The organism is Xanthomonas albilineans, assembly GCF_002939705.1.
Classification (GTDB): Bacteria; Pseudomonadota; Gammaproteobacteria; order Xanthomonadales; family Xanthomonadaceae; genus Xanthomonas_A; species Xanthomonas_A albilineans.
Genome location: NZ_MDCB01000008.1, coordinates 1 through 162369, shown reverse-complemented (window position 1 = coordinate 162369; position 162369 = coordinate 1). Strand labels below are relative to the sequence as shown.

Sequence of the window (162369 nt, the reverse complement as noted above, 5' to 3'; positions counted from 1 at the left end):
GACAACGTCAAGATGACGGTGACGCTGATCAATCCGGTGGCGATGGACGAAGGCCTGCGTTTCGCGATCCGCGAAGGCGGCCGGACGGTCGGCGCCGGCGTGGTGGCCAAGATCATCAAGTAATGCCCTCCGGCAGCCTGGGCTGCGGGATGCGGTAGAGATAGCCGGCGACAGATGTCGCCGCGAACGCAAAGGGCCGGCGCAAGTCGGCCCTTTGTCGTTCGTGGTCATGCCATGCACCGGTCTAAATTTCTCGCCACAGAAGTGTTGCGATCAGGTCAAACCCCCCCTATAATGCGCGGCTCGGCGTTCCTGGGTAGGGCGCCGACAAGACAGCGAAAAGAGGGGCAGGAAGTCGCTCGTGTTCGCAAGACCGGGAAGGTCGCGTTGCATTGAGGGCGCACAACCTTAGGTTGTTGACGTTGCTCTAGCATCGCATTATACTTTTCCGTTCTAGGCAGGCCGGGTCGACTGGTCTGCCTCAGTTTTTGGGGTGCAGGAGTGCCCTCGCCGAGTCGGAAGACTTGACGCATACGACATCAGGACATCACCGGGGCAGGTATCCCAGAGGCCTTGCCCGTCGCTCTTTTAACGAAGGAACCACCGTCATGGCGGACCAAAAGATCCGGATTCGGTTGAAGGCGTTCGATCATCGTTTGATCGACCGTTCGGCCAGCGAGATCGTTGAGACGGCCAAGCGGACCGGCGCGCAAGTGCGTGGCCCGATCCCGTTGCCGACCAAGATCGAACGCTACACCATCCTCGTTTCTCCGCACGTCGATAAAGACGCGCGCGACCAGTACGAGACCCGCACGCACAAGCGCGTGCTCGACATCGTCGACCCCAACGACAAGACCGTGGACGCGCTGATGAAGCTCGAACTCGCGGCTGGCGTCGATGTCCAGATCAAGTTGACCTGAGGGCTGCGACCATGACGAAGAAATATTCGTTGGGCTTCGTGGGCCGCAAGGCCGGCATGAGCCGCGTCTTCACCGAAGATGGCCGCTCCATTCCGGTGACCCTGATCGAAGCGACCCCGAACCGTATCACCCAGCTCAAGACGGTCGAGAACGACGGCTACAGCGCTGTGCAGATCACTGTGGGCACCCGTCGTGTCGCGCTGGTCAACAAGCCGGCGGCTGGCCACTTTGCCAAGGCGAAGGTGGAAGCGGGTCGCGGCCTGTGGGAATTCCGCGTCGAAGACGCGCAGCTGGGCGACTTCGCCATCGGCGGCGAGATCAAGGTGGACATCTTCGCGGTCGGCCAGAAGGTCGACGTCCAGGGTGTTACCAAGGGTAAGGGCTTCCAGGGCACCATCAAGCGGCATAACTTCCGCATGGGCGATGCCACCCACGGTAACTCGCTGTCGCATCGCGTGGGCGGGTCGCTGGGTCAGCGCCAGACCCCAGGTCGCGTTTTCCTGGGCAAGAAGATGTCCGGGCACATGGGCGCGGTGCAGCAGAGCACGCAGAATCTGGAAGTGGTCAAGGTCGACGTCGAGCGTGGCCTGATCGCCATTCGCGGCGCGGTGCCTGGCGCTGCCGGTGGCGACGTGATCGTGCGTCCGGCTAGCAAGGCATAAGGAGAGATGACGATGGAACTCGTTATCACGGGTAGCAATAACAAGGTCTCGGTTTCCGACGCCGTGTTCGGTCGCGATTTCAGCGAGGATCTGGTGCACCAGGTCGTCGTTGCTTATCGCAACGCCGGTCGCGCCGGCACCAAGGCGCAGAAGACACGTTCGGAAGTTAACGGCACCACCAAGAAGTCGAAGAAGCAGAAGGGGGGTGGCGCTCGCCACGGCGCGCTGACCGCTCCGATCTTCGTCGGTGGCGGCGTGACCTTTGCGGCCAAGCCGCGCAGCTTCGAGCAGAAAGTGAACCGCAAAATGTACCGTGCGGCGATCTGCGCGATCTTCTCGGAACTCAATCGTCAGGGCCGTCTCAAGGTTGTCGACGCGTTCGATCTCGAAGCCAGCAAGACCAAGGGTCTGATCGAGAAGCTGAAGGGTCTGGACGTGGGCAAGCGCCCACTGATCGTGACCGAAGAGGCGTCCGAGCATCTGTACCTGTCCGCTCGCAACATCCCTTATGTGGAAGTGCGCGACGTGCAGGGCCTGGATCCGGTGTCGCTGGTCGGGGCCGATACGGTCGTGATCACCGCCGATGCGGTCAAGAAGGTCGAGGAGTGGCTGGCATGAGCAGCAACGAAAAAATCTTCAGCGTGCTGCGTGCCCCGCGTGTCTCGGAAAAGACCGCGCGCCTGCAGGAACTCTCCAATCAATACGTCTTCGAGATCTCGAGCGAAGCCACCAAGGCCGATGTCAAGGCTGCGGTCGAGCAGCTGTTCGACGTCAAGGTCGAGTCGGTCAACGTGTTGAACGTCAAGGGCAAGAATAAGTCCTTCCGTTCGCGCAGCGGTCGCCGCGGCGATTGGCGCAAGGCGTACGTGCGTCTGGCCGAAGGCCAGTCCATCGACGTAACGGCCAAGGCCTGAGGTACATCCCATGCCATTGATGAAATTCAAACCCACCTCCGCAGGCCGTCGTTCGGCCGTGCGTGTGGTCACGCCCGATCTGCACAAAGGCGCCCCGCACGCTGCACTGGTGGAAAAGCAGAGCAAGTCCGGTGGTCGTAACCACCACGGCCGCATCACTACCCGTCACGTGGGTGGTGGTCACAAGCAGCACTACCGCATCATCGACTTCAAGCGCAACAAGGAAGGTATCCCGGCGCGTGTGGAGCGGATCGAATACGATCCCAACCGCACCGCCCATATCGCCCTGCTGTGCTACGCCGATGGCGAGCGTCGCTACATCATCGCCCCGAAGGGCTTGAAGGCTGGCGATCAGGTGATCGCCGGTTCCGATGCGCCGATCAAGACCGGCAACACCCTGCCATTGCGCAATATTCCGGTCGGTACGACGGTGCATGGCATCGAGTTGAAGCCAGGCAAGGGCGCGCAGATTGCACGTGCCGCCGGTGCGGCGGTGCAGTTGGTCGCGCGCGAAGGCATCTATGCCACCCTGCGCCTGCGTTCCGGCGAAATGCGCAAGGTGCCGTCCGAGTGCCGTGCGACCATCGGCGAAGTCGGCAACGACGAGCACAATCTCGAGAAGCTGGGCAAGGCTGGCGCCAAGCGTTGGCGCGGCGTGCGCCCGACCGTGCGCGGTGCGGCCATGAACCCGGTCGATCACCCGCACGGTGGTGGCGAAGCGAAAGCCGGTCAGGGTAATCCGCATCCGGTTACCCCGTGGGGTGTGCCGACCAAGGGTTACAAGACGCGCCATAACAAGCGCACCGAACAATTCATCGTCCGCGATCGTAGGGGCTAATCGACCATGGCACGTTCACTCAAGAAGGGCCCGTTCGTCGATCACCACCTCATCAAGAAGGTGGAGGCCGCGGCCGGCAGCAAGCGTCCGATCAAGACTTGGTCGCGGCGTTCCATGATCCTGCCGGAAATGGTGGGTTTCACCATCGCCGTGCATAACGGCAAGAACCACGTTCCGGTGCTGGTCAACGAGAACATGGTCGGCCACAAACTCGGCGAATTTGCCGTCACCCGGACCTTCAAGGGTCACGGTGGCGACAAGAAGTCGAGCCGCTAAGGAGAGATGACGATGGAAGCGAAAGCAATCCTGCGCACCGCGCGCATCTCCCCGCAGAAAGCCCGACTGGTCGCTGACCAGGTGCGTGGTCTTTCCGCCGAGCGGGCAGTCAACCTGCTGAAGTTCTCGGACAAAAAAGCCGCGCACCTGATTAAGAAGGTCGTGGAGTCGGCGATTGCCAATGCCGAGAATAATCAAGGCGCGGATGTCGACGAGTTGAAGGTCAAGACCATCATGGTTGATGAAGGTCCGAGCCTGAAGCGTTTCATGGCGCGGGCGAAAGGCCGCGGTACCCGCATCCTCAAACGCACCAGCCACATCACTGTGGTTGTGGGCGCTGCCAAGTAAGCGGAAAGGAAAAGACGATGGGTCATAAAGTTAATCCGGTCGGAATCCGCCTCGGTATCTCCAAGGACTGGAATTCTAAGTGGTACGCCAACAAAGGCGAGTTTGCCGGGTACCTGGCAGCCGACCTCAAGGTGCGTGAAATGCTGCGCAAGAAGTTGGCGCAGGCTGGCATCAGCAAGATCTTGATCGAGCGTCCGGCCAAGACCGCGCGCGTGACGATCTACACCGCCCGTCCGGGCGTGGTGATCGGCAAGCGTGGCGAGGACATCGAGAAGTTACGCAAGGAAGTGAGCGAGATGATGGGCGTTCCCGCCCACATCAACGTGACCGAAGTGCGCAAGCCGGAGCTGGATGCGCAGTTGGTCGCCGAGTCGATCGCGCAGCAGCTGGAGCGCCGCATCATGTTCCGCCGCGCGATGAAGCGCTCGGTCGGTAACGCGATGCGCCTGGGCGCCCTGGGGATTAAGGTCAGCGTTTCCGGTCGCTTGAACGGTGCGGAAATCGCCCGTTCCGAATGGTACCGCGAGGGCCGTGTGCCGTTGCATACGCTCCGTGCCGACATCGGCTATGGCTTCGCCGAAGCCAATACGACCTACGGCACCATTGGCGTCCAGGTGACGATAAACAATGGCGAGATCTTCGATTTCTCCCAGGTTGGCCAGGAAAAGCAGGACGACTCCCCGCGCAACGATCGTAATGATCGTGGCGACCGTCCGTCGCGTCCGGCCCGTGAAGCGAGGTAACGGCAATGTTGCAACCTAAGCGAACCAAATACCGCAAGATGCACAAGGGCCGTAACGATGGCCTGGCGTGGAGCGGCAACGCCGTCAGCTTCGGCGAGTACGGCTTGAAAGCCACCGCGCACGGTCAGCTGACCGCGCGCCAGATCGAAGCGGCGCGCCGCTCGATCAGCCGCTACGTCAAGCGCGGCGGCAAGATGTGGATCCGCGTGTTCCCGGACAAGCCGATCACCAAGAAGCCGATCGAAGTGCGAATGGGCTCCGGCAAGGGTAACGTCGAGTACTGGGTCGCGCAGATCCAGCCCGGTCGCATGATCTATGAAATCGAAGGTGTTGGCGAAGATATCGCGCGCGAGGCGTTCCGTCTGGCCGCTGCCAAGCTTTCGGTGACCACCACCTTCGTGACCCGGACGGTACGCTGATGGACATCAAACAACTCCGCGAGAAGTCGGCCGACGATCTGAAGGCCCATCTGACCGATCTGCGCAAGGAGCAGTTCGCTCTGCGCATGCAGCGGGTCACCGGGCAGCTGCCGAAGACTCACGAAACCCGCCGGGTGCGCCGCGAGATCGCTCGCGTCAAGCACCTGCTCGGCAGCACGAAGTAAGGATGGCCGTGATGAGCGATAATAACGAAAACAAAACACTGCGCACGGTCGAAGGCCGTGTGGTCAGCAATAAGATGGACAAGACCGTCACCGTGCTGGTGGAGCGTCAGGTCAAGCATGCGCTGTACGGCAAGTACATCAAGCGCTCGACCAAGCTCCATGCCCACGATGCCGACAACGCCTGCAACGAAGGCGATGTCGTGCGCGTGACCGAGATTGCGCCGCTGTCCAAGACCAAGAACTGGCGGGTGGTGGCAATCGTCACCCGCGCGGTCGAATAAGGGAGATCTGAATCATGATCCAGATGCAGAGCTACCTCGACGTCGCCGACAACTCAGGTGCCAAGGAAGTGATGTGCATCAAGGTGCTCGGCGGCTCCAAGCGCCGTTATGCGCACATTGGCGACATCATCAAGGTCACCGTCAAGGACGCGATCCCGCGTGGCAAGGTCAAGAAGGGCGAAGTCTACGATGCCGTCGTGGTGCGTACCCGCAAGGGGGTGCGTCGTCATGACGGTTCGTTGATCCGCTTCGATGGCAACGCCGCCGTGTTGCTCAACAACAAGCAGGAGCCGATCGGTACGCGTATCTTCGGGCCTGTGACCCGCGAGCTGCGTTCCGAGAAGTTCATGAAGATCGTCTCGCTCGCTCCCGAAGTGCTGTGAGCGGAGGACATACACATGGCTAACCGTATCAAGAAGGGCGACCAGGTCGTCGTCACCACCGGCAAGGACAAGGGCAAGCAGGGCGAAATCGTCCGCGTCGATGGCGATCGCGTGATCGTCTCCAACGCGAACATCGTCAAGCGCCATACCAAGCCGAACCCGCAGGCAGGTGTCGCTGGCGGCGTGGTCGAGCGCGAAGCGTCGATCCATATTTCCAACGTGGCCATCCTCAACCCGGCGACGGGCAAGGGCGAGCGCGTTGGCTTCAAGGTGCTGGAGGATGGACGCAAACTGCGTGTGTTCCGCTCCAGCGGTGAGGCGCTTGACGCCTGAGGAATGACACAATGACTTCCCGTCTCGAAAAGATCTACAAGGACGAAGTGGCACCGGCTCTGATGAAGAAGTTCGGTTACACCAATCCGATGGAAGTGCCGAAGCTGGTCAAGATCACGCTGAACATGGGCGTGGGCGAGGCGGCGACGAACAAGAAAATCCTGGAAAACGCTGTTGCCGACATGGCCAAGGTCTCCGGCCAGAAACCGGTCGTGACCAAGTCCCGCATCTCGGTGGCATCGTTCAAGATCCGCGATGGCTGGCCGATCGGCTGCAAGACCACGCTGCGTCGCGCCAAGATGTACGAGTTCCTGGATCGCTTGATCCACATCTCCCTGCCGCGCGTGCGCGACTTCCGTGGTGTGTCCGGCCGCTCGTTCGATGGCCGTGGCAACTTCAACATGGGCGTGAAGGAACAGATCATCTTCCCGGAAATCGATTTCGACGCTGTCGACGCGATCCGCGGGATGGATATCGCCATCACCACCACCGCTAAGACCGACGCCGAAGCCAAGGCGCTGCTCGAAGCGTTCAAGTTCCCGTTCCGCAATTAACGATCGTCCGTGATCAAGAGTTCGGCCATCCATGGCCGGACTTTCTAATCGAAAAGGTCATACATATGGCAAAGACCTCCATGGTCAACCGCGACATCAAGCGGAAAAAGCTGGCGAAGAAGTTCGCCGACAAGCGCGAAGCGCTGAAGAAGATCATCGCCTCCGGCACTGCGTCCTATGACGAGAAGGCGGAGGCGGTGACCAAGCTGCAGAAACTTCCGCGGGATTCTTCGCCGAGCCGCCAGCGCAACCGCTGCGTACTGTCCGGTCGTCCGCGTGGCGTCTATAGCAAGTTCGGCTTGGGTCGCAACATGCTGCGCAAGGCGACCATGAACGGCGACGTGCCCGGCCTGCGCAAGGCCAGCTGGTAAAACGCCAGTCGGCTCCCCACTTCCGCTTGGGGAGTGGGTTCAGCAACCTCGGCGTTCGCCTGCGATTGGGTCAACACGTCCGATGCAAATCGGACGTTTTGTCGTATACTCCCGCTCCTTGCAGCACGGCAAGGGCGGGGCTGCTGTGGTAAACGCACATGATCTTCTCCAAGACCTTGCGCGGTTACCTCCCGTGCGTCATTCCACACGTTTCACCACACAAGATTTTCGCGAAAGCGGATATCGGTGCACTCAAAGGTAGATACCATGAGCATGACTGATCCCATCGCCGACCTGCTGGTCCGCATCAAGAATGCGGCCGCGGTCGGTAAGCCGACGGTAAAGATGCCGTCCTCCAAGATCAAGGTTGCGATCGCGCAAGTGCTGAAGGCCGAAGGCTACATCAGTGATCTGCGGGTCAACGCAATCGAGAACAATAAGTCCGAGCTGGAAATCGTGCTGAAGTATTTCGAAGGCCGTCCGGTCATCGATACGCTCAAGCGCGTGTCGCGTTCGGGTCTGCGTCAATATCGCGGCAAGACCGAGCTGCCGAAGGTTCTCGGCGGCCTGGGTGTTGCCATCATTTCCACGTCCAAGGGCATCATGACCGATGCGCAGGCCCGTCAGGCCGGCGTCGGTGGCGAAGTCCTGTGCTTCGTGGCCTAAGGGAAGGAGTACTCACATGTCCCGTGTAGCCAAGAAGCCGATTTCCCTCCCGAAGGGCGTCGAACTGACCGTTCAGCCCGATCAGGTGAGTGTCAAGGGCCCGAAGGGGACCTTGTCGCTGCCGAAGCCGGCTGGTGTCGAAATCAAGCAGGAAAACGGTGTCGCCACCCTGTCGGCGAATGCCGACTCGCACATTGCCATCACCGGTACCGTGCGTGCCATCCTGGCGAACATGGTGCACGGCGTCTCCGCCGGTTTCGAGCGCAAGCTTGAACTGGTGGGCGTCGGTTACCGTGCCACGATGCAGGGCAAGGATCTGAGCCTGGCGCTCGGTTTCTCGCACCCGATTGTGTTCCAGGCACCTGAAGGCATTACCCTTGCGGCCCCGACCCAGACCGAAATTCTGGTGCAAGGCGCCGACAAGCAACTTGTTGGCGAAGTCGCCGCCAAGATCCGCGGTTTCCGTCCGCCAGAGCCCTACAAGGGTAAAGGTGTGAAGTACGCCGGTGAAGCCATCATTCGCAAGGAAGCCAAGAAGGCATAAGGCAGGTTTTCTTCTGCTCGGAATTGCGGTCTGCCATGACCGGGTTCCGACAGATGCCTCGCCCAATGTCGATCCGCTTCCGTAGGACACATAACCATGAGCATCAACAAGAACATTGCCCGCCTGCGTCGTGCCAAGTCGACCCGCGCCCATATCCGCGATCTCGGCGTTGCCCGCCTGTCGGTGCTGCGCACTGGGCAACATTTGTACGCGCAGGTCTTTACTGCCGATGGCGCGAAGGTACTCGCTGCGGCGAATACCTTGCAGGCCGACGTCAAGGATGGCCTGAAGAACGGTAAGAACAGCGACGCCGCAGCAAAGGTCGGCAAGCTGATCGCCGAACGTGCCAAGGCCGCAGGCATCGAGAAGGTCGCCTTCGACCGCTCGGGCTACCGTTATCACGGCCGTATCAAGGCATTGGCTGAAGCGGCACGCGAAGGCGGCCTGCAATTCTGATCCTTGTGGGTGCGGCGTTGCCGCGCCCGTCCTGCCGATGCGGGTTGCATCGGATCCAGGTGCGTCTTCTGCACGCACCTGGGGCGTTCCGTTCCATACCACAACGATAAGCGGCATGCGAGCCGTCAATTTTTCCATCATCAAGGGCATCACAATGGCTGAAGAACAGCGTGCACCGCGGGGTCGTGAACGCGACCGCAACCGCGAAGAAAAAGTCGACGATGGCATGATCGAGAAGCTGGTCGCGGTCAATCGCGTCAGTAAGACGGTCAAGGGCGGTCGTCAGTTCACCTTCACCGCGCTGACCGTGGTCGGCGATGGCAATGGCAAGATCGGGTTCGGTTACGGCAAGGCGCGCGAAGTGCCGGTCGCGATCCAGAAGTCGATGGAATATGCGCGGAAGGGTATGCTCAACATCGATCTGAACAATGGTACCCTGTGGCACACGGTGAAGTCTGGCCACGGTGCGGCGCGCGTGTTCATGATGCCGGCCTCCGAAGGTACCGGCGTGATCGCCGGCGGCGCTATGCGCGCGGTGCTCGAAGCGGTTGGTGTGAAGAACGTGCTGGCCAAGGCGGTCGGTTCGCGTAACCCGATCAACCTGGTGCGCGCCACCCTGCGCGGCCTGGAAGATATGCAGTCGCCGGCCCGTATCGCGGCCAAGCGCGGCAAGAAGGTGGAGGATCTCACCCATGGCTGATGCGTCCAGCAAAACAGTGAAGGTGCGCTTGGTGCGCGGCTTGCGTGGGACTCAGTCGCGTCACCGTTTGTCGGTGCGTGCGCTGGGCCTGAATAAACTCAACGATGTGCGTGAACTGAAGGACAGCCCGCAAGTGCGCGGCCTGATCAACAAGGTTCAGTACCTCGTTCAGGTTGAGGAGTAATCGACCATGACGTTGCATCTGAATGATCTGAAGCCCGCCGACGGCGCCCGGACCGAGCGCACCCGCGTCGGTCGTGGCATTGGTTCGGGCTTGGGTAAGACCTGCGGTCGTGGCCACAAGGGCTCGTTCGCGCGCAAGGGTGGCGGCAAGATCAAGGCCGGTTTCGAAGGCGGGCAGACTCCCATGCAGCGCCGTCTGCCGAAGATCGGCTTCCGCTCCAAGCTGGCCAAGGACACGGCCGAAGTGCTGTCCTACCAGCTCGATAACCTGCAGGAAGGCGAGATCGATTTCGCCGCGCTGCGCGCCGCCAAGCTGGTTCCGAGCACTGCGAAGAAGGCCAAGGTGGTGCTGAAGGGCGAGCTGACCAAGAAGTTCGTACTGAAGGGCGTTGCGGCGACTGCCGGTGCCAAAGCGGCAATCGAAGCTGCCGGCGGCAGCGTGCAGGAGTAACACGCAAATGGCGCAAGCGGGCATGGGGCAACTCGGCGGCGGGCTTGGCAAGTTCACTGAACTTCGCCAGCGCCTGTTGTTCGTCATCGGCGCATTGATCGTCTACCGCATCGGTTGCTATGTGCCGGTGCCGGGGGTCAATCCCGAAGCCATGCTGGCGCTGATGCAGGCGCAGGGCGGCGGTATCGTGGACATGTTCAACATGTTCTCGGGCGGCGCCTTGCACCGTTTCAGTATCTTTGCGTTGAACGTGATGCCGTACATCTCGGCATCGATCGTGATCCAGCTGGCCACGCACATCTTCCCGTCGTTCAAGGCGATGCAGAAGGAAGGTGAGTCCGGGCGGCGCAAGATCACCCAGTATTCGCGCATCGGTGCAGTATTGCTGGCTGTCGTGCAGGGCGGCAGCATTGCCCTGGCGCTGCAACATCAGACGGCGCCAGGTGGCGCGCCGGTGGTCTACGCGCCCGGCATAGGCTTCGTACTCACGGCCGTGATCGCGTTGACCGCAGGTACCATTTTCCTGATGTGGGTTGGCGAACAGGTGACCGAGCGTGGCATCGGCAATGGCGTGTCGCTGATTATCTTCGCTGGCATCGTCGCCGGCTTGCCGGCGGCGGCGATCCATACCTTGGAAGCCTATCGCGACGGCAACATGAGCTTTATCTCGCTGTTGCTGATCGTGCTGACTATTCTGGCTTTCACCTTGTTCGTGGTGTTCGTCGAGCGCGGGCAGCGTCGGATCACGGTCAATTACGCACGGCGCCAAGGCGGTCGCAATGCGTACATGAACCAGACTTCGTTCCTGCCGCTCAAGTTGAATATGGCCGGCGTTATCCCGCCGATCTTCGCCTCCAGCATTCTTGCCTTCCCCGCGACGTTATCGATGTGGTCGGGTCAGGCGGCCTCCAATACCACCTTCGGCAGTATGTTGCAGCGTATCGCCAATGCGCTTGGCCCAGGCGAGCCGGTACACATGATGGTGTTCGCTGCGTTGATCATCGGTTTTGCGTTCTTTTACACGGCACTGGTGTTCAACTCGCAGGAAACGGCGGACAACCTGAAGAAGTCCGGTGCGCTGATTCCGGGCATCCGTCCGGGCAAGGCCACCGCCGACTACGTCGATTCCGTTTTGACTCGATTGACTGCGGCCGGCTCGCTGTACTTGGTGATCGTGTGTCTGCTGCCTGAGGTGATGCGTGCCCAATTCGGTACCACTTTCCACTTCGGCGGCACCTCGCTACTGATTGCGGTGGTGGTGGTGATGGACTTCATCGCGCAGATCCAGGCGCACTTGATGTCGCACCAATACGAAAGCCTTTTGAAGAAGGCCAACTTAAAGGGTGGCGCACGCGGTGGCGGTTTTGCCCGCGGGTGATTGTTATACTGTATGAATCCTTCCGCGAAGACGCTCCATTTCTTGGAGCGCTCTTGCGACTTGAAGGGCGGCCCGTGCAGCGGTCTCGTGCGCGGGTGAGATGTCGTTGTCCTGCGCTGGAGTCGCGCGGGCGGCGGGGCGCAAATTGCGCGCTCGTCAACGATGTCCGGCGCCGGAGCATGGGCACACTCCCCATGCCGGGCTTGCGGAACCAAAACGTTCCGCAGGCTTCCATGTAACCCGAGACCTTGCTAGACTTACAAGTTCACTTTTTGATCCATCCTGCCGGGTAGTGCCATGCTGCACTGTCGGGCCATCACTCAGTTGGAGAACCGCGTCATGGCGCGTATTGCAGGCGTCAACCTGCCAGCCCAGAAGCACGTCTGGGTCGGGTTGCAAAGCATCTACGGCATCGGCCGTACCCGTTCGAAGAAGGTCTGCGAAGCAGCAGGCGTGACCTCGACCACCAAGATCCGCGATCTGTCCGAGCCGGAAATCGAGCGCCTGCGTCTCGAAGTCGGCAAGTACATCGTCGAGGGCGATCTGCGTCGTGAAATCGGCATCGCTATCAAACGATTGATGGACCTGGGCTGCTACCGCGGCCTGCGTCATCGTCGTGGCCTGCCCCTGCGCGGTCAGCGCACCCGGACCAACGCCCGCACCCGCAAGGGTCCGCGCAAGGCGATCAAGAAGTAAGGGACAGACATGGCTAAGCCCGCAGCAGCAAAGACCAAAAAGAAGATCAAGCGCGTCGTCACCGATGGCGTCGCCCACGTCCACGCCTCGTTCAACAACACCATCGTGACCATCACCGATCGGCAGGGCAATGCATTGTCCTGGGCGACCTCCGGTGGTGCCGGTTTCCGCGGTTCGCGCAAGTCCACGCCGTTCGCGGCGCAGGTGGCCGCCGAGAAGGCCGGGCGTGCCGCGCTCGACTACGGCGTGAAGTCGCTGGAAGTGCGCATCAAGGGCCCGGGTCCGGGTCGCGAGTCCGCCGTCCGTTCGTTGAACAACGTCGGATACAAGATCACCAACATCATCGACGTGACGCCAATCCCGCATAACGGGTGCCGTCCGCCGAAGAAACGTCGCGTCTAAAGGAGCGATAAGAAATGGCTCGTTATATCGGTCCTACCTGTAAGCTCGCGCGCCGCGAAGGCGCCGATCTTTCCCTCAAGAGCCCGGCGCGTGCGCTGGATTCCAAGTGCAAGCTCGAGCAGAAGCCCGGCCAGCACGGCGCGACTGCGCGCAAGGGCAAGCTGTCCGACTACGCCACTCAGCTGCGTGAAAAGCAGAAGGTCAAGCGTATCTATTGTCTGTTGGAGCGTCAGTTCCGCAACTACTACAAGAAGGCCTCGACCAAGAAGGGCAACACCGGCGAGAACCTGCTGCAGTTGTTGGAAACCCGTCTGGACAACGTTGTCTACCGCATGGGTTTTGCTGTCACTCGTCCTGCGGCGCGTCAGTTAGTGTCGCACCGCGGGGTGCTGGTCAACGGCAAGTCGGTGAATCTGGCGTCTTACCAGGTCAAGGCCGGCGACGCGATCGCGCTGTCGGAAAAAGCACAGAAGCAGCTGCGTGTGCAGGAAGCGCTGAGCGTTGCCGACACGCACGATCTGACCCCTTCTTGGGTCGAGGTCGATTCGAAGAAGTTCAGCGGCATCTTCAAGGCCGTACCGGATCGTGCGGATTTGCCTGCCGACATCAACGAAGCGCTGATCGTCGAGTTGTATTCGAAGTAATCACATTGGAGAGCTTCCCGTGCGGAAGCTCGTCAGGAGAACCCGCAACATGACGGTTACCGCCAACCAGGTCTTGCGTCCGCGTGGGCCGCAGATCGAACGCCTTACCGACAACCGCGCCAAGGTCGTGATCGAGCCTTTGGAACGTGGTTACGGACACACGCTGGGCAACGCCCTGCGTCGCGTGCTGCTGTCCTCGATTCCCGGCTTCGCGATCACCGAAGTCGAAATCGACAACGTTTTGCACGAGTACACCACGGTCGAAGGGCTGCAGGAGGACGTGTTGGAAGTCCTGCTCAACCTCAAGGACGTTGCCATCCGGATGCATACCGGTGACAGCGCCACCTTGTCGCTGTCCAAGCAGGGGCCGGGCACGGTCACTGCCACCGACATCAAGACCGACCATAACGTCGAGATCCTCAACAGCGATCATGTGATCTGCCACCTGACCAAGGACACGGCACTCAACATGCGTCTGAAGATCGAGCGTGGCTTCGGTTACCAGCCTGCCGCCGCGCGTCGCCGTCCGGACGAAGAAACCCGCACTATCGGCCGTCTGGTCCTGGATGCGTCGTTCTCGCCCGTGCGTCGCGTCGCCTATGCCGTCGAGTCCGCACGTGTGGAACAGCGTACCGACTTGGACAAGCTGGTTCTGGACATCGAAACCAACGGCACGATCGATGCCGAGGAAGCCGTGCGGACCGCCGCCGACATCCTCAGCGATCAGTTGTCGGTATTCGGCGACTTTACTCATCGCGATCGTGGTGCGGTCAAGCCGGCGAGCAACGGTGTCGACCCGGTGCTGCTGCGTCCGATCGACGATCTGGAGCTCACGGTGCGTTCGGCCAACTGCTTGAAGGCCGAGAGCATCTACTACATCGGCGATCTGATCCAGAAAACCGAAGTGGAGTTGCTCAAGACCCCGAATCTTGGCAAGAAGTCGCTCACCGAGATCAAGGAAGTTCTGGCGCAACGCGGCCTGTCGCTGGGGATGAAGCTGGAGAACTGGCCGCCGGCTGGTGTCGCCCAGCACGGGATGCTCGGCTAAGTCCCTCGGATCCGATCGTTGTCGTAAGACAACGGTCGTGATCCAGGTGTGGACGTGGCGATGGAGCGCCGGTAAAGATTCTGTCGCGTGATGCCGCAGCGTCAGGTAATCCCTGAGCTGCTGCATGCATACCACGGCCTGTACCACTGCATCATTCCGCCGACGGGTCGCCATGCCTGCGGCGTCGCCCGGTCAAGGACGGCCGGCTCGGACCATCCGCAGTCCATTGTTCAACGCCAGGACGGCGACAGCGATCTCCAACAGCTCCAATCTTTCATAGGAATCCAAACCCATGCGTCACCAGAAATCCGGTCGCAAGTTCAGCCGCACCAGTGCGCATCGTCAGGCGATGTTCTCCAACATGGCGGCGTCGTTGTTCAAGCACGAGTTGATCAAGACCACCCTGCCGAAGGCCAAGGAGCTGCGCCGTGTCGCAGAGCCGTTGATCACCATCGCCAAGGTCGATGGCGTCGCCAACCGCCGTCTGGCCTTCGCCCGTCTGCGCGACAAGGAAGCGGTGGGCAAGCTGTTCGTCGAACTTGGCCCGCGTTACCAATCGCGTCCGGGCGGCTACCTACGCATCCTCAAGTGCGGTTTCCGCGCCGGCGATAATGCGCCGATGGCGTATGTCGAGCTGGTCGATCGCCCGCTCGTGGCCGAGGCCGTCGCCGAGTAAGAGTGGCTGACAAAACGTCGCGAGTGGCTGTCGGGTGGCCGCGGAAAGCGCGCAGCAACTGCAGTGTACACAGTTACATGAGGATTCCGAGCACTGCCCGCGCCCATCCGGCGGCGACACAGTCGTTTCGTTAGCTACTCTAAGTCTGTTTCCAACGGAAGTAGCAAAAAGCCCGGAATATCCGGGCTTTTTTGCGTTTGTGCGTGTGAGTCTCTTCTGCCGGAACGTGTCGTGAGTCGTCACGACCTGAATTCCCACCGATGGGTGGTGCATGGTAAGCGAGTGGATGGGGGATAATGATTGGATTGTCGCTGCGAGTCCGATTCCAATGAACCTGTTCCGCTGGCGTTTCCGAGCACAGTTTTTGCTGGGTTTCCTAAGCTGCGCCGCATTGCTTGGTTATGCGATTTTTGTGCAGTTGCAATTGGGGATCGAGCCGTGTCCGCTGTGCATCTTCCAAAGGATCGCATTCGCTGCGCTGGGCTTGCTGTTTCTGATCGGTGCATTGCACGGACCGGTGCGCAGCGGAGGTCGTAAGGTCTACGGTGTACTGGCATTCCTGGCGGCGGGCGTAGGGGCGGGTATCGCCGCTAAACATGTCTACGTGCAGGTGTTTCCCGATCCGATGGCATCTTGTGGTCCGCCGCTGAGCTTTCTGCGGCAGACGCTGGGGCCGTTCGAGGTGATGCGGCGGGTGCTGACCGGCACCGGCGATTGCGGCAACATCGATTGGCGTTTTCTGGGCCTGTCGATGCCGATGTGGTGCCTGATCTGTTTCGTGTTGTTGGGTGTGTTCGCGTTGTATGCAGGTTTCAAGGCCAGGCGGCGCTCGCTGCACTGAGTTTGCAGATGGGCATTGGACTGCGCTTGCCCGCGTAGGAGCTATCTGAGGTCATTCCTCGCCGATGTCGTCGGTCACAGTCAGCGCGGGAGCCGATCTCGCTCCCGGCGCTGTAGCGGCAGGTACCTGGAGCTGCCTGCCGCCGTTTCTCCCTCTTCCCGCTAGGCCGGCCCGACTCGGGCGCGGCCTAGTGGGTATTCGGCCTGTTTAGAAATCCTGCTGCAGGCTCAGGTAGATGCCGCGGCGCGGCGCCCATTGGGGGGCGAAGACGCCGATGCCGCCGCCATCGCGTAGCTGATAGTGGCGGTCGAGCACATTGAGCACAGCCAACTGCGCATGCAGTGGGTGGCCGCTGCCGAGGCCGAAGTCGTGCCCGGCGCTGAGGTTCAACTGGAAGTAGGACGCGACCGTGCCGCCGTTGGGGACGCCGTTGGCGTCGGTGCGTAGGCCACTGCCGAACAGATAGTTTGCGCCGATCCGGCTATCGTCGGCCAGGGCGTAGGTGAGGCCGCCGGAAGACGTCAGCTTCTGGTCGTGGTCGAGATGGATCCAGTGGTCGTAGACATAGGCCAGCGCATCCGGGTCGAAGTTGTACAGGCTGGTCATCACCCGCTTGCCCATCGCCTTGCTGTAGGCCGCGTTGAAGTAGGCGTTGACCGGGCCATTGGTGTAGTCGGCGCTGAATTCGGCGCCGCGGATACGGCCGTAGCGGTAGTTGAAGGTGGAGTAGACGTAGGCGGCACCGAACTGGCCTTCGTCTTGCAAGCGATCGGCCTTGCGGTAGTAGGTGTCCAGGCCCAGTGTGAGGTGGTCGCCAACGGCCTGCGAGATCCCGAGGTCGAAGTAGTTGCTGCGTTCGCTCAGTGGCGTGGTCGGGCCGCCTGCGGCCGATTGCTGATTGGTGGTGCCGTCGTACAAGGCGATGTCGCTGGTGGAGATCAGCTCGCTGGCCGGCGGGGTGAAGTAGCGGGCATAGCCGGCATGCAAGGTGGTGGTGTCGCTGGCATGCCAGACCACGCCCAGGCGTGGGCTGAGCTGGCCCTCGGTGATGCCGAAGGCTTTGTAACGATCGCCACGCACGCCGTAGTTGATGGTCCAGGCGTCGCTGGGCTGCCACTCGTCCTGCAGGTAGACCGCGTAGGTACTGGCGTGGAAGCGGCTGGCATCGGGAATGAACAGTGGCACATCGCTGCTCTGGCTGCCGTCGTCGTTGGCCGGGAAGACGTAAGCGTTGTTGCTGGCGATGACGTGTTCGAAACTGCCATACACGCCGTAGCGCAGGGTGTGCGATCCGCCCCACGGGGTGGAGAAATCGGCCTGCACGGTGTTGGCGCGGTTGCTGCGCTGGACCTGCGAGGCGACGCCGTTGAAGATCAGGTCGCCGGCGATATCGGGGGAGAACGCGACGCTGCTGTAGCGTTGACCGGCCGACAACTGGTAGCTGGTGGTACCTAGCTCACCTTGCAGTATCAAGTTGCCGAAGCGGGTGTTCTCGCGCTGGTTCTCGTTGAGTTGCGAGGAATCGAAGTCGCTGTTGCCCAGATAGGTGAACGCGGGCGTCTGCCCTGGGTTATTGGGGATCTGGAAGCGGTTGTTGGCATAGCCGACCATCAGGCTGAGCCGGGTGCTTTCGTTGATCAGGTAGTTGAGATCGGCGAAGGCTTTGCCCTGGTGGGTTTTATCGTGGTATGGATTGCTGCTGTTGGTCGGGTTTTCCAGGCCGATCCGGTTTTGCAGGTAGTTGCCGCTGCCGAACCAGCTGAGGCGGCCTTCGCTGCCCCACCAGGAGGCATTCGGGTTGAGCGTGCCGTACGAGCCGGCGGTGATGCCGACGCTGCCGCCGTTACCCAATTCCACGCCGTTCTTGGTGGTGATGTCGATGACCGCGGCGGTGCGGTCGCCGAACTGCGCCGGCAGCGCGCCGTCGAGCAGGCGGATGTTCTTGATCGTGCGTGGGTCCAGGCTCTGGCCGAAGCCGGAGATGGATTCGGGAATCATCACGCCATTGATGCGGTATTGCAGATTGGCGTGGTCGCCGCGCACGTGGATGCCGCCATAAGAGTCTTGGACCACGCCCGGCGCCTGCAGCAGCACCTGGTTGAGCGGCGTGGAGGCACCCAGCGGCAGACGATCGATGTCTGCGGCGGTGATCGCGTACTGGCTGCTGCCGATGTCCGGCGATAGCGCGTTGCGCGCGGCTTCGAGTTTGGCGGTGACGGTGACCGGGTCGAGGTCGATAGCCCTGTTGGAGGCGTCGGCAGCGAGGGTGAGTCCCGGGGACGCCAGTAGGACCAGAGCAACAGCAGTGGAGAGAGCGTGTGGTGTCATGACAAGGCTGACCAGAGGGATAAGTAAAGGAGATGTTACTAGATAACATTCAATGTTCGGCGCGGCGCTCGCGTCAGTCGGAAGTCATGGTGGTGACCGTCGTGTTACGTATTGTTCATGTCAGTGGTGCTTTTGTCGTACTCAGGCGCGCGTCGCGCTATGCGTCGCGCCCTGGCTCTGCGAACATCATATGCTTCCAAGGAGCCTTTTCATGACGCTGTCCGCCTCCGCCGCCTTGTCCGAATCCGTCACATCGCCCTGGTCACCCGTGAGTTGGCGTGGCAAGCCTGCGCTGCAGATGCCGGTCTATCCGGACCCGCAGGCACTGGAGGAGACGCTCGGGGAACTGCGCGAATTGCCGCCGCTGGTCACGTCGTGGGAGATCTTCTCGTTGAAGAAGCAGTTGGCCGAGGCGCAGGAAGGCAAGCGCTTCCTGCTGCAGGGGGGCGATTGCGCGGAGAACTTCAGCGACTGCGAGTCCAGTACCATCTCCAACCGGCTCAAGGTGCTGTTGCAGATGAGTCTGGTGCTGGTGCACGGTCTGCGTCTGCCGGTGGTGCGTGTGGGTCGTTACGCTGGTCAGTACGCCAAGCCACGTTCGGCCGACACGGAGACCCGCGATGGCGTGAGCTTGCCCAGTTACCGCGGCGATGTGGTCAATGCACCGGAGTTCACCGCGCAGGCGCGCGTGCCGGATCCGCGACGCATGATCACCGCGCACTCGCGCTCGGCGATGACGATGAACTTCGTGCGTGCGCTCATCGATGGCGGTTTCGCCGACCTGCACCATCCCGAGTACTGGAACCTGAGTTGGGTCGGTTGCTCGCCGCTGGCCGATGAGTACCAAAAGATGGTGGCCTCGATTGGCGATGCGGTGCGTTTCATGGAGACGCTGTCCGGTGCGCAGCTGTACAACCTCAACCGGGTTGATTTCTACACCTCGCACGAGGCGTTGCTGCTGCCCTACGAAGAGGCTTTGACCCGCGAAGTGCCGCGGCAATGGGGTTGGTTCAACCTGAGTACGCATTATCCCTGGATCGGCATGCGCACCGCGGCGCTGGATGGCGCGCATGTGGAGTATTTTCGTGGCATCCGCAATCCGATCGCGATCAAGGTTGGTCCGTCGGCGCAGCCGGATCAGTTGCTGCGCCTGATCGACGTGCTCAACCCGGAGGACGAGCCGGGCCGGCTGACCTTCATCCATCGCATGGGCGCGGCGCAGATCGCCGAAAAGCTGCCGTCACTGCTGGAGGCGGTCCGTCGCGATGGACGCCGCGTGCTGTGGGTATGCGATGCGATGCACGGCAATACCGAAAGCACCAGTAACGGCTACAAGACCCGGCGCTATCAGAACGTGCTGGACGAGGTGGAACAGTCGTTCGACATCCATGCCGCGGCGGGAACCCGTCTGGGGGGCGTGCACCTGGAACTGACCGGCGAAGATGTCACCGAGTGCATCGGCGGCGCACGCGAACTGACCGAGCGCGACCTGGAGCGTGCGTACCGCTCCAGCGTGGACCCGCGCCTGAACTACGAGCAGTCGCTGGAGATCGCGCTGGCGATCGTACGCAAGCAGAACGGACGTAGCATGCCGTCGCTGTCGGTCTGACAGTGACGCAGTGGCACGGCAAGCGCGCCACGCGATTCATCTCAGGCTTTGCGCCGCAGCGTGGATCTGAGCGTGGTACAGCGATGTTTGACTGGTGTGCTGTGGAGCAGGCGGAGCCTTCGCCCGCAGATGCGTGCATCGCCCATGCCATGTAGCGCATTTCGGCGATACACCAGACCAGGCGCCGGCGCGGCGCTGGGGATCATGTCGTGGGGCGCCGCCGCCGCCGGACCAGATCGCGCGCCAGGATGCCGACCACAGCGAGGTTGATCGCAAGCACCGCCCACGAGGCCCAGCCGGGATGCCGCACGATTGCGTAGACGTCGAACGGCAGGTAGATGGCGGCGGAGATGCAGCCCAACAAGGAGGCCCAGGCCTTGGCGCGCCACAGACCCCAGGCTTCGATGATGTGCAGCGCGCCGTAGGCGAGCATGCCGGCGGCGGCCAGATGCACCGCGCCGGGGCTGATCATGTTCAGCAGCGACGGCAGTGCGCCGTGCTCCGGGTCCAAGCTGAAGCGCACGATCAGCCGGTCCACCCCCGCGCGCAGGGGGAGTGGGCCCAGTAGTTCCAGCCCCGTGGCCGCGAGTACCGCGAGCAGACCTTTGCCGGCCTCCAGCAGTGCGATCACGTGCAGGCCCGGGTGCGCGTGTGGATCCGGGTTGTACGCTTTATTGGCGGCCATGGGAGCGGGGTGGTCAGCCAGCGCGACCGGCGCGCTTGCGCTCGTTCTCGGTCAGGTGCTTCTTGCGTAGGCGGATCTCCTTTGGCGTGACTTCGACCAGTTCGTCGTCTTCGATGAAGTCCAGCGCCTGTTCCAATGTGTACTTGATCGCCGGCGTCAGTTTGATCGCGTCGTCTTTGCCCGAGGCGCGCATGTTGGTCAGCGGTTTGGTTTTGATCGCGTTGACCGTCAGGTCGTTGTCTTTGGAGTGGATGCCGACCAGCTGGCCTTCGTACACGTTGTCGCCTTCGGCAGCGAACAGGCGGCCGCGTTCTTCCAGCGGTCCCAGCGCGTAGGCGGGAGTGGCGCCGGGGGCGTTGGCGATCATCACACCGTTCTGGCGCTTGGCGATTGCGCCCTGTTCCTTCGGGCCGTAATGGTCGAACACGTGGAACAACAGGCCCGAGCCCTGGGTTAGGGTGCGGAACTCGTTCTGGAAGCCGATCAGGCCGCGCGCCGGAATCATGTAATCCAGGCGCACGCGGCCCTTGCCGTCGGGCTCCATATTCTTCAGCTGGCCCTTGCGGATACCCAGCTTCTCCATCACACCGCCCTGGTGCTGTTCTTCGATATCGACCACCAACTGTTCGACCGGCTCCATCAGCTTGCCATCGATCTCCTTGATGATGACTTCCGGGCGCGACACCGCCAGTTCGAATCCTTCGCGGCGCATGTTCTCGATCAGCACCGACAGATGCAGTTCGCCACGACCGGACACCAGGAATTTATCGGCGTCTTCGAGCTGTTGCACCTTCAGTGCTACGTTGTGCACGGTTTCGCGTTCCAGACGGTCCTTGAGCTGGCGGCTGGTGAGGAACTTGCCACCGGACAGATCCTTGTTGCCGGCGAATGGCGAATTATTGACCTGGAAGGTCATCGAGATGGTCGGCTCGTCCACGGTTAGCGGCGGCAGCGCTTCTGGGGTATCGAGCGCGCACACGGTGTCGGAGATGGTCAGCTCCTGGATGCCGGAGATGGCGACGATGTCGCCGGCTTGCGCGCTGTCTTGTTCGATGCGCTCCAGGCCCAGGAAGCCCAGCACCTGCAGCACCTTGCCCTGGCGCTTTTTGCCTTCGCGGTCGATCACCGCCACCGGCATGTTTTTCTTCAGCACGCCGCGCTGAATGCGGCCGATGCCGATCACGCCGACGAAATTGTTGTAATCCAATTGGCTGATGCGCATCTGGAACGGGCCGTCCGGGTCCACTTCCGGCTTGGGCGCATGGCGCATGATCGCTTCGTACAGAGGGGTCATGTCGCCGTCGCGCACGCTGTCTTCCAGGCCGGCATAACCGTTCAGTGCCGAGGTATAGACGATTGGGAAGTCCAACTGCTCGTTGGTCGCGCCGAGCTTGTCGAACAGGTCGAACACCTGGTCGATCACCCAGTCCGGGCGTGCGCCGGGGCGGTCGATCTTGTTGACCACTACGATGGGCTTGAAGCCCATCGCGAATGCTTTTTGGGTCACGAAGCGGGTCTGTGGCATTGGCCCGTCCATCGCATCGACCAGGATCAGCACCGTGTCCACCATCGACAGCACGCGTTCTACCTCGCCGCCGAAGTCGGCGTGTCCCGGAGTGTCGACGATGTTGATGCGATTGCCACGCCAGGTGATGGCGGTGTTCTTGGCCAGGATGGTAATGCCGCGTTCCTTTTCCTGGTCGTTGCTGTCCATCACCCGCTCGGCGAGCACCGTGCGCTCGGACAGGGTGCCGGACTGTTTCAGCAGGCAGTCGACGAGGGTGGTCTTGCCGTGGTCGACGTGGGCGACGATGGCGATATTGCGGAGATTTTCGATGGACATGCGGAAGGGGGCCAGCCGGCGCCAGAATAGGGAGGAGAGGAAGTTGGCTAGTATACCTGCATCCCGTCGCGGCTGCCGGTGCGCTGCGGCGGTGGGCCGGGCGGGTGCGTTCGCGCGGCGGTCGCACCCGCGGGGCAGAGCCCTAACGGACTGCGTGTATCCTATGCCTCCTTCATGACGTCCCCGTTTCCTAAAAGGAACCCCATGTCTCTGATTGCCCATTTCGACACCGCCCGCGGCACGATCAAGATCGAGTTGTATCCCGACAAGGCGCCGCTGACCGTGGCTAACTTCGTCAACCTCGCCAAGCGCGGCTTCTACAACGGGCTGAATTTCCATCGCGTGATCGCCGACTTCATGATCCAGGGCGGTTGCCCGGAGGGTTCCGGTCGCGGCGGCCCTGGCTACCGTTTCGAGGACGAGACCGACAACGGTGTGCGTCACGAGCGTGGCGTGTTGTCGATGGCCAACGCTGGTCCCAGCACCAACGGCAGCCAGTTCTTCATCACCCATGTCGCCACTCCGTGGCTGGATGGTAAGCACACCGTGTTCGGTAAGGTGCTTGAGGGTCTGGAAGTGGTGGACAGCGTCGCCCAGGGCGACGTGATCAACACGATCACCATTGAAGGCGATGCCGAGGCGGTGCTGGCGGCCAAGGCCGATCGTGTTGCCGAGTGGAACCGCCTGCTCAGCGCCTGATCCGTCGCGGCCCGCGCGGCCGGCTCTGTGGCCGGTCGCATCGGGCCTGCGTGTTACCATTTATCGGTTGACCCGCCCCCTACTGCCGATGACGATGCGTCCCTTAGTGTTGTGCTTGTCGCTGCTGTCTATCGGCAATGGTGCGCACTCCGGGGCGGATGGTACGTCGGCCCCGCAGGCGCCAGTGCCGGTGGTTGTCGAGACATATCATCAACTGACAAGCGTCGCCGGCATCGGCATGTTTGCAGCCCACTGGTGCGGGGATTGCCGCTGCCAGCAGACGGCGCGCACGCGCGCTCAGGTCCGTCACGCGAACCCAGGCATGGAATATGAGGTCGGGCGCCGCATCCTCGCTGCGCTCGGCCGCGAAGGCGTACCGATCACAGAGGTCGCTCAGCACACGGTCGAAGATGGTGCCGTCGCGGCCCTGAGCCTGCGGCTGTCGTCGTTGCGTTACCCGCGTCTCGTGCTCCTATCTCCCCTGACCCCATCACTATTACTTTCTTAGCAGAGGACCCCACATGAAAGCACCCGTCCGTGTTGCCGTGACCGGCGCTGCCGGCCAAATCGGCTATGCCCTGTTGTTCCGCATTGCTTCCGGTGAAATGCTCGGTAAGGACCAGCCGGTGATCTTGCAGTTGCTCGAATTGCCGATGGAGAAGGCCCAGGCCGCGCTGAAGGGCGTGATGATGGAGCTGGAAGATTGCGCGTTCCCGCTGTTGGCCGGCATGGTCGGTACCGATGACGCCGAAGTTGCGTTCAAGGATGCCGACATCGCCCTGCTGGTGGGCGCGCGTCCGCGTGGTCCGGGCATGGAGCGAAAGGATCTGTTGCTGGAGAACGCGAAGATATTCACCGCGCAGGGCGCCGCGCTGAACAAGGTCGCCAAGCGCAACGTCAAGGTGCTGGTGGTCGGCAACCCGGCCAACACCAACGCCTACATCGCCATGAAGTCGGCCCCCGATCTGAATCCGAAGAACTTCACCGCCATGCTGCGCCTGGACCACAACCGCGCGTTGAGCCAACTCTCGGCCAAGCTCGGCAAGCCGGTCGGTGGCATCGAGAAGCTGGTGGTGTGGGGCAACCATAGTCCAACCATGTACCCGGACTACCGTTTCGCCACCGCCGACGGCGCTTCGATTGCGGAGGCGATCAACGATCAAGAATGGAATGCTGGGACCTTCATCCCCACCGTGGGCAAGCGCGGCGCGGCGATCATCGAAGCACGCGGCTCGTCCTCGGCGGCCTCGGCGGCCAATGCTGCCATCGATCATGTGCGCGATTGGGTGCTGGGCAGCCACGGCAAGTGGGTGACCATGGGGGTGCCGTCCGATGGGTCTTATGGCATCCCGGAAGGGGTGATGTTTGGCTTCCCGGTCACCACCGTCAATGGCGAGTACACCTTGGTCAAGGATCTGCCGATCGATGCATTCAGTCGCACCTACATCGACAAGACGCTGGCCGAGCTGGAAGAAGAGCGCAGCGGCGTGGCCCACCTGTTGGGCTGATCGCTGTCGCGATGGTGGTGGCACTGAACGCCGGGCATTGCCCGGCGTTGCGCGTTTTGGGACAACGTGCAGCGCGGGGATGTCGTTGGTGCGTATCGCGGTTGCGAATTGATGTGCTACGTTGCCGGCGCCATTTCTGAGGGGAATCGGATCATGCTCATGCCGTTGCGTTGGATCGGTGTGTTGGCGCTTGCCAGTGCGTTGCCTGCCGTCGTCGCCCATGCCGCCGATGGCGGCTATCGACAACCGCCCGAGCCGCTGTTGAGCGTGATGCGCGCGCCGCTCAATCCCTCGCCGCGGTTGGACCCGACCGGCACGACGCTGTTGCTCGTACAGCGCCAGGCGTATCCGCCGATCGCCCGCGTTGCCGAGCCGTATCTCAAACTGGCCGGGGTACGCGTGGAGCCGCGTACCCACAGTCGTCACGACATGTCCAGTGGCTACGGGATCCGCGCATGCTTGGATGGCTTTAGTCTGGTCGACGTGGCCACTGGTCGCCAGACCGCGGTCAACTTGCCTGCCGGTGCCTGCCCGGCGCAACCGGTGTGGTCGCCGGATGGCCGCCGCTTCGCTTTCAACAACACCGCCGCTGATCGTGTCGAACTGTGGGTGGGCGAGGTTGCCACCGGCGCGGTGCATCGCATCGACGGCGTGCAGCTCAATCCAGTGCTGGGTGGCGAGATCCAGTGGCTCGGTGGCAGCCAGACGTTGCTGGTGCTGACGGTGCCGCAGGATCTGGGGCCGGCGCCGGTCAAGGCGATGGTGCCGCCGGGGCCGGAGGTGAAGGAGACGATCCGTGGCAAGGGCGAGAGCAGCACCTACGAGGCGCGCGACACGCTCTCCAGTCCCGAGGACGAAGCACAGTTCACCTATTACGCCACCTCGCAATTGATGACCGTCGATGTGGCCAGCGGGCGTCAGCGCAAGGTCGCTGTGCCGGCGTTGTATTCGGCGGTCGATGGCGCGCCGGACGGTCGCCACGTCCTCGTGGCGCGCCTGCAGCGGCCCTACTCCTACGTCACCACCTATGGCCGTTTTGCCCACGACGTGGCGGTCCTGGACCTAAGCGACGGCAGTGAGCGGGTGCTGGCGCAATTGCCGGTGGCCGATCGGGTGCCGGTGCAAGGCGTACCGACCGGGCCGCGCGCTTATTCCTGGCGTGCCAACCAGCCGGCCACCCTGATCTGGGCCGAGGCCCTGGATGGCGGCGACTGGAAGGCCAATGTCCCAGCGCGCGACAAGCTGTTGACCCTGGCGGCACCGTTCACCGGCAAGCCACGCGAATGGGTGCGTGTGACCCAGCGCTATGCCGGTTTGAGCTGGTTCGCGCAGGGCGGGCAGGCGCTGCTGGACGAATACGATCAGAACCGCCACTGGCGCCGCACCACGCTGCTGGATGCCGACCATCCCGGCAGCCCCGGGCGTGTGTTGTTCGACCTGTCCACAGACGATCTGTACGCCGATCCCGGTAGCCCGGTCATGCGTCTGTTGGCCAACGGCGAGCCGGTGTTGCACGAAGACCACGGCGCCCTGTTTTTGAGCGGCAATGGTGCCACGCCGTCCGGTGATCGCCCATTCCTGGACCGCTACGACCTGGCGACCGGCAAGACCCAGCGTCTGTTCCGCAGCGATGCGAACGTGGACGAGATATTCGCCGGCTTTGCCGGTGACGACACCACTCGACTGCTGACCTGGCGGCAGTCGCCGGTGGATCCGCCGAATGTATATCTGCGCACGCTGGGTCAGGCGCAACCGACTGCGGCGGTGGGCGAGATGGCGTACGCCTCCCGCCTCGTGCCCGTCACCCATTTCCCCGACCCCACGCCGTTGGTACGGCAGATCAAGAAGCGATTGGTGACGTATACCCGCAAAGATGGCGTGGAACTGTCCTTCACTCTGTATACGCCGCCCGGCTACAAAGAGGGCACGCGGGTGCCGGCGATCCTATATGCCTATCCGCTGGACTACGCCGATGCCTCCAAGGCTGGCCAGGTCAGTGGTGCCGAGGCGCGCGATTTCACCCGCCTGCATTCCTACCAACTGTTGTTGCTGGCTGGTTACGCGATCATCGACGATGCCGCGTTCCCGATCGTCGGCGACCCCAAGAACGCCTATGACACTTATCTGCAGCAATTGGTGGAAAACGCCCAGGCAGCGGTGGACAAGGCGGTGGCGCTGGGAGTGGTGGACCGCGACCGGATCGGGGTGACCGGCCACAGCCATGGTGCGCTGATGACGGTCAATCTGCTGGCGCATACCGATCTGTTCCGTGCCGGCGTGGCCACCAGCGGCAGCTACAACAAGACTCTGACGCCGTTCGGTTTCCAGAACGAGCGCCGTTCGTTCTGGGCCGCGCCGCAGGTCTATGCGCAGGCCTCGGCATTTTTCCATGCCGACAAGATCGATGAGCCGCTGTTGATCGTGCATGGCATGGACGATGCGAACCCCGGTACCGAGACCACCCAGGCGCCACGCCTGTTCCAGGCGATCCGCGGCAACGGCGGTACCGCGCGGCTGGTGCTGTTGCCGTTCGAGCCGCACTGGTACACCGCGCGCGAGTCGAACGAGGACGTGGTGGCGGAAATGCTGGCGTGGTTCGACCGTTACGTGAAGCATGCGCCGCCGCGTGCGGCGGCGGTCAAGGCCAAGTAATCATCCATCTGCACAGGACGGGCGGTGTTGTTGCGCCGCCCGGTACCGTTTCGTTCCCGCACTGGCTTGTCGGTGGCCTGATTCACGTGTGCGACAACGCAATCCACCCGCCTCTGCCCGCGCACCGCGCGCTTGTTCCTGACCCTGACACGATACGACCCTGCCGCGCTGGAGAAGATCCGCCGCGCGCTGGACGGCTGATGCGCAGCGGCGTCGCCGGGCCGTGGGCTCAGCTCAGGCCTTCGGCTTGCAGTGCAGCCTGCACCTGCGGATCGGCGGACATACGCTCGAAATGCAGTTGCAGGTTGGCGCCGAGCGGAATCTGCTGCGCACGCGCCCAACGCATGGTGACGAACAGGTAGGCGTCGGCAATCGAGCGCCGCATGCTGCCCAGCCAGGTTTTTTGCTCCAGTGCCGCGTCCACGCGCGCGTACAGCGTGCGCACGCGCTCGCGCGCATGCTCCTGAGTACGTGCGATCGCTGCCGGGTCGTCCAGGTAACGCGTGCTACCGAACAGAGGAGGGAAGGCCATATGCAGATCGGTATTGAGGAAAGCCAGCCAGCGTTGCACTTCGGCGCGTCCGCGCGGGCTGCCGTCGCCGGCCAAGTGTGCGTCGGGAGCTAAATCGGCGATGTAGTTGAGGATCGCCGAATTCTGGGTGAGCACCCAGTCGTCCATCTGCAGCGCCGGCACCGCACCTGCGGGATTGATGGCCAGATAGGCGGGTGCCTTCATCGCGGCGGCATCGAGCAGTTGCAGTTCGAACGGCAATCCCGCCCAGCGCAGGACGATGTGATCGGCCAGCGAACAGGCACCGGGCTTGGCATACAGTTTCATTGCAGAACTCCGCAAAGTTATCGGGAGGCAAGAGCCTACCCGCAGCGCGGGGTACTTGGCGATGGCCGCAAGCACATCCTGTCAGGACGCAGAACCTGCGATCTACGGCGTGTAACCATGCTGAAGACTAGGACGCGTTGCGCCGTCGTAACTTTTGAACGCGGTAGAACGTATGGTCGCCGATGGTCGCGACCTGATAGGCATTGCGCCAACTCGGGCTAGCAATCGCATTCGCGGCGAAATGGCTGGCGCCGGGCACGATTTCCTTGCGCTGGCCTTGCGGCAGTGCCCAGTTGCGCTCTGCGGCGAAAGCGATCTTGACCGCGTCGGCCCAGGCGTCGGTGTTCTTTAGTTCGGTGCCTGGCTTCACCAGCGTCGGCGCGAACTGCTTGCGTGCAGTCACCACCTGGCACATCGAATCGCCCCATAGGCCACTGTCCAAGCGGCGCAGCGCGACTTCGGCGACGGCTTGCTGCCCGCGCAAGGTCTGATCACGCGCTTCCAGATACACGGTGGTACTCAGGCACAACGAGTCGGCGGCAGTTTGCGGTAACAATTGCGACAGCCAGAGAATCCAGGCCAGTTTCATATTACTCCTTGCTCCGTATGGGTCGTCGCATTGCTGCGCCGGTTGGCACAGCAAGAGCGATGACTTGGCGTCATGGGGAGGCGGCCTGTCACGGGCCGCCCGGGTGCCGGCGTCATTCGAAGTATTCGAAGTCCGGCGGATCCGCCACAGCGGGCGGATCGGAAGTGGCGCGCACAATAGGGGGCAGCTCCCCAATCGCAACTGAACTTTGGTGCTTGACAGGAGTTGGGTTTTCTGGAGCGAAGCCGCCGCCGCGCCGGGCGGCGGTGGGCGTTAGCGCCACGATGCGGCGCGATGGGCTCAGGGAAATTGCCGACGTTGCATCAGCATGGCGTACACCTTGACCACTGGATCGGCGTGTTCGACCAGTTGCGCGAGCCGCTGATCGCGATCCGGCCAGCGCTGCAGTTGGTCGGCGACCATGCGCAGGTCGCCGAACCAGCTGTCGTGGTCGCGCGCGTAGTAAGGGCCCGACAGTAGCGGCGCGAGAATGCCCATGCCACGGTCGCGCGCGGCGCTGGCGGGCGCGTACTCGAGATAGCGCAGTAACTCGCGCAGGCGCGCGCGCTGCACGCGACCGCTATCGTCGTTGCTCGCAGTTTGCTGAAGTACGCCGTGGTCGAGCTGGTCGAGGAATTCCATCGATGCCTTTTCCACATCGGCATCGTTCCCGTGGACAGAGGGATCCAGTAGTTGCGTGCGGATGTTGTGGCCTGCCTGGCGGATCAGCGAGACCGCTTGATCGTCGAGCGACGGCGCGGCGGCCGGCGGTGCGTCCACGATGCGCTCGTCGGGCAGTTCGGCGACGTAGAGTTGCTCCAGCATCCAGTGGTTGCCCTGCACGCTGGTCGGGCAACGGGTCTGCGCCAGATGTGCCGCAACATAGCCACGGTAGGCACGCTGCAGTCGCTCGCGCAATGCTGGGTCTTGCAGTTGTTGCAGCAGCAGCGGTACGTCGCCGGCGATGCTCAGTTCGGTGGCGGTGAAGCCTGGATCGTCGTTGCGAATGCGGTCGAACATGCGCGCCAGATTGTCGGCGAGTTGCGCTTGTCCGGCTTTCTCCAGTACCGCGCTTGCGAGGACCATCTTCAGTGCTGGAGCCACGTCGGTTTCGTGTTGCGCTGCGTCCACGCGCTTGGCCAGTGCTGCCGCGCGCGCCGCGGCCTGCGCCGGTAGTAATGCGCTGGCCAGCGCATAGGTCGGACTGGGATCGTCCAGGTAGGGCGCATCGCAGCTACCGGCCTGTGGTGTTGGCAGGGCGACGAACAGCGCTTCTGGTTGCGCGGGCGGTGCCAGTTGTGCTGCTCGCGTTTGCAGCGACAAGCGGTCCAGACCAGCGGTAAACGGTGCGTGCAGTTCATCGGCGTGCTCTTCCCTGATGTAGCCGACGCTGGCCAAGCCGGGCAGACGCCGTTGCGCGCGTTCGGCCAGGGTCGAGGCTTGTTGTGTCAGCCGCTGTACGGCCGCAGCGCGGTTGTCGCTGGCGTTTAGTGGTATATCTGGTGACGCGGCGATGCGCAGCAGCACGTCGGCCTGGAAGTCGGCTGGCAGTGCTTGCGCCGCGGCGAGGACGTCGCGCGCCGCAGGCCCGGGCACGCTGCCGCTGGCGTCGGACGATACGGGTGCTGGCGTGGGTATCTGCATTTTTTCGGCGCTGGTGCGCTGACGTGTTGCGGCTGTGCTCTGCGTGCTGCGTGCGGTTGCCGCGCGTTGCAGCAACGGCACGCTGACGCCAGCAATCAGCAGCGTCAGCACCAGATAACGGGGACGGAGAACGGAACGCATCGGGGGATGCTCCTGTAAGGAATAGGATGGCTGCACGGCGCGGGCGCGCCGTGCAGTGTCGGGAAGCGACGCTCCCCGACGCGACCATGCAACGGTCAGTCGTACAGTGAGGGGTAGCGATGCACGTCGGAGTTGATCACGCTGAGCGGATCGTCGGTGATGATGCTGGTGAAGCCGGCGGCTGCCTGCGCCCGGAAGTTGGGCCGGTCGTCCGCGATCTCATTGCCGAAGTACTTGGTGGTCGACAGGTAGTCGTTCAGCGACGCGCAGCAGGTGCCGTTGCTGCGAACGTAGTGCCGACCATCGTGGTTGCGGAAGCGGTATTCCGGCACCGGCGAGAACGCGCCGAGCGCGCGTTTTAGTGACTGTTGATCCGCTAGCATTTCGGCGGTCGGGTCGCCACGGCGCGGCTGCTTGTTGCCGATTTCCAGCCAGGCGAAGCCGACGTTGCTGTTTCTCGCTTCGGTAATCCAGGCTTCGACGCGGCACAAAGGAGTATCGGGAGTTCCGAGCCCGCCGCATAGGCCGTTGTAATTGTCGGCGAGCTTATCCATGTCGGGAGCGTAGATGGTCGGCGCGAACGGCACGCCTTTGGTGTAGAGCTTGATGTCGTCGGGATTTTTCGCCAATAGCGAGGCGCTGAACTTCAGCACCACCTGATTCTCCATCCTGTAGTTAAGGACGATGTCTGCCGCGCGCGAAACCGCGTCCAAGGTCTTCAGGTCAAGCACCACCACCATGTGATTGGCGTTGCTGTACACGGTGTTCAACGCGACGGCCAGCGTCGCCGGGCGGTAGCGGGTCCTGACGAAAAATCTGTCGCGCAGGAACGAGTTGTCCAAGTCTGCGGTGGTCATGGTGCGGATGTCAGGATCCCAGCCGGCTGGATTGGTTGGCGGCTGGAAGATATTGAAGTTTGGATTGTGATCGATCACGCGACCGGCATTCTGATCGTGGAACAGCCAGAGTTGGCCGTCGGCGGCCTGCTTGATGTCCAGTTCGATCGCTTCGACGTCGTGCCTGTAGGTATTGATGATCGAGCAGACGGAGTTCTCCGGGCAGCCCCTGCCGATCATGCCGCGATGCGAGATCACGGCGACGTTGACTGTGTTGCCGATATAGGGGTCCTTCATCGTGTTGAGGATGTGCTGCGGATTCCAATTGTTCGCCGCCGAGGCGACACCGGACAGCGCCGCGCAGACTAGCGCCAAGCTGAGAGTTTTCAAGAACTTTCTTTGCAGTTTCATGGATTCTCTTCCGTTCATGGGTTGATGGAATGAAGTGAAACAAGCACAACGCCGCCGCAATTGTTCGTGCGTCATCGTTTGCGGCGGATTGTTCGAAGCGACGAGTCTCGTCCTGGTGTTGCATGCCACCCGTCTGATAAGACGTTGTGCGCGGCTATCGCGCGGTGTCGTCAGTATTGGGGCAGATGCTGACGACAGTTACGTGTCAGTTAGGCGCAGTTGGCGCACCGTTCGTCGTTTGGATCATATATGCGCCACGCATGCGCGATGCGCGCGCAGTGTGTTCAACACGTTGCCGGTATCGGGCAGCGCGCGCTGGCAGGTGTCGTGTGTAGACATATGCGTTGGCCTGCCGTTGGCGATGTCATTGCCAGCGTGTTGATTTACAGGCGCGTACGTTGCGCAAGTTCGCGTCGGGCGATGTCCAACAGGATGGAATCGCCGGCATTGCCGCAGGTTGCAGCGGCGCGGTGTTTGCTGTGGTAATAGTGCCCAATTCCTGGCAGCGCCGTGCGTGAGTGCTACACGGGCATCGCCAGGATGTGGGCCGATTGACTACCGTGTGGTGTCTGTTGCGTGCAGGTAGTGTTGGAGTGCCAGGACTTCGTCGGTCTGGATCATGCTGACACCGTAGTTGCGCAGTGCACCCCAGACGCTGGCCGGATCGCGCAGCGCGCCTTGGTCGGTGTAGTGGGCCGACAAGCGCATTGGCCGACCGCTGGCGATGTCGCTGGTCATCGTGTTGACGAACAGACGCGCGTGTTGCGCCAGTTCGCGCTGAGCGATGCCCAGCACTGAGGGGTCGTCGAACATCAGCTGTACCACTGCTGGTCGCAGTGCCGAGGCATGGCGCAACGCCTGCTGTGGCGACAATGCCGAGTCGCGCTGCGAGTACAGCGCCTGCACCGCGATGTCGGCTTTGTGTGCGCGTTGCAGGACGGCCTCTGGTACGTCCAGCGGCACGTTCAACAACACATCGCGCTGCGCTCCTGCGGCCTCGACTTCATCCATGATCTGGTCCAGCGACGCGGCTTTGACGTCCAGGTTCACCAGTACGTGTCCGTGCGCCAGTGCCAGCGCCTGGGTCAGCGTCGGTGGATGCCGTTCGGTCAGGGTGCTGGCGCTACCGCCGCCCTGGCTGCGCACGTGCAGCGCGGCAATCTGTGCCGCGTCCAGGTCGGCTATCGCGCCGTGGCCGTCGGTGGTGCGGTCCACGGTCTCGTCGTGCATCAGCACCAGTGCGCCGTCGCGGGTGGTGCGGACATCGATCTCGACCATGTCCACGCCATGCGCGATGCACGCGGCGATGCCGTCCAGCGTGTTCTCCGAGGCGAACTTCCAGCACGCGCGGTGCGACACCACCAAAGCTTCGCCATGTGGATCGCGCAGGCGATCGGACAGGCTCGGCGTCGCTGCGAGGGCCATCATCGGTAGCGAAATCGCCGCGCTCATCAGGAGTTTTCGATAGTGCATGTTCACCATCTCCAGGTCACTGAAGCGTTGTAGTTGCGGCCGAAGATCGGTCGCGCGTAGATCGCATCGGCGGTGCCTTGTCCGGACAGCGTGTCCACGCGTGCGTTGCCTTCGGTCAGGCCGAGGTCGTTACCGACGTTGGCCGCGTGCAGTTGCAGTTCCAGATGGTCGCTCAGCTGCGCGAACACGCCCAGGTCGTAGGTGGTGTAGGCGGGCAGGGCGGTGGCATTGGTGTAGTCGACGTAGCGTTGGCCCATGCGGTACGCGGTGGCAGACACTTGCAGTGGACGACCGGCGATGTCGAAGTACAGCGTCGGGCTGAGCGAGGCCATGAACTTGGGAATACGCGAGATCTGCTTGCCGTCCAAATTGCCGTAGCTGATGCCGGTGGTGGCATTGCTCAGGCCGCGGGTCTGCGGGTCTTGTAGCGTGACCGACCCGGTGATGCCGAACAGGGGTAACGGACGCCAGGTGAACTCCGATTCCAGACCGACGGTGCGGGTCTTGCCGACCAGGGCCAGGTTCTGTACCGCGCCTGCATCGTTGAGCACGATCGCGCTGATCGACAGCGCGTTGAAGCGGCTCCAGAAGCCCACTGTCGAGAACGAGAAGGTATCGCCGAAACTGCCGCGCAGGCCGGCCTCGGCCTGGTCGATGTCGGTAACTGCCGCGTTTTGAGTCTGATAGACGTTCTGCAGCCGTGGCAGGCGTTGCGATTCGGTATAACGTGCGAACGTTTGCAATTGCGGGGTCAGCGCGAATTCGGCGCCGAGCGTCCACTGCGTGGCATGGCGGTGGTCTGTGCGCGCGTTGAACGCACCGCTGAGGCCACCGACATTGTCATCAGCCAAGGTGGTCGGATCGCCCAGGTTACGGGTGGTATTGGCGTATACGCCGCCGCCGGCGTTGTAGCGGGTGTAGCGCACGCCGGCATCCAGGCCGAGGCGGCCAAGGCGGACCGAGTCCCACAGGTACGGCGACAGGTAGGTGCCGTTGGCGAAGCCGCGGGTGACGCCGTTGCCGTAGCGCACGAAGCCGTTCTGGGTGACCGAGCCGACCACGTTGCCCGCCGCGTCGTAGGCCAGCACATCCAGCCGCTGTGCGTTGTTCTGCAATGTGGTGAGCACGATATTCTGGAGCCGGTCCTGGGCGTACTCGAAGTGCTGTACGTTGATGCCGGCAGTGAGGGTGTGCTTGCCCAGTGCCGACTCGTCGAACGCTTTGCTCAAGCGCAGATCGTCGGACAGCGTGCGCAGATGGGTGCGTGCGTTCCACAGTCCGCTTTCCAGCACCAGACCGTCGGCTGTGGCGGGATCGTAGGGGGCATCGTTGCGGTCGAGCACATAGCCGGCCTGGGCGACGCGATTGCCGAAGCCGTTGCGCGCGCGACCGAGTTGGGTGCCCAGATAGGCGTTCGCATCGTAAGGTGCCGCACCGGAAAACAGTGAGGTGTAGTCCACTTGCGCATCGACGAAGCGCATCCGGTTATTCAACGTCACGCTATCGGTCAGGTTCCACTCCAGGTGCGTGCCGAGTTGTTTGACCTTGTTATGGATGCCGTCTGCCAGATCTAGGTTGCGTGCCAGGGTGTTGTTGCCGTTGAAGGTCAGCGCGGTGGTGTGGCGTAGGTCGTTCGACAGCAGGGTGCCGTCCAGCGGATCGATTAGGGTGGACAGCGACTGCGAGGGGTTGCGTGGGTCGGCGAGCGGGATCGGGTTATAGAACGCGGTGTGGTCGTTGAGGTATTTGGCATCGACGTCGAGGACCGCATCGTCCATCAAGAAGGTTAGGTTGCCGCGCAACTGGCCGCCCTGGTCGGCGGTGTAGCCGGTGCGGCGCAGGCCGTCGTCGCTGCGGTGGTAGCCGCCGATGCTGTACAGCACGTTCTCGCTGAGTGGGCCGGAGCTGTAGGCATCCTCGCGGCGCAGGCCGTCGCTGCCGACGGTCATGCGCACCGCGCCTTCGGGCGTGGCGGTACCGTGGCGGGTGATGGCGTTGACCGTGCCGCCCGGTGCGTTGGTCGCGAACAGCGGCGAGGTGCCGCCGCGGACTACTTCCAGGCGCTCGGTCATCATGTCCAGCGCGAACAGCGTGTCGACGTTGAAGAAGCTTTCCTGTGGCTCGTCGAACAGGGTCATGCCGTCTTCTTGGTATTGCACGTAATACCAGCCACCGGCAGGCAGGCCGCGCACGTACAGGTTCTGCCCACCCCCCTGCCCACCAGAGGGTTCGGCCGAGAAGCCGGGCACCGCGCGCAGCATGTCCACGCTGCTGGCCGGCGTGCTGCGGTCCAGTCGCTCCTTGGACAGCACGCTGATCGCGAACGGCGCGTCTTTCTGCGACTGGCCTTGCGGCGTACCGGTGACCACGATCTGGTCCAGTGTGGTGGTGCTGTCGGTTGGTGGTGCCGCCGACACTTCGGCATGCACGGCAGGAGCGGCGGAAAGAATGGATGCGAGCGCCAGGGCCAGCAGGCTCGGGTGCAGAAGAGTGGAACGCATGAAACCCCCATTGGATATATATGGGGGTAATACTATTTACCATGTATTAAAATTGTATGTCGACATGCTAGCGTGGTTCGATTCGCGCACGCGCCGTTCTGTCTGGTCTGTCCATGCTGCATCCCGATTTCCCGCCGCGCGTCAGCGCTGGCGGCCGCCAGTTGCTCAATCGTGTGTTCAAGACCGGGGTGCAGACGCAAGCGGCGTTGAGCCGGGAGCTGGATTTGTCGCAGCCCACTGTGGCGCGCCTGCTGCAGGGCTTCGTCCAGGAGCGCATGGTCCTGCTCAGCCCCCGCGTTGCTGGCGGGCCCGGCAATCCCAGCGTGGACGTGCGTCTGGCGCCGGATTACGCCTACGCGTTCGGCATCGGCCTGATGGGCGACGTGGTGGCGCTGGCGCTGGTCGATTTCGCTGGTGGCGTGCGCAGCCAACGGCGGATCGCTCTGGCGGACATGCGTCGCGGATCGGTGCTGGCGCACTTGCTGCGGTTCCGCGCGGAACTTCTGGCCGAGACCGGGGTGGACCCGAGGCGGATCGTCGGTGCGGGCATGGCGATTTCGGCATTCTTCACCGGGCGGGGCCAGCAGATGGTCGGACCGCCGACCCTGGAGGATTGGACCCAGGTGGAACTGGCCCCCATTCTGGAAGAGGCGTTGGGTTACGCGGTCATCGTCGAGAACGATGGCGCGGCGGCGGCGGTGGCCGAGAGCCTGTACGGGGTCGGCCGGGACTGCCGCGATTTCGTCTATCTGCACCTGACGAACGGTTTTGGTGGCGGGATCATCGCTGATGGCCGTCTGTTCCGTGGTCATCGCGGCAATGCCGGCGAGTTCGGTGGCATCTGGACTGTTGGCGGCATGGCCTATCCGAACCTGGACGCGTTGTTGGCGCTGGTGCGCGCGGCGGGTCAGGACTACATCGGGGTGGAGCAGATGCTGGGCGCGATCGATGCGCATACGCCGGGCGTGGACGCCTGGCTGGACATGGCCGAGGCGCCGTTCGCGCAACTGTGCGCTTATCTCGCCTATACCTTGGATCCGCAGGCCATCGTCATTGGAGGACGGCTACCGGCGGCGATTGGCACGCGCCTGATCGAGCGCATCCGCATCCCGCGCGCACCCAATCGGCATGGTCTGTCGCCACCGCTGCCGCAGGTGTGCATTGCGCGCACGGTCGGCGATGCGGTCACCCTGGGCGCGGCACTGATGCCACTGCAGCGTGCCTTTTTTGCTTGAGTAGCTGGCCCGGCGCGCCCTGCATCAATAGGGCCGCCGCCATCGTCCGGCATAGCAACAGGCCTCACGGCCATTGCGACAGGTGCGTGCCTACAGGCGCGCCGCCAACCAACTGCCCTGGGCGATGGCGCGCTTGGCGTCCAGTTCCGTTGCAAGGTCGGCGCCGCCGATCAGGTGCGGGGTGCATCCGGCGGCTAGCAGCGGTGTCTGCAGCTCGCGGCGCGGCTCCTGGCCGGCGCAGACCACGACGGTGCCGACCGGCAGCAGCTGTTCGGTGCCGTTCACCCGGATCCGCAGGCCGGTGTCGTCCATGCTCAGATACTCGACCCCACCGAGCATGGTCACGCCCTTGGCCTTCAATGCGGCGCGATGGATCCAGCCAGTGGTCTTGCTCAGCCGCGCACCGGGACGGCCTGGGCTGCGTTGCAACAGCCACACCTTGCGCACCGGCGGTTCCGGGCGCGGCTGGCACAGTGCGCCGCGTCCCTCGAAGTGCGGATCCACGCCCCATTCGGCCATCCAGCGTGATGGGTCCAGTGCAGTCGATGCACCGGCATGCACGAGGAATGCGCCGACATCGAAACCGATGCCGCCGGCCCCGATGATCGCGACGTTGTCTGCCACCTGCACCCGTCCCAGCAGCACATCCAGATAGCCCACCACATTGGGATGGTCGGCGCCGGGGAAATCCACCTTGCGCGGCACGATGCCGGTGGCCAGTACCACGTCGTCGAAGCCAGCCAACCGCGCGGCATCGGCGGTGGTATGCAGACGCAGTTCTACCTCGGTGGTGTCCAGTTTGTGGCGGAAGTAACGCAGGGTCTCATGGAATTCTTCCTTGCCGGGGATCCGCTTGGCCAGGTTGAACTGGCCGCCGATCTCGGCGGCGCTGTCGAACAGGGTGACGCGGTGCCCGCGCTCGGCGGCCACGGTGGCACAGGCCAGGCCGGCCGGGCCAGCGCCGACCACGGCGATGCGCTTGGGCGTGCGTGTCGGCACGTAGTTCAGTTCGGTTTCGGCGGCCGCGCGCGGATTGACCAGGCAACTGGCGGTCTTGTTCTCGAACACGTGATCCAGGCAAGCCTGGTTGCAGGCGATGCAGGTGTTGATCGCCTGCGCCTGACCATGCCGCGCCTTGTTGACCCATTCCGGGTCGGCCAGCAATGGACGCGCCAGCGAGACCATATCGGCGCCGCCGCTGGCGAGGATGCGTTCGGCCACGTCGGGCATATTGATGCGGTTGGTCGCGATCAGCGGCACCCGCAGGTGCGGCTTGAGCTTGGCCGTGGCCGCGGCGAAGGCGGCGCGCGGCACGGAGGTGGCGATGGTCGGTATGCGTGCCTCGTGCCAGCCGATACCGGAGTTGATCAGCGTCGCGCCAGCCGCTTCAATGGCCTTGGCTTGCGACACGATCTCCTGCCAATCGCTGCCGTCCTCGACCAGGTCCACCAGCGACAGTCGGTAGATGATGATGAAGTCCGGTCCGCAGGCGGCGCGGATGCGGCGCACGATGTCCACCGCGAAGCGCATGCGCCGGGCCGCGTCGCCGCCCCAGGCATCGTGGCGACGGTTGCCGCGCGGTGCGAGGAATGCGTTGATCAGATAGCCTTCCGAGCCCATCACTTCGACGCCGTCGTAGCCGGCTTCGCGCGCCAGCCGCGCTGCGTGCGCATAGGCGTCGATCTGGCGCTCGACCCCGCGTGCGGACAGGGCGCGGGGAGTGAATGGCGTGATCGGCGCCTTCAGTCTCGATGGCGCCACCGACAGCGGGTGATAGGCGTAGCGCCCAGCATGCAGCAATTGCAGGCAAATCTTGGCCCCGTGCGCATGCACCGCAGTCGTTACCTGCCGATGCGGACGCACCTCCCAGGACCAGGACAGCTTGCCGCCAAAGGGCTTCAGCCAGCCGACGATGTTCGGTGCGAAACCGCCGGTGACGATCAGCCCGACACCGCCGGCGGCGCGTTCGGCGAAGTAGGCGGCCAGCTTGGGGAAGTCGCGGGCCCGGTCCTCCAGGCCGGTATGCATCGAACCCATCAGCACCCGGTTGCGCAACTGCGTGAAGCCCAGATCGAGCGGGGCGAACAGATGCGGATAGGCGGCGGGGGAGTTGGGCTGACCGGAGGTCGATGACATGGCGGAGATACGCTTGCGTATGGTGCGCAGGGTGCCTCGAAACCCTCGCCGCGGCAAGGGGGCTAGGCAAGGCGGATGGCGCGGCGGCGCTGTGTCTGCCGGCAGCCCCTATGCGTAGAGCCGGATCATCGACCGCGACGGTTCCCTGCTGCTGCCACCGCCGCGCCTACCGGGCTGCTCTAGTTCACCCCCAGCCGGCCAGTGCCAGTTTGCCGATGGTGCTGCCCGATTCCAGACGCCGGTGCGCCTGGCGCAAGTTGGCCGCGTTGATTGGGGTCAGCGTCTCGGTCAGTGTGGTGCGCAACGCGCCGGCGTCGACCAGACTGGCTGTACGCGCCAGGATGCGATGTTGTTCGATCATATCGGCAGTGCGGAAGCGCGGGCGCGCGAACATCATTTCCCAGTGGATGCCGATGCACTTGGCTTTGTACGGATCGCCGATGTGCAGCGGTCCGGTCGGCTCGACAATCAGCCCGACGTGGCCTTGTGGCGCGATCAGTTCGCCCAGTATCTGCCAATAGCGGTCGGTGTCGGCCAGGTTCAGCGCCGCGTCCACCTGCGCGATACCCAGCGCCTGCAACTGCGGTGCAAGCGGTTGGCGATGGTCGATCACGTGGTGTGCGCCTAGTTGCAGGCACCAGTCGCGTGTCTGGGGGCGCGAGGCGGTGGCGATCACGTCGAAGCCGGCGTGCCGCGCCAACTGGATCGCGATCGAGCCGACTCCGCCAGCGCCGCCGATCACTAGCAGGCACAGGCCGCGGTTGCGTGCGTCGTCGAAGTCGAACGGCATGCGTTGGAACAGCAGTTCCCAGACGGTCAGCGTGGTCAGCGGCAGTGCCGCGGCCTGGGCGAAATCCAACGTAGCCGGCTTGCGCGCGACGATGCGCGCATCGACCAACTGGTACTGCGCATTGCTGCCGGCGCGGGTGATGTCGCCAGCGTAGTACACCTCGTCGCCGGGTTCGAAACCTTCCGCATGGGGGCCGACTGCTTCGACCACACCGGCAGCATCGTAGCCCAGTACCTTCGGCTGGGTTTCCAGCGACGCTTTGGGTGCGCGCACCTTCGTGTCTACCGGGTTGACCGACACCGCCTCCACCCGGATCAGCAGGTCGAAGCCGGTAGGGGGTGGTGGCATGGGCAGGTCCATGTCTTGCAGTGACTGCGGATCGTCGATCGGCAGGTATCGGGTGAGAGCGACCGCTTTCATTGATGACTCCTGGGTATTGGAGAATTGGGGAAAGGAGGCGATGCCATGGTTCGGAGTGGTCGCAGAGTGCGCGTGGAGACGCAAGCTAGGAAACCGACGCCACCACGGACACACGGGGCTGGTCGTCTCTGATCGCTGCATGTGGGCTGGTTGACGGGAGGGGCCGACTGACTGGTGTAGATTTTGCCTCAACTGTTGAGCCGTGCTTGCGCCCAAGATCAGGCCTCCAACCGGTGCGACACCGGCTCCTCGCGATCATCGGCCGCATTGCAGTGCAAAGGGGGCGCCTGCCCACGACCAGTCGCGCTGACGGCCCTATTGCCGCTTCCGTCGAAGACCGAGCTGGCCAGGCCACTGCTGTGGCGCGGTCCAGAATGGGATCTGCATCGTTGTGCAGGCTGCTGTCTACCAGGGCAAACGCAAATGTGAAAGTTGCGTTGCATGATTTCATCAAGCTGTATAGGGTGTATCCGGTGCCATGCAGCAGGTGGCGTCGACGTCCACATGTTATGCGCTCGTTAACGCCATCTTCACTATGCCGAGCATAATGTGCCCGGCGATGGCATGAGGAAACGGCCGTCTGGATGTGATGAGACATCTGTTACTTAACCATGCCTCTATCGTTTTATCTCCCCGAAACAAGGAGCTGTATTAATGAACAAAAAAATTCTCACCGCCGCGTTGTTGGGCGGTCTGGCCGTCGCCCAGGCAGCATCCGCTCAGGAATTCGACGACCGCTGGTACCTGACCGGTGCGGCTGGTTTCAATTTCCAGGACGTGCACCGTCATACCAACGACGCCCCGTTCGTTACCCTCGGTCTGGGCAAGTTCATCAACCCGAACTGGTCGTTGGACGGTGAACTGAACTATCAGAACCCGAACTTCAAGGCCAACGAAGATCTGAATTGGAGCCAGTACGGCGTCTCGGTCGACCTGCGCCGTCACTTCATCCAGGAAGGCCGTGGCTGGAACCCGTACGTGCTGTTCGGCGCTGGCTACCAGCGCGCTGAAGAGTCGTTCTCTAGCTTCCCCGTCTCCCCCCTCAAGCGCAAGGACGGCAATTTCGCCGCCAAGGTCGGCGCCGGTCTGCAGACCACTTTCGACAAGCACATCGCTGTGCGCGCCGAAGTGGCCTACCGCGCTGACTTCGACGACAAGAGCGTCGCGGCTCCGTCCAGGAACTGGTTCGGCGACGCGCTGGCCTCGGTTGGCGTTGTGATCCCGCTTGGCCCTGCCCCGTCCGCTCCGGTTCCGCCGCCGCCGCCGCCGCCGGTTGCGCCGAGCTGTGCGGATAAGGACGACGACGGTGACGGCGTCAACAACTGCGACGACAAGTGCCCTGACTCCAAGCCGGGTCAGACCGTTGGTCCGGACGGTTGCCCGGTGCCGGTGTCGATCGACCTGAAGGGTGTCAACTTCGACTTCAACAAGTCGACCCTGCGTCCGGATGCGATTGGGCTCCTGAACGAGGCTGTCGGCATCTTGAACAGCTATCCCGACCTGAAGGTCCAGGTGGCCGGTCACACCGACTCCATCGGTAGCGACAAGTACAACCAGAAGCTGTCCGAGCGTCGCGCCCGCGTCGTGTACGACTATCTGGTCAAGCACGGTGTGGACGCTTCGCGTCTGGACGGACCGATCGGTTACGGCAAGACCCGCCCGATCGCGCCGAACACCAATCCGGATGGTTCGGACAATCCGGAAGGCCGCGCCAAGAACCGTCGTACCGAGCTGAACGTCGAGAACAAGTGATCGGACGTTTCTAGTCTCAAGCAAAGCCCGGCCTCGTGCCGGGCTTTGTGTTTGTGTGTGCTCGTCTGATAGACGAACTCGCCTCTGCGCTATTCGCACAGGTCAGCGGTACATACGCCGCCGGGATGTTGTGATCGGTGCCTTTTGTGCGTTGAATTTTTTATCCTTCCCAATTATTTAGCGGATGTAGTGCCGGTATCGGTTGAAACCATGCCGTGGCCTGCCTACACTCGCTGCGTCGTCTCGCCCGAATGGAAAAAAACGATGCTGCGTATCGTGACGGTCGGCCTGCTTGGTCTGGCCCTGGCTCCTGTTGCTCATGCTGTACCGGATTGCTCCGGTGACCTCCTGCCCAAGCCCTTGGCGTTACCGGCCACGGTTGCCGCGCCGGTTGCCGCCGAGCTGTCCAGCCGTACGATGCAACTGGGCATGCCCAGCGGTGTGCTGACCCAGTCCTACAGCAGCGATCAGTCGCTGGATCGCGTGCTGCTGCGCCTACGTGCGGAGGGGTGTCAGAGCCTGGCCAAGGCCATTGCGCCCGGTGGTGCGGTCAATCCGAACGATCCGGCGGCCTACAAGCCGACGACCGAGTTCGATAACACGCCGTGGCGTTTTGATATGACTCAAAACGGAAAGCGCATGACCGCCGCGGAATTCGATGCATGGATGAAGGCGCGTGGCGTGCATGTGGTCAAGGCCCGTCCGGCCGCCGTCCCGGCCGCTGCGACCGATGCACCGGCGCCTGTCGAAGCCAAGTAAACGCGGCGCGCGTTCGTCTGCGGTCCGGTCGCTGTCTGCGTCCAGATGGTGCGAGAGCTGAAAACGCCGCGTTCAGGCCGGTCGCGTTCGCTGACGTCGAAGGTGGCTTTGCCTGCCGTTGCGGTGGGCGGGCCACGGCATGGTCTGGCGCGCACGCTGTCCAAGCTGGGGCTGTGCTCGCGGACCGAGGCGGTGCGCTGGATTGCCGCCGGTCGCGTTGCGGTCGATGGACGGATTGTCACCGACCCCGAATTCCCGATCCTGCGTGGCCGGCATCGCCTTGCCTTGGACGGTGCGCCGCTATCGGCGAGCGAACGCCTGTATCTGATGCTCAACAAGCCGCGTGGGCTTGTGACCACGGCGCAAGACGAGCGTGGTCGCGAGACGGTCTACCGCTGTTTCGATGGTGCCGGCTTGCCGTGGCTGGCGCCGGTCGGGCGCTTGGACAAGGCCAGCGAAGGCTTATTGCTGTTCACCAACGATCCGCAATGGGCGGCGCGCGTCACCGATCCGGGCAGTGGCCCGGACAAGACGTACCACGTGCAGGTGGATGTACTGCCGGATGCGGCACTGTTGCAGCGCATGCGTGCGGGCGTTATGGCCGATGGCGAAGCGCTATGCGCCAAGCAGGTGCGTTTGCTACGCCAGGGTGAGCGTCATGCCTGGCTGGAGGTCGTGCTGGACGAGGGGCGTAACCGGCAGATCCGGCGTCTGCTCGCCGCGCTTGGCGTGGACGTCGTGCGTCTGGTGCGGGTGGCGATCGGCACGCTGGCGCTGGGCGAACTGGGCAAGGGCGCTTGGCGGACACTCAGTGCGGCCGAAGTCAGCGCGTTGGCAGTGGCAACTGACGTCAGCGCGCAAGCCGCGCGCTGAATCGCAGCGACTAGATTGCCGAAGTCGGAGTGCGTCGTGGTCGGGCTCTTGAATGGGGCGACGTAGGTTCTACATATTGTTGCCTGCCTGCCTGCCTGCCTGCGTCGTCCCCTTGGCCATCACATCCATGCAGTCCTCTGCCGAGGTGTCGCCAGAATATCTGGCCTGCGCGGCGAGCAAGCATGCTTGGCCTGGAGGCGAACGCATCTCAGGTGCCGATGATGTTCAACTCGCGGCCGATCCGAGTGAACGCATCGATGGCTTGGTCCAGGTGCGCGCGGGTGTGAGCGGCGCTGATTTGGGTGCGGATGCGTGCCTGCCCCTTGGGCACCACCGGGAAGAAAAAACCGATTGCGTAGATGCCTTCTTCGAGCAGTCGCTCGGCAAAGCGCTGTGCCAGCGGTGCGTCGTACAGCATCACCGGGCAGATCGGGTGAGTGCCGGGCTTGATGTCGAAACCGGCCGAGCTCATGCGTGCACGGAAGTAGGTGGTGTTCTCGACCAGACGTTCGCGCAGATCGCCAGCGGCGTCCAGCATCTCGAATGCTTTGATGCCGGCGGCCACCACGTGCGGCGGCAGCGAGTTGGAGAACAAATATGGCCGCGAGCGTTGGCGCAATAATTCGATCACCTCGCCTCGGCCGGTAGTGAACCCGCCCAGCGCGCCGCCCATGGCCTTGCCCAGGGTGCCGGTGAACAGATCGATCCTGTCCAGCACGCCCTTGACCTCGGCCGAGCCGCGGCCGCTGCGGCCGAGAAAGCCGGTCGCGTGGCACTCGTCGATGTGGACCAGCGCGTTGTATCGCTTCGCCAGTGCGGTGATTTCGTCCAGCGGGGCGATGAAGCCGTCCATCGAGAACACCCCGTCGCTGGTGATCAGCTTGGTCTTGCAGCCGGCCGCATCGGCGGCCTGCAATTGCGCTTCCAGGTCGGCCATGTCGCAGTTGGCGTAGCGGAAGCGTTTTGCTTTGCACAGGCGCACGCCGTCGATGATCGAAGCATGGTTGAGCGCGTCGGAGATGATCGCGTCGTGTTCGCCCAGCAGTGGTTCGAACAGGCCGCCGTTGGCGTCGAAGCAAGCGGCGTAGAGGAGCGTATCCTCGGTGCCGAAGAACGCGGCGATCTGCGCCTCCAGCCGCTTATGCAGGTCCTGGGTGCCGCAGATGAAGCGCACCGAGGCCATGCCGAAGCCGTGCGTGTCCAGCGCGTCCTTGGCTGCCGCGATCAGTGCAGGATGATCGGCCAGACCGAGATAATTATTGGCGCAGAAGTTCAGCACGCGACGGTTGTCGGCCAGGGTAATTTCGGCCGCTTGCGGGCCGACGATGATGCGCTCGGACTTGAACAGGCCCTGCGCGCGGATTGCGTCCAGTTCGTCGGCGTAGTGCTGGGTGAGACGGGAGTCGGTCATGACGGGCACGCACGGCGGAAAAGGGTCGTCGATCTTACCGTGGCGGCGCTTTCGCCGAGAGACTGTTGGACCGACGTCATTGTGGTTCGTGCGACGATCTGGTTCTGAGCGAGCACCGACACGATGAATGGTGTCTCGTTGCGCCCCGCGCCTTTGGAGATTCAGCGCCGCACGCTCGCGGCCGATCCGTTACCAGCTCAGGACCACTTTGCCGGCCTTGCCTTCTTCCATCAGGTCGAAGCCTTTTTGGAATTCGTCGATGGTCAATTGGTGGGTGAGGACTTTTCCCAGCGGAAAACCGGATAGGACCAACTGGGTCATTTTGTACCAAGTCTCGTACATCTTGCGACCGTAAATGCCTTGCACGGTCAGGCCCTTGAAGATGATCTTGTCCCAGTCGGCGCCAGCGCCACGCGGCATGATGCCGAGCATGGCGATCTTGCCGCCGTGGTACATGCAGTCGAGCATGTCATTGAAGGCGCGCGGGTTGCCGCTCATTTCCAGGCCCACGTCGAAGCCCTCCATGTGCAGGTCGGCCATCACGTCCTTGAGCGAGGTATCGGCGACGTTGACCACGCGTGTGGCCCCCATGTCCGCCGCCAGCTTGAGGCGAAAGTCGTTGACGTCGGTGACCACCACGTTGCGCGCACCGATGTGCTTGCAAATGCCGGCGGCGATGATGCCGATCGGGCCGGCGCCGGTGATCAGCACATCCTCGCCGATCACGTTGAATTCCAGCGCACAGTGCGCGGCGTTGCCATAGGGGTCGAAGAACGCTGCCAACTCCGAGGGAATCGGGTCGGGAATCGGCCACAGGTTGGACACCGGCATCACCATGTACTCGGCGAAGGCTCCGTTGACGTTGACGCCGATGCCGAGGGTGTTCGGACACAGATGCGGGCGCCCGCCGCGGCAGTTGCGACAGTGGCCGCAGACAATATGGCCTTCCGCGGAAACGCGCTGGCCGAGCTGGTAGCCGCTGACCGCCGCACCCAACTCGGCGATGCGGCCGACGAACTCGTGGCCGATGGTCAGGCCGGGCTTGATCGTGCGCTGGCTCCACTCGTCCCACAGATAGATGTGCAGGTCGGTGCCGCAGATCGCGGTTTTTTCCAGTTTGATGAGGACTTCGTTGGGACCAGGCGTCGGTACCGGCACTTGTTCCAGCCAGATGCCCTTGGCTGCGTCGCGCTTGACCAGCGCCTTCATTGTCTGCGCCATGGCGGTGCAAGGCTCGGTTGGAGAAGGACGAAGTATAAGCCGCGCGTCCGCCCGGCTATACGGTGCGGCGTACGGGGTGCCATTGGTCACGGTCGGGAAGCGCCGGTGAGGCCGTTAGACTGTCGCATCTTTCTTCGAGGAACCGCTCTATGCGTCCGACTCCATGGGCTATCGCTGCTGCTGTCGTCGCCGTCCTGGCCAGTGTCTCTTCCGTCCATGCGGGTGAGGGCATGTGGGTTCCGCAGCAGTTGCCGGATATCGCTGGCCCGCTGCAGCAGGCCGGGTTGAAACTGCCGCCGCAACAACTGGCCGACCTGACCGGCGATCCAATGGGGGCTGTGGTTTCGCTGGGTGGCTGCACCGCCAGCTTCGTCTCGCCGCAAGGCTTGGTGGTGACCAACCACCATTGCGCCTACGGTGCGATCCAGCTCAATTCCACCCCGCAGAAGAATCTGATCCGCGATGGTTTCAACGCCGCCATCGGCAGCGCGGAGTTGAGTGCTGGGCCGAACGAACGCATCTACGTACTCGATCGCATCACCGACGTCACCACGCAGGCCAAGGCCGCCATGGACGTCGCTGGCAAGGATGCGCTCAAGCGCACGCAGGCGCTGGAAGACTTCGACAAGGCCCAGGTCGCCGCGTGCGAGGCGGAGGCCGGTTACCGCTGTACGCTGTACAGCTTCTCCGGTGGCAACACCTATCGTCTGTTCCGTAATTTGGAAATCCGCGATGTGCGCCTGGTGTACGCGCCGCCGTCGGGAATCGGCAAGTTCGGCGGCGACATCGACAACTGGATGTGGCCGCGCCATACCGGCGATTTCTCGTTCTTCCGCGCTTATGTCGGCAAGGACGGCAAGCCTGCGGCCTATGCCAAGGACAACGTGCCCTACCAGCCCAAGCACTTCCTGACCTTCGCCGACCAGGCGCTGGGTGCTGGCGATTTCGTGATGGTGGCCGGCTACCCTGGGCGGACCAATCGTTATGCGCTGGCCGCCGAATTCGACGCTGTCGCCGACTGGGGCTATCCCACCGCCGCGCGCCATTATCGCGACCTGATCGCGTTGGTGGAGCGGGCAGGTAAACAGGATCCGGAAATTCAGGTGAAGTACGCGGCCACGATGGCCAGTTGGAACAACGTCGCCAAGAATTACGAAGGCCAGTTGGAAGGCTTCAAACGCATTGACGCCACCGCCAAGAAACGCGAACAGGAGCGTGCGGTGCTGGAGTGGTTGAAACATCAAGGGCGCGACGGCAGCGCGGCCCTGCAGGCGCATGCGCAACTGCTGGCGCTGAGCGAGCAGGCCAAGGCCACCCGCGACCGCGATCTGGTGCTGGGGCAGTTGCGTCGCACTGGCGTGCTGGGGAGTGCGGTGTCGCTGTATCGTCTGGCGATCGAACGCGCCAAGCCGGATGCCGAGCGCGAGCCTGGTTATCAAACACGTGATCTGCCCGAGACCGAGGGCGCGATGAAGCAGATGGAGCATCGCTATGTTCCGGCGATGGATAGCCAGTTGCAGCGCTACTGGTTTGCGCAATACCTGAAACTGCCCAAGGCGCAGCATCTGCCGGCGCTGGATCAGTGGCTGGCTGGCGCTGACGCGCAAGCCGCCGCCACGCGCTTGGCCGGCACCCGCTTGGGCAGCACCGAGGAGCGCCTGAAGTGGTTGCATGCCGATCGCGCCGCGTTCGAGGCCAGCGACGATCCGGCGCTGCGCTACGCAGTGGCGTTGATGCCGGCGTTGCTGCAGATCGAGCGCGACCAGAAGCGCCGTAAAGGCGAGGAACTGTTGGCGCGTCCACGCTATCTGCAGGCCGTGGCCGACTACAAGAAGAGCCAGGGCGAATCCGTGTACCCGGACGCCAACTCCTCGCTGCGCATCACCTTCGGCAACGTCAAGGGCTATGCGCCGAAGGATGGTGTGTTCTACACCCCGTTCACCACACTCGACGGCGTGGTCGCCAAGGATACCGGGGTCGAACCATTCGATTCGCCGAAGGCGTTGCTGCAAGCGGCCAAGGCCAAGCGCTATGGTGGCCTGGAAGACAAGCAACTGGGCACGGTGCCGGTGGACTTCCTGTCCGACCTGGACATCACCGGCGGCAACTCCGGTTCGCCGGTGATGGACGCACACGGCAAACTGGTCGGTCTGGCGTTCGACGGCAACTGGGAGTCGGTGAGTTCGAATTGGGTGTTCGACCCGGCGATGACCCGGATGATCGCGGTCGATGCGCGCTACGTGCACTGGATCATGCAGGAAGTGGCGCCGGCACCGCGACTGTTGAAAGAGTTGAAACTGGCCAAGTGATGCAGGCGGCGCGACGGCGGCGCTCTGGTTGCCGCCGTCATTGCCGGCAGTGGTGACGATAAAGCCGCGCCGCGCAGGTTTTCACGAACGGAGCGAGTATCATGCCGCTCCGTTTTCGTTTGCGAAACGGTTTTTCCCCCAACGGAATCTCAGCGCATGCGCATTTTGCTCGCCCGTCACGGTGAAACCCCGTGGAACGCCGAAGGTCGCTACCAGGGCCAGATCGACATCCCGCTTTCCCCGGTAGGCGAGGCCCAGGCCCAGGCGTTGGGTACGCGTCTGCGCGAGGTGCCGCTGTCACGTGCGGTGGCCTCGCCACTTTCGCGTGCGCAGCGCACCGCCTGTTTGGCCCTGGGCGCCGAGCGCGAAGCGATGTTGCAGACCGAGCCGGACTTGCAGGAAATCGCCCACGGTGAGTGGGAGGGTTTGTTGGCCAGCGAGATTCACGACAAGGATCCGGCGCGCTTGCGCGCCTGGCGGGAAGAGCCGGACACCGTGCTGATGCCGGGCGGGGAGTCGCTACGGCAGGTGCTGGAACGCTCCTGGCGTGGTCTGGCGCGTGCCACCGAGGGGCTGGGCGAACACGACACCCTGCTGGTGGTGGCACACGATGCGGTCAACCGGGTGATCCTGTGCCGAGTGCTGGGTTTACCGATCGCACGGCTGTGGAGTTTTCGTCAGGCGCCGACCACTTTGAATCTACTGGAAGGGCCGGATCTTGACCAGTTGGAGGTGGTGCGCTTGAACGATTGCGCACACCACACGCCGTTCTTTGGCGAGGCAAAGCACCGAGCGCTGTAATCGCTCGCTATTCGTTCGCGTTGCGATGGTGTGCGCAGTGATGCGAAAGCACAAAGCGCGGCCTTGGCGGTTCAAGTATTTTCGGTGCATCAATAATCGAGTCCTGTCGGTCCTATGAACACGAGTCCTGTTACCCTCTCCGATTGGCTGACCTACATCGAGCAGCAACATCCGTTAGCCATCGCCATGCGCCTGGAGCGGCTGCGTGCGGTGGCTGCGCGCATGGGCCTGACCCGGCCGGCCAAGCGGGTCATCACCGTCGGTGGCACCAACGGTAAAGGGTCGACGGTGGCCTTCATCGAGTCGATCGCGCGCGCCGGCGGTTGGGCGGTGGGTAGCTACACCTCCCCGCATCTGCTGCGTTACAACGAGCGGGTGCGCATCGGTGGCGAGGAGGCCAGCGATGCGCAATTGATCGCCGGCTTCGTGGCAGTGGAAGCGGCGCGCGGCGATACGCCGCTGACCTATTTCGAATACAGCACCCTGGTCGCACTCTGGCTCTTCGAGCAGTCAGGGTTGGATCTGGCGGTGTTGGAAGTGGGCCTGGGCGGCCGGCTAGATGCGGTGAACGTGGTCGATGCCGATGTGGCGGTCATCACCACCGTGGACATCGACCACACGGAATGGCTCGGTAGCGACCGCGAAGCGATCGGCACGGAGAAGGTCGGCATCGCACGGCCGTGGAAGCCCTTGGTGCTCGGCGAGATTGACCCGCCCTCCAGTGTGCTGCGTCACGCCTATGCGATCGGCGCTAGTGTGCTCCGCGCCGGCAGCGATTTTTTCCACGAACCGCTCGACGCCGAACGTTGGCGTTGGCGCGATGTCGGCACCGAACTGTCGTTGCCGTTGCCGCAGTTGCGTGCGTCGGTACAGCTGGCCAATGCCGCCACCGCCATCGCCGCGCTGCGCGCGTTGCGCAAGTCCCTGCCGCGTAGTGCCTACGCCGAGGGCATTGCGGCGGCGCGTCTGGGTGGACGGCTGCAGTCGTGCATGCGCGATGGCGTGGAGGTGCTGGTCGACGTCGGCCACAATCCGCAGGCGGCGCGGGTACTGGCCGCATCGCTGCAAGCGCAGCCGGTGGTCGGCGCGACCCGGGTCGTGTTCGCGGCATTGGGCGACAAGGACGCCGTCGGTGTGGTGAAGGCGCTGGAAGGGCAGGTCGATGCCTGGCATCTGGCCGGCTTGTCCGGAGTGCGCGGTCAGAGCGGTGTGCAATTGCGGGAGCGGCTTGCAGGCACAGCCGCCGCCGTTGCTGTCGTCGCCGAGAACGTCGTGCAGGCGTTGCAGCAGGCGTTGCAGCAGGCGCGTCCCGGCGACCGGGTGCTGGTGTTCGGTTCGTTCCACACGGCGGCCGACGCGCTGCATTGGCTGCATTCAGCCGGTTGATCCCGTCCCATGCCAGGGGCACCTTATAATCGCCATGGCACTCCGCCATGCCGCTCCCCCAATTTTTCCGTGGATACCGTCCTGAAACAGCGATTGATTGGCGCCCTGATCCTGGTGGCGCTTGCCGTGATTTTCCTGCCGATGTTGGTCAAGGGGCCTGCGCCCGATAGCGGGGTCGCCAACGTACCGCTGAAGGCGCCCGCCGCGCCCGCCGATGGCCAGTTCGAGACCCGAGAGTTGCCCTTGGTGACTCCGGGTGACACCCCCAGCGGCGGTGCGGTGGGCATGACCCAGACGCCCGCTACCCCTGCGGCGGCGCCTGCCGCCGCGCCCGCGCCGGTGCAGGACAATCCCGATGCCGCCGATCTGGCCACTCCGGCCACCGGCAGTGCCGCGCAACCGCTGCCGCCGAGCGTGGCTGCGGGCAATTACGCGGTCAATTTCGGCGCTTACGCCACCCCGGCCGATGCCGATGCGGTGGTCGCGCGGCTCAAACAGGCGCATTTGCCGGGTTTCCGCGAGGCGACCATGCTTGGCGGGCGCCAGGCATGGCGGGTACGGATCGGCCCCTATGCCGACCGCGCCCAGGCCGAATCGGTACGCTTGCAGGCGGTCAAGGTGCGTAACGATGTCAATGCCCAGGTGGTGACCCTGGACGCTGCACCCAGTCAGGCCGTGCCGCCGTCGGCGGCCAGCAGCGTTGCCGTTGCCGCGCCGAGCGCGCCGGCCAAGACCGAGGCGTTGCCGGCGCCGCAGTCCAAGCCGGTTGTCGCAGCCAAGCCGGCGTCGCCCAAGCCCGAGCCTGCCAAGCCCGAAGCACCCAAGCCCGAAGCACCCAAGTCCGAAGCACCCAAGTCCGAGCCGACCAAGCCGGCCGTTGCTGTTGCGGCGAAACCGGCACCTAGCGCGCCGGCGGCGCCGGCCGCTTCCGGCACCGGTTTCGCCGTCCAACTGGGCGCGTTTGCCAAGAGCGAAGACGCCGATGCCCTGCGCGATAAGGTGCGCGCGGCCGGCTTCAGCGCCTTCGTCGAGCAGGTCCGCACCGACAAGGGCACCTTGAGCCGGGTCCGGGTCGGGCCGGTCGCCAACCGTGCCGATGCCGAGCAGTTGCGCGTGCAGGTCGCGGCAAAGGTCGGTATCAGCGGTATGGTACGTCCACATCCTTGATCGGGCTGCGGCCCATGGAGTTGCCTGCATGTTCCAGGGAAGGCAAACGTGGTACGCGATCGGTGCGATCAAGCTGCCTGGCCTCAGGAGGCACGCATGATCGACATCGTGTTGTTGGCCGTGATCCTGGTCTCGGCCTTGCTCGGTGCCTTGCGCGGTTTCGTCGGCATCGTGGTCGGGACCTTGTCCTGGCTGCTGGCGGGTTGGGCCAGCTTCCGGTTCGGCGGCGATGTCGGGCGTTGGCTGGCCGACAGCCCGCATCCGAGCATGAGCTACTATCTCGGCGGCTATGCGCTGACCTTCGTGACGGTGATGGCGGTGGTTGGCATCACAGGCATGGTGATCCGTACCGTGGTGCGTTCCACCATGCTTTCGGGTACCGACCGCGCACTTGGGTTTGGCCTGGGTGCGCTGCGCGGTGGCTTCTTCGCTGCCGTGCTGATCTTGCTGATGAGCTTCACCCCGCTGACCCGCGAACCGCAGTGGCGTCAATCGATCCTGCTGCCGGTGCTGAGCCCCGGCGTGAGCTGGATGCGCGCGCAATTGCCGGACTGGCGCATGCCGCAGTTGAACATGTCGCAATTACCGCAACTCAACATGTCGAAGATGGATTTGGGCAACATGCCTGCGGCGGGCGATAATGCCACCGTGCACAATGCCCTGCAGGCGAGTGCGATGCAGGACATGATGTCCAAGGCCTTGGGTCGTTCCGGGGCGCGGTCCGCCCCGGCTGGGAGCGATTCGTCGCGGCTGATGCCTGCGAACATCGACCCGGCGCAGGCGCGTCCGGCAGTGCGCGACCCGGCATGGGTCCAATCCAACGGCCAGGCACGGCCACCTTCCCAATAGCGGCATTCGTGCTGCGGAGAGTGTTCAAATGTGTGGCATCGTCGGAATCGTCGGCAACCAGAATGTGGCCGGGCAACTCTATGACGGCTTGGCCGTGTTGCAGCATCGTGGTCAGGACGCGGCGGGCATCGCCACTGCCGATGGTACTCGGCTGCGCGTGCAGAAGGCCAACGGCCTGGTGCGCGATGTCTTCGACGAGAAACGCATGGCGGTGCTGGAAGGACGTGTCGGCATCGCCCACTGTCGCTATCCCACCGCCGGCTCGGAAGGGATGGACGAGGCACAGCCGTTCTACGTCAACTCGCCCTACGGTATCGCGTTGGCCCACAACGGCAATCTGATCAACACCGAGGCGTTGCGCCAGCAGGTGTTCGAAGCCGACCGTCGCAACATCAACACCGACTCGGACAGCGAAGTGCTGTTGAACGTGTTCGCCTACGAGCTGGACGCGCAGCGCATGTTGACCCCGGAAGCGGCGATCCGCGCGGTGGCCGGCGTGCATCGTCGCTGCAAGGGCGGCTATGCGGTGGTCAGTGTGGTGCTGGGCCTGGGGTTGGTCGCGTTCCGCGATCCGCACGGCATCCGCCCGCTGGTGTTGGGCAAGCGCGCGGGCGTGGAGGGCGATGAGTATATCGTCGCGTCAGAATCCTCGGCACTGGACATTCTTGGCTTTGCCCGCGTGCGCGATGTGCGGCCCGGCGAGGCCCTGGTCATTACCGGTCGCGGCGAACTGTTCTCCGAAGTCTGTGCCTTGCCCACCCAGCACACGCCCTGCATCTTCGAATACGTGTACTTCGCCCGCCCGGACTCGATGATCGATAACGTCTCGGTGCACAAGGCGCGCATGCGCATGGGCATGAAGTTGGGCGAGAAGATCCTGCGCCTGCGGCCGGACCACGACATCGACACCATCATCCCGATCCCGGACACCTCGCGCGATGCCGCACTGGAAATGTCCAACGTGCTCGGAGTGAAGTACCGCGAGGGCTTCGTCAAGAATCGCTATATCGGCCGCACGTTCATCATGCCGGGGCAGGGCGAGCGGGTGAAGTCGGTGCGCCGCAAACTCAACCCGATCCATCTGGAGTTCCGCAACCGTGTGGTGCTGCTGGTGGACGATTCGATCGTGCGCGGCACCACCAGCCGGCAGATCGTGCAGATGGCGCGCGAAGCCGGCGCACGCAAGGTCTACCTGGCCAGCGCCGCACCGCCGGTGCGCTATCCCAACATCTACGGCATTGACATGCCGGCCGCCGACGAACTGGTCGCGCATGGTCGCAGCGAAGAGGAAGTGCAGGAGTTTCTGGGGTGCGACTGGTTGATCTACCAGGATCTGGAGGATCTGGAGACGGCCGTGCGCGAGGGGAATCCAGAACTGAAAACGTTCGATTCCTCCTGTTTCAACGGCCACTACACGACGGGTATTGAACCGGACTATTTCGAGCGCATCATGCAGTTGCGCTCGGATGAGGCCAAGCGCAAGCGCCGTGCCTGAGCGCCATGACGCTGCCGCTGCGGTGGATCGTGCGGTGGTGCCTGTCGGTCTGCTCGCGCCGTATGGCGAGGGTGTGGTATGCACCTGCGATGCCGTGACCGGCGATCTATACCGCGCCGCCCGCGTTTGCCTGGATGCGGCCGATCCGGCCGAGAAAGTGGCTTTGACCCAGCGTTATGCAGCGGCCTGGCGCAACGGTGAACTGGCGATATCGGCCACAACGCCGACGCCCGAACCGATGCGTATGCCAGGGCGGCCGGAGCGCCCGTTGCTGGTGCATCCGCGTGCGTTGCCGCGGCGTGGGCTCGGTAGTCCCGAGGGCCGCGCTGCCTTCGTTCATGCCATCGCGCATATCGAACTCAACGCGATCGATCTGGCCTGGGATGCGGTGTATCGTTTCCGCGGCCTGCCGACGGCGTTCTATGCCGATTGGGTGGCGGTAGCGGATGACGAGTCGCGCCACTTCGTACTGTTGCGCGACCGCCTGCACGCGCTGGGGCATGCCTATGGCGATTTCCCCGCGCATAACGGTCTGTGGGAGATGTGCGAGAAGACCGCACATGATGGTCTGGCGCGGATGGCGCTGGTGCCGCGGGTGCTGGAGGCGCGCGGGTTGGATGTGACCCCAGGCATGATCGCCAAATTGCGCGCGCTCGGCGATGAGGCCACTGCGCAGATTCTGGAACTGATCCTGCGCGAGGAAGTGGCGCATGTCGCTGCTGGTTCGCGCTGGTACCGCTGGTATTGCGAACGCGCGGGGATCGAGCCTCGCGCACGCTTCGCCGGGCTGCTGCGCGAATACGCTGGCGGTTACCTGCACGGTCCGTTCAATCTGCAGGCGCGCCTGCTGGCCGGTTTTGACGAAGACGAACTGCTGGCATTGCAGCATCAGGCCGATTGAGTCGGTCACAGACATGGTCGGTGCTGGGTGCACACTGTGCGTGCGAGAACATCGAGCGCGATGTCGCTTCTGATCAGGTGGTGGAGAGCCTGTCGCCGTCGAACCTGCCGCGAACCATATTGCCGTGTGCCACGCGCACGGCGGTGGCTGTCCAGGCGATCCCGCAGGCCGTGTCAGTCAGTGGCTGTTTTCGGTACTAGCGCGGGTACGCCCATTTGCTACGACGTGGTCGATGGCCTCGGCGATGCGCGACACCAGCGCGCCCTCGGGCAAACGCTGTGTTACAGGTGTTGCAACCGACATCCTTGCGCATCCGCGTGCAGGACCGAACCCTGTTCGTACCAATCGCCGAGCACGATGCGGGTACAGGCACGGCCATCGACGTCCAGCGCATGCACGGCGGGCCGGTGGGTGTGGCCGTGGATCATGCGCGCGACGCCGTAGCGCGCGAAGGTCGCTGCCACCTCAGCCGGGGTCACGTCGGTGATGGTCTCGAATTGCGCGTGATCGTCTTGCTTCAGTTCGGTCTGGCGCGCCTGGCTAGCGGCGCGCGCCTGTTGCGCGTAGGCGATGCGTGCTTGCAGCGGTTGCGCCAGGAACTGCTGCTGGAATGCCGGGTCCCGGGTCTGCGTGCGGAACGCCTGGTAAGCGGTGTCGTCGGTGCACAGCAGGTCGCCATGCAGCAGCAGTGTGGGCTCGCCGTACAAATCGATCACGCAGGGCTCGGGCAGCAGGCGGATGCCGGCACGCTGCGCGTAGTCGGCGCCGAGCAGGAAATCGCGGTTGCCATGCATGAAGAACACCGGCACGCCAGCGTCGTGCAGTGCGCGTAGTTCCACCGCCACCGCATCGGCGGCAGCCGATGGCGTGTCGTCGCCGATCCATGCCTCGAACAGGTCGCCGAGGATGTACAACGCCTCGGCCTGGCGCGCCTCGCTGCGCAGGAAGCCCAGGCACAGGTCGGTGATGGCCGGTCGTGCCGGATCCAGATGTAGGTCGGAGATGAACAACGTGGTCATTGCGGCATTGTAATACCCGCACTTGGGACCGGGAATTGGCAACAGCGCGTCATGACGTTGCGCAGTTCCGTAGACCTGTTGCTGCGGATGCCAGTGTGCGGCGGATCATCTGCTATCGCGGTCGAGCGCAGCCTTGCTTTTCGGGTCGCAGGTCACGTGGTCCCGGCGCTTGCTCATCCCACCATCCATAGTGACAGCCCGGCCAACAGCGTACCGATGCCGGTGGCGGCAAGCACGTCGCTGGGGTAATGCAGGCCCAGCACCACGCGCGACAACGCCACGCAGGCGATGAACGGCACCAACAGCGGCGCCAGCCAAGGGTAGTAGGCCAGGGCGACGATGCCGAAGGACACCGCATGCAAGGTGTGACCGGAGGGGAAACTGAACTCGTCCAGCGGCGCCACCCAGGCGCGGATGCGCAAGTCGGCGGCATAGGGGCGCGGGCGCCGCGTCCAGCGTTTCAGACCTTTGTACAGGCTCAATGCGACCACGCCGGTGGCGGCCATGTGTGCGGAGGCGAAGACGCCGTTCATGCCGTCGCAGCACACCAGCAAGGTCATCAGTGCATACCAGAACACGCCATCGCCGAGCCGGCTGATCAGCGAGAAGAAGTGCCGCACCGAGCGCCGTCGGCACCAATGGTTGGCGCGTCGGCACCAGCGTGTCTCGTGCCCGCGCAGGGTGTCAAGCCGCGTCGACATGGAGCCTCCGGGTGTCTGCCAGTTCGCCGAGAAGTGCATCGAAATCGGCGACGACCCGCTCCGGACGCAGCGGTCGCATCGTCGCGCAGGCCGCTTCCCCCAGGCGTCGGCGCAGGGCATCGTCGCTACCCAGGCGCAGCGTTGCGGCGACGAACGCGGTGTCGTCGGCCACGGCCGCGCCGTTGCTGCCGTCGCGCAGGTATTCGCGTGCCGCACCGTAGTCGAAGGCGACGGTGGCCACGCCGCTGGCCATGGCTTCCAGGGTCACGTTGCCGAAAGTTTCGCTGCGGCTCGGGAACAGGAACAGGTCGCCGCTGGCGAAGTGGCGGGCCAGTGCGTCGCCACGCTGCACGCCGCAGAAGATGAAGTCGGGATTCTCCTGCGCCAGGCGCTCGCGCAGCGGGCCGTCGCCCACCCACACGAAGCGTGCACTCGGGCGGATTTTCTGCAACTGGCGGAACGCCTGCACCGCCAGCGGCAGATTCTTCTCCGAGGCGATGCGGCCGACGTACAGCACCGCGCAGTCATCGTCCTGCAGTCCCCATTGCCGACGCAGTTGTGCGTCGCGGCGTTGCGGTTCGAAGTGTTTGCTGTCTACCGCGCGCGCCAGCAGTCGGACTCGCTCGAAGCCCTGCTTGGTGAGGAATTCCAACAGTTCGCGGGTTGGCACCAGGGTCGCTTGGGCCTGGTTGTGGAAGCGCCGCATCCAGCGCAGCGCGGTCGATTGCAGCCAGGCTGCGCCGTATTGGGGCAGGTACTCATCGAAGCGGGTATGGAAGCCGGTGGCCACCGGAATGCCCAGGCGCCGCGCGCTACGCAGCGCCGACCAGCCGAGTGGACCTTCGGTGGCGATGTAGACCGCGTCCGGTCGCGCCGCTTGCCACAGCTGGGTCAGCCGTCGCGGCGCGGGCAGCCCGAACTTCAGCCCGGGATAACGCGGCAACGCCGCGCCGCGCACCAGGCGCAGATCCGCCATATCCGTGTCGCCGGCCTGACGTGGGCGTATCACCTCGACCGTATGGCCGCGTGCGCGTAGTCCTAATTCCAAGCCATGCACGGTCAGGGCGACGCCGTTGACCTCGGGGGGGTACGTCTCGGTGACGATCGCGTAGCGCATGCATAGGCTCCGGTTTGCCTAAGCTTCGCGTCGTGGAATGAAGCAAACATGTCCGACGTATGTAGAAATGATGACGCTCTGCCAGGGAGTTCGCTGGATCCGAATGCGTCGATGTGTCGATGCGTGGCCGTTGCTGTAGACAGAGGACGTGGCCGAGCGCCTCGCCGCAGCGCCCGCCACGGCGCTCGCGGCAACACGCTTACGCCACAAACGGCTGGAAGCTGATGCCGAGCCCGGCCATGCCCTCGACCTCGCCGATCAAATCGGCGCGTTGCAGTGGCCGCGATTCGAGCCAGGGTTGCGAGAGGATCAAGTGCAGCGTGTTGTCGTTGGCCTTCAGTTCCAACGACGGGATTGGATCGGCCTCGTGCGCGCGATGCAGCAGCACGGCCAGGCGTAGCAGGGCGGTCTTACGCTTGGCGCTGAGCAGCAGGCGGTCGGGTAGCGCGTCGAACGCGGTCTTGGGGACATTGCGTCGGTGCGCGCGCACCAGCGTGGCCAGCACTTGTTGCTCCTGGCGCGAGAATCCGGCGATGTCCGAATGCTCTAGCACATAGGCACCGTGCACATGGTATTGGCTGTGCGCGATGGCCTGGCCGAGTTCGTGCAAGCGCGCTGCCCAGCCGAGCATGCGTCCGTCGTCGGCATCCAGCGCCCAGTCGCCAGCGACCTGCGCGAACAGTGCCATCGCGGTATTTTCCACCCGCGCGGCCTGCGCTTCGTCGATGCCATAGCGCTGGGTGAGTGCGGCGATCGCGGTCTCGCGCGGGTCGTTTTCGCCCCCGCGGCCGAGCATGTCGTAGAGGATGCCCTCGCGCATGGCCGCCTTGCTCACCATGAGGTGTTGCAGGCCGAGTGCCTGGAAGGCGGCTTCCAGGATCAGCACGCCGCCAGCGATGATCGGGCGGCGGTCGGCGGACAAACCGGGTAGGTCGATGTCTTCGATACGCTTGGCCAGCAGGAGGCGGTCGCGCAGTTGCGGCAATGCCTCGGCGCTGATCCCGCCCTTGGTCAGTTTCATCGCCGCGCAGATCTCGCCGATCGCCTTGTGCGTGCCCGAGGACCCCATCGCTTCGTCCCAGCCCAGTGCGCGGTACTGCACTGCGAACTGCTGGAACTCGGCGCCGATGTCGGTCAGCGCGTCCTTCCACTTCTTTCTGGACAGCTTGCCGCCGGGAAAGAAACGCCGTGTGCTGGCGATGCAACCGGCCTGCAGGCTTTCCCGTTCCAGGGTCTGCAAGCCACGGCCGATGATGAATTCGGTGGAACCGCCGCCGATGTCGATCACCAGCCGGCGTTGGTCGGACTTGGGCGGCTGCGCGTGTGCCACGCCGAGGTAGATCAGGCGCGCTTCCTCGCGGCCGCTGACGACCTCGATGGGATGCCCGAGCGCGGTTTCGCCGGGGATTAAGAAGGTCTGTGGCGAGCGCAGTTGACGTACCGTGTTGGTGGCGAGCGCGCGAACGCGCAGCGACGGCAGGTCACGGATGCGTTGGCCGAAGCGGGCCAGGCATTCCAGCGCGCGCTGCCGCGCCTCGGCGGACAGGCCACCTTTGTGATCCAGGCCATCGGCCATGCGGACGGTTTCGCGCAGGCGATCCACGACCCGCAACTGTCCGAGCTGATAGCGGGCGACCACCATGTGGAAGCTATTGGAACCTAAATCGATGGCGGCCAGCAGGTCGCCGTCGCGCAGCGGCGGATAAGTGGGGGAAATAGCAGGCATGACGGAATGGTAGCCGATAGGTGACGTACTGCTCATGCGAGCGATACGACGCGGTCACAATCCGTCGAGCAGGGCGATCTGTGCTGAGTGCGGCGGTTGGTCCTGACCGGGTGCTAGCTTGTGGTAATTGCCGCTGGCGTCCAGTTCCCAGGCGTTGAGGTTGTCGGCCAAATAGTTTTGCAACACTTCGCGTTGAATTCGCTTGACCAGATCCGGGGCCAGGATCGGAAAGCCGGTCTCCACGCGCCGCAGTAGATTGCGTTCCAGCCAGTCCGCGCTGGCGCAGAACAGTTCAGGTGCGCCATCGTTGCCGAACCAGTAGATGCGGCTGTGTTCGAGGAAGCGACCGACGATCGAGCGGACCCGGATGTTGTCGGAGACGCCGGGGACGCCGGGGCGCAGCGTGCAGGCACCACGGATGATCAGGTCGATCTTCACTCCCGCTTGGGAGGCGGCATACAGTGCGCGGATCACCTGCGGTTCGTTGAGCGCGTTCATCTTGGCGATGATGCGGCCCGGACGGCCAGCGGTGGCCAGTTTGGTCTCGCGCTCGATCCGGTGCAGCACGCCCGGATGCAGCGTAAAAGGCGATTGCAGCAGGCGCTTGAGACGGATCTTCGGCGCCAGCCCCGACAGTTGTTGGAACAACAGATGCACATCGTTGCCGATGTCCACGTCGGCGGTGATCAAGCTCAGGTCGGTATAGGCGCGCGCGGTGCCGCTGTGGTAATTGCCGGTGCCCAGATGGACGTAGCGGCGTAGTTTGCGCCCCTCGCGGCGCACGATCAGCAGCATCTTGGCGTGGGTCTTGTAGCCGACCACGCCGTATACCACTTGCACGCCGGCTTCCTGCAGGCGGTCGGCCAGACCCAGATTGGCCTCTTCATCGAAGCGCGCGCGCAGCTCCACGACGACGGTGACGTCCTTGCCATTGCGCGCGGCCAGCACCAACGCATCGACGATCGCCGAATCCTTGCCAGTGCGGTACAGGGTCTGCTTGATCGCCAGCACGTTCGGGTCGATCGCCGCCTGTTTGATCAGGTCCAGCACCGCGGTGAACGCGTCGAAGGGATGATGCAGCAGGACGTCGCCAGCCGCAGCGATTTCGAAGATGCCCTCGTTGTCGCGCAGCGTGCGCGGATTCATCGGCGGATACTTCAGGTCCAGTCGCTGTACCAGGTCATAGACTTGGTTGACCCGGCTCAAGTTGACCGGGCCGTTGATGCGGTAGAGCGCGTTCTCGGGCAAGGCGAAGTTTTGCAGCAGGGTGCGCACGATGGACTTCGGGCAATCTTCGGCGATCTCCAGTCGTACCGCCGGTCGATAGCCGCGGTTGACCAGTTCGTCGCGCAGCGCCAGCGCCAGGTTCTCCACTTCCTCTTCGTCCACCACCAGTTCGGAGTTGCGGGTGACGCGAAATTGGTAAGAGCCGGTCACCTCCATGCCAGGGAACAACTCGTCGACGAAGGTTGACAGCACCGAGGACAGGAACACGAAGCTCTGCCCGCCGTCGGCCAGACTTTCCGGCAATTGGATGATGCGCGGTAGCGAGCGCGGTGCGCGCACGATGGCCAGGTGGCCGACGCGACCGAACGCGTCCACGCCTTTCAGCACTACGACAATGTTTAGCGATTTATTGAGGATCTTCGGGAACGGATGCGCCGGGTCCAGCCCCAATGGCGAGAGAACCGGCATGATCTCGTTGCGGAAGTAGGCGCGTAGCCAGCGTTTCTGCCGCGCGTTCCAGGAATGGCGTCCGAGCACGCCGATGCCGGCATCTTTCAACGCCGGGCGCAGGACTTCGTTCCAGCAGCGGTATTGTTGGTCGACCAATTGTGCGGCGCGGTCGTGGATCGCGTTGAGGATCGCGCTCGGACTCATCCCGTCCGGCGCAGGCGGCAGGCCAAATTCCTGCGCATGGCGCACGGTGGCCGCGCGGATCTCGAAGAATTCGTCCAGATTGGTGCAGGAAATGCACAGGAAGCGCAGCCGCTCCAGCAAAGGTACCTGCGGGTCCTGCGCCTGCGCCAGCACGCGGAAATTGAAGTCCAGCTGCGATAGTTCGCGATTGAGATACAGCGATGGATCGCGCAATGGGTCGCTAGGGACGTCCGGTGGTGGCGTGGGCGGCAGAGCGATGGCGCGTGGCATGGCGATACTCGTTAGTCAGCGAACAGGGTGGCATGTTCCTGCCGCCGATGCACGCGCCCTGCGCCAAAATGGCAGGAGAAGGTACTGCCCTTGCCGACTTCGCTTTCGATTCCCAGCCGCGCCTGATGCAGGCCCAGCACGTGCTTGACGATCGACAGCCCCAGCCCGGTGCCGCCGCTTTCGCGCGAACGGCTACTGGAAACCCGGTAGAAACGTTCGGTGATGCGTGGCAGGTGATGTGCCGGGATGCCGTAGCCGCTGTCGCGTACCGACAGCACGGCGCCATCGCCTTCGCGGGCAAAACGGATATGGATCGTGCCGCCGGCCGCGGTATAGCGCACGGCGTTGGTCACCAGGTTGGAGAAGGCGCTGTGTAGTTCTTTGTTCGACCCGATCAGGTCGCAGTCGGCGTTGTCGTGCACTTCGATGCAATGGCGTCCCTGGCTGTGCGCTTCGGCCTCGCGGCGCAGCGTGGCCAGCATCGGTCCCATCGCGATGCTCTCTTCGTTGGCATGCTCCTGCGACTCCAGCCGCGAGAGCGTGAGCAGGTCTTCGACCAATTGGGTCATGCGCTGCGATTGCTTGCGCATCTCGGCGATCATCTGTCCGGAATTGGGGAAATCCTCCGGGTCGAGCATGTCCAGATAGCCGTGCACCACGGTCAGTGGCGTGCGTAACTCGTGGGAAACGTTGGCGACGAAATCGCGACGCACTTCTTCCAGTCGCAGCAACTTGCTGACGTCGCGTGCGACCAGCAGCCAATAGTCTTCCGAATAGGGGATCAGGCGTAGGTTGAGGCGCAGACGATCATCGATCGGTGAAGGCGTGTCCAGCATCGGTTCGGCATTGCGTCCGTCACTCAGCCAGTGCGTCAACGGCATCGGCTGCAGCCGTTCCACCACCAGGACACCGAGATCGCTGGGGTGATGGAGGCCGAGTAGCGTGCCTGCGGCCTCGTTGAACCATTGGATGCGCTGGCTATTGCGATCGATCACCACCACCGCATCCGGCAATGCGGCGGCGGCGGCGCGGTAGGCGCGCAGCATGTCCAGCAGTCGTCGCTTACGCGTGCGCATTTCCGCTTGGCCGCGGTACATCAGCCTGTCCAGTTCGTTCCACACGCCGGTCCCGGCCGGGGGTTCCCAGCGTTGACGCGCAGTCAGTCGGCTCAGCACCCGGCGCAGCCGCCAGTAGTGCCAGGCCATGACCGCCAGCGACATCACCGTCAGCGCCATCCAGACGTGGTCACCGATCCAGCCGACCAGCAATGCCGACAAGAGCAGCGCGGCAAGCGTGCCGAGGGTTTTCAACCAGGCGGAGCGGATGTGGCGGGGCATCGGTAACGCAGCCTCTCGCAAAAAGAGTGATCCGCCCGCCGTAGCGCAGGCGAGGGCGGGGGTTAGATGGATGCAGAGAAGCGATATCCAGAGCCACGCACGGTCTGCACCATGTTCTCCACGGCGAATGGTTCGAGCGTCTTGCGCAGACGGCGGATGTGCACGTCGATGGTGCGCTCCTCCACGTAAACGCTGCCGCCCCACACGTGATCCAGCAATTGTGCGCGGCTGTACACGCGTTCGGGGTGGGTCATGAAGAAATGCAGCAGGCGGTATTCGGTCGGACCGATCGGGACCGGCGCGTCGCCGGCGAATACCCGGTGCGCGGCGCCGTCGATGCGCAGGTTGCCGACCGAAACGCTACCGTCCTCGTCGTCCTCGCGAGTCCGGCGCATCACCGCGCGGATCCGCGCCAGCAACTCGCGCGCGGAAAAGGGCTTGACCACGTAGTCGTCGACGCCGGCTTCAAGGCCCCCGACCCGGTCGTTTTCCTCGCCGCGGGCGGTGAGCATGATGATCGGCACTTCGCGGGTCATCGCATCCTTGCGCCAGCGCCGTGCCAGCTCCAGACCGCTGGTGCCGGGCAGCATCCAGTCCAGCAGGATCAGGTCCGGAACCCGGTCGGCGATCAGGCTCTGCGCTTCCCGCGCATCCCCGGCATGCACGGGTTCGAAGTCGCCTTTGCGCAGTGCAAACGCAACCATGTCGCGGATGGCGGGCTCGTCGTCGACGATCAGGATGCGTTTCTGCACAACGGCACCGTGGAACTGTGGAGGTAGGTCGTCAGTAGACTACGGTTTTATTGCGGTTAAGTGACGCATGCGGCGGTCGCGTTTCAGTGCCGTTGCATTTCCGGGTCTTGCACGCCCAGACGGCGTAATTCCAGCACGGTCGGGGTGATGGCGGCGATGCGCGCATCGATCCGTGCACGTGCCACGTAATCCAGATCGCCGCGCTTCTTCAGGTTGTTCAGTTGGATCAGGGCCTGTTCCGGGTGTCCGTTCAGGTAGGCGGCTTCGGCGTAGGCTTCGCCTGCGCGGGTGTCGTCGCCGGCCAGCTCGCAGGCGCGGGCGAAGGTGCGTTGGAACACCGGGTCCTCCGTCGCCGTGCCCAGTAGGGGGCGTAGCGCGGCCTGCGCGCGCTTCCCCGCCGCGCGTCCGCCTTGTTCGTTGAGCACTGTGGCCAAGCTCAGGGCGACCGCGCGGTTGTTGGGCATGCGCTTGAGTAGTGCGTCGAAGCGTTGCTCGGCTTGTTGGGGGTGTCCGTTGCGTGCCTCCGCTTCGGCCACGGCCAGACTCAGCCACCAGTTGTCCGGGTGCGCTTGCAGCAAGCTCTCCAGTGTCTTGGCGGCTTCCTGCGGGTTGCCGCCGCCGCGCAACCGCGCTAGCGCCAGTCCATAGCGCTGGGCATCGCTCAGGCCCTGCTTGCTGCCTTGGCGAAGGCCCTCGTACTCGCGTACCGCATCGGCTGGGGTGTTGGCGCTGAGGACGCGCAGGCGTTCGCGTGCCCAATCGAACTGGCCGCTGACACCGTGCGAATAGCTGGCGAACGGCAGTTGCAGGCTGCCTGGCAGTAATGGATTGCTCGGCGCGCCCAGGGGCTGGCTGAGCGATACGTCATTGGGGTTGACGCGCTCTTGCAAGGTGCCGCCCGGCACGCTGGTGATCAAGGTCAGGGTGTTTTTCTTCATCTGCTCGGCGCGTTCGTGCGCTTCGCTGATACGGGTGGCGGTGACCGGGTGGGTCATCAGGAAGTCCGGTGTGCTGTAACCGCCCTGGTTGCCGCGCATCGCCAGCGACATGCGGTCGAAGAAGTCGGCCATCGCATCGACGTCGTAGCCGCTGCGCGCCAGCGTACGGATGCCCAGGCGATCGGCTTCCGACTCGTTGGAACGGGTGAAGTTGATCTGCCGTTGCTGCATCAGCCCCAAGCCGCTGGCGATTGCCGCCTGGGTCGCCTGGCCGCCGGAGCGGCCACCGGCTTGCTGCGCGGCCACCACTGCGGCGAGCATGCCGAGCAGGATCGGCACTTGTTCGCGCTGCGCGCGCTCTACCCCGCGCAGCACGTGCTTCTGAGTGATGTGGGCGATTTCGTGCGACAGCACCGCGGCTACTTCGTCCTCGCGCTCGGCGATCAACACCAGGCCGGCATTGACCGCGACATAGCCGCCGAGGGTGGCGAAGGCGTTGATCTGGCGGTCGCGCAGCATGAAAAAGGTGAACTTCTGCTGCGGCTGATCGCTGTTGGCGCCGAGCCGGGTGCCGATGGTCTGCAGCCAGTCCTCGATCAATGGGTCCTCAAGGACATAGCCATAGCTGCGCAATTCGGCCAGCATCATCTTGCCGTACTCGGCCTGCCGTGCCGGGGTCAGCAGTTCGCCGGCCGAGGAGCCGATGTCCGGCAGCTTGCTCTCCTGTGCCGGGGCAACGGCGCAGGCGATGGCCAGGGTGATTGCAAAGGCAAGCGGCAGCAGGCGCAAGGCAGGCTCCATGATGGGGTTGGCGGCGCCGGGCGGCGTCCAGGGACGATGGCGAGTCCAGAGTGATCCGCAGTGTTGCGGTTGCGGACTCGAAAATCCACCCGGGCGCTACCATAGTGGCTTAGACCTTCCAGATTGCCCGGAGTTTCCCGTGGACAACCCAACCGTCGAGGCTGAGCAGGCCGGCCGGCCGCCGATCACTGTCTATTCCACCGCGATCTGTCCCTATTGCGTGGCGGCCAAGAATTTCCTCAAGAGCAAGGGGTTTAGCTGGAGCGAGGTGCGGATCGACCTAGATCCGGCGGAGCGCGACAAGATGGTCGCTCTGACGGGCCGCACCAGCGTGCCGCAGATCCTCGTCGGCGATGTCCATGTGGGCGGCTACGACGACATGATGGCGCTGCATCGGGCCGGCAAGCTGGAGCCGCTGCTTGCCGCAGGACTTGCTCCCGGGGACAAGGTATGAGTGCGGTGGGCGAGGGCGGCGGCGAGGAGCGCGTGCGTGCATTCACCGAGTTCCGGCAACGTATGAATCAGCGCATCCTGGCCGAGCCGAATCAGGTGGTAAGGCGCTTCTTCGCGCTGGATACGCAGACCTACCAGGCCGGTGCGCTGGACGTGAAGACCAAAGAGCTGCTCGGTCTGGTCGCTTCGCTCGTACTGCGTTGCGACGATTGCATCAGTTACCACGTGGCCCAGTGCAAGGACGCGGGGGTCAGCCGCGAGGAATTCTTCGAGACCTTCTCGGTGGGGCTGGTGGTCGGTGGTTCGATCGTCATCCCGCACCTGCGCCGTGCGGTGGATTTTCTGGACACCCTTGATGCCGGGACCGCCGTGCCGGCGGCGCATGCGCATGATTGACACTGTCTCCCGCTCCCTGGCCCATGCCGATGGCGCGCTGGCAGGGCTGTCGCGGTTTGGGTGCCTTCACTCGCTTCGGGCATAATTACACTTGAAACCTCATTGCGCCTGCAGCCCGGTTTCCGGGTGGCGCCCCTCATCATCATCTACGGGATCCGCAACTTATGACGCAGACAATCACGATCATCCGTGGCGATGGCATCGGCCCCGAGATCATGGACGCCACCCTGTTCGTGCTTGATGCGCTGAACGCCGGCCTGACCTACGAATATGCCGACGCTGGTCTGGTTGCACTGGAAAAGCATGGTGAGCTGTTACCTGCCGCGACGCTGGAATCGATCCGCAAGAACAAAGTCGCGCTCAAGAGCCCGCTGACCACGCCGGTAGGCGAGGGTTTCAGCTCGATCAATGTGGCCATGCGCCGCCAGTTCGACTTGTACGCCAACGTGCGTCCCGCAAAGTCGTTTCCCAACACCAAGTCACGCTTCGGTGCCGGGGTGGATTTGATCACCGTGCGTGAGAACACCGAAGGCGCGTATCTGAGCGAAGGTCAGGAAGTGTCCGCCGACGGCGAGACCGCGCTGTCGATGGCCAAGGTCACCCGCAAGGGCTCCGAGCGTATCGTCCGCTATGCCTTCGATCTGGCCCGTGCGACCGGCCGCAAGAAGGTCACCGCGGTGCATAAGGCCAACATCATCAAGTCCACATCGGGCCTGTTCCTGAAAGCGGCGCGGGAAGTCGCGGTGCACTATCCGGAGATCGAATTCCAGGAAATGATCGTCGATAACGCGTGCATGCAGTTGGTGATGCGCCCGGAACAATTCGACATCATCGTCACCACCAACCTGTTCGGCGACATCCTGTCGGACCTGTGTGCCGGCCTCGTTGGCGGCCTCGGCCTGGCGCCGGGCGCCAACATTGGTGTGGATGCGGCGATCTTCGAAGCCGTCCACGGTTCGGCCCCGGATATCGCCGGACAGGGCAAGGCCAATCCTTGCGCGCTGCTGCTGGGCGCGGCGCAACTGTTGGACCACATCGGCCAGCCAAAGAATGCCGAACGTTTGCGCAATGCCATCGTCGCCACGCTGGATGCCAAGGACGGTTTGACGCCGGACCTGGGCGGTAGCGGCAACACCATGGGCTTCGCCAAGGCCATCGCCAGCCGCCTGTGAGGTGAGGTTCGGCGGAAGCGGTTAAGAAAACAGGGCGCCATGTGGCGCCCTGTTGCGTTGCGGGTCGGGAACTTGCCGGGTGTGCCGTCAATTCCGCGATTGCAGCTTCGACAGCAGGCGCAGGAACTCGATATACAGCCACACCAGCGTGACCATCAGGCCGAACGCGCCATACCATTCCATGTATTTGGGCGCGCCCTGTTTCACGCCGTTCTCGATGAGATCGAAGTCCAACACCAAGTTCAGCGCTGCCACCACGACCACGAACAGGCTGAACACAATGCCGACCGTGCCCGATCCATGGATGTAGGGAATCTGGATGTGGAACAGGCCCAGCACGGCGGTGACCAGATACACCAGGGCGATGCCGCCGGTGGCCGCGACCACGCCTAGTTTGAAGTTTTCGGTGGCCTTGATCATGCCGCTGCGGTAGGCGAACAGCAACGCGAACAGGGTGCCGAAGGTGAGCATGACCGCTTGCAGCACGATGCCGTTGAAGCGGTGTTCGTACAGTGCCGAAATCGACCCAAGGAAGAAGCCCTCCACCAGCGCGTACAGCGGCGCGGTGATCGGCGACCAGTTCTTTTTCAGCGTGGTGATCAGGGCCAGGACGAAGCCACCGATCGCGCCGCCCAGGACGTAGCCGATGACGCCCGGTGCGACTATCTCACGGCCTGCGGCATCGACAGAAAGCGATTGGCTCCATGCGAATGCGGCGGTCAGGACGGTCAGCAGCAGCAAGGCGCCGGTCTTGTTGATGGTGCCGTTCAGGGTCATCGCTCCGCCATCGCGCGCGATCACCGCGCCGCTGCCGAGGTCGAGGAAGGTGGATTCTTTCAGCGCAGGGTTGCCGCTGCGGATCATGCTGTTTCTCCAATTGAAAATTTGCCCCGACCGATGTCGGTGGCAGATGTCGAGCATAGCGTAGGCGATGTTGCGCGCGCGCGACGTTGACAGGCAGGCGCCAGCTTCCCACAATAGCCGGCCTTCGCAGCCTCGGCCGCGAGGGGTGTTCCGCCGGGGTATAGCGCAGTCTGGTAGCGCGCCTGCTTTGGGAGCAGGATGTCGGGGGTTCGAATCCCTCTACCCCGACCAATCCGATGTGCAACGGCGCAGAGGATGCGACAATCCGGGATGGGCGCCCGTAGCTCAACTGGATAGAGCACCGGCCTTCTAAGCCGGCGGTTACAGGTTCGATTCCTGTCGGGCGCGCCACATCGGCGTCGGGCAGGTAATGCAAGTTTTCAATGGTGGCTGTAGCTCAGCTGGTTAGAGTACTGGATTGTGATTCCAGATGTCGGGGGTTCGAGTCCCCTCAGCCACCCCATTGACCGCGTGAACCGCTGCTTTTCCAAGTGTTGCAAGCAAGTCAGAAAGCACATACGATGCGCGACTAAGTTTCAGGGCCGTTAGCTCAGTTGGTAGAGCAGTTGACTCTTAATCAATAGGTCCAAGGTTCGAATCCTTGACGGCCCACCAAAAATAAAAAGGCGCCTGCTTAAACAGGTGCCTTTTTCTTTTGCGCCTGGCCTGCAACAATGTGTCTCGGCAGGCGCGTCCAGCGCCGCAGCGCGAAAGTGGCGGAATTGGTAGACGCCCTGGTTTTAGGTACCAGTGCCGCAAGGCGTAGGGGTTCGAGTCCCCTCTTTCGCACCATCCATCGGCCATGCCTGGCAAGGTCTCAAGGCCCGATAGGACCACCTGCTCCCGTCGCTCGTTCAGGGCGTGCGCTCTTGCGCTGGCAGGCATGGCTGGAATAGGCGAAACTATCCGGCTGCGGTCGTCCCGTACCCGCGTCCAATCCGTATTTTTCTATATCGTGCCGAGAGCCATGCGCTCCCGGTGGCAGGAGTCCACATGCAAGCTTCGATTGAAACCACCGGTACCCTGGAACGGCGTTTGACCTTCACCCTGCCGGAGGAGCGTCTGCAAAGCCATGTCGGCGGTCGCCTGCGCGAAGTCGCGCGCACCGCCCGGATCAAGGGCTTCCGTCCCGGCAAGATCCCGGCCAAGGTAATCGAGCAGCGTTTCGGACCGCAGATCCGCGCCGAGGCGTTGGATGGCCTGCTGCGCGAGACCTTCGACTCGGCGGTGCGCGAGCACGCGCTGCGTCTGGCCGGCAATCCGCGTATCGACCGTGCCGACGACAACGCGTTGCAGTTCGTGGCCACGTTCGAGGTGGTGCCGGATTTTGGCGACATCGACGTTTCCGCGTTGCAGGTGATTCGCCATACCGCCGAGGTCACCGATGCCGACATCGCGCAGATGATCGAGAACCTGCGTCTGCAGCGCCGTACCTGGCAGCCGGCCGGGCGCGCGGCGCAGGACGGCGATCTGGTGACCCTGGAGACTTGGTCGCAGGTGGGTGATGAGCGTTTGCCCGCCGAAGGTGTGGAGAAGGGCAGTAGCGTGATCGGCTCGGGTGTCATGTTCCCGGCGATCGAGCAGGGCTTGCTCGGCCTGTCCAAGGACGAGGAAAAGACCCTGGAGGTCGATTTTCCTGCGGACTGGCGCGTGCCGCAGTTCGCCGGCAAGCGGGTACAGGTGCATGTGAAGGCTGTCGAGGTCGCTGCCCCGGTGTTGCCGGAGGTGGACAAGGAGTTCATCAAGAGCTTTGGCGTGAAGAGCGGCGATCCCGAACAGTTCCGCAAGGACATTCGGGTCAATCTGGAGCGTGAACTCAAAGGGGCGCTGATGAATCGCCTGCGCCGCGAGGTCGGCGAGCAACTGATCGCGGCCTATGCGTCGGTGGAAATGCCGCCGCGTCTGGTCGAGAACGAAGCGCGAGCGATGCTGGCCGAACAGGTCGAGCAGATGCGTCGCGCCGGCCGCGATCCGGGTCAGGTGCCGGATGATGCGCATCATGGCTTTCTGGATGCCGCACGCAAGCGCGTGCTGGTCGGCCTGTTGGTTGGCGAGGTCGCGCGTCGCAACGAGTTGCGGTTGGACCCCAAGCGGGTTTCGGAGACTCTGCGTTTGATCGCTTCGACCTACGAGGAGCCGGAACAGGTCATTGAGATGTACCGCAACGATCCCCAATTGATGGGGGGGCTGCAGAGCCGCGTGATGGAGGAGCAGGTGATCGATTGGATCGCCGAGCGCGCCCAGCACACCGAGCAGGCGATGACGTTCCAGGAAGCGATCCGGCAATAAGGTGATCGCCATGCCGCGGCCCGCATCGTGCATGCGGGTTGCGGATGTAAACCTAGCCTCCGCAGTTGCGGGGGTGGACATGAGAAGCCCTGCGCACCCCGTGCAGGCACGACATACAGCAGCAGGAGATCACCGCGTGGACAATGTCACCAAGGCCTTGAATCTGGTTCCGATGGTGGTCGAGCAGACCAGTCGCGGCGAGCGCGCTTACGATATTTACTCGCGTTTATTGAAGGAGCGCCTCATTTTCCTGGTCGGCCCGATCGACGACCACATGGCCAATGTGGTCGTGGCGCAGTTGCTGTTTCTTGAAGCGGACAATCCTGAAAAGGACATCAGCCTCTACATCAATTCCCCTGGCGGCGTGGTCACTGCGGGCATGGCGATCTACGACACGATGCAGTACATCAAGCCGGACGTGAGCACCATCTGTGTCGGTCAGGCGGCGTCGATGGGGGCGCTGTTGCTGGCCTCGGGCGCAGCCGGCAAGCGCTACGCACTGCCGAATTCGCGAGTGATGATCCACCAGCCGCTGGGAGGCTTCCAGGGGCAGGCCACCGATATCGACATCCACGCCCGTGAGATTTTGACGCTACGTGCGCGACTGAACGAAGTTCTGGCCAAGCACACCGGCCAGTCGCTGGAAACGATTGCCCGCGACACCGAGCGCGACAACTTCAAAAGTGCCGTCGATGCGCAGGCCTACGGGCTTGTCGACCAGGTGCTGGAGCGTCGTCCTGATGAGTCGATCCAGCCGGCATAAGGCTTGCATGTCCTGCAAAACGTGGCGTATTCCGCAGGGTCGGGGTCGGGCTAGCGTCCATCCGGCCCTGTGTTATTCTCGAAATCGAACCCCCGTGCATCGGGTGGGGTAACTGGGTAAGCGAAGCTAATGAGCGAAGATCGGCAAGGCCGTTCCGGCGACAGCAACAAGATTCTTTACTGCTCGTTCTGCGGGAAGAGTCAACACGAGGTCCGTAAGCTGATTGCGGGGCCCAGTGTGTTCATCTGCGACGAATGCGTCGAGTTGTGCAACGACATCATTCGCGAGGAGCTCGAGGAAAAGGCGCAGTCCGCACGCAGCAGCCTGCCCAAGCCGCGCGAAATTCTGGAAGTGCTCGACCAGTATGTGATCGGCCAGCAGCGCGCCAAGCGCACGCTGGCCGTGGCGGTGTACAACCATTACAAGCGTATCGAGAGTCGGCAGAAGAACGACGAGGTCGAACTCGCCAAGTCCAACATCCTGCTGGTCGGCCCGACTGGTTCTGGCAAGACGCTGCTGGCCGAGACGTTGGCGCGCTTGCTCAATGTCCCGTTCACCATCGCCGATGCGACCACGTTGACCGAAGCCGGCTACGTGGGCGAGGACGTGGAGAACATCATCCAGAAGCTGCTGCAGAAGTGCGATTACGACGTCGACAAGGCGCAGCATGGCATCGTCTATATCGACGAAATCGACAAGATCTCGCGCAAGAGCGAGAACCCGTCGATCACTCGCGATGTGTCCGGCGAAGGCGTGCAGCAGGCGCTGCTGAAGCTGATCGAAGGCACGGTCGCCTCGGTACCGCCGCAGGGCGGGCGCAAGCATCCACAACAGGAATTCCTGCAGGTGGACACCAAGAACATCCTGTTCATTTGCGGCGGCGCCTTTGCCGGCTTGGACAAGGTGATCCAGCAGCGCTCCAACGATGCCGGCGGCATCGGCTTCGGCGCGAAGGTCAAGAGCGTCGAGCGCAAGCGCGAAGTTGGCAAGATCCTGGCCGAAGTCGAGCCGGAAGACCTGATCAAGTTTGGTTTGATTCCCGAGTTCGTCGGTCGTCTGCCGGTGGTCGCCACGCTTGAGGAACTGGACGAGCCGGCGTTGATCAAAATTCTGACAGAGCCGAAGAACGCGATCACCAAGCAGTTCAAGAAGCTGTTCGAGATGGAAGGTGTGGAACTGGAATTCCGTCAGGACGCGCTGCTGGCCATCGCCAAGAAGGCGCTTAAGCGCAAAACGGGCGCGCGTGGCTTGCGCACCATCGTCGAGTCTGTGCTACTGGACACCATGTACGAACTCCCGTCGCAGGAGAACGTCAGCAAGGTGGTCGTGGACGAGTCGGTGATTGAGCACAAGTCCGAACCCTACCTGATCTATCAGACTCCTCCGGCGCCGGCCAAACTGGCATCTGCGGAGTGAGCCGGACGGCACCTACGGCACAGCAGATGGTCCGGAATGTGCGGTAAATCGCTGAAACGGAAGGAAATCTATCGGCGCCCTTGCATCATCCTGGCGATGGCCCCATAACGGGGCCATCGGCGTTTTTATGGTCGCCGTCACGTGTTAACGCCTCCCATATCGGAATCCTCATGGCCCAGTCCTCATCCGAAGTCCTCGACCTGCCGGTCCTGCCGTTGCGCGACGTGGTGGTCTTTCCGCATATGGTGATCCCGCTTTTCGTCGGCCGCGACAAATCGATGCGTGCGCTCGAACATGCGATGGAGGCAGACAAGCGCATTTTGTTGGTCGCGCAGAAATCCGCCGAGACCGACGATCCGGTGGCGGTCGATCTGTACAACGTCGGTACGTTGGCGCAGGTGCTGCAACTGCTGAAGCTGCCCGATGGCACCATCAAGGTGCTGGTCGAAGGTCTTTCGCGGGTCAGTGTGAACAAAGTGGTCGAGCGCGACGGTGCGCTCCAGGGCGAAGGCCGCGAGATCGATGCCGCTGAGTCGCGCGAGGAGCGTGAGGTGGAGGCCATCGCCCGTTCCTTGATGTCGCTGTTCGAGCAATACGTCAAGACCAACCGCAAATTGCCGCCGGAGTTGTTGCAGACGTTATCGGGTATTGATGAGCCCGGACGTCTGGCCGATACCATCGCCGCGCACATCGGTGTGCGTCTGGCCGACAAGCAGCGCCTGTTGGAAACGCTACAAGTGGGCGAGCGGCTGGAGATGCTGGTCGGTCTGGTCGATGGCGAGATCGACGTGCAGCAGTTGGAGAAGCGCATCCGCGGTCGGGTCAAGTCGCAGATGGAGAAAAGTCAGCGCGAGTACTACCTCAACGAACAGATGAAGGCGATCCAGAAGGAACTGGGCGACCTCGACGATGCGCCGGGTGAACTGGAAGAACTGGCGCGTAAGATCGCCGAGGCGGGCATGCCCAAGCCGGTGGAGACCAAGGCCAAGGCTGAACTCAACAAGCTCAGGCAAATGTCGCCGATGTCCGCCGAAGCCGCGGTAGTGCGTAACTATCTCGATTGGCTGCTGGGCGTGCCGTGGAAAAAGCGCAGCAAGGTGCGCAAAGACCTGAAGGTGGCACAGGAAACCCTGGATGCCGATCACTACGGATTGGAAAAGGTCAAGGAGCGCATCCTCGAGTACCTCGCCGTGCAGTCGCGGGTGAAGCAGATGAAGGGGCCGATCCTGTGCCTTGTCGGGCCGCCGGGTGTTGGCAAGACCTCGCTCGGTCAGTCCATTGCCAAGGCCACCAATCGCAAGTTCGTGCGGATGTCGCTGGGGGGCGTGCGCGATGAGGCGGAGATCCGTGGACATCGCCGTACCTACGTCGGTTCAATGCCTGGGCGCATCGTGCAGAACCTCAACAAGGTCGGTAGCAGGAATCCTTTGTTCGTGCTCGATGAAATCGACAAGATGTCGATGGATTTCCGTGGCGATCCGTCCTCGGCGCTGCTGGAAGTGCTCGATCCGGAGCAGAACAACGCCTTCAACGACCACTATCTGGAAGTGGATCTGGATCTGTCCGAAGTGATGTTCGTGGCGACCTCCAATTCGCTCAACATCCCTGGCCCGCTGCTGGATCGCATGGAGGTGATCCGCATCCCCGGCTATACCGAGGACGAGAAGCTCAATATCGCCACGCGTTACCTGACGCCCAAACAGCTCAAGGCCAACGGGCTGAAGCAGGACGAATTGGAAATCGGTGCCGACGCGATCCGCGATATCGTGCGTTACTACACGCGCGAGTCCGGTGTACGCAACCTCGAACGTGAGGTCGCCAAGATCTGTCGCAAGGTGGTCAAGGAGATCGCGCTGGCTGGTCCAGTGTCGGCGGCCGTGGCAAAGAAAACGGCAGCGAAGAAGAGCGGTGCACGCAAGGACAAGGCGCGGGTCAGCGTCGGCTCCAAAAATCTGGAAAAATACTTGGGCGTGCGTCGCTTCGACTTCGGTCGTGCCGAGGAGCAGAATGAGATCGGTCTGGTCACGGGGCTGGCCTGGACCGAGGTCGGTGGCGATTTGCTGCAGATCGAATCGACCCTGGTACCGGGAAAGGGAGCGGTGATCCTGACCGGCCAACTCGGCGATGTGATGAAGGAATCAGCATCGGCGGCCTTGTCGGTGGTGCGTTCGCGCGCCGAGCGGCTCGGCATCGAAGCTGATTTCCTGCAGAAGCAGGATGTTCACCTGCATGTACCCGATGGTGCCACGCCCAAGGATGGTCCCAGCGCGGGCATCGCGATGGTGACCTCACTCGTGTCGATGTTGACCAAAGTGCCAGTGAAGGCGGATGTGGCGATGACCGGCGAAATTACGTTGCGTGGTCGCGTTTCGGCGATCGGTGGGCTCAAAGAGAAGTTGCTGGCGGCGTTGCGCGGCGGCATCCGTACCGTGCTGATCCCCGAGGAAAACCGCAAAGATCTGGCCGACATTCCTGAAAACGTGACCCGCGATCTGAAGATCGTGTCGGTGAAGTGGATCGACGAAGTGCTCGATCTGGCGCTGGAGCGGCCGTTGACGCCCAAGGCCACCACCACCGACGGCGAGCGGGCGACAGCGGTGCGGCGCAAGCAAAAGGCGTCGTCGAATGCGCGTGTTAAGCACTGATACGCGCTGAACCGGGTTCACGTAACTAGCTCAAACCCTCGCCGTTGCTGGCTTTTCGGCTTGCGCGGGTATGAGCCCACTGGTATAAATGCAAGGCTTGCAAGCACCTTAAACGGACATGCTTGGTAGTGCAAATCAATCGGGGCCTCGTTTAGACGAGGCAGGCCAAGCCAATACCCGATCCTTAATTCCGCGGTTTTCTACCGCACATGGAGTCATCAAGAAATGAATAAAGCCGAACTGAACGACGCTATCGCCGCTGCTGCCGATATTTCCAAGGCCGAAGCTGGTCGTGCCGTCGATGCCTTCGTGTCCGAAGTCACCAAGGCGTTGAAGAAGGGTGACAGCGTGACCCTCGTGGGCTTCGGCACCTTCCAGGTGCGTGATCGGGCCGAGCGCACCGGACGCAACCCGAAGACCGGCGACTCCATCAAGATCGCTGCGTCGAAGAACCCGACCTTCAAGGCTGGCAAAGCGCTGAAAGATGCCGTAAACTAACCGACTCGCTGGGGTGCTTAGCTCAGCGGTAGAGCGTCTCCTTTACACGGAGAGGGTCGGGGGTTCGAAACCCTCAGCACCCACCAAAGCACCACACAGCACGTTTCAATCGCGGAGTGGTAGTTCAGTCGGTTAGAATGCTGGCCTGTCACGCCGGAGGTCGCGGGTTCGAGTCCCGTCCACTCCGCCAGTTGTGCCGAAGCCTCTGAGAAATCAGGGGGCTTCTTTTCTCGCAGAAACCGCGCCCCGTTTCAGTCTGGCCGGGCCGCTCCGGGAATTCAGGCTATCGTGCCTGTCTCCGTTCGAATGCGGAGTGGTAGTTCAGTCGGTTAGAATGCTGGCCTGTCACGCCGGAGGTCGCGGGTTCGAGTCCCGTCCACTCCGCCATGTTGTACGCAAACCCTCCGAGTGATCGGGGGGTTCTTTATTGATGTCTTTCCCGTGTTCTTTCGGTGCGGGGCCGCGTTCTCTCGGTGCTTGCCCCCGTGACGTGGTTCGTCCTGCACACCCTTCCGCCGTGGGGCGTGAAGCGGGTTAAACTGGGCGGCTCGCTCATAGGCCTTTGGTTCCCAATGCTGCAGACACTCCGCGAAAAGACCTCGGGCTGGATCGCCACTGCGATCATCGGCCTATTGATGATTCCGTTTCTGTTCGTCATCGATACCGGCTACCTCGGTGGCGTCGGTGCCAATAACGTGGCTAAGGTGCAGGCGCCGCCGTCGTGGTGGTTGTCGGCGCCGTCGTGGTGGCCCGTCTCTTTGCTGTGGCAGCATCACGAGATCAGCACGGAACAGTTCCGGATGGGCTTCGAGCAGGCGCGTCAGCAGGCACGCCAGCAGCAGGGCGAGGCGTTCGACCCACGCGAGTTCGAGAGCATCGACAACAAGCGCAAAGTGCTGGACCAACTGATCGACGAGCAGGTGGTCAAGTTGGCGGCCGAGCAGGCTGGCGTGGTCATCGGCGACGCTAGCGTGCGCGATTACATCGCCAGCATTCCGGCCTTCCAGAACAACGGCAAGTTCGATCCGGAGCGTTATCGTTTGGCGCTGGCGTCGGGCACGCCGCCGCGCACGCCGGCCATGTTCCAGCAACTGGTGCGCGATGCGCTGCAGCAGTCGGTGATTCCCACTGGCCTGATGGAGTCGGCGTTCGGTAGCAAACAGGAAACCGAGCGCCTGATGAAAATGCTGGGCGAGACCCGCGACGTGGAGTTGGCAATGCTGCCGGAGATGCCGGCCGACACCGCGCCGGTCAGCGATGCGCAGGTGCAGCAGTGGTACGACACGCATACCTCCGACTTCAAGCAGCCGGAAACCGTGTCGATCGAGTACGTCGAATTGAACGCAGCCAAGCTGCCGGCGTCCAAGCCGGCCGATGAGGCCACCTTGCGCAAGCGTTACGAGGAAGAAAAGGCACGTTTCGTCGAACCCGATCAGCGCCTGGCTTCGCACATCTTGATCAGCGCTGGCAAGGACGCGGCTTCGCAGAAGGCGGCCGAGGCCAAGGCGGTCAAGCTGGCCGCCGAGGCCAAGCGGCCCGGCGCCGATTTCGCCGCATTGGCCCGTGCCAACTCCGACGATCCCGGTTCCAAGAACGCTGGCGGCGATCTGGGTTGGGTGGAGAAGGGCGTGATGGTGAAGCCGTTCGAGGATGCGTTGTTCGCGATGAAGCCCGGCGAGATCGTCGGCCCGGTGAAGAGCGAGTTCGGCTACCACGTGATCCAATTACGCGAGGTCAAGGGCGGCAAGGGTAAGTCGTTCGAGCAGGTGCGCGACCAGCTCGCCAGCGAACAATTGCAGGCCGACAACGAAAAGGCTTTAAGCGCATTGAGCGGCAAGCTGGTGGACGAGGTCTATAAGAACCCGACCGAGCTGGCGTCGGCGGCGAAGGACGTTGGTTTGCCGGTGCAGACCCTAGGTCCGTTCACGCGTGCCAGCGCCAGTGGGATTGCGGCGCAGCCGGCAGTGTTGCGGGCGGCATTCTCCGACGCGCTGGTGCAGGACGGTACGGTCAGCGACCCGATCAATCTGGGGCCGAACCATAGCGTGATGATCCGCGTCACCCAGCACCAGCCGGAGCAGATCCTGCCGTTGGCCAAGGTGCACGAGCAGGTGATTGCCGCAGTGCATGCCGACCGTACCGCCAAAGCGGCGGCAGCCAAGGCCGACGCCTTGCTGGTGCGGCTGCGCAAGGGCGAGACCTTGCAGGCGCTGGCTGGCTCGGAGAAGTTGCAGGTCAACCCGATGCCCGCTCTGTCGCGCAGCCCGATGCCTAGTCCCGAAGCCAATCGCACGATCTTCAGCGCACCGCGGCCGGTGGCTGGCAAGCCGTCGTTTGGGAAGGTCGCATTGCCGCCCGCAGCGCCGGGTGCCGGCGGCAAGCGCTATGCCCTGTTCGCGGTCACCAAGGTGATGCCTGGCGATTTGAGCAAGGTGCCGGCCGAGCAACAGACCACGTTCAAGCAGCAGTTGGCGCAGATCGAAGGCGCGGCCGATGCCAAGGCCTACGTCGATGCCATGCGTAAGCGTTACAAAGTGAGCGTGCAGGAAGCGCAGTTGTAGTAAGCGCGTGTCGTCCCTCGATGGCATGTATAGACAAGACAGGCCCGGCTGGCATTGCCGGGCCTGTCGCGTTTTGGACGGGTGGGACCGTCTCAATGTGTGTGGCGTGTGCAACGCGTCTGTTTGCGACGTGCGGGATGTCGCGTCGTCGGCTTGCCCAATCCGCGTGCGGTACGGGTGCTTGAGTATTCGATGCCTGCCGCGCGATTGCTGGCCTTTGCGTTGGATGCTGTAGCGCGCACTCTCTCCCGCTAAGGCGCGATCCGTGCAGTCTCAGTCTGCGTAGTTCAAGACCATGCCGGGATGCAGCAGGCTGCCTGCCGACAATCCGTTTTGTGTCAGTAATGCCTGCACGGTGATGCCATAGCGCTTGGCGATTGTCCAGGCGGTGTCGCCATCGCGGACCGTATGCGTGTGCCGGCGTGGCCTGGATGTGCGCTGACCGGTAGCAGGCATCGCCGAGGCGCTGTCATTGCTGCTGACGCTGATCGCTGTTGACGTGTCCTGCGGCGTTGGCGTGTGGCCTTGGGCAAGCGCGGAGCCGCTGCTCATCCCGAGCGGCACCAACACGGACAGCCCGCGCTTGTGGTTGCGTCTGTTGTCGAGGGCGGGATTCAGCCGTGCGAGCTGGTTGCTCGGCAGTGTCTGTTGCCGAGCCCAGTCGTCCAGGGCCATGCCGGCGGGCAGGATCTGCGCTTGCAGGATGGGCACGTCCCGGTCCAGCGATGCCATCCATTCGGTGTGGGTCTGGGCCTGCTCCAGCACGCAGGCCAGCGCATGCAGCTTCTCGACGTAGGCGTGGGTGACCGAAGCTAGGCCCGGCAGTTTATCCGGGCGTGCGCCCTGGGCATCCATGCCAGCGTGGCGCATAGACTGGAGCACGCGAGATTCGCCGCCGTTATACGCCATCAGTGTCAGCCGCCAATCGCCGCCGAACATCTCGTGCAGCGTCTGCAGATAGCGCAATGCGGCGCGTGTGGAGTCCACCGCCGACAAGCGGCCGTCATAGCTGCTTTCCACCGGGACATCGTGGCGACGTGCGGTAGCGGGGATGAACTGCCACAAGCCGGCCGGACCATTGCGGCGGCTGCGGGCGGCCGGGCGATAGCCGCTCTCGACGAACGGGATCAGTGCGAACTCGGTCGGCAAGTTCGCCGCGCGCAGTTCGTCGATCACGTAACCGAACAGCGGTAGCACGTCTTCGTCCGCGTTGGCCAAGCGAGCCGGTGCGTGCGAAAACTGCTGATGCCAGCGCGGATCGCTGGTGCTGGCATCGCAGTGCGCGTCGGCCAGGCCGTCGCGGAAGCGGGCCAGGATGTCGCGGCCATTGCGCGTCGTCGCTGGCGGTAGCGTCGCCGGATCCGCCGGTAGCGCGTTCACACCGGCCATGGTCTGTTCCAGCGTGGTACCCAACGGCGTGGCAATCGTCGTGCAAGGCAGTGCCGACGCCAGCGTCAGCGCGGCAGTCAACGCCAGCGCTTTCATGCGCGGAAATCGTCTTTCCAGCGCCTCAATTCAGCGAAGACGTCCACGTCCTCGTCCGCAGTTGCGTCGTCCGCCGCGCGACCGAGACGGGCGCCGACGGCCCGCCGAATCGCCGGCGAGGCCGTGCGCAGGAACGGATTGGTCGCCACTTCGCTGGCGAGCGTGACGGGAACGGTGGGGTGTGCGGCATGGCGCATGGCCTGGACTTCCTGATGGCGCTGCCGCAGGGCAACGTTGGTGGGATCGACCATGACGGCGAATGCCGCATTGGCCAGGGTGTATTCATGCCCGCAGCACACCAGCGTCTCGCCCGGTAGGGCGGATAGCCGTTGCAGCGAAGCCAACATCTGGGACGGCGTACCTTCGAACATGCGTCCACAGCCCAGGCTGAACAGGGTATCGCCACTGAACAGGTAGCCATGGCCGACATAGGCTAAATGCGAGCGGGTGTGGCCCGGGACGGCGAGGGTATCGAACTGCCAATGTAACGCCTGGATGCTGTCGCCGTGGCCGACCCGGTGGCTGGCGCAATCGATTCGCGGATCCTCTGGCGCGTATACCGGTAGTTCCGGCCAGCGCGCACGCAAGGCTGGGATGCCGCCAATGTGATCGTCGTGGTGATGTGTGAGCAGGATCGCCGCCGGCTGCAGCCCTTGCGCTGCGGCCTCCAGCACTGGTTCGGCCTGGCCGGGATCGACCAGCAGGGCCCGCCCATCGTCTGCGGCGATTGACCAAATGTAATTGTCTTGGAATGCCGGCAGGGCGATCAGTCGCATAGAATCGGCACCATGCCTGCCGTTCTGCGCCCTCGTCAAGCCAATGTCTCATCCTGGTTTGATACGACCGGGGCGCAAGCGTTGCTTCAGGCTGAACAACCGCTGATCCAGGAGGCATTGCTCAAACGTCCCGCACAGCCCTGGCTGTGGTTGGCCCCGGTGCCGTCGATGCCGCTGTCGCGCGAGGTGCCAGGGCGCGGCTTGCGCCTGCATCGCAGCGCAAGCGGTTATGCGGGGGACCTGATCTGCAGACTGCCGTTGCCGCTGCCTTCGGAGAGCGTCAATGCGATCGTGTTGCAGCACGTGCTGGCGGCCGATGCGCTAGCGTTGCTGGAAGAGTGCGAACGGGTGTTGATGCCCGGTGGTCGGCTGTGGCTGTTCGCGCTCAATGCGATGAGTCCGTACCGGCTGCGCTGGCGACGTCAGGGGCTGGTGGCGCGACCGCCGGGCAGTTGGCGCGGCTTGCTCGAGCAGGCCGGGTTGCCATGCGTGGAGCAACTGCGTTATCTCGGACCGGTGTGGCCGACCCGTGCTGGGACCGGCGCGATCGCATCCACCGCACCGTTGCGCGCGGTCTGCCTGTTGCAGGTGGAAAAGCGCACCGCCGCCGGCATCGGCCCCATTGCCTTGCGTGCGCCGCTGCGCTGGCGCGGCTCGATCGCTTCCATCTGAATTCCCTCTGGATCCTCATGAAGACTGTTGACATCCATACCGACGGCGCCTGTCTCGGCAATCCTGGCCCCGGTGGCTGGGCCGCGCTGCTGCGCTACAAGGACCAGGAACGCGAGGTGGCGGGCGCCGAGGCGCACACCACCAACAACCGCATGGAGCTGATGGCGGCGATCATGGCGCTGGAGACGCTCAACGCCCCCTGCCAGATCGTGTTGCATACCGACTCGCAGTACGTGCGCCAAGGCATCACCGAGTGGATGCCGGGCTGGGTGCGGCGGCAGTGGAAGACCGCTGGCGGCGATCCGGTCAAGAATCGCGATCTGTGGGAGCGGCTGCACGCCGCCGCGCAACGGCACGCGATCGACTGGCGTTGGGTCAAGGGCCATAACGGCGACCCGGACAACGAGCGGGTCGATCAACTCGCGCGCGACCAGGCGGTGCGGGTGCGCGCCGGTGGCGGCGCTGCCGCCTCCTGAACCCTCTTTTTCCTGCAACGAGCCCTATGCGCCAGATCATCCTCGATACCGAAACCACCGGCCTGGAATGGAAGAAGGACAACCGCGTCGTCGAAATCGGTGCGGTGGAACTGCTCGAACGCCGTCCCAGCGGGCGCCATTTCCACCGCTATCTGCGCCCGGATTGCGATTTCGAACCGGGCGCGCAGGAGGTCACCGGCCTGACCTTGGAGTTTCTCGCCGACAAACCGGAATTCCATGAAGTGGTCGACGAGTTCCTCGAATTCATCGACGGCGCCGAGTTGGTTATTCACAACGCTTCGTTCGACCTGGGTTTCCTCGACTACGAACTGTCGCGGCTGGGCGAGTCCTACGGGCGCATTCTCGACCGTGCCAGTGTGGTCGATACCTTGTTGTTGGCCCGCGAGCGCTTTCCAGGGCAGCGCAATTCGCTGGATGCGTTGTGCAAACGGCTGGGTGTGGACAACGCGCACCGGCAACTGCACGGCGCGTTGCTCGATGCGCAGATCCTGTGCGAGGTGTACATCGCGTTGACCTCCGGCCAGGAGGAAATCGGTTTCGCCTTGGTCGAGGAGACGACTGGCAAGACCGATGCCCATGGTGTGGCTTTCGACATGGCGACGCTGTTGCCGCGTCCGCAGGTGCTGCCGACCGCTTCCGAATTGGAGGCGCATCAGGCACGGCTTGATACGTTGCGTAAAAAGGCTGGCCGGGCGCTGTGGGATGCGATTGAGCCGTTGCCGTCGCAGGTGGCAGGCTGAGGGGCGCATGCAGTCCGCCCGTCGCGTGACGGGCGCGGCGTGTGTGCAGTAGTAGTGGCGTGGGGCGCGCTTCGCGGCCTGCGCCGTTCAGTGGCAACGCACCAAGACGACCGTGATGTTGTCCGAGCCGCCGTCGTCCAGCGCCGCCGCTGCCAGCATGTCCACGCATTCCTGCGCGCTGCAGTCGTCGTGGCCCAGCGCGGTGGCAATACCGACTTCGCCCACATGCTCGGTCAGCCCGTCGCTGCACAGGAGCAGGCACACACCCGGACGCAGGTCGCCAGTCATCACGGCCACGTTGAGATGCTGTGGGTCGGTAATGCCGAGCGCCTGGGTGACCACATTGCGGTGCGGATGCGCGCGTGCCTGTTCCGCAGTCAGCGCGCCCTGTGCGATCAGCGCCTGCACGAGGCTGTGGTCCTGACTGAGCTGGGCGAGTTTGCCGTCGCGCCACAGGTAGGCGCGGCTGTCGCCGACCCAGGCCACTTCGAAGCGGTTCCCCTGCACGCGTGCGGCGACCACGCTGGTGCCCATCGGCAGGGGATCGTTGCGGCGTTGTGCGGCGTGGATGATTTCTTCGTCGGCGATCCGGATTGCCTGCGCCAGTGTGGCGCCGCCGCGCACTTGGCGGACGATGACCTCGCGCGCCAGCGCACTGGCGACCTCGCCGCAGGCATGGCCGCCCATGCCATCGGCCACCAGCCACAGGCCCAGCTCGTTGTCGCCGTAGTAGGTGTCCTCGTTGAGGTCGCGGCGCAAGCCGAGGTGGGTGAGATGTCCGAATTCGATCATTGCGCGCCTGTGGCTGGCCGGGCTTCCTGTGTCGTTCAGCACGCATCATCGCGGTCGCGCGCAGATCCGGCAATCGCCTGCGGCGGTGCAGGGCAGGTGGGGTTCATGGGCGTCGCCCGAACCGGTTGCATGCAAGCGCGGGCGGCGCGCTGCTTGTTCGCACGCGGTGGGAACCGTATGATGCTTGCCCCCGGCCTGCCGGGGACGGCACGGGAAGGTGGCAGAGTGGTTGAATGTACCTGACTCGAAATCAGGCAGGCGTTTATAGCGCCTCGGGGGTTCGAATCCCCCCCTTCCCGCCAGTTGTGCATTGGGCCCCGTCAGGGGCCTTTATGTTGTTGAGCGCTTGCGATGCTGCGCAGACTTGGCGTTGAAGCTCACCCTCTACACTCTTCATCCACTGTCCTCTGGGTGTCTGTCATGTCCGAAATTCTGGTTCCCGTGTCCTTCGGCGAATTGCTCGACAAGATTGCCATTTTGCAGATCAAGTCCGAGCGTATCGCCGACCCGGACAAACTGGTCAATGTGCGCGCGGAGTTGTCGGCGTTGGAGAAGACCTGGATGGCGCATCCGGCTGCCGGCGGCGATGTGGCGCGCCTACGCGCGGAATTGAAGGCGGTCAACGCACGGTTGTGGGTGATCGAGGACGAGATCCGGATCAAGGAGAAAGCCCAGGCTTTCGATGAGGAGTTCATCAAGCTGGCGCGCAGCGTGTATTACGAAAACGACGAACGCGCGCGGATCAAGAAAGAAATCAACCTGGCGCTGGGTTCCAGCTACATAGAAGAAAAGTCCTATCAGGACTACCGCAACACGTCCGCTTGAGTGCTGCGTCATGCAGGTCAGGTGCCGTGATCGGCACGGTAGCGCTCGAACGCGGCGATCGCCGCATCCACCTCGATCAGCGCCATGGCGCCATCGTGTTCGATCTTGCTGCCCCATTTGAGCGCTTCGGCCGGCTTGCCCAGGTACTTGCGCGCGGCCGCGTCGTATTTGTCCACGCAGTAGCGGATATCCGAGTACGGGCCGCTGCGGCGCGGGTTGCTCGCCGCATGTAGGCCCAGCACCTTGACGCCCATGGCGTTGGCGATGTGCATGGGGCCGGAGTCGGGGGTCATCACCAGCGCCGCGCGCTGCAGCAGGGCCGGTAGTTGCTTGAGCGTGTCGCGACCGACCAGATCCAGCAGCGGTGCGCGCGCTGCGGCAACGATGGCGTCGGCAGTGCTGCGTTCCAACGCACTGCGCCCGCCGCATAACACCACCCGCCAACCTTGCGCGACGGCGTGGTCGGCGACCGCGGCGTAACGTTCGGCATACCAGTTGCGGCGTTCGTGGCTGGAGCATGGCGAAATCAGCAACGCCGGGCGGCCGTCGTCGGGCCATTGCGCACGCGCCCAGGCATGCGCCGCATCGGGGACCGGCAGATCCCAGCGCACCTCGGTCTGACGTAGCCCCAGCGGCTCGCAGAAGCTGCCGATCGCATCGAGCACATGGATGCCGGGGCGGTCGGGGATGCGCTCGTTGATGAACATGCCATGCAGGTCCTTCGAACGGCTACGGTCGTAGCCAATGCGGCGACGCGCACGCACGCAGGCCGATAGCACATTGGCGCGCAGCGCCACCTGCATCTGTAACAACGCATCGAAACCCTGTCTCGGTAGCTCGCGGCGCAGTGCGCGCATGCCGGCCAGGCCGCTGCGTTTGTCGTAGCGATGGAAGGTCACCCCGGGCAGGCCGTCCAGCAGTTTGAGTCCGGCACTGTCGATGATCCAGTGCAATGGCGGTGCCTGTGGCCAGGAATGCTGCAGCGTGCGCACCAGTGGCACGACGTGAGTCACGTCTCCCAGCGCAGACAGTCGCAACAGACACAGCGAGGGGAGCATTGCCGGCATGGTGTTGTTAGACTCGTAGGATGGTTGCATTCGACGCTACCGAAGCACTGACGCCATACCGCGAGGGCCGCGGCGATGGTGCCATTCTGTTCGACCGCGAACGACTGCGGCAACCCGAGCCGGCGCTGTTTTCGGCGACGTCTTGGGCCGAGCGTGCGCGTCCTGTGGACGCTGGCGGCCGCGGTGGCGCGTGGTTCGTCGATGCGCCGTTCGGCGCCTGCGTCCTGCGCCAGTACCGTCGTGGTGGCCTGGTTGCCAAACTCAGTCGCGATCGCTACCTGTGGTGCGGTGCTCACCGCACCCGCAGCTTCGCCGAGTTCCGCCTGATGCGCGCGTTGATCGCGCGCAAGTTGCCGGTGCCCAAGCCCTTGGCCGCTTGCTATCTGCGCCAGGGGCTGCGCTATCGTGCCGCGCTCTTGATGGAGCGGCTGGAGGATGTGCGTTCCCTGGCCGATCGCGCATCGATTGCCGGCCACGGCGCCCCCTGGGAGGAGACCGGGCGGCTGCTTGCGCGCTTTCATCGCGCTGGCCTGGATCATGCCGATCTCAACGCGCACAACATCCTGTTCGACGGCAATGGTCGCGGTTGGTTGATCGACTTCGACCGCAGTGTGCTGCGCATTCCCGCCACCGGCTGGCGCGAGCGCAACCTCAAGCGCCTGCATCGCTCATTGTTGAAGCTGCGCGGCGAGCGTGGCATCGATGCGGTCGAAAAGGACTACGCACGCCTGCGTCGCGCTTACGACCTGGCCTGGGAGCGCGGTTGCTGATGAGCGCCTGGGCGCTGCGTTTCCAGGGCGTGGGCAACGCCTCGGCGGTGCAGCTGGGGTCGCCGATGGCCACGATCGAGCGTGATGGTCGGCCGTGGCTGAGTATCGACTGTGGTGGCGAGGGCCTGAGCGCCTATCAAGCGCACTACGGCGCCATGCCGCAGGCGTTGTTCGTCACCCATGTGCATCTGGATCACGTGGCCGGGTTCGAGCGCCTGTTCGTGGAAAGCTATTTCTCCGAACGGCGCGGTAAAGTGCGCCTGTACGTGCCGGCGACGGTGCTGCCGCTGCTGCACCGCCGAGTGGCCGACTACCCGAACGTGTTGGCCGAGGGCGGCGCCAACTTCTGGGACGCGTTTCAGTTGATCGCGGTCGGCGACGCGTTCTGGCACGACGGCGTACGTCTGGAGGTGTTCCCGGTGCGCCACCACTGGCCGGAGACGGCTTATGGCGTGCGCCTGCCGGGCGCGTTGGTGTGGAGCGGGGATACCAGGCCGATTCCGGAAATGCTCAACCGTTATGCCGGCGATGGCGAACTGATCGCCCACGACTGCGGTCTTCACGGCAACCCGTCGCATACTGGCGTAGACGATCTGGAGCGGGAATATCCCGCCGAATTGCTGCGAAGGACGATGCTCTACCACTACGCCAGCACCGAAGATGCCGAGGTCTTGCGCACGCGTGGTCACCGTGTGGCATGGCCGGGCGAATGCGTGGCGCTGCCCGCGCCGCGCTTGTCGCAGGTGCCAGCCGGATGAGTGCCGCCCTGCGCCCGCCGCTTGCGTCCGCGACGCCAGCGGACCGGCGCGGGCGAGCGTTGCACGATCTACGCCTGTCGGTGATCGAGGCGTGCAACTTCCGCTGCGGCTACTGCATGCCGGCCGATAAAGTCCCCGACGATTACGGGTTCGATGCGGCCGCGCGGCTATCGTTCGCGCAGATCGAAACCCTGGCGCGCGCCTTCGTGCGCAACGGCGTGCGCAAGCTGCGCCTGACCGGCGGCGAGCCCTTGCTGCGCCGCGAATTGCCTGAATTGGTGCGACGGCTCGCGCGCATTGCTGGCGTGGAGGATCTGGCGATGACCACCAACGGCGTGTTGTTGGCAACGCATGCGCAGGCCTTGCGCGACGCCGGCTTGCAGCGCGTCACCGTCAGCCTGGATGCGATCGATCCGTTGCTGTTCCGGCAGTTGTCCGGCGGCCGTGGCGAGATCGCGCAGGTGTTGGCTGGCATCGACGCCGCGGTCGCGGCCGGGCTGGGGCCGGTCAAACTTAATTGCGTGGTCCAGCGTGGGGTCAACGATGACCAGGTATTGCCGTTGTTGGCGCATTTTCGCGGCAGCGGCCATGTGGTGCGTTTCATCGAATACATGGACGTCGGCACATGCAACGCCTGGCGTCGTGACAGGGTGGTGCCCGCTGCCCGATTGCGCGAGCGCATCGCCGCGCGCTGGCCGCTGCATGCGCTGGAGCCGCATTATCCCGGCGAAGTGGCCGCGCGCTACGCCTTCGCCGATGGTGGGGGCGAGGTCGGTTTCGTCACCTCGGTCAGCGCGCCGTTTTGCGGCGACTGCCATCGTGCACGGGTTTCGGCCGATGGTCGTCTTTATACGTGCTTGTTCGCTGCCGAAGGGGCCGATCTCATGCCGGCGCTGGCCGATGGCGAGGAGGCGCTGACCGAACGCGTGCGCGTCTTATGGGAGCAGCGCAACGACCGTTACAGCGAACTGCGCGGCGACGCGCCGGCGACGCGCGGCAAGCATGTCGAAATGTTTCTGATCGGTGGTTGAGCGATGGACGCCGCACTGCCACGCGAATTGGTCGGGTTGGAACTGGCATTGCTGGAGCCGGTGCTGCGCACTTCGTCCGAGCGCGTCGCCGAACTGCTCGACGACGCTTTCCTGGAGATTGGAACATCCGGTCGCCGCTTCGACAAGCATGCCGTGTTGCATGCGCTATCTGTCGAGGTGAGCGGGTTCGCTGATCGTGTTTTCGATATGGACGCGCAGCTGTTGGCGCCGGATCTTACGCAATTGCGCGACCGCAGCGAGCGTAGCGGTCGCGACGAACCACCGCGTCAGACGCTGCGCAGTTCGCTGTGGCAGCGCCGGGACGGCCAATGGCGCATGCTGTTCCATCAAGGTATGCCGATTCCCGGTGTTGTCTGAGCATCGCGCCGTGGGAGCGGCAGCGCCATCCATGACCAAGAAAAGATCCGCCAAGTCCGCAGGCGCATCGGCGCCGACACTGACTCATCTGGACCTGCAGGGACTGCCTGCGATGGTGGACGTTTCCGCCAAGCCCGCCACCGCGCGCGTGGCGGTGGCCGAAGCGCGGGTGCGCTTTCCTGCGGCGGTGGCCGCGCAATTGCGCGCCGATGCGCTACGCAGCGCCAAGGGCGGCATCGTCGACACCGCAGTGATCGCCGGCACGTTGGCGGTCAAGCGCACCCACGAATTGATTCCGTTCTGCCATCCGTTGCCGATCGACGGCTGCCGTTTCGCCATCGACTGGGCGTCGCCGCAGGTGTTGCGTATCCAATGCCGCGTGCGCACCGTGCACCGTACCGGCGTGGAGATGGAAGCCTTGACCGGCGCCAGCATCGCCGCGTTAACTGTGTACGACATGTGCAAAGCGCTGACCCATGCGATGACCATCGGTCCGGTGCGATTGCTCGGCAAACGTGGCGGCAAGCGCGATGTCGGGAGCGTGGCATGAGCGTCTCGGTGACCGTGCTGTATTTCGCCAGCCTGCGCGAGGCGGCGGGAATTGACCGAGAACAGGTGCAAACGGCCGTGCCCGATCTGCGCGCGTTGTACGCCGAACTCGACGCCCGGCACGGCCTGCGCTGGCCTGTGCAACGCCTGCGTGTGGCGGTGGATGGCGCCTTCGCCGATTGGGGCGACGCATTGCGCGATGGCACGGAAGTGGTGTTCATTCCGCCGGTGTCGGGAGGCTGAGCGATGTCCACCGCGTCGCGTTTCCATCTTGCCGACGACGCACTCGATCCTGTCGCGTTGCGCGTGCCGCTGGCGCATGCACAGGCCGGTGCCTATGCCAGCTTCGAAGGCTGGGTGCGCGATCACAACGACGGTCGCGCCGTCGATGGCCTGCGCTACGAGGCCTATGCCGCCCTGGCCGAGGTCGAAGGCCAGCGCATCGCCGACGAGGCATTGGCCCGTTTCGCCATTCTCGATCTGCGCTGCGTCCACCGTACCGGCGACTTGGCGATCGGCGATTTGGCCGTATGGGTGGGCGTGATCGCCGCGCATCGCGATGCCGCCTTCGGCGCCTGCCGTTATGTCATCGACGAGGTCAAGGCGCGCGTGCCGATCTGGAAACACGAGCGCTACCGCGACGGCGACGCGGGCTGGTTGCATCCGGAATAGCGCGTGTGGCATCGCGCAACGCGCACGCCGCAGTTGCCCGACGAGGTGCGAGCGCGCAGCAAGCCAGAAGCATCAGCGATGCGAAAGTGCGAACAGGGGTAGTAGGGTGGCGACCCCGCCGGCTAACCTCGGCGCCCGCGTCGATCGATACCGTTGCTGCCTTCCGGCCCTGGCGGGGTTTTCGATCTAGCGTCGCGAGGGGCCGACGGGGCCACCATAGAGACGAAACCGCGCCAGCGGCGCGGTTCTTGCCCGTTTAGGAATTCCTGCGCGAGAGGCGAAGGAGTTCTGCGCAGGGGCGGCGCAGGGAAACTGGCGGAGAGAGGGGGATTCGAACCCCCGAAGCGCGGTTTAGACGCTTACACACTTTCCAGGCGTGCTCCTTCAACCACTCGGACACCTCTCCGGTTTCTTGCGCGGGCCAGCGGTCCGCGCAAGGGCGGAATTCTAGCCGCCGCGGCCTCCATTCACAAGGTGAGCGAACGGCGGCGCTCAGGCTGGCCGCCGCCTGTTCATGGTCGCGCAGCGCCTGGACCCCGCGTTTTCCCAGTCCGCGAGAGATGGGTGGGGCCCGCGCTGGCGCCTGAGCGATGACCCGGGCGCGACATGGCACAATGACGGTTCAGATGAAGACGGTCGCCTGATGTCCTATCTCGTTCTCGCCCGCAAGTGGCGCCCCAAGCGTTTTGCCGAACTGGTGGGGCAGGAGCATGTGGTCCGTGCGCTCACCAATGCCCTGGACAGCGGGCGGGTCCACCATGCCTTTCTGTTCACCGGCACGCGCGGCGTCGGCAAGACCACCATCGCGCGCATCTTCGCCAAGTCCCTGAACTGCGAGCAGGGCACCAGTGCCGATCCGTGCGGCAAGTGTGCAGCCTGCCTGGACATCGATGCCGGCCGCTATATCGACCTGCTGGAGATCGACGCCGCGTCCAACACAGGCGTGGACGATGTGCGCGAGGTGATCGAAAACGCGCAGTACATGCCTTCGCGCGGCAAATTCAAGGTCTATCTGATCGACGAAGTGCACATGCTGTCGAAGGCGGCGTTCAACGCGTTGCTGAAAACGCTGGAAGAGCCGCCGGAGCACGTGAAGTTTCTGCTCGCCACCACCGATCCGCAGAAGCTGCCGGTGACGGTGCTGTCGCGCTGCTTGCAGTTCAACCTCAAACGCCTGGACGAGATGCAGATCCAGGGGCAGATGACCAAGATTCTGGCGGCCGAGCAGATCGAGGTGGATGCCTCGGCCATCGTGCAGTTGGCCAAGGCCGCCGACGGCAGTCTGCGCGATGGGCTGTCGCTGCTCGATCAGGCTATCGCCTACGCCGGCGGCGCGCTGCGCGAGGAGGTGGTGCGGACGATGCTGGGGACGGTCGATCGCACTCAGGTCGGTGCGATGCTCGATGCGCTGGTCGATGCCGATGGGGCGCGATTGCTGCAGGTCGTCGCGGGTTTGGCCGAGTTCTCCCCGGATTGGGGCGGCGTGCTGGAGGCGCTGGCCGAGACGCTGCATCGCATCCAGGTACGGCAACTGGTGCCGGGTGCGGCGTTGGATACGCTGGACGGTTTGGATCTGGCGCCGCTGGCCGAGCGGCTGCGTCCGGAAATCGTGCAACTGTGGTACCAGATGGCATTGAATGGGCGCCGCGATCTGTATCTGGCGCCGAGTCCGCGCGCCGGGTTCGAGATGGCGGTGTTGCGGATGCTGGCGTTCCGCCCAGCGAACGCTGCGGCATTGCCGGCGGCGTCCGTTGCGGGCGCGCCAGCGCAGGAGCAGCATGGCGCGATGTCGGCCGCTTCCACTGCGCCGGCCGCGTCCCCGTCGACGGTGGCGGCGGTAACTCCTTCCGCATCGATCATGTCGCCGACGCCGACAGTCGTCCAGACATCTACCAATGCCTCCAACGCGTCCGCGACTGCGCTGGATCCACCGTGGGATCCACCCGCGCCGTCGCCGGCACGTCCGGCCGCGCCCGCTGCGCCAATGTCGACCACCACGCGCCCGCCGCTTGCGTCAGCCGCCGAAGCCGATACAGTGCCGCCGCCGACCGAGGTGCCGCGTGCGCCATCGTCGGCTGCCGTTGGCGGGCTACGCGGTCTGCATAGCACCGAGGACTGGCTGGCACTGGTCGCCGACTGCGGCCTGACTGGTCCGTCGCGGCAACTCGCGGCCAATGCCGCCTTCGTCAGCCATGCCGAGGGCGTGCTGCGGCTGTCGTTGTCGCCGGGTTTCGAATATTTGCAGTCGGACCGTTCGCTCGGCGAACTGGCCGAGGCGTTGGCCGAGGCACTCGGCCAACGGTCGAAGATCGTGATCGAAAGCGGCATCGCGGTCGATACCGAAACCCTGCACGAGCGTTCGCACCGTCAACGCGGCGAACGTCAGAACGAGGCCGAGGCTGCGTTCCTCAACGACCCGGCGGTGCAAGCGCTGATGCAGCAGCAAGGCGCGCGGGTCGTACCCGATTCCATCCGTCCCTACGATGAGTGAACCACGATGCGCGGCAATATCGCCCAATTGATGCAACAGGCGCAGAAGATGCAGGAAAACCTGCAGCGTGCCCAGGAAGAACTGGCGAAGCTGGAAGTCACCGGCAGCGCCGGTGGCGGCATGGTCAGCGTGACTCTGACCGGGGCCAAGGAGTGCCGCAAGGTACGGATCGATCCGAGCATTCTGTCCGACCAGGAGATGGCCGAGGACCTGATCGCCGCCGCTTTCAACGATGCTTCCAACAAAGTCGATGCCGAGTCCAAGCAGCGGATGGGCGCGGCGACTGCCGGGATGCCGATTCCGCCGGGCATGAAGCTGCCGTTCTGAGCATGGCGAACGGCAGACGCGACGATTATCCGTTCGGCGGCACGGGCAATGGCGCCGCCAGCGACGGCGAGCAAGGCGATCCCGCAGTGTTGATGTTGTCGCAGTGCAAGGGTGCGCACTGTGCGCAAGTCGAGGACATCGGGTGGCCGATGTCGCCCGAGTACAGCCGGGAATTGAAGGCGCGGATCGATGCCGTGATGGTCCAGGCGATGTGCCGGTTTCGCGGAATGTTCGACTGTTTTGACGTCGCGCAGTCCTGGAGCGCGCGGGGCGCATGAGTTCGCCGCTGCTCGAACAGTTGATCGAGGCGTTCCGCATCCTGCCGGGGGTCGGTCAGAAAACCGCGCAGCGGATGGCGTATCACGTGCTCGAACGCGAACGCGCCGGTGGGCAGCGTCTGGCCGACACCCTGCATGCGGCGATTGCGCGGGTCGGCCACTGCACGCAATGCCGCGATTTCAGCGAAACCGATATCTGTGCGATCTGCGCCAGCCCTGGTCGTGACCGCCAACAGTTGTGCGTGGTGGAGTCGCCGGCCGACCGCTTGGCGATCGAACAGGCCACCGGCTATCGCGGGCTGTATTTCATTCTGCAGGGACGGCTGTCGCCACTGGACGGCATCGGTCCGCGCGAACTCGGTCTGGATCGACTCGGCGCGCGGCTGGCGCAGGGCGAGGTCGCCGAACTGATCATCGCCACCAATTCCACGGTCGAGGGCGAGGCCACCGCGCATTATCTGGCGCAGTTGGCCCGCCAGCATGGTGTGCGGCCGAGCCGGCTGGCGCAGGGCTTGCCGCTGGGCGGTGAACTGGAATACGTGGACCGCGGCACGTTGTCGCATGCGTTCGGCAGCCGCAACGAAGTGCCGCGCGGCGGCGTGGGCGAGTAGCGCGCTTTGTGCTGCGCAGCTGCGGCACCGCGCCGGATTGGGCTATAACGGCTCCCCCTCTTTACCGTTTCGGGCATGCTCCATGGATACCATCTTCGGCAAGATCATTCGTCGTGAAATTCCGGCCAACATCGTCTACGAAGACGATGTCGTCCTCGGCTTCAAGGACATCGCGCCGCAGGCGCCGGTGCACGTGTTGTTCATTCCCAAGCAGCTGGAGATTCCCACGCTGGACGATCTGCTGCCGGACCAGGCCACCCTGGTCGGAAAACTGGTGCTGGCTGCGGCCAGCTACGCACGCGCACAAGGTCTGGCCGAGGATGGCTATCGTGTGGTGATCAACTGCCGCGAGCATGGCGGACAGACCGTGTTCCACTTGCACTTGCATTTGCTGGCGGGTGCGCCGTTGGGGCGCTTCGGTACGCCCTGAGCGCGGCTGTAGCCGGATGTCGGTGCGCCGCTGGCGTGTCACTGTGGCGCGCAATGCAAAACGCCGCTGACCCAGCGGCGTTTTGCATTCTTGGTTCAACGCGAGAGAAGGTTCACCACCAGCCCCAGCGCGGACCCCACGGACCCCAAGGTCCCCAGGGGCCATAAGGATAGGCCGGTACCACCTCGACCTGACGCACGACCGGCCACAGGTAAACCACGTCGGCATCCATTTTCGCCAGGCGATAGTCGTATTCGCCGATGTGGGTGTTCTCATAGCCGGCGACGTGGCCGATAAAGGTCACTTCACGGCCAGGTTCGAACACGGCGGGATCGTAGAAGCCGGAGCGGCAGGCGACGAAACGGCCATCGCTGGCGTCGGCCGAGTCGCTGTCCGGTCGGCCGCTGGCGTTGAGTGGACGCGACAGCATCTGGAAGCAGGTCTGGCCCTGGCCGGGCATGGTCTTGATGATCTTGCCGCCCCAGCGCACGGCGGCGCCGACTTGCTGTCCAGTGACCGAATCGCGTGGGGTGACGGAAGCGAACTGGCCTTGCAGCGGTTTGGGGGCGGTCGCGCAGGCGCCCAGGACCAGCGCGGCGAGCATGGGGAACAGCAGGCGGGTCTTCATCGAGATGCTCCTGTTGGCGGACGGTGCCTGCGCAGGTCGCGCAACAATGAAGCGCTGTCCGAATCGGCGCCAGCGTAGCGCGCATCGGCGAAACGCCGGCTGAGCGAAATCAGCCCTGCGTCGCCCACTCTCCGGTGCACGCGTGCGGCCCACGTCAGTGCTGGTTCGTGCATCTGGCGCTCCAGGCCCAGCCGCGCATAGCGGCGACCAAGGCGCCGCCAGGCCCGCAACAACGGGTCGCGCTCGCGTTCGGCACGGGCCAGCCACCAGGCCATCGCGCCTAACAGTAGCGCCGCGCAACCGGCGAACAGGGCCACTAGTTGTGTTGGCTCCAGCCGGGTGATGCCGATATGGCGCAGCAGCAGCTGCTGGCGATTGGCGTCGAAGGATAGGACCAGATCGTTCCACCCACGGCGGGCCCAGTCGGCGACATCGCGCCACTGCCAGATGGCGCCGTCGCCCTGTGTCGTGCCGTCGCCACCGATGCGGTCTTCCAGGGTGTCGTAGATGCGTTCCGGTGCGACCGCTGCGGTCGGGTCCACGCGCACCCAGCCGCGTTGCGCCAGCCACACCTCGGCCCAGGCGTGCGCGTCCATGCGTCGGACCACCCAGTAGTCGCCGAGCCGGTTGCGGGTGCCGCCGGCATAGCCGGTGACGATGCGGGAGGGAATGCCGGCGCCACGCATCAGCACCACGAAGGCCGAACTGAAGTGTTCGCAGAAGCCGGCTTTCTGCCGGAACAGGAATTCGTCCACACTGTCGCGGCCGGGTAGTGGCGTTTGCAGGGTGTAGGCGAAGTCGTGGCGGATCCATTGCAGTGCGCGGGCGACGATTGCCGCATCGTCGCTGCCGGCTTGTTGTCGCCATTGCCGTGCCAGCGCCAGGGTGCGCGGGTTATAGCCCGGTGGCAGCGCCAGTGCGCGCTGGCGCTGCGCGGGTGCCAGATCGGTTTGTAGCCACTGCGGCGGTGCCGAGCGCAGGTGCCAACGGGTCAGTGCGCTGAGCGGTTGCTCGGTTTGCAGCACGGCGTCTGCCGAGAGCCGGGTGCCGGCGGGCGCCTGTAGCGGCAGTTCCAGAGCGACCAGTTGGCGGCGGTCGGTCGGCTCCACTTCGATCTGGTAGTCCCACGCATTGGGGCCGGATTGCATGGTTGGTGCGGGCGCCGTTGCATTGTCGTCCTGAGTGCGCCAGGTGCGGCCGTCGAAATCCCACAGTACCGGTCCACGCCAGTAACGCTCGGTGGGCGGCGGCACCGGGCCGAAGAACTGTACGCGTAGTGCCGGGGTGTCGTCGGCCATCAGGTCCAGCCATTGTCCTGGTGTCATCGTGTCCGACAGACCGGGCCGGCCCAGTGCGCGTTCCGGCACGCCCCACAGAGGCGCGCCAAGGCGCGGAAACAGCCAGAATGCAGCCAGCGCCAGTGGCAGGCCCAGCGCCAGCAGACGGCCGACACTGCGCAGTTGCCCGCGCAGTGGACGGCGTTCGCTGTGCCCTTCCTGATCGGCCAGACGCTGCATGCACAGCAGGGCGAGGATCACCGCGGCCAGCGCCATTGCCATCGTCGCCGGTCCTTGATCCAGCAGGAAGGCGGCGAAAGGCGCGAACAGCGCGAAGCCGAGCAGGCTGCGCGCGTCGCGTAGCGTGTGCAGTTCCGATGGTTTGATCGCCAACATGGCCGCGAGCAGGGCACATCCGGTGTCGCGACCGAAGCGCAGCCCGGCTTGCCAGTACAGCGTCGTCAGCATCGCCGCGACCAGTGCCAGACGCAGCGCGGCGGGTAGTGGGCGCCAGGCCGAACTGGCGCCCACCACAAGCGCGGCCAGTGCGATCAGCCAGGCCAGTGCAGTGGGCAGTTGTAACAGCAGCGGCAGCAGCGACAGTAGCGCAGTGCTCAGTGCCCAGGCCCGGCTGGATGCGCTCAACGCAGGCGTGCGCGACTCAGTCATGCGGCAACAGCGCTAGCGCGCGCAGACACAGGTGTCGGTGCTGCGGGCCACGGCCCGGACCTAGCGTGGGATGCCCCGGCAGCAACAGGCGATAACGGCGGCCATCGCGCTCGGCTTCGTCGACCCAGCGCGCCAGCCGTGCGATGCGGCGCTCGTAAGGCAGTGTTGGCAGCATGCGCCAGTCCAGCACTACGTCCACACCGATTGGGCGTTCGTACTCGCGCACCAGCAGGGTGTCGCGGCGTGCGGAATGCTTCCAGGCGATCGTGCGTGGTGCATCGCCGGTGCGATAGGGACGCAACTGGTGGAGTTCCTCTCCGAGTGCATGCAGCCGGGTTTGCGTGGGTGTGCCGGTACCGGCCGGCACTGGCGGGCCGTCGGCTTCCGGTTGCGGATAGATCAGCAGTGGAGTCTCGGGCCAGAACCAGGCCCAGGCGCGCAGCAGACCCAGTGGCTGGGTGGTGGAGATCTGGATGCGTTGCAGATCCATCCAGCCGCGGCGTTCGGTGGGGATGTTCAGATCGGCTTCGTTGCGATCGTCGTCGTGCAGATCGAGGTAGGCCAGCGCTTCGCCGTAGCGCACGCGCAGGCCGCGCCGGCGGCGGCCGTCGTTGGCTGTCAGCGCCAACCGCAGTCGCAGTCGGCTGCCGGCGGCGACGGGTTGCGCCGATAGGGCGTCCAGGCGCAGTCCCGAGAGTTGCAGATGTGCCACGATGGCACTGGCAATCGCGGTCGCGGCTAGCAGCATCGCCAGCAGCAGTGCCGGATTGTTGTTGTAGTTCAGCGCGCCGAGCAGCATCGTTGCCAGCAGCAGGGCGATGAAGTTGCCGAACGGCGTCGGCAGGATGTAGATGCGGCGCCGGTCCAGTCGCACTGGCAGGGGTTCCGGATCGCGTGGCGTCGCCAGCCGTGCTAGTCGTTGCCGCCAGTCGCGTTGCCGTGCCGGCATCGGTGTCAGTCCACGGCGACGCTGTGCAGGATTGCTTTGGCCAGCGCCTGTCCGGAAGCCGATTCCTGCTCGGCCACCAGCCGGTGCTCGGCCACCTCCACGAACAGTGCCTGCACATCGTCGGGCAGGACATGGCTGCGACCGAGCAGCAACGCATGTGCCTTGGCGGCGCGCAGTAGTGCGATGCCGGCGCGTGGCGACAGGCCCACGCGGATTCCCGGATGCTGGCGACTGCGTGCCATTAATGCCTGGACGTAACCAACCAGCGCGTCACTGGCATGAATCTGCTCCACGCTGTGCCGCAGCGTGGCGATGTCGGTATCACTGAGCAGCGGCTGTGCTTGTGCGATCAAGTCGCGGCGGTCGCTGCCGCTGAGCAGCGCGCGCTCGGACTCTGCATTCGGATAACCAAGCGACAGGCGCAGCAAAAAGCGGTCCAATTGCGAGTCGGGCAGCGCAAAGGTGCCCGACAGATCTACCGGATTCTGTGTGGCGATGACGAAGAACGGCGCCGGCAACGGATGCGTGGTGCCATCCAGAGTGACTTGCTGCTCGGCCATTGCCTCCAGCAGCGCGCTCTGGGTACGCGGTGGTGCGCGGTTGATCTCGTCGGCGAGCAGCACGTGGGTGAACACCGGCCCGGGATGGAACTGGAATTGACGCGATTGCGGGTCGTACACCGAAACCCCGAGCACATCGGCCGGCAACAGGTCGGAGGTGAACTGCACGCGCTGGAAACCCAGGCCCAGGCTCGCCGCCAACGCATGCGCCAGGGTGGTCTTGCCGAGGCCTGGCAGGTCTTCGATCAGCAGGTGTCCACCCGATAACAAGGCGACAAAGGCCATGCGCACCTGCTGCGGCTTGCCCAGCACCAGCGCATTGACCTGCCGCTGCGCACCTGCGAGTGCTTCGCGCAGCGTATCGGTTAGCATTCCCGGTAAGCGGGGCGGAGTCGGCATCGCATTCTCGCAGCGGTCTCGCAACGGTTTGAGGGAGTTTACGGGCAATGCAAGGCGAACAACGTGCACGCAGCATCTTTCTGGTGCTGTGGATAGTGGTGACGGCTGCCAAATTGCTGGTGGCTGCGCATTTGCCATTATTCGTGGACGAAGCATTCTATTGGCAAGAGGGCCAGCATCTGGCCGCTGCTTACTCCGATCTGCCTGGGCTCACCGCCTGGCTGGTGCGGCTGGGCGTGGCCATCGGCGGCGATCATTTGTTGGCGTTGCGCGCGCCCTTCCTGTTGTTGAGTGCAGGGATGCCGTGGCTGATCGCGCGCATTGCCACGCGCTGGTTCGGCGCGGTGGCGGGTTGGCGTGCCGGCAGTCTGACCTTGTTGATGCCCCTGTCGGGGACGCTGGGTATTCTCGCGTTGCCGGACGTACCGATGGCGCTGGCGACGATCCTGTGCATCGACGCCAGCGCGCGTTTGCTACGCAAGGTCGAGGCGATGAGTGCGGTGGAATTGGCGCTGGGTCTGAGCATCGGTGCACTGAGTCACTACCGTTTTGTCGGCGTGATCGGGGTCGGTGCGATCGCCTTGCTGCTGATTCCGCAGGGTAGGCGCATGCTGCGCGATCCGCAGGTGTGGGTCGCGCTGGCGCTGGGCATCGTCGCCTGGCTGCCGTTGCTGGCGTGGAATGTGGACAACGGCGAGGCTGGCCTCAAGTTTCAGTTGATCGATCGCCACCCTTGGAGCTTCCAGTCCGCCGGCATCGGGTTCGTGTTGATCCAACTGCTGTTGGTGACGCCATTGCTGGCGGTGGCGATGGCAAAGGTTGCCTTGATCGCCGCGCGTGGTGGCGGTAACGGTGGAGCACGGGTGCAGTGGCGTTACTTCGGTCTGCTCGGTGGCGTGTCCACTCTGGGCATCTTCCTGCTCGGTTTCTTTACCGATGTCGAGCGGGTCAGTTTCCACTGGCCGTTGCCAGGCTATCTGGCCTTGTTGATCGCCACGCCGGTGATCCTCAACGGCTGGTCCAAGCGGCTGCGTCGCGCGACCTGGCTGCTGACCGGGCTGGGGTTGATCGGCGCATTCGGCTACTATTTGGCGGTGTCGTTACCGGCGGTACGCGAGCATGCTGCTGGCGACAAATATTACCCGCGCAATTTCGCCGGCTGGCAGCCGCTGGCGGCGGCGGTGCGCCGCGAACTGGCAACGATGCCTGCGGGCACACAGGTGTTGGCGGACAATTTCAAGGTCGGTGCCGAACTCGGTTTCCAATTGCACGATCCCGACATTCAGGTGCTGCCGCATCCGCTGAACACCAAGCACGGGCGCAGTGCGCAACTGCGGCAATGGGGGTTGCTCAGCGATGGCCACCGCGACGGACCGCGCCTGCTGGTGCTTTCGCCGAGCGACATGCGATACCGGCTGCTGTTGCAGCGCTACCACGCAGTCTGCGACCTGGTCGGTCCATTGCCGCCGCCGCAGGTGGTGTCCAGTGACCATGGCAGCCAGCGGTTCCTGTTATTTGCGTTGCCGGCTCAGCGCCTGCCCGGCCCGTGCACCACGCCGGCGATGGCCTGGATCGATACGCCGGCTGTCGACGCAGCGGTTGGGCGTCGTGTGGAGGTGTCTGGTTGGGCGTTCAAGGACGGGGTCGGGATCGCGCGCGTGGAGCTGTTGCTCGATGGCAAGGTTGCCGCGCAGGCACGCTATGGCGAGCGCAATGACGTCGCCGCGTTCTGGAATATCTCCACCGATCCTGGCCATCCGAACATTGGTTTCCGTGCCACGCTCGACGCCAGCGCGCTGACGCCGGGAACGCATTGGCTTGGTCTGCGCCTCTATGGTCGCGACGGTAGCGTCGAGGATTGGCTGGAGCAGTCGATCATTTTGGATGCGAAGAAGTAAAGTCCATTGCATCGTGGAATTGAACGGCGTGAGGCGATTTCTGCGTTCCAGAATCTTAATCTGTCTTATGAAAGCTAGCGAGGCGAGAGTTTAATGCCGATGTATAGCATTGATGCGCAGATGAGTCGTGGTCGCGGCGTATTGTCGACATGTTTATATCGGTTTGGACAGTTGAGGCCGACATAGTGTCTGGTGGTTGTTTGTATTTGGGATTGTCCTCACTGCGTGCCTCGCAATGGCGTGGCGTATCCCGATTCTGCTCTGGGATAACATCGATTTGGTGCCGATCTATCAAGCCTGGGAAGATGGACACTTGGCGAGATCGGATTTCTGGAAAGTTCACGATGGCAGCCATCTGCACACGGCGGCCTATGCGATTTTGCTGCTCACGACTCGTGTATCCGGTGGCCAGACTTGGCTGGATTGTCTTGTCAGTGTGGTATTGCTGAGTTTTTCTGCTGCGGTTCTGCTACGGATGGTGCTGCGCGAATTCGGCGTGTGGCTGCATTCTGGCTGGGGATGCGTGTTCGTGTTCCTGGCACTTTATCCTGGACATTTGATCAACTTGCAGTGGGGCTGGCAGGTCGCTGTATTCGTCAGTTTGCTGGGATGCATCGTGCCAGTCTATGTGTTGACCGATCCCCAGCTTGCTTGGAAGGGTGACTTGCTCGCTGTGGCTGTTACGGTGGTTGGAGTATTGGGTTTTTCCACGACGTTGGTGGCGTTTCCAGTGGCCTTGGGGTTGATTCTCCTGCATCGCGCATCTTCTGTTGCCAAGCGGCTGCTCATGTGTGTTCCATCTGCGGGGCATCTTGGTCTATGCTCGCGATTCGGATCGGCCGAGCCTTTGCAGAGGTCAGGGGAGCAGATAGCCGGCCTCGCGCAGTAGCCCGGCCAGCGCGATCAAGGGCAGCCCGATCAGCGCGGTCGGATCCTGGGTGTTGATCGCGCGGAACAGGCTGATGCCAAGACCTTCGCACTTGAAACTGCCTGCGCAGTCCAGCGGTTGCTCGGCATCGACGTAACGGGCGATGGCATCGGCGTGCAGGTCGCGGAACTGCACTTCGGTCAAGTCGCATGCATGTAGCGTCCGTGCGCCGCGTTGCAGGCACACGGCGGTGTGGAAGCGCACAGTGCGTCCGGACATGGCCGCCAGTTGCGCCCGTGCCGTGACGGCATCGCCGGGCTTGCCCAGTGGTTGGCCGTCCAGTTCGGCGACCTGGTCGGCCCCGATGACCCAGGCGTCGCTGGCATGGGGGACGACGGCCGCTGCTTTGGCGGCAGCCAGACGCTGTGCCAGCGTGAACGGCGTTTCGCCGGGCAGTGGTGTCTCCTCGACCTGCGGACGTACGCAATCGAACGGTAGGCGGAGTCGCAGCAGCAATTCGCGGCGGTAGATGGACGTGGAGGCCAGGATCAGTGGCGGCATCGGCGATGGGGGCGGGATGATGGCGCGGGGCTGGCAGTCTGCGACGGCCGTCGCGGGCGGGCAAGCGCCGGGACGGGGTGGTTTGACAGTGCTACTGGCAATCCTTAACATTCTGCGGCTTATGTCCGCGAACGTGCCCGAACTGTTGGATGCTTGGCGGATGGTCGCAGCGCGCAGGGTCTTCGAGGACCGTCTGCCGCTATCGGCGATGACCCGTCTGCAAGGCAGTCTGGCCGATACCGAAGGCGAATGCCGCTATACGCTGGAATTCGGCCGCGATGCTGTGATGCAAGTGTCCTACGTCGAATTGAGGATCGAGACCGCATTGCCGCTGATTTGTCAGCGCAGTCTGCAGCGCTTTCTGCTGCCGGTGTCGAGCGTGCAGCGGCTTGGGCTGATTCGCAACGCGGCCGAAGAGGCCGCGTTGCCGCCGGAACACGAGGCGTTGCTGGTGCCGGACGACGGTATGCTGCGGCCCGCCGATCTGGTCGAGGACGAACTGGTGTTGGCGGTGCCGCTGGTGCCGGTGGCGCCCGGGAGCGAGGCGGTCGATCGCGATTGGTCGGCGACCGAGGAAGAGATACGCAAGGTCAGCCCGTTCGCGGCGTTGGCCGCGCTGAAAAAACCGTAGTGGCTGGCCTGCCTGCCGCTACCTGAGGTTGTTGCCGGACGCGCGCGTCCTGCGCGACGTAATGACGACAGATGTAAACGAACCGAGTTTGGAGCAATCCCATGGCTGTGCAGAAATCCCGTGTCACCCCGTCCCGCCGCGGCCAGCGCCGTTCGCACGACGCCCTCAGCGCCAAGCAGTTGTCGACCGACCCTACCAGCGGCGAGATCCACCTGCGCCACCACGTCACCGCCGAGGGGTACTACCGTGGCAAGAAGGTGATCGCCACCAAGACCGCGCAGGTCGAAGAAGATTGATGCGTGTCCGTCCACCGCGTTGCGGCGGACGGGGGCACCTCTCTTCACAGGCCGCGCCACGCCGGGCGGCCCGCGTCACCTGTAACAGGAACCAGCATGAGCAAGCGTATCTATTCTAGGATCGCGGGCACAGGTAGTTATTTGCCTGAAAAAGTATTGACCAACGACGATCTGTCGCACATGGTCGAGACCAGCGACGAATGGATCCGTAGCCGTACCGGCATCCGCGAGCGGCACATCGCGGCCCCCGGGCAGACCGCTGGCGACCTCGGTTACGAGGCCGCGCTGCAGGCGATCGAGGCCGCCGGTATCCAGGCCGCCGAGTTGGACATGATCGTTGTCGGTACCACGACACCCGACTTGATCTTCCCCTCTACCGCCTGCCTGATCCAGGCCCGGCTGGGGGCGGTCGGTTGTCCGGCGCTGGACCTCAATGCCGCCTGCTCCGGCTTCGTCTACGCGCTCGGCGTGGCCGACAAGTTCATCCGCAGCGGCGACGCCAAGACCGTGCTGGTGATCGGTACCGAAATTCTCAGCCGCATCGTCGACTGGACCGAGCGCACCACCTGTGTGTTGTTCGGTGATGGCGCCGGTGCGGTGGTGCTGCGTGCCGACGAGGACACCGGCATTCTCAGCACGCATTTGCATGCCGACGGTAGCAAGAAGGAACTCCTGTTGAACGCCACTGGCATCGGCACGGGGCTGGTCGATGGCACCGGCCATCTGGCTGGTGGTGGCATCCAGATGAAGGGCAGCGAGGTCTTCAAATACGCGGTCAAGGCGCTGGATGCGGTGGTCGATGAGACCCTGCAAGCCAACGGCTTGGACAAGCACGACCTGGACTGGTTGATTCCGCATCAGGCTAACCTGCGCATCATCGAGGCCACCGCAAAACGCCTGGATATGTCGATGGATCAGGTGGTGGTCACGGTGGACGTGCATGGCAACACGTCGTCCGCCTCGGTGCCGATGGCGCTGGACGTGGCAGTGCGCTCAGGTCGCGTCCAGCGCGGCCAGTTGCTGCTGCTGGAAGCCTTCGGCGGCGGTTTCACCTGGGGCTCGGCACTCCTGCGCTACTGAGCGGATTCGCGCGCATTCGGTGCCGATGACGTTGGGCTGCCCGATGGTCGCGCGCGGTATGCACGTGCGGTCGGGAGCGCTGCGGTGCGTCCCCTGGGTATGGGGCTGGCGGCCTCCTTATGTTCCTTCCATGGTGGTGGATGTGTCGCATCAATACGCACGGGTACAGACGCACGGCGGATTTCGCCCGTATCATCGCCGCTCGATTTTTGCAGGGCCATCCGTGTGACCGATTCCACACTCGCCTTTGTCTTTCCCGGCCAAGGTTCGCAATCGTTGGGCATGCTGGCGGATGTCGCCGAACAACATCCGCAAGTACGTGACAGCTTCGTCGAGGCCTCCGACGGTGCCGGCGTAGATCTATGGGCGCTGAGTCAGGACGGCCCGGAAGAGATGCTCAATCGCACCGAATATACGCAACCGGCGCTGCTGGCGGCCAGCGTGGCGCTGTGGCGTCTGTGGTTGGCCGAAGGCGGCGCACGCCCGGCGTTGCTCGCCGGGCACAGCCTGGGCGAATACAGCGCGCTGGTCGCTGCTGGCGCACTGTCGCTGCATGATGGCGCGCAGTTGGTGCGGTTGCGTGGTCAATTCATGCAGGATGCTGCTCCTGCCGGGGTAGGTGCGATGGCCGCGGTGATCGGTGCCGAGGATGCGCTGATCGAAGCGGTCTGCGCGGAGGCTGCCGACAGTCAGGTGGTGATACCCGCCAATTACAACGCGCCCGGTCAGGTGGTGATCGGGGGCCATGCCGCTGCGGTCGAGCGTGCGCTGGCGTTGCTGAGCGAGCGTGGCGTGCGCAAGGTGGTGAAGCTGGCGGTCAGCGTCCCCTCGCACACGCCGTTGATGCGTGAGGCGGCCAATCGTCTGGCCGATGCGATGCGTGGAGTCGCTTGGCATGCGCCGCAGTTGCCGGTGGTACAGAACGTCGATGCGCAGGTGCACGATGGTGTCGAGGCCATCCGCCTGGCGCTGGTCGAGCAGTTGTACCTGCCAGTGCGTTGGACCAACTGTGTGCAGGCGCTGGCTGCGCGTGGCGCCACCCGGGTGGCCGAGTGCGGTCCAGGTAAAGTGTTGACCGGGCTGATCAAACGCATCGACAAATCGCTCGATGGTCGCCCCCTGTCGGCACCGACCGATTTCGTCGGTGCGCGCGAGGCCTGGGCTGTTTGACATCCGGTTGTCGTGCGTCGGGCGCTCCGCCCACGCCGGCGTTCATTCCCTGGCGCATCGCGCGCCGTCCGCCTCTGAAGGAAAATGTAGATGAGCAAGCCATTGCAGGGAGAAATCGCTCTCGTCACCGGCGCCAGCCGCGGTATCGGCGCAGCCATTGCCGATGAACTGGCCGCGCAGGGCGCCACTGTCATCGGGACCGCGACCTCCGATGCCGGTGCGCAGGCGATCGGCGCGCGGCTTGCCGCCAGCGGTGGTCATGGCCGCCCGCTGGACGTCACCGACGCCGCCGCGGTCGATGCATTGATCGAGGCGATTGCAAAGGAATTCGGACCTGTTTCGATCCTGGTCAACAACGCCGGCATCACCCGCGACACGCTGCTGATGCGGATGCGCGACGAGGACTGGCAGGCGATCATCGATACCAACCTCACCAGTGTGTTCCGCACCTCCAAGGCGGTGCTGCGCGGCATGATGAAGGCGCGCAAGGGACGCATCGTCAACATCGCTTCGGTGGTCGGGGTGACCGGCAATCCGGGACAGGCCAACTATGCCGCGGCCAAGGCCGGCATCATCGCCTTCTCCAAGTCGATGGCCAAGGAAATCGGTTCGCGCGGCATCACCGTCAACGTGGTCGCGCCGGGTTTCATCGACACCGATATGACCAAGGCCCTGCCTGAAGCGCAGCGTACCGCGCTGTTGCAGCAGATCGCGCTGGGCCAGCTTGGTCAAACTGCTGACATCGCCCATGCGGTGGCGTTTCTGGTCGGTCCCTGCGCTGGTTACATCACCGGCGAGACCCTGCATGTAAACGGCGGGATGTACATGCCGTGAGCCTGTGATGCAACAGGTGCCGCTAAGTTGCTGATTGGCTGACGCTTGGGCTGCGCTGCAACGGGCCGTCGGTTTCCACTACACTATCCAACGTAGCCATCGCAGACCGATGGCGTTTCGAACCACCACCCCTCCATCTGGAGCGATATCCCAATGAGCACCATCGAAGAACGCGTCAAGAAAATCGTCGTCGAACAACTCGGCGTCAAGGAAGAAGAAGTCACCAACAGCGCATCGTTCGTCGATGACCTCGGTGCGGACTCGCTGGACACCGTCGAGCTGGTGATGGCCCTGGAAGAAGAGTTCGAGTGCGAGATTCCGGACGAAGAGGCCGAGAAGATTACCTCGGTGCAGCAGGCTATCGACTACGTCAAGGTGCACGTCAAGAGCTGATGCTCCGTCCCAGATCGCCATCGACGCCCTTGCTGGTCCGATGCGTGTGACAATTCCATGGGGCCGCGTATGCGGCCCTGTGTTTTTACAGTGTCAAGAGGCCGCATATATCGCGGTGAGGAGATTACGCAATGAGCCGTCGCGTCGTGGTAACCGGCATGGGTCTGGTGTCGCCGTTGGGCAATGATCTGGCCAGCAGCTGGGACGGGATCGTCAATGGGCGTTCGGGCATCGGTCCGATTACCCTTATCGATGCATCTCAGTTCGCCACCCGCATCGTCGGTGAAATCAAGGATTTCGATCCGACCAAGTTCCTGTCTGCCAAAGACGTCAGAAAGATGGATTCGTTCATCCACTACGGCGTCGCCGCCTCGTTCATGGCACTGGACGATGCCGGCCTTGAGATCACCGATGCCAATGCCGAACGCATCGGCGCCATCCTCGGTTCGGGCATCGGCGGCGTGCTCGGCATCGAAGAGCAGACCCTCAAGTTGCAGGAGGGTGGCCCGCGCAAGGTCTCGCCTTTCTATGTGCCCAGTACCATCATCAACATGCTGCCGGGCCAGGTAAGCATTATGAAGGGACTGAAGGGGCCGACCTTCTCGGCGGTTTCCGCCTGCGCCACCTCCAATCATTCCATTGGCACCGCGATGCGCATGATTCAGTACGGCGATGCCGACGTGATGCTGGCTGGCGGTGCCGAGCGGGGATCCTCGCCGACTGCGATCGCCGGCTTTTCCTCGATGCGGGCGATGTCCACCCGCAACGATGATCCCGCTGCGGCCTCGCGGCCATGGGATAAGGACCGCGACGGTTTCGTGATGGGGGATGGCGCCGGCGTGCTGGTGCTGGAAGAGTACGAGCATGCCAAGGCGCGTGGCGCGCGCATCTATGCCGAATTGGCTGGCTTCGGCGCCAGCTCCGATGCTTTCCACATGACCTCGCCGAGCGAAGACGGTGAAGGCGCTGCGCGCAGCATGCGCGCGGCGATGCGCGATGCCGGGCTCAATCCAGACCAGATCGATTATCTCAATGCGCACGGCACCTCTACGCCTGCGGGCGATCTGGCCGAGACCATCGCGATGAAGCGCGCGCTCGGCGATCATGCCTACAAGCTCATGATTAGTTCCACCAAGTCGATGATTGGGCATCTGCTCGGCGCGGCTGGTGGTGCCGAGGCGATCTTCTCGGTGATGGCACTCCACACGGGCATCATCCCGCCGACCATCAACCTGGACGAACCGGGCGAGGGTTGCGATCTGGACTACGTGCCGAACGTGGCGCGCGAGAAGAAGATCGACGTGGCGATGTCCAATGGGTTCGGCTTCGGCGGGACCAACGGGACTTTGGTGTTCAAGCGGATCTGACGACCGGGACGCGGCATTTGGAATGGCCGGTGCATCGTGCCTGGTCGTGCGCACAGACAGGTGCATGCCGCGATGCCGACGCGGATTGGACGTCGCGACCAACTGCATGGGCATCGGCCGATTGATGGCCCCGCGCCGCTTTGCGTTTTCATTCTTCCAGCGGATCTTCGATGCTGCTTACCGTTCCCCTGCCGGCCGAGATTGATCTGCTGGCCTTGCATCGTCTGGCGCCGCAGCGCTATCCGGTGTTGCTGGAGTCGGCGGCATCGGGCACCGCGCAAGGGCGCTGGGATTTGCTGTTGGTCGCCGACGGCCAGGGGCTGCGCCTGGATCGCGATGGTGTCACCCGCGAACTGCAGGGGGCGGCCGTCGAGGGCGATTTCCTGAGTGTGCTGGATGCGCGCTGGCACGCCGCGCGCAGCGCGCGCGACGAGCCGCGCTGGCCGTTCCGCGGTGGTTGGGCGTTGCTGCTGGATTACGAACTGGCCGCGCAGGTTGAACCGATACTACCGTTGCCGCAGTCCGCGGCGGCGACGCCCGCGGCGCTGGCCTTGCGTTGCCCCGCCGCCTTGCTGCGCGACCATGTTAGCGGCGATTGCGTGGCGGTGGCCGAGTCCGCGCATGCGGCGCTGTTGGAGACCGTCCTTGCCGATCTAGGTGCCTTGCCCGGTGCGGCCCCGGCGCCTGTCTGGACCGCGCCGCTGGCGATCGAGGAAGACCCGCCGCAACGCTTTATCGAGGGGGTGCGCCGTATTCTCGATTACCTGGGGGCCGGTGACGTATTTCAGGTCAACCTGTCGCGGCGCTGGACGGCGCGCTTCGCTGCGGCGGTGGCGCCGGCGGCGCTGTACGCGCAGTTGCGCCGTGCCAACCCGGCGCCGTTTGCTGGCCTGTTCGTCGGTCATGGTCGTGCCGTGGTGAGTTCCTCGCCGGAGCGTTTAGTGTCGGTGCGCGGCGACGTGGTCGAGACTCGGCCGATTGCGGGTACCCGCGCGCGCGCGCCGGGCGACGACGCTGCCGCGCGCATCCGCGAACTGGTCGGCCATCCCAAGGAACGTGCCGAGCACGTGATGCTGATCGATCTGGAACGCAACGACTTGGGCCGGATTTGCGCGCCTGACAGTGTCGAAGTGGACGAACTGATGACGGTGGAGAGCTATGCCCATGTGCATCACATCGTCAGCAACGTGCGCGGCCGCCTGCGCGATGGGGTCAGCCCAGGCGAGGTGATCCGCGCCACGTTTCCGGGCGGCACCATCACCGGCTGTCCCAAGGTGCGTTGCATGCAGATCATCGCCGAACTGGAGCAAACCCCACGCGGCGCCTACACCGGCGCGTTCGGTTGGCTGAACTGCGACGGCGACATGGACCTGAACATCCTCATCCGCACCGCCGAGGTGGAGGCTGCGCAGGTGCAGTTCCGCACCGGTGCCGGCATCGTGTTCGATTCCCAGCCCGAGCGCGAACTCGACGAGACCCTGGCCAAGGCGCGCGGCCTGCTGCGCGCGCTGGAACCCTGAGTGTCGCTCCCGGCGATACCGGGTGATGGCGGCCACGCGGTATCCTGCATGTCGTTGAATGCGCTTCGAGGTGGTCGTGGCCAGGGCTAAACGCGGGGGTCTGATGCTGGTGGCGGCGGTGCTGGCGCTTGCGCTGCTGCTCGCAGCGGCCGGTGCATGGTGGTGGCAGAGCTATCGCGCTTTCACCGACCGCCCGCTGCAGGCGGCTCAGCCAAGCGTGGAGGTGGCGCGTGGTGCTTCGTTCAATAGCGTGCTGCGCAGGTTGCGCGATGCTGGCGTCAACCAGGGCAGCGACTTGCAATGGCAGGTGTTGGCGCGCGAACTTGGTGTCCCCGGCAAGCTCAGGTTCGGCGAATACGCGCTACAGCCGCCACTTAGCCCGCGCGCCTTGCTGCTGCGGATGCGCAAGGGGCAGGTGATCCAATATCGCTTCACCATCGTCGAAGGCTGGAGCCTGCGCCAACTGCGCGCGGCGCTGAATGCGGCCACGCCACTGCGTCATATCACCGCCGATCTCGGCGACAACGACCTGATGGCCAAACTCGCCCAGCCTGGTCAAGCTGCGGAAGGCCGTTTTCTGCCCGAGACCTATCTCTACCAGCGCGGCGACAGCGATCTGGATCTGCTGCGGCGCGCGCATAAGGCGATGGACAAGGCGCTGGCCGACGCATGGGACAGCCGTGCCGCTGGCCTGCTACTGTCATCGCCGGAACAGGCGCTGATCCTGGCCTCGATCGTGGAGAAGGAAACCGCTCTGGCCGCCGAACGCCCGCAGATCGCCGGCGTGTTCGTGCGGCGCCTGCAACTGGGGATGAAACTGCAGACCGATCCGAGCGTGATCTACGGCATCGGTAGCGCCTACGCCGGCAACATCCGCAAGCGCGATCTGGAAACCGATACGCCCTACAACACCTACACCCGCACCGGCTTGCCGCCGACCCCGATTGCCATGCCAGGGCGCGAGGCGCTGCGCGCCGCGACGCATCCTGCGCCGGGCGACAGCTTGTATTTCGTGGCGATCGGCGATGGCAGCGGTGCGCATGCATTTTCTTCCAGTTATGCCGAACACAACGCGGCGGTGGCGCGTTACCTGCAGCGCTTGCGCCAGACGCGTAGCGACGCGGAGGAGAATCCATGAGCGAGGCTGTGCTGCGTCACCATCGCTTCGTCAGCCTGGAAGGCGGCGAGGGTGCCGGCAAGACCACCGCGATCAATGCGATCCGCGACTGGCTGCAGGCGCAGGGCCACGAGGTGGTGCTGACCCGCGAACCAGGTGGGACACCGCTGGCCGAACGCATCCGCGGGCTGTTGCTGGACATGGCGCCGTCGTCACCGGAAACGGCAGTCGAGCGGTTGTCTGCCGAGACGGAACTGCTGTTGGTGTTCGCCGCACGCGCCCAGCATGTGCGCGAGGTGATCCGCCCGGCGCTGCAACGTGGGGCTTACGTGGTCAGCGACCGTTTCACCGATTCCAGCTACGCCTACCAGGGCGAGGGCCGCGGCCTGGACCGCGCCTGGATCGCCGACTTGGAGCGGCGTGCGGTCGGGCTACAGCCGGGCCTGACCCTGCTGCTGGACCTGGACGTGCAGATCGGCCGCGCCCGGACCAGTGGCCGCGATCTGTGGCCGGACCGGATCGAAAGCGAGCAGGACGATTTCTTCCAGCGCGTGCGTGCCGGCTTCCGCCAGCGTGCCACCCAGGACCCGCAGCGCTTCCGTGTCATTGACGCCAGCCAGCCACCGCAGGCGGTGGCGCAGGCCGTTGCCGCTGCCCTGGCTGCGTGGGTACAGGGACAACAGGGGCCGGCGCCATGAGCGAGTTGCCGTTCGCGCCGTGGCAGCAGCGTGCCTACGACCAGACCGTGGCCGCGCTCGACGCCGGCAGGCTCGGTCATGGCCTGTTGATCTGTGGGCCGGAAGGCCTTGGCAAGCGCGCGGTGGCGCTGAAACTGGCGGCGCACGTACTCGGCCAGGGCGAGCCGGCCGCTAACCAGCGTAGCGCGCAACTGATCGCTGCCGGTACCCATCCCGACCTGCATCTGATCTCGTTCGTTCCCAACCGGACCGGCGACAAATTACGCACCGAGATCGTCATCGAGCAGGTACGCGAAATCTCGCAGAAACTGGCACTGACTCCGCAGTACGGCATCGCCCAGGTGGTGGTGGTGGACCCGGCCGATGCGATCAACCGCGCCGCTTGCAATGCCCTGCTCAAAACCTTGGAAGAACCGCAGCCCGGTCGTTACCTGTGGCTGATCAGTGCGCAGCCGGCGCGTTTGCCGGCGACCGTCCGCAGCCGCTGCCAGCGCCTGGAATTCAAGCTGCCGCCTGCCGAGGAAGCGATCGCCTGGCTGCTGGCACAGGATTTTCCCGAAAAAACCGCGCGCCAGGCGCTGGAGGCAGCGCGCGGTCATCCCGGTCTGGCTGCGCACTGGTTGCGCGAGGATGGGCTGACACTGCGTCGGCAGGTGGCTGCGGATCTGGAGCAGATCGCGGCTGGCAATCTCGGCGCCCTGGACGCCGCACAGCGCTGGAGTGGGGACGACCTCGCCGAGCAGCGTTTGAGCCATGCCGCTGATCTAGCGTTGATGCAGTCTTCGCAGGCCGGCTTGACCGACCCGGCGCGATTGCACAAGCTGGCCGCCTGGTTCGACGCAGCCAACCGCACCCGCGACCTGCTACGTACCACCGTGCGCGCCGACCTGGCGATTGCGGAACTGTTACTGACCTGGCGCGAGGGCGATCGCCCAGCCGGGAGAGAGGCGCGACGATGAGTGCGACGAGTGGGCGCCAGGGCATCCTGTCCTTGGCGGTGAAAGACAAAGCGGCGCTGTACAACGCCTACATGCCGTTCGTGAAGAACGGTGGCATCTTCGTGCCCACGCCCAAGCGCTACCTGCTTGGCGATGAAGTGTTCCTGTTGCTGACCTTGCCCGATTCCAGCGAGCGCTTGCCGGTGGCCGGCAAGGTCGTCTGGGTGACCCCGGTCGGCGCGCAGGGCAACCGGGCTGCGGGGATCGGCGTGCAACTGCCGGAAAACAGCGACGGCGAAACCATCCGGACCAAGATCGAGACCCAACTGGCCGGCACCCTCAACGCCGACAAGCCTACGATGACCATGTAATGGCTCTGCGGCCAGAGCGGTGCCGACGCCGTTGACGTCGGCCGCTGCCGCTCTATAATGCTCGGCTCGCGACACGGGCGGTTAGCTCAGCGGTAGAGCATTGCCTTCACACGGCAAGGGTCACAGGTTCGAACCCTGTACCGCCCACCACTATCTACAAAATAGCCGGCCCAGTGCCGGCTTTTTGCGTCAGCACCGCATGCCAACAGTTAGGCGGTCTGGTAAATGATGCGGATGAAATCAATTGCAAAGGCCGCCAGCACAACAGCCCAGGCCAAGGCGATTGGCACGACAATCCCGAACATTGCTGGATACCATGCCGCGCGCAGCCGTGGCAGCAGGTTTCGCAGGTCATCCAGATTTCGTTGCATGACAGCGTGGAATGCCTCGGCGTCGATTTCTTCGCCAGGCTTTCCGACTGCTGACGCTTGGCGCATAAGTAACCGCTGCCTAAATAGGAAGGCGAACACTTCCCATGCCAGATAGGTTTCAACTGAAATGCACAGCAGTAGACCGATGCCCGACCATAGAACAGGCGGCATTCGGCCTTCGGTCTTGTTCCACAGGAAGAACATCGCGGCATAGCCGACGACGACAAGCCCTTGCACGTACCTGTGAGCAAATTCGAAAGCATCGCGGTTAATTTCACGCTGCGTTTCGATGAATTCGTTGAAATCGTAGCCCATATTTCTGCCTGCCTATGAATCGTACACGGTTCCGTAGATACTGATGGGTCCACCCCCGTTTTTACGGACACCTCCGAGCTTGCCATTTTCTATGGTCATGAGATGTTTAGGAAATACTGGGCGATTCAGACGCCGGGTAGTGGTGGAATAAATGAGGTGATTTGTAGACATCTGTCGCGCCGATCCTTGTGACGTACGAGCGTGAAGGCGTAGCTTAAAACGTGCGCATGCCGTTCATACACAAAGCAGGGCTAACGAATATGAGAAAATTTCTTTTGCGAGTCCTGTTCGCTGCCCAGTTGATCGCTGTCCCGTTTGTGGTGAGCGCGGTCACGACATCTCAGTTGATGGTGACTAAATCAACCTATTCTGCAAATTCTGCGGAAGAGCACGCGGTCATGGCGTGGTTGCAGCAGCACGCTGAGCGGGTGAAAGGGCATCTGATCGGCGAATTCGAACGGGTCGGCGATGTCACGGTGACCTATAGCCGCGAGACGGCTATTGATAGATATGCTGTCCAGTCCCAAGGCGATGCATCGCCTGTCCTTCTTGCTGACAGTGGGCATCCGGGAGACGCATTCTCGGTTTCGTCGTGCTCTGCGGGCGTTAGCCAAATGTGGTCATATGCGTGGGCTTCCAACGCGTCTGGCGGTGGTTGGGTGTTAAACAGCTATAGATACAACACGAAAGCATGTGACTCGGGATCGGGTGGCGTTTGATTCCCAGTGCTGCATTTCATCCAGCGCCACGATCCACCAAACGCGCTCCATCGCTCCTGGATGACGCTCAACTGAAAGGTGCATCGCCGGAGTTGCTCGCTCATGCTGCCGTCGCGTGCTACCAGAATAGTATTCTTTGCAACATCGTGAGCGGCACGCTGGTTCTCGATTGCAATTGGATTTTCGCGACGTGTGTTGCGGTCCTCGATCTCACTCAACCCTGCCCGGATGTATCGCAGTCGATGCTGCTGGGCAGCATTCGATTATGCCCAGGCGCTCGAGAACGTTGCGTTCCATGCGTAGCAGCAACGGTTGCGCGTTCAGCAAACGCAGCCCCGGGAGGTGTTGAGTGTTGTGCGGCACGCCGGGTTTGAAAGCACAGGACATTGATTGGCGCCGAAGATGGTGCCAAATTGGTGAGCAGCGCGGAACGCTCTGCGGGGCCGCGCCTCTACGTCAGGAGTCGATCATGTCCCTCGTTTCTCCCGGTGCCCGTTTCCGCGCCGCGCTCGCCGCCGAAGCGCCGCTGCAGGTGATCGGCGCGATCAACGCCAACCATGCGCTACTGGCGCAACGCGCCGGCTACAAGGCGATCTATCTCTCCGGTGGCGGCGTCGCCGCCGGTTCGCTGGGCCTGCCGGACCTGGGCATCAATACGCTCGAGGATGTGCTGATCGACGTGCGCCGCATCACCGATGTATGCGCGCTGCCGCTGCTGGTGGACATCGATACCGGTTTCGGCCCCAGTGCGTTCAACATTGAGCGCACGATCAAGGCGCTGATCAAGGCGGGGGCGGCCGCCTGCCATATCGAGGATCAGGTCGGGGCCAAGCGTTGTGGTCACCGGCCGGGCAAGGAAATCGTCAGTCAGGCGGAGATGGTGGATCGGGTCAAGGCCGCGGCCGATGCCAAGACCGATGCCGATTTCTTCCTGATCGCGCGCACCGACGCCATCCAGGCCGAGGGTGTGGACGCGGCGATCGCGCGCGCCATCGCCTGCGTGGAGGCGGGTGCCGACGGCATCTTCGCCGAGGCCGCCTACGATCTGGACACCTACCGTCGTTTTGTCGACGCGGTGCAGGTGCCGGTGCTGGCCAACATCACCGAGTTCGGTAAGACCCCGCTATTCAGCCGGGATGAATTGGCCGGGGCCGGGGTGGCGATCCAGTTGTTCCCGCTGTCGGCGTTCCGCGCCGCCAACAAGGCCGCCGAGGCGGTGTACGCGGCGATCCGTCGCGACGGCCATCAGCAGGCGGTGCTGGGCAGCATGCAGACCCGCGAGGAGCTGTACGAGCGCATCGGCTATCACGCCTTCGAACAGCGTCTGGATGCGTTTTTCGCCGGTAAAGGTGCATGATTGGCGGCGGCTTCCCATTCCCAGCCTGAGCATGTCCATGAGCGCACACGCCGATCCACCCTCACCGCTGCGTGGCCGCATCGATCGCCGCCAGACTGCGCGGCAATTGCTCCAGACCGAGTTGGAAAAGCTGCCTGCGGCCGAGCGCGAAGTGGTGGAGCGCTTCATCGCCAAGCGTCGTGTGGCTCGAGACATCGCCACGCAGGCCGAGCATGACCGCTCGCTGGGCGAGCGTATCGCCGACCGGGTCGCCGAGATCGGCGGCAGTTGGAGCTTCATCATCAGCTTTTGTGTGGTGCTGCTGGGCTGGATCGCGCTCAACAGCTTGGTGCTGGCGCACGCCTTCGATCCGTATCCCTACATCCTGCTCAATCTATGCCTGTCGTGCCTGGCCGCGATCCAGGCGCCGGTGATCATGATGAGCCAGAACCGTCAGGCTGCCGTGGATCGGCTGCGCGCGCAGAACGACTACGAAGTAAACATCAAATCCGAACTGGAAATCCTGCAGGTACACGAAAAACTCAATCAGTTGCGCGAGCAGGACTGGGCGACGCTGGTGGATCTGCAGAACCGTCAGATCGCCATGCTGCAGCAACTGATCGAGCGTGCCAGCCCCTGGCCGTCAGCGTCGCAGGCACTCTGATTCACTTGCGTCCATCCGAACGCAGCACCCTGGAGATTTCGCTATGAACGACAGCACCGCTTCGCAGACCGCCTCCGCCTTCAAACCGAAAAAGTCGGTGGCGCTGTCCGGCACCCCCGCCGGCAACACCGCGCTGTCCACGGTGGGCCGCAGCGGCAACGATTTACACTACCGTGGCTACGATATCGTGGATCTGGCGCGCAACAGCCAGTTCGAAGAAATCGCTTACCTGCTGGTACACGGTAAGCTGCCAAGCAACTCCGAATTGCTTGTGTACAAGGCCAAGCTGCGTGCGTTGCGCGGGATCCCGGCTGCGGTCAAGGCCGCGCTGGAGCAACTGCCGCCGTCGGCGCATCCGATGGACGTGATGCGTACCGGCGTGTCGGTGTTGGGTTGCGTGCAGCCGGAGAAGGAAGGCCATCAGCCTCCAGGTGCGCGCGATATCGCCGACAAGCTGCTGGCCAGCCTCAACTCGATGCTGTTGTACTGGTATCACTACAGTCACAACGGGCGACGCATCGAGGTGGAGACCGAGGAGGATTCGATCGGTGGGCATTTCCTGCGCTTGTTGCACGGCTCCAAGCCGCACGAGGAATGGGTGCAGGCGATGCACACCAGCTTGATTCTGTACGCCGAGCACGAGTTCAACGCTTCCACGTTCGCCTGCCGGGTCATCGCCAGCACCGGTAGCGATATGTACAGCGCCATCGCCGGTGGCATTGGCGCGCTGCGCGGCCCGAAACACGGTGGCGCCAACGAGGTCTCGTTCGAGGTGCAAAAACGTTACGACAGCCCGGACGAGGCGGAGGCAGACATTCGGGCGCGCGTGGAACGTAAGGAGGTGATCATGGGCTTTGGTCATCCGGTATACACGGTGTCGGATCCGCGCAACCAGATCATCAAGGACGTGGCGCGCGAACTGTCCGAAGTGCAGGGCAATCGCAAGATGTACCACATCGCCGAGCGCCTGGAAGGCGTGATGTGGGACGTCAAGAAAATGTTCCCTAACCTGGACTGGTTCAGCGCGGTCAGCTACCACATGATGGGGGTGCCGCCGGCGATGTTCACGCCGCTGTTCGTCATCGCCCGCACCGCTGGCTGGAGCGCGCACATCATCGAGCAGCGCATCGACGGCAAGATCATTCGTCCCAGCGCGGATTACATCGGACCGGAAGATCGGGCGTTCGTGCCCATCGATCAGCGCTGACGCGGGGATTCGGCACTCGCTGCGCGTCGTCGTTTGCTTGTGTTGCGCTTGAGCATGGAGACGAGGCAAGCGCGCGCAGATGTCGCGCCGCGCCTTTCCGGGTTGCACGGCCCGATCCGCCTTTGTTTCTCTCAGCCAGGCCAAGCCAGCCAGACATGAACAGCCACTACCGCCTTCCCCTGCCGGGCACGTCGCTGGAGTATTTCGACGCGCGCGCCGCAGTCGATGCGATCCACCCCGGTGCCTATGCCGCCTTGCCGTATGTCGCGCGGGTTTTCGCCGAGAACCTGGTGCGCCGCTGCGATCCGGTGCTGCTGCGCGATGCCTTGCTGCAACTGATCGAGCGTCGCCGCGACCTGGATTTCCCGTGGTTTCCGGCGCGGGTGGTGTGCCACGACATTCTTGGCCAGACCGCGTTGGTGGATCTGGCCGGGCTGCGCGATGCCATTGCCGACAAGGGGGGCGATCCGGCCCAGGTCAATCCGGTGGTGCCGGTGCAACTGATCGTCGATCATTCCCTGGCGGTGGAATGCGGCGGCGCCGATCCGCAGGCGTTCGCGAAGAATCGTGCCATCGAGGATCGTCGCAACGCCGACCGTTTCCATTTCATCGACTGGAGCAAACACGCCTTCCGCAATGTGGACGTGATTCCGCCGGGCAACGGCATCATGCACCAGATCAACCTGGAGAAAATGTCGTCGGTGGTTTACGTGCAGGACGGGATCGCGTTTCCGGATACCTGCGTGGGCACCGACAGCCATACCCCGCACGTGGATGCGCTGGGTGTCATTGCGATTGGCGTCGGCGGGCTGGAGGCCGAGAGCGTGATGCTCGGGCGCGCGTCGTGGATGCGGTTGCCGGAGATCGTCGGGGTCGAACTGCGCGGAAAACCACAGCCGGGCATCACCGCCACCGACGTGGTGCTGGCGCTGACCGAGTTCCTGCGCGCACAACGCGTGGTCGGCGCCTATCTGGAATTCTTCGGCCCCGGCGCCGCAGCGCTGACCATCGGCGACCGCGCTACCATCTCCAACATGTGCCCGGAATACGGGGCCACCGCGGCGATGTTCTATATCGATGCGCAGACCATCGACTATCTGCGCCTGACCGGACGCGAACAAGCGCAGCTCGCGTTGGTGGAAACCTACGCGCGCACCACGGGGTTGTGGGCCGAGGCGCTGACCACGGCGCAGTATGAGCGCGTGCTGCGCTTCGATCTTGCCAGCGTGGTGCGCAACATGGCCGGCCCGAGCAACCCGCACACGCGGGTAGCGACCACGCAACTGGCCGCGCGCGGTATCGCCGACGCCGCCAAGTTGGAGGCTGGCAAGGCGGAGCAGGCGCAGGGGCGGATGCCCGATGGCGCCGTGATCATCGCCGCCATCACCAGTTGCACCAACACCTCCAACCCGCGCAATGTCATCGCCGCCGCGCTGCTGGCGCGCAATGCCAACGCGCGTGGGCTGACCCGCAAACCATGGGTGAAGACCTCGCTGGCGCCCGGTTCCAAGGCCGTGCAGCTGTATTTGCAAGAAGCCGGCCTGCTGGCGGAGTTGGAGGCGCTCGGCTTCGGCATCGTCGGTTTCGCCTGCACCACCTGCAACGGCATGAGTGGCGCGTTGGATCCGCACATCCAGCAGGAAATCATCGACCGCGATCTGTACGTCACCGCGGTGCTGTCGGGCAACCGCAACTTCGATGGCCGCATCCACCCTTACGCCAAACAGGCGTTCCTGGCCTCGCCGCCGCTGGTGATCGCCTATGCCATTGCCGGCACGGTGCGCTTCGACATCGAAAAAGACGTGTTGGGGGTGGATGCCGACGGCCGCCCGGTGCGCTTGCAGGACATCTGGCCCAGCGATGCGGAGATCGACGCGGTGGTGCGCGCGGCGGTGACGCCGGAGCAGTTCCGCCGCGTATACGCGCCGATGTTCAACGTGCGTGTGGAACACGCCGCACCGGTCAGCCCGCTGTACGCGTGGCGCCCCCAAAGCACCTACATCCGCCGCCCGCCATATTGGGAAGGTGCGCTGGCCGGGGAGCGCACGTTGCGCGGTATGCGCGCGCTGGCAGTGCTCGGCGACAACATCACCACCGATCATCTATCGCCGTCGAACGCGATCCTTGCCGACAGCGCCGCTGGCGAATATCTCGCGCGCATGGGCGTGCCGGAGGAAGACTTCAATTCTTACGCCACGCATCGCGGCGACCACCTCACCGCGCAGCGCGCCACCTTCGCCAACCCGACGCTGCGCAACGAGATGGCGGTGGTCGATGGTCAGGTCCGGCAAGGCGCGCTGACCCGCTTGGAACCGGAGGGGCAGGTGCTGCGCATGTGGGAGGCGATCGAGACTTATATGGCGCGCAAGCAGCCGTTGATCGTCATCGCCGGTGCCGATTATGGCCAGGGATCCTCGCGCGACTGGGCGGCCAAGGGCGTGCGTCTTGCGGGTGTGGAGGCCATCGTCGCCGAGGGGTTCGAGCGTATCCACCGCACCAACCTGATCGGCATGGGCGTGTTGCCGTTGCAGTTTCTGCCGGGCACCACGCGCAAGACCTTGGGCATCGACGGCAGCGAGATCTTTGCGGTGCTCGGCGAACGCCGCCCCGGCGCGACCCTGTTGCTGCGTATCGAGCGGAAGTATGGCGATCCGGTGGAGGTGCCGGTCCTGTGCCGTCTGGACAGCGACGAGGACGTGTCCATCTACGAGGCCGGTGGCGTGTTGCAACGCTTCGCCCAGGATTTTCTCGACGCGGCGGCGGCCTGATGGCGCAGTGCGCGCGCGCCGTCGAACGCGGTGGCGGCCTGTGCAGGCCGGTGCAGTCAGCCGCGCTCGCGTTGCGTGTGGTCTTCTAATCAATCGATTCGTCTCTCCGACTGGAACTGCCATGGCTCACGTTGCGCAACTGCGTATTCCCGCCACCTATTTGCGCGGTGGCACCTCCAAGGGGGTGTTCTTCCGGCTCCAGGATTTGCCCGTGGCGGCACAGGTGCCGGGCCCAGCGCGCGACGCACTGCTGTTGCGCGTGATCGGCAGTCCCGATCCGTATGCCAAGCAGATCGATGGGATGGGTGGGGCCACCTCCAGCACCAGCAAGACCGTGATCCTGGCGCCGAGTACGCGTGCGGATCACGACGTGGATTACCTGTTCGGTCAGGTGGCGATCGACCGCCCGTTCGTGGACTGGAGCGGCAACTGCGGCAATCTCTCGGCGGCGGTGGGGCCATTCGCGATTGCCGCTGGCATGCTCGATCCGGCACGGGTTCCGCGCGATGGCATCGCCACGGTGCGGATCTGGCAGGCCAACATCGGCAAGACCATTCTGGCGCACGTGCCGATGGCGGGCGGTGACGTCCAGGAAACCGGTGATTTCGAACTGGACGGCGTGACCTTCCCCGCAGCGGAGATTGCGCTCGAATTCCTCGATCCGGCCGCCGACGAAGACGGTGCCGATGGCGCGATGTTTCCCACCGGCCATCTGATCGAGACGCTGGAAGTGCCGGGTGTGGGGACGTTGACGGCGACGTTGATCAACGCCGGCATTCCGACCATCTTCCTCGACGCGCAGGAACTCGGTTATCGCGGTACCGAATTGCAGAACGCGATCAACGACGATGCGCAGGCGCTGTCCCGATTGGAGACCATCCGCGCATACGGCGCGTTGCGCATGGGCCTGATCGCCACGTTGGAGCAGGCGGCCACGCGCCAGCACACGCCCAAGCTCGCCTTCGTCGCGCCGCCAGCCGACTACGTGGCTTCCAGTGGCAAACAGGTTGCCGCCGCCGACATCGATCTGCTGGTCCGTGCGCTGTCGATGGGTAAATTGCACCACGCGATGATGGGCACCGCGGCGGTGGCAATCGGCACCGCTGCGGCGATCCCGGGCACGCTGGTGAACCATGCCGCGGGTGGTGGCGCGCGCAACGCGGTGCGTTTCGGTCATCCCTCGGGCACCTTGCGGGTCGGTGCCGAGGCGCGCCAGGTGGATGGCCAGTGGACGGTCACCAAGGCACTCATGAGCCGCAGCGCGCGGGTGCTGATGGAGGGCTGGGTGCGGGTGCCGGATGTCGCACTGGGCTAAGAGTCGCTAACAAAACGACGGCGTCGCCGCCGGACGGGCGTGGCAGTGCTCGGAATTCGCATGTGCCACTTGCACACGGCGGTTACTGCGCACTGTCGGTGTCCGCGCGACAGCGACGGGCGACGTTTTGTTGGCCACTTTATGCGAAGGGTCTTGCGGCGCAGCGCGTGATTGTCTTCAACGCGGTGGCGCCGCCAGCGGCATGGCGGCGCCACCGCAGTGCATGCCGACCAGGCATGGGGCAAGGCTGGGCACAGCGGAGTGTGGAACTGCGGCAACACCGCCCAATGGCAGGCAGATGTGCATCATGTGTGCGTTGTGTTAATTGTTGTGCGGCGCGACCACGCGCCGCACCGCGCTTCCCTCCCCCATCCTGGAGTTCTCATGTCCGCCAGTTGCTCGCTGCGCGCAAGCGTCCTTGCCGTTGCCGTCGTTTCCGCGTTCTCGTTGCCTGCCGCCGCGCAGCAGGCGGACAACGGCGATGGAGTTGCCCGTCTGGATGCGGTCAAGGTCACCGCCGAGCGTCGCGTGGAGGATGCCAAGGATGTGCCGGTATCGGCCAGCGTGCTGCGACCGGAGTACCTGGACGCGATCGCCACCAGTGGCTCGGACGTGCGCGTGTTGGCGGGTAAGGCGCCCAGTCTCAATGTTGAATCCTCCAACGGTCGCGTGTTTCCACGCTTTTACATCCGGGGTTACGGCAACACCGATTTCAATACCTATGCCTCGCAGCCGGTGTCGCTGATCTACGACGAGGTAGTCGCCGAGAACGCGTTCCTGAAGGGCTTTCCGATCTTCGATCTACAGAGCCTGGAAGTGTTGCGCGGTCCGCAGGGCACGCTGTTCGGCCGCAACACGCCTGCGGGTGTGGTGAAGTTCAATTCGGTCAAACCGACCCTCGGCGCCAACGACGGTTACGCCAGTCTGTCCTATGGCACCTACGGCACCATGACCATGGAGACCGGCCTGAGTGTGGCGCTGGGCGAGCGGTGGGCCGCGCGCATCTCGGCGCTGGGCCAGCGTCGCGGCGACTGGGTCGACAACACGGTCGATGACCGTTCGTTCGAGGGCTACGTGGATTCGGCGGTGCGCGTGCAACTGCTGTTCCAGCCGGGCGAAGCATTCAGTGCGCTGTTCAACGCGCATGCGCGCCATCTCGATGGCACCGCGCGGCTGTTCCGCGCCAACATCTTCCAACCGGGCAGCAACCGGCTGATCGCCGGTTTCGATCCGGACAAGGTGTCCATCGACGGCAAGAACACCCAGCAATTGCAGACGTATGGCGGCAGTGTCAACCTGACCTGGAACCTGGACGACATCGTGCTGCATGCGATCACCGGCTACGAGGGCATCGGCAAGTACTACAGCCGTGGCGACATCGACGGTGGCTACGGCGCGGTGTTCGCGCCGCCGTCCGGCCCGGGCACGATCCCGTTCCCGGTGGAGACCGCCGGCGGCATCAAGCGCCTTGACCAGTACACGCAGGAGCTGCGGGCCGAATCGCAGTACGCTGGCCCGCTCAATTGGCAAGCAGGCTTGTACTACTTCCAAGATGCGGTGGAAGGCGAGAATTACACCTACGACACGCTGGCCGGCGGTTCTTTGTCCAGCTATCAGTTGACCCGTCAGCGCAACACCGCGTGGGCGGTGTTCGGTTCGTTGCACGATGCCGTCACCGAGCGCCTGGATGTGCGCGCCGGCCTGCGCTACACCGACGACAAGAAGCGGTTCGACGTTTTGGCACTGGACCGCGTCGTTCTCCAGCAGCCGTCCAGCGGCAGCACCGACAACGCCAAGCTCACCGGCGATCTCAGCGCCACTTATAGGATTGACGAAGACGTCAACGTTTACGCGCGTGCCGCGCGTGGTTTTCGCGGTGCCAGCTTCGGCGTGCCGTCGGCGACCGCGCCGTTGACCGTGGCCGTGCCGGAGACCGTGGATTCCTACGAGATCGGCATCAAGTCCGATTTATTCGACAAGCGCGCGCGCTTGAACTTCGACATTTACGATTTCCGGTTAAAGAACCAGCAATTGACCGCGGTGGGTGGCGCTTCCAACGATATACGCCTGCTCAACGCGAACACCTCCAAGGCGCGTGGCGCCGAGTTCGATGGCGAAGCGATGTTGACCCGGAACCTGCGCGTGACCCTGGGCGGTGCTTACAACTGGACCCGCATCCAAGACCCGACGCTGTCGGTCGCCGTGTGCCGCACCTGTACGGTCACCGATCCGCTCAACGCCGCCGGGCGCGCGCTGATCGACGGCAATGTGCTGCCGCAGGCGGCCAAATGGATGGGCAACGCGACCTTGCGCTACGGTATCCCGGTTGGCGACAACGCCGAGTTCTTCCTCTTGACCGACTGGTCCTACCGCAGCGCGATCAACTTCTTTCTGTACGACTCGCGCGAGTTCGTCGGTCAACCGCTGTTGGAGGGCGGCGTCAAGATCGGTTACACCTGGGATGCCGACGCCTATGAAGTCTCGGTGTTCTGCCGCAACTGCACCAACCAGATCCGCGCCACCGGGGCGATCGACTTCAACAATCTCACCGGCTTCATCAATGACCCGCGTATCGTCGGCGCGCAATTCCGCGCCAACTTCTGATTTGCGACGCAGGCGTTACAGTAACGCTGGCCGGCGCTCAGCCGGCTGCTTATCTTGGGGGGACGTGCATGCGCGGTCTGAAGCAATGGGCGGCGCTGGCGCTGCTGAGCATGGTGGTGTGTGCCATCGCGGCGGCGTCTGTGATGGCGACGCCGGTGCAAAAAGTGGTGGTGTCCACCGATATCGGCGATGACATCGACGATGCGTTCGCGCTGGCACTGCTGTTGCGCAGTCCGGAATTGCAAGTGCTCGGCATCGCCTCGACCTGGGGCGACACCGGCTTGCGCGCGCAATTGTTGCAACGGCTGTTGCGGCAGGCTGGCCGCGGTGATATTCCGCTGGCGATCGGGCAACGCACCGCCAGTGCCGTTGCCTTCAGCCAGGCGCGTTGGGCCGCCAAGGGGACGCTGCCGCGCGATGCGCCGGATGCGGCGCAGTTCATCCTGGCGCAGGCGCGGCGCCATCCCGGCGAGGTCAGCTTGCTGGTGCTCGGGCCGTTGACCGATGCAGCGCGCGCGTTGCAGCGCGATCCGGCGGGTTTCGCCCAACTCAAGCAGGTGGTGTTGATGGGCGGTTCGGTGCGCGTCGGTTACGGAAAATCGCGCTACCGCCCGTCGAATCCGCCGGTTCCCGAATACAACATCGTCTCCGACATCGGGGCGGCGCAGCGCGTATTCGCTGCTCGTGTGCCGATCGTGATGCTGCCGCTGGATGCGACCCAGGTGACGCTGGAGGAGCCGGAGCGGATCGCGTTGTTCGCGCATGGCGAGCCGCTGACCGATGCGCTGACACAGCTTTACTACCAATGGCGCGACACCGATCAGCCATGGTCCAGCGCCACACCGACGCTATTTGACGTGGTGCCGGTGGCGCAGTTGCTGGAGCCTGATCTGTGCCCGACCGTGCCGCGGCGCATCGTCATCGACGATCAGGGCAATACGCGCGAGATGCCGCTGACCAACGCAATGGCCGCCGCTGGGGGCACTAGCGGCACGGCCAACGTGCAGGTGTGTCTGGCGTTGGACCGACCGCGACTGATTGCGCTGTACATGCAGCGCATGCTGCACTGATCGCATTCGCCGCAGTAGTGCTGCGTGGAGATCCCCATTCGTTTCTGGAGTCCGTGATGCCGTCGTCCGCTTTGTCCGCCGTATCCAATATCGATACCGTCGTGTTCGATCTTGGTGGTGTCCTGATCGATTGGAACCCGCGCTATCTGTACCGTCGTCTGTTCGCGCAGGAGGCGCAGATGGAGCATTTCCTGCGCGAAATTTGCAGTCCGCAGTGGAACGAGCGCCAGGATGCGGGCCGGCCGTGGCATGAGGCGGTCGCCGAACTCAGCGCGTTGCATCCGGCACATGCGCCCATGATTGCGGCCTACCACGCGCGCTGGCCGGAAATGCTGGGCGGCGCGCTCGATGACACGGTGGCGGTGCTGGAGGAGCTGCGCGGCTGCGATGTGCGCCTGTATGCGCTGACCAACTGGTCGCACGAGACCTTCCCGATCGCGCGCGAACGCTATCCTTTCCTTGCCTGGTTCGAGGGCGTGCTGGTGTCGGGCGAGGAGCGGCTGGTGAAGCCGGATCCGGCGATTTTCGCGCTGCTGTGCGCGCGCTATGCGATCACGCCGTCGCGCGCGGTGTTCATCGACGACGCGCCGCGCAACGTACACGCCGCAGCCGGGATCGGGATGCAGGCGCTGCAGTTTCGCGATGCGGCCACCCTGCGTGCTGCACTGATCGCATTGGGCTTGCCGCTGCGCGCCCGCGACCCGATGGCATGAGCGGCACGCCTGCTGCGTCGATCCGGGAGGGGCGCTCGCCGCTCCCAGGGCGCTGCTGACCCGTGCGCTTCGGTCTGTGCGGTGAGGTATGGGCTTGCTGCTATCAAGCTGTCATATTTTTGGAATTAAATGCCGGGTTTTACTTGATCAGATTCTGATTTTCAGGGGGCCTTGCAATGAAATCATTCCACCGCCGGCAACGGGTATTCTTCGTTTGTGTGTTAGCTGCCAGTTGCCACGCCGCGCTTGCGGCGGAGGTTCTCAGTGGCACTCCAGCAGTGCCTGCCTCACCGGATGCGACCACCACCAACGAGGTCGCTGGCAATACCGCCGCCGCTCCCGAGTCCGACGCAACCAAGACCCTGTCCAGCGTTGTCGTGACCGGGGTACGCAAGGCCAACGCCGCCGCGATCGAGAGCAAGCGCGAGGCCACCAACATCACCGACGTGGTCAGTTCCACCGACGTGCGCGCGCTGCCGGATACCACCATCGTCGAAGCGCTGCGCCGTATTCCCGGCCTGTCCGTGCTGCCGGCGACCGACAACGAGCATCCGCGCGACGAAGCCGCTACGCCGGTGCTGCGCGGTCTCGGTCCGTCCTACAACAACGTCACCATCGACGGTTTGACCGTGGCCTCCCCGGGCACGCCGAACGGAACGCTCGGTTCGATCACCCGTGGCGTGCGCCTGGATATTCTGCCGGCTTCGATGGTCAGCGAATTGCAGGTCATCAAGACCTTCACTCCCGACCTGGATCCCAATGCCACCGGCGGTGCGATCAACCTCAAGACCCGCAGTGCGTTCGAAAATGGCGGCAAGCCGTTCTTCACCGCCGAGGCGTCGCTGGGGCATGCCAACGACGTGGGCAAGCCGCGCGATCAGGATGATCCGGGATATCGCCTGCTTGCGACCGGTAGCCGCACCTTCGGCAGCGAAGGGCAGTACGGCCTGACCTTGTCGGGTAACTATCAGACCCTGAGCAGCTACACCGAAACCCATATGACCACCGATACGGTGCATTACGGGTTCTACGACAGTAATGGCGTGTTGCAGAGCGGCACCAATCTGGGCAACGGTTGGGCCGTGCCGCAGCAGGACAAGTACTGGTACGTGATGGACAAGCGCGACCGCTACGGCCTCACCGGTAAGTTCGAGGCGCACGTGAGCGAGTCGCTGCAGGCCTATGCGCTGGCCGGCTATTACTATTTCCGCGACAACATGGAGCGCAACGAGGTCATCATCGACCCGCGCAACCGCAGCAATGTGTACAACCAGACCGCCACGTCGGGTACGTATCCGGCCGGTGACGTGGAGGTCGGTTACTCCAATCAGATCACCACCACCCGCACCAAGCTCGGTCAGACCGGTTTCGAATGGCGTCCGGACGACCGACAGGTACTGTCGGCGCGCGGCTCTTGGTCCGATGCGACCTATGAAGAGCCGATGCGCATGATCAAGTACGTCACCGGTGCTTCGCGCCCGGCGGCGGTGCCCACCGGGCAGACTGGCCCTGGCGTGACGGTGGTGCCGAATGCGGCCTATGGCTTCAACTACGACACGTCGGGCTTGAATCAACGTTTCCCGATCGCGCCGCAGGCGTACTACAACTACGACAACTACAGCCTGCTGTATTGGCGTCCGGACTACCAGCGGAGTGCGCGCGACAAAGTGCTCACCGGGCGCTTGGACTATGCCTTCAATCGCGGCGAGATGGATCGTGGGCTCGGTTTCGGCACTGGCCTGAGTTACACCCGCGACGAGCCCGGCTTCAACATCTATCGCGTGGAATACCAGCCCAATCGCAGTGCCCCTGCGTTGAACATCGCCGACGTGCTGGCGCCGTCCAACGCGCCGATGCGTTACTTGAACATGAACCTGATCGCGATCGATCCGGCCAAAGCCAACAAGATGTTGAACTCGGTCCCGCTGAGCGCGTTCAACAGCACCGACCAGAGCGCTTTCAGCAACCAGGATAATTTCAGCCACAGCGAAAAGATCTTCGGTACCTACGGCTTGGTCAGTTATCGCGCCGACGCGTTCGACGTGGAGGCGGGTCTGCATTACGACCATACCGACCAGTCCACGGTCGGCCGCCAACGCCAATTGGATGCGGCCAGCGGCAAGTATGTGTACGTGGATGCGCCGACGCATTCGCATTACGGCAATCTGTTGCCGTCGGCGATCATGACCTACCATCTCAGCGATCGCCTCGACCTGCGTGCCGGCGCCAGCCGCACGCTCGGCCGCCCGCCTTACGACGCCTACGCCGCGCGCACCTCGATCGGCTTCGTCAGTAGCAACGACATGGGCAATCCCAACGCTCAGGGCGTGACCGTGACCATCGGTAACCCCGATATCAAGCCGCGCATTTCGACCAATCTGGACCTGTCGCTGGAATGGCGCCTGCCCGACGACTACGACGGCATGCTCGCCGCCGCCGTGTTCGACAAGCGCATCCAGGACGAGATCTTCACCCTCTCGCGCATCGACCAGTTCACCTTCAACGGCACTACGTATTCGAACGTGTTGATCAGCACGCCGGCCAACGCGTCCAAGGCGCATGTGCGCGGCCTGGAACTGAGTGCGGTGTTGAACACCTTATTGCCGGGCGTGCCGGCATTGTCCGGCCTGGGCGCCAGTGCCAACCTGGCGTTGCTCAACGGCGGCATGGACGTGCCGTTCAATACCGGCACCGCACCGAACATCGTACAGAGCCAGCGCTCGGTCGATTACATGGTCGGTCAGCCCGACTACACCGCCAACGCTTCGCTGTTCTACACCGTCGGCGGCGTGGAATTGCGCGCGGCCTACAACCGTCAGGGCAAGGCGCTGCGCTCGATCGTCAGCAACATTCCCTGGCAGGATTTGTACTGGGCGCCGCGTTCGCAGTTGGACCTGTCGGCCACGTGGGCGGTCAGCAAGCAACTCAGCGTGGTGGGTCAGGTCAGCAACGTCACCCACAGCCGCCTCACCAGTTTCACCGGTCCAGGCGAGAACCTGCTGAAGGACAGCTATTCGATGCCGACCACGTATTGGATCGGTCTGCGCTTTACCCCATCGCTCTGATGACTTTCGGAGATTTTCAATGAACGTGCGTATTTTTCGTGGTGGCCTGGTGGCCGTCCTGCTGACCTTCGCCGTCCCGGCCGTGGCGGCCGGTATCGCCCCGATCCAGGCACGCCTGGCCAATCCGGAAGGCGGTATCTTCGTCGTAGCCCATCGTGGTTGCCATAACCCCGCGCCCGAACACGGCTTCGCCGGGCATGCGCCGGAGAACTCGCTGATCGGTCTGGAGCGTTGTGTGGCGGTGGGCGTGGACATGCTTGAAACCGATATCCGTCGCGCCGCCGATGGCACCTTGGTGATGTTCCACGACGCCACGGTGGATCGGACCACCAACGGCAGCGGCAAGGTCGCCGAGATGACCTGGGCGCAACTGTCGCAGTTACGCTTGCGCGATGACGAGGGCGGCGCCGATGCCGCGCTCACCGATCAGCATCCGGTGACCCTGGAGCAGATGCTGGCTGCGGCCAAAGGCCGGATCATGCTCAATCTCGACGTCAAAGCGCCGATCTATGCCGAGGTCGCCGATGCGGTGCGGCGCGCTGGCATGCAGCGCGAGGTGGTTCTCAAGACGGAGGTCGGCGTGCATAGCCAGCCGTTGGCGTCGCTGCCGCCGTTCGACCAGGTGAACTTCACCCCGGTGCTGCTCAACCCACCAGGTACCGACGATCTGCTGCGGACCATGCGCATCCAGATGGGGGGCAAGGTGCGGCCTGTGGCGATTGAACTGCCGCGGATATCGCTCGCGCAATTGGCGTCGCTGGTGGCGCTGGCCAAGCAACAGCACATGCGGCTGCTGGTCAACACATTATGGGAAGGGTTTGTCGCCGGTGTCGGCGGCGATGCCGAGGCGTTACGCGATCCCGATGCCGTCTGGGGACGGTTGTACCACGCCGGGGTCGGTGCACTGCAGACCGACGAGCCGGAGGCCCTGCTGCGTTACCGGGCCTCGCTCAAGCCACACTGAGCATTCGCGATATTGACCGCCGCGGGATATTCCGCGGCGGTGCTTCCGCGCTTAGAGCCTGTTCAAAGTCTCCCTGTGCACGAATGCGCATTCGTGGATGAGAAAGCGCCATCCGAGCGACATAAGCCGTGCGCAATTGGCGATCATCCAACCATTGCTGGAGAGCGCTCGCCGGCAGACCAGACTCCACAATGAGTGGACCTGTAAGAGGTGTTCTGCGGTGTGTTGTATCTGCTCAAGAGCGGCTGCCAGTGGCGCATGCTGCCCGAGGAGTTCCCGCAGTGGCGCGCGGTGCATTCGTACTTTGCCATCTGGAGCGAGTCGCGTGAGGGGGGGCAGCCTGCTGGAGTAGGCTTAAAAAATCAGGTTGGCGAGGCCCGAAAGAAATAAGGGAGCAAAGCATCAAGTACGTTCTTGATCGTGGACGCGCAGACGGACGCGCAGAGCGTGAAGAGCGGGGGCGCGGCGGGGCTCAAAGGCTTATGACGCGGGCAAGAAGGTGTCGGGGATCAAGCGGCATATTGCGGTGGATACGTAAGGACCGCCACATGTGGTGGCAGTGACGACGGACGAAGTGACCGATCGCAAATGTGCGCCGGAAGCGCTCCAGCGCGGCAAGTCAGGGTTGAAGCGGACAAAGCCCTGCTATGCGACAGTGGCTACACCGCAGAGCCGTTCGCCGAAGGCGTACGCGCAGTGCTTGGCGAAAAAGTCAAGGTGCAGATCGTCAAGCGCAGTGAGCTGCACAACTTCAAGGTCATGCCCAAGCGTTGGATCGTCGAACGCAGTTTTGCCTGGCTGGAGAAGAGCCGAAGGTCGTGGAAGAACTGCGAGCGCAAGCGCAATACCAGTCTACAGTTCATCCACCGGGGATTCCTGGCGGCATTGCTCAGGAGACTTTGAACACGTTCTAAGGGACTGCTGAATTTTTCAGGGACGACGACATTCAACGTGGTGAAGCCGCGCCTGCAGTCCTGTTTCGATTTCCATCGGCTAGTCTGGCACGGCGGATGGTGGCGGCGAGGCGATGCAGGATCGCTCACCCGTGACAGGCGTCGCCTGACATCGATTGCGACTGCATGCCGTTCGGTGCGTCGTCTCTGCCGCTGCAGTAGGCCCGAATTGCTTATCCGATCACGTTTGTCTTGTACTTTCGGCGCCACGCGGGAGTCAAGTTTGAAACGCTCGCGGCCGATATTAAGTCTACATACAGATCGGCATTGCCAACAGGATCGCTATGAATCCCGTTCACTTCCTGCGTCTTCGCGTCGCCAATTTGCCGATGGCGCGCAAGTTCGTGGTGTTATGCACGCTGCTGGCAATCGGCGTGATTCTGCTTGCGGTCGCTGCCGCGCGCCTGCAGTACCTGGATTTGGTGGAAGCGCGCAAGCAGACTGTCAAGACGGAGGTCGACATGGGCATGAACGTCATCGCGCACTATGCCGACAAGGCCAAGCGTGGCGAACTGACCGAGGCGCAGGCGCAGACTGCGGCCAAGAACACGCTTGCCGATATCAAGACCAACGGTGGCACATACTCATTTTTAATCATCGATCCGCAGATGCGCATCGTGATGCATCCAAGGCGCAAGGTCGGCACCGACATGAGCGGTTATAAGAGCGATGCCGGTGAATACGTGTACCGCGATATCAAGGCCTCGGTAGCCAAAGGCGACGGCTTTACCTATTACAGCGCATCCAAACCCGGCCAGAAGCAGCAATTGCCGAAGATCAGCTACGCCGAGCTCTACCCGCAATGGAACTGGATATTGGTGATGGGCGTGTACGCCGAGGATATCCAGTTCGAGGCGCTGGGCTTCACCAAAATCCTCACCATCATCGGCGCTGCGCTCGTGGTGCTGATGGTGGGACTGTGCTGGCTGATTGCCAGCGCCATCATCACCCCGTTGCGCGCGGCAACGCGCACCGCTGAGGCCATCGCTTCTGGCCGTTTCGACAACGCCATCAAGGTGGAGTCGCACGACGAGACCGGGCAGCTGATGACCAGCATGCAGCAGATGCAGATCCAGTTGCAGCGCTTCAACGGCGAGATGCAGACCCTGGTGCAGCTACAGCAGGGCGAGGACATCGGCCACCGTATGCCGGAGGATTTCCCCGGTGACTACGGCACCCTGGCGCGGGGCATCAATACTGCGTTGTTCGAGCACCTGGATGCGATCATCGAGGCGATGGCGATCATGGGCGAGTACGGCCGCGGCGACTTGCGCCGCGACATGCGCCGCCTACCTGGCCAGCGCGCCGCGCTGAACGAGGCGCTGGATGCGGTGAAGGCCAACCTGTCGGCGATCAACGGCGACATCGCGCGCCTGGCCGATGCGGCCGCGCACGGGGATTTTTCCGCGCGCGGTGAAGAAGGGCGCTACCAGTTCGCGTTCAAGGAAATGGTGGGAGCGCTGAACCGGCTGATGCGGCAGGCCGAGAGCGGCCTGGCCGACGTGGGCCGGATCATGGGCGCGATCGCCGACGGCGACCTGTCGCAGCGGGTGGATGCACGCTACGAGGGCGCGTTCGGTCAGCTGGCCGAGGCCGCCAACCGCACCGCCGCGCAGCTGACCACCATCGTACAAGGCATCCAGCGCTCGGCCGAGTCGATCAACACCGCGGCCGGCGAGATCGCCAGCGGCAACAGCGATCTGTCGGTGCGCACCGAACAGCAGGCAGCGAGCTTGGAAGAAACCACCGCGTCGATGAAAGAGCTGACCTCCACGGTCAAGCAGAACGCCGACAACGCGCGCCAGGCCAACCATCTGGTGCTAGGCGCCGGCGAAGTGGCCGAGAGCGGCGGCCGCGTGGTCGAGGACGTGGTCACCACGATGGCCTCGATCAGCGCGGCTTCCTCGCGCATCGCAGACATCATCGGGGTCATCGACGGCATCGCGTTCCAGACCAACATCCTGGCGCTCAATGCCGCGGTGGAAGCGGCGCGTGCCGGCGAGCAGGGCCGCGGCTTCGCGGTGGTGGCCTCGGAAGTGCGCTCGCTGGCGCAGCGTTCGGCGGCTGCGGCCAAGGAGATCAAGACTCTGATCTCCGACTCGGTGCAGGAAGTGGAGCAGGGCTCGACCCTGGTCGCGCGCGCCGGCAACACCATGGCCGAGGTGGTGACATCGGTGAAGCGGGTCACCGACATCATGGCCGAGATTTCCGCGGCCAGCGCCGAACAGAGTTCGGGCATCGAGCAGGTCAGCAAGACGGTGATGCAGCTGGACGAGAGCACGCAGCAGAACGCAGCACTGGTGGAGGAGGCCACCGCAGCGGCGAAGAGCCTGGAAGACCAAGCCTTGGACCTGACCCGTGCGGTGGCGGTGTTCCGCCTCGCCGGTGGCGCGCAGTCGCTCGCCACGGTCGTGCCGTATGCGTCGGTACGCCCGATCGCCGCCGCGCGTGCGCCGCTCAAGAAAGCGCCTGCGTCAGTGGCGGTGCCGACCGTGCAGCCGCTGCCGCGCAGCAAGTCCGGCGCGCTGGCGGAAAGCTCGGACTGGGAAGAGTTCTGAGCCTGCTAAACGGCAGCCATGCAGTCACTGGCCGGCCACGAAGCCGATGCGGCAACGCATCGGCTTCGTCGTTTCTGCACGGGCGATCGCTTGCGCTGCGGCATTGTCACCAGCACTCTTGATCTGACTCACTTGCTTGAGCAACTTCAACCTGACCAACCTCTCGTAGTCTTGGGTCTTTTGCAGGGCCATGTGGACCATAGAGGAACACGTGGAGATCAAGGTATTGGCCCGTCAGGGCATGAGCATCCGGGAGATATCCCGGCAACTGCGGGTGTCGCGCAACACGGTGCGGCGCTATCTGCGCGATAGCGCGAAGCAGCCCAACGCAAGCCGCGGTTGGCGCGGGCGCAAGCTCGATCCGTATCGTGCGTGCGTATCTGCAGCAACCTCTGCGCTCGGCACATCCGGCCTGGCTGCCGGCCATGGTGTTGCATCGGGAGATCGTGCTGTTGGATTACCGTGGCCGCATGTCGCGACTGCGGCAGTTCATGCGCAGCCTGCGTGTGGTCCGTATGCAGGAGCCGTTGGTGCGCTTCGAGACGCCGGCAGTGCAGCAGATGCAGTGCGACTGGGGCGTGTTCCGGCGCGGCAGATACACACTGTCCGCGTTTGTGGCGATGCTGGGTTGTCTCGGGCCAGCGACGTGGAGTGCGTCACCGACGAGAAGCTGGAGACGCTGGTGGCCTGTCACGAGTACGCCGTTGAGTTCTTTGGTGGCATGTCGTGGGAAGGGTCGTACGACAAAACGTTGCTGTTTTCCAGGTCCTCGCCAAACGCTATGAAAAAGACGCGTTGTTGCTGACCAGCAAACTTGCCGTTTGGACAGTGGGACCAGGCGTCTGCGGGCGACATCACCAAGGTGGGTCAGGCTGAAGTTGCGGTTGACATGATGCGAAGCAGCGGCATGGCCGCGCAGGGTTGGCTGGCGTGTGTTGCCTGCCAGCAGAGGGGAGGGGATCAGTCGGGGAGGTGTTGCAGCACGTAATCCGCGGCTGAGACCTTGAACTCGCCCGGTGCCTCGACGAACAGTGAGCGCACCACGCCGTTTTCGGCATATAAGGCGAAGCGGCGCGCGCGCAGGCCCATACCGTAGTGGCTGGCGTCCAATTCCAGGCCCAGCGCCTTAGTGAAGTCGCCATTGCCATCTGACAGCATCTGCAGCCCGTCCGGGACCAATTGGCTCTTGCCCCAGGCCTGCATCACGAACGGATCGTTGACCGCCATGCAGTAGACCTCGATGCCGCGTTTGCGGAACTCTTCGAAATGCTCCACATAGCCGGGTAGATGCTTTTCCGAGCAGGTTGGAGTGAACGCACCGGGGACGGCGAACAACAGCGCGCGGCGTCCATCGAAGAGTGTGTGGGTATCGACCTGTTCGACGCCGTCGCGGATGCGCTGCAGCACTGCGTCGGGAATGCGTTCTCCTGCTTGGATCGGCATAGCGGTCTCCTTCAAAGATGAACCAATTCTAGAAACGCAGATGGCAAGGTGACGTCAACGGCTTGAAAAACCACGATGCACGCTTATCTGACGTGCATGGGCGGCGGGCCTGTTCCGCCTCCCCGAACGGCCCCCTTGGGGTGTTCCTCATTCACGTTTCAGGAGACCACGATGAGCATTGTCCGTTATCGCCAGTGGCCGGCCCAGGCCGCATTCCAGAACGAGATCAAGCAGGTGTTCGACCGTTTCTTCGATCCCAATGGCGGTACCGATGAATCGGCCGTCGTCACCGCGCAGTGGGTGCCGCGCGTGGACATCAAGGAGGAGCCGGAGCGCTTCGTGTTGTACGCCGATCTGCCGGGTATGGACCCGTCGGAGATCGAGGTGTCGATGGACAAGGGCATCCTCTCCATCAAGGGCGAGCGCAAGAGCGAATCGGCTGCCGACAGCGAGCATTTCTCGCGGATCGAACGCCGCTATGGCAGCTTTCACCGTCGCTTCGCACTGCCGGATAGTGCCGATCCCGACGGCATTTCTGCCAGCGGCTACCATGGCGTGCTGGAAGTGCGGATTCCCAAGCGTCCGGCGAGTACGCCGCGCCGTATCCAGGTCGATACCGGGGCCACGATCATGCAGTAAGCGCATGTGTACGTCGGCGTCGCCATGGCGGCGTCGCGTTGCCGCGCTCGGCCAGTAGAATGGTCGGGCGATGGCGCAGCGTATGCAACCGGCCCGTTGCCGCAAGGCGGCGGGCCGACTCTTTTTGAGGTGATAGATGCAATTCAAGGATTACTACGCGACTTTGGGCGTCGAGCCCAGCGCGGGCGATGCCGAGATCAAGACCGCGTACCGGCGGCTGGCGCGCAAATATCATCCCGATGTCAGCAAGGAGCCCGGAGCGGAGGAAAAGTTCAAGGCGGTCAACGAAGCCTTCGAAGCCTTGCGCGATCCGCCCAAGCGCGCCGCCTACGACCAATTGCGCGCGCAGGGCTATCGGCCGGGCCAGGAGTTCCATGCGCCACCTCACTACGGCGGAGGTGCCGGCTTCGATGTCGAGGAAGTGTTCGGCAATGGTGGAGCAGCCGGCGGTTTCAGCGACTTCTTCGAGAGCCTGTTCGCCCGCCAGCAGCGCGCGCGCCAGGGTGGCGGCGTCGGTCAGGGTCCGGGCGCACCGCGTGGCGATACCCGTGCCAAATTGGCGGTGCCGCTGGAGGCCGTCCATGCCGGCGACAGCGTGCGTATTACCATCAACGGCAAGCAATTGGACGTGCGTGTGCCCAAGGGCGTGCGTCCCGGTCAGGTGATTCGCTTGAGCGGGCAGGGTAGCGGCGGCAGCAATCTGTTGCTGGAGATCGAGTATGCAGCGCACCCGCAGTTCGAGGTGGATGGGCGCAATATCCTGTACACCTTGCAGGTGACGCCGTGGCAGGCGGCGTTGGGCACCAGCATCAGCGTACCGACGCTCGGCGGTGCGGTGGAGTTGAAAATCCCACCCGACTCGGATGCAGGGCGCAAGCTGCGCCTACGCGGCCGCGGCCTACCTGGGACACCGCCGGGCGACCAGATCGTCGAATTGGAGGTGTCGGCGCCGGCTCCGGAAACCGAAGCGCAGCGCAAGGCCTATCGGGCGTTGGCCAAGGCGTTCGGCGAGAAGTCCTAGAGCTGGCACTCGCGATTCGGTTGTCTGTGGGCGTGCATGCATGATGCGTACGAGTGTAGGTTTTCAACGAGCGCGCGACCCGCTCGCGTTTTACCTGTCGCATGCGGCTACGCTGTCGTTGCAAGAAAAGAGAGTTGGGTAACGGCATGCAGCGCACTGCTGCTTTTCTTCAAAATGCAGGTATCGAAATTTTCGCCGAATCGTGTGATAGCGCTGCTGTCCCCCGGTAACGTACCCCGCGTATGCGCTCAGCGCTGGATTGCATTCTCACCGTTGAAGACCTGTTCGATCGCCTCATGCAGTTCGTGCTCGGAGAACGGCTTGGTGATGTAGCCGCGCGCACCCTGGCGCATCCCCCACAGGCGGTCGGTGTCCTGGTCCTTGGTGGTGACCAGGATGACCGGGATGTTCTGCGTGGTCGGCTCGCGGCTTAGCATGCGGGTGGCCTGGAAGCCGTTGAGGTTGGGCATCACCACGTCCATCAACACCAAGTCCGGCAGTGTCGCCTTGGCCACTTCCACCCCGGCGGCGCCGTCATGGGCGGTGATCGTCTCGTGGCCCAATTTTTCGACGATGCGCTGAATGCCTAACAACTGCGACGGCGAGTCGTCGACGATCAAAACACGTGCCATGTTTCTCCCCCTTGGAGGATCCGAGTGTAGTGGCGGCGGCACGAATGCGGAAAGCCTTTTCCGTCACAAACCTGCGCTCACGCCGTTGGGTCCAGACGCACCACGGTGCGCCCGAACGACTGGCCGGCGAGCATCGTCGCGAAGACTTCCGGTAGCTCGGCCAGCTCCACCTCGCGGGTGCAGATGACATCCAGATGGCGCGGCTTCCAGTCGCTGCCCAGCTGCTGCCAGATGCGCTCGCGCAGGTCGCGAGCGGTACCGGCCGAGCCGATGCCAAGTAGCGAGACGCCACGCAGGATGAAGGGCATCACCGTCATGTTCAGCTCCGCGGTCGCCGCCAAGCCGGCACAGGCGACATTGCCGTAGGGTGCGGTTTGCGCCAGTAGGCTGGTCAGCATCGCCCCGCCGACGTTATCCAGGCCGCCACCGAAGCGTGCCGATTCCAGCGGGCGCGTGGTCTGCAGGACATCGCGGTCGAGGACCTGGGTGGCGCCGAGGGCTTTCAGCGCATCGGCGTGCTCGGGTTTGCCGCTGACCGCGTGCACCTCGAAGCCGGCGCGGCTGAAGATGTCGATCGCCAGCGAGCCGACCCCGCCGCTGGCGCCGGTCACGCACAGCGGGCCGTGCGCCGGGGTCTGCCGGTTGTCGAGCAGGCGCAGCAGCGCCAGCGCCGCGGTGAAGCCCGCGGTACCCAGCACCATGCTTTCGCGCAGGCTCAGTCCGGCCGGCAGCGGCACCACCCACTTGGACTCCAGGCGTGCGTATTCGCTGTAGCCGCCGTCGCGGGTCTCGCTGAGGCCACAGCCGGTGACCAACACCGCATCGCCTTCTTTGAACGCTGGGTCGTCGGAAGCAACCACGTACCCGGCCACGTCGATCCCCCCGACCAGCGGAAAGCGTCGCAGGATTTTGCCTTGGCCAGTGCCGGCGAGCGCGTCCTTGAAGTTCACCGAGGACCAGGCGACACGGATCACGACGTCGCCGGGGTTGAGCTGGTCCAGCGCGAGCGATGCGATGCCGGCGCGGTGGCCGGCCGCGTCCTGGTGGATGTGGAAGGCAGAGAACTGGGCGGGAATGGGCATGGAGCACCTCGGTCGGTCTGTCTGCATGAATGCACCAAAATACCTTTTGCTAATGTCGGTTCTGCCGCATCTTGTAGAATCAGCGACTGACAACCGGTGACCGGCGCGGACCGACCCGTCGGCACCTTTCCTTCTTGGAGTATGCATGGCCTGGAATACACCTGGCGGCAACGGCGGAGACGGCCCGGACAATGGTGGGCGTGGTCCCTGGGCGCCGCGTGGCGGCAATGGGGGGCGTAAGTGGGGTGGGTTGCCCGGTCCGTTGAAGGAGTTATTCGGCGACGGCGGCGGCATCGGCCGTTGGGTGCTGGGGGTGGCGGTGGTGGCGCTGTTGTTCAGCAGCTTCCAGTTGATTGGCGAGCAACAACGCGGGGTGGTGCTGCGCTTCGGTCAGTTCTCGCGGATCTTGCTGCCGGGTCCCAACTTCAAGCTGCCCTGGCCGATCGAGACGGTGCGCAAGGTCGATGCGACCCGGATCAAGACCTTCGACAGCCAGTTGCCGGTGCTGACCGGTGACGAGAACATCGTCAATGTATCGCTCAATGTGCAGTATCGGGTCGAGGATCCGCGCACCTACGTGTTCGGCACGCGCGATGCCGACCAAGTGCTGCAGCAGGCCGCGCAGAGCGCAGTACGCGAGCAGGTTGGACACTCGGATCTCAATACGGTGCTGAACAATCGTGGGCCGATGGCCGTCGCCGCCCGTGATCGCCTGCAGGTGGCGCTGAAGGCCTACCATACCGGCCTGATCGTGACCGGCCTGACCCTGCCCGATGCGCGTCCGCCGGAAGCGGTGAAGTCTGCCTTCGACGAGGTCAACGGCGCTCAGCAGGTGAAGGAGCGGCTTATCAACGAAGCCCAGGCCTATGCCGCCAAGGTGGTGCCGGAGGCGCGCGGCCAGGCGGCACGCACACGTACCGTGGCCGAAGGCGATAAGGATGCGGCGATTGCCCGCGCGCAGGGCGATGCCGATCGCTTCACCCTGTTGCAGCAGCAGTATCAGAACGCTCCGGAGGTCACCCGCAAGCGGCTGTGGCTGGAGACCCTGCAGCAGGTGCTGGCGGAGAGCCGCAAGGTCATCGGCGGCGAAGCTCGCCCGATGATCTACCTGCCGATGCCGGCCGAAGGCGGCAAGGCGGCATCGGCCACGACGCCGACACAGCCGACGACGTTACCGCAAGAGTTCTTGATGCCGGCGTTGAACAGTCGTTCGGCAGAGAGTGTCCGCGACCCGGAGCGCACGTCGCGTCCGACTGGGCGTGAGGATGAGGAGATGCAGCGATGAAAATCTCAGTGTGGGCGGGCGTCGCCGTGATCGCGCTGTTCGCGCTGTTCAGCGCGGTGTTCGTGGTGCCCGAGGACAAGAGCGCGATGGTGCTGAACCTGGGCCGGGTGGTCCGCTCCGATCTCCAGCCGGGACTGCACTTCAAAGTCCCGCTGGTGGAATCGGTGCGCATGTTCGATCGCCGCTTCCAGGTGCTGGACACCACGCCGGCGCGCTACTTCACTGCCGAGCAGAAGGATGTCAGCGTTAGTTTCTTCGCCATCGGCTATATCTCCGATGTGCGTGCGTTCTACCGCGCCACCACCGGCGGCGACGAAAAGGTCGCCAATACCTTGCTGGCGCCGATCATCACCGATTCGCTGCGCAATCAGATCAACTCGCGCACCTTGCAGCAACTGGTGTCGGGCGATCGCAGCGAACTGATTGCCAAACAACTGGTGGCGATCAACGCGGCCAGTAAAACGCTGGGGATGCAGATCGTCGACTTGCGTATCAAGCAGATCGATCTGCCGACCGATAGCCGTGTCATCAACGATGTCTACGAGCGCATGCGTGCGCAGCGCAAGCAGGAGGCCGCGAAGTTGCGCGCCGAAGGCGAAGAACAGGCGTTGACCATTCGCGCTCAGGCCGACCGTGAAAGCACCGTGCTGGTTGCCGAAGCCGAACGCGACGCGCAGAAACTGCGTGGCGAGGGCGATGCCCAGGCCGCCAGCCTTTATGGCAAGGCCGGTGCGGCCGATCCAGCGTTCTATGCCTTTTACCGCAGCCTGGAGGCTTACCGTGGTGCCATGGCCGACGGCAATGGCGTCATTGTGTTGGACAAGAACGATCCGTTCTTGCAGTACCTCAAGAGCGATCGCTGAGCGTCGCCATCCGGATCCGGTCCGGCCAGCGCAAGCGCGGATTCGGCGTTTCGATCGCGTGCGCGTTGGTGCTGAACGTTCTGGGCGAGGGGCTGGTGAGCGTCATCCAAAACCCGGATAATGCACAAAAGCCGGCCGGGCTCGCTCCATGACGAGCGCCTGGACCGGCTTTTTCCGTGTGTGGGTCAGCCGTTGCCGGATCGCTCCCCGATGGAGTGGTCGCGCCGGTCGCGGTCGGTGCCTCGTGCGGCCACTACATTCGCGCGGCCCCGATGGTCGTGCAGCAAACCAGGAGTTACCCAGCCATGGGTCAGTCAGTTGTCGTGCTCGGCGCCCAGTGGGGCGATGAAGGCAAAGGCAAGATCGTCGATCTGCTCACCGAAGAAATCGGTGCCGTCGTCCGTTTCCAGGGCGGCCACAATGCCGGCCATACCCTCGTCATCAACGGCAAGAAGACCGTCCTGCATCTGATTCCGTCCGGCATCCTGCGCGAAGACGCGCTGTGCCTGATCGGCAACGGCGTGGTGATTTCCCCGGCTGCGTTGCGCAAGGAGATCGAAGAGCTGGAGACTTCTGGAGTGGAAGTGCGGTCGCGGCTGAAGATCTCCCCGGCCGCACCGCTGATCATGCCTTATCACATCGCTTTGGATCAGGCCCGCGAGAAGGCCGCCGGTGGCAAGGCCATCGGCACCACCGGCCGTGGTATCGGCCCGGCCTACGAGGACAAGGTGGCGCGTCGCGGCATTCGCATTGCCGACCTGCATTACACGCCGCAACTGGAGGAGTTGCTGCGCACCGCGCTGGATTACCACAACTTCGTGCTGACCAAGTACCTGGGTGTGGAGGCGGTCGATTTCCAGAAGACCTTCGACGAAGCCTTGGCCTTTGGCGAGTACGTGCAGCCGATGAAATCCGACGTCGCCGGCATCCTTCACGACCTGCGCAAGCAGGGCAAGCGCGTCTTGTTCGAGGGTGCGCAGGGCGCGTTGCTCGACATCGACCACGGCACCTACCCCTACGTCACCAGTTCCAACACCACCGTCGGCGGTGCGCTGGCCGGCACCGGCGTGGGGGCGCAGGACATCGACTACGTGTTGGGTATCGCCAAGGCCTACGCCACGCGCGTCGGCGGTGGTCCGTTCCCGACTGAACTGGACGACGCGATTGGCCAGGGGATCCGCGACCGCGGTGCCGAGTACGGTGCTTCCACCGGCCGTCCGCGCCGGTGTGGCTGGATGGACATCGTCGCGCTCAAGCGTGCCGTGGCCATCAACGGGATCTCCGGCCTGTGCATCACCAAGCTTGACGTGCTCGATGGCATGGAGAAGCTCAAGATCTGTATCGCCTACGAATACCACGGCAAGCGCAGCGAATATGCGCCGCTGGACGCCCAGGGCTGGGAAGAGTGCACACCGGTGTATCTGGAGTTTCCCGGCTGGAGCGAGAACACCCACGGCGTCACCGTGTGGGAGGATCTGCCACCTGCCGCCCGCGCCTATCTGCGTGCGCTGGAAGAACTGGCTGGCTGCCCGATTTCGATCGTCTCCACCGGCCCGGACCGCGACCACACGATGGTGTTGCAGGATCCGTTCGCCTGATCCGCGCTCGCGGATCGGTGCGACCCAACCCGCCCCGCCTCTGCGGGGCGGCGCTGCATCAACCGCGCTGAGGATGCGCTGCGCAGTGCCAGTGGCGATCCCTCTGTGCGCAGCGCGAAGGTGTTGGCGACGGTTCGCGCGGGTTTGCTGATGCCGGCCCAAGCCCCTTGGCGGTCGATGTGGCAGTTCTATGGTCCGTCTAGGCCCTGTCAACGTTATTTCATCCGCGGCCGCTAGGCTGACCGACGCTTGAGCGTTCGCTCGTTGTCGGTATGCGTTGCCGTGGTCGAATATAGCCGTCGTCGTTTCCTTGCCCGTGCGTCCCTGGCCCTGGGGGCAGGAGCGGCCATGCCGCTGTTGCCGGGAGCCATCCGCAGTGCGCTGGCGGTGCCGCCGGCGCGGGTCACCGGCACGTTGCAGGACGTGCAGCATGTGGTGATCTTGATGCAGGAGAACCGCTCCTTCGACCATTACTTCGGCTGTCTGCGCGGGGTGCGTGGTTATTGTGATCCACGGCCGCTGCGCTTGCCCAATGGCCGGCCGGTCTGGTACCAGCCCGAGCCGGGTGCTGGAGAGCGCTACGTGCTGCCGTTTCGTCTCGACAGTCAGACCACCAGCGCGCAGTGGATGAAGGACCTCAACCACGATTGGAAGGGCGCGCACGAAACCTGGAAACATCACGATGCCTGGATCGCGCAGAAGAGCGCGATGAGCATGGGCCATTTCCAGCGCGAGGACTTGCCGTTCTACTACGCGCTGGCCGACGCCTTCACCATTTGCGATGGCTACCACGCCTCTGTGTTTGGTCCGACCAATCCCAACCGCATGTACATGTTCACCGGCACCAGCGGCCTGAGCGTCGGCAACGATGGCGAACAGGCGGTGAACAATCGTGATGACGGCAACTGGACCGCGGATATGGCGCGCGATAATCCGCGCTTTCCCGGCTACACCTGGACCACCTACGCCGAACGCTTGCAGCAGGCCGGCATCCGTTGGCAGGTGTATCAGGAGTTCGACAACTATGGCGACAACAGCCACGCGTACTTCGCCCACTTCCGCAACCTGGATCGTGCTTCGCCGCTGTACCGTCGCGGCCGTGCCTGGGTGCCGGGTTCCAGCGCCGACAACGCCAAGGCGTCGCGTGGCGAACATCTGCTCGCCGCGTTCGCGCGCGACGTGCGCGCTGGTACCTTGCCCCAGGTCTCCTGGATCGTCGCGCCTTACCTGCTCAGCGAACATCCCGAGGCCACGCCGGCTTACGGGCAATCGTTGAGCGCGCGCCTGTTGGACATCCTGGCCGGATCGCCCGAGGTCTGGTCCAAGACGGTATTTCTGATTAATTACGACGAGAACGATGGTTTCTTCGACCACGTGCCCCCGGCATTGCCGGCGATCCTTCCGGAGCTGGGGGCCAGCAACGTGGACCTGCACGGCGAGGACTATCACGGGGTCCCGGTCGGACTGGGGCCGCGCGTGCCGATGTTGGTGGTGTCGCCGTGGAGCCGTGGTGGCTGGGTGAATTCGCAGGTGTTCGACCACACCTCGGTGATCCGCTTCCTGGAGCGTCGTTTCGGTGTCATGGAACCCAACATCAACCCCTGGCGTCGCGCTGTGGCTGGCGATCTGACCTCGACGTTGGACTTCGCCGGTCACGATGCGGCGCCGGTGGTGTTGCCGCACACGGGCGACTTCATCGCCCGCATCGATGCCACCGCGACGCTGCCGCCGCCGCAGCGTCCGTTGCAGCAGGCGCTGCCGGTGCAAGAACCCGGCCAGCGCCCGGCGCGTGCGCTGCCCTACGATGTCGATGTGCGTATGCAGGTGCAAGCGCAGGCGCGGGTGTTGCGCATGCGCAACCGTGGCGCCGCCGGGGTGGCGCTCAATGTCTATGCCGATGACGGCGTCGCCGGCCCCTGGTTCTACACGCTGGCCGCCGGTAGCGAACTGCAGGACGCGCGCGCGTGGCGCGGCGATGTCGCCGATGCCGGGTATGCGCTGCGCGTGCATGGGCCGAATGGCTTTCTGCGCGAGTTCCATGGCGACGGCCTGGCCGACGCCGGTTTGCATGCCGAAATTGAATACGACGTTGCGGCGCAATGCCTGCTGCTGGAGTTGGGCAATGCGGGCGCGCAGTCCGCTACGCTGCGGGTTCGCGATGGCTATCGGGACGGTGCGGAGCGGACGCACGTGCTGGCCCCGGGCGCGCGCCGCGTGCTGCGTTTCCCGCTGCAGGCGCAGCACCATTGGTACGATCTGCTGGTCACCAGCGAGGCCATGCCGCCGTGGCGGCGACGCTTGGCCGGACATATCGAAACCGGACATCCGAGCATGAGCGATCCGGCGATCGGGCGCGCGGCCGTCGTCTGACGCGCCGCTGGTGTGCGTGCGGCGCGGGCAGGGATGTCAGGGCCGACCGTTTGCAATGCGTCAGTGCGTCTGCGTAAAAGCCGGGCCGATGGACGTGGGTGTCCGTGGTGGGCGTGGTGATCGTGTCGGCGCGTGCCGTGATCGGCTCATCGATCGGAATCGTGGAGCGGCAGGCTGCGGCCGTGCGTGTCCCTTCCTCATGCAAACAAAACGCCGCCGCTGCTTGCGCAACGGCGGCGGTATTGCCTTCCCGGGCGGTGTGCGTGTCGCTTAGAACTTACCGTTGAAGGTGACGAAGAACTGCCGCGGTGCGCCGGCCATCAAGGTCTGGTTGTAGCCATTGGGGTCGGAGACCACGTAGCCGTTGGTGCCGGTGGTGGCGAAGTAACGCTTGTCGAATAGGTTGGTGACGTTGGCGCTCAGCCCCAGGTTCTGGAACATGCCGACTTGACCGAAGTCGTAACCGGCACTCAGGTCGAAGCGCCAGTAGCTGGGTACCGACGAATCGTTGAGGTAGCTGATGTAGCGGCGGCTGGTGTATTTGCCGTCCAGCGACGCATGCCAGCCGGCGTTTTCGTAGGCCAGGCTGCTGGAGAACATCCATTCGGGGATGCCGACCACGTGCTTGCCGGAGGTCGCCACTACGCCACCGTTGAGGTAGTCGTCCTGGTAAGTGGCGTTGTCGTAGGACAGCGAGTTCAGCCAGCGCAGTTGCTCGATCGGGCGCCAGATCAACGCCAGGTCGGCGCCCTGGCTGCGCACCGAACCGACGTTGTTGAGCGTGGCCGAGCAGGTCTGGATCGCGCTGCACGGCGAGGTCACCAGCAGGCGGTTGTCGAACATGGTGTGGTACAGCGCCAGCGATGCTTCGACGCCGCCACCGCGCACGCGGTAGCCCATTTCATAGGTTTGCGCGGTTTCCGGTTTCAGCGATCCCTTGATGGCATTGAACGCGTTCTGCGATTCCTGAAACGGGGTGAAGCCGAAGCCGGCCATGTTCTTGTTGTAGGACGCGTAGACCTCTTGGTGATCGTCGATCTTGAAGTTCGCACCCACCTGCGGCAGCAGGTCCGAGTCCGCCTTGATCTCGCCGGCGGCGTTGGCCCTGGACGGCACGAGTGAATGCGCGGTGGTGTCCACGATCAGCTTCTTGGCGCCGAAGTTCAAGGTCAGGCGTTCGTCGAGCAGGCGCAGCGTATCCTGCGCGTAGACCATGCGGGTGTCGGTGTCGTAGTGCTGGTCGAAGCCGCGCGCAAACAGCGTGCCGTGCTGGTTGAAGTAATACAGGTCGGTGAATGGACCATTGAGCAGGAAGTAATTGCGTTCCTGCACGGTCTTGGCGTTCTGGTACCAGCCGCCGATCTCGATCTCGTTGCCGCTCACGGTGAAGTTGAGCGAGCCAGTGACGCCGTGCCGGTCGAGGCGGTAGTCGGTGGTGCGCATCGACAGCGGGATGGTCGCCGAAGACGCCGCGTATGGCGTGGTCCATTGGCCTTCGCCATTATCGCTGTGCGAGTAGCCGGTGAGGTTCAGCGTGGCGCTGCCACCCAAATTGAAGCTGCCGCTGAGCGCGGCCAGATTGTCGCGGCGCAGGCCGGCACCGGAGTAATAGGATGCATCGGCCTTGTCGTAGTCGGCAGGCAGGCCATTGAGCGAGGCCGGGTAGCTGCCATTGCCGTTGAGCGCGTTGGCGATCTGCACGGCGCTGTTCCAGTCCGGCATCAGGTAGTCCCAGTTCCAGCCCAGCACTTTCTGCGAGGTCAGCGACAAATCCATGATGTCGTATTCCTTGCGGTGCGAGCTGTCCAGGAACAGGCTGATCCGATTGCCTTCGCCCCACTGGTACAGCGCCTTGGCGTTGGCCTGGTTGTATTCGTTGTTGCCGTAGCCCTTCCACTTGTCTGCCTCGCCGTGGACCACCGAGGTGTACAACGAGAAGCCATGGAGATCACCGGTATCGCCACGCAGGTAGGTGCGGCGGGTGCTGTCCGAGCCGATGGTCTGGCTGAAGCGTAGGCCGGCTTCTGCGTCGGGGGCGGCGGAGAAGTAACGCACGGTGCCGCCGAGGTTACTGCTCGACGCGGTGCCCAGCGCGCCAGCGCCCTGCGCCAGTTCCACCGAGGCCACGTTTTCGGAGATGATCGCGCGGGTCACTTGCAGGCCGTCGGTGACGCCGTAGCTCATGTTGCCCAGTGGTACACCGTCCAGGGTGAAGCCCAGACGGCTCTGGTCGAAACCGTGCAGACTGATCGCGGTCGACCATTCGTAGGCGCCCCAGGCGTCGGCCGACTGGAACTGCACGCCGGGCAGCTTGTCCAGCACCTTCAGCGCGCTGGTGCCGGGTGCGGCGATGCCGATGTCCTGGCCGGTGATGCGCTGCACCTGACGGGTGGTGCCGGTGGAGGCGACCGTGATCGCATCGAGCATCGTCGCATCGCCGCCGCCGGCCGCGTTGGTGGCCGCATCTGCGGTAGCGTTAGCCGTTGTTGGCGCGGTGTCGGCCAGCGCTGCGAAAGCCGGTAGTGCGGACGCGACGGCGAGCACCAGCGCATGCGGGCGCAAGGATCGGGAAGTGGGGAGCATCAAGAGTCACCAATCATGTAGGAGAGACGTGCCGGGCCTGCTGCGCGACGCGCGGGCAGCCCGTGCCATGCCGACGTGCGGCAGGCCCCTCACCATGAACGGGATTTGTGAAAATTTCGGGGCGGTTCTGTGTCGGCGATAGGACAGCGAGTCGAGGTCAGCCGATGAGAGAGGCAGACCTCGCGCGTCTTGCCTGCGCCAGCGTTGCGGCGGTTACAGCGTTGTCGGCGCGACGTATGATGCCCGGCCTGCCACCGTCACCGCGCCTCGATGAAGCTCGCCATTCTGTCCCGGAACAGTAAGTTGTACTCGACGCGGCGCCTAATCGAGGCCGGCCGCGAGCGCGGGCACACGGTGCGGGTGCTGGACCCGTTGCGTTGCTACATGCGCATCGCCTCTGGCACCTTCACCATGCACTACAAAAGCAAGCCGATCACCGGTTACGACGCGGTGATCCCGCGCCTAGGCAATTCCGTGACCCGCTACGGCACCGCGGTGTTGCGGCAACTGGAAATGATGGGCGTGCATACTCCCAATCCGTCCGATGCGATCCTGCGCGCACGCGACAAGCTGCGTGCGCACCAACTGCTGGCGGCCAAGGGCATCGATATGCCGATGACCGTGTTCGGCGACAATCCCGACGACACTGGCGATCTGTTGTCCATGTTGGGGCCCCCGCCGCATGTGGTGAAGTTGAACGAAGGCGCCCAGGGCACCGGGGTGATCCTGGCTGAGAAGGCCAGCGCCTCGCGGGGGATGGTCGAGGCGTTGCGCGGGTTGTCCGCCAATTTCCTAGTGCAGGAATTCATCGCCGAAGCCGAGGGGGCCGATCTGCGCTGTTTCGTCGTGGGCGATCAGGTTGTCGCCGCGATGCGCCGGACCGCGCCGGAAGGCGACTTCCGTTCCAACCTGCATCTGGGGGGGACAGCCGAGCGTTACAGCTCCAGCAGCAGCGAACAGGAGGTGGCGATACGCTCGGCCAAGGCGCTGGGGCTGGGGGTGGCCGGGGTCGATCTGATCAGCTCGCGGCGGGGGCCGCTGGTTCTGGAGGTCAATTCCACGCCGGGTCTGGAGGGCATCGAGTCGGTGTGCGGGCGGGAGATTGCCGACAAGATCATCGCGCATCTCGAAGCTGGCTGCGGGTGAATTAAATCAATGAGTTATCTTGTTTTATCGCCATCATTTCTGACTTAACGCCGGTTTAATTCCGGGCTGCGTATGCTTCTTCTCACCGCAGCTCTGCCCTCCTCAGCAGGAACGGTAATCGGGATAGATACTTTTGGCCCAGGTGGCATTGTCCCCTGGGCCTTTTTCTTGGGCGCGATCGGCGTCGCGGTATCGCGTGCGGCCATGCCCGCGGCGCAACGACAGTGAGGCCCCGGATCCGCCGGGTGGAGGCATCGCGAGGTGGCAGTGATGGCCGGCCGGGCAGGGGAGGCCAGTGCCCGTCGCGCGATGCCGGAGATGAAAGGTGAGGCGCCCATGAACGTGAACGAAGCGTTCGCGCAGGAACTCCGTACAATTCGGCTGAGTGGTTGAGCGCGACCAATTCCGACATCCGTGCGGGCGTAGCGGGATGGGTCTGGCACCAGGGCAATCGTGCCGTGGCGGAAGGCGGCCTCCTGGCAGCTTATCCGTACCCGCACATTGCGCGAGGACCCGTTCGACGAGCCGCGAACGGTGCCGGGTCGGTGGCGCGCAGCCATGTGGTGTGTGTTGCGATGGCGTCGTTGCGCGCCACCACGCAATGCACAGGCCGCGGCGGAACACCGTCGCGAGAACGAGGATGCGCCGGACGTGATGTGGCGCAATCCAAATGGCAAGTACGACTGACGGGGTAAATGTTGGTGCGAATTTTAGTGATCGAAGACAACAGCGACATCGCCGCCAACCTGGGCGATTACCTCGAAGACCGTGGCCATACCGTCGATTTCGCCGCCGACGGCGTCACCGGCCTGCATCTGGCGGTGGTACACGAGTTCGATGCGATCGTGCTCGACCTCAACCTGCCCGGCATGGATGGAATCGAAGTCTGCCGCAAGCTGCGCAACGAAGCGCGTAAGCAGACCCCGGTGCTGATGCTCACCGCGCGCGATTCGCTGGACAACAAGCTCGCCGGCTTCGATTCCGGTGCCGACGACTACCTGATCAAGCCTTTCGCGCTGCAGGAAGTGGAAGTGCGGCTCAATGCGTTGTCGCGTCGTGGCAAAGGGGTGCATACCCGGGTCCTGGTGACGGGCGATCTGGAGTACAACCTGGACACGCTGGAAGTGCGACGTCAGAGCAAGCTGCTGCAGCTCAATCCCACCGCGTTGAAAATCCTGCAGGCATTGATGGAAGCTTCTCCCGCCGTGGTCACCCGGCAGGAGCTGGAAACCCGGGTGTGGGGCGAGGAACTGCCGGATTCGGATTCCTTGCGCGTGCACATCCACGGCCTGCGTGCGGTGGTGGACAAGCCGTTCGGGGTGCCGATGATCCAGACCCGTCACGGCATCGGCTACCGCATCGCTGCGCCCGATGCCTGACGGTTGACTGTCGTCCTTCCGGAAGCCCATGTTGTTGGTTCACGCCGTCTACGCGGTTCTTGAGAGTTGCTTTCTTTCTTTCAGATCAGGTAGGCTGAATCAATCGATGCAAAGATTATTTTGTATCGATAGGTGTTGCCTAACAATCATGTATAGACAACTGAGAGGGGCAAAAAGATGAGGAAGCTGTTTCCCATCGTGGTGTTGATTGGACTGGCGCTGTGTGCTGGTTCTGCATTTGCCGCCGGATCGGCATGCACCATTTGTACTTCGACGACTTACAATTTAGGGTGGCTTGGTCAATGGTCTTTCGACACTGATTGCCAAGAAGTTTCTTCTTGTTCCGATCCATTTTGATTGTCATGATTTGCGATAGCGGCCCAAGTGGGCCGCTATTGTTTTGCGGAGTGTGACTTTCTGATTCGTGTGGTTATTTGCAGTGTCGGTATTCGTATGCCGGTTTTGCCATAGAGGTCCGAATTCGTGGTGCGAATAATGAAGGCCCGTAGCCGGCGGCGTCTGCGCACCCGCATCATCCTATCGTTCTTGTTGTTCGGGACTGGGCTGACGATTCTGTTTGCGCTTGCGACAATCTGGGCGAATCGATACATCGAAACCAAGATGATCGAGGACGTGATGAATCGCAACATCGAAGTGATGGCGCGGTCATATGCGGCGAATCCGGATGCCAAGCCCGCACTCCAGGTCGAGCAGATGTATGCGCGTGCAGTCAATCCGAAAGATCCGGAAGCGATGGCGCGGCTTGCGCGAGATTTTCCGGGGTGGGTAAAGATGCCGGAAGGTATCGAGAGCTACAGCGGAACAGATGAATTCAATAAGCCGCTGGCGTACCAGGTTGCAGTGCGAAAGACGCAAGATGCCTGGTTTTTCCTTGCCTACGATACGACGAGAGCCAGTGTTGCTCAGAATCGTTTAAGGGCTTGGTTGTGCGTTTCGGTTCTGTTGTTTGGTTTTTTTTCACTGCTGATCGGTTGGTGGTCGGCGTCCAAGGTCATGCGCCCGGTGTCGGACCTTGCCGCGCGCCTGCGCGCCTACCGCGGCGGCACCAGCGAGCCCAAGCCGTTGGCGCCGCACTTCCCCGACGACGAAGTCGGCCAGCTGGCCGAGGCGCTGGACGATTACTCCACGCGGTTGACCGAAGTGGTGCAGCGCGACCGTGAGTTCAACGCCGACGTCAGCCATGAACTGCGCACGCCGCTGGCGGTGATCCGTGGCGCCACGGAGCTGCTGTTGACCCGTCCCAATCTCGACGACAAGGTGTTGCAGCGTCTGCAGCGCATCCAGCGTGCCGAACAGCAGTGCAGCGACCTGATCGGTTCGTTGTTGCTGTTGTCGCGCAACGAACGCGGGCAAGGGCATAGCAACGTGGCCAAGGTCGCCGAGCAACTGATCGAGTCGCATCGGGCGCAATTGGGCGGCAAACCACTCCAGTTACTGTTGGAGGGCGAGCGCGACCTGACCATCGACGCGCCCGATTCGGCGCTCTCGGTGGCGCTGGGCAATCTGATCGGCAACGCGGTCAAGTACACCCAGGAAGGCCAGGTGCTGGTGCGGGTGTTGAGCGATGCGGTGCAGGTGATCGATTCCGGTCCCGGCCTCAGCGAGGAAGACGCCGCCAAGTTATTTCAGCGCGGTTATCGCGGCACCCACGCGGGCCATTCGCAGGGCGGCGGCATCGGCCTGTCGATCGTCAGCCGTCTGTGCGATCTGTATGGTTGGCAGGTCAACGTGCGCCCAGGCGCCGCCAAGGGCGTGGTCGCCACGCTGTGGTTCAAGCCGGCGTAGCGGCGGATTCGATGGGTGCCGTTTCAACGGTGGCGGCATGGCCTATCGTGGCGACGGTGGCTTTTACCTCGCGGCCTTGATCGCCGCCAATGCCCGATAGCGCCGATCCAGTGCGTCCACGGCGTCCTGCAACTGCGCCGCCGTGCCGTCGTTGACCACCACGTCGTCGGCAATCGCCAGCCGCGCCGCGCGGGTGGCCTGCGCGGCCATCATCCGTTGGGCGAGATCGGCGCTGATGCCATCGCGCTGCGTCAGCCGCGCGTGCTGTAACGCTTCGGGTGCGTCCACCACCAGGATCCGGTCCAGCCAGGGATAGGCCGTGCGCGCGCCTATTTCTGTCAGCAAGGGAATGGCGGCGATGGCATACGCGCCAGCGGCCTTGCGACACGTTTGCTGCAGCAGCAGGCGAATGGCCGGATGGGTGATCGCTTCGAGGTCGCGCCGCGCGGCCGCATCGGCGAAGATGTGCTGTCGCAAGGCGGCGCGGTCGAGTTGGCCATCCTCGCGCAGAAGCTGCGCGCCGAACCGCGCCACGATCTGCGCCAGTGCCGGGTGACCGGGCGCGACCACGGCGCGTGCGGCCATGTCGGCATCGGCGACGACAATGCCTTTGGCTTCGAAGTGACGGCCGAGTTCGCTCTTGCCCGAGGCGACACCACCGGTCAGGCCGACGATGAACTCAGTCAAGCCGCCGCCCCGTCAACGCAGCCCGGACCAGTGCAGGTAGGTGTCCACGATCTGCCTGCCCCAGAAAAAGGTGATCCACCCGGCAATGGCCAGATAGGGGCCGAACGGGATCGGCGTCGCCCGGTCGCGGCCCTTGGCCGCGAGCCAGGCCGAGCCCAGGATCGCGCCCACCAGCGAGGAGATCAGGATGACCGGCAGGATCCCCTTCAGCCCGCACCAGGCGCCGATGGCGGCCAGCAGCTTGAAGTCGCCATGGCCCATGCCTTCCTTGCCGGTGATCTGCTTGAACAGCCACCACACCGACCACAGCGACACATAGCCGACCGCCGCGCCGAGCAGGGCCGGTTTGGCCGGCATGTACAGATTGTCCATACTGCCGATCAGGCCCAGCCACATCAGCGGCAAGGTCAGTTGATCCGGAAGCAGGCGGGTGCGCAGATCGATCCCCGACAACGCGACCAGGAAGCAACTGAGCACGATCGCACCGAAGCCCTGCCAGCCGAAGCCGAAGCGCCACACGCTGGCGACCACCAGCAGGCTGGTCAACAGCTCTACCAGCGGATACTGGATCGAAATCGGGGTATGGCAGTAGCGGCACTTGCCGCGCAGGGCCAGCCAACTGAACAGCGGAATGTTCTCGTACCAGGCCAGCCGGTGCTTGCAATGCGGGCAGTGCGACGGCTCCACCACGATGCCGGGGGGCGCTGGATCGTAGAGGTCTGGCAACTCCAGAATCTCGCGCGAATCGCGCTTCCATTGCCATTCCATGCGCTTGGGCAGGCGCAGGATCACCACGTTGAGAAAGCTGCCCACCAGCAGGCCCAGCCCCGCCGCGGCCGGGTAGCCCAGGCCGGGGTGTTGATCGAGAAATGCCATTGCGCCTTATCCCACCACCGAGGCCAGCTTGAAGATCGGTAGATACATGCCGATGACCATGCCGCCGACGATGGTGCCGATGAACACCATGATCAGCGGTTCCATCAGGCTGCTCAAGGCATCGACCGCGTTGTTGACTTCCTGTTCGAAGTATTCGGCCACCTTGAACAGCATCGCGTCCAGCGCGCCGGCCTCCTCGCCGATGGCGGTCATCTGGATCACCATGTGCGGAAACAGATTGGTCTGCTTCATCGCCACGTTCACCGGGTAGCCGACCGCCACGTCGTCGCGCATGCGCAAGACGGATTTTTCGTAGACGCTGTTGCCGGTGGCGCCAGCGACGATGTCCAGCGCTTCCACCAACGGCACGCCGGCGCGGAAGGTCACTGCCAGGGTGCGCGAGAAGCGCGCCACCGAACTGTTGTGCATGATCTGGCCGATGACCGGCACTTTCAGGATCAGCCGGTCCATGCCATGCTGCATGGCTGGCGAGCGCTTGTAGGCGAAGGTGAAGCCCACGATGCTGCCGATCACCACGATCAGCATCATCCACCAATACGCGACCATGAAGCGCGAGGCCGTCACGATCATCTGGGTGAAGGCCGGCAGTTGCGCGCCGAAGCCCTTGAACACGTCCTCGAACTGCGGCACCACCCAGACCAGCAGGATGCAGCTGACGATCACTGCGACGGCCATCACCATGGCCGGATAGAACAAGGCCTTCTTGATCTTGCCTTTCAGCGCTTCGATGTTTTCCTTGTAGGTGGCCACCGTTTCCAGCACGGTTTCGAGCACGCCGGCGCCTTCGCCGGCCTTGACCAGGTTGCGGTACAACTCGTCGAACTGCACTGGATGCCGGCTGATCGCTTCGTAGAGCGAGGAGCCGCCTTCGATATCGGTGCGGATCTGCTCGACCATCTTTTTCATGCGCGGGTTCTTGTGCCCGCTGGCGATGATCTCCAACGAACCCACGATGGGCACGCCCGACTTCATCATCGTCGCCATTTGCCGGCTGAAGAAGGCGATGTCCTTGGGGGTGACCTTGCTGCCCGCCGCGCCGAACAAGGGCTTGGGCTTGGGCTTGACCACGGTGGGGGTGATCCCCTGGCGGCGCAGTTCCGCGCGCAACAGGTTGGCGTTCTTGGCCGTCTGCTCGCCTTTCATCTTGACGCCGCGCTTGTCGGTGCCCTCCCAGACGAACTGAATTTGTTGGCTGGTAGCGCGCGCGACCGGTTCTTTTTTGACTGCGCTCTTGACTGCGCTGCGAGTTGCGGACATCAGGTCGTCTCCCCCGTCCGGCCATCCCCGGGCGGACATGCACCGCATGGTATCGGTTTCCGTGGCGCCTGGCATCCGTGCGCTGCTGGAAGTCGCGATCAGTTGTCGATGATTGCCGAGTGACGCAGTGCGTCAGTTTTTGACCCTCGGGGGCGACCAGCCCATCCCGTCGCGGATCCCGAATCTTGGCTACTTCCCGTGCGCCGTAATCGGGCATTATATGTCCGGGGAGTCATGCGGCGAGGTGCGAAAAGTTGGCACGCAGTCTGCTTGGAACCCTGTACGTGGCGCTTCGCCGCGGCGCTCGGGGAGAACGCTCCGCGGGCGAGTGCCTACACCTTATACGCCATACTCTAGGGGTTTGTTATGAAGAAGCAGCAGGGCTTTACCCTGATCGAACTGATGATCGTGGTCGCGATCATTGCTATCCTGGCCGCGATTGCCATACCGCAGTACCAGAATTATTTGGCTCGTGCACAGTTCTCGGAAGCGCTGACACTCACCGATGGGCTCAAGACCCAGGTGGCCGAGTACTATGCCAATCAGGGAGCCTGCCCGGCCAATGGTGCGAATGGGTTCGAAGCCAATACCGGTTATGCCGGCAATTACACCGCAAAAATCGACTTGGGCGGCACAGCTCCGGCTTGCACCATCACTGCGACATTTAACGCCGCGGGTGTCAATGCCAATCTACAAAACAAGACAGTGAAGTTGACCGCGAATAACGTTGGTGGTGCTTTGAACTGGGTCTGCACGACGACGGCCTTGCAGAAGTATGTGCCAAATACCTGCACGGGTGCCTGATCGAAAGAGCGACCATCGGAATCGTCCGCCCCTCATTCCAGTCACGACAAGCCCGCCATCAGGCGGGTTTGTTTTTTGTGGTGATGACGTGGCATCAGTCCTCTGCTCGATACCGCTAAGATAGCGCCTCTGGATACAGGGTCCCGGTTATGAGCGCCATATCAGCCAATCTCGTCGGCATCACCGGCATCGCCCGCCGTCTCGTTCAGGATGGGGTCTTGGAGGAGGCCGCGGCGCGGGCCGCCATGGCCCAGGCCACCGAGGCCAGGGTTCCGCTGCCGCAATGGTTCGCCGAGAAGAAGCTGGTCACCGCCGCGCAGTTGGCCGCCGCCAATGCGGTGGAATTCGGTGTGCCGTTGCTGGATGCCTCGGTGTTCGACGCCAGCCAGAACGCGATGAAGCTGGTCAGCGAGGAGCTGCTGCACAAGCACCAGGTGCTGCCGCTGTTCAAGCGCGGTAGCCGTCTGTTCGTGGGGATCAGCAATCCCACCCAGACCCGGGCGCTGGACGACATCAAGTTTCATACCAATCTCACGGTCGAGCCGATCCTGGTCGATGAGGACCAGATCCGGCGCACGCTGGAGCAGTGGCATTCCAGCAACGATGCGCTCGGCAGTGCGTTGGGCGGCGACGACGAGGGCATGGACAACCTCGATGTGGGCGGTGACGAGGACGGCGGCAGCGGCGACACCGGTATGGACGCCAAGAGCGACGACACGCCGGTGGTCAAGTTCGTCAACAAGGTGCTGATCGATGCGATCCGCCGCGGTGCCTCGGATATCCATTTCGAGCCCTACGAGGACGACTACCGGGTGCGCCTGCGCATCGATGGCCTGCTCAAGAACGTGGCCAAGGCGCCGGTCAAGCTCAATCAGCGCATCGCCGCGCGGCTGAAGGTGATGGCGCAGTTGGACATCGCCGAGAAGCGCGTGCCGCAGGACGGGCGCATCAAGCTCAATCTGTCCAAGAACAAGCAGATCGACTTCCGCGTCAGCACGCTGCCGACGCTGTTCGGCGAGAAGATCGTGCTGCGTATTCTCGACGGCAGTGCGGCCAAGCTGGGCATCGACAAGCTCGGCTACGAGCCGGAACAGCAGCAGTTGTTCCTGGACGCGATCCATAAGCCCTACGGCATGGTGCTGGTGACCGGCCCGACCGGCTCCGGCAAGACGGTGTCGCTGTATACCGCGCTGGGCATTCTCAACGACGAAACCCGCAACATTTCCACCGCCGAGGACCCGGTGGAAATCCGTCTGCCGGGCGTCAATCAGGTGCAGCAGAACAACAAGCGCGGCATGACCTTCGCCGCAGCCTTGCGTTCGTTCCTGCGTCAGGACCCGGACATCATCATGGTCGGCGAAATCCGCGACTTGGAAACCGCCGAGATCGCGATCAAGGCAGCGCAGACCGGTCACATGGTGCTGTCCACCCTGCACACCAACGATGCGCCGCAGACCATCGCGCGTCTGATGAACATGGGCATCGCGCCTTACAACATCACCAGTTCGGTGACCTTGGTGATCGCGCAGCGGTTGGCGCGGCGGCTGTGCAACAACTGCAAACGCCCGGTCAAGCTGCCGGATAAAGCCTTGCTGGCCGAAGGCTTCACCGAAGCGGACATCGCCGCGGGGATCCAGTTGTACGAGCCGGTCGGTTGCGAGGAATGCACCGAAGGCTACAAGGGCCGCACCGGCATCTACCAGGTGATGCCGATGAACGACGAAATCGCCGCGATCGTGCTGCAGGGCGGTAACGCGATGGACATCGCCAGCGCCGCGCAGAAGATCGGGGTCAATGATCTGCGTCAGTCGGCCTTGCTCAAGGCGCGCAATGGCATCACCAGTCTGGCCGAGATCAACCGCGTGACCAAGGATTGATGCGCAGTGGGGCGGCGCGCGACAGGGCGCCGCTCCGCCGTGTGATCTGCGCAACATGCCTTGGATGCCAGGCGATGTCGATGGCAACGCAGGGTGTCGTGTCGGCGTTGCGGTATGCCTTGTAGCGACCGGCCCGCTGGGGTCTATTCCATCCCCAGCTTTTTCAGCTTGTAGCGCAGGGCGCGGAAGGTGATGCCGAGTTGCGCGGCGGTGCGGGTCTTGTTCCAGCGGTTTTCTTCCAGCGCTTTCTGGATCGCCGCGCGTTCGAGCTGCTCGATATAGGAGGGCAGCGCCGAGGAACCGGGGTCGATGTCGACCACGCCGGGCGGCAGCGCCGGGGCGGCCTCGGCCGCCGCCCGGGCGCTGTTGCCGGGTTGCGGGAGGCGTAGATCCGCGGCATCGATCTGGTCGTCGTCGGCCATCGCCAGGGCGCGTTCGAGGATGTTCTCCAGTTCGCGCACGTTGCCGGGGAAGGCGTAGCTGCTCAGTGCGTCCAGTGCGGAGGAGGATAGCAACGGGGCCGGCCGGCCGTGGCTCTTGGCCAGCCGCAACAGAATCGCCGCGGCCAGGTGCGGCAGGTCGCTGGCACGTTCGCGCAGCGGCGGCACGCGTAGTTCGATCACGTTGATGCGGTAATACAGGTCGTGGCGGAAGCGGCCCTCGGCGACCAGGTCGGCCAGGTCCTTGTGGGTTGCCGAGAGAATACGCACGTCCACAGGCACTTCCGTGGCGGCACCGACCGGGCGCACCGATTTTTCCTGGATCGCGCGCAGCAACTTGACCTGCATCGGCAACGGCAGTTCGGCGACTTCGTCGAGGAACAAGGTACCGCCGTGCGCGGCCTGGAACAGGCCGGCCTGATCGGCATGCGCGCCGGTGAAGCTGCCTTTCTTATGCCCGAAGAACTCGCTTTCCATCAGTTCGGCGGGGATCGCGCCGCAGTTCACCGGGACGAACGGTCCGACCGCGCGTGCGCTCTGTTCGTGGATGGTGCGGGCGACCAGTTCCTTGCCCACGCCCGATTCGCCGAGGATATAGACCGGCGCTTGGTTGCGTGCCACCTTGGCGATGGTGTTGCGCAGCGCCTCCATCGCCGCCGATGCGCCGAGCAGGCGGCTGGCATGTTCCGGCGCCGGGGCTGGCGCGGCGGCACGCGTTGCGTTGTTGAGTTCCAGCGCGTGCTTGACCAGGCCGCGCAGAATCTGGATGTCGACCGGCTTGCTGACGAAGTCGAACGCGCCGGCCTTCAGCGCCTCCACCGCCAGATCCATGCTGCCGAAGGCGGTGATCATCGCCACCGGTGTGTGCGGATAGTGCTTGGCAATCTCGCTGACCAGTTCGATGCCGTTGCCGTCGGGCAGGCGCATGTCGGTGATGCACAGGTCGTAGCGATTGCTCGCCAGCAATTCGCGCGCTTCGGCCAAATTGGCGGCGGTGCTGATGCGCAGGCCCATCCTGCCCAGGGTCAGGACCAGTAACTCGCGGATGTCGCGCTCGTCGTCGACGATCAGGGCGCTTCGGGTTTCGTTCATGCGCAAAAAGAGGGTTGATGGTTGAGGAAGAGCGAGGGCGGCAATTTAGCGGTGTTGCTGGCGTGTTGGCGAAGCGATTCTCACCTCTCAGCGCACCAGCATCGCGTGTGGTCCGGGCAGGGTGACGCGAAAGCAGGCGCCTCCCGCTGGGACCGGGACGTACTCCAGGCGCGCCTGGTTGGCGCGGCACAGTTCGCGGGCGATGTACAGGCCCAGTCCGGTGCCGTGCTCGGAAGTGGTGAAGAATGGGCGGAACAGTTGTGCCGCCACTGTCTCGGGAATGCCGGGGCCGCGGTCCATCACGTCGACGATGGCGTTGCGTTCCTGCATGCAGACGCGCAGCCGTACCCGTGCCGGTTCCTCCATCACCCGGCCGTACTTGAGTGCGTTGTGCACCAGCGCACTGAGGATTTGATGCAGATGTTTGGGATCGACCAACGCATGCACGGGGTGCTGCGGAAGGATCGCCTCGATGCTGTCGGTCTCGATCGACAGGCCCTGTTGGCAGTCCAGCACGAAGCGGCGCGAGAATGCACCCAAGTCTAGATTCTCGGGGTTTGAGCGCTCGCGTCGGGCCAGTCCCAGCACACTCTCGACAATGCCGTTGGTGCGCTGGCACTGCTGATGGATGATCTGCAACAGGCGGCGGTCGGCATTGTCGATGGCCGTGGATTCCTCCAGCAACTGTGAGGCGTAGTTGATGGCTGCCAGTGGATTACGGATTTCATGGGCCAGGCTCGCCGAGAAGCGGCCCATTGCCGACAGTGTCAGCGACTCGGCGCGCCGCGAGACTACCGTGGCGTCGTCGAGAAACACCAGGGTGAGCTCGCCCTCGGCCAATAGCCGGGCGAAGCGCGGTTGTACTTCCGGCTGGTCCGGGGATAGTTGCAGCGGGCTTTCCTCTTGGTTCCAGCCATTGCGCCAGCGTTGCAGGCGACGCGCCAACTCCGGCGCGGCACGGAGCAGGTTGAGTTGGCCGTTATCGCTGTGACTGTCGGTATCGCCGAGCAGGAACGAGGCCGCCTCGTTGACCAGAGTGACTCGGTTCTGGCCGTCGACCACCAACACGCCCGTGCGCATGCGACGGATGATCAGTTCGTTGATTTCGTAGAGGTTCGCCACCTCCGCGCCGCGCTGTTCGGCCAGGCTCTGATTGATGCGCGCGCGTCGCCCGATGCGATTGCAGAAGTAAGCCACCGCGAGGTAGCTGGTGGCGAACATCGCCAATTCGGCCAAGCTGCGGCTGTTGTTGCCGCTGTCCAGGATGGTCCAGAGATATTCCGCCAGGAGCGCCGCCGAGGCAGTCAGCGCGATCGCCATGCTCCAGCGCAGGCGCAGCATCATGGACGATGCGGCGATATTGAACAGCAGCATCATGGCGATACCGGCGCTGGCGGCGGGCAGCGCATGCGCTGCCACGGTCGCCGCAGCGATGTCGGTGACCGTGCTGAAGCACACGATGGGGGGCAGGTGACGTTCGTTGCGTCCCCATAACAACAGCGCCAGTGCCACGAAGACATAGACCGTGGCCAGCTCGTTCGCTAGTTGCGGGAAACGCGGTTCGCCGATCAGTGTGCTGAGTGGGCTGAACACCAATGCCGCGATCAACCCGGCGACCAGGATCCGGTACAGCGCAAAAAAATACAGTTCGCGGCGCGGGATGGACTTGATGCGATCGATGAGCGAGGCGCTGGTGGCCAAGCTGGACTCCAGACGTGCGGTGGACGGCGCGAGTATAGGGTGTCGCTGTCGTGGCGGATGGCAGAGGGGGTAGGCTTCGGGATGGCGATCCCGCCGTCATGGTGCGGGCGTGCCAGCCATGGCGGATGGCCGACGCGCATACGCGGCGCTCGACCGGTGGGGTCGGCGCACTGGCGCTTTTGCGCCGCCGCCCAGGGTCGGCGACAATAGGCGCCCCGTCCGTACCGTCTCCGGCTGCCATTCAGGCTCCAGGTCGCTGCGGGACGGTCGTTCCTTCTCCCACGGTGACGCATGAATTTCCACGAATACCAGGCGAAACAACTGTTTGCCAACTACGGCATCCCGGTTCCGGCCGGACGCATCGCGTCCACGCCGGAAGAAGCCGTCGAAGCGGCCAATGCCTTGGGCGATGGCCCCTGGATGGTCAAGGCCCAAATCCATGCGGGCGGCCGCGGCAAGGCCGGCGGCGTGAAGTTCTGCAAGACCACCGACGATGTCAAAGCCGCCGCGGCCAAGATGCTCGGTACCAAGATGGCCACCTATCAGTCCGCAGGCGTGGCACTGCCGGTCAATCTGGTGCTGGTGACCACTGCCGGCGAGATCGTCAAGGAGCTGTATTTATCGCTGCTGGTCGACCGCGACCAGAAGTCGATCACCTATATCGTCTCCAGCGAAGGCGGCGTGGACATCGAGGAAGTCGCCGCCACCACGCCCGAGAAGATCCACACCCTCGTGGTGGACTACGCCGAAGGCGTGCAGCCCTACCAGGGACGCGAGATCGGCTTCAAGATGGGGCTGACCGCCAAGCAGGCCAATCAGCTGGCCAACATCATGGGCGGGCTGTACGCGCTGTTCAACGACAAGGATCTGTCGCTGGTCGAACTGAACCCGCTGGCGATTCTGGACGACCAGAACCTCTATGCGCTGGATGGCAAGGTCAACTCCGACGACAACGCTACCTTCCGTCGCAAGGATCTGGCCGCCATGCGCGATACCACGCAGGAAGACGAGACCGAGGTGAAGGCCAGCGAGCACGACCTCAACTACGTCACCATGGACGGCAACATCGGCTGCATGGTCAACGGCGCCGGTCTGGCGATGGCCACGATGGATGTGATCGCGCTCAACGGCGGTGCGCCGGCCAACTTCCTCGACGTGGGCGGCGGCGCCACCAAGGAACGCGTGACCGAGGCGTTCAAGCTCATCCTGTCCAGCGACAAGGTCAAGGCCATTTTCGTCAACATCTTCGGCGGCATCGTCCGCTGCGACATGATTGCCGAGGGCATCATCGCCGCGGTTAAGGAAGTGGACGTCAAGGTGCCGGTGGTGGTGCGTCTGGAAGGCACCAATGTGGAAGCGGGCAAGAAGCTGCTGGCCGACTCCGGCCTGGCCATCACCCCGGCCGACGACATCAACGACGGCGCCAAGAAGGCCGTCGCTGCCGTCGCCGCCTGAACCCTCCACGAGACTTAGGAAGAATCATGTCTGTTTTGATCAACAAGAAGACGAAGGTCATCGTGCAGGGCTTCACTGGCCAGCAGGGCACCTTTCACGCCACCCAGATGGTGGAATACGGCACCCAGGTCGTCGGCGGCGTGACCCCCGGCAAGGGCGGCAGCACCCACATCGGCCTGCCGGTGTTCAACACCGTGCGCGAAGCGGTCCAGGCCACCGGCGCCGACGCCTCGGTGATCTACGTGCCGCCGCCGTTCGCGGCCGACGCGATCCTGGAGGCCGCAGCGGCCGGCATCAAGGTCATCGTCTGCATCACCGAGGGCATCCCGGTGCTGGACATGCTGCGGGTCAAGAACGTGCTGAAGCAGCATCCGGACGTGGTGCTGGTCGGCCCCAACTGCCCTGGCATCATCACCCCGGGCGAGTGCAAGATCGGCATCATGCCCGGCCACATCCACCAGAAGGGCAAGATCGGCATCGTCTCGCGCTCGGGCACGCTGACCTATGAAGCGGTCAAGCAAACCACCGCCGCTGGCCTGGGCCAGTCCACGGTCATCGGCATCGGCGGCGACCCGATCAACGGCCTGAACTTCGTCGACTGCCTCAAGCTGTTCAACGAAGACCCGCAGACCGAAGGCATCATCATGGTCGGCGAAATCGGTGGTGCCGCCGAGGAAGCCGGTGCTGCGTACATCAAGCAGCACGTCAAGAAGCCGGTGGTCGGTTTCATCGCCGGCGCTTCCGCGCCGAAGGGCAAGCGCATGGGTCATGCCGGCGCGATCGCCTCCGGCGGTTCGGGCACGGCCGAAGGCAAATTCGCGGCGATGGAAGCGGCCGGCGTCAAGACCGTGCGTTCGCCGGGCGACCTGGGCGCGGCGATTGCTTCGCTGGTGAAGTAAGCCGCGAGCACTGCGTCGTCGCCGCAAACCGGTTGCGGCGACGGTGCGGCAAGGCTGTCGGAAAGGCCTCGCGTGTGCGAGGCCTTTTTCGTTGGTGTAGGCCGCGTTCCACATGATCGATTCGCTATGTGGGTGATGGCATGCAGAGGTGGGATGAATGAGCGCTCATCAGCCTGCCCGAACTGACCTGCGCGGGCATCGCGTGTCGCACGGTGACGGATGGCCTGCCTTGTCAGCCTCCCGTAAAATTGATCCAGCCATAGCTAGAGGTCTCCGTGCAGACTAGCCACCGAGGAGACCAACGATGAGCTGGGCATTTCCGAGGCGACGTACTACGTCTGGAAGTCCAAGTACGGCGGCATGGAGGCTGCTGACGTACAGCGCCTTCGAGACCTGGAAACCGAACACGGCAAGCTCAAGCGGATGTATGCCAAGCTTGCGATGGAAAACCATGCATTGAAGGATGTCATCGCAAAAACATTGTAGACCCGGCGCATAAGCGCCCACTTCTTGCCTGGCTCATCGAGCCGCATGGCTGGAGCGAGCGCCGGGCCTGTTCGGTGCTGGGCGTGGCTCGCTCGACGGCACGCTATCGGCGCCGTCCTAATCGGGATGAAGAGGTCATTGCGCTGCTGTCCGAGTTGG

The 162369-nt window shown here is 63.8% G+C and carries 152 protein-coding genes, 11 tRNA genes, 2 other RNA genes and 2 pseudogenes; 122 read left to right on the top strand and 45 right to left on the bottom strand.

Features of this window, described 5'->3' with window-relative positions; all coding sequences use genetic code 11:
- The 28 genes from XalbCFBP2523_RS09390 to rplQ form a co-directional block, all read left to right on the top strand.
- Positions 1-123, top strand: a 123-nt coding sequence (locus tag XalbCFBP2523_RS09390; RefSeq protein WP_488175802.1) for an EF-Tu C-terminal domain-related protein, incomplete at its 5' end; no start/stop codon positions are given.
- Between the two features lie 485 nt (positions 124-608).
- Entirely contained in the window at positions 609-920 is a 312-nt protein-coding gene (gene rpsJ, locus XalbCFBP2523_RS09385; RefSeq protein WP_010341589.1) for a 30S ribosomal protein S10, read from the top strand.
- A gap of 11 nt (positions 921-931) precedes the next feature.
- Positions 932-1582 (top strand): 50S ribosomal protein L3, encoded by a 651-nt coding sequence (gene rplC, locus XalbCFBP2523_RS09380; RefSeq protein WP_012915058.1) that lies wholly within the window; start codon positions 932-934, stop codon positions 1580-1582.
- A 12-nt stretch (positions 1583-1594) separates the two neighbouring features.
- Positions 1595-2200 (top strand): 50S ribosomal protein L4, encoded by a 606-nt coding sequence (gene rplD, locus XalbCFBP2523_RS09375; RefSeq protein ID WP_012915059.1) that lies wholly within the window; start codon positions 1595-1597, stop codon positions 2198-2200.
- Positions 2197-2496, top strand: a complete 300-nt coding sequence (gene rplW / locus XalbCFBP2523_RS09370; protein ID WP_003470672.1) for a 50S ribosomal protein L23 — start codon at positions 2197-2199, stop codon at positions 2494-2496. Before rplD ends, rplW begins: the two co-directional genes overlap by 4 nt.
- Before the next feature lie 10 nt (positions 2497-2506).
- Positions 2507-3334 (top strand): 50S ribosomal protein L2, encoded by an 828-nt coding sequence (rplB, locus tag XalbCFBP2523_RS09365; RefSeq protein ID WP_045726892.1) that lies wholly within the window; start codon positions 2507-2509, stop codon positions 3332-3334.
- Positions 3335-3340: 6 nt separating this feature from the next.
- Positions 3341-3610 carry a 30S ribosomal protein S19 gene (rpsS, locus tag XalbCFBP2523_RS09360; RefSeq protein ID WP_012915061.1) on the top strand — a complete coding sequence of 90 codons (270 nt, stop codon included), beginning with the start codon at positions 3341-3343 and terminating at the stop codon, positions 3608-3610.
- 12 nt (positions 3611-3622) lie between these two features.
- On the top strand, positions 3623-3958 hold the full coding sequence (gene rplV / locus XalbCFBP2523_RS09355; RefSeq protein ID WP_003486710.1) for a 50S ribosomal protein L22: 336 nt from the start codon (positions 3623-3625) through the stop codon (positions 3956-3958).
- A 17-nt stretch (positions 3959-3975) separates the two neighbouring features.
- Complete coding sequence (gene rpsC / locus XalbCFBP2523_RS09350) at positions 3976-4701, top strand: 30S ribosomal protein S3 (protein WP_012915062.1); 726 nt, start codon at positions 3976-3978, stop codon at positions 4699-4701.
- A gap of 5 nt (positions 4702-4706) precedes the next feature.
- A complete protein-coding gene (rplP, locus tag XalbCFBP2523_RS09345; protein WP_012915063.1) occupies positions 4707-5120 on the top strand; it encodes a 50S ribosomal protein L16 in 414 nt (137 codons plus the stop codon).
- The gene (gene rpmC / locus XalbCFBP2523_RS09340) at positions 5120-5305 is read left to right on the top strand and encodes a 50S ribosomal protein L29 (protein ID WP_012915064.1); all 186 of its coding nucleotides are present in this window, start codon (positions 5120-5122) and stop codon (positions 5303-5305) included. The genes rplP and rpmC overlap by 1 nt, the downstream gene beginning before the upstream one ends.
- A gap of 11 nt (positions 5306-5316) precedes the next feature.
- Positions 5317-5586, top strand: a complete 270-nt coding sequence (gene rpsQ, locus XalbCFBP2523_RS09335) for a 30S ribosomal protein S17 (protein ID WP_012915065.1) — start codon at positions 5317-5319, stop codon at positions 5584-5586.
- Between the two features lie 14 nt (positions 5587-5600).
- A complete protein-coding gene (gene rplN, locus XalbCFBP2523_RS09330; RefSeq protein WP_012915066.1) occupies positions 5601-5969 on the top strand; it encodes a 50S ribosomal protein L14 in 369 nt (122 codons plus the stop codon).
- A 15-nt stretch (positions 5970-5984) separates the two neighbouring features.
- Complete coding sequence (rplX, locus tag XalbCFBP2523_RS09325) at positions 5985-6302, top strand: 50S ribosomal protein L24 (RefSeq protein WP_045726894.1); 318 nt, start codon at positions 5985-5987, stop codon at positions 6300-6302.
- Positions 6303-6313: 11 nt separating this feature from the next.
- Entirely contained in the window at positions 6314-6856 is a 543-nt protein-coding gene (gene rplE / locus XalbCFBP2523_RS09320) for a 50S ribosomal protein L5 (protein WP_012915068.1), read from the top strand.
- Between the two features lie 65 nt (positions 6857-6921).
- On the top strand, positions 6922-7227 hold the full coding sequence (rpsN, locus tag XalbCFBP2523_RS09315; protein WP_012915069.1) for a 30S ribosomal protein S14: 306 nt from the start codon (positions 6922-6924) through the stop codon (positions 7225-7227).
- A gap of 267 nt (positions 7228-7494) precedes the next feature.
- A complete protein-coding gene (gene rpsH / locus XalbCFBP2523_RS09310; protein WP_012915070.1) occupies positions 7495-7893 on the top strand; it encodes a 30S ribosomal protein S8 in 399 nt (132 codons plus the stop codon).
- 16 nt (positions 7894-7909) lie between these two features.
- The gene (gene rplF / locus XalbCFBP2523_RS09305; RefSeq protein ID WP_012915071.1) at positions 7910-8437 is read left to right on the top strand and encodes a 50S ribosomal protein L6; all 528 of its coding nucleotides are present in this window, start codon (positions 7910-7912) and stop codon (positions 8435-8437) included.
- Between the two features lie 96 nt (positions 8438-8533).
- On the top strand, positions 8534-8893 hold the full coding sequence (gene rplR / locus XalbCFBP2523_RS09300; protein ID WP_012915072.1) for a 50S ribosomal protein L18: 360 nt from the start codon (positions 8534-8536) through the stop codon (positions 8891-8893).
- A 154-nt stretch (positions 8894-9047) separates the two neighbouring features.
- Positions 9048-9593: a 30S ribosomal protein S5 gene (gene rpsE / locus XalbCFBP2523_RS09295; protein WP_012915073.1), complete on the top strand. Its 546-nt coding sequence runs from the start codon at positions 9048-9050 to the stop codon at positions 9591-9593.
- Complete coding sequence (rpmD, locus tag XalbCFBP2523_RS09290) at positions 9586-9777, top strand: 50S ribosomal protein L30 (RefSeq protein ID WP_012915074.1); 192 nt, start codon at positions 9586-9588, stop codon at positions 9775-9777. Before rpsE ends, rpmD begins: the two co-directional genes overlap by 8 nt.
- 6 nt (positions 9778-9783) lie before the next feature.
- The gene (gene rplO / locus XalbCFBP2523_RS09285) at positions 9784-10227 is read left to right on the top strand and encodes a 50S ribosomal protein L15 (RefSeq protein WP_012915075.1); all 444 of its coding nucleotides are present in this window, start codon (positions 9784-9786) and stop codon (positions 10225-10227) included.
- Positions 10228-10234: 7 nt separating this feature from the next.
- On the top strand, positions 10235-11605 hold the full coding sequence (secY, locus tag XalbCFBP2523_RS09280; protein ID WP_045757663.1) for a preprotein translocase subunit SecY: 1371 nt from the start codon (positions 10235-10237) through the stop codon (positions 11603-11605).
- Between the two features lie 339 nt (positions 11606-11944).
- A complete protein-coding gene (rpsM, locus tag XalbCFBP2523_RS09275; protein WP_010340453.1) occupies positions 11945-12301 on the top strand; it encodes a 30S ribosomal protein S13 in 357 nt (118 codons plus the stop codon).
- 9 nt (positions 12302-12310) lie between these two features.
- Positions 12311-12703: a 30S ribosomal protein S11 gene (gene rpsK, locus XalbCFBP2523_RS09270; RefSeq protein WP_003470632.1), complete on the top strand. Its 393-nt coding sequence runs from the start codon at positions 12311-12313 to the stop codon at positions 12701-12703.
- Positions 12704-12717: 14 nt separating this feature from the next.
- On the top strand, positions 12718-13347 hold the full coding sequence (gene rpsD, locus XalbCFBP2523_RS09265; protein ID WP_012915077.1) for a 30S ribosomal protein S4: 630 nt from the start codon (positions 12718-12720) through the stop codon (positions 13345-13347).
- Positions 13348-13396: 49 nt separating this feature from the next.
- The gene (locus XalbCFBP2523_RS09260; RefSeq protein WP_012915078.1) at positions 13397-14395 is read left to right on the top strand and encodes a DNA-directed RNA polymerase subunit alpha; all 999 of its coding nucleotides are present in this window, start codon (positions 13397-13399) and stop codon (positions 14393-14395) included.
- 292 nt (positions 14396-14687) lie between these two features.
- Positions 14688-15071, top strand: coding sequence for a 50S ribosomal protein L17 (rplQ, locus tag XalbCFBP2523_RS09255; RefSeq protein ID WP_045726904.1), 384 nt, complete (start codon positions 14688-14690; stop codon positions 15069-15071).
- Between the two features lie 4 nt (positions 15072-15075).
- Here rplQ and XalbCFBP2523_RS09250 read toward each other — a convergent pair.
- Positions 15076-15150, bottom strand: a non-coding RNA gene (locus XalbCFBP2523_RS09250) — sX9 sRNA.
- 249 nt (positions 15151-15399) lie between these two features.
- Between XalbCFBP2523_RS09250 and XalbCFBP2523_RS09245 the strand changes: the two genes are divergently transcribed.
- Positions 15400-15912 carry a disulfide bond formation protein B gene (locus tag XalbCFBP2523_RS09245; protein ID WP_045765265.1) on the top strand — a complete coding sequence of 171 codons (513 nt, stop codon included), beginning with the start codon at positions 15400-15402 and terminating at the stop codon, positions 15910-15912.
- A gap of 207 nt (positions 15913-16119) precedes the next feature.
- On the opposite strand, the gene XalbCFBP2523_RS09240 is transcribed toward XalbCFBP2523_RS09245, so the two are convergent.
- The gene (locus XalbCFBP2523_RS09240; protein WP_045760414.1) at positions 16120-18240 is read right to left on the bottom strand and encodes a TonB-dependent receptor; all 2121 of its coding nucleotides are present in this window, start codon (positions 18238-18240) and stop codon (positions 16120-16122) included.
- A 211-nt stretch (positions 18241-18451) separates the two neighbouring features.
- Here XalbCFBP2523_RS09240 and XalbCFBP2523_RS09235 point away from each other — a divergent pair, with 211 nt between their 5' ends.
- Positions 18452-19849 carry a class II 3-deoxy-7-phosphoheptulonate synthase gene (locus XalbCFBP2523_RS09235; protein WP_045761704.1) on the top strand — a complete coding sequence of 466 codons (1398 nt, stop codon included), beginning with the start codon at positions 18452-18454 and terminating at the stop codon, positions 19847-19849.
- A gap of 202 nt (positions 19850-20051) precedes the next feature.
- On the opposite strand, the gene XalbCFBP2523_RS09230 is transcribed toward XalbCFBP2523_RS09235, so the two are convergent.
- Both XalbCFBP2523_RS09230 and typA read right to left on the bottom strand, forming a co-directional pair.
- Complete coding sequence (locus XalbCFBP2523_RS09230; protein WP_012915083.1) at positions 20052-20534, bottom strand: DUF2127 domain-containing protein; 483 nt, start codon at positions 20532-20534, stop codon at positions 20052-20054.
- A gap of 13 nt (positions 20535-20547) precedes the next feature.
- Complete coding sequence (typA, locus tag XalbCFBP2523_RS09225) at positions 20548-22377, bottom strand: translational GTPase TypA (RefSeq protein ID WP_045765266.1); 1830 nt, start codon at positions 22375-22377, stop codon at positions 20548-20550.
- A gap of 204 nt (positions 22378-22581) precedes the next feature.
- Here typA and XalbCFBP2523_RS09220 point away from each other — a divergent pair, with 204 nt between their 5' ends.
- The 4 genes from XalbCFBP2523_RS09220 (at position 22582) to XalbCFBP2523_RS09205 (ending at position 27236) form a co-directional block, all read left to right on the top strand.
- Positions 22582-23076 (top strand): peptidylprolyl isomerase, encoded by a 495-nt coding sequence (locus tag XalbCFBP2523_RS09220; protein WP_012915085.1) that lies wholly within the window; start codon positions 22582-22584, stop codon positions 23074-23076.
- An 88-nt stretch (positions 23077-23164) separates the two neighbouring features.
- Entirely contained in the window at positions 23165-23584 is a 420-nt protein-coding gene (locus XalbCFBP2523_RS09215; RefSeq protein WP_045765267.1) for a hypothetical protein, read from the top strand.
- Positions 23585-23597: 13 nt separating this feature from the next.
- The gene (locus XalbCFBP2523_RS09210; protein WP_012915086.1) at positions 23598-24584 is read left to right on the top strand and encodes a malate dehydrogenase; all 987 of its coding nucleotides are present in this window, start codon (positions 23598-23600) and stop codon (positions 24582-24584) included.
- A 153-nt stretch (positions 24585-24737) separates the two neighbouring features.
- On the top strand, positions 24738-27236 hold the full coding sequence (locus XalbCFBP2523_RS09205; RefSeq protein ID WP_045765268.1) for a S9 family peptidase: 2499 nt from the start codon (positions 24738-24740) through the stop codon (positions 27234-27236).
- 229 nt (positions 27237-27465) lie between these two features.
- Here XalbCFBP2523_RS09205 and XalbCFBP2523_RS09200 read toward each other — a convergent pair whose 3' ends face one another.
- The 6 genes from XalbCFBP2523_RS09200 to XalbCFBP2523_RS09175 all read right to left on the bottom strand — a co-directional run bounded on the left by XalbCFBP2523_RS09200 (position 27466) and on the right by XalbCFBP2523_RS09175 (position 35669).
- Positions 27466-28074: a glutathione S-transferase N-terminal domain-containing protein gene (locus XalbCFBP2523_RS09200; RefSeq protein ID WP_045765269.1), complete on the bottom strand. Its 609-nt coding sequence runs from the start codon at positions 28072-28074 to the stop codon at positions 27466-27468.
- Positions 28075-28201: 127 nt separating this feature from the next.
- The gene (locus XalbCFBP2523_RS09195; protein ID WP_012915089.1) at positions 28202-28663 is read right to left on the bottom strand and encodes a cell wall hydrolase; all 462 of its coding nucleotides are present in this window, start codon (positions 28661-28663) and stop codon (positions 28202-28204) included.
- 300 nt (positions 28664-28963) lie between these two features.
- Positions 28964-30448 (bottom strand): hypothetical protein, encoded by a 1485-nt coding sequence (locus tag XalbCFBP2523_RS09190; RefSeq protein WP_196296852.1) that lies wholly within the window; start codon positions 30446-30448, stop codon positions 28964-28966.
- A 95-nt stretch (positions 30449-30543) separates the two neighbouring features.
- Complete coding sequence (locus XalbCFBP2523_RS09185) at positions 30544-31695, bottom strand: glycerophosphodiester phosphodiesterase family protein (RefSeq protein WP_045765270.1); 1152 nt, start codon at positions 31693-31695, stop codon at positions 30544-30546.
- A 555-nt stretch (positions 31696-32250) separates the two neighbouring features.
- Positions 32251-33168, bottom strand: coding sequence for a glycerophosphodiester phosphodiesterase family protein (locus XalbCFBP2523_RS09180; protein ID WP_230599019.1), 918 nt, complete (start codon positions 33166-33168; stop codon positions 32251-32253).
- Between the two features lie 2 nt (positions 33169-33170).
- A complete protein-coding gene (locus tag XalbCFBP2523_RS09175; RefSeq protein ID WP_045765271.1) occupies positions 33171-35669 on the bottom strand; it encodes a TonB-dependent receptor in 2499 nt (832 codons plus the stop codon).
- 113 nt (positions 35670-35782) lie between these two features.
- Here XalbCFBP2523_RS09175 and XalbCFBP2523_RS09170 point away from each other — a divergent pair, with 113 nt between their 5' ends.
- Positions 35783-36904: an ROK family protein gene (locus XalbCFBP2523_RS09170; RefSeq protein ID WP_045765272.1), complete on the top strand. Its 1122-nt coding sequence runs from the start codon at positions 35783-35785 to the stop codon at positions 36902-36904.
- A gap of 90 nt (positions 36905-36994) precedes the next feature.
- Here the strand turns inward: XalbCFBP2523_RS09170 and XalbCFBP2523_RS09165 are convergent, their stop codons facing one another.
- Positions 36995-39040 (bottom strand): NADPH-dependent 2,4-dienoyl-CoA reductase, encoded by a 2046-nt coding sequence (locus XalbCFBP2523_RS09165; protein WP_045765273.1) that lies wholly within the window; start codon positions 39038-39040, stop codon positions 36995-36997.
- Positions 39041-39224: 184 nt separating this feature from the next.
- A complete protein-coding gene (locus XalbCFBP2523_RS09160) occupies positions 39225-40250 on the bottom strand; it encodes a zinc-binding alcohol dehydrogenase family protein (protein WP_045765274.1) in 1026 nt (341 codons plus the stop codon).
- A 654-nt stretch (positions 40251-40904) separates the two neighbouring features.
- On the opposite strand from XalbCFBP2523_RS09160, the gene XalbCFBP2523_RS09155 reads away from it, so the two are divergent.
- The 3 genes from XalbCFBP2523_RS09155 (at position 40905) to XalbCFBP2523_RS09145 (ending at position 43634) form a co-directional block, all read left to right on the top strand.
- On the top strand, positions 40905-42002 hold the full coding sequence (locus tag XalbCFBP2523_RS09155; protein WP_045760419.1) for an OmpA family protein: 1098 nt from the start codon (positions 40905-40907) through the stop codon (positions 42000-42002).
- A 264-nt stretch (positions 42003-42266) separates the two neighbouring features.
- Positions 42267-42761 carry a hypothetical protein gene (locus tag XalbCFBP2523_RS09150; protein WP_045760420.1) on the top strand — a complete coding sequence of 165 codons (495 nt, stop codon included), beginning with the start codon at positions 42267-42269 and terminating at the stop codon, positions 42759-42761.
- Between the two features lie 45 nt (positions 42762-42806).
- Positions 42807-43634 carry a pseudouridine synthase gene (locus tag XalbCFBP2523_RS09145; RefSeq protein WP_080928038.1) on the top strand — a complete coding sequence of 276 codons (828 nt, stop codon included), beginning with the start codon at positions 42807-42809 and terminating at the stop codon, positions 43632-43634.
- A 208-nt stretch (positions 43635-43842) separates the two neighbouring features.
- Here XalbCFBP2523_RS09145 and kbl read toward each other — a convergent pair whose 3' ends face one another.
- Together kbl and tdh are read right to left on the bottom strand one after the other, a co-directional pair.
- Positions 43843-45045 carry a glycine C-acetyltransferase gene (kbl, locus tag XalbCFBP2523_RS09140; RefSeq protein WP_045765275.1) on the bottom strand — a complete coding sequence of 401 codons (1203 nt, stop codon included), beginning with the start codon at positions 45043-45045 and terminating at the stop codon, positions 43843-43845.
- A 189-nt stretch (positions 45046-45234) separates the two neighbouring features.
- Positions 45235-46266, bottom strand: coding sequence for an L-threonine 3-dehydrogenase (gene tdh / locus XalbCFBP2523_RS09135; protein WP_012915101.1), 1032 nt, complete (start codon positions 46264-46266; stop codon positions 45235-45237).
- 149 nt (positions 46267-46415) lie between these two features.
- On the opposite strand from tdh, the gene XalbCFBP2523_RS09130 reads away from it, so the two are divergent.
- The 7 genes from XalbCFBP2523_RS09130 to XalbCFBP2523_RS09100 all read left to right on the top strand — a co-directional run bounded on the left by XalbCFBP2523_RS09130 (position 46416) and on the right by XalbCFBP2523_RS09100 (position 55174).
- Positions 46416-48575, top strand: a complete 2160-nt coding sequence (locus XalbCFBP2523_RS09130) for a S46 family peptidase (protein ID WP_045760423.1) — start codon at positions 46416-46418, stop codon at positions 48573-48575.
- A 156-nt stretch (positions 48576-48731) separates the two neighbouring features.
- Positions 48732-49376: a histidine phosphatase family protein gene (locus XalbCFBP2523_RS09125; protein ID WP_012915103.1), complete on the top strand. Its 645-nt coding sequence runs from the start codon at positions 48732-48734 to the stop codon at positions 49374-49376.
- Positions 49377-49490: 114 nt separating this feature from the next.
- Complete coding sequence (folC, locus tag XalbCFBP2523_RS09120) at positions 49491-50762, top strand: bifunctional tetrahydrofolate synthase/dihydrofolate synthase (RefSeq protein ID WP_045765276.1); 1272 nt, start codon at positions 49491-49493, stop codon at positions 50760-50762.
- A 69-nt stretch (positions 50763-50831) separates the two neighbouring features.
- Positions 50832-51929, top strand: coding sequence for an SPOR domain-containing protein (locus XalbCFBP2523_RS09115; protein WP_045765277.1), 1098 nt, complete (start codon positions 50832-50834; stop codon positions 51927-51929).
- Between the two features lie 96 nt (positions 51930-52025).
- Entirely contained in the window at positions 52026-52778 is a 753-nt protein-coding gene (locus XalbCFBP2523_RS09110; RefSeq protein ID WP_045760426.1) for a CvpA family protein, read from the top strand.
- A gap of 28 nt (positions 52779-52806) precedes the next feature.
- On the top strand, positions 52807-54273 hold the full coding sequence (gene purF / locus XalbCFBP2523_RS09105) for an amidophosphoribosyltransferase (protein WP_012915107.1): 1467 nt from the start codon (positions 52807-52809) through the stop codon (positions 54271-54273).
- Positions 54274-54346: 73 nt separating this feature from the next.
- The gene (locus tag XalbCFBP2523_RS09100; RefSeq protein WP_045766620.1) at positions 54347-55174 is read left to right on the top strand and encodes a ferritin-like domain-containing protein; all 828 of its coding nucleotides are present in this window, start codon (positions 54347-54349) and stop codon (positions 55172-55174) included.
- A gap of 281 nt (positions 55175-55455) precedes the next feature.
- Here the strand turns inward: XalbCFBP2523_RS09100 and lpxH are convergent, their stop codons facing one another.
- The 8 genes from lpxH to XalbCFBP2523_RS09060 form a co-directional block, all read right to left on the bottom strand.
- Positions 55456-56193 (bottom strand): UDP-2,3-diacylglucosamine diphosphatase, encoded by a 738-nt coding sequence (gene lpxH / locus XalbCFBP2523_RS09095; protein ID WP_045765278.1) that lies wholly within the window; start codon positions 56191-56193, stop codon positions 55456-55458.
- Between the two features lie 173 nt (positions 56194-56366).
- Positions 56367-56894 (bottom strand): phosphatase PAP2 family protein, encoded by a 528-nt coding sequence (locus XalbCFBP2523_RS09090; RefSeq protein WP_012915110.1) that lies wholly within the window; start codon positions 56892-56894, stop codon positions 56367-56369.
- Positions 56878-58011: a glycosyltransferase family 4 protein gene (locus XalbCFBP2523_RS09085; protein WP_012915111.1), complete on the bottom strand. Its 1134-nt coding sequence runs from the start codon at positions 58009-58011 to the stop codon at positions 56878-56880. The genes XalbCFBP2523_RS09090 and XalbCFBP2523_RS09085 overlap by 17 nt, the downstream gene beginning before the upstream one ends.
- A gap of 199 nt (positions 58012-58210) precedes the next feature.
- Positions 58211-59737 (bottom strand): exopolyphosphatase, encoded by a 1527-nt coding sequence (gene ppx / locus XalbCFBP2523_RS09080; RefSeq protein WP_045760428.1) that lies wholly within the window; start codon positions 59735-59737, stop codon positions 58211-58213.
- Between the two features lie 54 nt (positions 59738-59791).
- Positions 59792-61888 (bottom strand): polyphosphate kinase 1, encoded by a 2097-nt coding sequence (gene ppk1 / locus XalbCFBP2523_RS09075; protein ID WP_045757680.1) that lies wholly within the window; start codon positions 61886-61888, stop codon positions 59792-59794.
- Positions 61889-61899: 11 nt separating this feature from the next.
- Positions 61900-63225: a phosphate regulon sensor histidine kinase PhoR gene (gene phoR, locus XalbCFBP2523_RS09070; RefSeq protein ID WP_045757681.1), complete on the bottom strand. Its 1326-nt coding sequence runs from the start codon at positions 63223-63225 to the stop codon at positions 61900-61902.
- Between the two features lie 62 nt (positions 63226-63287).
- Positions 63288-63977, bottom strand: a complete 690-nt coding sequence (phoB, locus tag XalbCFBP2523_RS09065; protein ID WP_012915115.1) for a phosphate regulon transcriptional regulator PhoB — start codon at positions 63975-63977, stop codon at positions 63288-63290.
- 83 nt (positions 63978-64060) lie between these two features.
- Positions 64061-65704 (bottom strand): M48 family metalloprotease, encoded by a 1644-nt coding sequence (locus tag XalbCFBP2523_RS09060; RefSeq protein ID WP_045761210.1) that lies wholly within the window; start codon positions 65702-65704, stop codon positions 64061-64063.
- A gap of 151 nt (positions 65705-65855) precedes the next feature.
- Between XalbCFBP2523_RS09060 and grxC the strand changes: the two genes are divergently transcribed.
- The 3 genes from grxC (at position 65856) to XalbCFBP2523_RS09045 (ending at position 67737) form a co-directional block, all read left to right on the top strand.
- On the top strand, positions 65856-66170 hold the full coding sequence (gene grxC / locus XalbCFBP2523_RS09055; protein WP_045764257.1) for a glutaredoxin 3: 315 nt from the start codon (positions 65856-65858) through the stop codon (positions 66168-66170).
- Complete coding sequence (locus XalbCFBP2523_RS09050) at positions 66167-66565, top strand: carboxymuconolactone decarboxylase family protein (protein WP_045765279.1); 399 nt, start codon at positions 66167-66169, stop codon at positions 66563-66565. The genes grxC and XalbCFBP2523_RS09050 overlap by 4 nt, the downstream gene beginning before the upstream one ends.
- Positions 66566-66729: 164 nt before the next feature.
- The gene (locus XalbCFBP2523_RS09045) at positions 66730-67737 is read left to right on the top strand and encodes an isocitrate dehydrogenase (protein ID WP_045764259.1); all 1008 of its coding nucleotides are present in this window, start codon (positions 66730-66732) and stop codon (positions 67735-67737) included.
- Positions 67738-67824: 87 nt separating this feature from the next.
- On the opposite strand, the gene XalbCFBP2523_RS09040 is transcribed toward XalbCFBP2523_RS09045, so the two are convergent.
- Entirely contained in the window at positions 67825-68601 is a 777-nt protein-coding gene (locus XalbCFBP2523_RS09040; protein WP_012915120.1) for a Bax inhibitor-1/YccA family protein, read from the bottom strand.
- A 154-nt stretch (positions 68602-68755) separates the two neighbouring features.
- On the opposite strand from XalbCFBP2523_RS09040, the gene XalbCFBP2523_RS09035 reads away from it, so the two are divergent.
- From XalbCFBP2523_RS09035 to XalbCFBP2523_RS08970, 14 genes are all read left to right on the top strand, one after another.
- A tRNA-Pro gene (locus XalbCFBP2523_RS09035) sits at positions 68756-68832 on the top strand.
- Between the two features lie 43 nt (positions 68833-68875).
- A tRNA-Arg gene (locus XalbCFBP2523_RS09030) sits at positions 68876-68952 on the top strand.
- Between the two features lie 35 nt (positions 68953-68987).
- Positions 68988-69064 (top strand) — tRNA-His (locus XalbCFBP2523_RS09025).
- 76 nt (positions 69065-69140) lie between these two features.
- Positions 69141-69216: transfer RNA gene (locus XalbCFBP2523_RS09020), tRNA-Lys, on the top strand.
- A 92-nt stretch (positions 69217-69308) separates the two neighbouring features.
- Positions 69309-69393: transfer RNA gene (locus XalbCFBP2523_RS09015), tRNA-Leu, on the top strand.
- A 201-nt stretch (positions 69394-69594) separates the two neighbouring features.
- The gene (gene tig, locus XalbCFBP2523_RS09010; protein WP_012915121.1) at positions 69595-70890 is read left to right on the top strand and encodes a trigger factor; all 1296 of its coding nucleotides are present in this window, start codon (positions 69595-69597) and stop codon (positions 70888-70890) included.
- 136 nt (positions 70891-71026) lie between these two features.
- Positions 71027-71653: an ATP-dependent Clp endopeptidase proteolytic subunit ClpP gene (clpP, locus tag XalbCFBP2523_RS09005; protein ID WP_045765280.1), complete on the top strand. Its 627-nt coding sequence runs from the start codon at positions 71027-71029 to the stop codon at positions 71651-71653.
- 129 nt (positions 71654-71782) lie between these two features.
- Positions 71783-73069, top strand: coding sequence for an ATP-dependent Clp protease ATP-binding subunit ClpX (gene clpX, locus XalbCFBP2523_RS09000; protein WP_012915123.1), 1287 nt, complete (start codon positions 71783-71785; stop codon positions 73067-73069).
- Positions 73070-73239: 170 nt separating this feature from the next.
- A complete protein-coding gene (gene lon, locus XalbCFBP2523_RS08995; RefSeq protein WP_012915124.1) occupies positions 73240-75714 on the top strand; it encodes an endopeptidase La in 2475 nt (824 codons plus the stop codon).
- A 180-nt stretch (positions 75715-75894) separates the two neighbouring features.
- On the top strand, positions 75895-76212 hold the full coding sequence (locus XalbCFBP2523_RS08990) for an HU family DNA-binding protein (protein WP_170064232.1): 318 nt from the start codon (positions 75895-75897) through the stop codon (positions 76210-76212).
- Between the two features lie 11 nt (positions 76213-76223).
- Positions 76224-76298, top strand: a tRNA-Val gene (locus XalbCFBP2523_RS08985).
- Positions 76299-76325: 27 nt separating this feature from the next.
- Positions 76326-76402, top strand: a tRNA-Asp gene (locus XalbCFBP2523_RS08980).
- A gap of 120 nt (positions 76403-76522) precedes the next feature.
- Positions 76523-76599 (top strand) — tRNA-Asp (locus tag XalbCFBP2523_RS08975).
- Positions 76600-76784: 185 nt separating this feature from the next.
- Positions 76785-78773 (top strand): peptidylprolyl isomerase, encoded by a 1989-nt coding sequence (locus tag XalbCFBP2523_RS08970; RefSeq protein ID WP_045765281.1) that lies wholly within the window; start codon positions 76785-76787, stop codon positions 78771-78773.
- Positions 78774-79046: 273 nt separating this feature from the next.
- Here XalbCFBP2523_RS08970 and XalbCFBP2523_RS08965 read toward each other — a convergent pair whose 3' ends face one another.
- Entirely contained in the window at positions 79047-80258 is a 1212-nt protein-coding gene (locus XalbCFBP2523_RS08965; RefSeq protein WP_045765282.1) for a lytic transglycosylase domain-containing protein, read from the bottom strand.
- Entirely contained in the window at positions 80255-81034 is a 780-nt protein-coding gene (gloB, locus tag XalbCFBP2523_RS08960; protein ID WP_045765283.1) for a hydroxyacylglutathione hydrolase, read from the bottom strand. Before gloB ends, XalbCFBP2523_RS08965 begins: the two co-directional genes overlap by 4 nt.
- A 12-nt stretch (positions 81035-81046) precedes the next feature.
- Between gloB and XalbCFBP2523_RS08955 the strand changes: the two genes are divergently transcribed.
- From XalbCFBP2523_RS08955 to dnaQ, 3 genes are read left to right on the top strand one after another with little or no spacing between them, the layout of a single operon-like run.
- On the top strand, positions 81047-81706 hold the full coding sequence (locus XalbCFBP2523_RS08955; protein ID WP_012915128.1) for a class I SAM-dependent methyltransferase: 660 nt from the start codon (positions 81047-81049) through the stop codon (positions 81704-81706).
- A gap of 17 nt (positions 81707-81723) precedes the next feature.
- Positions 81724-82182 (top strand): ribonuclease HI, encoded by a 459-nt coding sequence (gene rnhA, locus XalbCFBP2523_RS08950; RefSeq protein ID WP_045765284.1) that lies wholly within the window; start codon positions 81724-81726, stop codon positions 82180-82182.
- A 26-nt stretch (positions 82183-82208) separates the two neighbouring features.
- Positions 82209-82943, top strand: a complete 735-nt coding sequence (gene dnaQ / locus XalbCFBP2523_RS08945; RefSeq protein ID WP_045765285.1) for a DNA polymerase III subunit epsilon — start codon at positions 82209-82211, stop codon at positions 82941-82943.
- 87 nt (positions 82944-83030) lie between these two features.
- Here the strand turns inward: dnaQ and XalbCFBP2523_RS08940 are convergent, their stop codons facing one another.
- A complete protein-coding gene (locus tag XalbCFBP2523_RS08940) occupies positions 83031-83735 on the bottom strand; it encodes a PP2C family protein-serine/threonine phosphatase (protein ID WP_012915131.1) in 705 nt (234 codons plus the stop codon).
- Between the two features lie 211 nt (positions 83736-83946).
- Here XalbCFBP2523_RS08940 and XalbCFBP2523_RS08935 point away from each other — a divergent pair.
- Positions 83947-84037: transfer RNA gene (locus tag XalbCFBP2523_RS08935), tRNA-Ser, on the top strand.
- A gap of 118 nt (positions 84038-84155) precedes the next feature.
- Positions 84156-84560 carry a DUF6165 family protein gene (locus tag XalbCFBP2523_RS08930; protein ID WP_045765286.1) on the top strand — a complete coding sequence of 135 codons (405 nt, stop codon included), beginning with the start codon at positions 84156-84158 and terminating at the stop codon, positions 84558-84560.
- Positions 84561-84577: 17 nt separating this feature from the next.
- On the opposite strand, the gene XalbCFBP2523_RS08925 is transcribed toward XalbCFBP2523_RS08930, so the two are convergent.
- Positions 84578-85627: a glycosyltransferase family 9 protein gene (locus XalbCFBP2523_RS08925; protein ID WP_045765287.1), complete on the bottom strand. Its 1050-nt coding sequence runs from the start codon at positions 85625-85627 to the stop codon at positions 84578-84580.
- A gap of 20 nt (positions 85628-85647) precedes the next feature.
- On the opposite strand from XalbCFBP2523_RS08925, the gene XalbCFBP2523_RS08920 reads away from it, so the two are divergent.
- From XalbCFBP2523_RS08920 to XalbCFBP2523_RS08890, 7 genes are read left to right on the top strand one after another with little or no spacing between them, the layout of a single operon-like run.
- Positions 85648-86397, top strand: a complete 750-nt coding sequence (locus XalbCFBP2523_RS08920) for a 3-deoxy-D-manno-octulosonic acid kinase (RefSeq protein ID WP_045765288.1) — start codon at positions 85648-85650, stop codon at positions 86395-86397.
- On the top strand, positions 86397-87155 hold the full coding sequence (locus XalbCFBP2523_RS08915) for an MBL fold metallo-hydrolase (RefSeq protein ID WP_045765289.1): 759 nt from the start codon (positions 86397-86399) through the stop codon (positions 87153-87155). The genes XalbCFBP2523_RS08920 and XalbCFBP2523_RS08915 overlap by 1 nt, the downstream gene beginning before the upstream one ends.
- Positions 87152-88186: a GTP 3',8-cyclase MoaA gene (gene moaA / locus XalbCFBP2523_RS08910; protein ID WP_045766621.1), complete on the top strand. Its 1035-nt coding sequence runs from the start codon at positions 87152-87154 to the stop codon at positions 88184-88186. Before XalbCFBP2523_RS08915 ends, moaA begins: the two co-directional genes overlap by 4 nt.
- A 3-nt stretch (positions 88187-88189) precedes the next feature.
- A complete protein-coding gene (locus XalbCFBP2523_RS08905) occupies positions 88190-88564 on the top strand; it encodes a nuclear transport factor 2 family protein (protein WP_045765290.1) in 375 nt (124 codons plus the stop codon).
- A 31-nt stretch (positions 88565-88595) separates the two neighbouring features.
- Positions 88596-89114 carry a cyclic pyranopterin monophosphate synthase MoaC gene (gene moaC / locus XalbCFBP2523_RS08900; RefSeq protein WP_045765291.1) on the top strand — a complete coding sequence of 173 codons (519 nt, stop codon included), beginning with the start codon at positions 88596-88598 and terminating at the stop codon, positions 89112-89114.
- Positions 89111-89356, top strand: coding sequence for a MoaD/ThiS family protein (locus XalbCFBP2523_RS08895; protein WP_045765292.1), 246 nt, complete (start codon positions 89111-89113; stop codon positions 89354-89356). Before moaC ends, XalbCFBP2523_RS08895 begins: the two co-directional genes overlap by 4 nt.
- Positions 89357-89359: 3 nt before the next feature.
- A complete protein-coding gene (locus tag XalbCFBP2523_RS08890) occupies positions 89360-89785 on the top strand; it encodes a molybdenum cofactor biosynthesis protein MoaE (RefSeq protein WP_045765293.1) in 426 nt (141 codons plus the stop codon).
- A 112-nt stretch (positions 89786-89897) separates the two neighbouring features.
- Here XalbCFBP2523_RS08890 and ffs read toward each other — a convergent pair.
- An RNA gene (ffs, locus tag XalbCFBP2523_RS08885) (signal recognition particle sRNA small type) lies at positions 89898-89994 on the bottom strand.
- 104 nt (positions 89995-90098) lie between these two features.
- Positions 90099-90191, bottom strand: a tRNA-Ser gene (locus XalbCFBP2523_RS08880).
- A gap of 237 nt (positions 90192-90428) precedes the next feature.
- Between XalbCFBP2523_RS08880 and dnaX the strand changes: the two genes are divergently transcribed.
- From dnaX to XalbCFBP2523_RS08855, 5 genes are all read left to right on the top strand, one after another.
- On the top strand, positions 90429-92276 hold the full coding sequence (dnaX, locus tag XalbCFBP2523_RS08875; protein WP_045765294.1) for a DNA polymerase III subunit gamma/tau: 1848 nt from the start codon (positions 90429-90431) through the stop codon (positions 92274-92276).
- Positions 92277-92282: 6 nt separating this feature from the next.
- Positions 92283-92603, top strand: a complete 321-nt coding sequence (locus XalbCFBP2523_RS08870) for a YbaB/EbfC family nucleoid-associated protein (protein WP_045765295.1) — start codon at positions 92283-92285, stop codon at positions 92601-92603.
- A gap of 2 nt (positions 92604-92605) precedes the next feature.
- Entirely contained in the window at positions 92606-92881 is a 276-nt protein-coding gene (locus XalbCFBP2523_RS08865; RefSeq protein ID WP_045765296.1) for a hypothetical protein, read from the top strand.
- Positions 92878-93492 (top strand): recombination mediator RecR, encoded by a 615-nt coding sequence (gene recR, locus XalbCFBP2523_RS08860; protein WP_012915143.1) that lies wholly within the window; start codon positions 92878-92880, stop codon positions 93490-93492. The genes XalbCFBP2523_RS08865 and recR overlap by 4 nt, the downstream gene beginning before the upstream one ends.
- An 82-nt stretch (positions 93493-93574) precedes the next feature.
- Positions 93575-93922 carry a histidine triad nucleotide-binding protein gene (locus XalbCFBP2523_RS08855; RefSeq protein WP_012915144.1) on the top strand — a complete coding sequence of 116 codons (348 nt, stop codon included), beginning with the start codon at positions 93575-93577 and terminating at the stop codon, positions 93920-93922.
- Positions 93923-94034: 112 nt separating this feature from the next.
- Here XalbCFBP2523_RS08855 and XalbCFBP2523_RS08850 read toward each other — a convergent pair whose 3' ends face one another.
- Genes XalbCFBP2523_RS08850 through XalbCFBP2523_RS08835 form a run of 4 tightly spaced genes read right to left on the bottom strand, consistent with a single transcriptional unit; the run spans position 94035 to position 98404 of the window.
- A complete protein-coding gene (locus XalbCFBP2523_RS08850) occupies positions 94035-94550 on the bottom strand; it encodes a Slp family lipoprotein (protein ID WP_012915145.1) in 516 nt (171 codons plus the stop codon).
- Positions 94547-96496, bottom strand: coding sequence for a transglutaminase TgpA family protein (locus tag XalbCFBP2523_RS08845; RefSeq protein WP_045765297.1), 1950 nt, complete (start codon positions 96494-96496; stop codon positions 94547-94549). The genes XalbCFBP2523_RS08850 and XalbCFBP2523_RS08845 overlap by 4 nt, the downstream gene beginning before the upstream one ends.
- Positions 96489-97445, bottom strand: a complete 957-nt coding sequence (locus XalbCFBP2523_RS08840) for a DUF58 domain-containing protein (protein ID WP_045765298.1) — start codon at positions 97443-97445, stop codon at positions 96489-96491. Before XalbCFBP2523_RS08840 ends, XalbCFBP2523_RS08845 begins: the two co-directional genes overlap by 8 nt.
- Before the next feature lie 5 nt (positions 97446-97450).
- Positions 97451-98404, bottom strand: coding sequence for an AAA family ATPase (locus XalbCFBP2523_RS08835; RefSeq protein WP_045765299.1), 954 nt, complete (start codon positions 98402-98404; stop codon positions 97451-97453).
- Between the two features lie 47 nt (positions 98405-98451).
- Here XalbCFBP2523_RS08835 and XalbCFBP2523_RS08830 point away from each other — a divergent pair, with 47 nt between their 5' ends.
- Both XalbCFBP2523_RS08830 and XalbCFBP2523_RS08825 read left to right on the top strand, forming a co-directional pair.
- Complete coding sequence (locus XalbCFBP2523_RS08830; RefSeq protein ID WP_045765300.1) at positions 98452-100302, top strand: glycosyltransferase family 39 protein; 1851 nt, start codon at positions 98452-98454, stop codon at positions 100300-100302.
- A 235-nt stretch (positions 100303-100537) separates the two neighbouring features.
- On the top strand, positions 100538-101191 hold the full coding sequence (locus tag XalbCFBP2523_RS08825) for a hypothetical protein (protein ID WP_045765301.1): 654 nt from the start codon (positions 100538-100540) through the stop codon (positions 101189-101191).
- Here XalbCFBP2523_RS08825 and XalbCFBP2523_RS08820 read toward each other — a convergent pair.
- Entirely contained in the window at positions 101159-101731 is a 573-nt protein-coding gene (locus tag XalbCFBP2523_RS08820; RefSeq protein WP_045765302.1) for a Maf family protein, read from the bottom strand. The genes XalbCFBP2523_RS08825 and XalbCFBP2523_RS08820 overlap by 33 nt on opposite strands.
- 121 nt (positions 101732-101852) lie before the next feature.
- Here XalbCFBP2523_RS08820 and XalbCFBP2523_RS08815 point away from each other — a divergent pair, with 121 nt between their 5' ends.
- The 13 genes from XalbCFBP2523_RS08815 to XalbCFBP2523_RS08755 all read left to right on the top strand — a co-directional run bounded on the left by XalbCFBP2523_RS08815 (position 101853) and on the right by XalbCFBP2523_RS08755 (position 112296).
- Complete coding sequence (locus XalbCFBP2523_RS08815; protein WP_045760437.1) at positions 101853-102362, top strand: YceD family protein; 510 nt, start codon at positions 101853-101855, stop codon at positions 102360-102362.
- Positions 102363-102463: 101 nt separating this feature from the next.
- On the top strand, positions 102464-102658 hold the full coding sequence (gene rpmF, locus XalbCFBP2523_RS08810) for a 50S ribosomal protein L32 (protein WP_012915152.1): 195 nt from the start codon (positions 102464-102466) through the stop codon (positions 102656-102658).
- A gap of 96 nt (positions 102659-102754) precedes the next feature.
- Positions 102755-103738: a beta-ketoacyl-ACP synthase III gene (locus tag XalbCFBP2523_RS08805; protein WP_012915153.1), complete on the top strand. Its 984-nt coding sequence runs from the start codon at positions 102755-102757 to the stop codon at positions 103736-103738.
- Between the two features lie 225 nt (positions 103739-103963).
- Positions 103964-104908, top strand: a complete 945-nt coding sequence (gene fabD, locus XalbCFBP2523_RS08800; protein ID WP_045765303.1) for an ACP S-malonyltransferase — start codon at positions 103964-103966, stop codon at positions 104906-104908.
- 90 nt (positions 104909-104998) lie between these two features.
- A complete protein-coding gene (fabG, locus tag XalbCFBP2523_RS08795) occupies positions 104999-105742 on the top strand; it encodes a 3-oxoacyl-ACP reductase FabG (protein ID WP_012915155.1) in 744 nt (247 codons plus the stop codon).
- Positions 105743-105895: 153 nt separating this feature from the next.
- A complete protein-coding gene (acpP, locus tag XalbCFBP2523_RS08790) occupies positions 105896-106135 on the top strand; it encodes an acyl carrier protein (RefSeq protein ID WP_012915156.1) in 240 nt (79 codons plus the stop codon).
- A 131-nt stretch (positions 106136-106266) separates the two neighbouring features.
- Entirely contained in the window at positions 106267-107502 is a 1236-nt protein-coding gene (fabF, locus tag XalbCFBP2523_RS08785; RefSeq protein ID WP_012915157.1) for a beta-ketoacyl-ACP synthase II, read from the top strand.
- A 170-nt stretch (positions 107503-107672) separates the two neighbouring features.
- Complete coding sequence (locus tag XalbCFBP2523_RS08780; protein WP_045765304.1) at positions 107673-109022, top strand: aminodeoxychorismate synthase component I; 1350 nt, start codon at positions 107673-107675, stop codon at positions 109020-109022.
- A gap of 58 nt (positions 109023-109080) precedes the next feature.
- Positions 109081-110160 (top strand): endolytic transglycosylase MltG, encoded by a 1080-nt coding sequence (gene mltG / locus XalbCFBP2523_RS08775; RefSeq protein WP_045765305.1) that lies wholly within the window; start codon positions 109081-109083, stop codon positions 110158-110160.
- Positions 110157-110837 (top strand): dTMP kinase, encoded by a 681-nt coding sequence (gene tmk, locus XalbCFBP2523_RS08770; protein WP_045765306.1) that lies wholly within the window; start codon positions 110157-110159, stop codon positions 110835-110837. The genes mltG and tmk overlap by 4 nt, the downstream gene beginning before the upstream one ends.
- On the top strand, positions 110834-111796 hold the full coding sequence (locus XalbCFBP2523_RS08765; protein WP_045765307.1) for a DNA polymerase III subunit delta': 963 nt from the start codon (positions 110834-110836) through the stop codon (positions 111794-111796). Before tmk ends, XalbCFBP2523_RS08765 begins: the two co-directional genes overlap by 4 nt.
- Positions 111793-112146: a PilZ domain-containing protein gene (locus tag XalbCFBP2523_RS08760; protein ID WP_012915162.1), complete on the top strand. Its 354-nt coding sequence runs from the start codon at positions 111793-111795 to the stop codon at positions 112144-112146. The genes XalbCFBP2523_RS08765 and XalbCFBP2523_RS08760 overlap by 4 nt, the downstream gene beginning before the upstream one ends.
- 75 nt (positions 112147-112221) lie before the next feature.
- A tRNA-Val gene (locus tag XalbCFBP2523_RS08755) sits at positions 112222-112296 on the top strand.
- A 59-nt stretch (positions 112297-112355) separates the two neighbouring features.
- On the opposite strand, the gene XalbCFBP2523_RS08750 is transcribed toward XalbCFBP2523_RS08755, so the two are convergent.
- Entirely contained in the window at positions 112356-112832 is a 477-nt protein-coding gene (locus XalbCFBP2523_RS08750; RefSeq protein ID WP_045765308.1) for a hypothetical protein, read from the bottom strand.
- A 260-nt stretch (positions 112833-113092) separates the two neighbouring features.
- Here XalbCFBP2523_RS08750 and XalbCFBP2523_RS08745 point away from each other — a divergent pair, with 260 nt between their 5' ends.
- From XalbCFBP2523_RS08745 to XalbCFBP2523_RS08685, 13 genes and pseudogenes are all read left to right on the top strand, one after another.
- Positions 113093-113551, top strand: a complete 459-nt coding sequence (locus XalbCFBP2523_RS08745) for a hypothetical protein (protein WP_052687915.1) — start codon at positions 113093-113095, stop codon at positions 113549-113551.
- Positions 113552-114020: 469 nt separating this feature from the next.
- Positions 114021-114908, top strand: coding sequence for a methylisocitrate lyase (gene prpB / locus XalbCFBP2523_RS08740; protein WP_012915166.1), 888 nt, complete (start codon positions 114021-114023; stop codon positions 114906-114908).
- A gap of 37 nt (positions 114909-114945) precedes the next feature.
- Entirely contained in the window at positions 114946-115551 is a 606-nt protein-coding gene (locus tag XalbCFBP2523_RS08735; protein WP_012915167.1) for a DUF1003 domain-containing protein, read from the top strand.
- Positions 115552-115594: 43 nt separating this feature from the next.
- Positions 115595-116758: a bifunctional 2-methylcitrate synthase/citrate synthase gene (gene prpC / locus XalbCFBP2523_RS08730; RefSeq protein ID WP_012915168.1), complete on the top strand. Its 1164-nt coding sequence runs from the start codon at positions 115595-115597 to the stop codon at positions 116756-116758.
- A gap of 155 nt (positions 116759-116913) precedes the next feature.
- The gene (acnD, locus tag XalbCFBP2523_RS08725; protein WP_045765309.1) at positions 116914-119526 is read left to right on the top strand and encodes a Fe/S-dependent 2-methylisocitrate dehydratase AcnD; all 2613 of its coding nucleotides are present in this window, start codon (positions 116914-116916) and stop codon (positions 119524-119526) included.
- Between the two features lie 121 nt (positions 119527-119647).
- On the top strand, positions 119648-120841 hold the full coding sequence (gene prpF, locus XalbCFBP2523_RS08720) for a 2-methylaconitate cis-trans isomerase PrpF (RefSeq protein ID WP_045765310.1): 1194 nt from the start codon (positions 119648-119650) through the stop codon (positions 120839-120841).
- 384 nt (positions 120842-121225) lie between these two features.
- Positions 121226-123445, top strand: coding sequence for a TonB-dependent receptor (locus tag XalbCFBP2523_RS08715; protein WP_045765311.1), 2220 nt, complete (start codon positions 121226-121228; stop codon positions 123443-123445).
- Between the two features lie 68 nt (positions 123446-123513).
- Entirely contained in the window at positions 123514-124515 is a 1002-nt protein-coding gene (locus XalbCFBP2523_RS08710) for a nucleoside hydrolase (protein ID WP_045765312.1), read from the top strand.
- Between the two features lie 56 nt (positions 124516-124571).
- A complete protein-coding gene (locus XalbCFBP2523_RS08705; protein ID WP_045765313.1) occupies positions 124572-125228 on the top strand; it encodes an HAD family hydrolase in 657 nt (218 codons plus the stop codon).
- 176 nt (positions 125229-125404) lie between these two features.
- Entirely contained in the window at positions 125405-128293 is a 2889-nt protein-coding gene (locus XalbCFBP2523_RS08700; protein ID WP_045765314.1) for a TonB-dependent receptor, read from the top strand.
- Positions 128294-128312: 19 nt separating this feature from the next.
- Complete coding sequence (locus XalbCFBP2523_RS08695) at positions 128313-129257, top strand: glycerophosphodiester phosphodiesterase family protein (RefSeq protein ID WP_045757711.1); 945 nt, start codon at positions 128313-128315, stop codon at positions 129255-129257.
- A gap of 97 nt (positions 129258-129354) precedes the next feature.
- Positions 129355-130160 (top strand): annotated as a pseudogene (locus XalbCFBP2523_RS08690) (IS5 family transposase).
- Positions 130161-130512: 352 nt separating this feature from the next.
- Positions 130513-132768, top strand: a complete 2256-nt coding sequence (locus tag XalbCFBP2523_RS08685; RefSeq protein WP_196297616.1) for a methyl-accepting chemotaxis protein — start codon at positions 130513-130515, stop codon at positions 132766-132768.
- A gap of 24 nt (positions 132769-132792) precedes the next feature.
- Here XalbCFBP2523_RS08685 and XalbCFBP2523_RS16575 read toward each other — a convergent pair whose 3' ends face one another.
- Positions 132793-132960 (bottom strand): hypothetical protein, encoded by a 168-nt coding sequence (locus tag XalbCFBP2523_RS16575; protein WP_155394540.1) that lies wholly within the window; start codon positions 132958-132960, stop codon positions 132793-132795.
- On the opposite strand from XalbCFBP2523_RS16575, the gene XalbCFBP2523_RS17410 reads away from it, so the two are divergent.
- Positions 132959-133573, top strand: coding sequence for a helix-turn-helix domain-containing protein (locus XalbCFBP2523_RS17410; RefSeq protein WP_080928040.1), 615 nt, complete (start codon positions 132959-132961; stop codon positions 133571-133573). The two genes, XalbCFBP2523_RS16575 and XalbCFBP2523_RS17410, sit on opposite strands and share 2 nt — an antisense overlap.
- A 155-nt stretch (positions 133574-133728) precedes the next feature.
- Here the strand turns inward: XalbCFBP2523_RS17410 and XalbCFBP2523_RS08675 are convergent, their stop codons facing one another.
- On the bottom strand, positions 133729-134211 hold the full coding sequence (locus XalbCFBP2523_RS08675) for a peroxiredoxin (protein WP_045765316.1): 483 nt from the start codon (positions 134209-134211) through the stop codon (positions 133729-133731).
- A 171-nt stretch (positions 134212-134382) separates the two neighbouring features.
- Between XalbCFBP2523_RS08675 and XalbCFBP2523_RS08670 the strand changes: the two genes are divergently transcribed.
- Positions 134383-134850, top strand: coding sequence for an Hsp20/alpha crystallin family protein (locus XalbCFBP2523_RS08670; RefSeq protein ID WP_012915179.1), 468 nt, complete (start codon positions 134383-134385; stop codon positions 134848-134850).
- Between the two features lie 136 nt (positions 134851-134986).
- Complete coding sequence (locus XalbCFBP2523_RS08665; RefSeq protein WP_045765317.1) at positions 134987-135871, top strand: DnaJ C-terminal domain-containing protein; 885 nt, start codon at positions 134987-134989, stop codon at positions 135869-135871.
- Between the two features lie 248 nt (positions 135872-136119).
- Here the strand turns inward: XalbCFBP2523_RS08665 and pilH are convergent, their stop codons facing one another.
- Together pilH and XalbCFBP2523_RS08655 are read right to left on the bottom strand one after the other, a co-directional pair.
- A complete protein-coding gene (pilH, locus tag XalbCFBP2523_RS08660) occupies positions 136120-136503 on the bottom strand; it encodes a twitching motility response regulator PilH (protein WP_045765318.1) in 384 nt (127 codons plus the stop codon).
- Positions 136504-136580: 77 nt separating this feature from the next.
- On the bottom strand, positions 136581-137585 hold the full coding sequence (locus XalbCFBP2523_RS08655; RefSeq protein WP_045765319.1) for an acrylyl-CoA reductase family protein: 1005 nt from the start codon (positions 137583-137585) through the stop codon (positions 136581-136583).
- 145 nt (positions 137586-137730) lie between these two features.
- Between XalbCFBP2523_RS08655 and hflK the strand changes: the two genes are divergently transcribed.
- The 4 genes from hflK (at position 137731) to XalbCFBP2523_RS08635 (ending at position 143701) form a co-directional block, all read left to right on the top strand.
- A complete protein-coding gene (gene hflK, locus XalbCFBP2523_RS08650; RefSeq protein WP_045765320.1) occupies positions 137731-138870 on the top strand; it encodes an FtsH protease activity modulator HflK in 1140 nt (379 codons plus the stop codon).
- Entirely contained in the window at positions 138867-139733 is an 867-nt protein-coding gene (hflC, locus tag XalbCFBP2523_RS08645; protein ID WP_045757718.1) for a protease modulator HflC, read from the top strand. The genes hflK and hflC overlap by 4 nt, the downstream gene beginning before the upstream one ends.
- 305 nt (positions 139734-140038) lie before the next feature.
- Complete coding sequence (locus XalbCFBP2523_RS08640) at positions 140039-141331, top strand: adenylosuccinate synthase (protein ID WP_012915185.1); 1293 nt, start codon at positions 140039-140041, stop codon at positions 141329-141331.
- A gap of 282 nt (positions 141332-141613) precedes the next feature.
- Positions 141614-143701, top strand: coding sequence for a phosphocholine-specific phospholipase C (locus tag XalbCFBP2523_RS08635; protein WP_080928041.1), 2088 nt, complete (start codon positions 141614-141616; stop codon positions 143699-143701).
- 270 nt (positions 143702-143971) lie between these two features.
- Here the strand turns inward: XalbCFBP2523_RS08635 and XalbCFBP2523_RS08630 are convergent, their stop codons facing one another.
- Positions 143972-146284 (bottom strand): TonB-dependent receptor, encoded by a 2313-nt coding sequence (locus XalbCFBP2523_RS08630; protein WP_045765322.1) that lies wholly within the window; start codon positions 146282-146284, stop codon positions 143972-143974.
- A gap of 270 nt (positions 146285-146554) precedes the next feature.
- Here XalbCFBP2523_RS08630 and rimK point away from each other — a divergent pair, with 270 nt between their 5' ends.
- From rimK to XalbCFBP2523_RS08610, 3 genes are all read left to right on the top strand, one after another.
- Positions 146555-147430, top strand: coding sequence for a 30S ribosomal protein S6--L-glutamate ligase (gene rimK, locus XalbCFBP2523_RS08625; RefSeq protein WP_045765323.1), 876 nt, complete (start codon positions 146555-146557; stop codon positions 147428-147430).
- Positions 147431-148131: 701 nt separating this feature from the next.
- On the top strand, positions 148132-148809 hold the full coding sequence (locus XalbCFBP2523_RS08615; RefSeq protein ID WP_045728928.1) for a response regulator transcription factor: 678 nt from the start codon (positions 148132-148134) through the stop codon (positions 148807-148809).
- Between the two features lie 495 nt (positions 148810-149304).
- On the top strand, positions 149305-150615 hold the full coding sequence (locus XalbCFBP2523_RS08610; RefSeq protein WP_012915190.1) for a sensor histidine kinase: 1311 nt from the start codon (positions 149305-149307) through the stop codon (positions 150613-150615).
- A gap of 63 nt (positions 150616-150678) precedes the next feature.
- Here the strand turns inward: XalbCFBP2523_RS08610 and coaE are convergent, their stop codons facing one another.
- Genes coaE through XalbCFBP2523_RS08595 form a run of 3 tightly spaced genes read right to left on the bottom strand, consistent with a single transcriptional unit; the run spans position 150679 to position 153456 of the window.
- Positions 150679-151302, bottom strand: a complete 624-nt coding sequence (gene coaE, locus XalbCFBP2523_RS08605; RefSeq protein WP_045765325.1) for a dephospho-CoA kinase — start codon at positions 151300-151302, stop codon at positions 150679-150681.
- 12 nt (positions 151303-151314) lie between these two features.
- Positions 151315-152178 (bottom strand): prepilin peptidase, encoded by an 864-nt coding sequence (locus tag XalbCFBP2523_RS08600; protein WP_045765326.1) that lies wholly within the window; start codon positions 152176-152178, stop codon positions 151315-151317.
- 6 nt (positions 152179-152184) lie between these two features.
- Positions 152185-153456: a type II secretion system F family protein gene (locus tag XalbCFBP2523_RS08595; RefSeq protein ID WP_012915193.1), complete on the bottom strand. Its 1272-nt coding sequence runs from the start codon at positions 153454-153456 to the stop codon at positions 152185-152187.
- A 366-nt stretch (positions 153457-153822) separates the two neighbouring features.
- Here XalbCFBP2523_RS08595 and XalbCFBP2523_RS08590 point away from each other — a divergent pair, with 366 nt between their 5' ends.
- The gene (locus tag XalbCFBP2523_RS08590; protein WP_012915194.1) at positions 153823-154260 is read left to right on the top strand and encodes a pilin; all 438 of its coding nucleotides are present in this window, start codon (positions 153823-153825) and stop codon (positions 154258-154260) included.
- A gap of 149 nt (positions 154261-154409) precedes the next feature.
- Positions 154410-156137 (top strand): type IV-A pilus assembly ATPase PilB, encoded by a 1728-nt coding sequence (gene pilB / locus XalbCFBP2523_RS08585; protein ID WP_045765327.1) that lies wholly within the window; start codon positions 154410-154412, stop codon positions 156135-156137.
- A gap of 143 nt (positions 156138-156280) precedes the next feature.
- Here pilB and XalbCFBP2523_RS08580 read toward each other — a convergent pair whose 3' ends face one another.
- Both XalbCFBP2523_RS08580 and XalbCFBP2523_RS08575 read right to left on the bottom strand, forming a co-directional pair.
- Positions 156281-157669 carry a sigma-54-dependent transcriptional regulator gene (locus tag XalbCFBP2523_RS08580; protein ID WP_045765328.1) on the bottom strand — a complete coding sequence of 463 codons (1389 nt, stop codon included), beginning with the start codon at positions 157667-157669 and terminating at the stop codon, positions 156281-156283.
- Between the two features lie 87 nt (positions 157670-157756).
- Positions 157757-159370 carry a sensor histidine kinase gene (locus XalbCFBP2523_RS08575; protein ID WP_045764294.1) on the bottom strand — a complete coding sequence of 538 codons (1614 nt, stop codon included), beginning with the start codon at positions 159368-159370 and terminating at the stop codon, positions 157757-157759.
- Positions 159371-159661: 291 nt separating this feature from the next.
- Here XalbCFBP2523_RS08575 and sucC point away from each other — a divergent pair, with 291 nt between their 5' ends.
- From sucC to XalbCFBP2523_RS08560, 3 genes and pseudogenes are all read left to right on the top strand, one after another.
- Positions 159662-160825, top strand: a complete 1164-nt coding sequence (gene sucC / locus XalbCFBP2523_RS08570; protein WP_045739005.1) for an ADP-forming succinate--CoA ligase subunit beta — start codon at positions 159662-159664, stop codon at positions 160823-160825.
- 26 nt (positions 160826-160851) lie between these two features.
- Positions 160852-161724, top strand: a complete 873-nt coding sequence (gene sucD, locus XalbCFBP2523_RS08565) for a succinate--CoA ligase subunit alpha (RefSeq protein WP_012915199.1) — start codon at positions 160852-160854, stop codon at positions 161722-161724.
- Positions 161725-162030: 306 nt separating this feature from the next.
- A pseudogene (locus XalbCFBP2523_RS08560) lies at positions 162031-162369 on the top strand (transposase); the annotation flags it as partial.

What these genes read in the sequence shown, in the direction of transcription:
- XalbCFBP2523_RS08820 (WP_045765302.1), bottom strand. Translation starts at nt 101,731, where the DNA reads ATGCCGCCACTGATCCTGGCCTCCACGTCCATCTACCGCCGCGAATTG.
- XalbCFBP2523_RS09235 (WP_045761704.1), top strand. Translation starts at nt 18,452, where the DNA reads ATGACGCTGTCCGCCTCCGCCGCCTTGTCCGAATCCGTCACATCGCCC.
- moaA (WP_045766621.1), top strand. Translation starts at nt 87,152, where the DNA reads ATGAGTGCCGCCCTGCGCCCGCCGCTTGCGTCCGCGACGCCAGCGGAC.
- prpC (WP_012915168.1), top strand. Translation starts at nt 115,595, where the DNA reads ATGAACGACAGCACCGCTTCGCAGACCGCCTCCGCCTTCAAACCGAAA.
- XalbCFBP2523_RS08750 (WP_045765308.1), bottom strand. Translation starts at nt 112,832, where the DNA reads ATGGGCTACGATTTCAACGAATTCATCGAAACGCAGCGTGAAATTAAC.
- rpmD (WP_012915074.1), top strand. Translation starts at nt 9,586, where the DNA reads ATGGCTGATGCGTCCAGCAAAACAGTGAAGGTGCGCTTGGTGCGCGGC.
- prpB (WP_012915166.1), top strand. Translation starts at nt 114,021, where the DNA reads ATGTCCCTCGTTTCTCCCGGTGCCCGTTTCCGCGCCGCGCTCGCCGCC.
- kbl (WP_045765275.1), bottom strand. Translation starts at nt 45,045, where the DNA reads ATGACCGACTCCCGTCTCACCCAGCACTACGCCGACGAACTGGACGCA.
- XalbCFBP2523_RS09165 (WP_045765273.1), bottom strand. Translation starts at nt 39,040, where the DNA reads ATGTCATCGACCTCCGGTCAGCCCAACTCCCCCGCCGCCTATCCGCAT.
- XalbCFBP2523_RS08610 (WP_012915190.1), top strand. Translation starts at nt 149,305, where the DNA reads ATGAAGGCCCGTAGCCGGCGGCGTCTGCGCACCCGCATCATCCTATCG.
- tdh (WP_012915101.1), bottom strand. Translation starts at nt 46,266, where the DNA reads ATGGCGCAGACAATGAAGGCGCTGGTCAAGCGCGACGCAGCCAAGGGC.
- XalbCFBP2523_RS08665 (WP_045765317.1), top strand. Translation starts at nt 134,987, where the DNA reads ATGCAATTCAAGGATTACTACGCGACTTTGGGCGTCGAGCCCAGCGCG.
- prpF (WP_045765310.1), top strand. Translation starts at nt 119,648, where the DNA reads ATGGCTCACGTTGCGCAACTGCGTATTCCCGCCACCTATTTGCGCGGT.
- XalbCFBP2523_RS09185 (WP_045765270.1), bottom strand. Translation starts at nt 31,695, where the DNA reads ATGAAACTGCAAAGAAAGTTCTTGAAAACTCTCAGCTTGGCGCTAGTC.
- rpsH (WP_012915070.1), top strand. Translation starts at nt 7,495, where the DNA reads ATGAGCATGACTGATCCCATCGCCGACCTGCTGGTCCGCATCAAGAAT.
- rpsM (WP_010340453.1), top strand. Translation starts at nt 11,945, where the DNA reads ATGGCGCGTATTGCAGGCGTCAACCTGCCAGCCCAGAAGCACGTCTGG.
- XalbCFBP2523_RS08705 (WP_045765313.1), top strand. Translation starts at nt 124,572, where the DNA reads ATGCCGTCGTCCGCTTTGTCCGCCGTATCCAATATCGATACCGTCGTG.
- XalbCFBP2523_RS08675 (WP_045765316.1), bottom strand. Translation starts at nt 134,211, where the DNA reads ATGCCGATCCAAGCAGGAGAACGCATTCCCGACGCAGTGCTGCAGCGC.
- acpP (WP_012915156.1), top strand. Translation starts at nt 105,896, where the DNA reads ATGAGCACCATCGAAGAACGCGTCAAGAAAATCGTCGTCGAACAACTC.
- rplW (WP_003470672.1), top strand. Translation starts at nt 2,197, where the DNA reads ATGAGCAGCAACGAAAAAATCTTCAGCGTGCTGCGTGCCCCGCGTGTC.
- XalbCFBP2523_RS08865 (WP_045765296.1), top strand. Translation starts at nt 92,606, where the DNA reads ATGGCGAACGGCAGACGCGACGATTATCCGTTCGGCGGCACGGGCAAT.
- rpsC (WP_012915062.1), top strand. Translation starts at nt 3,976, where the DNA reads ATGGGTCATAAAGTTAATCCGGTCGGAATCCGCCTCGGTATCTCCAAG.
- XalbCFBP2523_RS08845 (WP_045765297.1), bottom strand. Translation starts at nt 96,496, where the DNA reads ATGACTGAGTCGCGCACGCCTGCGTTGAGCGCATCCAGCCGGGCCTGG.
- secY (WP_045757663.1), top strand. Translation starts at nt 10,235, where the DNA reads ATGGCGCAAGCGGGCATGGGGCAACTCGGCGGCGGGCTTGGCAAGTTC.
- XalbCFBP2523_RS09085 (WP_012915111.1), bottom strand. Translation starts at nt 58,011, where the DNA reads ATGCGCTACGCGATCGTCACCGAGACGTACCCCCCCGAGGTCAACGGC.
- XalbCFBP2523_RS08890 (WP_045765293.1), top strand. Translation starts at nt 89,360, where the DNA reads ATGTCCACCGCGTCGCGTTTCCATCTTGCCGACGACGCACTCGATCCT.
- rplP (WP_012915063.1), top strand. Translation starts at nt 4,707, where the DNA reads ATGTTGCAACCTAAGCGAACCAAATACCGCAAGATGCACAAGGGCCGT.
- XalbCFBP2523_RS09175 (WP_045765271.1), bottom strand. Translation starts at nt 35,669, where the DNA reads ATGCGTTCCACTCTTCTGCACCCGAGCCTGCTGGCCCTGGCGCTCGCA.
- tmk (WP_045765306.1), top strand. Translation starts at nt 110,157, where the DNA reads ATGAGCGAGGCTGTGCTGCGTCACCATCGCTTCGTCAGCCTGGAAGGC.
- rpsS (WP_012915061.1), top strand. Translation starts at nt 3,341, where the DNA reads ATGGCACGTTCACTCAAGAAGGGCCCGTTCGTCGATCACCACCTCATC.
- XalbCFBP2523_RS08710 (WP_045765312.1), top strand. Translation starts at nt 123,514, where the DNA reads ATGCGCGGTCTGAAGCAATGGGCGGCGCTGGCGCTGCTGAGCATGGTG.
- XalbCFBP2523_RS08590 (WP_012915194.1), top strand. Translation starts at nt 153,823, where the DNA reads ATGAAGAAGCAGCAGGGCTTTACCCTGATCGAACTGATGATCGTGGTC.
- rplR (WP_012915072.1), top strand. Translation starts at nt 8,534, where the DNA reads ATGAGCATCAACAAGAACATTGCCCGCCTGCGTCGTGCCAAGTCGACC.
- pilH (WP_045765318.1), bottom strand. Translation starts at nt 136,503, where the DNA reads ATGGCACGTGTTTTGATCGTCGACGACTCGCCGTCGCAGTTGTTAGGC.
- XalbCFBP2523_RS08805 (WP_012915153.1), top strand. Translation starts at nt 102,755, where the DNA reads ATGAGCAAGCGTATCTATTCTAGGATCGCGGGCACAGGTAGTTATTTG.
- XalbCFBP2523_RS08760 (WP_012915162.1), top strand. Translation starts at nt 111,793, where the DNA reads ATGAGTGCGACGAGTGGGCGCCAGGGCATCCTGTCCTTGGCGGTGAAA.
- rplX (WP_045726894.1), top strand. Translation starts at nt 5,985, where the DNA reads ATGGCTAACCGTATCAAGAAGGGCGACCAGGTCGTCGTCACCACCGGC.
- typA (WP_045765266.1), bottom strand. Translation starts at nt 22,377, where the DNA reads ATGTCCATCGAAAATCTCCGCAATATCGCCATCGTCGCCCACGTCGAC.
- XalbCFBP2523_RS09125 (WP_012915103.1), top strand. Translation starts at nt 48,732, where the DNA reads ATGCGCATTTTGCTCGCCCGTCACGGTGAAACCCCGTGGAACGCCGAA.
- XalbCFBP2523_RS08895 (WP_045765292.1), top strand. Translation starts at nt 89,111, where the DNA reads ATGAGCGTCTCGGTGACCGTGCTGTATTTCGCCAGCCTGCGCGAGGCG.
- rplN (WP_012915066.1), top strand. Translation starts at nt 5,601, where the DNA reads ATGATCCAGATGCAGAGCTACCTCGACGTCGCCGACAACTCAGGTGCC.
- XalbCFBP2523_RS16575 (WP_155394540.1), bottom strand. Translation starts at nt 132,960, where the DNA reads ATGGCCCTGCAAAAGACCCAAGACTACGAGAGGTTGGTCAGGTTGAAG.
- tig (WP_012915121.1), top strand. Translation starts at nt 69,595, where the DNA reads ATGCAAGCTTCGATTGAAACCACCGGTACCCTGGAACGGCGTTTGACC.
- rpsK (WP_003470632.1), top strand. Translation starts at nt 12,311, where the DNA reads ATGGCTAAGCCCGCAGCAGCAAAGACCAAAAAGAAGATCAAGCGCGTC.
- XalbCFBP2523_RS08630 (WP_045765322.1), bottom strand. Translation starts at nt 146,284, where the DNA reads ATGCTCCCCACTTCCCGATCCTTGCGCCCGCATGCGCTGGTGCTCGCC.
- rpsJ (WP_010341589.1), top strand. Translation starts at nt 609, where the DNA reads ATGGCGGACCAAAAGATCCGGATTCGGTTGAAGGCGTTCGATCATCGT.
- XalbCFBP2523_RS08595 (WP_012915193.1), bottom strand. Translation starts at nt 153,456, where the DNA reads ATGTCCGCAACTCGCAGCGCAGTCAAGAGCGCAGTCAAAAAAGAACCG.
- XalbCFBP2523_RS09150 (WP_045760420.1), top strand. Translation starts at nt 42,267, where the DNA reads ATGCTGCGTATCGTGACGGTCGGCCTGCTTGGTCTGGCCCTGGCTCCT.
- XalbCFBP2523_RS09155 (WP_045760419.1), top strand. Translation starts at nt 40,905, where the DNA reads ATGAACAAAAAAATTCTCACCGCCGCGTTGTTGGGCGGTCTGGCCGTC.
- XalbCFBP2523_RS08965 (WP_045765282.1), bottom strand. Translation starts at nt 80,258, where the DNA reads ATGAAAGCGCTGGCGTTGACTGCCGCGCTGACGCTGGCGTCGGCACTG.
- clpX (WP_012915123.1), top strand. Translation starts at nt 71,783, where the DNA reads ATGAGCGAAGATCGGCAAGGCCGTTCCGGCGACAGCAACAAGATTCTT.
- rpsN (WP_012915069.1), top strand. Translation starts at nt 6,922, where the DNA reads ATGGCAAAGACCTCCATGGTCAACCGCGACATCAAGCGGAAAAAGCTG.
- XalbCFBP2523_RS08695 (WP_045757711.1), top strand. Translation starts at nt 128,313, where the DNA reads ATGAACGTGCGTATTTTTCGTGGTGGCCTGGTGGCCGTCCTGCTGACC.
- XalbCFBP2523_RS08745 (WP_052687915.1), top strand. Translation starts at nt 113,093, where the DNA reads ATGAGAAAATTTCTTTTGCGAGTCCTGTTCGCTGCCCAGTTGATCGCT.
- XalbCFBP2523_RS09180 (WP_230599019.1), bottom strand. Translation starts at nt 33,168, where the DNA reads ATGCACTATCGAAAACTCCTGATGAGCGCGGCGATTTCGCTACCGATG.
- XalbCFBP2523_RS09050 (WP_045765279.1), top strand. Translation starts at nt 66,167, where the DNA reads ATGAGTGCGGTGGGCGAGGGCGGCGGCGAGGAGCGCGTGCGTGCATTC.
- XalbCFBP2523_RS08925 (WP_045765287.1), bottom strand. Translation starts at nt 85,627, where the DNA reads ATGCCGGCAATGCTCCCCTCGCTGTGTCTGTTGCGACTGTCTGCGCTG.
- mltG (WP_045765305.1), top strand. Translation starts at nt 109,081, where the DNA reads ATGCGCTTCGAGGTGGTCGTGGCCAGGGCTAAACGCGGGGGTCTGATG.
- XalbCFBP2523_RS08855 (WP_012915144.1), top strand. Translation starts at nt 93,575, where the DNA reads ATGGATACCATCTTCGGCAAGATCATTCGTCGTGAAATTCCGGCCAAC.
- XalbCFBP2523_RS09240 (WP_045760414.1), bottom strand. Translation starts at nt 18,240, where the DNA reads ATGACACCACACGCTCTCTCCACTGCTGTTGCTCTGGTCCTACTGGCG.
- lpxH (WP_045765278.1), bottom strand. Translation starts at nt 56,193, where the DNA reads ATGACCACGTTGTTCATCTCCGACCTACATCTGGATCCGGCACGACCG.
- XalbCFBP2523_RS08825 (WP_045765301.1), top strand. Translation starts at nt 100,538, where the DNA reads ATGGCGTGGCGTATCCCGATTCTGCTCTGGGATAACATCGATTTGGTG.
- rplD (WP_012915059.1), top strand. Translation starts at nt 1,595, where the DNA reads ATGGAACTCGTTATCACGGGTAGCAATAACAAGGTCTCGGTTTCCGAC.
- dnaQ (WP_045765285.1), top strand. Translation starts at nt 82,209, where the DNA reads ATGCGCCAGATCATCCTCGATACCGAAACCACCGGCCTGGAATGGAAG.
- rpmC (WP_012915064.1), top strand. Translation starts at nt 5,120, where the DNA reads ATGGACATCAAACAACTCCGCGAGAAGTCGGCCGACGATCTGAAGGCC.
- XalbCFBP2523_RS09220 (WP_012915085.1), top strand. Translation starts at nt 22,582, where the DNA reads ATGTCTCTGATTGCCCATTTCGACACCGCCCGCGGCACGATCAAGATC.
- ppx (WP_045760428.1), bottom strand. Translation starts at nt 59,737, where the DNA reads ATGCCTGCTATTTCCCCCACTTATCCGCCGCTGCGCGACGGCGACCTG.
- XalbCFBP2523_RS08600 (WP_045765326.1), bottom strand. Translation starts at nt 152,178, where the DNA reads ATGGCATTTCTCGATCAACACCCCGGCCTGGGCTACCCGGCCGCGGCG.
- rplC (WP_012915058.1), top strand. Translation starts at nt 932, where the DNA reads ATGACGAAGAAATATTCGTTGGGCTTCGTGGGCCGCAAGGCCGGCATG.
- XalbCFBP2523_RS09130 (WP_045760423.1), top strand. Translation starts at nt 46,416, where the DNA reads ATGCGTCCGACTCCATGGGCTATCGCTGCTGCTGTCGTCGCCGTCCTG.
- XalbCFBP2523_RS09110 (WP_045760426.1), top strand. Translation starts at nt 52,026, where the DNA reads ATGATCGACATCGTGTTGTTGGCCGTGATCCTGGTCTCGGCCTTGCTC.
- rplV (WP_003486710.1), top strand. Translation starts at nt 3,623, where the DNA reads ATGGAAGCGAAAGCAATCCTGCGCACCGCGCGCATCTCCCCGCAGAAA.
- hflK (WP_045765320.1), top strand. Translation starts at nt 137,731, where the DNA reads ATGGCCTGGAATACACCTGGCGGCAACGGCGGAGACGGCCCGGACAAT.
- phoR (WP_045757681.1), bottom strand. Translation starts at nt 63,225, where the DNA reads ATGCCCCGCCACATCCGCTCCGCCTGGTTGAAAACCCTCGGCACGCTT.
- XalbCFBP2523_RS08765 (WP_045765307.1), top strand. Translation starts at nt 110,834, where the DNA reads ATGAGCGAGTTGCCGTTCGCGCCGTGGCAGCAGCGTGCCTACGACCAG.
- XalbCFBP2523_RS08905 (WP_045765290.1), top strand. Translation starts at nt 88,190, where the DNA reads ATGGACGCCGCACTGCCACGCGAATTGGTCGGGTTGGAACTGGCATTG.
- pilB (WP_045765327.1), top strand. Translation starts at nt 154,410, where the DNA reads ATGAGCGCCATATCAGCCAATCTCGTCGGCATCACCGGCATCGCCCGC.
- moaC (WP_045765291.1), top strand. Translation starts at nt 88,596, where the DNA reads ATGACCAAGAAAAGATCCGCCAAGTCCGCAGGCGCATCGGCGCCGACA.
- XalbCFBP2523_RS09170 (WP_045765272.1), top strand. Translation starts at nt 35,783, where the DNA reads ATGCTGCATCCCGATTTCCCGCCGCGCGTCAGCGCTGGCGGCCGCCAG.
- sucC (WP_045739005.1), top strand. Translation starts at nt 159,662, where the DNA reads ATGAATTTCCACGAATACCAGGCGAAACAACTGTTTGCCAACTACGGC.
- XalbCFBP2523_RS08835 (WP_045765299.1), bottom strand. Translation starts at nt 98,404, where the DNA reads ATGCCGACTCCGCCCCGCTTACCGGGAATGCTAACCGATACGCTGCGC.
- folC (WP_045765276.1), top strand. Translation starts at nt 49,491, where the DNA reads ATGAACACGAGTCCTGTTACCCTCTCCGATTGGCTGACCTACATCGAG.
- XalbCFBP2523_RS08955 (WP_012915128.1), top strand. Translation starts at nt 81,047, where the DNA reads ATGCCTGCCGTTCTGCGCCCTCGTCAAGCCAATGTCTCATCCTGGTTT.
- XalbCFBP2523_RS09040 (WP_012915120.1), bottom strand. Translation starts at nt 68,601, where the DNA reads ATGATCCGCAGCGGCAACCCTGCGCTGAAAGAATCCACCTTCCTCGAC.
- rnhA (WP_045765284.1), top strand. Translation starts at nt 81,724, where the DNA reads ATGAAGACTGTTGACATCCATACCGACGGCGCCTGTCTCGGCAATCCT.
- rplF (WP_012915071.1), top strand. Translation starts at nt 7,910, where the DNA reads ATGTCCCGTGTAGCCAAGAAGCCGATTTCCCTCCCGAAGGGCGTCGAA.
- XalbCFBP2523_RS08940 (WP_012915131.1), bottom strand. Translation starts at nt 83,735, where the DNA reads ATGATCGAATTCGGACATCTCACCCACCTCGGCTTGCGCCGCGACCTC.
- purF (WP_012915107.1), top strand. Translation starts at nt 52,807, where the DNA reads ATGTGTGGCATCGTCGGAATCGTCGGCAACCAGAATGTGGCCGGGCAA.
- rplE (WP_012915068.1), top strand. Translation starts at nt 6,314, where the DNA reads ATGACTTCCCGTCTCGAAAAGATCTACAAGGACGAAGTGGCACCGGCT.
- XalbCFBP2523_RS17410 (WP_080928040.1), top strand. Translation starts at nt 132,959, where the DNA reads ATGTGGACCATAGAGGAACACGTGGAGATCAAGGTATTGGCCCGTCAG.
- fabG (WP_012915155.1), top strand. Translation starts at nt 104,999, where the DNA reads ATGAGCAAGCCATTGCAGGGAGAAATCGCTCTCGTCACCGGCGCCAGC.
- recR (WP_012915143.1), top strand. Translation starts at nt 92,878, where the DNA reads ATGAGTTCGCCGCTGCTCGAACAGTTGATCGAGGCGTTCCGCATCCTG.
- XalbCFBP2523_RS08930 (WP_045765286.1), top strand. Translation starts at nt 84,156, where the DNA reads ATGTCCGAAATTCTGGTTCCCGTGTCCTTCGGCGAATTGCTCGACAAG.
- XalbCFBP2523_RS08735 (WP_012915167.1), top strand. Translation starts at nt 114,946, where the DNA reads ATGAGCGCACACGCCGATCCACCCTCACCGCTGCGTGGCCGCATCGAT.
- XalbCFBP2523_RS08870 (WP_045765295.1), top strand. Translation starts at nt 92,283, where the DNA reads ATGCGCGGCAATATCGCCCAATTGATGCAACAGGCGCAGAAGATGCAG.
- rimK (WP_045765323.1), top strand. Translation starts at nt 146,555, where the DNA reads ATGAAGCTCGCCATTCTGTCCCGGAACAGTAAGTTGTACTCGACGCGG.
- rplQ (WP_045726904.1), top strand. Translation starts at nt 14,688, where the DNA reads ATGCGTCACCAGAAATCCGGTCGCAAGTTCAGCCGCACCAGTGCGCAT.
- XalbCFBP2523_RS08920 (WP_045765288.1), top strand. Translation starts at nt 85,648, where the DNA reads ATGGTTGCATTCGACGCTACCGAAGCACTGACGCCATACCGCGAGGGC.
- XalbCFBP2523_RS09230 (WP_012915083.1), bottom strand. Translation starts at nt 20,534, where the DNA reads ATGGCCGCCAATAAAGCGTACAACCCGGATCCACACGCGCACCCGGGC.
- sucD (WP_012915199.1), top strand. Translation starts at nt 160,852, where the DNA reads ATGTCTGTTTTGATCAACAAGAAGACGAAGGTCATCGTGCAGGGCTTC.
- XalbCFBP2523_RS08580 (WP_045765328.1), bottom strand. Translation starts at nt 157,669, where the DNA reads ATGAACGAAACCCGAAGCGCCCTGATCGTCGACGACGAGCGCGACATC.
- XalbCFBP2523_RS09045 (WP_045764259.1), top strand. Translation starts at nt 66,730, where the DNA reads ATGACGCAGACAATCACGATCATCCGTGGCGATGGCATCGGCCCCGAG.
- acnD (WP_045765309.1), top strand. Translation starts at nt 116,914, where the DNA reads ATGAACAGCCACTACCGCCTTCCCCTGCCGGGCACGTCGCTGGAGTAT.
- gloB (WP_045765283.1), bottom strand. Translation starts at nt 81,034, where the DNA reads ATGCGACTGATCGCCCTGCCGGCATTCCAAGACAATTACATTTGGTCA.
- XalbCFBP2523_RS08970 (WP_045765281.1), top strand. Translation starts at nt 76,785, where the DNA reads ATGCTGCAGACACTCCGCGAAAAGACCTCGGGCTGGATCGCCACTGCG.
- XalbCFBP2523_RS09195 (WP_012915089.1), bottom strand. Translation starts at nt 28,663, where the DNA reads ATGAAACTGGCCTGGATTCTCTGGCTGTCGCAATTGTTACCGCAAACT.
- XalbCFBP2523_RS09190 (WP_196296852.1), bottom strand. Translation starts at nt 30,448, where the DNA reads ATGCGTTCCGTTCTCCGTCCCCGTTATCTGGTGCTGACGCTGCTGATT.
- XalbCFBP2523_RS09160 (WP_045765274.1), bottom strand. Translation starts at nt 40,250, where the DNA reads ATGAAAGCGGTCGCTCTCACCCGATACCTGCCGATCGACGATCCGCAG.
- XalbCFBP2523_RS09245 (WP_045765265.1), top strand. Translation starts at nt 15,400, where the DNA reads ATGAACCTGTTCCGCTGGCGTTTCCGAGCACAGTTTTTGCTGGGTTTC.
- fabF (WP_012915157.1), top strand. Translation starts at nt 106,267, where the DNA reads ATGAGCCGTCGCGTCGTGGTAACCGGCATGGGTCTGGTGTCGCCGTTG.
- XalbCFBP2523_RS09090 (WP_012915110.1), bottom strand. Translation starts at nt 56,894, where the DNA reads ATGTCGACGCGGCTTGACACCCTGCGCGGGCACGAGACACGCTGGTGC.
- XalbCFBP2523_RS09200 (WP_045765269.1), bottom strand. Translation starts at nt 28,074, where the DNA reads ATGAAACTGTATGCCAAGCCCGGTGCCTGTTCGCTGGCCGATCACATC.
- dnaX (WP_045765294.1), top strand. Translation starts at nt 90,429, where the DNA reads ATGTCCTATCTCGTTCTCGCCCGCAAGTGGCGCCCCAAGCGTTTTGCC.
- XalbCFBP2523_RS09215 (WP_045765267.1), top strand. Translation starts at nt 23,165, where the DNA reads ATGACGATGCGTCCCTTAGTGTTGTGCTTGTCGCTGCTGTCTATCGGC.
- XalbCFBP2523_RS08670 (WP_012915179.1), top strand. Translation starts at nt 134,383, where the DNA reads ATGAGCATTGTCCGTTATCGCCAGTGGCCGGCCCAGGCCGCATTCCAG.
- XalbCFBP2523_RS08700 (WP_045765314.1), top strand. Translation starts at nt 125,405, where the DNA reads ATGAAATCATTCCACCGCCGGCAACGGGTATTCTTCGTTTGTGTGTTA.
- ppk1 (WP_045757680.1), bottom strand. Translation starts at nt 61,888, where the DNA reads ATGCCACGCGCCATCGCTCTGCCGCCCACGCCACCACCGGACGTCCCT.
- XalbCFBP2523_RS08815 (WP_045760437.1), top strand. Translation starts at nt 101,853, where the DNA reads ATGTCCGCGAACGTGCCCGAACTGTTGGATGCTTGGCGGATGGTCGCA.
- hflC (WP_045757718.1), top strand. Translation starts at nt 138,867, where the DNA reads ATGAAAATCTCAGTGTGGGCGGGCGTCGCCGTGATCGCGCTGTTCGCG.
- XalbCFBP2523_RS08850 (WP_012915145.1), bottom strand. Translation starts at nt 94,550, where the DNA reads ATGAAGACCCGCCTGCTGTTCCCCATGCTCGCCGCGCTGGTCCTGGGC.
- XalbCFBP2523_RS08840 (WP_045765298.1), bottom strand. Translation starts at nt 97,445, where the DNA reads ATGCCGGCACGGCAACGCGACTGGCGGCAACGACTAGCACGGCTGGCG.
- XalbCFBP2523_RS09145 (WP_080928038.1), top strand. Translation starts at nt 42,807, where the DNA reads ATGGTGCGAGAGCTGAAAACGCCGCGTTCAGGCCGGTCGCGTTCGCTG.
- XalbCFBP2523_RS08780 (WP_045765304.1), top strand. Translation starts at nt 107,673, where the DNA reads ATGCTGCTTACCGTTCCCCTGCCGGCCGAGATTGATCTGCTGGCCTTG.
- rpsE (WP_012915073.1), top strand. Translation starts at nt 9,048, where the DNA reads ATGGCTGAAGAACAGCGTGCACCGCGGGGTCGTGAACGCGACCGCAAC.
- XalbCFBP2523_RS08640 (WP_012915185.1), top strand. Translation starts at nt 140,039, where the DNA reads ATGGGTCAGTCAGTTGTCGTGCTCGGCGCCCAGTGGGGCGATGAAGGC.
- XalbCFBP2523_RS08915 (WP_045765289.1), top strand. Translation starts at nt 86,397, where the DNA reads ATGAGCGCCTGGGCGCTGCGTTTCCAGGGCGTGGGCAACGCCTCGGCG.
- rplO (WP_012915075.1), top strand. Translation starts at nt 9,784, where the DNA reads ATGACGTTGCATCTGAATGATCTGAAGCCCGCCGACGGCGCCCGGACC.
- XalbCFBP2523_RS08715 (WP_045765311.1), top strand. Translation starts at nt 121,226, where the DNA reads ATGTCCGCCAGTTGCTCGCTGCGCGCAAGCGTCCTTGCCGTTGCCGTC.
- XalbCFBP2523_RS08655 (WP_045765319.1), bottom strand. Translation starts at nt 137,585, where the DNA reads ATGCCCATTCCCGCCCAGTTCTCTGCCTTCCACATCCACCAGGACGCG.
- rpsD (WP_012915077.1), top strand. Translation starts at nt 12,718, where the DNA reads ATGGCTCGTTATATCGGTCCTACCTGTAAGCTCGCGCGCCGCGAAGGC.
- lon (WP_012915124.1), top strand. Translation starts at nt 73,240, where the DNA reads ATGGCCCAGTCCTCATCCGAAGTCCTCGACCTGCCGGTCCTGCCGTTG.
- XalbCFBP2523_RS09260 (WP_012915078.1), top strand. Translation starts at nt 13,397, where the DNA reads ATGACGGTTACCGCCAACCAGGTCTTGCGTCCGCGTGGGCCGCAGATC.
- XalbCFBP2523_RS09205 (WP_045765268.1), top strand. Translation starts at nt 24,738, where the DNA reads ATGCTCATGCCGTTGCGTTGGATCGGTGTGTTGGCGCTTGCCAGTGCG.
- XalbCFBP2523_RS09210 (WP_012915086.1), top strand. Translation starts at nt 23,598, where the DNA reads ATGAAAGCACCCGTCCGTGTTGCCGTGACCGGCGCTGCCGGCCAAATC.
- XalbCFBP2523_RS08830 (WP_045765300.1), top strand. Translation starts at nt 98,452, where the DNA reads ATGCAAGGCGAACAACGTGCACGCAGCATCTTTCTGGTGCTGTGGATA.
- rpmF (WP_012915152.1), top strand. Translation starts at nt 102,464, where the DNA reads ATGGCTGTGCAGAAATCCCGTGTCACCCCGTCCCGCCGCGGCCAGCGC.
- rplB (WP_045726892.1), top strand. Translation starts at nt 2,507, where the DNA reads ATGCCATTGATGAAATTCAAACCCACCTCCGCAGGCCGTCGTTCGGCC.
- rpsQ (WP_012915065.1), top strand. Translation starts at nt 5,317, where the DNA reads ATGAGCGATAATAACGAAAACAAAACACTGCGCACGGTCGAAGGCCGT.